General features: G+C 73.0%; 192 protein-coding genes (1 of these 192 running past the window's edge). 63 read left to right on the top strand and 129 right to left on the bottom strand.

What is annotated here, in order from left to right:
• Window positions 1-129 precede the first annotated feature (129 nt).
• The 3 genes from ACFYNX_RS17420 to ACFYNX_RS17410 all read right to left on the bottom strand — a co-directional run bounded on the left by ACFYNX_RS17420 (window position 130) and on the right by ACFYNX_RS17410 (window position 2,875).
• Window positions 130-801: a PH domain-containing protein gene (locus tag ACFYNX_RS17420; RefSeq protein ID WP_365542309.1), complete on the bottom strand. Its 672-nt coding sequence runs from the start codon at window positions 799-801 to the stop codon at window positions 130-132.
• A gap of 34 nt (window positions 802-835) precedes the next feature.
• Entirely contained in the window at window positions 836-1,462 is a 627-nt protein-coding gene (locus ACFYNX_RS17415; protein ID WP_388662256.1) for a class F sortase, read from the bottom strand.
• A 126-nt stretch (window positions 1,463-1,588) separates the two neighbouring features.
• Window positions 1,589-2,875: a hypothetical protein gene (locus tag ACFYNX_RS17410; protein WP_388662255.1), complete on the bottom strand. Its 1,287-nt coding sequence runs from the start codon at window positions 2,873-2,875 to the stop codon at window positions 1,589-1,591.
• A gap of 251 nt (window positions 2,876-3,126) precedes the next feature.
• On the opposite strand from ACFYNX_RS17410, the gene deoC reads away from it, so the two are divergent.
• Genes deoC through ACFYNX_RS17395 form a run of 3 tightly spaced genes read left to right on the top strand, consistent with a single transcriptional unit; the run spans window position 3,127 to window position 6,438 of the window.
• On the top strand, window positions 3,127-4,086 hold the full coding sequence (gene deoC, locus ACFYNX_RS17405; protein ID WP_365542315.1) for a deoxyribose-phosphate aldolase: 960 nt from the start codon (window positions 3,127-3,129) through the stop codon (window positions 4,084-4,086).
• Between the two features lie 5 nt (window positions 4,087-4,091).
• Window positions 4,092-5,528 carry an aldehyde dehydrogenase family protein gene (locus ACFYNX_RS17400; RefSeq protein ID WP_388662252.1) on the top strand — a complete coding sequence of 479 codons (1,437 nt, stop codon included), beginning with the start codon at window positions 4,092-4,094 and terminating at the stop codon, window positions 5,526-5,528.
• Window positions 5,521-6,438: an aldehyde dehydrogenase family protein gene (locus ACFYNX_RS17395; RefSeq protein ID WP_365542319.1), complete on the top strand. Its 918-nt coding sequence runs from the start codon at window positions 5,521-5,523 to the stop codon at window positions 6,436-6,438. Before ACFYNX_RS17400 ends, ACFYNX_RS17395 begins: the two co-directional genes overlap by 8 nt.
• 64 nt (window positions 6,439-6,502) lie before the next feature.
• On the opposite strand, the gene ACFYNX_RS17390 is transcribed toward ACFYNX_RS17395, so the two are convergent.
• Entirely contained in the window at window positions 6,503-6,901 is a 399-nt protein-coding gene (locus ACFYNX_RS17390) for a hypothetical protein (protein WP_125667467.1), read from the bottom strand.
• Between the two features lie 117 nt (window positions 6,902-7,018).
• Between ACFYNX_RS17390 and ACFYNX_RS17385 the strand changes: the two genes are divergently transcribed.
• On the top strand, window positions 7,019-7,651 hold the full coding sequence (locus ACFYNX_RS17385; protein ID WP_388662250.1) for a uridine kinase: 633 nt from the start codon (window positions 7,019-7,021) through the stop codon (window positions 7,649-7,651).
• A gap of 190 nt (window positions 7,652-7,841) precedes the next feature.
• On the opposite strand, the gene ACFYNX_RS17380 is transcribed toward ACFYNX_RS17385, so the two are convergent.
• Entirely contained in the window at window positions 7,842-8,567 is a 726-nt protein-coding gene (locus tag ACFYNX_RS17380; protein ID WP_388662248.1) for a SigE family RNA polymerase sigma factor, read from the bottom strand.
• 169 nt (window positions 8,568-8,736) lie between these two features.
• Between ACFYNX_RS17380 and afsQ1 the strand changes: the two genes are divergently transcribed.
• The 5 genes from afsQ1 (at window position 8,737) to ACFYNX_RS17355 (ending at window position 12,516) form a co-directional block, all read left to right on the top strand.
• On the top strand, window positions 8,737-9,414 hold the full coding sequence (gene afsQ1, locus ACFYNX_RS17375) for a two-component system response regulator AfsQ1 (RefSeq protein WP_185893284.1): 678 nt from the start codon (window positions 8,737-8,739) through the stop codon (window positions 9,412-9,414).
• Window positions 9,411-10,940, top strand: coding sequence for an ATP-binding protein (locus tag ACFYNX_RS17370; protein WP_388662246.1), 1,530 nt, complete (start codon window positions 9,411-9,413; stop codon window positions 10,938-10,940). The genes afsQ1 and ACFYNX_RS17370 overlap by 4 nt, the downstream gene beginning before the upstream one ends.
• A complete protein-coding gene (locus ACFYNX_RS17365; protein ID WP_388662244.1) occupies window positions 10,937-11,596 on the top strand; it encodes a hypothetical protein in 660 nt (219 codons plus the stop codon). The genes ACFYNX_RS17370 and ACFYNX_RS17365 overlap by 4 nt, the downstream gene beginning before the upstream one ends.
• A gap of 49 nt (window positions 11,597-11,645) precedes the next feature.
• Window positions 11,646-12,227 (top strand): VanZ family protein, encoded by a 582-nt coding sequence (locus ACFYNX_RS17360; protein ID WP_365542329.1) that lies wholly within the window; start codon window positions 11,646-11,648, stop codon window positions 12,225-12,227.
• A gap of 88 nt (window positions 12,228-12,315) precedes the next feature.
• On the top strand, window positions 12,316-12,516 hold the full coding sequence (locus ACFYNX_RS17355; protein ID WP_125658379.1) for a PspC domain-containing protein: 201 nt from the start codon (window positions 12,316-12,318) through the stop codon (window positions 12,514-12,516).
• A gap of 77 nt (window positions 12,517-12,593) precedes the next feature.
• Here ACFYNX_RS17355 and ACFYNX_RS17350 read toward each other — a convergent pair whose 3' ends face one another.
• Complete coding sequence (locus ACFYNX_RS17350) at window positions 12,594-12,956, bottom strand: hypothetical protein (protein WP_365542331.1); 363 nt, start codon at window positions 12,954-12,956, stop codon at window positions 12,594-12,596.
• Between the two features lie 187 nt (window positions 12,957-13,143).
• Window positions 13,144-14,298, bottom strand: coding sequence for an adenosine deaminase (locus ACFYNX_RS17345; protein ID WP_365542333.1), 1,155 nt, complete (start codon window positions 14,296-14,298; stop codon window positions 13,144-13,146).
• Window positions 14,299-14,486: 188 nt separating this feature from the next.
• Here ACFYNX_RS17345 and ACFYNX_RS17340 point away from each other — a divergent pair, with 188 nt between their 5' ends.
• Window positions 14,487-15,260, top strand: coding sequence for an alpha/beta hydrolase (locus ACFYNX_RS17340; protein WP_365542335.1), 774 nt, complete (start codon window positions 14,487-14,489; stop codon window positions 15,258-15,260).
• A 17-nt stretch (window positions 15,261-15,277) separates the two neighbouring features.
• Here the strand turns inward: ACFYNX_RS17340 and ACFYNX_RS17335 are convergent, their stop codons facing one another.
• Window positions 15,278-16,249 (bottom strand): LysR family transcriptional regulator, encoded by a 972-nt coding sequence (locus tag ACFYNX_RS17335; protein ID WP_388662241.1) that lies wholly within the window; start codon window positions 16,247-16,249, stop codon window positions 15,278-15,280.
• A 62-nt stretch (window positions 16,250-16,311) separates the two neighbouring features.
• Here ACFYNX_RS17335 and ACFYNX_RS17330 point away from each other — a divergent pair, with 62 nt between their 5' ends.
• From ACFYNX_RS17330 to ACFYNX_RS17320, 3 genes are all read left to right on the top strand, one after another.
• Complete coding sequence (locus tag ACFYNX_RS17330; RefSeq protein WP_388662240.1) at window positions 16,312-17,571, top strand: MFS transporter; 1,260 nt, start codon at window positions 16,312-16,314, stop codon at window positions 17,569-17,571.
• 121 nt (window positions 17,572-17,692) lie between these two features.
• The gene (locus ACFYNX_RS17325) at window positions 17,693-18,400 is read left to right on the top strand and encodes a L,D-transpeptidase (RefSeq protein WP_365542341.1); all 708 of its coding nucleotides are present in this window, start codon (window positions 17,693-17,695) and stop codon (window positions 18,398-18,400) included.
• Between the two features lie 82 nt (window positions 18,401-18,482).
• Window positions 18,483-19,454 (top strand): sigma-70 family RNA polymerase sigma factor, encoded by a 972-nt coding sequence (locus tag ACFYNX_RS17320; protein ID WP_365542343.1) that lies wholly within the window; start codon window positions 18,483-18,485, stop codon window positions 19,452-19,454.
• Here ACFYNX_RS17320 and ACFYNX_RS17315 read toward each other — a convergent pair.
• The 12 genes from ACFYNX_RS17315 to ACFYNX_RS17260 form a co-directional block, all read right to left on the bottom strand.
• Window positions 19,443-19,733: an STAS domain-containing protein gene (locus tag ACFYNX_RS17315; protein ID WP_388662237.1), complete on the bottom strand. Its 291-nt coding sequence runs from the start codon at window positions 19,731-19,733 to the stop codon at window positions 19,443-19,445. The genes ACFYNX_RS17320 and ACFYNX_RS17315 overlap by 12 nt on opposite strands.
• Window positions 19,734-20,094: 361 nt before the next feature.
• Window positions 20,095-21,372: a thymidine phosphorylase gene (locus ACFYNX_RS17310; RefSeq protein WP_388662235.1), complete on the bottom strand. Its 1,278-nt coding sequence runs from the start codon at window positions 21,370-21,372 to the stop codon at window positions 20,095-20,097.
• 82 nt (window positions 21,373-21,454) lie between these two features.
• A complete protein-coding gene (locus ACFYNX_RS17305) occupies window positions 21,455-21,859 on the bottom strand; it encodes a cytidine deaminase (RefSeq protein WP_388662233.1) in 405 nt (134 codons plus the stop codon).
• Window positions 21,856-23,118: an ABC transporter permease gene (locus ACFYNX_RS17300; protein ID WP_365542353.1), complete on the bottom strand. Its 1,263-nt coding sequence runs from the start codon at window positions 23,116-23,118 to the stop codon at window positions 21,856-21,858. Before ACFYNX_RS17300 ends, ACFYNX_RS17305 begins: the two co-directional genes overlap by 4 nt.
• Entirely contained in the window at window positions 23,115-24,233 is a 1,119-nt protein-coding gene (locus ACFYNX_RS17295) for an ABC transporter permease (RefSeq protein WP_356541486.1), read from the bottom strand. Before ACFYNX_RS17295 ends, ACFYNX_RS17300 begins: the two co-directional genes overlap by 4 nt.
• On the bottom strand, window positions 24,230-25,945 hold the full coding sequence (locus ACFYNX_RS17290; protein WP_365542356.1) for an ABC transporter ATP-binding protein: 1,716 nt from the start codon (window positions 25,943-25,945) through the stop codon (window positions 24,230-24,232). Before ACFYNX_RS17290 ends, ACFYNX_RS17295 begins: the two co-directional genes overlap by 4 nt.
• A gap of 107 nt (window positions 25,946-26,052) precedes the next feature.
• A complete protein-coding gene (locus ACFYNX_RS17285; RefSeq protein ID WP_388662230.1) occupies window positions 26,053-27,114 on the bottom strand; it encodes a BMP family protein in 1,062 nt (353 codons plus the stop codon).
• Between the two features lie 398 nt (window positions 27,115-27,512).
• Entirely contained in the window at window positions 27,513-28,736 is a 1,224-nt protein-coding gene (locus ACFYNX_RS17280; RefSeq protein WP_365542360.1) for an amidohydrolase, read from the bottom strand.
• A gap of 150 nt (window positions 28,737-28,886) precedes the next feature.
• The gene (locus ACFYNX_RS17275) at window positions 28,887-30,068 is read right to left on the bottom strand and encodes a hypothetical protein (protein ID WP_388662228.1); all 1,182 of its coding nucleotides are present in this window, start codon (window positions 30,066-30,068) and stop codon (window positions 28,887-28,889) included.
• Window positions 30,065-30,958, bottom strand: coding sequence for an N-acetylneuraminate synthase family protein (locus ACFYNX_RS17270; RefSeq protein ID WP_388662226.1), 894 nt, complete (start codon window positions 30,956-30,958; stop codon window positions 30,065-30,067). The genes ACFYNX_RS17275 and ACFYNX_RS17270 overlap by 4 nt, the downstream gene beginning before the upstream one ends.
• An 11-nt stretch (window positions 30,959-30,969) precedes the next feature.
• Window positions 30,970-32,235, bottom strand: coding sequence for a cytidylyltransferase domain-containing protein (locus ACFYNX_RS17265; protein WP_388662571.1), 1,266 nt, complete (start codon window positions 32,233-32,235; stop codon window positions 30,970-30,972).
• A gap of 104 nt (window positions 32,236-32,339) precedes the next feature.
• Window positions 32,340-33,629, bottom strand: coding sequence for a DUF6716 putative glycosyltransferase (locus ACFYNX_RS17260; RefSeq protein ID WP_388662224.1), 1,290 nt, complete (start codon window positions 33,627-33,629; stop codon window positions 32,340-32,342).
• Window positions 33,630-33,848: 219 nt separating this feature from the next.
• On the opposite strand from ACFYNX_RS17260, the gene ACFYNX_RS17255 reads away from it, so the two are divergent.
• Both ACFYNX_RS17255 and ACFYNX_RS17250 read left to right on the top strand, forming a co-directional pair.
• A complete protein-coding gene (locus ACFYNX_RS17255; RefSeq protein ID WP_365542369.1) occupies window positions 33,849-34,880 on the top strand; it encodes a glycosyltransferase family 2 protein in 1,032 nt (343 codons plus the stop codon).
• On the top strand, window positions 34,877-36,217 hold the full coding sequence (locus ACFYNX_RS17250) for a polysialyltransferase family glycosyltransferase (protein WP_365542371.1): 1,341 nt from the start codon (window positions 34,877-34,879) through the stop codon (window positions 36,215-36,217). The genes ACFYNX_RS17255 and ACFYNX_RS17250 overlap by 4 nt, the downstream gene beginning before the upstream one ends.
• A gap of 24 nt (window positions 36,218-36,241) precedes the next feature.
• Here ACFYNX_RS17250 and ACFYNX_RS17245 read toward each other — a convergent pair whose 3' ends face one another.
• Both ACFYNX_RS17245 and leuE read right to left on the bottom strand, forming a co-directional pair.
• Window positions 36,242-37,063 (bottom strand): MerR family transcriptional regulator, encoded by an 822-nt coding sequence (locus ACFYNX_RS17245; RefSeq protein WP_388662222.1) that lies wholly within the window; start codon window positions 37,061-37,063, stop codon window positions 36,242-36,244.
• A gap of 60 nt (window positions 37,064-37,123) precedes the next feature.
• Entirely contained in the window at window positions 37,124-37,780 is a 657-nt protein-coding gene (leuE, locus tag ACFYNX_RS17240) for a leucine efflux protein LeuE (protein ID WP_125658453.1), read from the bottom strand.
• 185 nt (window positions 37,781-37,965) lie between these two features.
• Here leuE and ACFYNX_RS17235 point away from each other — a divergent pair, with 185 nt between their 5' ends.
• A complete protein-coding gene (locus ACFYNX_RS17235; protein ID WP_388662220.1) occupies window positions 37,966-38,934 on the top strand; it encodes a L,D-transpeptidase family protein in 969 nt (322 codons plus the stop codon).
• Window positions 38,935-39,085: 151 nt separating this feature from the next.
• Here the strand turns inward: ACFYNX_RS17235 and ACFYNX_RS17230 are convergent, their stop codons facing one another.
• Both ACFYNX_RS17230 and ACFYNX_RS17225 read right to left on the bottom strand, forming a co-directional pair.
• A complete protein-coding gene (locus ACFYNX_RS17230; RefSeq protein WP_388662218.1) occupies window positions 39,086-40,363 on the bottom strand; it encodes a hypothetical protein in 1,278 nt (425 codons plus the stop codon).
• On the bottom strand, window positions 40,363-41,043 hold the full coding sequence (locus ACFYNX_RS17225; RefSeq protein WP_125658462.1) for an RNA polymerase sigma factor: 681 nt from the start codon (window positions 41,041-41,043) through the stop codon (window positions 40,363-40,365). The genes ACFYNX_RS17230 and ACFYNX_RS17225 overlap by 1 nt, the downstream gene beginning before the upstream one ends.
• A gap of 382 nt (window positions 41,044-41,425) precedes the next feature.
• Here ACFYNX_RS17225 and ACFYNX_RS17220 point away from each other — a divergent pair, with 382 nt between their 5' ends.
• A complete protein-coding gene (locus ACFYNX_RS17220) occupies window positions 41,426-42,175 on the top strand; it encodes a Clp protease N-terminal domain-containing protein (protein ID WP_388662216.1) in 750 nt (249 codons plus the stop codon).
• Window positions 42,176-42,183: 8 nt separating this feature from the next.
• On the opposite strand, the gene ACFYNX_RS17215 is transcribed toward ACFYNX_RS17220, so the two are convergent.
• From ACFYNX_RS17215 to ACFYNX_RS17200, 4 genes are all read right to left on the bottom strand, one after another.
• Entirely contained in the window at window positions 42,184-42,759 is a 576-nt protein-coding gene (locus ACFYNX_RS17215; protein ID WP_388662214.1) for a hypothetical protein, read from the bottom strand.
• Between the two features lie 127 nt (window positions 42,760-42,886).
• Window positions 42,887-43,297 carry a type II toxin-antitoxin system VapC family toxin gene (locus ACFYNX_RS17210; RefSeq protein ID WP_388662569.1) on the bottom strand — a complete coding sequence of 137 codons (411 nt, stop codon included), beginning with the start codon at window positions 43,295-43,297 and terminating at the stop codon, window positions 42,887-42,889.
• A 5-nt stretch (window positions 43,298-43,302) separates the two neighbouring features.
• A complete protein-coding gene (locus ACFYNX_RS17205) occupies window positions 43,303-43,533 on the bottom strand; it encodes an antitoxin (protein ID WP_365542387.1) in 231 nt (76 codons plus the stop codon).
• Window positions 43,534-43,576: 43 nt separating this feature from the next.
• Complete coding sequence (locus ACFYNX_RS17200) at window positions 43,577-45,196, bottom strand: glycoside hydrolase family 20 protein (RefSeq protein WP_388662212.1); 1,620 nt, start codon at window positions 45,194-45,196, stop codon at window positions 43,577-43,579.
• 679 nt (window positions 45,197-45,875) lie between these two features.
• Between ACFYNX_RS17200 and ACFYNX_RS17195 the strand changes: the two genes are divergently transcribed.
• The 6 genes from ACFYNX_RS17195 to ACFYNX_RS17170 all read left to right on the top strand — a co-directional run bounded on the left by ACFYNX_RS17195 (window position 45,876) and on the right by ACFYNX_RS17170 (window position 50,585).
• Complete coding sequence (locus ACFYNX_RS17195; protein ID WP_388662210.1) at window positions 45,876-46,292, top strand: 2-oxo-4-hydroxy-4-carboxy-5-ureidoimidazoline decarboxylase; 417 nt, start codon at window positions 45,876-45,878, stop codon at window positions 46,290-46,292.
• Window positions 46,293-46,518: 226 nt separating this feature from the next.
• On the top strand, window positions 46,519-46,899 hold the full coding sequence (sdhC, locus tag ACFYNX_RS17190; RefSeq protein ID WP_015035721.1) for a succinate dehydrogenase, cytochrome b556 subunit: 381 nt from the start codon (window positions 46,519-46,521) through the stop codon (window positions 46,897-46,899).
• An 8-nt stretch (window positions 46,900-46,907) separates the two neighbouring features.
• Window positions 46,908-47,381: a succinate dehydrogenase hydrophobic membrane anchor subunit gene (locus tag ACFYNX_RS17185; RefSeq protein ID WP_365542391.1), complete on the top strand. Its 474-nt coding sequence runs from the start codon at window positions 46,908-46,910 to the stop codon at window positions 47,379-47,381.
• 24 nt (window positions 47,382-47,405) lie between these two features.
• Window positions 47,406-49,160, top strand: a complete 1,755-nt coding sequence (gene sdhA, locus ACFYNX_RS17180) for a succinate dehydrogenase flavoprotein subunit (RefSeq protein WP_388662208.1) — start codon at window positions 47,406-47,408, stop codon at window positions 49,158-49,160.
• Entirely contained in the window at window positions 49,160-49,918 is a 759-nt protein-coding gene (locus ACFYNX_RS17175) for a succinate dehydrogenase iron-sulfur subunit (protein WP_062752578.1), read from the top strand. The genes sdhA and ACFYNX_RS17175 overlap by 1 nt, the downstream gene beginning before the upstream one ends.
• Window positions 49,919-50,021: 103 nt before the next feature.
• Window positions 50,022-50,585 (top strand): hypothetical protein, encoded by a 564-nt coding sequence (locus tag ACFYNX_RS17170; RefSeq protein ID WP_388662206.1) that lies wholly within the window; start codon window positions 50,022-50,024, stop codon window positions 50,583-50,585.
• 28 nt (window positions 50,586-50,613) lie between these two features.
• Here the strand turns inward: ACFYNX_RS17170 and ACFYNX_RS17165 are convergent, their stop codons facing one another.
• Window positions 50,614-51,159, bottom strand: coding sequence for a MarR family winged helix-turn-helix transcriptional regulator (locus ACFYNX_RS17165; RefSeq protein ID WP_388662204.1), 546 nt, complete (start codon window positions 51,157-51,159; stop codon window positions 50,614-50,616).
• Between the two features lie 101 nt (window positions 51,160-51,260).
• Here ACFYNX_RS17165 and ACFYNX_RS17160 point away from each other — a divergent pair, with 101 nt between their 5' ends.
• The 4 genes from ACFYNX_RS17160 to ACFYNX_RS17145 all read left to right on the top strand — a co-directional run bounded on the left by ACFYNX_RS17160 (window position 51,261) and on the right by ACFYNX_RS17145 (window position 54,243).
• Entirely contained in the window at window positions 51,261-52,481 is a 1,221-nt protein-coding gene (locus ACFYNX_RS17160; protein ID WP_388662202.1) for an MFS transporter, read from the top strand.
• A 96-nt stretch (window positions 52,482-52,577) separates the two neighbouring features.
• Window positions 52,578-53,012, top strand: a complete 435-nt coding sequence (locus ACFYNX_RS17155) for a hypothetical protein (protein WP_388662200.1) — start codon at window positions 52,578-52,580, stop codon at window positions 53,010-53,012.
• A gap of 63 nt (window positions 53,013-53,075) precedes the next feature.
• Complete coding sequence (locus tag ACFYNX_RS17150) at window positions 53,076-53,498, top strand: thiol-disulfide oxidoreductase DCC family protein (RefSeq protein ID WP_388662198.1); 423 nt, start codon at window positions 53,076-53,078, stop codon at window positions 53,496-53,498.
• Window positions 53,499-53,508: 10 nt separating this feature from the next.
• Complete coding sequence (locus ACFYNX_RS17145) at window positions 53,509-54,243, top strand: TetR family transcriptional regulator (RefSeq protein ID WP_365542403.1); 735 nt, start codon at window positions 53,509-53,511, stop codon at window positions 54,241-54,243.
• Between the two features lie 52 nt (window positions 54,244-54,295).
• On the opposite strand, the gene ACFYNX_RS17140 is transcribed toward ACFYNX_RS17145, so the two are convergent.
• Both ACFYNX_RS17140 and ACFYNX_RS17135 read right to left on the bottom strand, forming a co-directional pair.
• Complete coding sequence (locus tag ACFYNX_RS17140; RefSeq protein WP_388662196.1) at window positions 54,296-55,849, bottom strand: ABC transporter substrate-binding protein; 1,554 nt, start codon at window positions 55,847-55,849, stop codon at window positions 54,296-54,298.
• A gap of 193 nt (window positions 55,850-56,042) precedes the next feature.
• On the bottom strand, window positions 56,043-57,311 hold the full coding sequence (locus tag ACFYNX_RS17135; protein WP_388662194.1) for a metallophosphoesterase: 1,269 nt from the start codon (window positions 57,309-57,311) through the stop codon (window positions 56,043-56,045).
• 166 nt (window positions 57,312-57,477) lie between these two features.
• Here ACFYNX_RS17135 and ACFYNX_RS17130 point away from each other — a divergent pair, with 166 nt between their 5' ends.
• Window positions 57,478-57,768, top strand: a complete 291-nt coding sequence (locus ACFYNX_RS17130; RefSeq protein ID WP_365542409.1) for an SCO4848 family membrane protein — start codon at window positions 57,478-57,480, stop codon at window positions 57,766-57,768.
• A 178-nt stretch (window positions 57,769-57,946) separates the two neighbouring features.
• On the top strand, window positions 57,947-59,206 hold the full coding sequence (locus ACFYNX_RS17125; RefSeq protein ID WP_388662192.1) for a D-alanyl-D-alanine carboxypeptidase family protein: 1,260 nt from the start codon (window positions 57,947-57,949) through the stop codon (window positions 59,204-59,206).
• Here ACFYNX_RS17125 and ACFYNX_RS17120 read toward each other — a convergent pair.
• Window positions 59,142-60,182: a YihY/virulence factor BrkB family protein gene (locus tag ACFYNX_RS17120; protein ID WP_388662190.1), complete on the bottom strand. Its 1,041-nt coding sequence runs from the start codon at window positions 60,180-60,182 to the stop codon at window positions 59,142-59,144. The genes ACFYNX_RS17125 and ACFYNX_RS17120 overlap by 65 nt on opposite strands.
• A 245-nt stretch (window positions 60,183-60,427) precedes the next feature.
• Here ACFYNX_RS17120 and ACFYNX_RS17115 point away from each other — a divergent pair, with 245 nt between their 5' ends.
• Together ACFYNX_RS17115 and ACFYNX_RS17110 are read left to right on the top strand one after the other, a co-directional pair.
• Entirely contained in the window at window positions 60,428-61,804 is a 1,377-nt protein-coding gene (locus tag ACFYNX_RS17115) for an FAD-binding protein (protein WP_388662188.1), read from the top strand.
• 19 nt (window positions 61,805-61,823) lie between these two features.
• The gene (locus ACFYNX_RS17110) at window positions 61,824-62,579 is read left to right on the top strand and encodes an SDR family NAD(P)-dependent oxidoreductase (protein WP_365542415.1); all 756 of its coding nucleotides are present in this window, start codon (window positions 61,824-61,826) and stop codon (window positions 62,577-62,579) included.
• Window positions 62,580-62,598: 19 nt separating this feature from the next.
• On the opposite strand, the gene ACFYNX_RS17105 is transcribed toward ACFYNX_RS17110, so the two are convergent.
• The 3 genes from ACFYNX_RS17105 to glyA all read right to left on the bottom strand — a co-directional run bounded on the left by ACFYNX_RS17105 (window position 62,599) and on the right by glyA (window position 65,911).
• A complete protein-coding gene (locus ACFYNX_RS17105; protein ID WP_365542417.1) occupies window positions 62,599-63,195 on the bottom strand; it encodes a 2'-5' RNA ligase family protein in 597 nt (198 codons plus the stop codon).
• A 125-nt stretch (window positions 63,196-63,320) separates the two neighbouring features.
• Window positions 63,321-64,331 (bottom strand): tryptophan--tRNA ligase, encoded by a 1,011-nt coding sequence (gene trpS / locus ACFYNX_RS17100; protein WP_388662567.1) that lies wholly within the window; start codon window positions 64,329-64,331, stop codon window positions 63,321-63,323.
• A 278-nt stretch (window positions 64,332-64,609) separates the two neighbouring features.
• On the bottom strand, window positions 64,610-65,911 hold the full coding sequence (gene glyA / locus ACFYNX_RS17095) for a serine hydroxymethyltransferase (RefSeq protein WP_365542419.1): 1,302 nt from the start codon (window positions 65,909-65,911) through the stop codon (window positions 64,610-64,612).
• Between the two features lie 272 nt (window positions 65,912-66,183).
• On the opposite strand from glyA, the gene rocD reads away from it, so the two are divergent.
• The 3 genes from rocD (at window position 66,184) to ACFYNX_RS17080 (ending at window position 68,219) form a co-directional block, all read left to right on the top strand.
• A complete protein-coding gene (gene rocD, locus ACFYNX_RS17090; protein WP_365542421.1) occupies window positions 66,184-67,389 on the top strand; it encodes an ornithine--oxo-acid transaminase in 1,206 nt (401 codons plus the stop codon).
• Window positions 67,390-67,566: 177 nt separating this feature from the next.
• Window positions 67,567-67,827, top strand: a complete 261-nt coding sequence (locus ACFYNX_RS17085) for a hypothetical protein (protein ID WP_365542423.1) — start codon at window positions 67,567-67,569, stop codon at window positions 67,825-67,827.
• Complete coding sequence (locus tag ACFYNX_RS17080; RefSeq protein ID WP_388662184.1) at window positions 67,827-68,219, top strand: type II toxin-antitoxin system VapC family toxin; 393 nt, start codon at window positions 67,827-67,829, stop codon at window positions 68,217-68,219. Before ACFYNX_RS17085 ends, ACFYNX_RS17080 begins: the two co-directional genes overlap by 1 nt.
• A 39-nt stretch (window positions 68,220-68,258) precedes the next feature.
• Here the strand turns inward: ACFYNX_RS17080 and ACFYNX_RS17075 are convergent, their stop codons facing one another.
• Both ACFYNX_RS17075 and ACFYNX_RS17070 read right to left on the bottom strand, forming a co-directional pair.
• Window positions 68,259-69,443, bottom strand: a complete 1,185-nt coding sequence (locus ACFYNX_RS17075; RefSeq protein ID WP_365542427.1) for a glutathionylspermidine synthase family protein — start codon at window positions 69,441-69,443, stop codon at window positions 68,259-68,261.
• A gap of 15 nt (window positions 69,444-69,458) precedes the next feature.
• Window positions 69,459-69,701: a hypothetical protein gene (locus tag ACFYNX_RS17070; RefSeq protein ID WP_388662565.1), complete on the bottom strand. Its 243-nt coding sequence runs from the start codon at window positions 69,699-69,701 to the stop codon at window positions 69,459-69,461.
• A gap of 169 nt (window positions 69,702-69,870) precedes the next feature.
• Here ACFYNX_RS17070 and ACFYNX_RS17065 point away from each other — a divergent pair, with 169 nt between their 5' ends.
• Both ACFYNX_RS17065 and ACFYNX_RS17060 read left to right on the top strand, forming a co-directional pair.
• On the top strand, window positions 69,871-70,719 hold the full coding sequence (locus ACFYNX_RS17065) for a hypothetical protein (RefSeq protein ID WP_365542429.1): 849 nt from the start codon (window positions 69,871-69,873) through the stop codon (window positions 70,717-70,719).
• Window positions 70,720-70,789: 70 nt separating this feature from the next.
• Complete coding sequence (locus tag ACFYNX_RS17060) at window positions 70,790-71,542, top strand: 3-keto-5-aminohexanoate cleavage protein (protein WP_388662181.1); 753 nt, start codon at window positions 70,790-70,792, stop codon at window positions 71,540-71,542.
• Window positions 71,543-71,561: 19 nt separating this feature from the next.
• Here the strand turns inward: ACFYNX_RS17060 and ACFYNX_RS17055 are convergent, their stop codons facing one another.
• The gene (locus ACFYNX_RS17055) at window positions 71,562-72,965 is read right to left on the bottom strand and encodes a PLP-dependent aminotransferase family protein (RefSeq protein ID WP_388662179.1); all 1,404 of its coding nucleotides are present in this window, start codon (window positions 72,963-72,965) and stop codon (window positions 71,562-71,564) included.
• Between the two features lie 47 nt (window positions 72,966-73,012).
• Here ACFYNX_RS17055 and ACFYNX_RS17050 point away from each other — a divergent pair, with 47 nt between their 5' ends.
• Window positions 73,013-73,510 carry a carboxymuconolactone decarboxylase family protein gene (locus ACFYNX_RS17050; RefSeq protein WP_388662177.1) on the top strand — a complete coding sequence of 166 codons (498 nt, stop codon included), beginning with the start codon at window positions 73,013-73,015 and terminating at the stop codon, window positions 73,508-73,510.
• A 7-nt stretch (window positions 73,511-73,517) separates the two neighbouring features.
• Here the strand turns inward: ACFYNX_RS17050 and ACFYNX_RS17045 are convergent, their stop codons facing one another.
• The 7 genes from ACFYNX_RS17045 to ACFYNX_RS17015 form a co-directional block, all read right to left on the bottom strand.
• The gene (locus tag ACFYNX_RS17045) at window positions 73,518-74,459 is read right to left on the bottom strand and encodes a serine/arginine repetitive matrix protein 2 (RefSeq protein WP_388662175.1); all 942 of its coding nucleotides are present in this window, start codon (window positions 74,457-74,459) and stop codon (window positions 73,518-73,520) included.
• Window position 74,460: 1 nt separating this feature from the next.
• Window positions 74,461-74,841 carry a hypothetical protein gene (locus ACFYNX_RS17040; RefSeq protein ID WP_365542439.1) on the bottom strand — a complete coding sequence of 127 codons (381 nt, stop codon included), beginning with the start codon at window positions 74,839-74,841 and terminating at the stop codon, window positions 74,461-74,463.
• Window positions 74,834-76,621, bottom strand: a complete 1,788-nt coding sequence (locus ACFYNX_RS17035; RefSeq protein WP_388662173.1) for a hypothetical protein — start codon at window positions 76,619-76,621, stop codon at window positions 74,834-74,836. The genes ACFYNX_RS17040 and ACFYNX_RS17035 overlap by 8 nt, the downstream gene beginning before the upstream one ends.
• A gap of 168 nt (window positions 76,622-76,789) precedes the next feature.
• A complete protein-coding gene (locus ACFYNX_RS17030; RefSeq protein ID WP_125659861.1) occupies window positions 76,790-77,779 on the bottom strand; it encodes a malate dehydrogenase in 990 nt (329 codons plus the stop codon).
• A gap of 106 nt (window positions 77,780-77,885) precedes the next feature.
• Window positions 77,886-78,230: a hypothetical protein gene (locus ACFYNX_RS17025; RefSeq protein ID WP_388662171.1), complete on the bottom strand. Its 345-nt coding sequence runs from the start codon at window positions 78,228-78,230 to the stop codon at window positions 77,886-77,888.
• 213 nt (window positions 78,231-78,443) lie between these two features.
• Window positions 78,444-78,848 carry a DUF3017 domain-containing protein gene (locus ACFYNX_RS17020; RefSeq protein ID WP_388662169.1) on the bottom strand — a complete coding sequence of 135 codons (405 nt, stop codon included), beginning with the start codon at window positions 78,846-78,848 and terminating at the stop codon, window positions 78,444-78,446.
• Between the two features lie 22 nt (window positions 78,849-78,870).
• Window positions 78,871-79,731: a bifunctional methylenetetrahydrofolate dehydrogenase/methenyltetrahydrofolate cyclohydrolase gene (locus ACFYNX_RS17015; protein ID WP_388662167.1), complete on the bottom strand. Its 861-nt coding sequence runs from the start codon at window positions 79,729-79,731 to the stop codon at window positions 78,871-78,873.
• 250 nt (window positions 79,732-79,981) lie between these two features.
• Here ACFYNX_RS17015 and ACFYNX_RS17010 point away from each other — a divergent pair, with 250 nt between their 5' ends.
• Complete coding sequence (locus tag ACFYNX_RS17010) at window positions 79,982-80,617, top strand: hypothetical protein (protein WP_365542444.1); 636 nt, start codon at window positions 79,982-79,984, stop codon at window positions 80,615-80,617.
• A gap of 87 nt (window positions 80,618-80,704) precedes the next feature.
• Here the strand turns inward: ACFYNX_RS17010 and ACFYNX_RS17005 are convergent, their stop codons facing one another.
• The 3 genes from ACFYNX_RS17005 to purN all read right to left on the bottom strand — a co-directional run bounded on the left by ACFYNX_RS17005 (window position 80,705) and on the right by purN (window position 84,558).
• Window positions 80,705-82,246, bottom strand: coding sequence for a DUF2079 domain-containing protein (locus ACFYNX_RS17005; protein WP_365542668.1), 1,542 nt, complete (start codon window positions 82,244-82,246; stop codon window positions 80,705-80,707).
• Between the two features lie 142 nt (window positions 82,247-82,388).
• Window positions 82,389-83,954: a bifunctional phosphoribosylaminoimidazolecarboxamide formyltransferase/IMP cyclohydrolase gene (gene purH / locus ACFYNX_RS17000; RefSeq protein ID WP_388662165.1), complete on the bottom strand. Its 1,566-nt coding sequence runs from the start codon at window positions 83,952-83,954 to the stop codon at window positions 82,389-82,391.
• Entirely contained in the window at window positions 83,929-84,558 is a 630-nt protein-coding gene (gene purN / locus ACFYNX_RS16995) for a phosphoribosylglycinamide formyltransferase (protein WP_388662163.1), read from the bottom strand. The genes purH and purN overlap by 26 nt, the downstream gene beginning before the upstream one ends.
• Window positions 84,559-84,926: 368 nt before the next feature.
• Here purN and ACFYNX_RS16990 point away from each other — a divergent pair, with 368 nt between their 5' ends.
• Window positions 84,927-85,736 carry a hypothetical protein gene (locus ACFYNX_RS16990; RefSeq protein ID WP_388662161.1) on the top strand — a complete coding sequence of 270 codons (810 nt, stop codon included), beginning with the start codon at window positions 84,927-84,929 and terminating at the stop codon, window positions 85,734-85,736.
• 8 nt (window positions 85,737-85,744) lie between these two features.
• On the opposite strand, the gene ACFYNX_RS16985 is transcribed toward ACFYNX_RS16990, so the two are convergent.
• On the bottom strand, window positions 85,745-87,436 hold the full coding sequence (locus ACFYNX_RS16985) for a DUF6350 family protein (RefSeq protein WP_388662159.1): 1,692 nt from the start codon (window positions 87,434-87,436) through the stop codon (window positions 85,745-85,747).
• Window positions 87,437-87,555: 119 nt separating this feature from the next.
• Between ACFYNX_RS16985 and ACFYNX_RS16980 the strand changes: the two genes are divergently transcribed.
• Window positions 87,556-88,917, top strand: a complete 1,362-nt coding sequence (locus ACFYNX_RS16980) for a helix-turn-helix domain-containing protein (protein ID WP_388662157.1) — start codon at window positions 87,556-87,558, stop codon at window positions 88,915-88,917.
• Window positions 88,918-89,078: 161 nt separating this feature from the next.
• Here the strand turns inward: ACFYNX_RS16980 and sucD are convergent, their stop codons facing one another.
• The 6 genes from sucD to ACFYNX_RS16950 all read right to left on the bottom strand — a co-directional run bounded on the left by sucD (window position 89,079) and on the right by ACFYNX_RS16950 (window position 96,813).
• Window positions 89,079-89,963 carry a succinate--CoA ligase subunit alpha gene (gene sucD / locus ACFYNX_RS16975; RefSeq protein WP_030218244.1) on the bottom strand — a complete coding sequence of 295 codons (885 nt, stop codon included), beginning with the start codon at window positions 89,961-89,963 and terminating at the stop codon, window positions 89,079-89,081.
• 21 nt (window positions 89,964-89,984) lie between these two features.
• Window positions 89,985-91,163: an ADP-forming succinate--CoA ligase subunit beta gene (sucC, locus tag ACFYNX_RS16970; protein WP_125662210.1), complete on the bottom strand. Its 1,179-nt coding sequence runs from the start codon at window positions 91,161-91,163 to the stop codon at window positions 89,985-89,987.
• A gap of 409 nt (window positions 91,164-91,572) precedes the next feature.
• Window positions 91,573-92,775, bottom strand: coding sequence for a VWA domain-containing protein (locus ACFYNX_RS16965; RefSeq protein WP_388662154.1), 1,203 nt, complete (start codon window positions 92,773-92,775; stop codon window positions 91,573-91,575).
• A complete protein-coding gene (locus ACFYNX_RS16960) occupies window positions 92,772-95,093 on the bottom strand; it encodes a DUF5682 family protein (protein WP_388662152.1) in 2,322 nt (773 codons plus the stop codon). Before ACFYNX_RS16960 ends, ACFYNX_RS16965 begins: the two co-directional genes overlap by 4 nt.
• Window positions 95,090-96,247, bottom strand: a complete 1,158-nt coding sequence (locus ACFYNX_RS16955; protein ID WP_365542456.1) for an AAA family ATPase — start codon at window positions 96,245-96,247, stop codon at window positions 95,090-95,092. Before ACFYNX_RS16955 ends, ACFYNX_RS16960 begins: the two co-directional genes overlap by 4 nt.
• 125 nt (window positions 96,248-96,372) lie before the next feature.
• Window positions 96,373-96,813 carry a hypothetical protein gene (locus ACFYNX_RS16950; protein ID WP_388662150.1) on the bottom strand — a complete coding sequence of 147 codons (441 nt, stop codon included), beginning with the start codon at window positions 96,811-96,813 and terminating at the stop codon, window positions 96,373-96,375.
• Between the two features lie 168 nt (window positions 96,814-96,981).
• On the opposite strand from ACFYNX_RS16950, the gene ACFYNX_RS16945 reads away from it, so the two are divergent.
• Both ACFYNX_RS16945 and ACFYNX_RS16940 read left to right on the top strand, forming a co-directional pair.
• Window positions 96,982-98,034 carry an SWIM zinc finger family protein gene (locus ACFYNX_RS16945; RefSeq protein WP_388662563.1) on the top strand — a complete coding sequence of 351 codons (1,053 nt, stop codon included), beginning with the start codon at window positions 96,982-96,984 and terminating at the stop codon, window positions 98,032-98,034.
• An 81-nt stretch (window positions 98,035-98,115) separates the two neighbouring features.
• Window positions 98,116-100,020 carry a DUF5691 domain-containing protein gene (locus ACFYNX_RS16940; protein ID WP_388662148.1) on the top strand — a complete coding sequence of 635 codons (1,905 nt, stop codon included), beginning with the start codon at window positions 98,116-98,118 and terminating at the stop codon, window positions 100,018-100,020.
• Window positions 100,021-100,274: 254 nt separating this feature from the next.
• Here ACFYNX_RS16940 and ACFYNX_RS16935 read toward each other — a convergent pair whose 3' ends face one another.
• Entirely contained in the window at window positions 100,275-100,682 is a 408-nt protein-coding gene (locus ACFYNX_RS16935; RefSeq protein WP_030209190.1) for a cobalamin B12-binding domain-containing protein, read from the bottom strand.
• Window positions 100,683-100,987: 305 nt separating this feature from the next.
• Between ACFYNX_RS16935 and ACFYNX_RS16930 the strand changes: the two genes are divergently transcribed.
• A complete protein-coding gene (locus tag ACFYNX_RS16930; RefSeq protein WP_365542463.1) occupies window positions 100,988-101,788 on the top strand; it encodes an alpha/beta fold hydrolase in 801 nt (266 codons plus the stop codon).
• A gap of 343 nt (window positions 101,789-102,131) precedes the next feature.
• A complete protein-coding gene (locus tag ACFYNX_RS16925; RefSeq protein WP_388662146.1) occupies window positions 102,132-103,688 on the top strand; it encodes a M23 family metallopeptidase in 1,557 nt (518 codons plus the stop codon).
• A gap of 73 nt (window positions 103,689-103,761) precedes the next feature.
• Here ACFYNX_RS16925 and pcrA read toward each other — a convergent pair whose 3' ends face one another.
• Window positions 103,762-106,206, bottom strand: a complete 2,445-nt coding sequence (gene pcrA / locus ACFYNX_RS16920) for a DNA helicase PcrA (protein ID WP_388662144.1) — start codon at window positions 106,204-106,206, stop codon at window positions 103,762-103,764.
• Window positions 106,207-106,319: 113 nt separating this feature from the next.
• Window positions 106,320-106,673 carry a hypothetical protein gene (locus tag ACFYNX_RS16915; protein ID WP_365542468.1) on the bottom strand — a complete coding sequence of 118 codons (354 nt, stop codon included), beginning with the start codon at window positions 106,671-106,673 and terminating at the stop codon, window positions 106,320-106,322.
• Between the two features lie 398 nt (window positions 106,674-107,071).
• On the opposite strand from ACFYNX_RS16915, the gene ACFYNX_RS16910 reads away from it, so the two are divergent.
• A complete protein-coding gene (locus ACFYNX_RS16910; RefSeq protein WP_388662141.1) occupies window positions 107,072-108,178 on the top strand; it encodes an NlpC/P60 family protein in 1,107 nt (368 codons plus the stop codon).
• 95 nt (window positions 108,179-108,273) lie between these two features.
• Here ACFYNX_RS16910 and ACFYNX_RS16905 read toward each other — a convergent pair whose 3' ends face one another.
• Window positions 108,274-109,008 (bottom strand): response regulator transcription factor, encoded by a 735-nt coding sequence (locus ACFYNX_RS16905; protein WP_365542472.1) that lies wholly within the window; start codon window positions 109,006-109,008, stop codon window positions 108,274-108,276.
• Window positions 109,005-110,270 carry a PspC domain-containing protein gene (locus ACFYNX_RS16900; RefSeq protein WP_365542474.1) on the bottom strand — a complete coding sequence of 422 codons (1,266 nt, stop codon included), beginning with the start codon at window positions 110,268-110,270 and terminating at the stop codon, window positions 109,005-109,007. Before ACFYNX_RS16900 ends, ACFYNX_RS16905 begins: the two co-directional genes overlap by 4 nt.
• Before the next feature lie 156 nt (window positions 110,271-110,426).
• Between ACFYNX_RS16900 and ACFYNX_RS16895 the strand changes: the two genes are divergently transcribed.
• A complete protein-coding gene (locus tag ACFYNX_RS16895) occupies window positions 110,427-111,779 on the top strand; it encodes a PspC domain-containing protein (RefSeq protein WP_388662138.1) in 1,353 nt (450 codons plus the stop codon).
• A gap of 156 nt (window positions 111,780-111,935) precedes the next feature.
• Here ACFYNX_RS16895 and ACFYNX_RS16890 read toward each other — a convergent pair whose 3' ends face one another.
• From ACFYNX_RS16890 to guaA, 3 genes are all read right to left on the bottom strand, one after another.
• Complete coding sequence (locus tag ACFYNX_RS16890; protein ID WP_388662137.1) at window positions 111,936-112,565, bottom strand: DoxX family protein; 630 nt, start codon at window positions 112,563-112,565, stop codon at window positions 111,936-111,938.
• An 89-nt stretch (window positions 112,566-112,654) separates the two neighbouring features.
• Window positions 112,655-113,911: a hypothetical protein gene (locus ACFYNX_RS16885; RefSeq protein WP_388662135.1), complete on the bottom strand. Its 1,257-nt coding sequence runs from the start codon at window positions 113,909-113,911 to the stop codon at window positions 112,655-112,657.
• A 378-nt stretch (window positions 113,912-114,289) separates the two neighbouring features.
• Window positions 114,290-115,891, bottom strand: a complete 1,602-nt coding sequence (gene guaA / locus ACFYNX_RS16880) for a glutamine-hydrolyzing GMP synthase (RefSeq protein ID WP_388662132.1) — start codon at window positions 115,889-115,891, stop codon at window positions 114,290-114,292.
• Between the two features lie 321 nt (window positions 115,892-116,212).
• Here guaA and ACFYNX_RS16875 point away from each other — a divergent pair, with 321 nt between their 5' ends.
• The gene (locus ACFYNX_RS16875) at window positions 116,213-116,506 is read left to right on the top strand and encodes a chorismate mutase (protein ID WP_125668555.1); all 294 of its coding nucleotides are present in this window, start codon (window positions 116,213-116,215) and stop codon (window positions 116,504-116,506) included.
• A 760-nt stretch (window positions 116,507-117,266) separates the two neighbouring features.
• Here the strand turns inward: ACFYNX_RS16875 and ACFYNX_RS16870 are convergent.
• The 6 genes from ACFYNX_RS16870 to ACFYNX_RS16845 form a co-directional block, all read right to left on the bottom strand.
• The gene (locus ACFYNX_RS16870; protein ID WP_388662130.1) at window positions 117,267-119,117 is read right to left on the bottom strand and encodes a GMC oxidoreductase; all 1,851 of its coding nucleotides are present in this window, start codon (window positions 119,115-119,117) and stop codon (window positions 117,267-117,269) included.
• A gap of 82 nt (window positions 119,118-119,199) precedes the next feature.
• Window positions 119,200-120,876: a succinic semialdehyde dehydrogenase gene (locus ACFYNX_RS16865; RefSeq protein ID WP_388662128.1), complete on the bottom strand. Its 1,677-nt coding sequence runs from the start codon at window positions 120,874-120,876 to the stop codon at window positions 119,200-119,202.
• A 151-nt stretch (window positions 120,877-121,027) separates the two neighbouring features.
• Window positions 121,028-122,842 carry a serine/threonine-protein kinase gene (locus ACFYNX_RS16860; RefSeq protein ID WP_388662126.1) on the bottom strand — a complete coding sequence of 605 codons (1,815 nt, stop codon included), beginning with the start codon at window positions 122,840-122,842 and terminating at the stop codon, window positions 121,028-121,030.
• 160 nt (window positions 122,843-123,002) lie between these two features.
• Complete coding sequence (locus tag ACFYNX_RS16855) at window positions 123,003-126,239, bottom strand: serine/threonine protein kinase (protein ID WP_388662124.1); 3,237 nt, start codon at window positions 126,237-126,239, stop codon at window positions 123,003-123,005.
• A 165-nt stretch (window positions 126,240-126,404) separates the two neighbouring features.
• Window positions 126,405-128,843, bottom strand: a complete 2,439-nt coding sequence (locus ACFYNX_RS16850; RefSeq protein ID WP_388662122.1) for a serine/threonine-protein kinase — start codon at window positions 128,841-128,843, stop codon at window positions 126,405-126,407.
• Window positions 128,844-129,093: 250 nt separating this feature from the next.
• Window positions 129,094-130,800 (bottom strand): glycerol-3-phosphate dehydrogenase/oxidase, encoded by a 1,707-nt coding sequence (locus ACFYNX_RS16845; protein WP_125659951.1) that lies wholly within the window; start codon window positions 130,798-130,800, stop codon window positions 129,094-129,096.
• A gap of 349 nt (window positions 130,801-131,149) precedes the next feature.
• Here ACFYNX_RS16845 and ACFYNX_RS16840 point away from each other — a divergent pair, with 349 nt between their 5' ends.
• Together ACFYNX_RS16840 and ACFYNX_RS16835 are read left to right on the top strand one after the other, a co-directional pair.
• The gene (locus tag ACFYNX_RS16840) at window positions 131,150-132,391 is read left to right on the top strand and encodes a nucleotide sugar dehydrogenase (RefSeq protein ID WP_388662120.1); all 1,242 of its coding nucleotides are present in this window, start codon (window positions 131,150-131,152) and stop codon (window positions 132,389-132,391) included.
• Window positions 132,392-132,520: 129 nt separating this feature from the next.
• Window positions 132,521-133,012 (top strand): hypothetical protein, encoded by a 492-nt coding sequence (locus ACFYNX_RS16835; RefSeq protein WP_365542500.1) that lies wholly within the window; start codon window positions 132,521-132,523, stop codon window positions 133,010-133,012.
• Window positions 133,013-133,107: 95 nt separating this feature from the next.
• On the opposite strand, the gene ACFYNX_RS16830 is transcribed toward ACFYNX_RS16835, so the two are convergent.
• The 4 genes from ACFYNX_RS16830 to ACFYNX_RS16815 form a co-directional block, all read right to left on the bottom strand.
• A complete protein-coding gene (locus ACFYNX_RS16830; protein WP_125659941.1) occupies window positions 133,108-134,232 on the bottom strand; it encodes a GuaB3 family IMP dehydrogenase-related protein in 1,125 nt (374 codons plus the stop codon).
• A gap of 105 nt (window positions 134,233-134,337) precedes the next feature.
• Window positions 134,338-135,840 carry an IMP dehydrogenase gene (gene guaB, locus ACFYNX_RS16825; RefSeq protein WP_030209131.1) on the bottom strand — a complete coding sequence of 501 codons (1,503 nt, stop codon included), beginning with the start codon at window positions 135,838-135,840 and terminating at the stop codon, window positions 134,338-134,340.
• Between the two features lie 218 nt (window positions 135,841-136,058).
• Window positions 136,059-136,661, bottom strand: a complete 603-nt coding sequence (locus ACFYNX_RS16820; RefSeq protein ID WP_030209129.1) for a sigma-70 family RNA polymerase sigma factor — start codon at window positions 136,659-136,661, stop codon at window positions 136,059-136,061.
• A gap of 244 nt (window positions 136,662-136,905) precedes the next feature.
• Window positions 136,906-137,517: a response regulator transcription factor gene (locus tag ACFYNX_RS16815; protein ID WP_003948568.1), complete on the bottom strand. Its 612-nt coding sequence runs from the start codon at window positions 137,515-137,517 to the stop codon at window positions 136,906-136,908.
• 433 nt (window positions 137,518-137,950) lie between these two features.
• On the opposite strand from ACFYNX_RS16815, the gene ACFYNX_RS16810 reads away from it, so the two are divergent.
• On the top strand, window positions 137,951-138,286 hold the full coding sequence (locus ACFYNX_RS16810; RefSeq protein WP_125659938.1) for a WhiB family transcriptional regulator: 336 nt from the start codon (window positions 137,951-137,953) through the stop codon (window positions 138,284-138,286).
• Between the two features lie 113 nt (window positions 138,287-138,399).
• Here ACFYNX_RS16810 and ACFYNX_RS16805 read toward each other — a convergent pair whose 3' ends face one another.
• Window positions 138,400-139,293: a LysR family transcriptional regulator gene (locus tag ACFYNX_RS16805; protein WP_388662116.1), complete on the bottom strand. Its 894-nt coding sequence runs from the start codon at window positions 139,291-139,293 to the stop codon at window positions 138,400-138,402.
• Between the two features lie 81 nt (window positions 139,294-139,374).
• Here ACFYNX_RS16805 and ACFYNX_RS16800 point away from each other — a divergent pair, with 81 nt between their 5' ends.
• Complete coding sequence (locus ACFYNX_RS16800; RefSeq protein ID WP_388662114.1) at window positions 139,375-140,115, top strand: MOSC domain-containing protein; 741 nt, start codon at window positions 139,375-139,377, stop codon at window positions 140,113-140,115.
• A 40-nt stretch (window positions 140,116-140,155) separates the two neighbouring features.
• On the top strand, window positions 140,156-140,929 hold the full coding sequence (locus tag ACFYNX_RS16795; protein ID WP_388662112.1) for an SDR family NAD(P)-dependent oxidoreductase: 774 nt from the start codon (window positions 140,156-140,158) through the stop codon (window positions 140,927-140,929).
• Window positions 140,930-140,947: 18 nt separating this feature from the next.
• Here the strand turns inward: ACFYNX_RS16795 and ACFYNX_RS16790 are convergent, their stop codons facing one another.
• Complete coding sequence (locus ACFYNX_RS16790) at window positions 140,948-142,762, bottom strand: DUF2264 domain-containing protein (protein WP_388662110.1); 1,815 nt, start codon at window positions 142,760-142,762, stop codon at window positions 140,948-140,950.
• Window positions 142,763-143,003: 241 nt separating this feature from the next.
• On the opposite strand from ACFYNX_RS16790, the gene ACFYNX_RS16785 reads away from it, so the two are divergent.
• The 5 genes from ACFYNX_RS16785 (at window position 143,004) to ACFYNX_RS16765 (ending at window position 148,426) form a co-directional block, all read left to right on the top strand.
• Window positions 143,004-144,122: a substrate-binding domain-containing protein gene (locus ACFYNX_RS16785; RefSeq protein ID WP_388662108.1), complete on the top strand. Its 1,119-nt coding sequence runs from the start codon at window positions 143,004-143,006 to the stop codon at window positions 144,120-144,122.
• 124 nt (window positions 144,123-144,246) lie between these two features.
• A complete protein-coding gene (locus tag ACFYNX_RS16780; RefSeq protein ID WP_388662106.1) occupies window positions 144,247-145,563 on the top strand; it encodes an ABC transporter substrate-binding protein in 1,317 nt (438 codons plus the stop codon).
• A gap of 5 nt (window positions 145,564-145,568) precedes the next feature.
• A complete protein-coding gene (locus ACFYNX_RS16775; RefSeq protein ID WP_365542512.1) occupies window positions 145,569-146,468 on the top strand; it encodes a sugar ABC transporter permease in 900 nt (299 codons plus the stop codon).
• Window positions 146,465-147,394, top strand: coding sequence for a carbohydrate ABC transporter permease (locus ACFYNX_RS16770; protein ID WP_388662103.1), 930 nt, complete (start codon window positions 146,465-146,467; stop codon window positions 147,392-147,394). Before ACFYNX_RS16775 ends, ACFYNX_RS16770 begins: the two co-directional genes overlap by 4 nt.
• Before the next feature lie 18 nt (window positions 147,395-147,412).
• On the top strand, window positions 147,413-148,426 hold the full coding sequence (locus ACFYNX_RS16765) for a hydroxyacid dehydrogenase (protein WP_388662101.1): 1,014 nt from the start codon (window positions 147,413-147,415) through the stop codon (window positions 148,424-148,426).
• Between the two features lie 15 nt (window positions 148,427-148,441).
• On the opposite strand, the gene ACFYNX_RS16760 is transcribed toward ACFYNX_RS16765, so the two are convergent.
• Complete coding sequence (locus ACFYNX_RS16760) at window positions 148,442-151,531, bottom strand: hypothetical protein (protein WP_388662100.1); 3,090 nt, start codon at window positions 151,529-151,531, stop codon at window positions 148,442-148,444.
• A gap of 75 nt (window positions 151,532-151,606) precedes the next feature.
• Here ACFYNX_RS16760 and ACFYNX_RS16755 point away from each other — a divergent pair, with 75 nt between their 5' ends.
• Window positions 151,607-152,305, top strand: coding sequence for an ester cyclase (locus ACFYNX_RS16755; protein WP_365542519.1), 699 nt, complete (start codon window positions 151,607-151,609; stop codon window positions 152,303-152,305).
• 66 nt (window positions 152,306-152,371) lie between these two features.
• Here ACFYNX_RS16755 and groL read toward each other — a convergent pair whose 3' ends face one another.
• The 3 genes from groL to ACFYNX_RS16740 form a co-directional block, all read right to left on the bottom strand.
• Window positions 152,372-154,000 carry a chaperonin GroEL gene (gene groL, locus ACFYNX_RS16750; RefSeq protein WP_365542521.1) on the bottom strand — a complete coding sequence of 543 codons (1,629 nt, stop codon included), beginning with the start codon at window positions 153,998-154,000 and terminating at the stop codon, window positions 152,372-152,374.
• Window positions 154,001-154,107: 107 nt separating this feature from the next.
• The gene (gene groES / locus ACFYNX_RS16745) at window positions 154,108-154,416 is read right to left on the bottom strand and encodes a co-chaperone GroES (RefSeq protein ID WP_015035628.1); all 309 of its coding nucleotides are present in this window, start codon (window positions 154,414-154,416) and stop codon (window positions 154,108-154,110) included.
• Window positions 154,417-154,998: 582 nt separating this feature from the next.
• On the bottom strand, window positions 154,999-155,955 hold the full coding sequence (locus ACFYNX_RS16740; protein WP_388662097.1) for a polysaccharide deacetylase family protein: 957 nt from the start codon (window positions 155,953-155,955) through the stop codon (window positions 154,999-155,001).
• 174 nt (window positions 155,956-156,129) lie between these two features.
• Here ACFYNX_RS16740 and ACFYNX_RS16735 point away from each other — a divergent pair, with 174 nt between their 5' ends.
• Window positions 156,130-157,326, top strand: coding sequence for an SAM-dependent methyltransferase (locus tag ACFYNX_RS16735; protein WP_388662095.1), 1,197 nt, complete (start codon window positions 156,130-156,132; stop codon window positions 157,324-157,326).
• A gap of 36 nt (window positions 157,327-157,362) precedes the next feature.
• Here the strand turns inward: ACFYNX_RS16735 and ACFYNX_RS16730 are convergent, their stop codons facing one another.
• The 7 genes from ACFYNX_RS16730 to tsaB form a co-directional block, all read right to left on the bottom strand.
• The gene (locus tag ACFYNX_RS16730; RefSeq protein WP_125667782.1) at window positions 157,363-157,635 is read right to left on the bottom strand and encodes a hypothetical protein; all 273 of its coding nucleotides are present in this window, start codon (window positions 157,633-157,635) and stop codon (window positions 157,363-157,365) included.
• Window positions 157,628-157,984, bottom strand: a complete 357-nt coding sequence (locus tag ACFYNX_RS16725; RefSeq protein ID WP_125667787.1) for a hypothetical protein — start codon at window positions 157,982-157,984, stop codon at window positions 157,628-157,630. Before ACFYNX_RS16725 ends, ACFYNX_RS16730 begins: the two co-directional genes overlap by 8 nt.
• 81 nt (window positions 157,985-158,065) lie before the next feature.
• Window positions 158,066-158,923 carry a polysaccharide deacetylase family protein gene (locus ACFYNX_RS16720; protein WP_388662093.1) on the bottom strand — a complete coding sequence of 286 codons (858 nt, stop codon included), beginning with the start codon at window positions 158,921-158,923 and terminating at the stop codon, window positions 158,066-158,068.
• 78 nt (window positions 158,924-159,001) lie between these two features.
• Window positions 159,002-159,262 carry a hypothetical protein gene (locus ACFYNX_RS16715; protein ID WP_388662091.1) on the bottom strand — a complete coding sequence of 87 codons (261 nt, stop codon included), beginning with the start codon at window positions 159,260-159,262 and terminating at the stop codon, window positions 159,002-159,004.
• Window positions 159,259-160,368, bottom strand: coding sequence for a tRNA (adenosine(37)-N6)-threonylcarbamoyltransferase complex transferase subunit TsaD (gene tsaD, locus ACFYNX_RS16710; RefSeq protein ID WP_388662089.1), 1,110 nt, complete (start codon window positions 160,366-160,368; stop codon window positions 159,259-159,261). The genes ACFYNX_RS16715 and tsaD overlap by 4 nt, the downstream gene beginning before the upstream one ends.
• Window positions 160,368-160,829: a ribosomal protein S18-alanine N-acetyltransferase gene (gene rimI / locus ACFYNX_RS16705; RefSeq protein ID WP_125667786.1), complete on the bottom strand. Its 462-nt coding sequence runs from the start codon at window positions 160,827-160,829 to the stop codon at window positions 160,368-160,370. The genes tsaD and rimI overlap by 1 nt, the downstream gene beginning before the upstream one ends.
• Before the next feature lie 23 nt (window positions 160,830-160,852).
• Complete coding sequence (gene tsaB / locus ACFYNX_RS16700) at window positions 160,853-161,518, bottom strand: tRNA (adenosine(37)-N6)-threonylcarbamoyltransferase complex dimerization subunit type 1 TsaB (RefSeq protein WP_365542533.1); 666 nt, start codon at window positions 161,516-161,518, stop codon at window positions 160,853-160,855.
• 95 nt (window positions 161,519-161,613) lie between these two features.
• Between tsaB and ACFYNX_RS16695 the strand changes: the two genes are divergently transcribed.
• Window positions 161,614-162,180 (top strand): hypothetical protein, encoded by a 567-nt coding sequence (locus ACFYNX_RS16695; protein ID WP_388662087.1) that lies wholly within the window; start codon window positions 161,614-161,616, stop codon window positions 162,178-162,180.
• Between the two features lie 22 nt (window positions 162,181-162,202).
• Here ACFYNX_RS16695 and ACFYNX_RS16690 read toward each other — a convergent pair whose 3' ends face one another.
• From ACFYNX_RS16690 to ACFYNX_RS16655, 8 genes are all read right to left on the bottom strand, one after another.
• Window positions 162,203-162,346: a hypothetical protein gene (locus tag ACFYNX_RS16690; protein WP_388662085.1), complete on the bottom strand. Its 144-nt coding sequence runs from the start codon at window positions 162,344-162,346 to the stop codon at window positions 162,203-162,205.
• A gap of 187 nt (window positions 162,347-162,533) precedes the next feature.
• Window positions 162,534-163,064: a tRNA (adenosine(37)-N6)-threonylcarbamoyltransferase complex ATPase subunit type 1 TsaE gene (tsaE, locus tag ACFYNX_RS16685; protein ID WP_185893643.1), complete on the bottom strand. Its 531-nt coding sequence runs from the start codon at window positions 163,062-163,064 to the stop codon at window positions 162,534-162,536.
• Between the two features lie 9 nt (window positions 163,065-163,073).
• A complete protein-coding gene (locus ACFYNX_RS16680; RefSeq protein ID WP_388662083.1) occupies window positions 163,074-164,261 on the bottom strand; it encodes an alpha/beta fold hydrolase in 1,188 nt (395 codons plus the stop codon).
• A 12-nt stretch (window positions 164,262-164,273) separates the two neighbouring features.
• Complete coding sequence (gene alr, locus ACFYNX_RS16675; RefSeq protein WP_388662081.1) at window positions 164,274-165,422, bottom strand: alanine racemase; 1,149 nt, start codon at window positions 165,420-165,422, stop codon at window positions 164,274-164,276.
• Between the two features lie 106 nt (window positions 165,423-165,528).
• Window positions 165,529-166,977, bottom strand: a complete 1,449-nt coding sequence (locus tag ACFYNX_RS16670; protein ID WP_388662079.1) for an NAD(P)H-hydrate dehydratase — start codon at window positions 166,975-166,977, stop codon at window positions 165,529-165,531.
• Between the two features lie 246 nt (window positions 166,978-167,223).
• Window positions 167,224-167,592 (bottom strand): holo-ACP synthase, encoded by a 369-nt coding sequence (locus tag ACFYNX_RS16665; protein WP_125667155.1) that lies wholly within the window; start codon window positions 167,590-167,592, stop codon window positions 167,224-167,226.
• Between the two features lie 73 nt (window positions 167,593-167,665).
• Entirely contained in the window at window positions 167,666-169,513 is a 1,848-nt protein-coding gene (gene glmS, locus ACFYNX_RS16660; protein WP_388662077.1) for a glutamine--fructose-6-phosphate transaminase (isomerizing), read from the bottom strand.
• A gap of 80 nt (window positions 169,514-169,593) precedes the next feature.
• Complete coding sequence (locus ACFYNX_RS16655) at window positions 169,594-170,361, bottom strand: hypothetical protein (RefSeq protein WP_388662075.1); 768 nt, start codon at window positions 170,359-170,361, stop codon at window positions 169,594-169,596.
• 173 nt (window positions 170,362-170,534) lie between these two features.
• On the opposite strand from ACFYNX_RS16655, the gene coaA reads away from it, so the two are divergent.
• Both coaA and ACFYNX_RS16645 read left to right on the top strand, forming a co-directional pair.
• Complete coding sequence (gene coaA / locus ACFYNX_RS16650) at window positions 170,535-171,533, top strand: type I pantothenate kinase (RefSeq protein WP_388662073.1); 999 nt, start codon at window positions 170,535-170,537, stop codon at window positions 171,531-171,533.
• Between the two features lie 2 nt (window positions 171,534-171,535).
• The gene (locus tag ACFYNX_RS16645; RefSeq protein ID WP_125667152.1) at window positions 171,536-172,489 is read left to right on the top strand and encodes a DUF389 domain-containing protein; all 954 of its coding nucleotides are present in this window, start codon (window positions 171,536-171,538) and stop codon (window positions 172,487-172,489) included.
• Between the two features lie 107 nt (window positions 172,490-172,596).
• Here ACFYNX_RS16645 and glmM read toward each other — a convergent pair whose 3' ends face one another.
• The 4 genes from glmM to ACFYNX_RS16625 all read right to left on the bottom strand — a co-directional run bounded on the left by glmM (window position 172,597) and on the right by ACFYNX_RS16625 (window position 176,922).
• Window positions 172,597-173,955, bottom strand: coding sequence for a phosphoglucosamine mutase (glmM, locus tag ACFYNX_RS16640; RefSeq protein WP_388662071.1), 1,359 nt, complete (start codon window positions 173,953-173,955; stop codon window positions 172,597-172,599).
• Between the two features lie 114 nt (window positions 173,956-174,069).
• On the bottom strand, window positions 174,070-174,582 hold the full coding sequence (gene rpsI, locus ACFYNX_RS16635) for a 30S ribosomal protein S9 (protein WP_030687788.1): 513 nt from the start codon (window positions 174,580-174,582) through the stop codon (window positions 174,070-174,072).
• A 42-nt stretch (window positions 174,583-174,624) separates the two neighbouring features.
• Complete coding sequence (gene rplM, locus ACFYNX_RS16630; protein ID WP_125667150.1) at window positions 174,625-175,068, bottom strand: 50S ribosomal protein L13; 444 nt, start codon at window positions 175,066-175,068, stop codon at window positions 174,625-174,627.
• 231 nt (window positions 175,069-175,299) lie between these two features.
• A complete protein-coding gene (locus ACFYNX_RS16625; protein WP_365542551.1) occupies window positions 175,300-176,922 on the bottom strand; it encodes an ATP-binding cassette domain-containing protein in 1,623 nt (540 codons plus the stop codon).
• 56 nt (window positions 176,923-176,978) lie between these two features.
• Here ACFYNX_RS16625 and ACFYNX_RS16620 point away from each other — a divergent pair, with 56 nt between their 5' ends.
• Complete coding sequence (locus ACFYNX_RS16620; protein ID WP_388662068.1) at window positions 176,979-177,956, top strand: hypothetical protein; 978 nt, start codon at window positions 176,979-176,981, stop codon at window positions 177,954-177,956.
• Here the strand turns inward: ACFYNX_RS16620 and truA are convergent.
• From truA to rpsJ, 31 genes are all read right to left on the bottom strand, one after another.
• On the bottom strand, window positions 177,927-178,784 hold the full coding sequence (gene truA, locus ACFYNX_RS16615; protein WP_388662066.1) for a tRNA pseudouridine(38-40) synthase TruA: 858 nt from the start codon (window positions 178,782-178,784) through the stop codon (window positions 177,927-177,929). The genes ACFYNX_RS16620 and truA overlap by 30 nt on opposite strands.
• Window positions 178,785-178,867: 83 nt before the next feature.
• Window positions 178,868-179,356 (bottom strand): 50S ribosomal protein L17, encoded by a 489-nt coding sequence (gene rplQ / locus ACFYNX_RS16610; protein ID WP_125657909.1) that lies wholly within the window; start codon window positions 179,354-179,356, stop codon window positions 178,868-178,870.
• Window positions 179,357-179,503: 147 nt separating this feature from the next.
• On the bottom strand, window positions 179,504-180,526 hold the full coding sequence (locus tag ACFYNX_RS16605) for a DNA-directed RNA polymerase subunit alpha (protein WP_030209023.1): 1,023 nt from the start codon (window positions 180,524-180,526) through the stop codon (window positions 179,504-179,506).
• 119 nt (window positions 180,527-180,645) lie between these two features.
• On the bottom strand, window positions 180,646-181,050 hold the full coding sequence (gene rpsK / locus ACFYNX_RS16600; protein ID WP_003956432.1) for a 30S ribosomal protein S11: 405 nt from the start codon (window positions 181,048-181,050) through the stop codon (window positions 180,646-180,648).
• A gap of 66 nt (window positions 181,051-181,116) precedes the next feature.
• On the bottom strand, window positions 181,117-181,497 hold the full coding sequence (gene rpsM / locus ACFYNX_RS16595; protein ID WP_030209021.1) for a 30S ribosomal protein S13: 381 nt from the start codon (window positions 181,495-181,497) through the stop codon (window positions 181,117-181,119).
• A gap of 189 nt (window positions 181,498-181,686) precedes the next feature.
• Complete coding sequence (rpmJ, locus tag ACFYNX_RS16590; RefSeq protein ID WP_003956441.1) at window positions 181,687-181,800, bottom strand: 50S ribosomal protein L36; 114 nt, start codon at window positions 181,798-181,800, stop codon at window positions 181,687-181,689.
• 63 nt (window positions 181,801-181,863) lie between these two features.
• A complete protein-coding gene (gene infA / locus ACFYNX_RS16585) occupies window positions 181,864-182,085 on the bottom strand; it encodes a translation initiation factor IF-1 (protein WP_003956442.1) in 222 nt (73 codons plus the stop codon).
• A 209-nt stretch (window positions 182,086-182,294) separates the two neighbouring features.
• Window positions 182,295-183,146 carry a type I methionyl aminopeptidase gene (gene map / locus ACFYNX_RS16580; protein ID WP_365542560.1) on the bottom strand — a complete coding sequence of 284 codons (852 nt, stop codon included), beginning with the start codon at window positions 183,144-183,146 and terminating at the stop codon, window positions 182,295-182,297.
• A 99-nt stretch (window positions 183,147-183,245) separates the two neighbouring features.
• Window positions 183,246-183,893, bottom strand: coding sequence for an adenylate kinase (locus tag ACFYNX_RS16575; RefSeq protein ID WP_365542562.1), 648 nt, complete (start codon window positions 183,891-183,893; stop codon window positions 183,246-183,248).
• Complete coding sequence (gene secY, locus ACFYNX_RS16570; RefSeq protein ID WP_365542564.1) at window positions 183,893-185,212, bottom strand: preprotein translocase subunit SecY; 1,320 nt, start codon at window positions 185,210-185,212, stop codon at window positions 183,893-183,895. The genes ACFYNX_RS16575 and secY overlap by 1 nt, the downstream gene beginning before the upstream one ends.
• Before the next feature lie 218 nt (window positions 185,213-185,430).
• The gene (gene rplO / locus ACFYNX_RS16565) at window positions 185,431-185,886 is read right to left on the bottom strand and encodes a 50S ribosomal protein L15 (protein ID WP_030687807.1); all 456 of its coding nucleotides are present in this window, start codon (window positions 185,884-185,886) and stop codon (window positions 185,431-185,433) included.
• Between the two features lies 1 nt (window position 185,887).
• Window positions 185,888-186,070 carry a 50S ribosomal protein L30 gene (gene rpmD / locus ACFYNX_RS16560; protein ID WP_015035589.1) on the bottom strand — a complete coding sequence of 61 codons (183 nt, stop codon included), beginning with the start codon at window positions 186,068-186,070 and terminating at the stop codon, window positions 185,888-185,890.
• Window positions 186,070-186,672, bottom strand: coding sequence for a 30S ribosomal protein S5 (gene rpsE / locus ACFYNX_RS16555; RefSeq protein ID WP_015035588.1), 603 nt, complete (start codon window positions 186,670-186,672; stop codon window positions 186,070-186,072). The genes rpmD and rpsE overlap by 1 nt, the downstream gene beginning before the upstream one ends.
• Window positions 186,673-186,717: 45 nt before the next feature.
• Window positions 186,718-187,101 (bottom strand): 50S ribosomal protein L18, encoded by a 384-nt coding sequence (rplR, locus tag ACFYNX_RS16550; protein WP_030209008.1) that lies wholly within the window; start codon window positions 187,099-187,101, stop codon window positions 186,718-186,720.
• A 4-nt stretch (window positions 187,102-187,105) separates the two neighbouring features.
• The gene (gene rplF / locus ACFYNX_RS16545; protein WP_053646165.1) at window positions 187,106-187,645 is read right to left on the bottom strand and encodes a 50S ribosomal protein L6; all 540 of its coding nucleotides are present in this window, start codon (window positions 187,643-187,645) and stop codon (window positions 187,106-187,108) included.
• A gap of 21 nt (window positions 187,646-187,666) precedes the next feature.
• On the bottom strand, window positions 187,667-188,065 hold the full coding sequence (rpsH, locus tag ACFYNX_RS16540) for a 30S ribosomal protein S8 (protein WP_030209003.1): 399 nt from the start codon (window positions 188,063-188,065) through the stop codon (window positions 187,667-187,669).
• Window positions 188,066-188,285: 220 nt separating this feature from the next.
• Window positions 188,286-188,471 (bottom strand): type Z 30S ribosomal protein S14, encoded by a 186-nt coding sequence (locus tag ACFYNX_RS16535; RefSeq protein ID WP_003948630.1) that lies wholly within the window; start codon window positions 188,469-188,471, stop codon window positions 188,286-188,288.
• A gap of 5 nt (window positions 188,472-188,476) precedes the next feature.
• The gene (rplE, locus tag ACFYNX_RS16530; protein ID WP_104860432.1) at window positions 188,477-189,034 is read right to left on the bottom strand and encodes a 50S ribosomal protein L5; all 558 of its coding nucleotides are present in this window, start codon (window positions 189,032-189,034) and stop codon (window positions 188,477-188,479) included.
• On the bottom strand, window positions 189,031-189,342 hold the full coding sequence (gene rplX, locus ACFYNX_RS16525) for a 50S ribosomal protein L24 (protein WP_030208998.1): 312 nt from the start codon (window positions 189,340-189,342) through the stop codon (window positions 189,031-189,033). Before rplX ends, rplE begins: the two co-directional genes overlap by 4 nt.
• Before the next feature lie 2 nt (window positions 189,343-189,344).
• Window positions 189,345-189,713 carry a 50S ribosomal protein L14 gene (rplN, locus tag ACFYNX_RS16520; RefSeq protein ID WP_003956455.1) on the bottom strand — a complete coding sequence of 123 codons (369 nt, stop codon included), beginning with the start codon at window positions 189,711-189,713 and terminating at the stop codon, window positions 189,345-189,347.
• A gap of 99 nt (window positions 189,714-189,812) precedes the next feature.
• Window positions 189,813-190,094 (bottom strand): 30S ribosomal protein S17, encoded by a 282-nt coding sequence (gene rpsQ, locus ACFYNX_RS16515; RefSeq protein ID WP_015035582.1) that lies wholly within the window; start codon window positions 190,092-190,094, stop codon window positions 189,813-189,815.
• Complete coding sequence (gene rpmC, locus ACFYNX_RS16510; RefSeq protein ID WP_017239580.1) at window positions 190,094-190,318, bottom strand: 50S ribosomal protein L29; 225 nt, start codon at window positions 190,316-190,318, stop codon at window positions 190,094-190,096. The genes rpsQ and rpmC overlap by 1 nt, the downstream gene beginning before the upstream one ends.
• Window positions 190,318-190,737, bottom strand: coding sequence for a 50S ribosomal protein L16 (gene rplP / locus ACFYNX_RS16505; RefSeq protein ID WP_015035580.1), 420 nt, complete (start codon window positions 190,735-190,737; stop codon window positions 190,318-190,320). Before rplP ends, rpmC begins: the two co-directional genes overlap by 1 nt.
• Before the next feature lie 5 nt (window positions 190,738-190,742).
• Window positions 190,743-191,594 carry a 30S ribosomal protein S3 gene (gene rpsC, locus ACFYNX_RS16500; protein ID WP_030214015.1) on the bottom strand — a complete coding sequence of 284 codons (852 nt, stop codon included), beginning with the start codon at window positions 191,592-191,594 and terminating at the stop codon, window positions 190,743-190,745.
• Window positions 191,594-191,941 (bottom strand): 50S ribosomal protein L22, encoded by a 348-nt coding sequence (gene rplV, locus ACFYNX_RS16495; RefSeq protein WP_004571827.1) that lies wholly within the window; start codon window positions 191,939-191,941, stop codon window positions 191,594-191,596. The genes rpsC and rplV overlap by 1 nt, the downstream gene beginning before the upstream one ends.
• 42 nt (window positions 191,942-191,983) lie before the next feature.
• Window positions 191,984-192,265, bottom strand: coding sequence for a 30S ribosomal protein S19 (gene rpsS / locus ACFYNX_RS16490; protein WP_015035577.1), 282 nt, complete (start codon window positions 192,263-192,265; stop codon window positions 191,984-191,986).
• Window positions 192,266-192,277: 12 nt separating this feature from the next.
• Window positions 192,278-193,114: a 50S ribosomal protein L2 gene (gene rplB / locus ACFYNX_RS16485; RefSeq protein ID WP_030208986.1), complete on the bottom strand. Its 837-nt coding sequence runs from the start codon at window positions 193,112-193,114 to the stop codon at window positions 192,278-192,280.
• Window positions 193,115-193,153: 39 nt separating this feature from the next.
• Window positions 193,154-193,477, bottom strand: a complete 324-nt coding sequence (rplW, locus tag ACFYNX_RS16480) for a 50S ribosomal protein L23 (protein WP_053646169.1) — start codon at window positions 193,475-193,477, stop codon at window positions 193,154-193,156.
• Complete coding sequence (rplD, locus tag ACFYNX_RS16475; protein WP_125657895.1) at window positions 193,477-194,127, bottom strand: 50S ribosomal protein L4; 651 nt, start codon at window positions 194,125-194,127, stop codon at window positions 193,477-193,479. The genes rplW and rplD overlap by 1 nt, the downstream gene beginning before the upstream one ends.
• Before the next feature lie 7 nt (window positions 194,128-194,134).
• Window positions 194,135-194,779 carry a 50S ribosomal protein L3 gene (gene rplC / locus ACFYNX_RS16470; RefSeq protein WP_125657892.1) on the bottom strand — a complete coding sequence of 215 codons (645 nt, stop codon included), beginning with the start codon at window positions 194,777-194,779 and terminating at the stop codon, window positions 194,135-194,137.
• Between the two features lie 13 nt (window positions 194,780-194,792).
• Window positions 194,793-195,094: the 3' portion of a 30S ribosomal protein S10 gene (rpsJ, locus tag ACFYNX_RS16465; RefSeq protein ID WP_003948644.1), read on the bottom strand. The gene runs 7 nt beyond the window's last position; 302 of the gene's 309 nt are visible here — the last part of the coding sequence; its start codon lies off the right edge, out of view; it ends in the stop codon at window positions 194,793-194,795.

Here is a 195,094-nt window from a genome sequence, read left to right as displayed (position 1 = left end):
CGGGCTGCGCGCCGCTAACACGCGGCCCGGGGGGGGGCCGGGGGGGGTGAACCCCCGCGGGCGGGGCGGGGGGCGGTTCGGGCGTTGACCCCCCGCCCGGCCCCCCGTCACGTCCGGACGGCCGGCCGCTCAGCCCGTCGCCCCCAGGATCACCAGGAGCAGCAGCCCGGCGACGGCGGGCGCGATGATCTCGTACGCCCAGCGGACCTGCGGCTCGCCCTGCGCCTCCGGGCTCCCGCCGTGGCGCTCGGCCAGTTCGCGCAGGTCGGCGACGGTCTGGTCGGTGGGCGCGGTGCGCGCGGCGCTCTGTCGTACGTCGGCGGTGACGGAGGTGCGGCCGTGCGGGTCGTCCTGGGAGGCGCGGGCGGCCCGGCGGGCGGCCCTCTTGCGCTGGCGCAGCGAGACGGGGACGGCCCAGAGCTGGTACTTGGCGCCCTCCTGGGTGAAGACCTCGCTGGAGTAGCCGGCGCGGACGTCGGCGACGGAGGCCCAGGGCAGGGTGATCGACCGGAACGGGTTGCGGACCCGCAGCCGCCGGTCGTCGGCGTACACGGCGGGCCGGATCGTGAAGGCGACGATCAGCGGCACGGCGAGGACGAGGCCCGCGAGCGCGAGCCAGGGCGTCCTGCCCTCGCCGCGGACCATCGCGTCACCGGCGAACACGGCCGCGAGCGCGAGGAGGAACACCCCGCTCGCGATCCCGAGGGGCGACCGGAAGACCCGGTCGGCGTAGGACTGCTCAGGGGTCGACCCGGTGCTCGGCTCGTCGTGCGGCCCGGGGGTCGGCTCGGGGGTCGTCATGCCGCCGATTCTGCCTCAGCGGGCGGGCGGGGGCTCAGGCGGCCCGCACGGCCACGAGGTCGGCGTACAGGATGATGTTGTCGGGGCGGTGGCCGTCGGTCAGTTCGCCGCCGCAGGTGATCAGGCGCAGCTCGGGCCGGGTGGTGTTCCCGTACACCTTGGCGGTCGGGAAGGCGTCCTTGTCGACCTGCTCCAGCTCCCGGACGCGGAAGACGACGGCCTTGCCGTCGGCGCGGGTGACGGTGATCTCGTCACCGGCCCGGACGCGGGAGACGTCCTTGAGGACGGCCGGGCCGCGCTCGGTGTCGAAGTGCCCGATGAGGACGGCGGGGCCGGTCTCGCCGGGCGTGACGCCCTTGTCGTACCAGCCGATGCGGTCGGCGTCCGCGACGGAGGGCACCTCGACGGTGCCGTCGGCGGCGAGCCCCAGCTTCAGGACGGGCCCGGTGTCGACCCCGGCGGAGGGCAGCGCGACCCGGACGGGCAGGGAGCGCGCGAGGGGCCGGACTGGGACGGCGCTCGCCTTCGGCGCGGCGGTCTCGGTGACCCGCGCGGGCGGGGCGGCCGCCCCCTCGGACCCGGCCGAACAGCCGGTGAGCAGGGCGAGGGCGGCCAGGAGGACGACGGCGGCGGTACGGGGACGGGTGCGGGTGCGGTTCACGGCGGGCTCCGGACGGACGGGCACGGCCGGCCGCCGCGCGGGACGCGGCGACCGGCCTGGGGTGGGGTGGTGCTCCCGCTCGGGTCAAGGGGCGGGGAGTGGGCTGGTGCGGGAGGGCGTACGGGATCAGGCGCGGGCGGCGGCCCGGCGGCGCAGGGTGACGAGGCCGAGGCCCGCGACGACCGCGGCGGCGCCGGCGGCGGAGGCGTACAGGGCCGCGTCGTTCGCCTCGGCGACCTCGGCGCCGGCCGCGACGCCGCCCTTCGGCACGACGGAGGTCTGCCCGCCCTGCTGGACGACACCGGTGCCGGTGGTGGCGGAGGGGGCCGGGGCGGTCTCCGGCTTGCAGTCCTTCGGGAGCTTCGGGAAGGCGTGCGTGGCGCCCTTGACGCCCCCGCCCTCGACCTTGGTGTAGAGCGACGGGGTGGCGCTGTTCGGGTTGACGATCCGCCCGACGAAGCCGACGCTCGCCGGCAGCGAGGGGTGCGCCCGGTCGACGAGGGCGAAGACCTTGTCGTCACCGGCGTCGCTGAACTCGGCCACGGGGCCCTGCCGGGACATGAAGAGCTCGGCCTTGGTACCGGCGCCGATGCTGACGACCTTGCTGACCGTGCACGTGCCGTGGGTGATGACGGCACCGGCGTCGGGCGCGGGGGACACCGTGGCCCGGACGAACTTCGGAGGCGTCTGCCGGCCCGCACCGGAAAGGTAGACGGCAAGTCCGCCGTCCTGCTCCAGAACGACCGTGGCGCTGCCGAGGGAGAGGACCGAGCGGAAGCCGGCCGGGTAGGTGAAGCCGCGGCCCACGCCGTTCTCCACGAGCTGGACGCCGTAGCGGCCGTCCTTCTTGGCGAGTTCCAGGCGCGCGCCGTTGACCAGCTCGTAGACACCGGGGCGGGCGTGAGGGACGTAGCCGCCCGTCCACGCGGTGATCTCCCCGGTCGGAGAGAGGACGACGAAGGCACCGTTGTTGTTGCCGGCGACCGTCTGTCCGTCGGCGTCCAGCGTGCCGGTGTGCCGGCCCTGCTGGGTGAGGACGGCACGGTGGTGGCGCTCCCCGACCTTGAAGACCTTGATGAAGACCCCCTTCAGGATCTGCATCTCCCGCACGAGGGTGCCGTTGCCGGGCCCCTCCCCGCTCCCGGTCTTCGGAGCCTCGTCCTTCTTGTCCTCGGCCTTCGGGGCCTCGGTCTTCGCACCGGCCTCGTCGGTCCCGGCCGGCGCCGCGGCCGGCGTGGTGGCCGACGCCGCCGGGGCCGGAGCGGAAGGCGTGGTGGCCGGGACCGAGACGGCCGCGGGGACGGCCGCCGGACCGTCGGCGGCGAAGGCGGCGCCCGCGGCGAGGACCGGGGCGGTGATCGCGGCTCCCGCGACGAGGGCGGTGGCGATGGCGGTGCGAAGGGCGGTGCGCATAACGACTCCTGCTTTCAGGCAGATGGTGGTCGGGAGAGTCGCATGCCGCTTTTTCTCGGTCCGACTGTTTCGGGTGAGGTCTGGCCGGCTGCAAGGAAAAATCTAATGATCATGTATTCGGGAGTCGTCCCTTCCCTGTCACGGGCGCGTGACAGGAGTCACCCCGCCTTTCGCCCCTTTGTGACCTCGCGCTCTCGCGTCCCCTCCCCTGTACAGGTCGCTACGCGCGTAGATATGCTCGACTGGTGACCATGCCCACCACTGCACCCGCAGCTCTCGCATTCGCCGACGTGACCGCGTCCGACAGTGCGCTGCGCCGCTTCCTCCACGGGCTGCCCGGCGTCGACGCCGTCGGCCTGGAGGCGCGCGCCGCGTCCCTCGGCACCCGCTCGATCAAGACCACGGCCAAGGCGTACGCCATCGACCTGGCCATCTCCATGATCGACCTGACGACGCTCGAAGGCGCGGACACCCCGGGCAAGGTCCGGGCGCTCGCCGCCAAGGCCGTCCGTCCCGATCCGACCGACCGCACGACCCCGACGACCGCCGCCGTCTGCGTCTACCCCGACATGGTGGCCACCGCCAAGGCCGCCCTCGCGGGCTCGGACGTCAAGGTCGCCTCGGTCGCCACCGCCTTCCCGGCCGGCCGCGCCGCGCTCCCCGTGAAGCTCGCCGACACGGCCGACGCCATCGCCGCCGGGGCCGACGAGATCGACATGGTCATCGACCGTGGCGCCTTCCTCGCCGGCCGCTACCTGGAGGTGTACGAGCAGATCGCCGCGATCAGGGCGGAGTGCGGCGACCGCGCCCGCCTCAAGGTGATCTTCGAGACCGGCGAGCTGTCCACGTACGACAACATCCGCCGCGCCTCCTGGCTCGGCATGATGGCCGGCGCGGACTTCATCAAGACCTCGACCGGCAAGGTCGCGGTCAACGCCACCCCGGCGAACACGCTCCTGATGCTGGAGGCCGTGCGCGACTTCCGCGCCCAGACGGGCGTGCAGATCGGCGTGAAGCCGGCCGGCGGCATCCGCAACACCAAGGAAGCCGTCAAGTTCCTGGTGCTCGTCAACGAGACCGTGGGCGAGGACTGGCTGGACAACCACTGGTTCCGCTTCGGCGCCTCCAGCCTGCTCAACGACCTGCTGATGCAGCGCCAGAAGCTGGCGACCGGCCGCTACTCCGGCCCCGATTACGTGACGGTGGACTGATCAACATGGCATCTGCATTCGAGTACGCGCCGGCGCCCGAGTCCCGGTCCGTCGTCGACATCGCCCCCTCCTACGGCCTGTTCATCGACGGCGAGTTCGTCGACGCGGCCGAGGGCAAGGTCTTCAAGACCGTCTCCCCCTCCACCGAGGAGGTCCTGTCCGAGGTCGCCCGCGCGGGCGCCGAGGACGTGGACCGGGCGGTCAGGGCCGCCCGCAAGGCCTTCGAGAAGTGGTCCGCGCTGCCCGGTTCCGAGCGCGCCAAGTACCTCTTCCGGATCGCCCGGATCATCCAGGAGCGCAGCCGCGAGCTGGCCGTCCTGGAGACCCTGGACAACGGCAAGCCGATCAAGGAGACCCGCGACGCGGACCTCCCCCTGGTCGCCGCGCACTTCTTCTACTACGCGGGCTGGGCCGACAAGCTCGACCACGCCGGCTACGGCGCGAACCCGAAGCCGCTCGGCGTGGCCGGCCAGGTCATCCCGTGGAACTTCCCGCTGCTGATGCTGGCGTGGAAGATCGCCCCGGCGCTCGCGACCGGCAACACGGTCGTCCTGAAGCCGGCCGAGACGACCCCGCTGACCGCCCTGTTCTTCGCGGACGTCTGCCGCCAGGCCGGACTGCCGAAGGGCGTCGTCAACATCCTCCCCGGGTACGGGGACGCGGGCGCCGCCCTCGTCGAGCACCCGGACGTCGACAAGGTCGCCTTCACCGGCTCGACCGCCGTCGGCAAGGCCATCGCGCGCTCGGTCGCGGGCACGGACAAGAAGCTGACCCTGGAGCTGGGCGGCAAGGGCGCCAACATCGTCTTCGACGACGCCCCGATCGACCAGGCCGTCGAGGGCATCGTCAACGGCATCTTCTTCAACCAGGGCCAGGTCTGCTGCGCGGGCTCGCGCCTCCTGGTCCAGGAGTCGATCCAGGACGAGCTGCTCGACGCGCTCAAGCGCCGCCTCTCCACGCTCCGCCTCGGCGACCCGCTGGACAAGAACACCGACATCGGCGCCATCAACTCCTCCGAGCAGTTGGCCCGCATCACCACCCTGGTCGAGCAGGGCGAGGCGGAGGGCGCCGAGCGCTGGACCGCCGCCTGCGAGATCCCGTCCGCCGGCTACTGGTTCGCCCCGACGCTCTTCACGAACGTCACGCAGGCGCACGCCATCGCCCGCGACGAGATCTTCGGCCCGGTCCTGTCGGTGCTCTCCTTCCGTACGCCCGACGAGGCCGTGGCGAAGGCCAACAACAGCCAGTACGGCCTGTCGGCGGGCATCTGGACGGAGAAGGGCTCCCGCATCCTCGCGGTGGCGAACAAGCTCCGGGCCGGCGTCGTCTGGGCCAACACGTTCAACAAGTTCGACCCGACCTCGCCCTTCGGCGGCTACAAGGAGTCGGGCTTCGGCCGCGAGGGCGGCCGTCACGGTCTGGAGGCCTACCTCGATGTCTGACGGCAAGGGTTCGATCGGCGGCTCCGCCGCGGGGCGTCTGAGCGTCTTCAAGACCTACAAGCTGTACGTCGGGGGCAAGTTCCCGCGTTCCGAGAGCGGCCGGGTGTACGAGGTGACGGACTCCAAGGGCAAGTGGCTGGCGAACGCCCCCCTCTCCTCCCGCAAGGACGCCCGTGACGCGGTCGTCGCCGCCCGCAAGGCCTTCGGAGGCTGGGCGGGCGCCACCGCGTACAACCGCGGCCAGATCCTCTACCGCGTCGCCGAGATGCTGGAGGGCCGCAAGGGCCAGTTCGTGCACGAGGTCGCGGACGCCGAGGGCCTGTCCAAGAACAAGGCGGCCGCGGTCGTCGAGGCCGCGATCGACCGCTGGGTCTGGTACGCGGGCTGGACCGACAAGATCGCCCAGGTCACGGGCGGTGCCAACCCGGTCGCGGGCCCGTACTTCAACCTCTCCACCCCCGAACCGACCGGCGTCGTCACGGTCCTGGCCCCGCGGGACTCGTCCTTCCTGGGCCTGGTCTCGGTGATCGCCCCGGTGATCGCGACGGGCAACACGGCCGTGGTGGTCGCGAGCGAGGAGCACCCGCTGCCCGCGCTCTCCCTGGGCGAGGTGCTCGCCACCTCCGACCTGCCGGGCGGCGTGGTCAACATCCTCTCCGGCAGGGCCTCCGAGATGGGCCCGCACCTCGCGGCCCACCAGGACGTCAACGCCATCGACCTCACGGGCGCGGACGCCGACCTGGCCCGCGACCTGGAGATCGCGGCGGCGGACAACCTCAAGCGCGTCCTGCGCCGCCGCACCGAGGACTTCGCGGAGTCCCCGGGCACGGACCGCATGACCGCGTTCCTGGAGACGAAGACGGTCTGGCACCCGACGGGCAGCCTGGGCGCCTCCGGCTCCTCGTACTAGGGGACGTGGGGAAGGGCCCCCGGGACGACGGTCCCGGGGGCCCTTCCCCACGCCTGCGTCCGCGCTACGGGAGCAGCCCCTGGGACAGCGGTCCGACCACCGGCAGGTCCGCCACGGCCCCGCCCTTCGTGAGGTGGTCGGTGACCAGGTGCGTGCCGACCGGCTTGAAGTCGGCGACCTGGGTGCCCAGTCCGTTGTCGAGGGGGTCGACGCCGGTGTTGGCCAGCGGGTCGAGCTGGAGCTGGGTCAGCGGGCCCAGGGCGTAGCCGACCCCGTCGAGCGCACCCGTGCCGGCCGCGCCCGTGTCCGTCCTGGTCAGGCCGTCCAGCGGCAGCGGCACCGGGGCGGCGGCCTGGGCCCCGGCCCCCGCGCCGACCAGCGCGGCGCCCGCCGCCGTGACGGTGAGTCCGGCCTTGAGCAGGGCGCTGCGACGGGAGGTGCTGGGGGCTGCGTGACGCGCCATGGCGTTCCTTCCAGGGGGTGTTCGGGCGGACACCGACAGTAGTGGAGGTGTGACGCCCGATACCAACGCCCTCCCTGAGGGTCCCCTGCACGGGGGAATGCCTCACACTGGTGTTCCGTGAGTTCCCAACCGATCCCGACCCGGGTCGTCCTGCTGACGGGCCCCTCCGGCTCCGGCAAGTCGTCCCTCGCCGCCGTCACCGGCCTCCCGGTCCTGCGCCTCGACGACTTCTACAAGGAGCACGACGACCCGTCGCTCCCGCTCGTCGGCGGAAGTGCGGACATCGACTGGGACTCGCCGCAGTCCTGGGACGCGGACGCCGCCGTCTCCGCCGTCGTCGAGCTGTGCCGTACGGGGCGGACCGACGTCCCCGTGTACGACATCGCCAGCAGCTCCCGGACGGGCCGGGAGGGCCTGGACATCGGGCGGACCCCGCTCTTCGTGGCGGAGGGGATCTTCGCGGCCGAGATCGTGACCCGCTGCCGCGACCTCGGCGTCCTGGCCGACGCGATCTGTCTGCGCGGCCGGCCCTCGACGACGTTCCGCCGCCGGCTCGCCCGGGACCTCAGGGAGGGCCGCAAGTCGGTGCCGTTCCTGCTGCGCCGCGGCTGGCGCCTGATGCGGGCCGAGCGCGCGATCGTGGCCCGCCAGGCGGAGCTGGGCGCGCACCCCTGCGCCAAGCCGGAGGCCCTGGGCCGGCTGGCCGCCGCGGCGGCGGGCCGCCACCGCACCCCGGCCGCCCGCCCGTAACCCGCGAAGAGCCCCGACACGAAGGAAGCGGACCGTACGAGACCCCCGGGCCCGTACGATCCGCTTCTTTCTTTCCCCCGTACCCCCGTACGGTTCCCCCGTGCTTCCCCCGCGAGCCCCGTTTCCCCCGTGGGCTCCCGTGGGTTTCCCCCCTGCTTTCCCCCGCTTCCCCCGTGTTTCCCCCCGACCTTCAGGCCACCAGCTCGTCGAAGGACTCCTCCTCGTCACGGCCGAAGCTCAGCACCTCGTCCTCGCGCAGTCGCCGCAGCGAGCGCCAGATGCTCGACTTCACCGTGCCGACACTGATGTCCAGGATCTCCGCGATCTCCGGATCGGTCCGGCCCTCGTAGTACCGCAGCACCAGCATCGTGCGCTGGAGCTCGGGCAGGCGGGCCAGCGCCTGCCACAGGACCGCGCGCAGCTCGGTGCCCCGCATCGCGTCCGTCTCGCCGACCGTCTCCGGCAGCTCCTCGGTGGGGTACTCGTTGAGCTTGCGCCGCCGCCAGGCGCTGATGTGCAGGTTGGTCATGGTCCGGCGGAGGTACCCGCCGACCGCGGCCTTGTCGCTGATCCGGTCCCAGGCGCGGTACGTGGAGAACAGCGCGCTCTGGAGCAGGTCCTCGGCCTCGAAACGGTCACCGGTGAGGTGGTAGGCGGTGGCGTACAGGGAGGCCCGACGCTCCTGGACGTAGGCCGTGAACTCGGCCTCCGAACAGCCAGGGCGTTCCCCCGTGGCCTCCCCGTACACCGCTCCCCCGTCAGCGACGGCCACCATGTAAGGCGCCTTGCGCTGACGCCCGACGCTGCGAACGCACCCCCGTCCGTTCATTGCCGCGCCGGACTTCTCCGTGCTCCGCACGACGTCGTGGAGACGCGTGACAACTGCGCTGGAGTTGGTGCTGTGCAGTGCGTTCATCTCGCGCCCCCCGTCGGCTGGAGTGTGTTTCGGTCCGTGTGCCAAGAAGCTTGCCCACGGGACTTCATGGCGGTGTCCGCCGACTGTCACAGGCGTGTCACAGGCCCCGTCGCGGAAGCGTGGTTCCTGGCGGTCGAACTCGGACGGCCGAATGAGACAGAATGCTGCCGTGCCTTTTCTGTTGCTGATCGAGGACGACGACGCCATCCGCACGGCCCTCGAGCTGTCCCTGTCGCGGCAGGGTCACCGGGTGGCCACCGCCGCCACGGGTGAGGACGGCCTCCAGTTGCTGCGCGAGCAGCGGCCGGACCTGGTCGTGCTCGACGTCATGCTGCCCGGCATCGACGGCTTCGAGGTCTGCCGGCGGATCCGCCGGACCGATCAGTTGCCGATCATCCTGCTGACCGCGCGCAGCGACGACATCGACGTGGTCGTGGGCCTGGAGTCCGGGGCGGACGACTACGTCGTCAAGCCCGTGCAGGGCCGGGTCCTGGACGCCCGCATCCGGGCCGTGCTGCGGCGCGGGGAGCGGGAGTCGACGGACTCGGCGACGTACGGCTCGCTGGTCATCGACCGGTCCGCGATGACGGTCACCAAGAACGGCGCGGACCTCCAGCTCACCCCGACCGAGCTGCGGCTGCTCCTGGAGCTGAGCCGGCGGCCCGGACAGGCGCTGTCCCGGCAGCAGTTGCTGCGGCTGGTGTGGGAGCACGACTACCTGGGCGACTCGCGGCTCGTGGACGCCTGTGTGCAGCGGCTGCGCGCCAAGGTGGAGGACGTGCCGTCCTCGCCGACCCTGATCCGCACCGTGCGCGGCGTCGGCTACCGGCTGGACGTTCCTGCGTGAGCAGAGGGATCCTCGCGCGGCTGCGCCTGTCCAGCCTGCGCCTGCGGCTCGTCGTCGTCTTCGCCCTGGTCGCGCTCACCGCGGCCGTCGCCGCCTCCGGCATCGCGTACTGGCTCAACCGCGAGGCGGTGCTCACCCGCACCCAGGACGGGGCGCTCAACGACTTCCGGCAGGAGATGCAGAACCGGGTGGCGACGCTGCCGCTGCGGCCCGGCCAGGACGACCTGCGGCGGACCGCCGAGCAGATGGCGAGCGGCAGCGCCGGCTACCAGGTGCTGCTGCTGGGCGAGCGGGACGAGGGCAAGCCGATCGTGGGCGCCTCGGACCCGGACGACTTCACCCTGGCCGACGTGCCGCGCTCGCTGCGCGACGCCGTGGACACCCGGCGGCCGGTGACGGACGCCAACCCGTACCCGTACCACCTGTTCTGGCAGCGCACGGAGCGGGGCGGGACGCCGTACCTGGTGGGCGGGGTGCGGATCGACGGCGGCGGGCCCGCCGGTTACATGTTCAAGTCGCTGGCGGCGGAGAAGGCCGATCTGAACTCGCTGGCCTGGTCGCTCGGGATCGCCACCGCGCTCGCGGTGGCCGGTTCGGTGCTGCTCGCGCAGGTCGCGGCGACGACCGTGCTGCGTCCGGTGCACCGGCTCGGGGAGGCGGCCCGGCAGCTCGGCGAGGGGAAGCTGGACACCCGGCTGCGGGTGACCGGCGCCGACGAACTGGCGGACCTCACCCGGACGTTCAACGGCGCGGCCGAGTCGTTGCAGAAGAAGGTCGCGGACATGAGCGCGCGGGAGGAGTCCAGCCGGCGGTTCGTGGCCGACATGTCGCACGAGCTGCGCACCCCGCTGACCGCCCTGACGGCCGTCACGGAGGTCCTGGAGGACGAGCAGGACTCCCTGGACCCGATGATCGCGCCCGCGGTGGCGCTCGTGGTGAGCGAGACCCGGCGCCTGAACGACCTGGTGGAGAACCTGATGGAGGTGACGCGCTTCGACGCGGGCACCGCCCGGCTCGTCCTCGACGAGGTGGACATCGCCGACCAGATCACCGCGTGCGTCGACGCGCGCGCGTGGCTGGACGCGGTGGAGCTCGACGCCGAGCGCGGGATCGTGGCGCCGCTCGATCCGCGCCGGCTGGACGTGATCCTGGCGAACCTGATCGGGAACGCGCTCAAGCACGGCGGTTCGCCGGTGCGGGTGTCGGTGCGCACGGAGGACGGGGAGCTGGTGATCGCGGTCCGCGACCACGGCCCCGGCATCCCCGGGGAGGTGCTGCCGCACGTCTTCGACCGCTTCTACAAGGCCAGCGCGTCCCGGCCGCGGTCCGAGGGCAGCGGTCTGGGCCTGTCGATCGCCATGGAGAACGCCCTGATCCACGGCGGTTCGATCACGGCGTCCAACTCGGTGGGCGAGGACGGGGAGGTGGACGGCGCGGTGTTCGTGCTGCGGCTGCCCCTGGACGCCTCCGGGATCACCAGCGAGGTCAGGACCCGCAGTGGCCGGGGCGAGGTGGAGGAAGCGTGAGGCGCCGTGGCTTCGGGCGCGCGGCCGGTGCGGTCGCGCTCGCCGCCCTGGTCGCCGGCTGCGGGATCAGGACGACGTCGGTCCCGGTGGACGCGGGCGCGGCCCCGTCCCGGGTGCCGTGCGTCACGGCCGGGGACGGGACGGCCGGGACCTCGGCCGGGGACGTACCGGTCCGGGTGTTCCTGGTCTGCGGCTCGCAACTGGAGACGGTGGACCGCCGCTCGCCGCTGCCGGAGGGGAAGGACGACGCCGATCCGGTGCGCACGGCCCGGATGCTGCTCACGCAGTTGCTCGCCACGCCCTCGGAGGGCGAGCGGCGGGCCGGGTTCACGACCGCGGTGCGCGGTCCGCTGGCGGTGAAGGGCGGGCGCCGGGGCGACCCGGTGGGCACGCTGCGGCTGAGCCGGCAGCCGGAGGACCTGACGCCGGTCGCCCTGTCGCAGGTCGTCTGCTCCTTCGCGGAGAGCTCGGCGGGCGCGGGCGACCGCACGGTCCTGCTCGGCGGCCCCGGCCCGTACGCGCCGAAGCGCTACCGCTGTACGGCGGAGCTGCGCGAGCGCCCGGAGTCCGCGCCGCCGACGGCCCCGCCCCCGACGGCGTCGGCCTCGGCCTCGGGGCCGGTCCCGGGGTCGCCTTCCGCGGCCCCGACCGGCTGAGTCGTCGCGCGGCGGAACCGATTCCGCTCCCGGGGACGTCTTGGGGGGCGTGCAGCGTCAAGGTTCGGGCGGCAGTGCCGCCGTGGTCGTCCGCGCGACGGGGTTCGTCCTCCTCGTCGCGCATCTGCTGCTCGTCGCCTGGGTCGGTCTGCGCCCACGCGACGTGGCCTGGGTGACCGCGCCGAACACGGTGCCCCTGGACGGCCTGCGGGCCGATCTCGCGCTGGGGTCCGCCGAGGCGGCCCGGCTGATCGGCGAGGGCCTGCTGCTGCTCGCCCCGCTCGGGGTGCTGCTCCCGATGGCCGACGGGCGGCTCGACGTGCCCGGCTGGGCCTCCCTGGCCCGGACGGCCGCCGCCGGGGCCCTCGTGTCGCTCGCGGTGGAGCTGTTGCAGACCGCGGTGCCGGGGCAGGTCGTGGACGTGGACTCGGTGCTCCTGAACACGGCGGGCGTGGTCCTTGCGCACCTCCTGCTCGTGCCGGCCGGGCGGATCTGGCTGCGCCGCAGGTCGGGTGCGGGCCGTCCGGGGTCCTCCGGAGGAACCGGGCGCGGCCGGGGTTCCGTCCTGCCGCGGAACGAGGGTCCTCAGGGTGCGACCCCGACGATTCCCAGGGTCCCGATCGCCCGGTAGACCGACGCTTCGTCCCCGTTTCGACCGCAGTATGGAGTCATCGGGAGCCCGACGGAGCGGCTCCCGGACCGACCTGAAGGAGCCCACCATGGCCGCACTCATCCGCCCCCGTGACGGACGCGTGATCGGCGGGGTGTGCGCGGCGCTCGCCCGGCGCTTCGGCACCTCCGCGACGACGATGCGCGTGATCTTCCTGGTGTCCTGTCTGCTGCCGGGCCCGCAGTTCCTGGTCTACCTGGCGCTGTGGCTGCTGCTGCCGGCCGAGAAGACGGCGAGCGCCGCCTGGTAGCCGCCGCGCGCACGGCGAGGGGGCGCGCGCCCGGGGTCTTCCGGGTGCGCGCCCCCTCGGCCGTCGTACGGGCCGGGTCAGCCGAGCGGCAGGCCGTTCAGGGGCAGGCCGCCGAGGAGGCCGCCGAGCGGAGTGGCGCCGAGGCCGCTGGTGGCGGTGCCGAGCGGGAGGTTCTGGGTGGCCTGGCCGGCGGCGGTGGGAAGGGTCCTGGTGACCTGGTCCAGGCCCTGGCCGAGGGCGCCCTGTCCGGCGTCGAGCCCCTTGGCGGCGTCGTCGGGGAGCTCGCCGAGGCCGTCGCCCAGCGGGACGGTCTGGGTGACCAGGCCGAGCGCGTCGGGGGCGGCGGGCGCGGCCGGGGCGGCGGAGGCCGTGCCGGCGGCGGCAGCGGCGAAGGCGGCACCGAGGGCGACGGCACCGAGCTTCTTGGCGGACTGCTTCATCTGGGGAACTTCCTAAGGGGGAATCCGGGGGCTTCGGGAAAAGCCGTGCGGGAGAATCCGGGGAATGACAGGGGGGAACGCAGAGCGGCTCTGCAACCTAACCAGCGGGGGATCCCTCCGCAAACACCGGAAAGCGGCCGGGTGTCGTGCCGTCCCGGCCGCCTCCGCCCCTCCCCGGGGGCTCCGCTCAGTCCTCCGTACCGGAAGATCCGCTGGTCGCGGCGGTCTGCTGGAACAGCCATTCGGACCGGAGTTCGGCGTAGCCGGGCTTGATGACCTCGTTGATCATGGCCAGTCGTTCATCGAAAGGAATGAACGCCGATTTCATCGCATTGACCGTGAACCACTGCATGTCGTCGAGCGTGTAAGCGAAGGCCTCGGTCAGCAGCTCGAATTCGCGGCTCATGCTCGTGCCGCTCATGAGGCGGTTGTCGGTGTTGACCGTGGCCCGGAAGTGCAGGGTGCGGAGCAGGCCGATGGGGTGCTCCGCGATCGAGGCGGCGGCCCCGGTCTGGAGGTTGGAGGAGGGGCACATCTCCAGCGGGATCCGCTTGTCGCGGACGTAGGCGGCGAGGCGGCCGAGGCGCACCGACCCGTCGTCCGCCACCTCGATGTCGTCGATGATCCGGACGCCGTGGCCGAGGCGGTCGGCGCCGCACCACTGGAGCGCCTGCCAGATGGAGGGCAGCCCGAAGGCCTCGCCCGCGTGGATCGTGAAGTGGTTGTTCTCCCGCTTGAGGTACTCGAAGGCGTCGAGGTGGCGGGTGGGCGGGTAGCCGGCCTCGGCGCCCGCGATGTCGAAGCCGACGACCCCGGAGTCGCGGTAGGCGTTGGCGAGTTCGGCGATCTCCAGGGAGCGGGCCGCGTGCCGCATGGCGGTGAGCAGGGCGCCGACCCGGATGCGGTGGCCGCCCTCCCTGGCCCGCCGCTCGCCCTCGCGGAAGCCCGCGTTGACGGCCTCCACGACCTCTTCGAGGGTGAGGCCGCCCTCCAGGTGCTGCTCGGGGGCGTAGCGGACCTCCGCGTACACGACGCCGTCCTCGGCGAGGTCGACGGCGCACTCGGCGGCGACGCGGAAGAGGGCCTCCCGGGTCTGCATGACGGCGCAGGTGTGCGCGAAGGTCTCCAGGTACCGCTCCAGGGAACCGGAGTCGGCGGCCTCCCCGAACCAGACGCCGAGCTTGTCGGGTTCGGTCTCGGGGAGGTTCTCGTAGCCCTGCTCGCGGGCGAGTTCGATGATCGTGCCGGGGCGCAGCCCGCCGTCGAGGTGGTCGTGGAGCAGCACCTTCGGGGCGCGGCGGATCTGGTCCGCGGTGGGGACGCTGTGGGTCTGGCTCGTCATTGCCGCACTCTAGCCCCTACGCGCGTAGAGCGCCCCCCGTGGCGCTCCCCTTCCCGTACGTTCGCGGGGGCGGCCGCCGGGCTCGAACGGGGTTGCCGGGCACGTCCGTTCGAGGGACCCGGCAGCGATACGCAACAGTGACCGTGCGTACGGGCGGCGTACACCTCCGCTTCTGAGACTGTTCTGCCATGGCGCACTTCGCACTCGTGGGGCCGCCCGACGCACGGAGACCCCGGCTCGGACGGTCCGTCGCAGGTTCCGGCACGTCGGCGGTGGGCGGCGTGGTGCTGCTCCTCCCGGACGGCGAGCCGTCGTCGAGGCGCCGGGCCTCCGCGCGGGCCCACGCGGCGATGGTCCCGCTCGGGCGCGCCCTGGTGCGGGCGGGCCGCTCCGAGGGGCTCGTCGCGCACGTGGTGCGCTACCGGGCGCGCGGCTGGAACGGCGCGGACGCCGACCTCGCGGCGGACGCCTCCTGGGCGGTCGAGGAGGCGGTGCGGCGCTACGGCGACGTCCCGGTCTGCCTGGCCGGACACGGGCTCGGCGGGCGGGCCGCGCTGCGGGCGGCCGGGGCGGACGCGGTCGGCGCGGTCCTGGCACTCGCCCCCTGGCTGCCCGAGGACGACGTGGCGGCCGCACCGGAGCCGGTGCGGCAGTTGGTGGGGCGCCGGGTGCTGCTCGTGCACGGCACCAACGACGCCCGTACGGACCCGGAGCTGTCGTTCCGCTTCGCCCGGCGGGCGAAGAAGGCGAACCGGGAGACCTGCCGCTTCGAGGTGCACGCGGACGGCCACGCGCTGCGCCAGTACGCGGACGAGGTCCGGGCCCTGGCCACCGACTTCGTCCTCGGCGCCCTCTTCTCCCGGCCGGTCGCCCGCCCGCTGACCGACGCCTTCGCCGCGCCCCCGCCGCTCGGCCTGCGGATGCCGCTCGCGGCGGGGTTCGGGGGCGCGCGGCGGAAGTAGGCCCGTGCGGCAGGGGCTCACGCCGGCGGTGCGGGCTCCTTCGGGAGCAGGTGGCCGCGCCTGCCCAGGAGGAACTTCTTGAAGGCGGCCACCGGGGCCGTGTCCGGGTGGCCGTCGAGCCAGGCCACCCCGATCTCGCGGACCGCGCGCGGGGCGGTGACGGTCAGTTCGACGACGCCGGGCCGGGGCACGGCCGGCGGGGGCAGCAGGGCGACGCCGAGACCGGCGGCGACCAGGCCGCGCAGGGTCTCGGCCTCCTCGCCCTCGAAGGCCACCCGGGGCTTGAACCCGGCCTCCGCGCACAGGTCGTCGGTGATGCGGCGCAGCCCGTACCCCGGCTCCAGGGTCACGAAGGTCTCGTCGGCGGCCTCCGCGAGCCGCACCCGCTTGCGGGTCGCGAGCCGGTGGTCGTCCGGGACGACGAGCCGCAGCCGCTGCTCGTCCAGGCGCCGGGCCACCAGGTCGGGCGCGTCCGGCACCGGCGAGGTCAGGCAGAGGTCGAGGTCGCCGGCCCGCAGCCGCTCGATCATGGCCTCGCCGTAGTTCTGGACCAGGGTGAAGCGGACCCGGGGGTGGTCGACCCGGAAGGCGCGGATGAGCCCGGGGACGGTCTCGGAGCCCATGGTGTGCAGGAACCCGAAGGCGACCCGCCCTGCGGCCGGGTCGGCGTCGGCCCGTACGGTGTCGGCGGCCCGCTCCACCTCGGCGAGGGCCCGCTCGGCGGCGGTGAGGAAGCGGCGGCCGGCCGGGGTGAGGGAGACCGTGCGGCCGCGGCGGGCGAAGAGGGTCACGCCGAGGTCCTGTTCGAGCCGGACCATCGCCCGCGAGAGCGTGGACTGCGGGACGCCCATCTCGGCCGCGGCCCGGGTCACGTGCTCGTGCCGGGCGACGGCCGCGAAGTACGCGAGCCGGGGCGCGAGCAGCAGCCCCATGTCTTCTTCGTTACTACTCGGTGACAGCCGGGGCTGTGACCTGTACTCATGCGCCATGGGAACGATTACAGCAGTTCCGTGCATTGGACGCATGAAACCCGTCGGCCTACGTTCGGGGCATGCCTTCCGCCAGTACCAGGGCGGCCGCCACCCACGCGTCCGCCGACACCCGTCTCTCCCCCGGCGCCCCCGGCTACCGCCGCATGAGCCTCGCGCTCTTCGCCGCCGGGCTCGCGACCTTCACCCTCCTCTACTCCACGCAGGCCCTCCTCCCGGCGATCTCCGCCGACTTCGGCGCCACCGCCTCGGCCGCCTCGTGGACGGTCTCCGCCGCGACCGGCGCCCTCGCCCTGTGCGTCCTGCCGTTCAGCGCCCTCTCGGAGCGCTTCGGCCGGCGCGCGACGATGACCGCCTCCCTCTCGGTCGCGGTCGCCCTGGCGCTCCTGGTGCCGCTCGCCCCGAGCCTGGAGTCCCTGGTCGTGCTGCGCGCGCTCCAGGGCGCGGCGCTCGCCGGGCTCCCGGCCTCGGCGATGGCGTACCTGGCCGAGGAGGTGCGGCCCAAGGCGCTCGTCGGCGCGATCGGCCTCTTCGTGGCGGGCAACTCCATCGGCGGCATGAGCGGCCGGATCGTGTCCGGCTGGACCGCCCAGATGGGGGGCTGGCGCGCGGGCGTGGCCGCCGTGGGCCTGCTCTCCCTGGCGTGCGCGCTCGCCTTCCGGGCGCTGCTTCCCAAGGCCCGGCACTTCACGCCCGGGACGCTGGACCCGAAGGCGCTGGCCCGGACCGTGCGCGGCCACCTCGCCGACCCGCTCCTGATGCGGCTCTACGCGATCGGCGCCCTGTTCATGACGGTCTTCGGCGCGGTGTACACCGTGATCGGCTACCGCCTGGTCGAGGCCCCGTTCTCGCTGCCGCAGGGCGTGATCGGCTCGGTCTTCCTGGTGTGCCTGGTCGGTACGGTCTCCTCGGCGGCGGCCGGGAAGCTGGTCGGGCGGCTCGGCCGGCGCGGGGCGCTCTACCTGGCGGTGACCACCACGGCCGCGGGCCTGCTGGTCTCCCTCGCCGACGCGCTCCCCGCGGTCCTGGCGGGCCTCGTCCTGATCACGGCCGGCTTCTTCGCGGGCCACGCCGTCGCGTCCTCCTCGGTGAGCCGCACGGCGAAGACGGGCCGGGCGCAGGCCTCGGCGCTGTACCAGTCGGCGTACTACCTGGGCTCCAGCGCGGGCGGCACGCTCGGCGCGGTCGCCTTCCACGCGGGCGACTGGGCGGGCACGGTCCTGATCGGTCTGGTCGCGGTCCTCGGCGTCGTCTCGATCACCCTGTACGGCACGCACAGCGCGCGCGTGGAGGCGCGGCGGATCCGTCCGGCGACCGCCTGAGGCGCGGCGGGAGCCCGGCGGCGGTCCGCCCGTGACGGAAGTCCCTCTTCCCCGGGCGGGACGCAACCGCCAGACTCCCCCGTACGTCTTCGGGGACAGGACTCCAGGGGGTGCAGAGATCATGAGGGAAGTCATACGCCGGACGGGCCGCAGGGCGGTCGTCACGGCCGGTCTGACGGCGCTGGTGGTGCCGCTGACGGTGGCGCTCGGGACGGGGACGGCGGAAGCCGCGTCCTGCAACGTGACGACCGGGCCGTACCAGAAGCAGGTCGAGAAGTTCCTGGGCCGACCGGTCGACGGGCGCCAGTCGTCCGCCGACTGCAAGGCGATCCAGGCCTTCCAGAAGAAGCACGGGATCACGCCGTCCGCCGGGTACGCGGGGGCGATCACCTGGCGCACGATGAACACGATGAACCAGCAGAAGGCCGCCGGGAAGAACCCGAACAAGGACCGCAGGTGTCCGACGAACAAGGGCCGGATCGCCTGCGTGGACCTGACGCGGCAACTGAGCTGGATCCAGGACGGCGCCAAGCTGAAGTACGGCCCGGTGCCGGTGCGCACGGGCAAGGACGGCACGGAGACCCGTACCGGCCTGAAGAAGATCTACTGGCGGAACATCGACCACTGGTCGACGCTGTACCACGTCTCCATGCCGTACTCGCAGTTCTTCGACGGCGGCCAGGCCTTCCACTCGACCACCAAGTCGATGTGGAACCCGCCGGGCTCGGGCGGCTGCGTGAACATGACGCCGGCCGACGCGAAGGCGTACTGGAACCTGCTGCGCAACGGGGACGACGTCTACGTGTACGGGCGCAAGCCGGGAACCTGACCCCGGCTGTCAGTGCGCTGCGGTAGCTTCGCTCTCATCGGCACCGAACGGGTGCCGGTGAGGGTGAGCGGGGTGTGCACCGATGAGCGACGCAGCGATCGCGACGACCGAGGAACTCGACAAGTACCGCCGTGAGCTGACCGGTTACTGCTACCGGATGCTCGGCTCCTCCTTCGAGGCGGAGGACGCGGTGCAGGACACGATGGTGCGGGCCTGGAAGGCGCTCGACTCCTTCGAGGGGCGCTCCTCGCTGCGGTCCTGGCTGTACCGGATCGCGACCAACGTCTGCCTCGACGCGCTGAACGCGGGAAACCGGCGGGCGCGGCCAATGGACCTGACCTCCCCGACGCCGGTGGAGCGGGCGCAGCTCGTGAAGCAGCCCGAGATCACCTGGCTGGAGCCGGTGCCGGACGGGCGGGTGCTGCCGTCGGTGGCGGACCCGGCGGAGGCGGCCGTCTCCCGGGAGACCGTGCGGCTCGCGTTCGTGGCCGCGCTCCAGCACCTGCCGCCCAAGCAGCGGGCGGTCCTCATCCTGCGCGAGGTGCTCGCGTGGCGGGCGAGCGAGGTGGCGGAGCTGCTCGACACCTCCGTGGCCTCGGTGAACAGCGCGCTCCAGCGGGCCCGCGCGACCCTGGCCGAGCAGGCGCCGGCCGCCTCCGACCCGGCGGACCCGCTGGACGAGGAGCAGAAGGCGCTCCTGGAGCGGTACGTGGCCGCCTTCGAGGGCTACGACATGAAGGCGCTGACCGCGCTCCTCCACGAGGACGCGACGATGTCCATGCCGCCGTACGACCTGTGGCTCCGGGGGCACGACGACATCGTGGGCTGGATGCTGGGCGTCGGTGACGTCTGCCGCGGCTCGAAGCTGGTGCCGACGGTCGCCAACGGCTCGCCGGCCTTCGCGCACTACCACCCGGACCCGGCGGGCGGTTACGGCCCGTGGGCGCTGATCGTCCTGGAGCTGCGGGAGGGCAAGGTGGCGGGGATGGACTTCTTCCTGGACACCGAGCGCTGGTTCCCGCTCTTCGACCTGCCGGCGAGGCTAGAGGCCTAGGGTCCCGTCGAGCCCCGTCAGCCGGAGCAGGGCCCGCAGCTCGGGGCGCGCTCCGTGCAGCCGGAGGCGGTGGCCGTGCCGGACCGCCGCGAGCTTCAGCCGGGCCAGGGCGTCGACGGCGGCGAGCCCGCCGGGCACGAGCGCGCCGGCCTCGCAGACGACCTCGGCGGGCGGGGCGGCGGCGAGCTCCGCGCAGAGCCGCTCGACCTCCTCCCGTCCGGGCCGGGCGCTCAGGGTCACGACGAGGGGCCGGCTGGTGCCCGGCTGACTGGTGTCCACGTCCGGTGAGACCGGAGCGGGGGCGGGAACTCATCGGAGGGCCCGCTGACTGGGGCCTGTCCGGCGGATCAGGGGGCAAGCCCGCCTCGGACCTCTTCCTGCACGTCGCCGCCGTGATGGGCGTCCCGCCCGCGCGGACCCGCCTGGCGGGCTCGGGGACGGTGGTCTTCGAGGACATGCGGGCACTGCCGGGGCTGCTGTCGGGGACGGGGCTCTGGCAGGGCGGAAAGGTGCCGGTATCGACCGTCACGAAGGGAGCGGGGAGGTGGAGCTCCCGTCCGCCCCGATGCGCCGAACGGGACCGGTGGGGGTCCACCGGTCCCGTTCACCTGAAGGTGTCAGGTGTGCATATGCCCAGGGGTCAGGCGATGCGGTCCAGGACGATCGGGGAGGCCGTGAAGGGCGTGCCCGCCGGGGCGATGTCCCAGGTGTTCTCCAGGGAGCCCAGGGCGTAGTCGAACTTCTCCGGGGTGTCCGTGTGGAGGGTCAGGAGGGGCTGGCCCGCCGTGACCGTGTCACCGGGCTTGGCGTGGAGCTCGACGCCCGCGCCCGCCTGCACCGGGTCCTCCTTGCGGGCGCGGCCCGCGCCCAGGCGCCAGGCGGCGATGCCGATGTCGTAGGCGTCGAGGCGGGTCAGGACGCCGGAGGAGGGGGCCGTCACGACGTGCTGCTCGCGGGCGACCGGGAGGGTCGCGTCCGGGTCGCCGCCCTGGGCCGCGATCATCCGGCGCCAGACGTCCATCGCGGAGCCGTCGGCGAGGGCCTTCGCCGGGTCGGCGTCCTTGATGCCGGCCGCGTCGAGCATCTCCCGGGCCAGGGCGATCGTCAGCTCGACGACGTCCGCCGGGCCGCCGCCCGCGAGGACCTCGACCGACTCGCGGACCTCCAGGGCGTTGCCCGCGGTCAGGCCGAGCGGGGTCGACATGTCGGTGAGCAGCGCGACCGTCCTCACACCGCTGTCGGTGCCGAGCCGGACCATCGTGGAGGCCAGCTCGCGGGCGTCCTCGATGTTCTTCATGAAGGCGCCGGTGCCGACCTTGACGTCCAGGACCAGCGAGCCCGTGCCCTCGGCGATCTTCTTGGACATGATCGAGGAGGCGATCAGCGGGATCGCCTCGACCGTGCCGGTCACGTCGCGGAGCGCGTACAGCTTCTTGTCCGCCGGGGCCAGGCCGTCGCCCGCCGCGCAGATGACCGCGCCGGTGGTGTCGAGGACGTGCAGCATCTCCTCGTTGGAGAGCAGCGCGCGCCAGCCGGGGACGGACTCCAGCTTGTCGAGGGTGCCGCCGGTGTGGCCGAGGCCGCGGCCGGAGAGCTGCGGCACGGCCGCGCCGCAGGCGGCGACGAGCGGGGCGAGCGGGAGCGTGATCTTGTCGCCGACGCCGCCGGTGGAGTGCTTGTCGGCGGTGGGCCGGGAGAGCGAGGAGAAGTCCATGCGCTCGCCGGAGGCGATCATGGCCGCGGTCCAGCGGGCGATCTCGTCGCGGTTCATGCCGTTCAGCAGGATCGCCATGGCCAGGGCGGACATCTGCTCGTCGGCGACCGCGCCGCGGGTGTACGCGTCGATGACCCAGTCGATCTGCTCGGGGCTCAGCTCGCCCTTGTCCCGCTTCGTACGGATGACGGAGATGACGTCCATGGGGTGGTGCCTCTTTCTACGCGCATAGAGGGGGAAAGGAGGAGCGGCCCTTCCATCGTGCCGGAAGGGCCGCTCCGAAGTGCTACCGCGACAGGTGCTCCGGGCCGAAGGCCTGCGGGAGCATCTCGGCCAGGGTCAGCAGGCCGGCCGGGGTCTCCAGGACGAGCTCGGGGCCCCCGAACTCGTACAGGAGCTGCCGGCAGCGCCCGCACGGGACCAGGGGCTCGCCCCGGCCGTCCACGCAGACGAAGTGGGTCAGCCGGCCGCCACCGGTCGCCTGGAGCTGCGAGACGAGCCCGCACTCGGCGCACAGGCCGAGGCCGAAGGAGGCGTTCTCCACGTTGCAGCCGGAGACCGTCCGCCCGTCGTCCACGAGGGCCGCCGCGCCGACCGGGAAGCCCGAGTACGGGGCGTACGCGCGGGACATCGCCTCGCGCGCCGTGACCCGCAGGGCCTCCCAGTCGGACGCGGAGAGCTTCGCGGTCACTTGCCCTGGCCCTTCCGGTACGGCAACCCGTCCGCCTTCGGCATCCGCAGGCGCTGTGCCGACAGGGCGAGCACGAGCAGGGTGGTGACGTACGGGGCGGCGTCGACGAACTGGCTCGGGACCTCGTCGGTCAGCGCGTACCAGAGGAAGAACACGGCGGAGAAGGCGGCGGAGACCACCGCGACCACGTACTTCTTCTTGTAGAGCTGCCAGAGGGCGGCGAGCACCAGGAGCAGCGCGACCAGGAGCAGCAGCGCGTGGACGTTCTCGGCGCCGCCGCGCAGCTTGAGGCTGTCGGTGAAGCCGAAGAGGCCGGCGCCGAGCGCCATGCCGCCGGGCATCCAGTTGCCGAAGATCATCGCGGCGAGACCGATGTAGCCGCGGCCGCCGGTCTGGCCCTCCTGGTAGATGCCGGTGGCGACGATCGCGAGGAAGGCGCCGCCGAGGCCGGCGAGGGCGCCGGAGACGGTGACCGCGATGTACTTGTACTTGTAGACGTTGACGCCCAGGGACTCGGCGGCGACCGGGTTCTCGCCGCAGGAGCGCAGCCGCAGGCCGAAGGCCGTGCGCCACAGCACCCACCAGGTGGCCGGGATCAGCAGGATCGCGACGACGGTGAGCAGCGACAGGTTGGTGACCAGGCCGCCGAGGATGCCGGCGAGGTCGGAGATCAGGAACCAGTGCTTGGCCTGGAGGTCCTGCAACCAGTCGGAGAGCCCCGGGATGGTGATCTTGGTGATCTGTTCGATGCGGGGGGACTGCTTGGAGGAGCCGCCCGGGGCCTCGGCGAACGTGAAGTTCGACAGGTACTGGGTGAAGCCGACCGCGAGGATGTTGATCGCCACACCGGAGACGATGTGGTTCACGTTGAACGTGACGGTGATGATCGCGTGGAGCAGACCGCCGATCGCACCGCCGATGAGGCCGAAGAGGACGCCCGTCCAGGGGCCCCACTGGTAGCCGGCCCAGGCGCCGAACCAGGTGCCGAGGACCATCATGCCCTCGAGACCGATGTTGACGACGCCCGCGCGCTCGGCCCACAGACCGCCGAGGCCGGCGAGGCCGATCGGGACGGCGAGCTGGAGCGCGCCGGAGACCTGGCCCACCGAGGTGAGGTCGTTCGCCCCGGAGACGACCCGGACCAGCGAGAAGAGCACGAGGCCGGCCGCGACGATCAGCATGATCCACGGCAGGGTGAGCTTGCGGCGTCCGCCGCCCTTGGGCGCGGCGCTCGGCTTGGTGGCAGCGGCGGTGCTCATGCCGAGACCTCCTTGTCGGTCTTGAGGGCGCCGCCGGCGGCGAGTTCCTCGCCGACCTTCTGCTGCTGGCGGCGGAGGCCGTAACGGCGGACGAGCTCGTAGGAGACGACCACGGCGATCACGATGATGCCCTGCATGATCTTGGTGATCTCCTTCGGGTAGCCGAAGGTGTCGAGCGACGAGGACGCCTTGTCGAGGAAGGCGAAGAGGAGGGCGGCGAAGAAGATGCCGACCGGGTGGTTGCGGCCCAGCAGCGCGATGGTGATGGCGGTGAAGCCGACGCCGACCGGGAAGTCGAGGCTGTACGTGTGGGACTCGCCGAGCAGCGTCGGCATGCCGGAGAGGCCGGCGAGCGCGCCCGAGAGCAGCATCGAGGTGAGGATCATCTTCTTGGCGTCGACGCCGCTGGCCTGGGCGGCGGACTCGCTGGCGCCGGTGGCGCGCAGGTCGAAGCCGAACCGGGTGCGGTTGAGGACGAACCAGTAGACGACGCCGAGGGCGAGGGCCACGAAGGTGAAGCCGTAGATGACGCCGCTGCCCTCGCCCATGTCGATGCCGGGGAACCAGCCGGACTCGGCGATCTCACCGGTGGTGAGGTTGTTGGAGCCCTCGGGCTGGACGCCGAAGTTCTTCGGCAGGATCAGCCAGGCCACCAGGGAGGTCGCGATGGCGTTGAGCATGATCGTCGAGACGACCTCGGAGACGCCGCGGGTCGTCTTCAGGATGCCGGCGATGCCGGACCAGAAGGCGCCGGTCAGCATCGCGACGAGCACGATGAGCAGGATGTGCAGCGGGCCCGGGAGCTCGACGGAGGCGCCCACGAGGGCGGAGACCATCGCGGCGAGCCGGTACTGGCCGTCGACGCCGATGTTGAAGAGGTTCATCCGGAAGCCGACCGCCACGGCCAGGGCCGCGAGGTAGTAGATCCCGGTCTGGTTGACGATCAGGACCTGGATGTCGGAGTACCCGGCGTTCTCGATCATGATCCGGATCGGCTCGATCGGGTCGAGTCCGGTCGCGAGCAGCACCAGCACGGTGAGCACGAACGAGGAGACCAGCGCGAGCACCGGTCCCGCCGCGCCCAGGATCAGCCGGTCCTTGTCGAATTTCATCATCGGGCGTCACCGTTTCCGGGGTGCTCTTCGGTGCCTTCGAGTCGGCCGGTGGCGGCGCCGGTCATGGCGGAGCCCAGCTCCTCGGGCGTGATGGTGGCGGGGTCGGCGTCGGCGACCAGCTTGCCGCGGTACATGACCCGGAGGGTGTCGGAGAGGCCGATCAGCTCGTCGAGGTCGGCGGAGATCAGCAGCACCGCCAGGCCCTCGCGGCGGGCGTCCCGGATCGCGTCCCAGATCTGCGCCTGCGCGCCGACGTCCACGCCGCGGGTGGGGTGGGCGGCGATCAGGAACTTGGGCGCGTGGCTCATCTCGCGGCCGACGATCAGCTTCTGCTGGTTGCCGCCGGAGAGGGAGGCCGCGGTGACGTCGATGCCGGGGGTGCGCACGTCGTACTCGCGGACGATCCGCTCGGTGTCCTTGCGGGCGGCCTTCGGGTCGAGGACGCCGCGCCTGGAGTTGGGGGCCTCGGTGACGTGGCCGAGGATGCGGTTCTCCCAGAGGGGGGCCTCCAGGAGCAGGCCGTGGCGGTGCCGGTCCTCGGGGATGTAGCCGATGCCGCCCTCGCGGCGCTTGCGCACGGAGACCTTGGAGATGTCCCGGCCGTCGAGGGTGATGGTGCCCGCGTCGGGGGCGGCCATGCCCATGAGGGCCTCGATGAGCTCGGTCTGGCCGTTGCCCTCGACGCCCGCGATGCCGAGGATCTCGCCCTTGTGGATGGTGAGGGAGACGTCGTCGAGGAGCTTGCGGCCCCCGACGGGCTCCTCCAGGACGGTGGTGGCCCTGGCCGGGTCCGGCGGGGCCGCGCTGGTCAGCGGGACGGCGGCGACGGCACCGGCCTCGGACAGGGTCAGGTTCCGGACCTGGAGCATCGGCACGTCGGTGACGGTCGACTCGCGGGTCTCCGGCGAGGGCAGCTCGCTGCCGACCATCAGCTCGGCGAGCTGCTTGGTGGTGGCGGTCCTCGGGTCGGCGGTGCCGACCGTGGTGCCCCGGCGGATGACGGTGATGTCGTCGGCGACCTTCAGGACCTCGCCCAGCTTGTGCGAGATGAAGATGACGGTCAGGCCCTCGGACTTGAGCTCGCGCAGGTTGTCGAAGAGCGCGTCGACCTCCTGCGGGACGAGGACGGCGGTGGGCTCGTCGAGGATGAGGATCCGGGCGCCGCGGTAGAGGACCTTGAGGATCTCCACGCGCTGCCGGTCGGCGACGCCCAGGTCCTCGACGAGGGCGTCGGGGCGGACCCCGAGGCCGTACTGGTCGGAGATCTCGCGGATCTTCTTCCGGGCCTTGGCGCCGATGCCGTGGAGCTTCTCGCCGCCGAGGACGACGTTCTCCAGGACGGTGAGGTTGTCGGCGAGCATGAAGTGCTGGTGCACCATGCCGATGCCGCGCGCGATGGCGTCACCGGGGCTGGAGAAGGTGACCTGCTCGCCGTCGACGGCGATGGTGCCCTCGTCCGGCTTCTGCATGCCGTAGAGGATCTTCATGAGGGTCGACTTGCCGGCGCCGTTCTCGCCGATGAGGGCGTGCACGGTGCCCTTGCGGACCGTGATGGCGATGTCCTTGTTGGCGACGACGCCGGGGAATCGCTTGGTGATGCCGTGCAGTTCTACGGCAGGGGGGCTGGACGCGTTGATGACGCACTCTCCTTGGCCGGAAGGAGTGGGAGCGGGAGGGCGGGGCGGGGCGAAGCTATCGTGCCAGGGAGACATCTACACGCGTAGCGCTGCCGAAAGACGAAAATCCGTACGGGAACGGGGCCCGGCTCCGGTGGGGGTCCCACCGTCGCCGGGCCCTGAGGTCGCTGACCTGCGGTTCCTTACGGAGCGGTCTTGACCGTGATCTTGCCGTCGATGATGTTCTTCTTCGCCTCGTTCACGGCGGCGATGACGTTGGTCATCTTCTTGTACGCCGGGTTCGAGTCGGACAGGCCGACGCCGTCCTGGGCGAGGCCGTAGCGGATCTCACCGGTCTGCGGCTTGCCGTCCTTGACCGACTTGATCAGGTTGAAGACGGAGTCCGAGACGTCCTTGGTGACCGAGGTCAGGATGTGGTCCTTGTAGGAGGCCAGACCCGCCTGGTTGTACTGGTCGGAGTCGACGCCGATGGCCCACTTGTCCGCGGCGGCGGCGGCCTCGATCGAGCCCGAGCCGGCCAGACCGGCGGCGGCGTAGATCACGTCGGCGCCCTTGTCGAGCTGGCCCTGCGCGGCGGCCTTGCCGAGGTCGGGCTTGGAGAAGCCGTCGAAGTTCGGCGGCTGGGTCAGGTACTGGACGAGCACCTTCACCTTGGGGTTGGTGTCCTTGGCGCCCTGCTCGAAGCCCGCCTGGAACTTCTTGATCAGCGGGACCTCGACGCCGCCGATGAAGCCGACCGTGCCGGTCTTCGACGTCTTGGCGGCGGCGACGCCGGCCAGGTAGGAGCCCTGCTCCTCGTTGAAGACGAGGTTGGCGATGTTCGGGGCGGTCACCGAGGTGTCGTCGATGAGGCCGAAGGTGGTCTTCGGGTAGGCCTTGGCGACCTTGGCGATCGCCGGGGCGTAGGCGAAGCCGACGCCGATGACCGGGTTGCTCCCGGAGCGGGCGAGGGCGGTGAGGCGCTGCACCTTGTCGGCGTCGCCCTCGCCCTCCGAGGGCTCGGCCTCCTTGCCCTTGACGCCGAGTTCCTTCTCGGCCTTCTGGAGGCCCGCGTAGGCGGCGTCGTTGAAGGACTGGTCGCCGCGGCCGCCGATGTCGTACGCGATGGCGGCCGTGATGGTCTTCGAGTCCGAGCTGGAGCTGCTGGAACCGGAGTCCGTCGAGGACTTGCCACACGCGGTGGCGGAGAGGGCGAGCGCCGCGGAGGCGATGCCCACGGTCGTGATCCTGGTGATCCGGCGCAAGAGGAGGGTCCCTTCAAGACTGACCGAAAGCGCCTCTTCCGGCGCTGGTTTCGCGGCGATCGTAACGCGCGTAGATGTCAGTTAAAGACCCGTTCATGAGTCGTTATCGGATCGTCGCGAACCGGCCGCGCGAGGCGACCGAGGGCGTTCGGCCCGGTACCGCCGGTTATACCGGTGGGGGCGCCCGGTGCGACAGGGGGCGTACGGCGGACACGCCGGGCGCTGGGCCGCCGGGGGGAACGGGTGGGCCGGACGGATGAGGGCGTCCGTCCGGCCGGAAAGCGTCGGTCGGGGGTGCGGGTCGGGCGTACGGACGCATACGGGCCGGGGCTCGGCGCCCCGGGGCCCCTCAGGCCTTCCTGTACGCCGGGGCCCCGGGCCCCCCGCACGCCGGGGCCTCAGGCCTCCCGCGCGCCGCCGTCGAGCAGGGCCGCCGCCGTGAAGAGTTCCACGGCCGCCTCGATGGCGTTCTCGTCCACGTCGAAGTCGCCCGCGTGCAGGTCGCGGACGCGGGTGTCGCCGGGGACGCGGACGCCGAGGCGGGCCATGGCGCCGGGGACGTGCTCCAGGTACCAGGAGAAGTCCTCGCCGCCGAGGCTCTGCTCGGTGTCCTCGATCGCGTGCAGTCCGCGCCGGGCGGTCATGGCGCCGCGGAGCAGCTCGGCGACGGCCGCGTCGTTGACGACCGGCGGGACGCCCCGGACGTAGGTGACGCTCGACTTGGCCCGGTGCAGGGCCGCGACCTCGTCGATCGCCGCGTGCACCAGGTCGGGCGCGTCGTGCCAGGCCGGCAGGTCGAGGCAGCGGACGGTGCCGGAGAGCTCGGCGTGCTGCGGGATGACGTTGGGGGCGTGGCCGGCCTCGATGCGGCCCCAGGTGACCGAGAGGCCCGAGCGGGCGTCGACGCGGCGGGCCAGGACGGCGGGGACGTCGGTGGCGACGCGGGCGGCGGCGGTGACCAGGTCGGTGGTGAGGTGCGGCCGGGCGGTGTGGCCGCCGGGGCCGTCGAGGGTGACCTCCAGCCGGTCGCAGGCGGAGGTGATGGCTCCGGCGCGCAGGCCGATCTTCCCCGCGTCGACCCTCGGGTCGCAGTGGACGGCGATGATCCGGCCGACCCCGTTCAGGGCGCCGGCCTCGATGACGTCCACGGCGCCGCCGGGGAGGACCTCCTCGGCGGGCTGGAAGATCAGCCGCACGGCGTTCGGCAGGAGCCCCTGGCGGTCCAGCTCGGCGAGGACCAGGCCCGCGCCGAGCACGGAGGTGGTGTGGACGTCGTGTCCGCACGCGTGGGCGCGATTGGCCACGGTGGAGCGGTAGGCGACGGTCTTGACGTCCGGGATGGGCAGCGCGTCGAGGTCGGCGCGGATCGCCAGCACCGGCCGCTCCGGGTCCGGGGTGCCGATGTCACAGATGAGTCCGGTGCCGGCCGGAAGGACCTCCGGCGCGAGCCCGGCCGCCTCCAGGCGGGCCTTGAGCGCGGCGGTCGTACGGAACTCCTGCTTCCCGAGCTCGGGGTGCATGTGCAAGTCCCTGCGGAACATGATCAGTTCGTCGCGCAGGGTTGCGGGCAGCGTTCCGGGCAGAGTGGCGGAGCCTGGCTCACGGGACTTCAACTGGTTCACCTTTTGAAGGGTAGGCCTTCGGGGTGGTCAACTGCCCGTTGATCACGAAAAGTTCAACCCGTTAGGGGAAAGAACCTCGATTTTCCGGGCTTAGTGACCACTCCATGTGGGTATCCTCACCCGATTGCCCCGCACGGACGGCGGGAAACGTCATCCGAACTCCAGCCGGTCGACGGCGGGGGTCGCGCACGCGGTGAGCCGGTCGACCTCGCGGGCCGCCGTGCCCGTCACGCCGGACAGGAAGCCCTGCGCGCGGGGGGAGGCGGTCGCCCGCAGCCACTCGGGCGCGACCTCGCAGACGGCGACCTTCACGCCCGTGCCGGCGAGGGCGAGCGGCAGGGTGTGCACGACCGTGGACGGGAAGCTGACGATCGTGCGGCCGACCGGGCCGCGCCGGGCGATCAGCTCCAGGGGCAGCTCGGGCCGGACCACCTGGAGGCCCGTCTCCACCGCGATCCGGTGCAGCTTCCCGGTGCTCTCCCTGCGGTGCGCGAAGTAGCGGGTGGCGCCGTGGGTCCGGGCGAGCTCGCCGACCACGCGGGTGTAGTGGTCGGCGTCGACCACCCCCGTCTCCACCAGCGAGGTGCCGACCAGGTCCGCGCCGCCGGTGAGCCGCGGCGGGCCGAAGCGGGCGCGGGTCCAGGCGTACGAGTTCTCCGTGACCTCGACGCCCTCCGGCGCCTCCACGGGCAGCGAGGTGAAGACCTCGACGGTACGGCCCCGGGCCGGGGCGAGCCGCCGCCGGGCCAGGGTGGTCACGGGGGCGAGGACCAGCTCGCGCGGGCCCAGGCTGCCCTTGCGGTGCCAGCGGACCAGGCGCTCGCCGCGGCCGAGCTGGGCGGCGAACTCCATGGTCGCCGTGCCGTCGTCGACCACGGTCAGGTGCCGGGGGCCGAAGAGGGTCAGGAGGAGCTGGACGTACCGGGAGAACGGGTCCCCGATGATCACCCGTTCCGCGGAGCGCAGCGGCCCGGCGAGCCGCCGCAGGGTGCGGACGAGGGCGCCCCGGCCGCCGCGGGCCTCCTGCCAGTGGACGGTGACGCCCTCGTCGCGGGCCAACTGGGCCATCCGGCGGAGCTGGCCCCGCGACATGGGGTCGGTCGGCGAGAGGACGACGACCGTGAGGGGGGACGCGGGCGCCCCGGCGGCCGGCGTTCCCGGGCCCGGTGCTCCCCCGGCGGCGGCCCCGGTGACGGGGGCCGCCGCGCCGGAGCCCTCCGGGGCGGGCGCCCCGGTGGCGGGGGCTTCCGCTCCGGGGGCCCGGGTGTGTGCCCATTCCAGGACGTTGAGGAGCTGGACCGGGCTCTCGACGAACGCCAGCAGCCCGGTCATGAGGCGACGGTGCCCTGGACCCGGCGGAGCTTCTTCATCGGGCCGAGCTCCGACTCGTACACCTTCTTGACCCCGTCGCCGAGGGCCGTCTCGATGGTGCGGATGTCGCGGACCAGGCGCGTCAGGCCCTGGGGCTCGACGGAGGCGGCCTGGTCGGAGCCCCACATGGCGCGGTCGAGGGTGATGTGGCGCTCGACGAAGACGGCGCCGAGGGCGACGGCGGCCAGGGTGGTCTGGAGGCCGGTCTCGTGGCCGGAGTAGCCGATCGGGACGTTCGGGTACTCCTCCCGGAGCGTCTGGATGACGCGCAGGTTCAGCTCCTCGGCCTTGGCCGGGTAGGTGGAGGTGGCGTGGCAGAGCAGGATGTTGTCGCTGCCGAGGACCTCGACGGCGTGCCGGATCTGCTTCGGCGTCGACATGCCGGTGGAGAGGATCACCGTGCGGCCGGTGGAGCGCAGCTCGCGCAGCAGCTCGTCGTCGGTGAGGGAGGCGGAGGCGACCTTGTGGGCGGGGACGTCGAACTTCTCCAGGAAGGCGACGGCCTCGGTGTCCCACGGGGAGGCGAACCAGTCGATGCCGCGCTCCTTGCAGTGCGCGTCGATGGCCCGGTACTCCTCCTCGCCGAACTCCACGCGGTGGCGGTAGTCGATGTAGGTCATGCGGCCCCAGGGGGTGTCCCGCTCGATGTCCCACTGGTCGCGCGGGGTGCAGATCTCGGGGGTGCGCTTCTGGAACTTGACCGCGTCGCAGCCGGCCTCGGCGGCGACGTCGATCAGGGCGAGGGCGTTCTCGAGCTCGCCGTTGTGGTTGATGCCGATCTCGCCGGTGACGTAGACGGGCTGCCCGGGGCCGGCGGTCTTGGCGCCGAGGGTGCGGAGACGGGTGCTCATGGTGCGGGTCCTTAGGGTTCGGTGGTGGTGCGTGCGGGGGTCGTGCGCGCGGCGTCGGCGCGTACGGGGGTGTCGAGCTCGGGTCCGAGGAGCCAGGCGGCGATCTCGCGGACCGCTCCGGCGCCGCCCGGGGTGACGGTGACCGCGCGGGCCGCGGCCCGTACGGAGTCGTGGGCGCTGCTCACCGCGACGGGCCAGCCGACGAGGTGGAAGCAGGGCAGGTCGTTGACGTCGTTGCCGGCGTAGAGGACGCGCTGCGGGTCGATGCCCTCGGCCTCGCACCACTCCTTGAGGGCCCGGTCCTTGCGGTCGATGCCGTGCAGGACGGGGATCCGGAGCTTGCGGGCGCGGGCGGCGACGACGGCGTTCTGTTCGGTGGAGAGGATGAGGACGGGGAGTCCGGCGCGGCGCAGGGCGGCGATGCCGAGGCCGTCGCCGCGGTGCGCCGAGACGAACTCGCGCCCCTCGGCGTCGAGGTGGACCCGGTCGTCGGTCTGGGTGCCGTCGAAGTCCAGGACCACCGCGTCCACGTCGGCGAAGCCGGGGGTGACGGGGGCGTCCAGGAGCGGGGCGAGGGCCTTGGCGCGGGCCAGGTCGTGCGGGTCGTCGATCTCCAGGACCCGGGCGGGGTCGGTGACGACGAGCGCGGTGCGGCCGAAGAAGCGGTGCCGGTGGGTGCGGAAGCCGGGCGCGGCCATGGCGTAGACGGCGCCGGTCTCCAGGTACTCGGGCTCCCGGTCCTGGCGGCGGGGGCGGTGCGCCTTGTCGTGGTTGACGCCCTCGGCGCCCTCCGTCGTCCCGCGCCACAGGAAGCCGTGCGACGGGGCGGCGGTGAAGGCCGTGTCGGCGGCGCCGGCGAGGATCCGGTCGGCGGTCTCGGCGACCTCGGCGGAGGTGAGGAAGGGGCTGGTGCACTGGACGAGGAGGACCACGTCGGCGGCGCGGCCGTGGGTGGCCTCGAAGGCGTCCATGGCGTGCAGGACGGCGGCCTCGCTGGTGGCGGTGTCGCCCGCGATCGCGGCGGGGCGGTGCACCGCCTCGGCGCCGGCGGTGCGGGCCGCGGCCGCGATGGCGGGGTCGTCGGTGGAGACCACGACGTGGGTGACGGAGCGGGCGCCGAGGCAGGCGCGGACGGCCCGGCCGACCAGGGGAACCCCGGCCACCGGGGCGAGGTTCTTGGCGGGCACGCCCTTGGAGCCGCCCCGGGCGGGGATCACGGCGAGCACGACGGCCGCGGGGTCCCTGTGCACGGGGGCGGGGGGCGCGGTCGCGGGCACAGTGGTCCCGGATGCGGGCGCGGTCCCGGGCGCGGTGGTTCCGAGAGCGGGCGCGGCGGCCTCGGATGCGGGTGCGGCGGGCCCGGAAGCGGGCGTGGTGGTCATCAGAGTTCTCCCAGGCGGCGGATGACGGGGGCGACGCGCTGCACGCCGTGGCGGTACGCGCCCCGCGCGGCCTCCCGGACGATCCGGCGCAGGCCGCTCTCGCGGGGCTCCGGCGCGGTGACGTCCAGGCGGTGGCGGGCGAGGATCCCCGGCAGGTAGCCGGAGGCCGTCTCCGCGGTGTAGTAGGGGGCGATCGGAGGGAGCGCGGGCAGCGCCAGGAGCGCGGCGACCCGGTCGCGGGCCGCGTCGAAGGCCTTCTCGTACGAGCCGTCGGAGGCGACCCCCTGGCGGGCGAGCCAGGTCTCGTCGGGCGTCGGCGCGGACCCCTCGTCGAGCCGGTCGAAGCAGGTCAGCAGGCCGGAGCCGACGAAGTGGTGGTTGCCGAGCGCCTCGCGGACCCCGAGGTCGGTGAGGACCGCGGTCGGGATCCGCCGGTGCAGGGCTTCGAGGGCGGCCGTCGAGGAGACGGTGACGAGCAGGTCGGTGCGGTCGAGGACCTCGCCCATGTGCCCGTACACGAGGCGGAAGTTGTCCGGCGGGTCGAGCTCGCGGACCAGCTTCTGGAAGGGGAACTCCTCCAGGTGCGTGGTGTGTTCGCCCGGCTTGGAGCGGAGCTTGAGGAGCACCTCGCGGCCCGGGTGGAGCCGGGCGTGCCCGATCAGCCGCCGCAGCACGTGGACGCGTTCGGCGCGGGTGGCCGGCACGGAGGGCTGGGCGGCGAAGACCAGGGTGTCGCGGCCGGCGACGGGGGCGTACGGGGCGCCGCCGAGGAAGGGCAGCGCCGCCTCCACGACCGACTCGGCCCCGGCGCCCACCCCTTCGTACACGGCGCGGAAGCGCTCGGCGTCGTGGCGGGAGTTGGCGAGGACGACGTCGGCGCCGTGGCGCAGCAGCAGGCCGTCGGTCAGCTTCTCGTAGACGACCCCGACGTAACCGGTGACGATCACGGGCCGCCGCTCCGGGGCCAGGTCGGCCAGGCCCTGGAGGACGGCCCGGACGGTGCCGCCGACGAGGGCGAGGACGAGGACGTCGTACCCCTCGCCGCGCGCCTCCGCGTCCCGTACGGCGCGCAGGAACTCCACGCCCGTCACCTCGCGCGGGGCGTCCGCGGACACCCCGGTCTCGGCGAGTTGGCGGGCGGTGGGGGTGGCGCGTCCGCGCAGGACGAAGCCGGTGGGTTCGGCGCTCGTCGCCGTGATGCGGCGCGCGGTGAGGGCGCCCCATTTCCACCGGGTGTCGGAGTCCGCGAGTACGGCGACCCGTATCGCTTCTCGGGTACGTGATGGCACGTCGAGGACGCTAGAAGGGCATTCCGCTTTCCGGCCCAACTGGGCCACAACAACCGGTGAACAGAGCCTCTCCGCATTCTGAAGCGGGTCGGTGTCCGGCCGCCCGTGACCGGATTTCCCTTTCGGGAAAAGGCGGTTAATCGGCTCGCCGCTTGGTGTTCACCGGACATCCCCCCGCCGGTCGGGGGGAAGGCCGGGCCGGCGCCTAGCGTCGGCCGCGTGGTCAAGCTCTCCGTCGTCGTGCCGTTCTTCAACGTGCAGACATACGCCCCCGACACCTTCACGAGCCTGCGGGCCAACGCCCGCGAGGACTTCGAGTTCCTGCTGGTCGACGACTGCTCGTCGGACGGGACCCCGGAGCTCCTCGAACGGGCCGCGCGCGAGATCCCGGGCGCCGTCCTGCTCCGGCACGCGCGCAACGAGGGCCTCGCCACGGCCCGGAACACCGGGCTCGACGCCGCCCGCGGCGAGTACGTCGCCTTCCTCGACGGGGACGACTGGCTCGCCCCCGGCTACTACGGCCGCCTCGTCGCCGCCGCCGAGGAGCTGGGCTGCGACTTCCTGCGCACCGACCACGTCTCGGTGACCGGCCGCGAGCGGGGGGTGCGCCGGGTGCCGGTCCCCCGGCGCGGCGAGGTGCTGCGCCCGCGGGACGCGATCCTGCCGGCGCACCGGACGACCTCCGTCGACTACCCGTACGCCTGGGCCGGGATCTACCACCGGCGGCTCCTGGACCGGGGCCTGCTGCACTTCACGCCGGGGCTCCGGACGGCCGAGGACCGGCCGTGGATCTGGCGGCTGCACCGCGAGGCGGAGACGTTCGCGGCGGTCGGGGAACTCGGCGTGTTCTACCGGCGCGGAGTGGCGACCTCCCTCACGCAGATCGGCGACGTCAGGCAATTGGATTTCATCCGCGCTTTCGACCAGGTGATCGAGGAAACGGCCCGGGACCGGGACGCGGACCGACTTCTCCCGAAAGCCGTGCGCACCTATTGCGCGGTGATCTCCCACCACATCGGTTCGATCGGGAAGTTCGAGCCGGCGGTGGCGCGGCAGGTGCGGGCGATGAGCGCGGGGGCGCTGCGGCGGATGCCGCAGGACGTCCTCGACGAGGCCCTGACCGCGATGGGCGGGGACCGCGCGACGCTGCTGCGCAGGCTGCGGAGGCGGAGGCCGGCCCCGCCGCCGGCACCGGCGGGTCCCGGCTCCCCGTCCCCGAAGCCGCACCCGGAGCCGGAGGTCGCGGCATGAGTTCCCGTACGCGCCCCCGCCGCACCACCCAGGTCTTCTGCGCCTCCACCCTCTACGGGGCGGTGACGCTCGCCGCCGCGATCGACAGCGGCTGCTTCGGCTCCGCCGACCGCCGGATCCTCCTGGTCACCAACAACGCGCCGGTGCCGGAGACGACGCCCGCGCTCGACGAGGCCGAGGGGTTCGCGCGGCTGCGCGGCCGCTTCGACTCCGTCCTCTCCTGGAACGAGACGATCTCCCCGCTCCACCCGGGCGGCTGGACCCCCCGCGCGAGCGACCTCCCCCTCCTCCAGCGCCATCTGCGCAGGCTCTGGGACCTCGGCGACGACCGGGTCGAACTGGCCCTGGAGTCGATCCAGGTGACGCCCGCGCTCGCGATCGCCCAGCTCCTGCCCGAGGCGCCGATCACGGTGTACGCGGACGGGCTGATGAGCTACGGGCCGACCCGCAACAAGATCGACCCGCTGATCGGCGGCCGGGTCTCCCGGCTGCTCCACCTGGACCTGGTCCCGGGGCTCGCGCCGCTGCTGCTCGGGGAGTTCGGGGCGGTCCCGGAGGCCGTACCGGTGGAGGCGTTCACGAAGTGCGTCGAGGAGCTGGCGGGCCCGTACCCGGCGCGGGGCCCGGCGGCGGAGGAGGGCCCGGTGCTGCTCCTGGGCCAGTACCTGGCGGCCCTGAACCTGCTGACCGCCGCCGAGGAGGAGGAGCTGCACCTGCGGATGGTGCGGGGCGCGGTCGCCCTGGGCCACCGGCGGCTCGTCTTCAAGCCGCACCCGACGGCCCCGGACGCCTGGTCGCGGACCCTGGTGCGCGCGGCGGAGGAACTGGGCGCGGAGCTGACGGTCGAGGACCGGCCCGTCCTCGCGGAGGTGCTCTACCGCGAGCTGCGGCCCGCCCTCGTCGTCGGCTGCTTCTCCACGGCGCTGCTCACCGCGCGCACCTTCTACGGCCTGCCGGTCGCCCGGGTCGGCACCCGCCCCCTCCTGGAGCGGCTCACCCCCTTCCAGAACAGCAACCGGATCCCGCTCACGGTGGTGGACGCGGTCGTCCCGCCGCTCGACGACCCGGCGGGCGGCGACTCCGCGATCGGTACGGAGGAGCTGAACGACCTGGTCGCGGCGGTCGGCTTCGCGATGCAGCCGAAGATCCGGCCGGAGCTGCGGACGGCGGCGGTACGGCACCTGTCGGGGCCGCTCGCCGAGCGCACCCGGCACCACTTCACCCGCCGCCGCCTCACCGCCCTGGGGCTCCCCGGCGGCCTGCCCCTCCCCCGGCACCCGCAGGTCCGCCGGCTGGCCCGGCGGGCGCTGCGGCTGCGCAGGGCGCTGAAGAGGTAGCCGCCCGAGGGGGCCGGAAGGGGATCAGGCGCGGACGACCGGCTCCTGGAGCTCGGTCACCCAGCGCGCCGGGTCCTCCGGGCACTCCAGGTACAGCTCGCGGGCGTACCCGGCGGAGGCGTAGCCGTTGGCGTCGATCCAGGTCGCCAGGGTCTGCGCGGTCGGCAGCACGTCGTCCATCGCGCCGTGGTGGACGACGGTCGCCGCCTCCTCGACGCCGGGCAGGACGTGCACGAGGACGCCCTCCGCCGCCGTGCCCTCGGGGACGGCCGTCCCCGCGTGGACGACGACCGAGCCGTCGCCCCGGCCCGCGTCCTCGTAGTACGCGACGGCCGGGCCGCAGCCGGTGACGCCCGCGCCTTCGAGCCGGCCGCACAGCTCGTCGTACAGCGGGCCGATGACGGGGCCGATGTCCTGCGGGCCGAAGCTCGCGGCGACCGCGCTCAGTTCGGCGATCCGGACGGCGGGGATCTTCTTGACGACGACTTCCTGGGTGGACATGCGTCCCTCGCTCTCGATGGCACGGAGCCGCGCGCCGACCCGGTCGAGCCGGGTCCGCGCCTCCGCCAGGGCCGTCTCCAGCTCGGCCTGGCGCAGGCGCAGCATGCCCCGCAGCTCGTCCGCGTCGATCCGCTCGTCGAGGACGGCCCCCACCTGTTCGAGGGTGAAGCCGAGGTCCTTGAGCGCGATGACGCGGTTGAGCCGGGCCAACTGGTCCGCCGCGTAGAAGCGGTAGCCCGTGTGCGGGTCGACCCGGGCCGGGCGCAGCAGTCCGACGGCGTCGTAGTGACGCAGCATCCGGACCGACACCCGCCCGTGCCGGGCGAAGTCTCCGATGGTGAACATGACGCCCCCTACGGAACGGCCTCACACGGTGTGAGGGTCAACCGGTGCCGGCGGGCGGGGTCAGGCGGCGCTGCTGAGCGAGAGCTTCGCGGCGAAGCCGAGGAAGAGGGCGCCGGCCGCCGAGGTCGCGCCGGCGGAGAGGCGCCTGCGGCGGCGGAAGGCGGCGGAGAGGCGGGTGCCGCCGAAGATGAGGGTCGTGAGGTAGAGGAAGCTGCCGAGCTGGAGCAGGGTGCCGAGGACCAGGAAGGAGAGCGCCGGGTAGGCGTAGCCGGGGTCCACGAACTGCACGAAGAAGGAGATCAGGAAGAGGATCGCCTTCGGGTTGAAGAGGCTGATGATCAGCGCGCGCCGGTACGGGCGCTCGGCGGGGGCCGCCGCGGCGGCCGGGGGCTCCTCGGCGGCCGTCTCCGCGCGGGAGCGCCACATCGACCGGGCGGCCCGCAGCATCCCGTACGCCATCCAGGCCAGGTATCCGGCGCCCGCGTACTTCACGATCATGAAGAGGACCGGGGTGGTCTGGAGCAGGGAGGCCGCGCCGAGGGCGGCCAGGGTCATGAGGACCGTGTCGCCGGTGAAGACGCCGGCGGCGGCCTTGTATCCGGTCCGGGTGCCCTTGCGGGCGGCGACGGACAGGACGTAGAGCGAGTTCGGTCCGGGCAGGAGGATGATGAGGACGAGCCCGGCGAGGTAGGTCGGCAGATCGGTGACACCCAGCATGGGCGGAGTGTCGCACGCGCGTACGGCGTTCCGCTCGCGCGTTTCGCATCGCGGAAGATCGGCACGCGCCGTTCGGGACCGGTGCCTCCCGGCGGGTCGGGTGGGCGATTTTCGGCCGTGGTGCGCAACCGCCCGCGCGCGGGAAGCATCCCTCTACGTACAGACGAGTTTCCCGGGGGGCAACGATGAAGCGGTCTTCGACCGTCGTGCGCAGAGGCGTCGTACGCAGGGGTGTCGTACGCAGGATGGTGCTGGCGGCGGCCTCGGTGGCGCTCGCCGCGGGCTGTACGGCCCAGACGGCCGGCACGGGGAGCGCCGGGGCCGGCGGCAGCGCGGGCCCTTCGGGCAGCTCCTCGGCCCGGCCGTCGGCGTCGGCGTCCGCGACCGCGTCGCCCTCGGAGTCGGAGTCGGAGTCCGCCACCCCCGAGGCCTCTCCCACGGACGACGGCAAGGCGCCGTCCGCCTCCCCCACCTTCCCCACGCCGGAGCCCTCCGGCTCGGCCTCCGACGGGGCGACGGCGTCCCCGGCGCTCATGAAGGACGGGGACGAGAACGAGCAGGTGCGCGAGCTCCAGGCGCGGCTGCGGCAGGGGAAGTTCTTCGACCGCGCGCCCACCGGGTTCTACGGGACGATGACGGCGGGTTCGGTCAGGGCCTTCCAGAAGAAGCAGGGGCTGGACGCGACCGGTTCGGTCGACGAGGCCACCTGGCAGCGGCTGCTCGGCGCCAGCCGGAAGCCGACCGCCGACGAGCTGAAGCCGTCGACCACCAACGCCCTGGACGCCCCGGCCCCGGCGTGCATGACCGGCCGGGTGCTCTGCATCAGCAAGGAGAGCCGGACCCTCGCCTGGATGATCGACGGCAAGGTCGTCTCGTCGATGGACGTCCGCTTCGGCTCGGAGAACACCCCGACCCGCGAGGGCACGTTCAGCGTGGGCTGGAAGGCCCGCGAGTGGACGTCGACGATCTACCACACGCCCATGCCGTACGCGATGTTCTTCAGCGGCGGCCAGGCCGTGCACTACTCGGCGGACTTCGCGGCCCGCGGCTACGCCGGTGCCTCGCACGGCTGCGTCAACGTCCGGGACCGGGCCAAGCTCTCGGCCCTCTTCGACCAGGTGAAGGTCGGGGACAAGGTCGTCGTCCACTGGTAGGAGCAGAAAGAGGAGAGGGCGCGGGTGGGACCGGGGGAACGTGTCCCACCCGCGCCGGGTGCGCCGAGCCGTAGGTACGGGGGGAACCCCGGCTCATCGCGCGGCCGATGACCAGTCGGCATTACGTACTGCGCCGACGCGCCGGAAAGTGTTACACCGCGAGCGGGAGGCGCGCCGTCGCGCCCGTTCCCGGGAGCTCCGAGGGGGCCGTGGAGGCCGGTCCGGCGAGGGTCTCCGCCGAGGTCCGGGTGGTGTCGCGGCCGTCCCGGCCCCTGCCCCAGGAGCCGTCACCCCTGCCGCCGCCGCCCTTGCCGCCACCCCTGCCGTCGCCCTTCGAGCCGCCCCGGGGGCCGTCGCCCGGCCGGTCCCCGGAGCCGCCTCCGGAGCCGGGGTCCGAGCCGCCCTTCGCGCCGTCCCCGGAGGTGCCCCCGGGTGCGCCGGGTGTGCCGGAGAGGAGGCGGTCGCAGTAGCGGCGCAGGGTGTCGCCGTCGCGCAGGGTCTCCATGAGCAGGCGGCGGCGACCGTCGTCGAGCCGTCCCGACCGGTACGCCCGGCAGGCCTCGACGGCCTTCTCCCGGAGGTCGGTGCCGCCGCTGTTCCCGCCCCCGTCCTCCTTCTCCTTCCGGTCCCGGCCCTCCGTGCGGTCCGGGTGCGGGGTCCCGTCCGGACCGGCCGCGCTCCGGCCGGGCTCCTGGACGTCCCGCTTCGGCCGGTCCGCGCCGTCCCCGTCCGGCGCCGGGACGGCCGGTGCGGTGGAGCCCGCGTCGGCGGAGGGGGTCGTGCCGGGCGTGTGGTCGTCGACGGGCGGCGGGGGCCCGGGTATCCCGGGGTCCTCGCGCGTGCCGTCGGGCTCCGGCGAGACGAGCGGCCGCGCGGTGTCCCCGGCGGAGACGGAGCTGGCGGGGGCGGGTCCCACCAGCGGGAGGGCGCCGGTGCCCGCGGCGACGGCGACCCCGCCGACGGCGACGGCGGCGACCGCGGCGGCGAGGCCGTAGCGCGCGGAGCGGCCCCAGCGGCGCGGGGCGGCGGCGGGGCGCGCGAGCCGCACCCGGCCGAGGTCGGCGGGGGCGGTGCTTCCGGCCGCGCCTCCGGCCGTGTTTCCGGCGGCGCCCCCGGCCGTACTTTCGGCCACGCTCCCGGCCGTACTCCCAGCGATGCTCCCGGCCGTGCCCCCAGTAACGCTTCTGGTCGCGCCCCCCGGTGCGGAGGCGGCGGCGGCGCGGGCCGCCGTGGCCTCGCGGAAGGCGGCGAGGGCCGCGGCCTCGCCCGGCAGTGCGTCCTCCGCGGCCGGGGTGCGGATCGCGTCGAGGGCGTCCGCGAGACGGCCGGCCGACGGGTGCGCGAGGTCGCCGGCGGGGCCGACGGGATCGCCGCGGAGCAGTCGCTCCGCGGCCTCCTCGTCGAGCCACTGGTACCGCTCGTCGGCCATCACATGTCCTTCTGCGTCCGCGGACGCCATTGCGTCACACCGCCGGGCGCCACGGGTCCCGGTGTCCTGCCGCGCTGCGGGGGCACGCCGTCCAGGGGGACGACGGTCCCGCCGGCGCCGTCCGGGGCGCCCTCGACGCCGAGGAGTTCGGCGAGCCTCTTGAGGCCGCGGTGCGCGGCGGTGCGCACGGCGCCGGGGCGCTTCCCCAGGGTGTCGGCGGCGCTCTTGGCGTCCAGGCCGACGACGACGCGCAGCACGACGGCCTCGGCCTGGTCCTGCGGGAGCTGGGCGATCAGGTCCATGGTGTGGCCGGTGGCCAGGGCCTCCAGGGCCTCGCTCGCGGTGTCGGACTCGGCGGGCTTGTCGGTGAGTTCGGTCTCGTCGGCGCCGACGACGGGGCGCCGGCCGCGCATCCGTATGTGGTCGAGGGCGCGGTTGCGGGCGATCCGGGCGGCCCAGCCGCGGAAGCGGTCCGCGTCGCCGCCGAAGCGGTCGAGGTCGCGCGCGATCTGGAGCCAGGCCTCGGAGGCCACGTCCTCCGCGTCGGTGTCGCCGACCAGTGTGCGTATGTAGCCGAGCAGCCGGGGGTGCACGGCGCGATACACGGCACGGAAGGCGTCCTCGTCCCCGTGCTGTGCGGCGAGCACCGCGGCCGTCAGCTCCGCGTCGTCCCCCAGCACTCCCCAAACCCTGTTCGTCGATCGCGTCGTCTCGTCACGGCCGGTCACCGCCGCCACGCTGCCTAACGCACCAGCACGCTACGTGGTGCTCCGGCGCCGCGTCCACGCGGTGTCCGCCCCTTGTACAACTTGCAACCTTCCAGTGCCCGGAGACGGTGTGACAGAAAGCGCACTCCCGGCGCTGAAAGGAGTACGGAGCCGTGCTGCGGCTCCGTGGAGGACGACCGGGGCCTCTCCTGTGGGGGGTGGCGGCCCTGGTCGTCTCTCCTTTTCCCTCTTCCCTTCCCCTTTTCGCGGTCGTCGGACCGTCCCGGGTGCGGCGCGCCCTCGCGCATGTCAACCGACGGTTGACAGCCTCCGAGTGTCAACCTAGGGTTGCCTCATGACGAATCCAGTCGTTCCGACCGTTCCCGTCCGTCTCGACGAGCTCATCGAAGCCATCAAGAAGGTCCACCCGGACGCCCTGGAGCAGCTCTCCGGCGCGGTCATGGCGGCGGACCACCTCGGTGACGTCGCCGACCACCTCATCGGTCACTTCGTGGACCAGGCCCGGCGTTCCGGCGCCTCCTGGACCGACATCGGCCGCAGCATGGGCGTCACCCGGCAGGCCGCGCAGAAGCGGTTCGTGCCCAAGGACCCCGACGCCGAGAAGATGGACCCGAACGCCGGGTTCAGCCGCTTCACGCCCCGCGCGCGCAACGTGGTCATGGCCTCCCAGAACGAGGCCACGGCCGTCGGCAACGCCGAGATCACCCCCTCCCACCTGGTGCTCGGCCTGCTCGCCGAGCCCGAGGGGCTCGCGGCGCACTGGATCGCCTCGCGGGGCGTGCCCCTGGAGCGGGTGCGCGAGGCCGCCGCCGCGACCCTGCCGCCGGCCGTCGAGGAGCCGCCGACGCTCGTGCCGTACGACGCGGCGGCGAAGAAGGTCCTGGAGCTGACGTTCCGCGAGGCCCTGCGCCTCGGACACCACTACGTCGGCACCGAGCACGTCCTGCTCGCGCTCTTGGAGCACGAGGACGGGCAGGGCGTGCTGAGCGGGCTCGGTCTCGACAAGGCGACGGCGGAGCGGGAGATCGCCGAGACGGTCGCCTCGGTCGCGATCACGGCCCCCGAGCCGGACACGGAGGCCTGACCGCCCCCTCAGGCGGTGGTGCGGGCCCGGCGCGAGACGACCGCGCGCAGCACCCGGCCGCCCTCGACGGAGAGCTCGCGGGCCCGGCGCAGTCCGGTCGGGCCGTGGGCGACCGATTCGAGGACGGCCCGCTGGCGGCGGAGCTCCCCGGCGAGCAGCGGGCCCGCGCCCTCGGCGTCCCCGGCGCGGCAGCGCTCGACGAGGTCCTCGTCGGCGCCGGCCGCGTCGTACCGCCCGTGCAGGGCGAGGGCGGTGCCGGAGCAGGTGCCGACCCAGGCGCGCAGGGACTCCGGGGTCCAGTCCGCGGGGGCGGCGGCCAGCATGCCGCGCACGGCCCGGGCCGCCTCCCCGCCGCCCTCGGCGTCCAGCTCGGCGCGGGCCTTGGCGACGGCCTCGCCCCACGCCGCGCCGTCGGCGCGCGCGACGGCCGCCCAGGCGGGCCGCAGGGCGTCGTCCCGGTCGGCGGCGAGCAGCGGGAGGCAGCGGTCGAGACAGGCGAGGCCGGCCGCGGCCAGGCCGCGCTCGTCGGCCCCGTCGATCAGCTCCCGCAGGCTCCGGTCGTTCTCCGGCTTCCCCGACGTCATGGACGCCTCCTCGCCACCCGATGCGGACGCGGCGGTTCCCCTTACGTGGCGGGGAGTCGCCTTTTCGTCACTGTGTGGCCGGAATCATGCCAGTGGAGTCGGTCGACTGCATAGGGGTACGGCGCTGTCACAGTCCGAGGGCCTTCTCGTTGAACACCTCGACCGGGCACGCGGCCCGGGTGGCCCGCGCTCCGTCCCGGATCCGGCCGTCACTGGTCACCAGCGGAACGTCATACCCCTCGGCAAGTGCCACGTACAGGGCGTCGTAGGCGCTGAGGTTGGCATACAGCTCCCGCACCCGGGGCAGCAGCGGGAGGTGCTCCGACCTGCGCAGCGGCAGCTCCGCGAAGGCCGCACAGGCGTCGCCCAGCTCGCGGTCGGTCAGCTTCCCGCCGCGGTGCCGACCCAGGAGGGCCGAGGTCACCTCGATGTCGACGAGGTGCGGGGCGAGCAGGCGCTCCCCCTTCACCCGCTCCCGCACCGCCTCGCCGACCGGGCCCGCGTCGGCCAGCAGCATGACGAGCGCGCCGGCGTCCATGACGATCACTCGCGTCGCCTTCCCCGGTCGATCTCGTCGAGCACGTCGTCCGTCGACAGCCGAGCGGTGACCCGCTCCCGGATGCGGGCGACCACGTCGTCGAGCGAGGGCGTGGCGGCCTCCTGCTCCAGCAGAGTGCGGGCGTACGCCTGGAGGGACTGCCGGTTGCGGGCGGCCCTTATCTTCAGCTCGGTCAGCGCTTCCTCGGACAGGTCTCGCACATACAGAGTTGCCATGCGATTACTTTAGTCGCGCCGCTAGCAGATTGATAGCAGCCGCTTACCGTACCTTCTCCGCGAGCGCCCGGAACTGGTCCCAGCTCGCGGTCGGTTTCGCCGGGTTCCAGAGCTTCTGGGAGAGGGCCGCCAGGGGCAGCCGGATGCCGGCCGCGACCTGGGCCGGGGTCTGGGAGTTCGCCAGGTCGCACCAGACGGCGAACCGGGCGCCGAGGATCTGGGGGTCGTACTTCGCCGGGACGGGGCCGGTGCCGCGCACGACGAGCGGGGTCCACTGCTCGTAGATCCGGCGGCCGGTGGGGTACGCGAAGTCGTTGGGCTCGCCGAGGACGTAGTAGAGGTACTCGTCGTTGAGGTTGACCATCTTCCGGCCCTGGCTCAGGTACGAGACGGGCTGCCGGGCGCCGATCTCCTTGCCCGTCCAGTACTCGACCTCCAGGTCCTTCGCCGCGTTCACGACCCCGCCCGTGAAGAAGCCGTCGTTCCAGGCCTTGAGGGTCTTGCCGGTGGGGCGGACGACGGCCGCGCGGTCGTTGAGCCAGCCCGTGGCCAGGTCCTGGACCCGGCCGGAGGACCCGTACTTCGCCTTCGCGGCCCGCGCCAGCGCCGGGTAGGTGGCCTCGGGGTCCTTCGCCATGAGCGCCACGTACTCGTCGGCGCCGAGGTGCCAGTACGCGCCGGGGAAGAGCTGCGCGTACTCGCGCAGCAGGTCGTCGACGATCTTCGCCGACGCCGGGTTCGCGATGTCGACGGCGCCGCGCGGGGCCCGGCCGGTCCCGCTGCGGAGCTGGAGGTCGGGGTGGGCGGCGATGACGGCGCCGAGGTGTCCCGGGGAGTCGATCTCGGGGACGACGGTGACGTGCCGCTCGGCGGCGAGGGCGAGGATCCGCCGGACCTCGGCCTTGGTGAGGTGCTGGGCGGAGACCACCTCGGGGTGGCTGTCGGACTCGATCCGGAAGCCCTGGTCGTCGGAGAAGTGCAGTCCGAGCTGGTTGAGCTTGAGGTCGCCCATCTCGCGTATGCGGTCCTCGATCCAGCCGGCCGTGAAGTGCTTGCGGGCGGTGTCCACGTTCAGTCCGCGCTGCGGCTTGGCGGGCCGGTCGTTCACCGTCCCCTCGGGCATCGCGCCGGTCGCCTTCACCGACTGCTTGAGGGTCCGGGTGCCGTAGAAGACCCCGGCCTCGTCGGGCCCGCTGATCCGGACCCGGCCGCCCCGGACGGCGAGGGCGTACGACTCGGGGGCGCCGGTCCCGCCCAGGGCCAGCTCGACGTCCCCGGGCCCGGCGGCGACGGCGCCCCGGTAGGGGATGCCCAGCTCACCCGCTATCAGCTTCCCCTCGTCGGCGAGGCCCCCGCTGTTCGCGGCGATGACGACCCCGCCCGTGGGCGCGGGCTTCCAGCCGGGGCCGCGGGCGGCCTCGTGGGCGCGGACGGCGGGGACCGTGCGGGGCGCGCCGGAGAGCGGGTAGGTCCGGGTCGGCGTCGGCGTGGGGGTCGGCGAGGGCGGCGCGCCCGAGGGCGCGGAGGCCGTGGCGGAGCCGGGGGACGGGGCGGCGGACGGCCCCGGGGCGGCACCGCCGGAACAGGCCGCCACGGTGGCCAGTGCCACCGAGGTCGCCAGGAGCGCGGGGCCGCGTCGGGGCCCCCGTATGGAGTACCGCATCAATCGGAATCCTCCCCTACGGATGGGGGTCCGGCCAATCGAGCGACGGCCCGGGAGGGAGCGGACGGCGAAATCGGGACCCTCCGCATCCGGGGCGGACGGCCGAATCGGAACCCTCCGCCCCCGGGGCGGACGGCCGAATCGGGACCCCCCGCATCCGGGGCGGACGGCTGAATCGGGACCCCCCGCACCCGGGACGGACGGCGACATCGGAAGCCCCGCGTCCGGATCGGACGGCGGCATCGGAACCCTTCCCTCCCCAGCCGACGGCGACATCGGAAGCCCCGCATCCGCGACGGAGGGAACGCCGGAACCCCGAACGCCGTCAACAAGTGCGGCACCCGCCGCGCCGACGACGGCGGGGACGGACGATCGTCACCCCGTGTTCACCCACGGGCGGGCGACCGGAATCCCGGCGTCCATCAGATGTTCCGAAACTCTCCCTTCCGGGTGAAAATCGCGCATCCGTCGGACACCTCCCCCGTCCCGTCGATAACGTTGCGTCACGCTCACCCCACCCGTCCCGGAGTAACCGGAGCCCACGCTGACCAGCGACACCCACGCCACCTGCCGGACCCCGGGCTCCCCGCACACGCCTGCCGCACCCGGCCGGCAGTCCCCCCGCCCCCGGCGCCCCGGCGGCCTCGTCGGCTTCAACGCGGCGGCCCCCGCCGAGGCCGTGACCCTGCTGCTCTCCTGCTGCCACAGCCTCCGCTGGGCCGAACGGGTGGCGGCGCACCGCCCCTATCCCACGGTGGAGGCCCTGCTCGCCGCCGCCGACGAGGCCGGGTACGACCTGTCGAGGGCCGATCTGGACGGCGCCCTGGCCGCCGAGTCCTCCCTGCCGCCGCACCCCGACGCCCCGGCGGCCGCCCGGACCGCGCTGCGGGCCGCGCACGCCGCGTACGAGAGCAGCTTCGGACACGCGTTCGTGATCAGCCTCGACGGGGTGCGCCCCGACGAGCGGCTCGACCAGGTCCTGGCCGGAATCCGGTCACGTCTCGGCAACGAACCGGAGGAGGAGCGGGTGATCGCGGCCGAGGAACTGCGCCGGCTCGCCCGCGCCCGGCTGGCCTTCCGGCTGGCCTCGGGCTGACCGCATGCTCACGCCCCGACACTCCGGGGCGTGATTCCGTCCGCAATGCGGTGATTCCGCCCCGGACGATAGCCCGTCCGTGCCTGTTTGATCACACCTATGGACCCCGCGCGAGCGAACCGACAACTCGTCGCTACGATGACCGGGGCCGGTGGACCGTACCCGGCCGGGCCAGACCGACAGAGAAGCCGGCCGGCCCCGATCCCCGCTCCCGGAGGGTTTTTCCGTGCCGGCTGGAACGCTGTACCGCGGCCGGGAAGGAATGTGGTCCTGGGTGGCTCATCGAGTCACCGGCGTCCTCATCTTCTTCTTCCTGTTCGTACACGTCCTTGACACCGCTCTCGTCCGCGTCTCCCCCGAGGCCTACGACGAGGTCGTCGCGACCTACAAGACGCCGATCGTCGCTCTGCTCGAGTACGGCCTGGTCGCCGCCATCCTCTTCCACGCGCTGAACGGCCTCCGCGTCATCGCCGTGGACTTCTGGTCCAAGGGCCCCCGCTACCAGAAGCAGATGCTCTGGACCGTCGTGGGCATCTGGGTCGTGCTGATGGCGGGCTCGCTGTACCCCGTCCTCGGCCACGCCGCACGCGAACTGTTCGGGAGCTGACGCCAGACATGTCGACTGACACCACCTCCGCGATCGGCCCCGTCGAGGGCGGCGGCTACGACGTGGACAACCCCGCGCCGTACATCGAGGCCCCCCGCAAGCGCACCGGCAAGACCCCGCGCGCGACCCGCGGCAACTTCGAGATGGCCGCGTGGCTCTTCATGCGCCTCTCCGGCGTGGTCCTCGTCGTCCTGGTCCTCGGCCACCTGCTGATCCAGCTCTTCCTGGACGGCGGCGTCTCCAAGATCGGCTTCGCGTTCGTGGCCGGCCGCTGGGCGTCCCCGTTCTGGCAGGTCTGGGACCTGCTGATGCTCTGGCTCGCCATGCTGCACGGCGCCAACGGCCTCCGCACGGTCGTCAACGACTACGCGGAGCGGGCCAACACGCGCCTGTGGCTCAAGGGCCTGCTGTACACCGCCACGGTGTTCACCATCCTTCTGGGCACGCTGGTGATCTTCACCTTCGACCCGAACATCCGCTAGGCACGGGGCTGAGGTAATCCACTGATGAAGATCCACAAGTACGACACCGTCATCGTCGGAGCCGGCGGCGCCGGCATGCGCGCCGCCATCGAGGCGACGAAGCGCAGCCGCACCGCCGTGCTCACCAAGCTCTACCCCACCCGCTCCCACACGGGCGCCGCGCAGGGCGGCATGGCCGCCGCGCTGGCGAACGTGGAGGAGGACAACTGGGAGTGGCACACCTTCGACACGGTCAAGGGCGGCGACTACCTGGTCGACCAGGACGCCGCCGAGATCCTGGCGAAGGAGGCCATCGACGCCGTCCTCGACCTGGAGAAGATGGGCCTGCCGTTCAACCGCACCCCGAACGGCACCATCGACCAGCGCCGCTTCGGCGGCCACTCCCGCAACCACGGCGAGGCCCCGGTCCGCCGGTCCTGCTACGCCGCGGACCGCACCGGCCACATGATCCTCCAGACGCTGTACCAGAACTGCGTCAAGGAGGGCGTGGAGTTCTTCAACGAGTTCTACGTCCTGGACCAGCTCATCACCGAGGTCGACGGGGTCAAGCACTCCGCGGGCGTCGTCGCCTACGAGCTGGCCACCGGCGAGATCCACATCTTCCAGGCCAAGGCCGTGATCTACGCGTCCGGCGGCACCGGCAAGTTCTTCAAGGTGACCTCCAACGCGCACACCCTGACCGGTGACGGCCAGGCGGCCTGCTACCGCCGCGGCCTGCCCCTGGAGGACATGGAGTTCTTCCAGTTCCACCCGACGGGCATCTGGCGCATGGGCATCCTGCTCACGGAGGGCGCCCGCGGCGAGGGCGGCATCCTGCGCAACAAGGACGGCGAGCGCTTCATGGAGAAGTACGCGCCGGTCATGAAGGACCTCGCGTCCCGTGACGTCGTCTCCCGCTCCATCTACACGGAGATCCGCGAGGGCCGCGGCTGCGGTCCCGAGGGCGACCACGTCTACCTGGACCTGACGCACCTCCCGCCGGAGCAGCTCGACGCCAAGCTGCCGGACATCACCGAGTTCGCCCGGACGTACCTCGGCATCGAGCCGTACACGGACCCGATCCCGATCCAGCCCACCGCGCACTACGCCATGGGCGGCATCCCGACCAACGTCGAGGGCGAGGTCCTCTCGGACAACACCACCGTCGTCCCGGGCCTGTACGCGGCCGGCGAGGTCGCCTGCGTGTCGGTGCACGGCGCCAACCGCCTCGGCACCAACTCGCTGCTCGACATCAACGTCTTCGGCAAGCGGTCCGGCATCGCCGCGGCCGAGTACTCCGCCAAGGCCGACTTCGTCGAGCTGCCGGAGAACCCGGAGTCCCTCGTCGTCGCGCAGATCGAGAAGCTGCGCGACTCCACGGGCAACGAGCGGGTCGCCGACCTGCGCCGCGAGCTCCAGGAGACGATGGACGCCAACGTGATGGTGTTCCGCACGGAGCAGACCATCAAGACGGCCGTCGACAAGATCGCCGAGCTGCGCGAGCGCTACGAGAACGTGTCCATCCAGGACAAGGGCAAGCGCTTCAACACCGACCTCCTGGAGGCCATCGAGCTGGGCAACCTGCTCGAACTGGCCGAGGTCATGGCCGTCTCGGCCCTGGCGCGCAAGGAGTCCCGCGGCGGTCACTACCGCGAGGACTACCCGAACCGCGACGACGTCAACTTCATGCGTCACACGATGGCGTACCGCGAGGTCGGCAAGGACGGCTCCGAGACCGTGCGTCTCGACTACAAGCCGGTCGTCACGACCCGCTACCAGCCGATGGAGCGTAAGTACTGATGGCTACCCCCGTACTGGACAAGGTCGAGAAGGACTCCGCCGCCTCGCCGTACATCACGGTCACGATGCGGATCCGCCGCTTCAACCCCGAGATCTCGGACGCGGCGGTCTGGGAGGACTTCCAGATCGAGATCGACCCCAAGGAGCGCGTGCTCGACGCCCTCCACAAGATCAAGTGGGACGTCGACGGCACGCTGACCTTCCGCCGGTCGTGCGCGCACGGCATCTGCGGCTCGGACGCGATGCGGATCAACGGCAAGAACAGGCTCGCCTGCAAGACGCTGATCAAGGACATCAACCCCGAGAAGCCGATCACGGTCGAGGCCATCAAGGGCCTGACGGTCCTCAAGGACCTGGTCGTGGACATGGAGCCGTTCTTCCAGGCGTACCGGGACGTCATGCCGTTCCTGGTCACCAAGGGGAACGAGCCGACCCGCGAGCGCCTGCAGTCCGCCGAGGACCGCGAGCGCTTCGACGACACCACCAAGTGCATCCTGTGCGCCGCGTGCACGTCGTCCTGCCCGGTCTTCTGGAACGACGGCCAGTACTTCGGTCCGGCCGCGATCGTCAACGCGCACCGCTTCATCTTCGACTCGCGCGACGAGGCCGGCGAGCAGCGCCTGGAGATCCTGAACGACAAGGACGGCGTGTGGCGCTGCCGCACGACGTTCAACTGCACGGACGCCTGCCCGCGTGGCATCGAGGTCACCAAGGCGATCCAGGAAGTGAAGCGCGCGCTGATCACGCGCCGTTTCTGAACCACCGCGTGGCGGTTGAGCCCGCTTCTGTACGCTCGGCGTGCGGGGGCGGGCTTTCCCGTCCGCACGCGCCGGTGTGTGTCGTTGTGGAGAGCGGGGACTGATGAGCGAGCCGAACCCTTACGCGGACGGCGAGTACAAGTGGGGTCCGGGGCAGGGCCCGGGGCAGGGCGGCGCGCCCGGCACCCCGGCGTACGGCTACCCGCAGGACGTGCCCCCGGGGTACGGGTACCCGCCGGCGGCCCCGGCGTACCAGCCGACGCTCGCCGAGGGCGTGCGCGTGCCGTCCCCGCCGCAGCAGTTCCCGCCGGTGCCGGGCGGGCCCGCGCCGCTCCTCGCGCTCGGCGACATCACGGTCGTCGGGGACCGGATCATCACGCCGGCCGGGGAGATGCCCCTCAAGGGCGCGGTGTGGAACGCGATGGACATGTCGCGGACCGAGGAGAAGATCCCGACGGTCGGGATCGTGCTCGCGATCGTCTTCGCGGTGGTGTGCCTGCTCGGTCTGCTGTTCCTCCTGATGAAGGAGAAGCAGACCACGGGCTTCGTCCAGGTCACCGTGACCAGCGGGGGCCGGCACCACGTGACGATGATCCCGGCGACGGGTCCGGACACCGTCCACTGGGTGATGGGCCAGCTCAACTACGCGCGCTCGCTGAGCATCTGACGTCCTGGCCCGGGCCGGGCCGGGGTCGTCAACCGTGCCAGGGGCCGGGGGCGTCGCCCGCCTCCGCCGCCACCATCACGCGGCGCAGCATGTCGTTGAGCAGGGTGCGCTCCTCGGGGCCGAGGACGCCGAGGAGCCGGTACTCCTCGTGGCCGAGGGCGTCCATCGCGCCGAGCCAGGTCTCGCGGCCGGAGGCGGTGAGTTCGACGGCGACCCGGCGCCGGTCGGTGGTCGACCGGGTGCGGCGGACGAAGCCGCGCTTCTCCAGGGCGTCGAGCCGGCCCGAGACGGAGGCGGGGGCCAGGTCGAGGTCCTGCGCGAGTTCGGAGGGGGCGGCGGTGCCGCCGCGGCCGGCCAGCTTGTGGAGCGTGTCGAACTCGTGGCGCTCCAGGTCGAAGTCGACGAGCGACTGCTCCCTGACCCGGCGCAGGTGGACCGAGAGCTTCTTCATCCGGGTGACCGCGCCCTCGACGACGGGGTCGAGGCCGGGCAGGACGGGCTGCCAGCGGGCGACGTGCCCGTCGGTCCAGTCGCGCCGTTCCGAGGGGGCGGGGGGCCCGGGGGTGGGGTCCATGGGGCGATCGTACGTCGGGGAGGGGCGCACCCGCCTTCCCGAGTGTTTCGGTTCCGAATGATCAGTTGAAGGATCATTCGGAACCGAAATAACCTTCGATCATGCCCGCCGCTCCCGCCGCCACGGCGCCCGCACCCGTCCCCCACCCCCTGCGCACCCGCCCCTTCCGGCTCCTCTTCACCGGCCGCGCCCTCTCCCTCCTCGGTGACGCCGCCATCCCCGCCGCCCTGGCCCTGGCCGTCCTGGAGGCCACCGGCTCCACCGCGGCGCTCGCCCTGGTCCTCGGCTGCGCGATGGTCCCCAAGCTGCTCCTGCTGCCGCTGGGCGGCGTCGTCGGCGACCGCCTCGACGCCCGGACGGTCGCGCTCGCCACCGACCTCGTGCGCTGCGCCACCCAGCTCCTCGTCGGCGTCCAGCTCCTCGGCGGCTCCCCCGGCCTCGCCGTGCTCGCGGTCGCGGAGGCGTGCGGCGGGGCCGCCGGGGCCTTCGCCATGCCGACCGTCGCACCCCTGGTGAGGGGCACGGTGGCGGCCGGGGCGCTGCACCGCGCCAACGCGGCCGTGGGAGTGGCCCAGAGCGCCACCCGCCTCGCGGGCCCGGCGCTCGCGGGCACGCTGGTCCTCACGGTCGGCGCCGGCTGGGCGTTCGTCCTGGACGCGGCGACCTTCGGCGTCAGCGCCCTGCTCCTGACCGCCGTCCGGGTGGAGCGGGTGGCGATCCCCCGCCGTTCGCTCCGCGCCGACCTCGCCGAGGGCTGGCGGGAGGTCCGCTCCCGGGACTGGTACTGGACCAGCCTCGTCGGCCACGGCGCCTGGAACGGCGCCGCCGCCGTCCTGATGACCCTCGGACCCGCCGTCGCCGTGCAGCGGCTCGGCGGCGGCACCACCTGGGTGGTCCTCCTCCAGGCCGGCGCCGTCGGCTTCCTCCTCGGGGCGCTGCTCGCGGACCGCGTCAGCCCCCGGCGCCCGGTCCTGACGGCGAACCTCGGGCTCGCCACGTACGCGCTGCCGCTGGTCCTGCTCGCCGTCGCCGCGCCCGCGCCGGTGACGATCGCGGCCTACGGGCTCGCCCAGGCCGGCCTCGGCTTCCTGTCGCCCGTCTGGCAGACCGCGGTCCAGCGCGCGGTGCCCGCCCACGCGCTCGCCCGCGTCACCTCGTACGACTGGCTGCTCTCGCTCGCCGCGATGCCCCTCGGCTACGCCCTGGCCCCGCTCGCCGCCTCGGCCTGGGGCCCCGAAGTGCCCCTGCTCGCCGCCGCGGCGGTGGTGGGCGGCTGCTGCCTGGGGACGGCGCTGGTGCCGGGCGTACGGAGGTTCACCTAGGGACGTGCGGCCTCCCTCCCGCGACTTGAACACGTTCAAGATGAGGTCTACAGTCAGGACCGCCAGCTTTTGAACGCGTTCAAGGGAGGGTGGGGCATGGACCTCACTGTCGTCGCGTACATCGTCTACCTGCTGATCGGCGTGGCCCTCACCGTCTGGGTCGCCCGCACGCTCAGCCGCAACGGAAGGATCTTCCTGGCGGACGTCCTGCACGGGAACGAGAAGCTCGCGGAGGCCGTCAACCACCTCCTGGTGGTCGGCTTCTACCTCGTCAACTTCGGCTTCGTCGCCCTCTACCTGAGCCAGGACGACGCCGTCCTCGACGCCCGGGCACTCTTCGAGGCCCTCTCCGTCAAGCTCGGGGTGGTCCTGCTGGTCCTCGGCGTGATGCACCTCGGGAACGTGTACGTGCTCAACAAGATCCGCCGGCGCGGGGTCATGGAGCGCGAGCAGGTGCCGCCGGTCGGCCCGCAGGGCTGGACCACGACCCCCAAGGGCGGCCCCTGGGCCCCGCCCGCGCCCCAGGGCTGAACCGCCGTGCCGACCGCACCCGGAGGGGCCCCCGCACCGGGGGCCCCTGCCCCGCGGACGCCCGTGAGGCGCCTGACCGTGCTGTACGACGCCGACTGCCCGCTCTGCGTGCACCTGCGGCACTGGCTGCTGCGGCAGCGGCAGCTCGTCCCGCTCGACCTGGTGCCGGCCGGGTCCCAGGAGGCCCGGCGCCGGTTCCCGGCCCTCGACCACGCCGCCACCCTGCGGGAGATCACCGTGATCGGGGACCGGGGCCAGGTCTACCGGGAGACCGCCGCCTGGATCGTCTGCCTCTGGGCCCTCGCCGAGTACCGGCCCAGGGCCCACTGGCTGGCCACCCCCGCCGGGCAGCCCTTCGCCCGGATGACCGTCCTGGCCGCCGCCAAGTGGCGCGAGGCCCTCAAGGGGCCCGGGATTCCCGGAAGGGGGCCCGGCCCGGAGGGCTGCGGGGACGGGCGCTGCGAAGTGCCCGGTCCGCCCGGTTAGGCTCGGCTCCGTGAAGGACGTGAAGGAAGAGAAGAAGGCCCCCAAGAGCGAGCAGACCCGCACGCTCATCCTGGAGACCGCGCTCCGGCTGTTCAAGGAGCGCGGTTACGACAAGACGACGATGCGGGCCATCGCCCAGGAGGCCGGGGTCTCCGTCGGCAACGCGTACTACTACTTCTCGTCCAAGGAGCACCTGGTCCAGGGCTTCTACGACCGGATCGCCGAGGAGCACCAGGCGGCCGTCGAACCCATCCTGACCGGGAGCGAGAAGGACCTGACGGCCCGGATCCGGGGGGTCTACCTCGGCTGGCTGGACATCGCGGAGCCGTACCACGAGTTCGCCGCCCAGTTCTTCAAGAACGCCGCCGACCCGGACAGCCCGCTCAGCCCGTTCTCGCCCGAGTCGGAGGGGCCCCGCGAGGCCGCGATCGAGGTGCACCGGCGCGTCATCTCCGGGGCCTCGGTGAAGGTCGACCCCGAACTGGCCGAGGCCCTGCCGCAGTTGCTGTGGCTCCAGCAGATGGGCCTGGTGCTCTTCTGGGTGTACGACCGGTCGGAGGGGGCCGCCAACAGCCGGCGGCTCGTGGAGCGGCTCGCGCCGGTCACCGCCCGCGCGATCTCGCTCTCCCGCTTCCGGATCCTGCGCCCGCTGGTCAAGGAGACCCACGAGCTGCTCGCCGACTTCATGCCGACGGCGGCCGGGATGGCGGCCTCGGGCAAGCCGAAGCGGGCGGGCGCGAAGTAGTGGGGGACGCGTCGCGGGGGCCGTACGCGCACGGCCCCCGCGACGGACGCCGCTAGATCCAGCTCAGGTCCCACAGCCGCCAGATGCCCGTGCCGTCCGTCAGGTACTGGGAGCCGGCGACCGCCTCCGTGGAGAGGACGTAGTCCTTCTTCTGCCACAGCGGCACGAGCGGGACGTCGTCGGCGACCTCGTTCTGGATCGCCTTGAAGTCCTCCGTCGCCCGCGAACGGTCGCTGAACCGCTGCGTCGAGGCGATCAGGGAGTCGATCAGCTTGCTGGAGAACCCGTTGTGCAGGGTGTTCGCGGTGCCGACGAGCGGGGCGGTGAAGCTGTCGGAGTCGGGGAAGTCGGGGAGCCAGCCGACGGTGTACGCGTCGAAGTCGCCCTTCGCGTACTGCTTCTGGAAGTCCTCCCACTTGACCTCGACGGTCCTGACCGCGAAGAGGCCGGTCTCCTCCAACTGCCGCTTGATCTCGGCGGTCTCGGCGGCGTAGGTGTCGTCCTTGCGGAAGCCGAAGGTGAACGTCACGGGGGTGGTGACCCCCGCGTCCTTCAGGATCTTCTTCGCCTTCGCGCCGCTGGGCTCCGGGTAGCGGTCGTAGAACGCGGTGCTGTGGCCGACGAAGCCCTGCGGGATGAGGGAGTACAGCGGCTCGACCGTGCCCTTGTAGGCGCCGGTGGTGATCGCCGGGCGGTCGAGGACCGCCGCGACGGCCTGCCGCACGGCCTTGTCCGCCATGGGCGAGCCGGGGCGGACGTTGAAGTTGATGTTGCGGATCTCGGCGCTCTCCGCCTCGGTGACCCGGGTGCCGTCCGTGGCCTCCAGCTTGGAGACGAAGTCCGGCGGGAGCTGCCGGTGCGTCACCTGGACGTCCTTCGCCTTCCAGGCCTCGGCGAGCTCCTCGGACTTGGCGTAGTACTTCACGAGGACCGGGCGGCCGGCCTTGGCGACGGCGCCCTTGTAGCGCGGGTTGGGCTCCAGGAGGGCGGACTCGCCCGGCTTGTACTCCTTGAGGACGTACGGCCCCGAGCCGTCGACCGCCTGGTCGGGGCGCAGCTTCTTCTCCGGGTAGCGCTCGCGGTCCACGATCGAACCGGCGCCGGTGGCCAGCTTCAGCGGGAACGTGACGTCCTTGGCGCTGAGGTGGAAGGTGACGGTCCGGCCCTCGGAGTCGACGCTCTTCAGCGTCGGGAAGAGCGGCTGCGGGCCGACGTCCGTCTTGATCCCCAGCATGCGCTCGAAGGAGTACTCGACGTCCTCGGCGGTCATCCTGCGGCCGTTGGAGAAGGTGAGGTCGTCGCGGAGCGTGCACCGGTACGTGGTGAGGCCGGAGCCCGCGAACCCGCAGCTCTCGGCGGCGTCCGGCACCGGCTCGGTGAAGCCCGGCTTGAACGTCAGGAGGGACTGGTAGACGTTGCTGTAGATCGCCCAGGAGCCGGCGTCATAGGCGCCGGCCGGGTCGAGCGAGGTGATCTCGTCCGTGGTGCCGACGGCGATCGGATCGGTCCTGACGCCGTCGGAGGGCAGGAGTTGCCAGCCGCCCACCCCGGCCGCCACCAGTACTCCACAAGTGATGAGGATCCGCAGACGGACCGTCGACCGCATTGCCGTGCTTCCTTTTTTCGGTACCACCCCAGGTGCGGGGCCCCCCGGTACCGCCGCGATGGCGTCATCCCATCACACGGCTTTCACAAGTGGAAGAGAAAACTTTCACACCACAGGTATATGTCCGGGATATGAGACTTTAAGTCGATGAGCAGCACGTATCACTCTCGGTGCGCGGAGTGACGAATCCGCTTTACGCCTGTTTCGAGGCGAGTTCGACGACGGTGACGTCGGAGGGGGCGCCGACCCGGACCGGGGGCCCCCAGGCGCCCGCGCCCCGCGAGACGTAGAGCTGGGTGTCGCCGTAGCGTTCGAGCCCGGCGACGGTCGGGTTGGCCAGTTCGGCGAGGAGGTTGCCGGGCCAGAGCTGGCCGCCGTGGGTGTGGCCGGAGAGCTGGAGGTCCACGCCGTGGCGCACGGCGTCGTGGACGACGACCGGCTGGTGGGCGAGGAGGACGGCGGCGCGGGCCCGGTCGCGGTCGCCGAGGGCACGGCCGAAGTCGGGCCCCCGCCCCTCGCTCTCGCCCGCGACGTCGTCGACGCCCGCGAGGTCGAAGCCGGCCGGGATCTCCAGGCGCTCGTTGCGCAGCGGGCGCAGGCCGAGTTCGCGCACGTGGTCGACCCAGGCGTCGGCGCCCGAGAAGTACTCGTGGTTGCCGGTCACGAAGAAGGAGCCGTGGCGGGCGCGGAGCCGGGCGAGCGGCTCGGCGGCGGAGCCGAGGTCCGCGACGGTGCCGTCGACGAGGTCGCCGACGACCGCGATCAGGTCGGGCTGGGTGGAGTTGATCGTGGCCACGATGCGCTCGGTGTGGGCGCGGCCCAGGATCGGGCCCAGGTGGACGTCGGACACGACGGCGATCCGGTACCCGTGCGCGGCGCGCGGGAGCTTGGCGAGCGGCACGGTGACCCGCTCGACCCGGGGCCCGCGCAGCACGCCGTACGTGCCGTACCCGACGGTCCCGAGCGCGACGGCTGCGGCGCCGCCGCCCACGACCCGGGAGACGAAGAGCCGGCGGGAGGGGTCGGTGGGGGCGGTGGGGCCGGTCGCGGGTTCCGGGGCGGCGTCCACCGGGGCCGGGGTCGCGGGGCCGGTCGCGGCGGCCGCCGGTACCGGCTCCGGCTCCGGGGCCACCGGGGCGGGGGCGCGGCGGGCGAGCCGGGCGCGCAGGAGCGGGCGGACGGCCTCGCCCACCAGCAGGGCCAGGACCAGGTACAGGAGCACGGCGAGCCACATCTGCCCCGGCCAGGCGAGCACCTGCTGGAGCCGGAAGGGCACGCCCGCGCGGGAGGAGACCAGGGCCGCGACCGAGCACAGCGGCAGGGCCACGACGGCGGCCGTGCCCAGGCGGCGCGGCAGGCCGCCGGGCGCCGTCACGTCGCGGACGAGGCGCCGCCACACGTACCGGTGGACCCCGCCGAGCAGCGCGAGGACCACGACCAGGACCAGCAGGAGGACGACCACGGCCCGGAACCCCTTCTCCCTCTGGGCGCCCGCACGACGCGCGCCCCGCGCGACCCGTCGGTCCCGGGCGCGGCCGGGCCCAGCGTACCGAGACCCGCCTCCGGGGCCCGGCGGGGGCGGTTCGATACTGGCGGGGAACGACCCGCCCTCCTCCGAAGGACAGCTCATGAAGCTCAGCCGCCGCGCCTCCTGGTTCCTGCTCGCGTTCGGGGTCTGGTCGTGGGTGATCTGGGTGACCTTCGCGAAGAACCTCTGGAAGGACGGGAGCGGGCTCGCCTTCGACGACGCGGGGGACCCGACCGCGTACTTCTGGGTGCACCTCGCCCTCGCCGTCACCTCCTTCGTCCTGGGAACGGCCGTCGGCGTGATCGGCCTCCGGGGCGTCCGGGCGACCGGGAAGCAAGGAACCGCCGGGACCGGATCCCCGGAGGGCCGATCGACGTCTTGGAGGGCGTGAGTGCGCCCTCCGGGCCAGTGACGTACGAAAGGTGATGCCGATGCGCCGGCTCCATGCCCCGAACGCGAGCGGGAACCAGCGGACGCGACGGCGGGGTTTCACACCCCCGGGTGGACGAATGGGTTCGAACGGCCTGCTGAGGTTCGCATCCCTGTTCCGTGCCTGTACGTTCACGAACGTGTCCGCTTCGAAGAAGACCGCCCGGGCGGTCGCCGCTGCCGTGTTCGTTCCGCTCGTCCTCGCCGCGCCCGCGGCCCACGCGGACGGGAAGGACTCCCAGGACAAGCAGCCCAAGCCGCCGCTCGCCATGTCCCAGGTAGGCGGCACCCTGCTCGGCCGGCCCGGGACGCAGGTGCGGCTCAAGGCCGGGGCGCCGGTGCTGCCCAAGGAGCTGTCGGCCCGCTCCTGGATCGTCGCGGACGCGGAGAACGGCCAGGTCCTCGCCTCGCACAACGCGCACTGGCCGCTCGCCCCGGCCTCGACCCTGAAGATGCTCTTCGCGGACACCCTGCTGCCCAAGTTCCCCAAGACGCAGAACCACCTGGTCACCGTGCAGGACCTGGCGGGGATGGGAGAGGGCTCCAGCCTGGTCGGCGTCAAGGAGAAGCAGACCTACAGCGTCCACGACCTGTGGCTCGGCGTCTTCCTGCGCTCCGGCAACGACGCCGTGCACGTCCTGACGAACATGAACCACGGTCTGCAGCAGACGGTGCGGGACATGAACGACCAGGCGGCCGAGCTCCAGGCGCTCGACACCAAGGTGGTCTCCCCGGACGGCTACGACGCCCCGGGCCAGGTCTCCTCCGCGTACGACCTCACGCTCATCGCCCGCAACGGCATGACGAAGCCGGACTTCCGCGAGTACGCCGCCACGGCCCGCGCCGCCTTCCCCGGCATACGGAAGCCGGGCGAGAAGAAGCGCGAGACCTTCGAGATCCAGAACACCAACCGGCTGCTCACGGGCGACTTCGGCGTCCCGCCGTACCAGGGCATCGCCGGGGTCAAGAACGGCAACACCACGCACGCGGGCGCGACCTTCACCGGGGTCGCCGAGCGCAACGGCAGGGTCCTGCTCGTCACCGTGATGAACCCGTCCTCCGAGGAGCAGCACGCCGTCTACCGGGAGACCGCCCGGCTGTTCGACTGGGGCTTCGCGGCGCTCGGGAAGGTGGAGCCGGTGGGCGAGCTGGTGCCGCCGCGCTCGGCCCGTACGGGGACGCACGCGTCCGCCGGCGCGGCGGAGCCCGCGCCCGGCAAGAACGCCCCGGCGCAGCCCGTCCAGGCGGTCGCGGCCGGGCGGACCGGCGGGGTCGGGACCGCGCTGGCCGTGGCGGGCGGAGTGCTCGCGCTCCTCGCGGGCGCGGTGTTCCTGGTCAACCGCCGCTGGCCGCTGGCCGTGGCGGCGGCGCGTCGCCGTGACCGGGGCGGAGAAGAGTAGACCCGGAGCCGCCGGAACCGGAGGCCCCGCCGGAACCGGAGGCCCCGCCGGAGCCGGGCCCCTCGCCGGAACCGGAGCCGGAGCCGGAGCCCCCGTCCTCGCCGGTCGCGGCCGGGGCCCCGTCCTTGCCCGGCGAGGCCGCGGCCGTCCACGCGGCGCAGAACAGCAGCAGCTTCGCGGTGAGGTTGATCCAGAGGAGCAGGGCGACGGGGACGCCGAACGCCCCGTACATCGACTTCGCCGCGACCCCCTTCATGTAGCCGCCGAGCAGCAGCTTGAGGAGTTCGAAGCCGACCGCGCCCATGAGCGAGGCCACCACGAGCTCCTTGCGGGGCGGCTCGACGCCGGGCAGCAGGGACAGGACGTACAGCAGGATCAGGAAGTCGGCGACGACGCCGACGAGGACGCCTCCGGCCTGGAGCAGGACGCCGCCCGCCCCGCCCTCGGAGACGCCGAGGTGCTCGGCGCTCCAGCCGACGGCGGTGGAGCCGAGCCAGGAGGCGGCGAGCGAGGCGAGGGCGACGCCGCCGAGGCCGACCAGGACGATCGCGTCCTTGCCCTTGAGCAGGACCGGGTTGCCCTCGATGTCGTCGAGGCCCCACACCGCGCGCAGGCACTCCCGCATGGAGCCGATCCAACTGATGCCGGTGAAGAGGAGCAGGGCGCCGGCGACGATCCCGACGGTGCCGGCGTTGTCGACGAGCGCGCCGATGTTCAGTTGGTCGGAGATGCCGGGGACCTGCTCGCCGATCTTCTCCTCGATCCGGTCGAGCTGCTCGTCGCTGAGGAGCGCGGCGCCGACCGCGGCGGCGACGGTGATGAGCGGGAAGAGGGCGAGGAAGGAGAGGAAGGTGATGGCGGCGGCGAGCCGGCTCCAGTGGGCCCGGTCGAGGGTCTCGTAGGCGCGCCAGGCGTGGGTGCGCATCAGGCGGGCGACCCAGGGGCCGATGACGGGGAGCTTGGTCAGCCAGTCCATGTCGTACGTGTACCCCTCGATCCGTGCGGTGCGCGGGTGACCGGAGTACGAGAATCCCCCCGCCGGGCCGTCTCATGCGCGATCGACATGAGGTCGGTCGACAGGAAGGGCGGTCGCCGGGAGGGGCGGTCGCCGGGAGGCTCTTCCGATCCTCCTCCCGTCGGATCATCACCCCTTTCGACGAACCGCCCGGGAATATCGTGCAATACCGGCATAAGAGGCATTGACGCCTATACGGTCGGCCCATGGCTGTCGAGACCCGCGTCCCGGACGACGACTGCGAAGCCCTCACCGGCTGGGGCCGCACCGCCCCCACCCTCGCGCGCGTGCACCGGCCCCGCAGCCCCGCCGAGGCGGTCGCGGTCCTGCGCGCCCCCGGCGGCCGGGGCGCGATCGCCCGCGGCCTCGGGCGCTCCCACGGCGACGCCGCCCAGAACGCCGGCGGCACCGTCCTCGACATGACGGGCCTCGACCGGATCCGCGCCGTCGACGCGCGCGCGGGGCTCGTCGACTGCGAGGCCGGCGTCAGCCTGCACCGGCTGATGGAGGTCCTGCTGCCGCTCGGCCGGTTCGTCCCCGTCGTGCCCGCCACCCGGTACGTGACGGTCGGCGGCGCGATCGCCGCCGACGTCCACGGCGGGAACCAGCACGCCGCCGGCTCCTTCGGCCGGCACGTGGCCTCGCTCAAACTCCTCACCCCCGACGGGGAGATCAGGACCGTCCGGCCCGGCACCCCGCTCTTCGACGCCACCACGGGCGGCATGGGCCTGACCGGCGTCGTCCTCTCCGCCGTCCTGCGGCTGCCGGCCGTCGAGACCTCCCTGATGAGCGTGGACACCGAGCGCGCCCGCGACCTCGACGCGCTCCTCGCCCTGCTCGCCGGGGGCGACCACCGCCACCAGTACTCCACCGCCCGGATCGACCTGCTGGCCCGGGGCGCCGCCACCGGCCGCGCCGTCCTCACGCGCGGCAGCCCCGCCCCGTACGACGCGCTGCCCCGCCGCCACCCGGCCCGCCGCGCGCCCCTCGCCTTCCGGCCCGGGCGGCTGCCCGCCCCGCCGCCGCACGTCCCCGACGGGCTGCTCGGCGGCGCCTCCGCCGGGCTCTTCGCCGAGCTCTGGTACCGGGCCGCGCCCCGCGCGTCCACCGGCCGGCTCCGGCCGGTGTCCGGCTTCTTCCACCCGCTCGACGCCGTCCCGCGCTGGAACCGGCTGTACGGGCCCGGGGGCTCCGTCCCGTACCGGTTCGTCCTCCCGTACGGGCGGGAGGAGACGCTCCGGGGGATCGTGCGGCGGATCGCGGACCGGCGCTGGCCCGTCCTGCCCGCCGTCCTCAAGCGGTTCGGCCCCGGCGGCCCCGGGCCGCTCTCCTTCCCGCTGCCCGGCTGGTCCCTGGCCCTCGGCCTGCCCACCGGCCTGCCGGGGCTCGGCGCCTTCCTCGACGCGCTCGACGAGGAGGTCGCGGAGGCCGGCGGGCGGGTATACCTGGCCGGGGACTCGCGGGTGCGGCCGGAGGTGCTGGCCGCGATGTACCCGCGGCTCGACGAGTTCCGGGAGCTGCGGGCCGCGCTCGACCCCCGGTCCGTCCTCGTCTCCGACCTCTCCCGCCGTCTCTCCCTCTAGGACCCTCCAGGAGCCGATCGTGAAGGACGCCCTCGGTGCGCCCCAGTCCCTGCTCGTCCTCGGCGGCACCTCCGCGATCGGGCTCGCCACGGCCCGCCGGATGATCGCCCGGCGCACCCGCACGGTCCACCTGGCCGGCCGCCCCTCCCCCGCCCTCGACGCCTCCGCCGCCTCGCTGCGGGCGCTGGGGGCCGAGGTGCGGACCGTCCCCTTCGACGCGCTCGACCCCGGGTCGCACGAGGAGCGGCTCGGTCCGGTCTTCGCGGCGGGCGACGTCGACATGGTGCTGCTCGCCTTCGGGGTCCTGGGCGACCAGGCGCGCGACGAGTCCGACCCGGTCGCCGCCGCCCGGGTCGCCGGGACCAACTACACGGGGGCCGTCTCGGCCGGCCTGGTGTGCGCGGGCGCGCTCCAGGCGCAGGGGCACGGCTCGCTCGTGGTGCTCTCCTCGGTGGCGGCCGAGCGGGCCCGCCGCGCCGACTTCATCTACGGCTCCTCGAAGGCGGGGCTCGACGTCTTCGCCCAGGGGCTCGGGGACGCGCTGTACGGGACCGGGGTGCACGTGATGGTGGTGCGGCCCGGCTTCGTGCGCTCCGGGGCGACGGCGGGGCGCCCGGAGGAGCCGTTCGCGACCACCCCGGAGGCGGTCGCGGGCGCGATCGAGCTGGGGCTGCGGCGCCGCTCGGAGACGGTGTGGGTGCCGGGGGCGCTGCGGATGGTGACGGCGGCGGTGCGGCACGTGCCGAGGCCGCTGTACCGGCGGCTGCCGGTGTAGGCGGCCGGACCGGGCCGGGTCAGGCGCTCGGCGCGGCCGTCGGCGTGTCGACCGGGCTGCCGCCCTGGGCCGGGACGGCGCGGGTCGGGTGGCCGCCGCCGAACTCGTAGTCGTACAGCTTCCGCCACACCAGGTCCGCGCCCTGCTCGTACAGCGCGAAGGAGCGGCAGGTCCAGGCCGCCTCGTACCCGGCGAGCTCCTCGAACGCCCGGTCCATCCCCTCCTCGGAGATGCCGTGCGCCACGGTGACGTGCGGGTGGTACGGGAACTGGAGCTCGCGCACGAGCGGCCCGGCCTCGTCCCTGATCCGCTGCTGGAGCCGGTCGCAGGGCACGACGCCCTCCGCCAGCTTCACGTAGACCACCGGGGAGAGCGGCCGGAAGGTCCCGGTGCCCTTCAGGCGGACGGGGAAGGGGTGGTAGCCGGTGGCCACGCGCGCGAGGTGCGCCTCGATCTCCGGCAACCGCTCCCGGGGGACCTCGGTCGGCGGGACGAGGGTGACGTGGGTGGGGATGCCGTGCGCGGCCTGGTCCCCGAAGCCGGCGCGCCGCTCCTGGAGCAGGCTGCCGTAGGGCTCCGGGACCGCGATCGAAACGCCGAGCGTTACGGTCCCCACGTCGTTCTCCTCCGTCGTCCGGTGTTGTCGGTGCGTGTCGGTGCGTCGTGCGTGCGGGCGGGCGCGCGGGTGGTGCAGCCGCCAGTGTGCGGCCTGCACCACCCCCGTGACCAGGGCCCCGGGACTCAGTGCTTGGCGGGCAGGAAGCCCATCCGCTCGTACGTCTGCGCGAGGGTCTCGGCGGCGACCGCGCGCGCCTTCTCGGCGCCCTTGGCCAGGACTGAGTCCAGCGTCTCCGGGTCGTCCAGGTATTCCTGGGTGCGGGTCCGGAACGGCGTGACGAAGTCCACCATCACCTCGGCGAGGTCCGTCTTGAGCGCGCCGTACATCTTGCCCTCGTAGGACTTCTCCAGGTCGGGGACGGAGGTGCCGGTGAGGGTGGACAGGATGGTGAGGAGGTTGGAGACGCCGGCCTTGTTCTCCGGGTCGAAGCGGATCACCGTGTCGGTGTCGGTGACGGCGCTCTTGACCTTCTTCGCGGTGACCTTCGGGTCGTCCAGGAGGTTGATGAGGCCCTTCGGCGTGGAGGCCGACTTGCTCATCTTGACCGAGGGGTCCTGGAGGTCGTAGATCTTCGCCGTCTCCTTCAGGATGTACGGCGAGGGGATCGTGAAGGTGTCGCCGAAGCGCCCGTTGAACCGCTCCGCGAGGTCGCGGGTCAGCTCGATGTGCTGGCGCTGGTCCTCGCCGACCGGGACCTCGTTCGCCTGGTAGAGCAGGATGTCCGCGACCTGGAGGATCGGGTACGTGAAGAGGCCGACGGTGGCGCGGTCGGCGCCCTGCTTGGCGGACTTGTCCTTGAACTGGGTCATGCGGGAGGCCTCGCCGAAGCCGGTGAGGCAGTTCATGACCCAGCCGAGCTGGGCGTGCTCGGGGATGTGGCTCTGGACGAAGAGGGTGCAGCGCTCGGGGTCGAGACCGGCGGCGAGGAGCTGGGCGGCGGCGAGCCGGGTGTTGGCGCGCAGCTCGGCCGGGTCCTGCGGGACCGTGATCGCGTGCAGGTCCACGACCATGTAGAACGCGTCGTGGGTCTCCTGGAGGGCGACCCACTGGCGGACGGCGCCGAGGTAGTTGCCGAGGTGGAACGAGCCGGCGGTGGGCTGGATTCCGGAGAGCACTCGCGGACGATGCTGCATGGCGAAGCCATTCCCCTGAGGGTGGTGGTGGGCGACGGGCGGGCTGTCAAAGGCCATGCACATCATTCTCTCAGGTGTGGGGCCGGTCCCCGCCCGACCGATGTGTCAGGTCCCGCCGGGCCGGTGCGACGGCCGGTGCGACAGCCGGTACGGCAGGGGTACGCGCGCGGGGGCGCGGTTCCGGTCGCGGCGGCCGTGGCCCGTGGTGGATGAGACCAGGAACACAGTGCGCGCGCGCCGGACCGCGCCCCCTTTCGGCGACTGCCGGGTCGTACGGATCAGACGGGCAGGCCCGGGGCCGGGAAGGCGGCCATCAGGTCGGCGACCTCGGCGCGGACCGCGGCGAGCGCCTCCTCGTCGCCGCGGCCGGCGGCCGTGACGCCCCGGTCGATCCACTCCGCGACCAGCGGCATGTGCTCCGTGCCGAGACCGCGGGAGGTGAGGGCGGGAGTGCCGATGCGGATGCCGGAGGGGTCGAAGGGCTTGCGGGGGTCGAAGGGGACGGTGTTGTGGTTGACCACGATCCCGGCCCGGTCGAGGGCCTTGGCGGCGGTCTTGCCCGGCACCTGCCGGGAGGTGAGGTCCATCAGGATCAGGTGGTTGTCGGTGCCGCCGGAGACCAGGTCGAGGCCGCGGGCGAGGAGCGCCCCGGCGAGGGCCTTCGCGTTGGCGACGACGGCGTGGGCGTAGGTGCGGAAGGAGGGCAGGGCGGCCTCGCGCAGGGCGACGGCGATGGCGGCGGTGGTCTGGTTGTGCGGGCCGCCCTGGAGGCCGGGGAAGACGGCCCGGTCGAGGGCCCTGGCGTGCTCCTCGCGGGACAGGAGCATGGCGCCGCGCGGGCCGCGCAGGGTCTTGTGGGTGGTCGTGGAGATCACGTCCACGTGTCCGGCCGGGGACGGGTGGGCGCCGCCCGCGATCAGGCCCGCGATGTGGGCGACGTCGGCGACGAGGACGGCGCCGGCCTCGCGGGCGATCTCGCCGAAGGCGGCGAAGTCGATGGTGCGGGGCAGGGCGGTGCCGCCGCAGAAGATCACCTTCGGGCGCTCCTCGAGGGCCAGGTCGCGGACCTCGTCGAGGTCGACGAGCCCGGTGTCCCGGCGCACGCCGTACTGGACGCCCCGGAACCACGAGCCGGTGGCGGAGACGCCCCAGCCGTGGGTGAGGTGGCCGCCCATGGGCAGGGCCATGCCCATGACGGTGTCGCCGGGTTCGGCGAAGGCGAGGTAGACGGCGAGGTTGGCTGGGGAGCCGGAGTAGGGCTGGACGTTGGCGTGGTCGACGCCGAAGAGGGCCTTGGCGCGCGCGACGGCGAGGGCCTCGACCTTGTCGATGTTCTGCTGGCCCTCGTAGTAGCGGCGGCCGGGGTAGCCCTCGCTGTACTTGTTCTGGAGGACGGTGCCGGAGGCTTCGAGGACGGCGGCGGAGACGTAGTTCTCGCTGGGGATGAGGCGCAGGGTGTCGGCCTGGAGCCGCTCCTCGGCGCCGACGAGGGCGGCGAGTTCGGGGTCGGCGGCGGAGAGGGCGGGGTGGGCGCCCGCGGTGGCGGTGGTTTCGGTGGCGGTGACGTCGGTGGTGGTCACGGTGGTGTCCTCCGGGCGTGGTCGGTGTCCCGGGGCACTGCGAGGAGGTCGCGGCGCCGCGCGGGACGTCGGTCCCGGGACGCCCAGGCGGGCGGCGCCTCGTGCGGTCTGCCGCGCACGGCTCCCCCGGGGTCGCTTCCCCGTACGCCAGTCGCCGTGCGTGACGTCAGGGTAGCGGTCCTGCCGTGTCGGAGGTTTCCCCGTCCGGCATGCGAGCGACGATAGGAAAAGGGGGCACATCCACCCCGGGCCGCAGGACGAACGGAGATCCCGTGTCGAGGACAGAAGACGCGATCGCTTCCGCGGAGGCGCACAGCGCCCACAACTACCACCCCCTTCCGGTCGTCGTCGCCTCGGCGGACGGCGCCTGGATGACCGATGTCGAGGGGCGTCGGTACCTCGATCTGCTCGCCGGGTACTCGGCGCTCAACTTCGGGCACGGCAACCGGCGTCTGATCGACGCGGCGAAGGCCCAGTTGGAGCGGGTGACGCTGACCTCGCGGGCCTTCCACCACGACCGGTTCGCCGACTTCTGCACGCGGCTCGCGGAGCTGTGCGGCAAGGAGGCGGTGCTGCCGATGAACACGGGCGCGGAGGCGGTGGAGACGGCCGTCAAGACGGCCCGGAAGTGGGGGTACGAGGTGAAGGGCGTGCCGGACGGGCACGCGAAGATCGTGGTGGCGGCGAACAACTTCCACGGCCGGACGACGACGGTCGTGAGCTTCTCCACGGACCACGAGGCGCGGGACCACTTCGGGCCGTACACGCCGGGGTTCGAGATCGTGCCGTACGGGGACCTGACGGCCCTGGAGGCGGCGGTCACGGAGAACACGGTGGCGGTGCTCCTGGAGCCGATCCAGGGCGAGGCGGGGGTCCTGGTGCCGCCGGCCGGCTACCTGCCGGGGGTGCGGGAGCTGACCCGGCGGCGGAACGTGCTGTTCGTGGCGGACGAGATCCAGTCGGGCCTGGGCCGTACGGGGAGGACGTTCGCGTGCGACCACGAGGGCGTGGTGCCGGACGTGTACCTGCTGGGGAAGGCGCTGGGCGGCGGGGTGGTGCCGGTGTCGGCGGTGGTGGCCGACCGGGACGTGCTCGGGGTCTTCCGGCCGGGCGAGCACGGGTCGACCTTCGGCGGGAACCCGCTGGCCTGCGCGGTGGCCCTGGAGGTGATCGCGATGCTGCGGACGGGCGAGTACCAGGAGCGGGCGGCGGATCTGGGCGACCACCTCCACGCCGAGCTGGGGCTGCTCGTGGGCGGCGGCGCGGTGGAGGCGGTGCGGGGGCGCGGGCTGTGGGCCGGGGTGGACGTCGCCCCGTCGAAGGGCACGGGCCGGGAGATCTCGGAGCGGCTGCTCGACCGGGGGGTCCTGGTGAAGGACACCCACGGCTCGACGATCCGGATCGCCCCGCCGCTGGTGATCTCGAAGGAGGACCTGGACTGGGGGTTGGAGCAGTTGCGGGGGGTGCTGGCGGACTGACGCCCGGGGCGGGCGGGAGTGCCGGGACCCGCGGGGGCGAGGCGCCCGGTTCCGGGGCGGGGCGGCGGGGCGCGCACGGGGGCGCCGCGCCGGCCCGGCGGCCGGTCTCCGCGAGCCGCTCACGGCGCTCTCGGCGAGCCGTCCACGGCGCTTCCTACCAGCGGTAGCATGGGCGGCATGAGCGGTAGCAAGAAGTATTCGATCAGTCTGCCCGAGGAGCTCGCCGAGACCGTGCGCGCCCAGGTCGGACCGGGCGGCTTCTCCGCGTACGTCGCGGAGGCCCTGGAACAGCGCCTGGCGATGGAACGGCTGCGCGAGATCGTCGCCGACTTCGAGACCGACCACGATCCGCTGACCCGCGCCGAGGTCGAGGCCGCCCGGGCGGCCCTGCGCCACGACACGGCCCAGGACGGTCCGGCGGGCGGGGTCGCCGCCTGATGCCCGGCACCCTGCTCCTGGACAGCGAGGGCCTCTCCAAGCTGTATCTCAAGGACCGCACGGTCCTCGCCTTCGTCCAGGCCGCCACGGAGGAGGGCGTGCGCGTCGCCACCACGGTGATGACGCGCCTGGAGGCCGATCACGACCGCGTCCACCAGGCCCGGGTCCTATGGGTCCTGTCGCGCATCGACGTCCGTCCCGTCACCAGGGAGGTCTCCGACGAGGCGGCCCGCCTCCTCCGCGAACACCGGCTGCACGGTCACACGTACGCGATCGACGCCGTTCTGGCGGCCGTTGCCCGCGCCGCCCGGGCCCCCGTCACCGTGCTGACGTCCGACCCCGAGGACCTGACGCCGCTGTGCGGGCCGGCGGTCCGGATTCTCAAGGTGTGACCGCCGCAGGAACATCCACGGTCATGGGTTCGCCTACCGTCACAGGATCACGTGCGGCAGGAAGCGCGCGTACTCGTCGGTGACGGGCCCCGCCGACTCCCGGATGCCGAGGCCCGCCGCCTCGCCCTCGACGACCCACGCGCCGAGGACCACCCGGTTGCCGTCGAAGTCGGGCAGCGGGGCGAGGCCCTGGTAGCAGCAGGGCTCCCCGTCGCGCACGAAGGGCTCCGTGCCGGCCTCGTGCAGGGTGACGCCCTCGCCCTCGCGGCCGAGGAGCGGTTTGGCGGCCCAGCCGGTGGTGGCGGCGAGTTCGCGCGGCCCGTCGAGGTGGGCGGGCAGCAGGTTGGGGTGGTCCGGGTACAGCTCCCACAGGATCGCGAGCAGCGCCTTGTTGGAGAGCAGCATCTTCCAGGCGGGCTCGATCCAGCAGGTGGTGCCGGTGCCGCCGCCGTTGTCGAGGGTGTCCAGGACGTACGGGCCGAAGCGGTCGGTGGTCAGCCACTCCCACGGGTAGAGCTTGAAGCAGCTCCGGAGGAAGCGGAGCCGGTCGTCGACGAAGCGGCCCGAGAGCCGGTCCCAGCCGATCTGCTCGACGGAGAGCGCCTCGGTCTCCAGGCCGGCCTGCTGGGCGGTCTCGCGCAGGTACGCGACCGTCATCAGGTCCTCGCCGAGCTCGTCGCCCTCCGAGTGCGCGAAGTGGACGGGGCCGGGCGGCAGCAGGTGGGCCTGCCGCTTCCAGGCGTCGACGAGCCGCTCGTGGAGGGAGTTCCACTGGTCGGCGCCGGGGAACCGCTCCTCCATCCAGAACCACTGCGGGCTCGCGGCCTCCACGAGGGAGGTGGGGGTGTCGGCGTTGTACTCCAGCATCTTGGCCGGCCCGGTGCCGTCGTACCGCAGGTCGAACCGCCCGTAGATCGAGGGGAGTTCGTCGCGGCGGCGCCAGGACTCGGCGATCAGCCCGGCCAGCCGGGGGTCGGTGATCCCGAGGTCCGCGAAACGTTCCTTCTCGACGATGTGCGCGGCGGCGGCGAGGGACATGGCGTGCAGTTCCTCGACGACCTCCTCCAGGGCCTCGACCTCGGGCAGGGAGAAGGAGTAGTACGCGCTCTCGTCCCAGTACGGGCGCAGCGAGCCGTCCGGGTGGCGGGTCAGCGGATAGACGAGCCCCTGCTCCTCGACGGTCCGCTGCCAGTCGGGGCGGGGTTCGATGGTGTGACGTTCCACGGTGCCGGGCCCGCCTCAGCCGCCGCCGGAACCGGAGCAGCCGAAGCCGCCGCTGTCGACGGCGGTCCTGTCGAAGCTGCCGCCGCTCACCTTCTTGTCGCTGACGGACCCGCCGTAGTAGTACGACCCGCGGGGAGAGCCGCCACTGCTGCCGCTCTCGCACTCGTAACGGGGCAACTGCTCCCGGCTCAGCCGGTCCACGCACCGCTTGTCCGGTTCGGAACCGCACGCCGTGATCGTCGCCGCGAGCACGCCCATGCCGCCGAGCACCACCGTGCTCGACCTCAGTCTCCGCACGTCTCTCACCCTCCCCCTTCGCGGTCGCGATCCCCTCGGTCGCGCGCCTCACGGTCACACATGCCGCGACCGCCAGTCCAGTCCACTGCTTTCCGGCCGCAAGCCCTAGAGTCGTTTCGTGCTCCTCGGGATGATTTGTGCGTTTGCTTCAGCCATCTGTTACGGCACGGCGTCCGTCTTCCAGGCGGTGGCGGCCCGCGCGGCGGAGCCGGGCACGGGCGGCGGCGTCGACGTCGCGCTGCTGTGGCGGGCGGTGCGGCAGTGGCGCTATCTCGCCGGTCTCTGCCTGGACGGCCTGGGGTTCGTCCTCCAGATCGTGGCCCTGCGGACGCTGCCCATCTACGTGGTGGGCGCGGCCCTCGCCGCGAGCCTGGCGGTCACGGCGGTCGTCGCCTCGCGGGTGCTCCGGGTGCGGCTGAGCCGGGTGGAGTGGACGGCGGTGGCGGTGGTCTGCGCGGGGCTCGCGATGCTGGCCCTCGCCTCGGGCCGGGAGGGCCACCGGGCGGGCCCGGAGGCGCTGGACTGGGCGCTCCTGGCCGTCGCGTTCGGGATCCTGCTGCTCGGCGCGGCGGCCGGCCGCCTGCCGGACCGCCCGCGCGCGCTCGCCCTGGGCCTGGGCGCGGGCCTCGGCTTCGGGGTGGTGGAGGTGGCGGTCCGCCTGATCGACGGGATCGACCTGGCGGACCCCGCCCTGTACGCCCTCCTGGCGGGTGGCGGGGCGGCCTTCCTCCTCCTGACCTCGGCGCTCCAGCGGGGCTCGGTGACGACGGCGACGGCGGGCATGGTCCTCGGCGAGACGATCGGCCCGGCGGCGGTCGGCGTGGCCTGGCTCGGCGACACCACCCGCACCGGCCTCGGCTGGCTCGCGGTCACCGGCTTCGCGGTGGCGGTGGCGGGCTCCCTGACCCTGGCGCGCTTCGGCGAGGCGCCGGGGGCGGAACCGGCGCCGGAGACCGGGCATGCGCGTCGGCCCGGGTGAGGAGGGGCGGCGTGCGGGAAGGGGCCGCGGACCGTGGAGGGCGCCGGTGGCGTCTGGCAGAGTGCGAGCCATGTTGCAGGTATGCCTGAACGGAGTACGGAGCCGGAGCGAGAACCGTCGGGTCCCGGTGACCCCGGGGGAGTTGGCGGTCGAGGCGGCGCGCGCCGCGGAGGCCGGGGCGGAGGACGTCCACCTCCACCCCCGGGGGGCCGACGGCCTCGACTCGCTGGAGCCCCGGGCGGTCGCCGAGGCGGTGGGCGCGGTGCGTGCCGCCGTGCCGGAGGGAGTACGGGTCGGGGTCACCACCGGGGCCTGGGCGGTCCCGGACCCGGGGAAGCGGGCCGAGCTGATCCGGTCCTGGACGGTGCTGCCCGACCACGCCTCGGTGAACTGGCACGAGGAGGGCGCCGAGGCGGTGGCCGAGGCGCTGCTGGAGCGCGGGATCGGCATCGAGGCCGGCGTCTGGTCCGGCACCGACGGCGCCCGCCGGTTCCGCACCTGGCCGCGGGCCCACCGGGTGCTGCGGATCCTGGCCGAGGTGACCGACACCGACCCGGCCACGGCGGCGTCCACGGCCACGGCCCTGCTCCGTGAACTGGGGGACGACCTCCCGGCACCCCTCCTGCTGCACGGCGAGGACGACGGCGCCTGGCCCGTCCTGCGCACGGCGGCCGCCCTGGGCCTGCCCACCAGGATCGGCCTGGAAGACGTACTGACCCTGCCCGACGGCTCGACCGCCCAGGACAACGCGCACCTCGTGCGGGCGGCCCGGGAGATCCTCGCCGGGCACGGCGGCGACGGTCCCGGCCGTACGCGGGAGTGACGGAGCACCGGCGGGCCCCTCACGGCAGCACCCGGCACAACGCCTCCAGCGCCCCCGGCCACGCGCTGTCCGACGGGGTGGCGTAGCCGACGACGAGGCCGTCCGGGGCCGGGGCGGCGGTGGGGCGGCGGTAGTGGGAGACGCCGTGGACGGCGAGGCCGTGGTGGGCGGCGGTCCGCAGGGTGGGACGTTCGGTACCCGGGGGAAGGGTGAGGACGGCGTGCAGGCCGGCCGCGATGCCGCCGACCCGGGTCTCCGGCGCGTGTGCCGCCACCGCCGCCACGAGCTGGTCGCGGCGGCGCCGGTAGCGCAGCCGCATCGCCCGGACGTGCCGGTCGTACGCCCCCGAGCGCAGGAACTCCGCGAACGCCAGTTGGTCCGGCGCGCCCGACGCCCGCTCCACGGTCCCCCTCGCCGCCGCCACCTCGTCCGCCAGGCCCGCCGGCAGGACCATCCACGCCAGGCGCAGACCGGGGGCGAGGGACTTGCTCGCGGTGCCGAGGTACACGACCCGCTCCGGGTCGAGGCCCTGGAGGGCCCCCACCGGCTGCCGGTCGTAGCGGAACTCGCCGTCGTAGTCGTCCTCCAGGACCAGGCCGCCCGACGCCCGCGCCCAGTCGACGACGGCCGCCCGCCGGTCCGGAGGCAGGGCCCCGCCGAGCGGGAACTGGTGGGCCGCCGTCATCAGGACCGCCCCGCAGTCGGGGAGGAATTCCAACTGCCCTGTGTCCGTGCCCCGTTCGTCGAAGGGGAGGAGCGGGGTGCCCAGGCCCGCCCGGGTCAGGACGTCCGCGTGGACCCTCAGGCCGTACGACTCCACGGCCGCGTCCCGCACCCCGCGCTCCCGCAGCGCCTGGCCGAGCAGCGTCAGGCCGTGCGCGAACCCGGCGCAGACCACGATCCGTTCGGGCCGGGCGTGCACGCCCCGCGCGCGGGCGAGGTACTCGGCGAGCGCGGTGCGCAGTTCGGGGCGACCGCGCGGGTCCCCGTACCCGAAGGCCTCGTCGGGGGCGGCGGTGAGCGCCCGCCGGTACGCCTTGAGCCAGTCGGCGCGGGGGAAGGAGGCGAGGTCGGGGGTGCCCGCCCTGAGGTTGTGGACGGGGGTGGCCGTGGCCGGAGGGGCGGTGGGGGGCCGGTGGCGCGGCCGGTCCCGGGGCTCCGCGCGCTCGGCCACCCGCGTGCCCGAGCCCTGCCGGGCGGTCAGCCAGCCCTCGGCGACCAGTTCGGCGTACGCGTCGGCGACCGTGTTGCGGGCCGTGCCCAGGTCGGCGGCGAGCGAGCGGGAGGACGGCAGCCGGGTCCCCGCCGCCAGGCGCCCGCTGCGCACCGCCTCCCGCAGGGCGTCCATGAGCCCCGCGCGCAGCCGCGTCCCCCGGAGTTCCAGATGGAGGTCGGCCCCGAAAGTGGCCCAGTCGTCCGCCATGGAAATGGACCATACCCCTGCGCCAACCGGCTCCTAGTGTGGACGGCATGACCAGTACGCACACCCCCGTCGAGCGTGCCCACGAGCACGCGCCCCGGATGCCCTTCGCCGAGCGGGTCCCCGAGTTCTACCGGGCGATGATCCGCCTGGAGACGGCCGCGGCCAAGGACGTCGACCCGACCCTCTACCACCTGATCAAGATCCGGGCCTCGCAGGTCAACCACTGCGCGTTCTGCGTGGACATGCACAGCAAGGACGCCCTCGCGGAGGGCGAGAGCGTCGAGCGGATCGTGCAGCTCTCCGCCTGGGAGGAGTCCCGGCACTTCTACACCGAGCGGGAGCTCGCGGCGCTCGCCCTGACCGAGGCCGTCACCGTCCTCACCGACGGCTTCGTGCCCGACGAGGTGTACGCGCTCGCCGCCGCGCACTTCGACGAGACCGAGCTGGCCCGGGTGATCGCCGCGATCGTCACCATCAACGCCTGGAACCGGATCGGCGTCACCACCCGGATGACGCCCGGCCACTACGAGCCGGGCGCCCCCTAGCCAGGGGTCAGTACGCGCCCGGCTCGAAGAACTCCAGGGCGACCCGGAGCACCTCGCGCTGCTTCGGCCAGTCCTCCTCCGGGCCCGCGGCCAGGATCGCGTAGTGGTTGCCGTCCGCCGCCGTGAACGCCCGGTCGACCACCTTGCGGCGGCCCCCGTCGCGGTCGTACGCGTACACCAGCTCGGCGGCGTCGGCCGGGGCGTCCGGTTCGCCGGTGACCCGTTCGAGGCTGATCTCCTCGTAGCCGGGCTTGGTGGTCCTCCCGTCCTGCGAGGTGCCGCGCAGGGCGTCGTACGGCGTCAGGCCGCCCTCGGAGACCACGAAGACCTGGAGGAGGCTCCGGCCGTCCGGCGCGTTGTAGAAGACGCCCTGGTCGGACTCGGTTCGGTTCCAGTCCTCGGGGATCGCGATCGTGAAGCTCTTGAGGTCCTTCACCGTCCGGTAGCCGGGCGGGGGCACGTCACCCGTGGACGTGGGCGTGGGCGTGTCGGAGGTCGGCTCCGCCGTCTCCCCGGAGGCCGAGGCCGGGTCCGGCGCCGACACCGAGGCCGGCGGGCCCGCCGTCGGGGCCTTCCCGTCGTCACCCCCGCCCCAGAGCAGCCAGCCGCCGACGGACCCCGCCGCCAGGACGGCCGCGGCCACCCCGGCCACGACCGCCGTCCGCGCGGAGGACCGGGGCGGCGGGGGCGGGGGCGGCGCGTACTGCCAGCCGCCCGCCTCCGGTACGTACCGGGGCCCGTGCCGCGTCTCGTACGCGAGGGTGTGCTCCGGCCCGTCCTCCGATTCGTACTCCGGCGCGGTCGGCGGCGGGGGCGGCGGCAGCGGCGGGAGGAGCGGGCCGCTCCCGCCGACGGGCCCGGGCGCGGGCGCCGGGGCGCCCGTCTCCCAGCTCTGCGTCTCGTCGTTCCAGCGGGCCCCGCCGCCCCCGCCTCCCCCGTACCCGCTCATCTCACCCTCCGAGGAGCGCGCCGACGGCCTGCCCCACGGCCACGCCCGAGGCGAGGATGCCGGTCACGGCCCCGGCGTCCGCGAGGGCCCGGCGCAGCCGGGTGAGACGGCCGGTGCCCGCGCGGCCGGTGCCCTCGATCTCGTCCTCCGCGTCGGAGAGTTCGGCGTCCAGGGCGGCCGTCTGCTCGGAGGCGACGACGCCCCCCAGGTCACCGCGCAGGCGGCGGATCGCCAGGAGCAGCTCCTCCTGGAGGGGGTCGCGGGACGGCTGGTTCCCGGTCACGGTGCTGGTGACGGTGTTGTGGTCGCCGATGGTGACGTTGCCGCCGGTGTTGGAGACCTGGATGCCGTCGCGGCGCGGGGTGTCGTCGGTGTCAGCCACGGTTGCCTCCGGGCGTCGGGGTGGTGAAGGACTTGTTGGTGACGGTGTTGTGGTTGCCGAGGGTCACGTTGCCCTTGGTGTTCTCGATGAAGGTGCCGCCCTCGGCCACGTGGACGATCTTCTGCTCGAACTCGGCGGTCTCGTAACCGGCTTCGCGGAGCGCGACCGTCACGCCGTTCGCGACCCGGTCCTGGACGCTCTTCAGGTAGCGGCTGACGTCCATCTCCTGGAACAGGGAGGCCTCGTCGTCGGAGCCGAGCTCGCGGACCGAGACCTCGGGCCCCTCGGGCAGCGCGTGGGCGTGGCCCGCGGTGAGCAGCCGCCAGGCGTGGCCGAGCGAGCGCCAGAGGGTGACGAGGGCCCGCCCGGCGGAGCGCGGGGTCTGGCCGAGGGCCCAGACGGCCTTGCCGAAGTGGTGGTTGTGCCGGTAGCGGTGGGCGATCCGGTCGGCGTACCGGTAGAGCGGCTTCACGGGCCGCAGGACGTGCGGGGCGACCTCCAGCATCAGCATGCCGCCCTGCGTGTGGACGCGGACGAAGACGGTGGTGACGATCTCCTCGCCCCAGCCGCCGACCCGGATGCGCAGGAAGTGGCGGCGGGTCTCGCCGCCCTCCTCGATGGAGCCCGAGCGGTGCGTCTCGAAGCCCTCGGGGGTGTACGGGGCGGCGGTGCGGTCCGGGAGGCCGTCGACGGGCAGGAAGACGACCTCGTCGATCTCCAGGTCGCGCAGCCGGTCCCGCACGGCCGCCTGGATCTGCGGCGAGCCGTGCGGGGAGGGCACCCGCAGCGCCTCCACGAGCGGGACGACGTGCCGCATGATGGCGCTGTTGTCGAGCGGTTCGGGCGCCTTGCCGTCGAGGTCCTTGCGGGGGCGCAGCTCGATGGAGAGCGACCAGGGCTCGTACGGTTCGCCGGCGCCGCAGAACGGGTCGTCCGCCCCGTACATGATGAGCCGCGCGTGCTGCTCGATCCGGATGCGGTCGCGCAGCCGGCGGGAGCGGGCGCCCTCGGTCTGCTCGGCCGGGTCGGCGCGCTGGTCGGGGAAGCGCGCCCGGGAGAGCTCCTGGGTGAGCGCGCGGGCGAACTGGCCGCGCTGGACGGCCACCGCCCAGGCCACGAGCAGCGGCACCGCGATCGCGATCCACGCCTCCAGCCGGCCGACGCCCCACACCTCCTCGGCGGCGAGCAGCGCCAGGGCGCCGAGGAACTCGCCCGCCTCGGAGAGGTCGCCGAGGAGCTCCCAGCGGTCCTCCTCGTCGCCGAGGGCCAGGAGGAGGAGGAACACCGCGCCCTGGAAGAGCATGAACCGCCCGTACCAGCGCAGGACGAAGGCGGGGACGAGGCGGTAGACCGGGGTGGCGGCGGTGGTGGCCCGGCCGCGGATCCAGCGGGCGACCCCGAGCAGCAGGAAGGGCACGACGAGGAGGACGACCAGGCCCTTGGTCAGCGGGAACGCGACGACCCAGAGGGCCAGGATCGCGGCGGCCCAGCCGAGTTCGACGCGGCGGGCACGCAGCGCGTGGGCGAGGACGCGGCTCGCGTCGTAGCCGAGGGCGGGGGCGGCGAAGCGCTCCTCGTGGACGTAGAGCTGGTCGATGACCTCGTCGCGGAAGCCGTCGTCGAGGTACGTGCCGGCGCAGAGCAGCCGGGTCGCCTCGCTGGCCGACGGGTGGGTGCCCGGCGGTGGGGCGCCGGGCACCGGGGTGCCGGACGGCGGCGTGCCGGGTGGCGGCGTACTGGGTGGCTGTCCGGGCTGCTGGGGTACGAACGACTGCGCCAAGGCTCCCCCGATGGTGTGGAACTGTCCGTCGCTCCCGAAGAGTTGACCGGGAGCCGGTGGCACAGCATAGGCGAGGCGGGAGCCCCCCGCCGGTGGAAAAGGCGGCGCCCCCGGTCCGTACGGTCGGTCGTACGGGCCGGGGGCGCCGGAAGTGCGCGGGGAGCGGGCTCAGATGAGGCCGAGCTCGCGGACCGCGTCGCGCTCCTCGGCGAGCTCCTGGACGGAGGCGTCGATGCGGGCGCGGGAGAAGTCGTTGATCTCCAGGCCCTGGACGATCTCGTACTTCCCGTCCTTGGTGGTGACCGGGAAGGAGGAGATGAGGCCCTCGGGGACGCCGTAGGAGCCGTCCGACGGAACGCCCATGGAGGTCCAGTCGCCCTCGGCGGTGCCGTTGACCCAGGTGTGGACGTGGTCGATGGCGGCGTTGGCGGCGGAGGCGGCGGAGGACGCGCCACGGGCCTCGATGATCGCGGCGCCGCGCTTGGCGACGGTCGGGATGAAGGTGTCGGCCAGCCACGCCTCGTCGCTGACGACCTCGGCGGCGTTCTTGCCGGCGATCTCCGCGTGGAAGACGTCCGGGTACTGGGTCGCGGAGTGGTTGCCCCAGATGGTGAGGCGCTTGATGTCCTCGACGGAGGCGCCGGTCTTGGCGGCGAGCTGGGACAGCGCGCGGTTGTGGTCCAGGCGGGTCATCGCGGTGAAGCGCTCGGCCGGGACGTCCGGGGCGGCGGCCTGGGCGATCAGGGCGTTGGTGTTGGCCGGGTTGCCGACGACGAGGACCTTGATGTCGTCCGCGGCGTGGTCGTTGATGGCCTTGCCCTGCGGCTTGAAGATGCCGCCGTTGGCCGCGAGCAGGTCGCCGCGCTCCATGCCCTTGGTGCGGGGGCGGGCGCCGACGAGCAGCGCGACGTTGGCGCCCTCGAAGCCCTGGTTCGGGTCGTCGAAGATGTCGATGCCCTTGAGCAGCGGGAACGCGCAGTCGTCGAGCTCCATGGCGGTGCCCTCGGCGGCCTTGACGCCCTGCGGGATCTCGAGGAGGCGGAGCTTGACCGGCACGTCCGCGCCGAGCAGGTGGCCGGAGGCGATGCGGAAGAGCAGCGCGTAGCCGATCTGGCCGGCCGCGCCGGTCACGGTGACATTCACGGGAGTGCGGGTCATGGCGATCTCCGTAAGACAGCTTGGCGGTGGGGGTCCCTGCCCCTGGTGCGGGATACCCCTCTTGATCGATCGGTGTCTCGACGTGAAGAGATATCCAGCGGTCAGGCTATCCGACCCGGGCCCTCCTGAATCCCCACCCCTTTGTGGTCCGGCTCACTGCCACCCGTCCGCGCGGGCCGTCCCACCGGCCCGCCGCGCAACCCCCGGTGCCGTCCACGAGGACGGCGCGTGCGGACGTCCGCGGGGCGGCGGCGCGGACGCGGTCGACGGTGACGGCGAGGGGGCCGCCGCGCTCCATGGCCTCGGCGTCGCACGCGGCCCGTTCGTGCCCGGTGCGCCCGGCGGCGGTCACCGCGCCCGGGCCGCCGCGGTCGGTCAGACGCCGGATCCGCTCCGTGGACGCGCGGGCCTCCGGGCCGAGTTGCTCCGGAAGCGCCTTCCAGCCGGGCATGTACGACCCCCTCGTCCGTCACGTCGGAGGACGGCCGCTCCGGGGGCGACGCGCGCCCCGCGCGGGTGACGACGTACCGGAATGGTCACTTCCGTGCCACAGCGCGCCGACGGGCCTTGAACCGGCATTGGCGCGTCCATGACCCTTGATCACGACGGCGCCCGCCCTCCCACGGGGGAGAGGGCGGGCGCCGCGTCCGTGCGCGTACGGGCCCTACGTCACCGTCAGGTGGAGGACGTCCTCCAGGAACGGGATCCGCAGCCAGGGCCCCGGCTGCACCATGAGCGCGAGCAGCACGATCAGGCCGCCCATCACCCCGTACGTGATCATGTCGGTGAAGCGGGACCGGACCGCCAGCATGCCCACGGACGGCACCGTCCGCCGCAGCACGGCGCCGAGCAGGAGCGCGGCCCCGACCAGGATCGCCCCCACGCGGAAGGACTGCGGGAACGCGTCCGCGCCCACCACGAGCAGTCCGGTCCCGGCGACGCAGAGGACCGCGATCAGCGGCCACTGGCGCGCGGGCGCCGGAGCGGCGCCGGGCGCGGCACGCCCGCCGCCCTCGGGGCGCGCGGTGTCGGTGGTGACGGTGGGCGGCCGCCGCGGTCCGCGTCGCATCCGGAGGCTCCCGGACGTCACGTCAGAGCGCCGCGGCCGCGCGCTCGGCGGCCTCGACGACGTTGACGAGGAGCTGGGCACGGGTCATCGGGCCCACGCCGCCCGGGTTCGGGGAGATCCAGCCGGCGACCTCGGCGACGCCCGGGTGCACGTCGCCGACGATCTTCCCCTCGGCGTTGCGCGAGACGCCGACGTCGAGGACGGCCGCGCCCGGCTTGATGTCCTCGGGCTTGATCAGGTGCGGGACCCCGGCCGCCGCGACGACGATGTCGGCGTTGCGCAGGTGCGCCGCGAGGTCCCGGGTGCCGGTGTGGCACTGGGTCACGGTCGCGTTCTCGGAGCGGCGGGTGAGCAGCAGCGGCATCGAGCGCCCGATGGTGACGCCGCGCCCGACGACCACGACCTCGGCGCCGTTGATCTCCACGCCGTGGCGGCGCAGCAGGGTGATGACGCCGTTGGGCGTGCAGGGCAGCGGGGCGGGCTCGTTGAGCACCAGGCGGCCCAGGTTGGCCGGGTGGAGCCCGTCCGCGTCCTTCTCCGGGTCCATCAGCTCCAGGACGCGGTTCTCGTCGATGCCCTTGGGCAGCGGGAGCTGCACGATGTAACCGGTGCAGGCCGGGTCCTCGTTGAGCTCCCGCACGACCGCCTCGATCTCCTCCTGCGTGGCGGTGCCGGGCAGCGTGCGCTGGAGGGAGGCGAGGCCGACCTCCGCGCAGTCGCGGTGCTTTCCGGCCACGTACTTCTGGCTGGCCGGGTCGTCGCCGACGAGGACGGTGCCGAGTCCGGGCGTGACGCCCTTCTCCCTGAGGGCCGCCACACGGGCGGTCAGATCGGACTTGATCGCGGCTGCGGTGGCCTTGCCATCGAGAATCTGGGCGCTCATGGAGCCATCTTCCCGGATGCCCCCCGGCTTCTTCCAATTCGCCGGCGCCGGGGGTTCCGGAAAGCGGAACGGAAGGTTGCACTTGCACAACTCCGTGACGTATCGACTGGACAAGAACTCGCCCTTGCGACAACGATGATCCGCGTAGTACCGCGGAAAGTGCCGGGGGGAAATCCGCTCAAATGCCGTGAAGGTCCTCCGCGCGGGCCGCGTCGTCCCCGCACAGAGAAATTCACGGAGGAATCCCGCGATGAGCTTCGGCGACCCGAACAACCCCTACGGCCAGGGACAGGGCCAGGGTCAGGGGCAGCAGCCCGGCTACGGCTACCCGCAGGGCCAGCAGCCGGGGTACGGCTACCCGCAGCAGGCCCCGCAGGGCGTGCCGCAGCAGGGTTACGGCTACCCGGCGGCCCCGCCGGTCTCCCCGTACGGCGGCTATCCGGGCGCGGTCGCCACGATGCCCGGCGGCGTGAAGGCCGGCCGCGTGATGCTGTGGATCCTCGGCGTCCTCCAGGTCCTGGGCGGCATCGTCATGATGATCGCGGGCGGCTGGATCGCCGACCGGATGGCGGAGGAGTCGACCGAGTTCAACAACACCGACGGCGCCGCGACCGCGGTCACCGGCGTCTTCGTCGTCATCGGCGTCTTCGTCCTCGCCTTCGGCGTCTGGGCGATCGTCATGGCCGCCAAGTCCGCCTCCGGCGGCAACGGCATCCGCATCTCCGCGATCGTCTACGGATCGCTCACGACCCTCGGCAGCGTCGTCAACCTGCTGGGCGCGAACCTCTTCGCCCTGGTCAGCCTCGTGCTCGGCATCCTGATCATCGTCTTCTACGCGAAGTCGGACGCCGCGGCCTGGTTCAAGCGCAACAGCCCGCGGTACTGACGGCGCCGTCGCCCGCGAGAGCCCGAGGGGCCGGGCTCCGTACCCCTTCCCGGTACGGAGCCCGGCCCCTCGGGCGCGTCCGGCCCGTCACGTCCTGCGCAGGACCGCGAACCCCTCGGAGCGGTGCGTGAGCGCGTACCGCGCCCGCGGATGCAGTTGCGAAGCCAGCCGCACCGGATCCGAGACCTGCTGCGACCAGCCGCGCAGGTCGTAGACCAGGTAGTCGGGGTCGACGTCCCCGGAGGTCCCGGCCCAGTAGACCCGGTGGTCCGCCGTCAGGTGGGCGAGGAGCGAGACGTCCGTCTCCACGCTCGCCCCCTCCGGCACCGCCGCCAGCGCCTCCCGGGCCTGCGCGACCCGCGCGTCCGCCCGGTACGTCTCCGGCTTCAGGAGCTCCCGCAGCGGCAGGTTCGCGGCGAGGACGAGCGCGACCGCCGTCGCCACCGGGACGACGACCCTCCCGTACGAGACGAGCCAGGCGCGCGGCGAGGTGCGCACCGCGCGGGCGCCGTCCACCAGGGCCAGGAGGACGACCGGCATGAGGACCGCGCTGTAGTGCCAGTGCATGCCCCAGTGGTTGGGGTCCTGGGAGAGGAAGCGCCAGCCCAGGGTCGGCAGGACGAGCAGGACCAGCGGGGAGCGCAGGGCGAGGAAGCCGGTGATCGCGAGCAGGTAGAGGACCATCTCCCAGCGCTCGCCCGAGGCGAGGGCGTCGCCGACGACCTGCCCGAAGGAGGTGTCGGCCCCCTCGCCCGTCTTCTCGATCTTGGACCAGTAGTCGTACTGGCCGAGGCTGCTCGCCGCCGGGATCAGGACGAGGACCGTGAGGGCGAAGGCGGAGACGCCGAAGGCGGCCAGGGCGGCGCCGAGCCGCCTGCTCCCCTTGAGGAAGAGGACCGCGCCGACCATCGCGACGGTGAGCCCCATGTCCTCCTTGACGAGGATCAGCGGGATCGCCCAGGAGGCGGCCAGGGACCAGCGGCCGAGGATCAGGGCCCGGCAGGTCAGGGCGAGCAGCGGGACGGCGAAGGCGATCTCGTGGAAGTCGGACCTCACCGCCTCCTGGAGCCCCCAGGAGAGCCCGTACGCGATCGCGAGCCCGAGGCCGGCGGCCCGGCTGCCGAGGACCTGCTGCGCGGTGCGGCCGACGACGACGGACGAGGCGGCGAAGAGCGCGGCCTGCGCGAAGAGCAGGGCGACCGGCGAGGGCCAGATCCAGTACAGCGGTGCGAGCAGGGCGGTGACCGGGCTGAAGTGGTCCCCGAGGATCGGGAAGCCGGGCCCCTTTATGTCGACGACCGGCGCCCGGAACTCGGCGTACGCGCGGACGGACTGCCCGAAGATCCCGAGGTCCCAGGAGGGGGTCCGGAAGTACGCGTACTGCACCCAGGAGTACAGGAAGTAGAGGGCGCACAGGACGCCCGCGACGATCAGGTACGGGCGGAGGGGGGCGGGAGAGAGGCCGGTGGGGGCCTCGGCACCGGCGGCGTCCGGGGCGTCCGGGGTCCCGGGAGCGTCCGGGGCGCTCGCGGGAGCGGGGATGACGGCGCCCGGAGTCCCGGCGGCACCCTCGACGGCCTCGGCGTCCTCGACGGCCTCCTCGGGGGACTTGTTCCCCACGTCCAACATCACGCCCCCATGAGCAGCGGCCGACAGAAGAGCAACCCATTAGAACAGAGACCGTTCGATCGGCTGATCCGCCGACACGACGCGGACGGCCCGCCGACCTCCCGGGAAGGTCGGCGGGCCGTCCGCGCCACGTGGCCGCGCGTCAGTGGAAGAAGTGGCGGGTGCCCGTGAAGTACATCGTCACGCCGGCCTTGGCCGCCGCCTCGACGACCAGCTCGTCGCGGACCGAGCCGCCGGGCTGCACGACCGCCTTCACGCCGGCCGCGGTGAGGATCTCCAGGCCGTCGGGGAAGGGGAAGAAGGCGTCGGAGGCGGCGTACGAGCCGCGCGCCCGCTCCTCGCCCGCCCGCTCGACGGCCAGCTTCGCGGAGTCGACGCGGTTGACCTGGCCCATGCCGACGCCGACCGAGGCGCCGTCCTTGGCGAGCAGGATCGCGTTGGACTTGACCGCGCGGCAGGCCTTCCAGGCGAAGGACAGCTCGGCCAGCTCCTCGGCGGAGAGGGCGTCGCCGGTGGCGAGGGTCCAGTGCGCCGGGTCGTCGCCGTCGGCCTGGAGGCGGTCGGTGACCTGGAGGAGGGCGCCGCCGTCGACCGTCTTGACCTCGACCGGGTTGGCCGGGGCGCCCTCGGCGCGCAGCACCCGGATGTTCTTCTTCCTGGCCAGGACCTCGACCGCGCCGTCCTCGTAGGCGGGGGCGACGATGACCTCGGTGAAGATCTCGGCGACCTGCTCGGCCAGCTCGACCGTCACCGGGCGGTTGACGGCGATGACGCCGCCGAACGCGGACAGCGGGTCGCAGGCGTGCGCCTTGCGGTGGGCCTCGGCGACGTCGGCGCCGATCGCGATGCCGCACGGGTTGGCGTGCTTGATGATCGCGACGCAGGGCTCGTCGTGGTCGTACGCGGCCCGGCGCGCGGCGTCGGTGTCCGTGTAGTTGTTGTAGGACATCTCCTTGCCGTGGAGCTGCTCGGCCTCGGCGAGGCCGCCCGTCCCGTCGACGTAGAGGGCGGCGCCCTGGTGCGGGTTCTCGCCGTACCGCAGGACGTTCTTCCGCTCGTACGTGGCGCCCAGGAAGTCCGGGAAGCCGCTGTCGTCGGCGGCGGCGTAGTCGGCGGCGAACCAGGAGGCCACGGCCACGTCGTAGGCGGCCGTGTGCCGGAAGGCCTCGCCCGCGAGCCGCTTGCGGGCGGTCAGGTCGAAGCCGCCGGACCGGACGGCGGCGAGCACGTCGGCGTACCGCTCGGGGCTGGTGACGATGGCCACGGACGGGTGGTTCTTCGCGGCGGCGCGGACCATGGACGGGCCGCCGATGTCGATCTGCTCGACGCACTCGTCCGGGGTGGCGCCGGAGGCGACCGTCTCGCGGAACGGGTAGAGGTTCACGACGACCAGGTCGAACGGCTCCACGCCCAGCTCGGCGAGCTGCTCGCGGTGCGACTCCAGGCGCAGGTCGGCGAGGATGCCGGCGTGCACGCGCGGGTGCAGGGTCTTGACGCGCCCGTCCAGGCACTCGGGGAAGCCGGTCAGCTCCTCGACCTTGGTGACGGGAACGCCGGCCGCGGCGATCTTCCCGGCGGTGGAGCCGGTGGAGACGAGCTCGACACCGGCCTCGTGCAGGCCGCGGGCCAGCTCTTCGAGCCCCGTCTTGTCGTAGACGCTGACCAGCGCGCGGCGGATGGGCTTAACGGTGTCCGTGTTCACCGACATGAACCTTTCGTCCCTCAATGCGGTAGCCGTGCCGGGCGAGACGCCCCACGACGTCGACGAGCAGCGAGCGCTCGACTTCCTTGATGCGCTCGTGCAGAGCGGCTTCATCGTCCGTCTCCCGCACCTCGACCACGCCCTGGGCGATGATCGGGCCGGTGTCGACGCCGTCGTCGACGAAGTGGACGGTGCACCCGGTGACCTTCGCGCCGTAGGCGAGGGCGTCGCGCACCCCGTGGGCACCGGGAAAACTGGGCAGCAGGGCCGGGTGGGTGTTGACGACCCGGCCGTCGAAGCGGGCGAGGAACTCCTTGCCGACGATCTTCATGAAGCCGGCCGAGACGACGAGGTCGGGCTCGTACACGGCGGTGGCCTCCGTCAGGGCGCGGTCCCACTCCTCGCGGCTCGCGTGGTCCTTCACCCGGCACACGAAGGTCGGGAGCCCGGCGCGCTCGGCGCGCTCCAGACCCGCGATCCCGTCGCGGTCGGCGCCGACCGCGACGACCTCCGCGCCGTACCCCTCGGGGTCGGCGGCGATGCCGTCGAGGAGGGCCTGAAGGTTGGTACCGGAACCGGAGACCAGGACGACGAGGCGGGCGGCAGCCACTGGGTCACTCTTTCCGTGGTGTTTGTGCGGTCGTACGAACGAATCGTGCCGCTCGATACGGGGAACCCTACGAATGGCTCGACCGTCAGCAACGATACCGGCACACCGGACGGCCCCCGCGGGACGGGGGCGGAGCAGGGCGGTAGCGTCAGGGTCCGACGCCGGACGCGCGCCGGACCGGCCACGGACCGGGGCCGGGCCGGGGGCCGGGCGGCGCGGCGGACGAGCGGTGTACGTACGCGGACGAGACAGCACGAAGCGGTACGAGCGGTACTGGGCAGCACGAAGCAGTACCGGGCAGCACGAGACAGCAGCGGAGACCACGGGTGCGGCCGTGGTCGAGACGACAGAGGGAAGACGTTCAGCAGATGCCGGAACGCCAGTCCACGGACGACAACAACCCGTTCGCGCCGCCGCCCGAGGGGCGGCCGGATCAGCCGTGGCAGCCGCGGCGGCCGGAGGGCCCGGACGACGACGCGTCCGGGACCCCGGACGCCCCGGGGCCGTCCGACGGCCGCTGGAGCCCGCGCCAGCCGGGCCCCTCCCAGGACGGCTTCGGCCGCGGACCCGAGCGCCAGGGCGGTCAGGGCGGCGGGCAGGGCGGGCCGGGCCAGGGCGGGTCCGGGGGCGGCCCGAAGCTCCGCTGGGATCCGACGGACCCGGCCCAGCGACGGGCGCGGTACGCGATCCTCGCCGGCATGTGGGCCTTCTTCTTCGCCCTCTTCGAGATCCCGGAGCTGGCGCTGCTCCTCGGCGCCCTCGGTCTCTACTGGGGGATCAGCTCGCTGCGGACCAGGCCGAAGCAGGGCGGACAGCGGGCGGCGGACGGGACCGGCGGGACCGTTGGGACCGCCGGGGCCGGCGGGGCTGCCGGGGCCGGCGCGGTGTCGCCGACGTCACAGTCGGCGTCCCAGCCCTCGGGACGGACTCCGGGGCAGGGCCCGGGGCAGGGCGCCTCCCCGGTGGCCGCCCCGGCGCGGGCGATGCGGACGGCCGCGATCAGCGGTCTGGTCGCCTCGGCCGTGGCCCTGGCGATCGTGGCGGGCGGCTTCACCATGCAGCTCGTCTACCGCGACTTCTACGAGTGCCGTGACGACGCCCTCACCCATGCGGGTGAGCTGGCCTGCAACGACCTCCTGCCGAAGCCGCTGCGGGCGGGCTTCGGGGTCCGGGAGTAGGCGGGGGCCTATGCGCCGGGGGCTTCGGAGTCCTCCGGGTTCTCGGAGTTCTTTGAGTTCTTGGAGCTCTCGGAGCTCTCGGAGCTCTCGGAGTCCTGGGTTCCCTCCGAGCCCTCCGAGCCCTTCACGTCCGGAGTCGGGTCCGCTTTCGGATCCGGCTCCGGATTCGTTTGCGGCCGGGACTGGGGCTGGGGCTGGGGCTGGGATTTCGGTTCCGGCTTCAGCGCCGGGGAGGGCTCCCAGGCCGCCGGGAGGAAGTCGTACGGCTCGTAGCCGGTGTCGCCGAAGGGGTCGCCGTACGGATCGCCGTACGAACCGCCGCCGGGGGCCGGGGTCCCGGCCGCCGCTCCGGTCCGCCGGAGGAGGCGGCCCCAGTCGAGGTTCGGCCTCAGGCCCGGGTTCCGGCTCCAGGCCGGACGCCGGACCCACTTCGGGAAGGGCTTCCGGGCGGTGGCGGCGCCCGTCGCCGCGAGGTCCGGGGCGGGGGCCGGAGCCGGTACGCGCTCCGCCCGCGGGACGCGGCGGCCCCAGGCCCGTACCCCCAGGGCCGCCGGAACGCCCGCGCAGGCGCCCCAGAGCACCACCGCCCCGCCCGCCTGCCACCACACCGGGCCGAACGCGGACAGCTTGCCGGAGCCGATCGGGCCGCCCGCCGCGCCCGCGAGGGCGGCGACGGCCGCCCCGCACGCCCCGGCCGCGCCCAGTGCCGTCAGCGCCGTGTCCCGGGCCGTCCAGGTTCGCGCCGAGCGGCCCACCCGGTGGCCCAGGAGCACGGTCGCGACCAGCGGGACCGCCACGGCCGCCCACTGGAGCCGGCCGCCGGGCCCCTCGGCGGGTACGGCGGCCAGGAGCGGGAAGGGCGGTACGGCCGGGTCCCCGGCGAGGCCCAGCGGGGTCGCGAGGGCGCCCGTGCCGAGGGCGAAGCCGGGCCCGAGGCCGTACGAGGCGCCCCACACGGCCGCGTTCGGCAGCAGTGCCAGGACGAGCAGCAGGACCACGGCCCGTCCCGACCACTCCCCCGCCAGGCCGAGGAACACCGCCTGCGCCCGGTCCGCGTGCCAGGCCAGCGAGGCCGCGGCGGCCGCCGCGCCGCCGGCGAGCAGGGTCACGAGCCCGAGCCCCGCCGCGCGCGGGAGGACCACCCACCGCTGCCCGGGGAAGGGGCGGCCGAGCGCCGTCCAGACCCCCGCCCCCGCCGCGCCGACGACGACGGCGGGCGGCCAGAGCCCGGCCGTGGTCAGGTCGGCGGGCAGCGGGCCGCTCTCGCTGTAGAGCACGACCACCGCCGTGACCAGCAGGTATCCCCCGGCCACCGAGGCGATCGCGCCGCTCGGGGAGGGGCGCGGCCGGTCCCGGCCCGCGGTGCCCCGGTCGAGGGTGTCGCGGGCGGCGCGGTGGACGAGCCAGACGGGCAGGGCGGTCAGGAGGAGCGGGACGACTCCGAGGGGCGCGGGCGGGCCGGAGAGGGTGTCCGTACGGATCAGGTCCACGCCGTGGGCGAGCAGCCAGAGGCCGGTGGCGGCGTGGAGGACGTCGCCGGGGCCGCCGTCGGGGAACGGGGAGCTGATCCAGGCCGCGATCACCAGGACCGCGAGGCCGCCGAGGCCGAGGCCGGCGGCGACCCCGCCCCGGACGCAGGCGGCGGCGAGCGCGGCGGAACGGCCGCCCTGGACCAGGGAGTGCTCGGTCACGTGGGTCACGGGGCCATGCTCCCAACGACACGCGCTTTCGCCGCGTAACAGGCAAACATCCGTTGTGTCGCTCAATATACGTTTATGTACTTTTCCGCCCAGAGAAGCTCTGCGGGAGGTCGACGCCCATGAGCCGGAGCACCGCGGATTCCAGCCCCTCCGTCACCCTGCCGACCCCCAAGGAGCGGCGCAGGTTGCGCGAGGCCCTCGCCCTGAGCGAGGAGCAGGTCGCCGAGGCCATGGGCGTCACGAAAGCCACGGTCAAGGCGTGGGAGACCGGGCGCTCGGCGCCCCGGGGCCGCAAGCGCGAGGCGTACGCGCGCCTGCTCGGCGCGGACGGCCCCTCCGGCCCGGCCGGCCCGGAGGCGGTCACCGGTTCGGAGGCGGTCACCGACCCGGAGACGGTCACCGGTTCGGGAGCGGTCTCCGGGACCGCCGGTCTCACTCCTTCGGCCCCCTCCTCCCCGGTTTCCTCCCGGCCCCCCGCCGGCGACCGGTCCGGGAGCGCCGCCGGGAGCGCCTCGGGGAGCACTTCCGGGAGCACCTCGGGGAGCGAGGCCGAGCGGGACGCCGAGTCGACGCGGGTCCTTCCCCCCGTACCGGCCGGTGACGGGGTCTCCATGCCGTCCGAACGCCTGAAACCGGAGGCGCCGGAGCCGGCGGAGCCGGTCGGGGGCCCGGCCGTGCCGGGCCTCACCCCCGAGGAGGCGTTCGACGCGCTGTACGCGCACGCTGCCCCCGGCCTCGTCCACCAGGCCTATCTGCTCACCGGGCGCCGGGCGCTCTCCCGGGAGGCCGTCGAGCGCGCCTTCCAGCGGGCGTGGCACCGCTGGCCCGAGGTCGCGGTCGACGCGGACCCGGTGGGCTGGGTGCGGGCGACGGCGTACGAGTACGCCCTCTCCCCCTGGCACCGGCTGCGCCGCGCCCACAAGCACCCCGACGCCCCGGCGGCCGAGGCGGGCCGGGGGGAGCGGGAGCTGGTCTCGGCGCTGCTCGAACTGCCGCCGCCGTACCGCCGCACCGTGCTGCTCTACGACGGTCTCGGCCTCGACCTGCCGGACACGGCGGCCGAGACGGAGGCGAGCACCCCCGCCGCCGCCCACCGGCTGCTGCACGCGCGCACGGTCCTCGCGCGGCGGGATCCCGGCCTCGCCGACCCGGAGGAGCTGCGCCGGCGGCTGAACGTGCCGGTCACGGAGGCGGCGGCGCTCCCGGCGGCCCGCGCGGTCCGGACCGGCAGCGAGCACCGGGCCCGCGCCTGGACGCGGGCGGTGGTGGGCGTGACGGCGGCCCTCGTCGTGATGACCGGCTTCACGGCGGTGACGGCGCCGACCCGGTACATCCCGGTGAACGCCCCCGGCGAGACCGTCAACGGGGTGCCGGTGCGCGGCGGCCCCGAGAAGCTCAGGCCCGAGGACGTGGAACTCCGCGACCGCCTGCGCTCCGAGCCCAACCCGGGCCCCGAGCGCCTGGTCCCGGTGGCCGGCTGACCGCCCCGCACGGCGATCCGTCCGTCCCGTACGCGAGTGGTCCGCAGGCGAGTGACCTGCCCTCCGTCTCGTACGCGCGTGGGCCCGTACGCGCGTGGGCCCCGCCCCCGCCCGGTTTCCCGGGAGGGGCGGGGCCCACTCGCTGTGCGGTGGCGGCTGTGTCAGCCCGCGAGGATCGCGCGCGCCAGCTTGGCCGTCTCGGTCGGGGTCTTGCCGACCTTGACGCCCGCGGCCTCCAGGGCCTCCTTCTTCGCCTGGGCGGTGCCGGAGGAGCCGGAGACGATGGCGCCGGCGTGGCCCATGGTCTTGCCCTCGGGCGCGGTGAAGCCCGCGACGTAGCCGACGACCGGCTTGGTGACGTTGGCCTTGATGAAGTCGGCCGCACGCTCCTCGGCGTCGCCGCCGATCTCGCCGATCATGACGATCAGGTCGGTCTCCGGGTCGGCCTCGAAGGCCGCCAGGGCGTCGATGTGCGTGGTGCCGATGACCGGGTCGCCACCGATGCCGACGGCGGACGAGAAGCCGATGTCACGGAGCTCGTACATCATCTGGTACGTCAGCGTGCCGGACTTCGAGACCAGGCCGATGCGGCCCGGCTTCGTGATGTCGCCCGGGATGATGCCGGCGTTGGACTGGCCCGGGGTGATGAGACCGGGGCAGTTCGGGCCGATGAGGCGGGTCTTGTTGCCCTTCTCCACGGCGTACGCGTAGAACGCGGCGGAGTCGTGGACGGCGATGCCCTCGGTGATGACGACCGCGAGGGGGATCTCGGCGTCGATGGCCTCGACGACGGCGGCCTTCGCGAAGGCCGGCGGCACGAAGAGGACCGAGACGTCGGCGCCGGTCTCCTTGATGGCCTCGGCGACGGTGCCGAAGACCGGGACCTCGGTGCCGTCGAAGTCGACCTTGGTGCCGGCCTTGCGCGGGTTCACGCCGCCGACGATGTTGGTGCCGTCACCCAGCATGAGCTTGGTGTGCTTCATGCCCGTGGCACCGGTCATGCCCTGGACGATGACCTTGCTGTCCTTGTTGAGGAAGATAGCCATGGCTCTGGTGTCCCTCGTCCCTTACTTCGCAGCCGCGAGCTCGGCGGCCTTGTCGGCCGCTCCGTCCATGGTGTCCACGCGCTGCACCAGCGGGTGGTTGGCGTCCGACAGGATCTTGCGACCCAGCTCGGCGTTGTTGCCGTCGAGGCGCACGACCAGCGGCTTGGTGACCTCTTCGCCCTTGGAGGCGAGGAGCTCCAGGGCCTGGACGATGCCGTTGGCGACCTCGTCGCAGGCGGTGATGCCGCCGAAGACGTTGACGAACACGGACTTGACGTCCGGGTCGCCCAGGATGATCTCCAGGCCGTTCGCCATGACCTCGGCGGAGGCGCCGCCGCCGATGTCGAGGAAGTTGGCCGGCTTCACGCCGCCGTGGTCCTCACCGGCGTACGCGACGACGTCCAGGGTCGACATGACCAGGCCGGCGCCGTTGCCGATGATGCCGACCTCGCCGTCGAGCTTGACGTAGTTGAGGCCCTTGGCCTTGGCCGCGGCCTCGAGCGGGTTGGCCGCCGCCTTGTCCTCCAGGGCCTCGTGCTCGGGCTGGCGGAAGTCGGCGTTCTCGTCGAGGGAGACCTTGCCGTCGAGGGCCAGGATGCGGCCGTCCTTGGTCTTCACCAGCGGGTTGACCTCGACGAGGAGGGCGTCCTCGGCGACGAAGGTGTCCCACAGGGTGACCAGGACCTCGGCGACGCCCTCGGCGACGTCGGCCGGGAACTTCGCCTGGGCGACGATCTCGCGGGCCTTCTCCAGGGTGACGCCGTCGTTGGCGTTGACGGGGACCTTCGCGAGGGCCTCGGGGGTCTTCTCCGCGACCTCCTCGATGTCCATGCCGCCCTGCACCGAGGCCATGGCCAGGAAGGTGCGGTTGGTGCGGTCGAGGAGGTACGAGACGTAGTACTCGGCCTCGATCTCCGGGGACAGCTCGGCGATCATCACCTTGTGGACCGTGTGGCCCTTGATGTCCATCCCGAGGATGTCCGTCGCGCGGGCGACGGCCTCGTCCGGGGTGGCGGCCAGCTTCACGCCGCCGGCCTTGCCGCGGCCGCCGACCTTCACCTGCGCCTTGACGACCGACTTGCCGCCAAGACGCTCGGTGGCCTCGCGCGCCGCCTCAGGCGTGTCGATGACTTCACCGGCCAGCACCGGTACACCGTGCTTGGCGAAGAGGTCCCTCGCCTGGTACTCGAACAGGTCCACGCGCGTCCGTCCCTTTTCTGATGATCGCGGTTCGTTGTCTGCGTGGGCGTGCCGCGGAGGGCAACGTGACTGCTCTGTCACAAGGGAGGCGTACACGGTGTCCGTGGACGCGGCATGTCCGTCTCGCAGGTTATCGCCGTGTGCCGTGCGGCCCTAAATCGCAGATCACAGGAGAGCGGTGATACGGGTCACAGGCCGTGCGGGCGGCGGGGCGGTCCGCAGGGGTCGCGGGGCGGCCGTCCGCGGCGGTCGTGGCAGGCGGGGCCCGGGATCCCGGCTGCTCACGGCGCGCGGGGCGGCGGGGTGAGGGGCGTCCGGGGGCCGCTGTGACATGGAACTCAGTCGCGCTCCGGCCACCCGTGCGGGTGGTCCGCGACGACGGATTCCGCACCCGGGAGCGCCCTCGTGATCAGGCGGGTATCGGCAGGGGGCGCTTCTCCAGGGCGGCCGCCATGACCTCCGGGAACAGGTCGGGGGTGCAGGCGAAGGCCGGGACGCCGAGCGCGGCGAGCGCCGCCGCGTGGTCGCGGTCGTAGGCGGGGGTGCCCTCGTCGGAGAGCGCGAGCAGGGCCACGAACCCCACGCCGGAGTCCCGCATCGCCGCGACCCGCTTCAGCGTCTCGCCGCGGACGCCGCCCTCGTACAGGTCGCTGATCAGGACGACGACGGTGTCGGCGGGGCGGGTGATGCCGGCCTGGCAGTGGGCGAGGGCGCGGTTGATGTCGGTGCCGCCGCCGAGCCGGGTGCCGAAGAGGACGTCGACCGGGTCGTCGAGCCGGTCGGTGAGGTCGACGACGGCGGTGTCGAAGACGACGAGCCGGGTCGCGATCGTCCGCAGGGAGGCGAGCACCGCGCCGAAGACGGCGGCGTGGACGACGGAGGCGGCCATGGAGCCGGACTGGTCGACACAGAGCACGACCTCCTTGCGCACCCCCCGGGCGGCGCGCCCGTGCCCGACCAGCCGCTCGGGGACGACCGTGCGGTGCTCGGGCAGGTAGTTCTTGAGGTTGGCGCGGATCGTGCGGTCCCAGTCGATGTCCCGGTGGCGGGGGCGGGCGGTCCGGGTGGAGCGGTCGAGGGCGCCGGTGAGGGTGGCGCGGGTGCGGGCGGCGAGGCGCTCCTCCAGGTCGTCGACGACCTTGCGCACGACGGCGCGGGCGGTCTCCCTGGTGGTCTCGGGCATGGCCTCGCGCAGGGAGAGGAGGGTGCCGACGAGGTGCACGTCGGGCTCGACGGCCGCCAGCATCTCGGGCTCCAGGAGGAGGGCGGCGAGGCCGAGCCGGTCGATCGCGTCGCGCTGCATGACCTGGACGACGGAGGCGGGGAAGTACGTGCGGATGTCGCCGAGCCAGCGGGCGACGGAGGGCGCGGAGGCGCCGAGCCCGGCCGTACGGCCCCGTCCGGCGCGGTCTCGGTCTCGGTCGTGGCCGTCCGGGTTCCGGCCGTAGAGGGCGGTGAGGGCTCCGTCCACGGCGGCGTCGGTGCCGGTGAGCGCCCGTCCGGTGCCGTCGGCGTCGCCCCCGCCGAGGACGAGCCGCCAGCGGCGCAGCCGCTCGTCGGCGGGGTCGGAGGTCGTGGGGGTGCCGGAGGTCGTAGGAGTCGTACGGATCATGCGGGGACCTCCGTGCCGAGGACGAGGTGGAGGAGGGGGAGGACGGCGTCCGCGCGCTCCCGGTCGGGGACGGGGGCGAACCCGGGCGCGCCGGGCGCGGAGGCGCTCGGGCCGCCGGCCCCGGGCCCCCGGGCGGCCAGCTCCCCGAGGGTGCGGCGCACGCCCGGCTCGTACGCCGAGAAGGTGCGGCGCAGCAGGGGCAGGACGTCGGTGAACGCTTCGGCGGGTACGGAGGTGAGCCAGGCGTCCACGAGGCCGCGGAGGCGCCCGTCGTGGACGAGGAGCAGTCCGCCGTCGGCGGCGGCACCGGCGAAGCCGTCGATCCAGGCGGCGGCGTCGGACGGCGGGGTGCCGGGCGAGAGGGCGCGGCTCATGAGGAGGGCTGCCCCGTCGTCGGGGATCCGTTCCTCGTCGAGGAGGAGCCGGGCGGCGCGGCCCCGGAGGAGACCGGGCACCCGGTCGTGCGCGGCGATCCGGTGCAGGACGCCGGCCCAGCGCTCGCGGATCCCGGTGGCGCCGGGGAGCAGGCCGAGGGCCCGGTGGACCTCGTCGATCCGCTCGCACAGGGGCACGGCGGCGTCGGCGCCGAGTCCGGCGCAGGCGGGCGGCAGGCCGACGCAGATCCGCTCGGCGATCCCGGCGGCGACCTCCCCGAGGGCGGCGGCGCCGGTGCCCCGCACGTCGCCGTAGCGCAGGGAACGCGCGAGGGCCGGGAGGGCGCGCGCGAGGTGGACGACGTCGGCGTCGAGCGCCGCCCGGTCCGCGAGCGCCCGCATGACGACGGGAAGCGCACCGGTGAGCCCGGCGAGGAGACAGTCCTCGACGAGGACGGTGACGTCGGCGAGGACGGTGGCGTCCCGGGCGCGGGCCGTGGCCCTGGCCGTGGCGGCGGCCTCGACGGTGGTGCCCCAGACGCCCGCCTCGGCGACCCGGACGTGCAGTTCGGGCTCCCAGCGCAGTCGCCAGGCCTCGCGGAAGGTGCCGGTGCCGGTGCGGCCGGCGACCGGTTCGCCCCAGGGGACGCCGAGGAGCCGCAGTCGGTGCAGCAGGCGGCTGCGGTCGCCGTCCGTCTCCTTGCGCAGGTCGAGGGCGAGTTCCCGCTCCTCCGCCTCGGGCTTGAGGCGGAGGGAGCGCTGACGGCGGCTCAGGTCGCGCTGGAGGGGGACGGCGGGGGCGCGGTCCGGCACCTGCCCGAGGACGTTCCCGACGACGAGGCGGTCCCGGACGAGGGCGAGCGGCACGTCGGAGCCGTCGCAGAGGACGGCGCGGACGGCGTCGGTGGTCTCGTCGAGGCCGGGCCGCGGGCGGCCGCGCAGCGCGGCGAGGGACTCGGCGAGCCGGACGGCCTCGATGACGTGGGCGGAGGAGACGGGGTGGTCCTCGGCCCTGAGGAGACCGGCGACCTCGGTCATCCAGCGCTCGACGGGCCGGTCGGGGGCGGTGAAGAGGTGCCGGTACCAGCCGGGGGCGTCGATGCCGGCGCCGTAGCCGGAGCGGCGGGAGAGCCTGCGGTGGGTCCAGGGGACCCAGGTCGCCTCGGTCCGCACCTTGGGCAGGCCCTTGAGGAGGGCCCGGTCGGCGGCGACGGTGGTGCGCAGGGCGAGGGCGGGGACGTGCCAGGCGCCGCAGACGACGGCGACGGAGTCCCCGAACTCCTTGCGGGCCTCCCGCAGCCGGAGCCTCATGTACGCCTCGCGGACGGGATCGCGGGGGTGGCCGCCGTGTCCGTACGCCTCGCGCAGGGCGCTCATGGCCTCGGCGAGGGCCCGGAACGGGGCGGCGGGGTCGCCGCCGCCGCGCAGCTCGACGACGTCCTCCCACCACCGCTCGGCGTCCTCGTACCCGGCGGCCCCGGCCAGTTCCGCGACGGGGTCGATCCGCGCCCCGTCCCCGGCGGCCTCCTCGCCGTCGTCCCAGGTGGGGTCGGCGGCCAGGGTGTGCGCGGCGGGCAGGTCGACGAACCGGACGGCGGCGCCCCGGTCCAGGGCCCAGCGGATCGCGACCCATTCGGGGGAGAACTCGGCCATCGGCCAGAACGCGGCCCGCCCGGGGTCGTCCACGGCGTGGGCGAGCAGGGCGACGGGCGGCCGCATGCCCGGGTCCCCCGCGAGCTCCACCAGCGCATCGGCCTCGGCGGGCCCCTCGATCAGCACCGCGGCGGGCCGCTCCGCGTCGAGGGCGGCCCGCACGCCCCGCGCGGACCCGGGCCCGTGGTGCCGCACCCCGAGCAGCAAGGGACCACCGGGCCCCGTGCGCGGGGCGCGGGCTCCCCCGGGGACCGCGGCGGAGGGCGGGGTCGTGGTGGCGGGCGGCGTCACGCGCTCACCTCGCGGCAGGCGCGGTAGAAGTCCTTCCAGCCGTCCCGCTCCCGGACGACCGTCTCCAGGTACTCCTGCCAGACGACCCGGTCGGCGGCCGGGTCGCGGACGACGGCGCCGAGGACGCCGGCGGCGACGTCGGCTGGGCGCAGGACGCCGTCGCCGAAGTGGGCGGCGAGGGCGAGGCCGCCCGTGACGACGGAGATGGCCTCGGCGGTGGAGAGCGTCCCCGAGGGGGACTTGACCTTCGTGCGCCCGTCGGCGGTGACCCCGTCCCGCAGTTCGCGGAAGACGGTGACGACCCGGCGGATCTCGGCCGCCCCGTCCGGCGGGACCGGCAGCTCCAGGGAGCGCCCGAGCTGCTCGACGCGCCGGGCGACGATGTCGACCTCGTCCTCGGGGGTGGCGGGCAGCGGCAGCACGACCGTGTTGAAGCGGCGGCGCAGCGCGCCGGAGAGCTCGTTGACGCCCCGGTCGCGGTCGTTGGCCGTGGCGACGAGGTTGAAGCCGGGGACGGCCTGCACCTCCTCCCCCAGTTCGGGCACGGGCAGGGTCTTCTCGGACAGGATCGTGATGAGGGTGTCCTGCACGTCGGCGGGGATGCGGGTGAGTTCCTCGACGCGGACCGTCGCGCCCCGGGACATGGCCCGCATGACGGGGCTCGGCACGAGCGCCTCCCGGTCGGGGCCGTGGGCGAGGAGCCGGGCGTAGTTCCAGCCGTACCGGACCGCCTCCTCGGGGGTGCCGGCGGTGCCCTGGACGAGGAGGGTGGAGTCGCCGCTGACGGCGGCGGCGAGGTGCTCGGAGACCCAGGTCTTGGCGGTGCCGGGGACGCCGAGGAGGAGCAGCGCCCGGTCGGTGGCGAGGGTGGCGACGGCGACTTCCACGATGCGGCGCGGACCGACGTACTTGGGCGTGATCACGGTCCCGTCGGGGAGCGTGCCGCCGAGGAGGTAGGTGGCGACGGCCCGCGGCGAGAGGCGCCAGCGGGCGGGCCGCGGCCGGTCGTCGGCCGCGGCGAGCGCCGCGAGTTCGGCGGCGAAGGCGTGCTCGGCGTGCGGCCGCAGGACCTCGGTGGAGGTCTGCGGCCGGCCCGGCGCGGTGTCCGTCTCGGCACCGTCACCGGGCTTCGCGATGGTTTCGGGCACGGGCATGGATCCCCCTCCAGATCGTTCGACCTGCTGTGTGATCCACCGTGCACCATGCCACTGACAATCCGATGTCACGGCTGGTCAGGGGCGGTTGGAGGGCCTGACGCGCCCTCCGGTCCCGGCGGGGGTCAGCCGACGACCGGGGAGACGGCGACGCAGCCGCCCGCCATCGCCTGCTCGGCCTTGGCCTCCTTGATGACCTTGCCGTTGTAAGTGATCTTGCAGGTGAGGTCGGAGGGGTCGAGCGAGACGGGCATGACGGCCGGCGGCATGATGCCCTTCAGCGTCACCGTCTTCTTCCACGGGGTGGCGGGCTTCTTCTCCGACTCGATCTTCGGCTCCATCGCGGTGCCGCCGCCGGCGTGGAAGTCGATGGACTCGACCGCGCCGCCGCTGACCTCGTACGTGACCTCGTAGGTCTCGTTCACGGACTTGTCGACCTGGTCGACGGCCTTCTCCGCGGCCTCCGAACAGGCGCCGAGGCCGAGGGCGAGGCCGGTGACGGCCAGGGCCGAGACGGCGGTGCGGACGGTACGGGTGGTGCGAGCGGTACGGGTGGTGCGCTTCATGAGAGTCCCCCTGGGCGTGTCCGGACGCGGAGGGCCGGGCGCGGCTCCCGCACGGAGAATCGTAAAGGAAGAGTAAAGCGACCTTCCCGTTCCCTTCCCCCTCCTCCGTGGACTCCCAGGCCGGGGGCGTTGTCAGTGGCGCCCTCTACCGTCGTGGACATGGATGGCATGGGGGTGCGTTCGACGATCGGTCAGGTGCCGGCACCGGCTCCTGACGAGGCCTCGCGCGGGGCGGGGGGCGGGCCCGGCCCGGCCGGGGAGGGCCCGGCGGATCCGGTCGCGGTCCGTCGCAGGGCCGAGCGCAGGGCGGCCCGGATCACCTCGGGCGCGCGGGAGTTGGAGCAGCGGCTCACCGATCTGCTGCGGGGCGGCCTGGCGGCGGCCGGACGGTCCGGACACGGCCTGTGGGAGGAGACGGCGGCCCGCATGGTCGACGCCCAGGCCCCGGGACTCGCCGGCCGGGTGCGGGAGTTGGGGGCGATACCCGGCTCGGGACCGGGCTGGCCCGTGCGGCTCCTGGAGGAGTGCGCGCTGACCCACCTCCTCGACCGGGCGTGGCTGGCCGCCGACCGGCTGCCCGCGCCCTTCGCGACGACCGTGCGGACCCGGGTCGGCCTCCCCTCCCCGGTCGCCGGAGCGCCGGTGCGCGACCACTGGCTCGTCCTCGCGCAGTACGACACGGGAGACACCCGGCTGACCACCCGGCGCGCCTGGCTGTACGGGACGACCGGCGGGCGCACGGCGCTCGTCCTCTCGTACGGGGCGGCGGGCCGGGAGCCCGGCCTGTCCCTTCCCGTGGGCGCGGTGCTCGACGGCGAGTTGACGCCGCACGCCGGCTCCGGGCAGGTGCGGGCCGAGCCCGGCGAGCGCTTCGTCCCGGTCGCCGGCCCCGCGGCCCCGCCGCCGGGCGGCCCGGTCGGCGAGGCCCTCGACACGTACGGGCGCGCGCTGCGCGAGGACCCGTGGCTGGACGCGTGGCCCGTGACGCTGGGCGGGGTCGTACCGGCACGGGCGGAGTACGGCTGGCAGCTCGCCGACGCGGACGGCCGCGAGGCGCTGCCCCTGACGTCCGGGGCCCGGTCCCACCCGGGCCTCTGGCGGCTCGTCGCCCTGTCCGGCGGCGCTCCGGTGACCGTCTTCGGCGAGTGCGGGCACCGGGGGTTCACCCCGCTCGCCGCCTGGTCGCCGGAGGCCCCGGCCGAGACGGTCCCCCTCCTGTGACCCCGTGACGCCCGTACGCCCCCGACCGACTGCCGATCATCCGTCACCGACCGCCCGTCACCGACCGCCCGGAGGAGCCCGATGGACACCACCACGCCCCCTTCCGTCAGGGGCGGGACGAGAGTCGCGGCCGAGGCCGTGACCGACCGTGCCACGGACGGCGACGAGAACCGCACGACCGCCGTCCCCGTCCCCGACCGTCCCTGGGAGGAGCTGGTCACCTCGGCGCTGCTCGGGACGGACCGACGACCGCCCGCCGGACTCACGCGTACGGGGACGGGCGGTGGTGCGGGGATCGGGGGCACGGGGATCGGTGGCGCGGGGGACGACAGCGCGGCGGGCGGCAACACGGCGGACGACAACGCGACAAGCGACAACGCAGCGGACGGCGACGCAACGAGCGGCGATACGGCGGGCAGCAGCGCGACGAACGGCGACGCGACGAGCGACAGCGCGGCAGGCGGCGGCACGGCGGGTGCGGCCGCGGCGCTCGCGCTGCTCGACGCGGCCGCGCTGCACACCGTACGGCGCAGGGCGGGGCTGCGCCCCGGGCCCGCCGCGCCCCTGCCGGAGCCCGCGCCGGAGGACCCGCGCGCGCCGCTGCCCGAAGCGGCCCGGCGGCGCCTCGGCGAACTGCTCGCCGGCCGGACCGCGTCCTCGCCCGCCGGGCGGCGCGGCGCCGCGCCCGACCTCACCGAACTGCTCCCGCAATGGCTGGCGCTCGCCGACGAGCACGGGTACAAGGCGCCGCCCGCCGCCCTGCCCGCGCTCCTCGACGCGGCCAGGGCCCGCACGGACCTGCGGGCCCCGGCCCTCCGGTTCGCGGGGCCGCGCGGGCTGTGGCTGGCCCGGCTCAACCCCGAGTGGAGGTTCGCCCTCCGCGGTACGGGGACGGCCGGTGCCCTCCCGTCCCCCGGGGACGCGGAGGCGGTGCGGACCCTGTGGGACGAGGGCCTGTTCGCCGAGCGGGTCGCCCTGCTCACCGCCGTACGGGACGAGGACCCGGCCGCCGGTCTCGCGCTCCTCGCCTCCACCTGGGCCGCCGAGCGGGCGGAGGACCGGCTGATGTTCCTCGACTCGCTGCGGGCCGGACTCTCCGACGCCGACGAGGAGTTCCTGGAGGCGGCGCTCGGCGACCGCAGCCGGAACGTCCGCGCCACCGCCGCCGAACTGCTCTCCGCCCTGCCGTCCTCCGCCCTCGCGGGACGGATGGCGGACCGGGCCCTGACCTGTGTCGGCCCGGACCGGACGGCCGACGTGCCGACGATCGCCGTCGAGGCCCCGCACGAGTGCGACGCGGCGATGCGGCGGGACGGCGTCGTGGCGGTCCCGCCGGCGGGCCGGGGCGAGCGTTCCTGGTGGCTGGGCAGGATCGTCGAGTCCGCGCCGCTCTCCTGCTGGCCGGCCAGGTTCGGGGGGCGCGGCCCGGAGGAGATCGTGGCCCTTCCGGTCGCCGACGAGTGGCGCGACGAGCTGCACGCGGCCTGGTGCCGGGCGGCCGTGCGGCAGCGGGACGCGGCCTGGTCGCGCGCGCTGCTCGGTTCGCCCGCGACCCCGCCCGCGACGGGCCCCGGCACCTCGTCGCTGGCCGAGCGGGCCCAGCTCCTGTCGATGTTGTGCCCGGAGGAACGGGCGCTCTGGGTCGCCCGGTTCGTCGCGGCCCACGGCCTGTCGGAGGCGTTCCAGCTCCTCGGCGTCTGCGCCGTGCCGTGGGCGGAGCCGCTCGGCGGGGCGGTGGTCGACGCCCTGGACATCGCGCGCGAGGCGGGGAGTTACCCGTGGAGCTTCAGCGGGGTGATGGGCCTCGCGGAGCGCTGCCTCGCTCCGGAGGCGGCCCGGCACCTCGAACCCCTGGCGGCCCGTCCGGACGAGGCGGAGGACGCCGTCCCCGGCGCGGGCGGCTACTGGTCGGAGGCCTTCCGGCGTCTGGTCGCCACGCTCCGCCTGCGCGCGTCGATACGCGCCGAACTCGCACCGCCCGCCTGAGGGCCGTACGGACGACGAAGGGCCCTCCCGAAGGAGGGCCCGGACAGCGAGGGCTCTGGACGAGGGCCCCGGACGGTGAAGGCGCTTGGGCGGTGAAGAACCCCTGGACGGTGAGGGCCCGCGGGCGGTGAGGAGGCGAAACCCTTCGCGGCCCGTGTGCTTCACGACCTGTCTCGCCTCGCGGCCCGTGTGCTTCGCGCCCCGCCTTGCTTCCCGTCTCGCTTCCCGTCCCGTCTCGCTTCGCGTCCCGCGTCCTACGCGGCCACGCGGACGTTCGCGTTCACCCAGTCGACGATGGACGCCGTCGTCGCGCCCGGCGTGAAGATCTCCGCCACGCCCTTCTCCTTCAGCGGCGCGATGTCCGCCTCCGGGATGATGCCGCCGCCGAAGACCTTGATGTCCTCCGCGTCGCGGTCCTTGAGGAGCTCCAGGACCTTCACGAAGAGCGTGTTGTGGGCGCCCGAGAGGATCGAGAGGCCGATCGCGTCGGCGTCCTCCTGGATCGCGGTGTCGACGATCTGCTCGGGCGTCTGGTGGAGCCCGGTGTAGATGACCTCCATGCCGGCGTCCCGGAGCGCTCGCGCGATCACCTTGGCCCCGCGATCGTGGCCGTCGAGACCCGGCTTGGCCACCACCACGCGGATCGGACCGGTCACACCCATCACTGCCTCCACATGCGACCCCCGCGCCTCTTTGCCGGGGAGGTGAACGAACGTTATCCCCAGCATCCCGCAAGCGGCTGTTTCGCGGCAGCCACCGAGGGGGAAATCACACGTGGGACATGTTCGCTCCGCACCGTCCCCGCTTCCGGGCCCTCCTCCTGGGCCCACCAGCCGCAGGCGGGACCGGTCGCGAAGGGAGCCGCGACGAGGTGCGCCGCGTCTTCCGTGCCGCCGTCCGTGCGGCGCGGAAGACGCGGCGCACCGGCCACACCGTCCGGCCCCGCTTGCCGTTCGGGAGGCCGGCCATGGAGTTCGCCAAGGTCACCACCCTGATGAAGGCCACCGCGCTCGAGCTGGCGATCCTCACCGGCCACCTCGTCCTCTACCCCACCGGGATCGTGGCCGAGCGCCTCGCCCCCGCCCCGCCCGACGCCTCCCCCGAGGGGCTCGCCCGGGGCAGACGCCCCGTGCTGCTCCTGCACGGTTTCGTGGACAACCGCTCGGTCTTCGTCCTGCTGCGCCGCTCCCTCGCCCGGCACGGCCGTGACGGGATCGAAACGCTCAACTACTCACCGCTCACGTGCGACCTGCGGGCCGCCGCCGAGCTCCTCGGCCGCCGGGTGGAGGAGATCCGCGCCCGTACGGGGCACGCCGAGGTCGACATCGTCGGGCACAGTCTGGGCGGGCTGATCGCCCGTTATTACGTGCAGTGCCTCGGGGGTGACGCACGGGTGCGGACCCTGGTCATGCTCGGCACCCCGCACGCGGGCACGACCATGGCCCGGCTCGCCGCCGCCCATCCGCTGGTGCGGCAGATGCGGCCCGGATCCGAGGTGCTGCGGGAGCTGGCCGGACCCGCGCGCGGCTGCCGGACCCGGTTCGTGAGCTTCTGGAGCGACCTCGATCAGGTGATGGTGCCGGTGGAGACCGCCCGCCTCGACCACCCCGACCTGCTCGTGCACAACGTGCGGGTCAGCGGCATCGGCCACCTCGCGCTGCCCGTGCACCCGACGGTGGCCACCGGGGTCCGCGAGGCGCTCGACGCCGACGGACCCGGAGCCGCGACCGGACGGGGAGAGGAACCGGACGCGTCCTCCGTGGCCTGACCGGGGCCGCCACTCCCGCCCGCGCCGGCGGCGCCCCGCGGGCGGCTCGTAGACGTTTCGTGGACGCCTCGTGGTCACCCGTTCACACGACATCACCGACAAAGTCACCCCGTCGCCCGACCGCGCGACACCCCCGTTCGAACGTTTCTCGAACACAAGGCCAAGGCTGTCTCCGCGAGCTGGCGAAACACGACCGATTGCCCGTTTCCTACGTCTGCAAACCCCGCCGAAGATTGTCCGCCGCGCATACCGCCGGGTACAGTCGCGCCACTGCTTACCTCCGGGACACCCCTCGTCGGGCCCGCCCCGGACTGGTCCTGCTGCCGAGGCGAGAGAGACGTTGGTGAACGACCAGCACCCCCACGCCGGGTACGTCGGAGACGACACCCACACCACTGGCAGCTTCGCCGCAGACCCGTTGTTCGGCTCGTACCCGAGCGGTCAGGCCGACCACGGCGGCCAGTGGGACCCCGGCCAGTACGGCACCACCGACGCCCTCGGCACCACCGGGCAGTACGCCAGCACCGGGCAGTACGACACGACCGGCCAGTGGGACACCACCGGTCAGTGGAACGTCGGAACCCCCGCCTACGGGACCACCGGTTCCTACGAGGGGTACGAGGCCCACCAGGCCGGCGCGGCGCCGTACGACACGACCGGGCAGTACGACACGACCGGACAGTGGGACGCCTCCGCCTGGACCGAGGCCCAGCACGCCGGCCCGTACGAGACCGCCCACGCCGGCGCGTACGCCGCCCAGGGCACGTACGGCTACGAGTCCTACGACGCCACCGGCCAGTGGGCCGCCCCCGTCTTCGCGACCGAGACCGGCGCCTACGACGCGACCGCGTGGAACCGGGCGGCCCCGGAGCCCGAGCCGGTCGTCCCCCACCAGTACACCCCGCAGGACGAGCAACTCGCCGAGCACGCGCCCGAGTTCTCCTTCGCGGACGGCGAGGCCCGCGGGCCCCACGGGTCCGACGAGGCTCACGAAACCTACGAGGCGTACGAGGCCAACGGGGCCGATGAGGTCTACGAGACCGACGAGGCCTACGAGTCCGACGAGGAACCCCGCGACGAGCCCGCCGTCGAGCTCCGTACCGACTCTCCCGCCGGCCGCCCCGCACGCCGTTCCTCCGGCGGCGGTCGCGGCCGTCGCCGTACCCCCGCCAAGCGGTCCGCGCTGCTGACCGTCGCCGTCCCCTCCGCCTGCGTCATGGGGGTCGCCGGCATCGCCGCCGCGTCCGTCGGCGGGCTCCCCGGCACCGGCGCCGGGGGCGAGACGAAGGACAACACGACCGCGCTCGCCGCCGCCCCGGACGCGGTCGAGCCGGTCGCCGCCAACAACGCCTTCAACACCCAGCTCGACGCGCTCGACGCCGACGCCCGCGACTTCGGCAGCCGCGCCAGCCGCACCCAGGAGCGCATCGACCTCAAGGTCCGCCAGGCGGCCGAGAAGAAGAAGCGCGAGGAGGAGGCGATCCGCAAGGAGGCGATGCGCCCCAAGTTCGCGCTGCCGGTGAAGCTCCACCGCCTCAGCGCGCGCTTCGGCCAGTCGGGCGTCAACTGGATGTCCGTGCACACCGGCATCGACTTCCCCGTGTTCAGCGGCACGCCCGTGATGGCCGCGACGGACGGCACCGTCCGCACCCAGCTCAACAGCGCGTACGGCAACATGGTGATCGTGACCGCCCCGGACGGCACCGAGACCTGGTACTGCCACCTCAGCAGCGCCAAGATCCGCTCCGGCTCCGTGAAGGCCGGCGAGGTCATCGCGTACTCGGGCGACTCCGGCAACTCCACCGGCCCGCACCTGCACTTCGAGGTCCGGCCGGGCGGCGGTTACGCGATCGACCCGCTGGCGTGGCTGCGCAGCCACGGGCTCGACCCGACGAGCTGATCCACTCGCCCGTACGCGGAAGAGGGCCCCGACCGCTCCTGTCGGGGCCCTCTTCCGTTGCCGCGTACGTCCTCTACAGCTTCTCGACCGGCGCGTACCGCAGCAGCAGCCGCTTCGGCTTGTCGTCGCCGAAGTCGATCGTCGCCTGGGCGTCGGCGCCCGTGCCGGTCACGGCCGTGACCGTGCCGAGGCCGAACTGGTCGTGCGTGACCCGGTCGCCCACCTGGAGCGAGATCACCGGCTTCTCGCCGGCCCGCCGCGTGGCGAAGCCCGAGGGGCCGGAGCGCGCGCGGGAGGAGGAGAGCGAGGAGGTGAGGCCCGAGGTCGGCCCGGCGGGCTTCGCCATCGGCCCGGTCCGCTTCCACTCCAGGTGCGTGGGCGGGATCTCCTCCAGGAAGCGCGAGGCCGGGTTGTACGAGGGCTGGCCCCAGGCGCTGCGCATCGCCGAGCGGGTGAGGTAGAGCCGCTCACGCGCGCGCGTGATGCCCACGTACGCGAGGCGCCGCTCCTCCTCCAGCTCCTTCGTCTGGCCGAGGGCGCGCATGTGCGGGAAGACGCCGTCCTCCATGCCGGTGAGGAACACCACCGGGAATTCGAGGCCCTTGGCGGTGTGCAGCGTCATGAGGGTGATGACGCCCCGGCCCTCCTCGTCCTCGTCGGGGATCTGGTCGGAGTCGGCGACGAGCGCGACCTGCTCCAGGAACTCGGCGAGGGTCGCGGGCTCCTCGCCCCGCTCCTGCTCGAACTCCAGGGCAACGGCGGCGAGTTCCTGGAGGTTCTCGATCCGGGTCTCGTCCTGCGGGTCGGTCGAGGCCTGGAGCTCGGCCAGGTAGCCGGTCCGCTCCAGGACGGCCTCCAGGACGACGGCGGGGCCGGCGCCGGACTCGACGACGGTGCGCAGCTCGTCCATGAGCGCGTTGAAGCGCTTGACGGCGTTCGCGGAGCGGGCGGCCATGCCGTACGCCTCGTCGACCCGCTTGAGGGCCTGCGGGAAGGTGATCCTCTCGCGGAGCGAGAGCGCGTCGATCATCGCCTCGGCGCGCTCGCCGATGCCCCGCTTGGGGACGTTGAGGATGCGGCGCAACGGGACGTTGTCCTCGGGGTTGGCGAGGACGCGGAGGTACGCGAGGACGTCCCGGACCTCCTTGCGCTCGTAGAAGCGCACGCCGCCGACGACCTTGTAGGGCAGGCCGACGCGGATGAAGATCTCCTCGAAGACGCGGGACTGGGCGTTGGTCCGGTAGAAGACGGCGACGTCCCCGGCCTTGGCCTCGCCCGCGTCCGTGAGCCGGTCGATCTCGTCGGCGACGAACTGGGCCTCGTCGTGCTCGGTGTCCGCGACGTAGCCGGTGATCCGCGCGCCCTCGCCCGCGTTGGTCCACAGGTTCTTGGGGCGGCGGGACTCGTTGCGCTCGATGACGGCGTTGGCGGCCGACAGGATCGTCTGCGTGGAGCGGTAGTTCTGCTCCAGGAGGATCGTGGTCGCGTCCGGGTAGTCCTCCTCGAACTGGAGGATGTTGCGGATGGTGGCGCCGCGGAAGGCGTAGATCGACTGGTCGGCGTCGCCCACCACGCACAGCTCGGCCGGGCCGAGGTCGTCGTAGCCGGTGCCGACCAGCTCGCGCACCAGGGTGTACTGGGCGTGGTTGGTGTCCTGGTACTCGTCGACGAGGACGTGGCGGAAGCGGCGGCGGTAGTGCTCGGCGACGTCGGGGAACGCCTGGAGCAGGTGGACCGTCGTCATGATGATGTCGTCGAAGTCCAGGGCGTTGGCCTCGCGCAGCCGCGCCTGGTACATCCGGTACGCCTCGGCGAGCGTCTTCTCGAAGCCGTCCTGGGCTTGGTCGGCGAAGGTCTCCTCGTCGATCAGCTCGTTCTTGAGGTTCGAGATCTTGGCGCTGAAGGACTTCGGCGGGAACTTCTTCGGGTCGAGGTCCAGGTCGCGGCAGACCAGGGCCATCAGGCGCTTGGAGTCGGCGGCGTCGTAGATCGAGAAGGAGGAGGTGAAGCCGAGCCTCTTCGACTCGCGGCGCAGGATCCGCACGCACGCGCTGTGGAAGGTCATGACCCACATGGCGTTGGCGCGCGGGCCGACGAGCTGCTCGACGCGCTCCTTCATCTCGCCGGCGGCCTTGTTGGTGAAGGTGATCGCCAGTATCTGGCCGGGGTGGACGTGCCGCGTGCCCAGGAGGTGGGCGATGCGGTGGGTGAGCACCCGGGTCTTGCCGGAGCCGGCGCCGGCGACGATGAGCAGCGGGGTGCCGGTGTGCACGACGGCGGCGCGCTGCTGCTCGTTCAGCCCCTCCAGGAGGGCGGCGGGGTCCACGACGGGGCGCGGGGCGCCGTCGCGGTAGTACGCGTCCCGGGGCGGGGGCGCGTCGAAGTGCTCCCCGAAGAGGTCGTGCGGGACCTCCTCCGGGGCCGGGGAGCCCTGCTCGTCGTCCTCGGGGTGGGGCGGGGGCTCCTCCGAGGAGTTCTGGAGACCGGCCAGGAAGCTGTCGTCAAAGAGGCTGCTCATCGCCTCACGAGTCTAGGACGCCCCGCCGGCATCCGGGTCCGTCTTCGGGAGCCGGCCCTCGCCGCCGGGCTGCGGAACGGGTCACACCCGGGGCCGCGGACCGCGGGTGCGGCTCAGGTCCAGAGGGTCGCGATGAAGACGTTCGCCGTGGTCAGGCCGCCGACGGCGGCGAAGAGGCCCTTGTCGACCTTCTCGTCGTCCCGCTTGACGTAGACCAGGCCGAGGATCACGACGAGGATCGCGAGCTTGATGCCGATCTTGAGGTTGTTCACGGTCTGGTCGTCGGCCTGGTTCAGGCCGACGAGCGCGACGCCCGTGATCAGCATGGTCAGCGCTCCGTGCAGCATCGCGGGGCTGAAGCGGGCCGTACCGGCGCCCATCGCCTTCATCTGGGTGAGGAAGCCGCCGAGGAGGGAGGCGATGCCGATGACGTGCAGGGCGACGAAGACATTGATGAGGACGTCCATGGGGCGGAGCCTAACCGGGCGCCCGGGCCCCCTTTCCGGTCGGGTCCCGCCCGCTCCGGAGCCCCGGGCCGCCGCCGGAACCCCGGGCGGCCGGAACTCCGGGCGGCCGGAACTCCGGGCGGCCGCCGGGGCGCGTCCGGAACGACCCTCACTCCGTCATCCGGCGAAAGAGTTCGGTCCCCCACCTGTCAACTGACGCCAATAACGGTCAACCCGTCATCCGGGCGTGACCCCGGGCCTAGCGTCCTCCACCAGGTGACCGGCTCCCCACCCCGCCGGCAGGTCGGCGGTCGTCGGTCACCCCCGCCGAGAAAACCGGCGGCGGTCCGTCCCCCTGTGCGGGCCGCCGCCGGCCCGGCGGACCCCGTCCCCCAGGGAAGAGGATGTGACCCGCCTTCGTGGCAGCGCACCGGAAGTCCACGCCGTCCCTCCTCGGCGGTCAGGCGGTCCGCACCGCCGCCACCCTCGCCCTCGCCTCCGCGGCGACGACGACGCTCTTCGAAGGGGCCGGACACGCGGACCCCCGGCCCACCGCGGCCCAGGTCAGGGCGCAGGCCGACCGCCTCTACGAGGAGGCCGGGGCCGCGACCGAGCGGTACAACGGGGCGAAGGAGAAGGCGGACGGAGCACGCGCCGCCTTCGACCGGTTGCGCGACGAGGCCGCCCGCAGGACCCAGCGCCTCAACGACGCGCGGGACGCCCTCGGGGCCGCGGCCGCCGCCCAGTACCGCTCCGGAGGGCTCGACCCGACGGTGCGGCTCGTCCTCACCTCCGACCCGGACCAGTACCTGGCGCGGGCCGCGTTCGCCGAGAAGGCCGGCGACCGGCAGGCGACCGCGATCCGGGCCGTACGGCGCGAACTCGGCGCGATCGGGCGGTTGCGCGGGGAGGCGGCGGAACGGCTGACCGCACTGCGCGGGCACGAGGCCGAACTGCGGCGGCGGAAGACGGCCGTCCTCGGCAAACTGGAGGCGGCCAGGACCCTGCTCACCCGGCTGACCGCGGAGGAACGGGCCCGGTACGAGGCCGCCACCGCCGCCCGGAACGGCTCGGCCGCCTCGGCGCGGCCGGACGGAGCGAACGCTCCCGCCCCCTCCGCCCCCGTACGGGCCGACCGCTCCTCGGGCAGCGCCCGCGGACCGGTGGGCACCCCGGACTCCCGGGCCGCCCAGGCCGTCTCCTTCGCCCGCGCCCAGCTCGGCAAGCCGTACGTGTGGGGGGCGACGGGTCCCTCCGGGTACGACTGCTCGGGCCTCACCCAGGCGGCCTGGCGCGCGGCCGGCATCTCCCTGCCCCGCACGACGTACACCCAGATCAACGCCGGCAAGCGGGTCCCCCGCTCCCAGCTCGCCCCCGGCGACCTGGTCTTCTTCTACTCCGGGATCAGCCACGTCGGGCTCTACATCGGCGGCGGGCAGATGATCCACGCGCCCCGGCCCGGCGCCCCGATCCGGATCGCCCCGATCGACGAGATGCCCTTCGCCGGAGCGACCCGCGTGGGCTGACGCCCGGACCCGGCCCGCCACGCGCCCGTCCACCGCCCCGGCAGGGCACGGTTCCGGGCCCGCCGCGCCTCAGGTCCGGGGTGCGGGTCGCGGGCTCAGACCAGGCGGCGGGCGGTGGCCCAGCGGGTCAGCTCGTGGCGGTTGGAGAGCTGGAGCTTCCGCAGCACCGCCGAGACGTGCGACTCGACCGTCTTCACCGAGATGTAGAGCTGCTTGGCGATCTCCTTGTACGCGTAGCCCCGGGCGATCAGCCGCAGCACCTCCCGCTCCCGCTGGGTGAGCCGGTCCAGGTCCTCGTCCACCGGCGGCGCGTCCGTCGAGGCGAAGGCGTCCAGGACGAAGCCGGCGAGCCGGGGGGAGAAGACCGCGTCGCCCTCCTGGACCCGGAAGATCGAGTCGACCAGGTCGGTGCCGGTGATCGTCTTGGTGACGTAGCCCCGGGCGCCGCCCCGGATCACCCCGATGACGTCCTCGGCCGCGTCCGACACCGAGAGCGCCAGGAAGCGGACCGGGTCCTCGGGCGCGCCGAGCAGGCTCGCGCAGCGCCGCAGCACCTCGACCCCGCCGCCGCCCGGCAGGTGCACGTCGAGCAGGACGACCTCGGGGCGGGTCGCGGTGATGACCGTGACCGCCTGGTCGACGTCGGCCGCCTCGCCGACCACCTCGACGCCGGTGACCTCGGTCCGGCCGATCTCGGCCTGCACTCCGGTGCGGAACATGCGGTGGTCGTCGACGAGCACCACCCGCACCCGGCGCCCGGCGCCCTGCGTCGCCGCCCCCGTGTCCGCGTCCGCCCCGCTCCCGGTCACTGCCCCGGTCCCGTCGCTCATCCGTCCGCCCTCTCCATCTCGAGCTCCACTTCGGTGCCGCCGCCCTGCGGTGACCGCAGCCGGGCCGTACCGCCGTTGCGCTGCATCCGGCCGATGATCGATTCTCGTACGCCCATCCGGTCCTCGGGCACGTCGTCCAGGTCGAAGCCCGGCCCCCGGTCGCGCACCGAGACGAAGACCGTGCGGCCGTCCACCTCCGCGAACACCTGCACCGCCCCTCCTTCGCCACCGTACTTGGCGGCGTTGACCATCGCCTCGCGCGCGGCCTGTATCTGCGCGACCAGTCCCTCGTCGAGGGGGCAGTCGCCGACGACGACCACCTCCAGCGGGACGCCGTGCTTGTCCTCGACCTCGGCCGCGGCCCGCTTCACCGCCTCCGCGAGGGTCTCGGGCTCCTCCTCGTCCCTGCCGGTGCCCTCCGGCTTGTAGAGCCAGTTCCGCAGCTCCCGCTCCTGGGCGCGGGCGAGCCGGCGCACCTCGCCCGGGTCGTCGGCGTTGCGCTGGATCAGGGTGAGGGTGTGGAGCACCGAGTCGTGGACGTGGGCCGCGACCTCGGCGCGCTCCTGGGCGCGGATGCGCATGGTCCGCTCCTCGGTGAGGTCCTGTGACATGCGGACCAGCCAGGGGCCGGCGAGCAGGGCTATGCCGGTGAGGACGGCGACGGCGGCGGTGAGGGCCGTGCCGAGCTGGGCGACGGAGCCGCGGACCACCACGAAGACCGCGAGACCGGTGCCGACCAGGGCGACGCCGACGAAGCCGCGGGCGAGCTGGAACGCGCGCCGGTGCCGCCCGGGGTCGGTCCAGCTCGCCCGGCGGGCGTTGTCCGTCTGGCGCCAGAAGACGGCGACGCCGACGCCGGTGAGGAGGACGGGCCAGATGTACCGCCCCGTCTGGCCGTCGAAGCTGGCGTTCCCGGCGACGACCGCGAGGCTCACGGCGAGCGCGACCAGGGCGAAGACCTGGCCCCGGTCGGGCTTGCGCAGCCTGCGGCGCCCGTCCGGGGTGGTCTCGAAGACGGGGCGCGGCGCGGTCCGTCCGCCGACGCCGAGCGGGACGACGATCCAGAAGACCGCGTAGAGCACGGCGCCGAGGCCGTCCGCCATGGCGAGGACCGCGAACGCCGTGCGCACCCAGACGACCGGCAGCCCGAGGTGTCCCGCGAGACCGCGTGCGACACCGCCGAGCCACCGCCCGTCGGCGCTCCGGTAGAGCCTGCGCAGGGGCGGTTCGTCGGTCTCGGTGACACGAGCGGATACGGACATGCACCGATCGTCACACGTTCGGCCCGCCCGGGACATCAGGGTCGGCCCTGAGATCTTCCCTGGTACGGACTCGGGGAGGAGGGCCCTCCGAATATCAGGGTCGGGCCAGGGTCGTCCCCGGTGCCGCGGGGCGTCACGGGCCGTCACCATGGAGACATGACGAGTTCGACGCCTTCGCAGCACGCGCAGCACGAGGCCCCGCCGGCGGCGGAGGCCGCTTCCGCCGCGCCCCTGCGGCGCTCGCGCGGGAGCAAGGTCGTGGGCGGGGTCTGCGGCGGTCTCGGCCGGTACTTCGACCTCGATCCGGTGGTCTTCCGCGTCGTGATCGGCGTGCTGGCGGTGACCGGCGGCTTCGGGTTGATCTTCTACGGCTTCGCGTGGCTGCTGACCCCGCTCGCGGGCGAGGAGGACCACGAGGGGCGCAGGCTGCTGACCGGCCGCGTCTCCGGCTCCTCCCTCGCGGCCCTGCTGATGGCGCTGGTCGGCTGCGGGGTCTTCCTGTCGATGCTGCGCAGCGGATCGATGCTGGGGTCCTCGCTGCTGGTGGCGTTCGTGGCGTGCGGGGCGGCGGTCTGGTCCCGGCGGAGGCGGACCGGCGCGGTCGAGGCCGAGGGCAGGACGGACACGGCGGCGGCGCTCGCGGTCGCCGAGGCCCCGCCCGAGACGAAGGCCCCGCCGCTGATCGAGTACACCTCGTGGTGGAAGGACCCGATCGTCAAGGACGGCTCGACGGGCCGGGTGGCCGTCGGCTACCTGTGGGGCCCGCACGGCGTCCTTGACGAGGACGGCAAGGTGAACGGCGAGGTGCCGAGACCCGGCAGCCAGTGGGGCCCCGCGGCCCCGGCGCCCGGGCGTCCGACGCCCTCCGTGCGGAAGAGTCCGCTCTCCATCGGGGGTCTCGTCCAACTGCTCGCCATGGTGGCGGCCGGCCTCGGCACGGCCCTGACCTGGGAGACGGAGCCGCTCGGCACCAGCCTGCAGATCGGTCTGGCCGCCGCCCTCGGGGTGTTGGGCCTGGGGCTCGTCGTCAGCAGCTTCCTCGGGCGGACCGGGTTCGGCACGGTCTTCCTGACCGTGGTCACGGCGGGCCTGCTCGCCCTGGCGACGGCGCTGCCCGACCGGATCACCACGGACTGGGTCCGCGAGACCTGGGCGCCGGCGTCGGTCGCCGCCGTACAGCCGCGCTACGAGCTGGGCAGCGGGGTCGGCACGCTCGACCTGTCGGGGCTCCCGCTCCCCGCGGGCGCGACGGTCACCACCGGCGCCGAGGTGGGCGCCGGGCAGCTCAAGGTGGTCGTCCCGAAGGACGCGGTCGTGAAGCTGCGCGCCAAGGTGTCGCTGGGCGACCTGCGACTGCCGGGGCAGCCCCCGAACGACATCGACATCGCGCCGGACCGCGAGGAGACCCACACGCTCGCGCCGCCGGCCGGGACCGCCCCGGCGGGCACCCTGGACCTCTCCCTGGAGGTCGCACTCGGACAGGTGGAGGTCATCCGTGCTGCTTCATGAGTTCCGTCCCGGCCGGCTCCTCGTCGGCCTCACCGCTCTCGCCCTGACCGCCCTGTACGCGGGCGACGCCGCCGGGGCCTGGACGACCCCCTGGTACGCGGTGGTACCGGTGCTCTGCGGCGGTCTGGGCACCGCCGCCCTCGCGACCTGGGTCGCCTATCGAATACGGCGCCGTTCGGCGAGGAGCCGGTCCAGTGAGAGCACCGAGGCCCCGGCGAGCAGCAGCGGCAGCCAGGCCATCAGGTAGACGAGGTCGTTGCCGAGGTAGTAGGGCGACGCCTGCCAGCTCACGGTCAGCCAGAGGCTCAGCGAGATCAGTGCGCCTCCGAGCGCCGCCACCCGGGCGAAGAGGCCGAAGAGGGTCCCGAGTCCGACGGCGAGCTCTCCGAAGGCGAGGGCGTATCCGAAGCCGGTGGGGCTCTTGAGGGCGAGGTCGACGAGGGCGGGGAGTGCGGAGCCGTCCCGGACGCCGCGCATCGTCTCGCCGATGGAACCGCTGCCGGTGTCGGCGAAGAAGGAGGGGTCGGTGAGCTTGTCGAGCCCGGCGTAGACGAACGTGATCCCGAGGAAGATCCGCAGGGGAAGGAGGGCGTAACGGGAGGCGAGGACCTTCCAGGCACCGGTTCCGTCACCACCGACGTCACCACCGCCGCCGGTCCTGTCTCCACCGCCGGTGCTGTCTCTACCGCCGCCGGTCCTGCCAACGCCGCTGCCGGTCCTGCCGCCGCCGGTCCCGCCGTGGGGTCCGTCGTCCTCCTGGCCCGTCCGGCCCGTCTGTTCCGTCATCGCCGGTCACCTCTCACGCCCCGTACGGCTGCTCGCGGAACGATTCTCCTCCGTCCTGCGGCCCGGGGGCGCGAGGAGGGGCCGGGAGGTCAGTCCACGACGTCGATCGTGACCCGGTTGGTCTCCACGCCCGCCGCCGTCACGACCGAGACCTCCACCCGGCCCGGTTCCACGTCCGCCGGGAGGGGGACGGTCAGGGCGGTGTCGGTGGGGTTGACGAAGCCGCCCTGGATCGGGACCAGGGGGACGTGGGCGTGGACGGGTCCGATGCGGACGACGAGGCGGGTCAGGGGGTCGGGGGCGCCCGCGCCCGGCGGGACGAAGCCACGGCCGCGGATCTCGATGTCGTCGCCCGTGCGGATCGGGGCGTCGAGGTCGCCCGCCTCCCGGGACCGGACCACGGAGTGGATCGTGGGGCGGACGCCCTCGGCGCACTTCGCGGCGAGGTGCCAGGCCGCCGAGACGCCGAGGAGGAGCACGAGGGACCAGGGGATCCCGGGGAGCCGGGCGGGGTCGTGGGCGAGTCCGACGGCCGCGAGGGCGAGGACGGCGCCGGAGACGAGGAGGTACTGGACGTCGGCGAGGCAGGCCCGGCCGCTGTCGTCGCAGAGCAGGTCGGCGGCGCGCGGGCGGTCGGCGCGCACCTTCTGGAGGCGGCCCGCCGCGATCCCGGCGGTGACGACGAGGCGGGCGGTGACGCTGACGGCCGCCACCAGGGCCAGGGCGGTGAGCAGGCCGGCGGCCCGTGACAGACCGAAGGTCGTGGTCGTGGTCGTGGCCGGTGGCCGGAGGGCCGGGAACCGGACGGCCAGGAAGAGGAGGGAGAAGGAGAGGAACAGGAGCCAGGCGGCGGCGACGGCGCGGGTGGTGGAGAGCCGGTTGTCCTCGCCGATCAGGGGCGCGAGGAGGCCGCCGCGCGCCCGGTGGACGTGGGCGGCGGCGCTGAGGAGGGCGGCGAGGACCAGGGCGGTGCAGAGGCCGGCCGTGCGGGCGCCGGTCCAGCCGGAGCCGACGGCGGTGAGGGCCTGGCCGAGGAGGAGGACGAGGACGGCGCCCCAGACGGCGCGGAGGCCACCGCGCCGGACCAGGTCGAGCCGGGCGAGTCCGGCCTCCCGGCCGTGCGCGGTGACCGCGCGGGCGGACTGGGCGAGTTCGTCGGAGACCCACTGGCGGGCGGCGACCGGGGAGTGGGCGACGGCGGCGGGGACGCCGTGTCCGGCGGCGAGCTCGTCGCGGCGGGCGAGGAAGGCGGCGACCGCGCGCCGGTGGCCGGTCTGCCCGCAAGGGGCGCAGTCGGCGCAGGCCGTCGTGTGCTCGCCGTACCGTCTCGCCTCTTGAACCGCCACGGTGCTCTCTTTCCGGGCTCGCTCCACGACCCGTTCCGGTGCGGCCGGCGTGTTCCGGTGCGTCGCGAGGTGCCGTGGAGGGCCAACGTTCCGTTGGTTCCACGGAATTGTGCCGTACCGAGGGCTCCCGCCACCGCCGCGTGCGCCCCACTCAGGAGTGATTGCCGTGTCGTCGGATTGACGTACAGAAGGGTGAAGTGATGGTGTGACGACATCGGACGATCCGGGTTCGGGCCCGGTGCTGGGGCCGGGCCCGGGGCCGGTGGGACCATCGCCCGCCCCGCGACATACGGCGGAACTACCGCCCGACCTCCCCGGTACGACGAAACCGCCGCCCCAGGTGTCCGGGGCGGCGGTTTCACGGGCGGGCGGGAGGGGTCACTCCCACTCGATGGTGCCCGGCGGCTTGCTGGTGACGTCGAGGACGACGCGGTTCACGTCGGCGACCTCGTTGGTGATGCGGGTCGAGATCTTGGCGAGCACCTCGTAGGGCAGGCGCGACCAGTCGGCCGTCATGGCGTCCTCGGAGGAGACGGGACGCAGCACGATCGGGTGGCCGTAGGTGCGGCCGTCGCCCTGGACGCCCACGGAGCGCACGTCGGCGAGCAGCACGACCGGGCACTGCCAGATGTCGCGGTCGAGACCGGCGGCCGTCAGCTCCTCGCGGGCGATGGCGTCGGCCTCGCGCAGCAGGTCCAGGCGCTCCTTGGTGACCTCGCCGACGATGCGGATGCCGAGGCCGGGGCCGGGGAAGGGCTGGCGCTGGACGATCTCGTCGGGCAGACCGAGCTCCTGGCCGACCATGCGGACCTCGTCCTTGAAGAGCTGGCGCAGCGGCTCGACGAGCTCGAACTCCAGGTCCTCGGGGAGGCCGCCCACGTTGTGGTGGGACTTGATGTTGGCGGTGCCGGTGCCGCCGCCGGACTCGACGATGTCCGGGTAGAGCGTGCCCTGGACGAGGAAGGCGACCTCCTCGCCGTCGGCGGCGCCCTCGGCGACGATCTCGGCCTGGGCCTGCTCGAAGACGCGGATGAACTCGCGGCCGATGATCTTCCGCTTGGTCTCCGGGTCGGAGACGCCGGCGAGGGCGGTGAGGAACCGCTCCTGCGCGTCGACGACCTTGAGCTGGACGCCGGTGGCGGCCACGAAGTCCTTCTCGACCTGCTCGGTCTCGTCCTTGCGCATCAGGCCGTGGTCGACGTACACGCAGGTGAGCTGCGAGCCGATGGCCTTCTGCACGAGGGCGGCGGCCACGGCGGAGTCGACGCCGCCGGAGAGGCCGCAGATCGCGCGCTTGGTGCCGACCTGGGCGCGGATGGCCGCGACCTGCTCCTCGATCACGTTGCCGGTGGTCCAGCTCGGCTCGATGCCGGCGCCCCGGTAGAGGAAGTGCTCCAGGATCTGCTGGCCGTGCGTGGAGTGCAGCACCTCGGGGTGGTACTGGACGCCGTACAGCTTCTTCTCGTCGTTCTCGAAGGCGGCGACCGGCACGACGTCCGTGGAGGCGGTGACGGTGAAGCCCTCGGGGGCGGCGGAGCAGGCGTCGCCGTGCGACATCCACACCGACTGCTCGACGGGGGTGCCCTCGAAGAGGGTGGAGCCGGCCTTGGAGACGTGCAGCGGGGTGCGGCCGTACTCGCGGGCGCCGGTGTTGTCGACGGTGCCGCCGAGGGTGGTCGCCATGAGCTGGAAGCCGTAGCACATGCCGAAGACGGGGACGCCCGCCTCGAAGAGCGCGCGGTCGAGGCGGGGGGCGTTCTCCGCGTACACGGAGGAGGGACCGCCGGAGAGGATGATCGCCTTCGGGTCCTTGGCCAGCATCTCGGCCACCGGCATGGTGGACGGGACGATCTCGCTGTAGACCCGGGCCTCACGGACGCGGCGGGCGATGAGCTGGGCGTACTGGGCGCCGAAGTCGACAACGAGGACTACGTCCGGGTTGGTGACGTCGGGCGCGGCAGCGGGGGTCGCTGATGACACTACGGCGGCCTTCCGGCGGTAGGAGGGGGTCCCTCGAAAGGGGTGCTATTTGTCGATTCTACCGGCGCGCCGGTCCGACTATTCGTCTCACCATCCGAACCCGGGTTGGCCCCGGCTCCGGGGCGGGGTCCATACTGTGGCCATGCGCAAGCACCCGACCTTCGTCTTTACCTATGGCAACCGGCCCACCGGCTGCCATGGTCGTGCTGCTTGAGCAACTGACAAGCGACTTCCCAGGCGCCCCGGGCCGACAAGGCCCGGGGCGTTCTGTCATTCCCGGGCCGGATCGTTCCGGGGGCCCGACACCCCAGGAGCCCCACCATGACGACGACCACCGCCACCCCCGAGAAGACCGGCGCCCGCACCGACGAGGCGGCGGCGCTGATCGGCGACGCCCGTGAGCGCATCGACGCGCTCGACGACCGGATCATCGGTCTCATCCAGGAACGGATGGCCGTCTCGGCCGTCATCCAGGAGGCCCGGATCTCCTCCGGGGGCCGCCGGGTGAACCTGAACCGCGAGATGGAGGTCCTCGGCCACTACAGGGACGCCCTCGGCAAGCCGGGCACGGCGCTCGCGATGACGATGCTGGAGCTGTGCCGGGGACGCATCTGAGTCGCCGTACCGGGGACGCGTCCAAGGTCCCGTACCGGGCGTGCGTCCGAGACGCCGTACCGGGGACGCCCCCGAGTGGGTGCCCGCACCCGAGTTCGGACCCGCTCTCACCCGTACGGCGCGTGACCGGTTCCGCGCCGGCTTCGTTGGTCCGGTTGTCCGTGCCAGCCAGGGGCGGGCCCGAAGGAAAAACCACGCGTGGCTTCGCTGGGGCGTGTGGCGTGCCTCTCCGGCACGTCGTGGGACCTCGCACCAGCGCGTGTGACCGGGCAGCAGGGGACAGCGGTCCGGTCACCCAGAAAGGGCGGTCGGTCCCGGGGACGCCCGGGGCCGACCGCAACCGGCTCCCTCGGCCGCATCCCGCGGCCCCAGCACCGTTGCGAAGACCCCGTCCCCTCGTCCCCCCACTCCGTTTCCCCTCCCCCACGGCGGCGCACCCCCCGGCGCCGCTCCGCTCGGTACCGCCGCTGCCCTGACACCGGTGCCGAGCCCCGAGGGCCCCGTGCCGCGACCCGAATCGCGGCACGGGGCCCTCGCACGTACCCCCACCCTCTTGCGATGTGACGCGCGTCACACGGCGATCTCGTGCAACCGCTACAACCAATCGCCGGGGTGGCGGGTCAACCATGCAGCAACACCAGAAGCCGGAAGGGCGCTGCATTCGGAGGGGGATGCAGCGCCCTTTCTGTTTCCGCCGTTCCGGCCTTGCTCACTCCTGCGCCGACTGCTTCGACCGCTTCGACCACTCCGACCGCTCCGACTACTCCGACTGCTTCGACGGGACCTCGAGCGGAACGTCCGGCAGTGCCTTCGACGGGACCTTCGGCATCCCCAGGAACGGCAGCCGGAGCGCGCCGAAGGCCTCGGCCGGGACCGCGGGGGACTTCGGCTCGATCGCCGCGAGCCGTGCGTACCCCTCCCCCTGCGCCGGGCGCGGGTCCTCCTCGCCCTTGTTCGGCCAGAAGGACATGGCCCGCTCCGCCTGGGCGGTGATCGTCAGGGACGGGTTCACGCCGAGGTTGGCGGAGACGGCCGCCCCGTCGACGACGGAGATCCCCGGGTGGCCGTAGAGCCGGTGGTACGGGTCGATGACGCCGGACGCGGCGTCCGCGCCGATCGGGCAGCCGCCCAGGAAGTGCGCGGTGAGCGGGGTGCCCATCAGCTCGCCGACGTTGGAGCCGGCGAAGCCGTTGATCTCCTCGGCGAGGAGGGTGGCGGCCCGGGTGGCCGCCGGAATCTGGACCGGGTTCGGCGCCCCGTGCCCCTGGCGGGCCGTGAGCAGGCCCTTTCCGAGGCCGCCGGACTTGCGGTAGGTGGTCAGGGAGTTGTCGAGGGACTGCATGACCAGGCCGATGATGGTCCGCTCCGACCACTTCCGGTTGGAGAGCGAGCGGGCGGCGAGCGCGGGGTGCCGGAGCAGGTTGAGGACCCAGTTGCGCACCCGGTGGGCGCCGTAGGGCACCTGGAGGACGGTGAGGCTGCCCATCGAGTTGGAGCCCCTGCCGTACCGGACCGGCTCGATGTGGGTGTTCTCGTCGGGGTGGACGGAGGAGGTGATGGCGACGCCCCGGGTGAAGTCGGCCCTCCCCCCGCCGTGCTTCCTGCGGTAGCGGCGGTCGGTGGTCTGCGCGCCGACCAGGCCCTCGGAGTTGGTGCGGGTCAGCTCGCCGAGCCGGTCCGAGATCCGGGGCAGCAGGCCGGTGTCCCTCATCCGGTGGAGCAGGGTCTGCGTGCCGTACGTGCCGGCCGCGATCACGACCCGGCGGGCGGTGAACGTCCGGCCCTTCCCCTTCTTCCGGTCGTCGGTGGGCAGGGTCTTCACCGCGAAGCCGCCGCGCGAGTCCTCGGTGACGGTGACGACCGTCGTCATGGGGTGGACGGTCGCGCCCGCCTTCTCGGCGAGGTACAGGTAGTTCTCGTTCAGGGTGTTCTTGGCGCCGTGGCGGCAGCCGGTCATGCACTCGCCGCACTCGGCGCAGGCGCGCCGGGAGGGGCCCGCGCCGCCGAAGTACGGGTCGGCGACCTCGCCGCCGGGCTTCGCCCTGGTCTTCCCGTCGGCGTCCTCGCCGTCACCGAAGAAGACGCCGACCGGTGCCATGTGGAAGGTGTCGCCGATGCCCATCGCCTCGGCGGCCGACTTCAGGTGCACGTCGGAGGGGGTCATCGTCGGGTTGAGCCGGACGCCGAGCATCCGCTTGGCCTGGTCGTAGTACGGCCGGAGCTCGTCCTCCCAGTCCGTGATGTCCTTCCACTGCGGGTCGTCGAAGAACGCCTTGAGCGGTACGTAGAGGGTGTTGGCGTAGTTGAGGGAGCCGCCGCCCACGCCGGCGCCCGCGAGCACCATGACGTTGCCGAGCAGGTGGATGCGCTGGAGGCCGTAGAGCCCGAGGGCGGGGGCCCACAGGAAGTTCTTCAGGTCCCAGGAGTTCTTCGGCAGGGTCTCGCGGGTGAAGCGGCGCCCGGCCTCCAGGACGCCGACCCGGTAGCCCTTCTCGGTGAGGCGGAGGGCCGTGACCGAACCGCCGAAGCCCGAGCCGACGACGAGGACGTCGTAGTCGTACGCGCCGTCCTCCGCCTGCTCCTGATGGTGGGTAGGGGGTACCGCGGTCATGGCTCTCCTCGTACGGAGTACGGAAAAAGGGGTGGAAAGGGGAACGGTGCGGGCCCCCGCCACCGGCGGGGGCCCGGAACCCTCAGCGCAGGCGCAGGGCCTTCATCGCCTTCAGGGACAGGCTCATGAACGCCGCGTACTTCTCGTCGTCCATCCCGAAGGAGGGCGCGAGCGGGATCAGCCGCTGCTGGGCGACGGTCTGGGCCTCGGTGTACTTGAGGATGCCCTCGGAGCCGTGGCGGCGGCCGAGCCCGGAGTCCTTCATGCCGCCCATCGGGGCCTGCACGCTGCCGTACGCGGGGGCGTACCCCTCGTTGATGTTGACGGTGCCGGTGCGCAGTCGGGCCGCGACGGCGTGGCCGCGGCGCGAGTCCTTCGTCCAGACGGAGGAGTTGAGGCCGTACGGGGTGGCGTTGGCGAGCTCGACGACCTCGTCCTCGTCCGTGAAGCGGTAGATCGAGACGACCGGGCCGAAGGTCTCCTCGTGGCAGACGGCCATCGGGGCCTCGACGCCGTCGAGGATGGTCGGCTCGTAGAAGAGGGGGCCGACGTCGGGGCGGGCGACGCCGCCCGCGACCAGCCTGGCGCCCTTGGCGACGGCCTCCTCGACGTGCTGCTTGACGGTCTCCAACTGCCGCTCGCCGACGAGGGAGCCCATGTCGGCCCCGTACGCGAGGGAGGTGCCGAGCCGCATCGCCTTCGTCCGGGCGGCGAACCGGGCGACGAAGTCGTCGGCGACGGACTCGTGCACGTACAGGCGCTCGATGGAGATGCAGAGCTGTCCGGCGGAGGAGAAGCAGGCGCGGATGGCGCCGGCGGCGGCCTTCTCGACGTCGGCGTCCGCCAGGACGAGCATGGCGTTCTTGCCGCCGAGTTCGAGGGAGACGCCGACCAGGCGGGCGGCGGCGCCCTGCGCGACCTCGCGGCCGGTGCGGGTGGAGCCGGTGAAGGAGACGTAGTCGGCGTGCCGGACGACCTCGGGGCCGACGACCGGACCCTCGCCGAGGACGACCTGGAAGACCTCGGCGGGAAGACCGGCCTCGACGAGCAGGTCGCGGGCCCACAGGGCGGTGAGCGCGGTCTCGGTGTCGGGCTTCATGACGACGGCGTTGCCCGAGACGAAGGCGGGCAGGGCGTCGCCGACGGAGAGTTCGAGCGGGTAGTTCCAGGGGGCGATCTGGCCGACGACCCCGCGCGGCTGGCGCAGCTCGGTGACCTTGGTGAGGGTCGGCACGACGCCGGTGTGGTGGCGGGGGCGCAGGTAGGAGGGGGCCTTGCGGCCGTAGTGGCGGGCGGCGACGGCGACCGCCAGGACCTCCTCGTGGGCGTGCAGGCGCGCCTTGCCCGTCTCCAACTGGATGAGGTCGAGGACCTCGGCCTGCCGCTCCAGGATCAGGTCGTGGAAGCGCAGGAGCACGGCGGCGCGGGCGCGGACCGGCGTGGCGGCCCAGGCCGGCTGGGCGGCGCGGGCGCGGGCGAAGGCCTCGGTGACGTCCTCGGGGGTGGACTCGGGCAGGTCCGCCAGCTTCTCCCCGGTGAAGGGGGTGTGGTTGGCGGTCCGGCCGGAGCCGACCACGCCGCGGACGAGCCGGGCGACCAGGTCGGGTGTCACGACGTCGGCGGCGGTCCGGACGCCGGCGGGCGCGGGCGCGACCGGGTTGGTCGCCCCGGCGGGGGCGGTGGCCCCGGTCCGCGCCGCGGGGGCGGTGGCGGGGGCGTCGGGAGCCGAAGGGGCGGCGGGGGCCTGCGAGTCCGTCATGAGGGCGAGCGTAAGGCGCCTTCCGCCCTTTGGGTACCCGTCGGTAACGCGTTTTCACCGGGGCCGCACATCGCGCCAGCGATCACTGGCACATAAGCCCTGATCAGCGGCTTACGGATACCGAGGGCCGGTCACGGAGATTTTCCGGCCTTCACCCGCCCGTCTGCTCCGCTCCCTGCTCCCCCGTTTCCCGCCAGTGCCGGAGGACGATGTCGAACTGCTTCCGGGTCGTCTCCCAGCTCGACTCCGGCGAGGACATGTAGACGGCGTACTCGGTGCCGTCGTCGCCGTAGTACATCTGGTCGATCGCGTGCCGGGGCCCCGGGAAGTTCTTCTTCTCGGTCCAGGTGAACTCCCACAGGCAGGAGAGGGTCTGGTCCCGGTAGACCTTCTGGGAGAGCTGGATCCGCTTGTAGTGCATCCGCTTCCCCAGGGCGCCCTCCAGGTCGAGCGCGTGCACGTACGGGCTCTCGAAGTCGGGGCTGCGGTCGACGCTGATCCGGATGCGGTGGTTGCCGCCGTCCGGGGTGTAGTCGATCTGGCCGTCCGTGATCTGCCGCTTCCAGCCGTCCGGGACGAGGAGGCTGAAGCCCTCCGGGTCGTCGACGCGGTGCCACCCCTCGGGGATCCCGTTGTTCCCCTCGGCCTTGGCCGAGGGGGTCGTGGTCGGGGCCGTGGCGGTGGTCGTCCGCCCGGTGCCCTCGACGTCGCGGCCGCCGCCCGCGTACTGCATGGCGGCGAAGACGGCGCCGCCCGCGACGAGCCCGGCGAGCAGGGCCGCCAGGACGACGGCGCGCCGGCGGCCCCGGCCGGTGGGCGGCGGAGGGACGGAGTGCGGCGCCGGAGCGGGGACCGTGCGGGACGGCGAGGGGACCGGGGGCTGCCCGAGGGTCCGGGGCGGCCGGGGCCACTGGGCGGTGGAACCGCGCGGGGCGGCCTCCGTGGTCCCCGCGGACCCCGCCGCTCCTGCGGTTCCCGGCTCCGACCGGTGCGGCCGATCCGCCGTACGCGCCTCGTCGGACGTACGCGCCCCGTCCACCGGCGCGTTCCCGCCGCCCGCGTCCTCCGCCCGGTCCACGTCCTCCCTGACCACCCGCTGCGTCGGCACGTACGCCTGCGCCGACGCCGGCGCGCGCCCCTCCATCGCTTCGAGCAGCATCCGCCCGGCCTCGTCCGCGCGCGGCCGCCGCTCCGGGTCCTTGCGCAGCAGGGCCACGATGACGGGGGCCAGCGCCCCGGCCTTCTCCGGGTGCGGCGGCTCCTCGGTCACCACGGCCTGCATGGTGCTGATCGGGGAGCTGCGGCGGAACGGCGAGGTGCCCTCCACCGCCGTGTAGAGCGTGGCCCCGAGCGACCAGAGGTCGGAGGCGGGACCGGGGTCGGCGCCCTTCACCCGCTCGGGCGCCAGGTAGTCGATGGACCCGACGATCTCGCCGGTCCGGGTGATCGTCGAGTCCCCCTCGATCGCCGCGATCCCGAAGTCGGTGATGAGGACGCGCCCGTCGCGCGCGAGCAGGATGTTGCCCGGCTTGACGTCCCGGTGCAGCACCCCGGCCGCGTGCGCGGCGCGCAGCGCGCCGAGGACGTGCAGCCCGATCCTCGCCGCCTCGCGCGGCTCGACGGTGCCCGACTCCTTGGCGGCGTCGGCGAGCGAGGGCCCGTCGACGTACTGCATGACGATCCACGGGCGGGCGTCGTGCTCCAGGACGTCGTGGACGGTCACCACGCCCGGGTGCGTGATCCGCGCGGCCGCCCGCGCCTCCTTCTGCGTACGGGCGTGCAGCACGAGCCGGTCGGCCTCGGCCACGAACCGGCCCGCCGTCAACTCCTTGACCGCCACCACGCGGTGCAGCACCTCGTCGTGCGCGCGCCAGACCTTGCCCATGCCGCCGCGTCCGATGGACTCGCCCAGCCGGTAGCGCCCGGCGAGCAGCAGCCCCGCCCCTGTGCCCTGTGAATGTTCCACTTGCCCCCGCCCGTTCCCTCTGACGCCAGGTTACGGAGGGGGGCACGGACCGCGAAACCTCGGGGCGGTCATAGGAACAGCACTGTGACCGGGGGCCGCCGGCCCGAAACGGGCGCGGCGGCCCGGGCGGCACCGCCCCGGCGTCCCGGACGGAACCGCTTCAACGGCCCGGACGGAACGCCTTCGTGGCCTGCTCGTAGATCTCGGAGACCTTGTCCCGCTCGGTGTACGGGCCGATGACCTGCACGACGTGGTAGCGGCCGCCGTCGATCAGGGCGAGGTTGCGGACGAACACCTCGCGCCCCGTGCCGTCCAGCCACCAGTAACTTCCCGTGGCGGTCGCGGTGTTGCCGATGTCGACCCGGAGCGTCCGCTCCGCGCCCGCCCAACTGGACGCCCGCCAGGGCTCCAGCTCGCGCTCCCGGGTGTTCTGGTACGCCAGCGGGTCGGCGCCGTTGTCCTTCACGCCGTCCCGGCCGGGGACCACGATCATCGTGAAGTCGCCACCCGTGTACCGCACTTGTCCGGCGTCGTTGATCGGGCTGCGCCGCCAGCCGTTCGGCACCCCGATCCGGAACCCCTCCGGGTCCTGGCGCAGGGCGTACCCGGAGGCGAGCGCGGGGGCCGACGGATCCGCCGGGGGCCGGGTCGTGGCCGGCGGGGTGGTCGGGGAGGGGGCGCCCGTCGTCGGGGCCGGGGTGTCGCCGCCGTCGTCCGGCGCGGTGGTGACGGGGGCCGGCCCGGTCGTGGGCGCGCCCTGACCGGCGGGCTCCTCCCCCTCGCGGGGCATGAAGAGGACGGCGTACGCGACGGCCCCCGCGAGCAGGAGGAAGACCAGGAGCAGGAGCGTACGGCCCAGGGAGCGCGGGGAGCCCGAGGATCCGGAGGAGGTGCGCGGGGGGCGCGGGGACCGGGGCGCGCGCGGGGCGCGCTGCGGGAGTTCCTCGTGGTACCCGCCGTCGGACTCCTCGCGGAAATCGTCCGGTACGCGCGCGTACTCGCGGACGCGGGCGGGCTCGGGCTCGTGCCGGACCGCGGCGCGCGGGTCCTTGCCCCGCTTGTGACGGCGGCGGCCCGCGCCCTCTCCCCTGCGCCGCCGGCGCACCAGTTCGCCGCGGCGGCGCACGATCGGCAGCCGCGCCCCGTCGGACGGCAGCGGTACGACGCCGACACCGGCCTCCGGTTCGGGCGCCGAGCGGACGAGGGAGCGCAGCCAGCCGCGCAGCTCCTCGAAGTCGGGGCGCTCGGTCGGGTCCTGACGGAGCAGCGACTCCACGACCGGGCGCAGCGGCCCGCTCTCCTCGGCGAAGGCGGGCGGCTCGGCGCAGACCAACTGGACCAGTTCGGCCGCGCTGTCCTCCGGATAGGGGGCGTGGCCCTGCACGGCGCGGTAGAGGAGCGCGCCGAGCGCCCACAGGTCGGTGGCGGGGCCGATGGGCGCGGCGAGGCGCCAGTTCTCGTGGACGGGGCCGGCCTGCTCGGGCGCCCAGCGCTCGGTGACGGCGCCGACGACCGCGATCCGGGTCTGCCGGGCCCGCTCCGCCGCCAGGCGCGTGGCCGGACCCCGGTACGACTCGGCCGGGCCCGTCGCCGGCTCCTCCCGCCGGGGCTCCGGGACGCCGGCGGGCACCGGGAGGCGCCCGGTGCCCGGATCCGCCGCCCGGTACCCGGCGGGCAGTGCCGGGCGCCCCGAGCCGGGCAGCACCGGCCCGCGCCCGGGGCCCGAGCCGCCGCCGGCCGGTATCGGCCCGGAGCCGTCCCGCGAGGCGTGCGGGCCGTCGCTCCAACTGCCGGTCAGCATCGCGCGCGGCGGGTCGTTCCGGAGGCCGCCGCCGTACGGCTCGTCGCCCTCGTCCTCGTCGTCCTCGTCGTCCGCCACCCGCGCCCACCACTGCGGCTCGGGCGCTCCCTCCGCCTGCGCGGTCGGCGGGGGCGGCGGCCCCGGCGTCTCCGGGGGCGCGGGCCGCTGCACGGGCAGCGCCCCCGTCTCGCCGAGCCGGGCGGCGGCCCGCGCACCGGCCCGGTAGGCGGCGATGGCCCCGGCCCGCGCGGCCCGCACGTCGGCGGTGGGCGGCGTGGCCGGGGGCTGCGCCGCGGCGGGTGCCGCCGACTTCCCGTAGGGGTCGGAGCCGTAGGCGTCGGGGGCGGGACGGGGCCCCGGAGCGGAACCACCGGCCTCGGGGCCTTCGCCGGCCCTGCCGTCCGCGCCGTCGTCCGTGCCGCTGTCCGCGTGGTCCGTCCCGTCACCGGTCTGCCGGGCCCCGCCGGGGGCCTCCAGCGCGTACGGCTCGGACCGGTGCTCCTCGGGACGGTGCGTCCCGGAGCCGTATGCCGCTCCGGAGCCGTACTCCTCGGAGCCGTACCCCTCGGAGCCGTACTCCTCGACGGGCGTGAGTCCTTCGGGCGCGTACCGCTCGGGCGCGTACGCCTCCGGCTGGTACGTGCCCGGCGCGTAGGTGTCCTGCTCGTACGCCTCCGGCCGGTACGTGTCCGGCTCGTACGGCTCGTACGGCTCAAGGGCGTACGCGCCGGCCCCGTGCGTCTCGGGTTCGTCCGCGTCCGGCTCGTACGGCCCGGCCTCGTACACCCCGGGCTCGTACGTCTCGGCCTCGTACACCCCCGGCTCGTACGTCTCCGCCTCGTACGTCTCCGGTCCGTGGGAGTCGGAGGCGTACGGGTCCGACCCGTAGGGGTCGGGGGCGTACGGGTCCGGGTCGGTCTCCTCGTCCGTCTCCACCCCCGCCGGAGGCGGAGGCGCGTACGCGAACTCGTCGGGCAGGTCCTGTTCCGGTACCGGCGCGTAGCCGCAGAGGGCCTCCTCGGCGGCGCCGACCGCGAGGCCCGAGAGGACCACCCGGCCGTCGTCGCAGACGAGGACGGTGCGGGAGGTGATGTTCCGGTGCACCCAGCCGTGGGCGTGGAGCGCGCGCAGGGCGGTGAGGACGTCGGCGCCGATCTCGGCCGCCCGGTACGGGTTGAGCGGCCGCTCGGCGAGGAGGGCGGCCAGCGGCCGGGCCGCCGCCACGCGTTCGCTGACTATCCACAGCGAACCGGCCTCCGCGAAGACGTCGAAGACCTGGTCCAGTAAGGGGTGGTCGGGGATCTGCGCGGCGGCCTGGGCCGCCTCGATCGCCCGGCGCACGACGGGCTCGGCGGGCCGGCGGGTGGCCCGCCCCCCGCCGCCCCGGAAGCCGCCGGGGCCACCGGGTCCCGCTCCGTCGAGCACCTCGGCGTCGACGAACTCCGGCAGCGGGACCTGACGGACCAGCACTTCCTGCCCGCTGTACGTGTCGAAGGCCCGCGTCTCCGTCAGGTCGTGCCCGTCCCCGGCCCCGTCCTCCGGCGGCAGCGGCAGGCGGTAGCGGTCCGCGAGCACCCTTCCCGCGTAGTCGTCCACGACGCCTCCCCACGCGCACGCTGTCCCCCGTGGCCTCCCGGGTACCCCGGATCGTGCGGGATCACGCGAGTCCGTCGGTTCCGGTCGGTCCGGTACGGGGCCGTGCGGTCAGCGGCTCTGTTCGATTGCGTACGACCCCCGGATCCCCACGATACGGGGGACCGGTCACTCCTTGGGGCTGAACGTGGCGAACGCCGTCTCCCGCAGGGTCCGGCACTCCTCGCCGTTCCACTCGTCCGCCGCGCAGCTCACCATGATGGAGTAGCCCCGGGTGGAGTCCGCCTTGAAGCCGCGGTTGAGCACGTGGACGCGCACGCCCTTCTGCGTGCGCTCGAACTCCCAGTCGGCGGCGGACGGGTAGCCCTTGTACGAGACGGGCCGTATGCCGAGGTGCTTGTAGTCCTTGCTGGTGGCGGCCACGCCGATCTTGGCCAGCTCCCAGGCGCTCGCCGCGTTGTCCTTCGGGCTGTTGTTGTAGTCGACCTGGACGCGCGGGAAGCCGCCGTTCTCGCTGAAGATCCCGCCGAGGGAGTACCCCGGGATGGTGCTCAGCCGGAACGTCGAGGGCATGGCCATGGAGAAGTGGAAGCGGTCGCTGGTGACGAGGGCGTACCCGGCGGGCAGTCCGCCGCCGGTGCCACCGGTGCCGCCGTCGGGCTTGCCGGACGGCGTGGCGCCCTTCCCGCCGTCCGTCGTTCCCGTCGAACCGGTCGCACCCGTCGCGCCGTCGGTGCCGCCCGATCCGTCGGCGCCGTCGCCGCCGGGCTGCGCGCCGCCCTGCTGACCGGGGTCGGCCGGGTTCTGCCCCTTGCCGCCGTCGGACCCGCCCGCACCGTCGGAGCCGTCACCGCCCGCGGAGGCGCCGGCCGAGGCCGTGGTGCCCTCCTTGCCCTGGTTGCCCTCGTCTCCCCCGCCGCCGAGGGAGACCGCCAGGATCGTCCCGAGCAGGGCGACGACCACGACGGCGGCGATGACGACCAGGGTGCGGCGCGACACGACGTCGGTCAGCGACGCGCGGGCCGGGGCCTGCCTGCCGCCGCCCTGGATCGGCGCGGGCCGCGTGCTCGGCGCGGTCCTCGACCGCGGCTCGGCCTTCGCGGAGGCCGCCGCGTTGCGCACGGACTTCAGGGCGCCCCGCATCCGGTCGGCGGCCGCGTCGGGCGCCCCGCCCCGGTCGGCCGGCGGAACCGCCGGCGCCGGCCCGGGGACGGGCGGCAGCGGTACGACCCGGGTGACCTCGGGGGAGACCGGGGGCACCGGGTCCGGGGCGTCGAGCACGGCCCGCAGTAGGACCCGGGCGCCGGCGTCGTCGAGGCGCTGCGCCGGGTCCTTGGCGAGGAGGCCGTAGATGACCTTCTCCAGCTCGGGGCCCGCGTTCTTCGGCGGGTCGACGGGCTCGGTCATCACCGCCGTGAGGGTGGCGATGGCGGAGCCCTTGTCGTACGGCGGGCTGCCCTCGACCGCCGCGTAGATGAGGCCGCCGAGCGACCACATGTCGGCGGCCGGGCCGGGCTTGTGGCCGCGGGCGCGCTCCGGCGAGATGTACGAGGGGGCGCCGACGAGCATGCCGGTGGAGGTGATCGAGGGGTCGCCCTCCACCTGGGCGATGCCGAAGTCGGTGAGGACGGCGCGGCCGTCCTCGGCGATCAGCACGTTGGAGGGCTTCACGTCGCGGTGCAGGATGCCCTCGCGGTGCGCCGAGCGCAGCACGTCGAGAATGGCGAGGCCGACCTCGGCGGCGCGCCGGGGCGTGAGCGTGCCGTCCTCGCGCACGGCATCCGCGAGGGACTTGCCCTCGATGAGCTCCATGACGATCCACGGGCGGTCGTCCTCGTCGACCACGTCGTAGACGGTGACGGCGCCGTTGTTGCGGATCCGGGCGATGGCCTTCGCCTCGCGCAGGGTCCGGGTGATGAGGCGCCGCTTCTCGTCCTCGTCGATGCTGCTGGGGAAGCGGAGTTCCTTCACGGCGACGGTACGGCCGAGGGTCTCGTCGACGGCGCGCCACACCGTGCCCATGCCGCCGCGTCCGAGGACCGCGCCGAGGCGGTAGCGGCCCGCGAGCAGCCGTCCTTCGCCGGCGGGGGCCTTGCGGAGCTTGTCGCCGCCGCGCGCCGCGCCGGTCGCGGCCGTCCCGCGGCCGCTGCCGCCGTCGCCGTCCCCGGCGCCGAACCCGGCCCGCCCGGTCGACGGCTCGGTCCCCCGCAGCCGCCCGGCCGCGCCGGCACCGGCCGCCGCGTCACCCGCTCCGGAACCCGTCGCGGCGTCAGACCGCGGATCCCCGACGCCCTTCACGCCCGAGTCGCCCGAGTCACCCGAAGCGGACTTCCCGCCCGCATCGCCCGCATCACCCGGACCGCCCACACCGCCCGAAACGGACCCCTCCTCCGAAACGGCCCCGTCCCCGGAAGCGGCCTCGGCGGCCCCGCCGCCCGGTTCCCGTTCCGCGCCGTTCTCCGGGGTCTGCGCACCCCGTTCGACCCGCGCGTCCCGCTCCGGCTCGCGCGCGGCCGGGACCGTTCCTCGGTCGCTGTCGGTCGCGGCCCCCGCGGCGTCCCGCCCGGGGTCCTTCGCCGTGTCCCGCGACTGCTCCGCCTCCGACATGCGTCCCCTCTGCGATCCCTGGTCTTCGCCGCGTCTGCCGCTTCCCGCGTGATGCGTTAACCCGCCCTGGAAGAGAGCCCATTGTCCCTCACCTCGGGACCGGTGGCGCCCCCGGGTCCGCACTCCGGGATGACGACGCCGCCGCGCGCCTCCCAGGTTCCCACCGGTATGCGGACGACCCGGGCGCCCCGCCGGACCGGACGTTCCGTCAGTTGTCCACGGGCACAAGCACAGAGGCGTCCCGGGGCGGTCAGAGGGGCACGATGTCCGGCGCCCCCAGCCGGGCGGCGTCCGCCGTCAGGTCGTCGGGCTGGCGCTGCGACTCGCGCTCGGCCTCCACCCGCTTCTCGTAGTGCTCGACCTCCTTGTCGATCTGGTGGGCGTCCCAGCCGAGGACCGGGGCCATCAACTCCGCGCACTCGCGGGCGCTGCGCGTGCCCCGGTCGAAGGTCTCGATGGAGATCCGGGTCCGCCGGGTGAGGACGTCGTCGAGGTGGCGGGCGCCCTCGTGGGAGGCGGCGTAGACGATCTCGGCGCGCAGGTAGTCGTCGGCCGCCGGGAGCGGTTCGCCGAGCCGGGGGTCCTCGGCGATCAGGTCGAGGACCTGCTGCGTCAGGGAGCCGTACCGGTTGAGGAGGTGCTCGACCCGCACGACGTGCAGTCCGTGCCGGGCGGCGATGCCCGCCCGCGCGTTCCACAGGGCCCGGTAGCCCTCGGCGCCGAGGAGCGGGGTGTCCTCGGTGACGCAGGGGGCGACGCGCTGGTCGAGGCCGTGGACCGCCTCGTCGACGGCGTCCTTCGCCATCACGCGGTACGTCGTGTACTTGCCGCCGGCCACCACGACCAGGCCGGGGACGGGGTGGGCGACGGTGTGCTCGCGCGAGAGCTTGCTGGTGGCGTCCGACTCGCCGGCGAGCAGGGGGCGCAGACCGGCGTAGACGCCCTCGACGTCGTCGCGGGTGAGCGGGGTGGCGAGCACCGTGTTCACGTGCTCCAGGAGGTAGTCGATGTCGGCGCTGGAGGCGGCCGGGTGGGCCTTGTCGAGGTCCCAGTCGGTGTCGGTGGTGCCGACGATCCAGTGGCGCCCCCAGGGGATCACGAAGAGGACGGACTTCTCGGTGCGCAGGATCAGGCCGGTGGTGGAGTGGATGCGGTCCTTGGGCACGACGAGGTGGATGCCCTTGGAGGCGCGGACGTGGAACTGGCCGCGCTCCCCGATGAGGGCCTGGGTGTCGTCGGTCCACACCCCGGTGGCGTTGACGACCTGCCGGGCCCGGATCTCGTACTCGGCGCCGGCCTCGACGTCCTGGACGCGCGCGCCGACGACCCGCTCGCCCTCGCGCAGGAAGCCGACGACCCGGGCGCGGCTGGCGGCCCTGGCGCCGTAGGAGGCGGCCGTGCGCACGAGGGTGGTGACGAAGCGGGCGTCGTCCATCTGGGCGTCGTAGTACTGGAGGGCGCCGACGAGGGCGTCCTTCCTGAGGCAGGGGGCGACGCGCAGGGCGCCCTGCCGGGAGAGGTGCCGGTGGACGGGCAGGCCCCGGCCGTGCCCGGAGGAGAGGGACATCGCGTCGTACAGCGCGACGCCGGATCCGGCGTAGAACCGCTCCCAGCCCTTGTGCTGGAGGGGGTACAGGAAGGGGACCGGCTTCACCAGGTGGGGGGCGAGCCGCTCCAGGAGGAGGCCGCGCTCTTTGAGCGCCTCCCGCACCAGGGCGAAGTCCAGCATCTCCAGGTAGCGCAGGCCGCCGTGGATGAGCTTGCTGGACCGGCTGGAGGTGCCCGAGGCCCAGTCGCGGGCCTCGACGATGCCGGTGGAGAGCCCTCTCGTGACGGCGTCGAGGGCCGTCCCGGCGCCGACCACTCCGGCACCGACGACCAGCACGTCCAGCTCGCGCTCGGCCATGGCGACGAGCGCCTCGGTGCGCTCGGCCGGTCCCAGTGTCGCTGTCCTCACGTCTGCCGCCTCCCGTCGTTCCCCCGTCCTTCCCGCGCGCGGGCCTTCCCGCACACGGCTTCCCGCGCCCGGCTCCCGCACACAGGCCTTCCCGCGAGTCCGCGCACGGCCTTTCCCGCGAGCGAGCCGGGACCGTGCGGTCCGGCTCACAGCTCGATTCTGTCCCGCCCCGGCGACTTCAGCCACCGCCTCGCCACCAGCCTGTGGATAACACTCCGCGACCTGCGGCCACCCAATGCGACATAACGGTCATATTTACGCCTAGTCTGACATTGCGTGCGACCCGTTCCGCCCACCGGGCTTGCGCGTCGCGTCCCCTCCGGCTACTGGGAAGGACGGCCCACCCCCCATGCCCGCTGATCTCGCCGTCATCGGCCTCGGCCACCACGGACTCCCGCTCGCCCAGGCCGCCACCGCCGCGGGCGTCGACACCATCGGCTACGACACCGACCCGCGGCCCGCCGCCGAACTCGCCGCCGGCCGCTCCCCGGTCGACGGCCCGCTCACCGTCCCGGAGGTCCGCCGGATGCTCGCGGGGGGCTTCCGCCCCACCCACGACCCCGCCGAACTCGGCCGGGTCCGCACCGCCGTCCTCTGCGCCCCGACCCACCTCGGCCCCGACGGGACCCTCGACCTCACCGCCGTCACCGACGCCGCCCGCGCGCTCGCCGCCCGGCTGCGCCCCCACACCACCGTCCTCCTGGAGTCCCCCGTCCCGCCGGGCACCACCGAGGGCCTGCTCCGCGACGTCCTCGAAACGGGCTCGGGACTGCGCGCGGGCCGCGACTTCCACCTCGCGTACTCGCCCGGCCGGCTCGACCCCGGCAGCCGCACCCGCGGCTACGCCGGCACCCCCAAGGTCATCGGCGGCCTCACCCCCGCCTGCACCGAGTCCGCCGCCGCCTTCTACGGACGCCTCACCGACAAGGTGGTACGCGCGCGTGGACCCCGCGAGGCGGAGACGGTCAAGCTCCTGGAGACCAACTTCCGGCACGTCAACATCGCCCTCGTCAACGAGATGGCGGTCCTCTGCCACGAGCTCGGCGTCGACCTGTGGGACGTCATCCGCTGCGCCGAGACCAAGCCCTTCGGCTTCCAGGCCTTCCGCCCCGGCCCCGGCGTCGGCGGCCACGGCGTCCCCGTCGACACCGTCGGCGCCCACCGCCCGCTCCGTCTCGTCGAACTCGCGGGCCAGGTCAACGAGCGCATGCCGGGGTACGTCGTGCAGCGCGCCGCCGCCCTCCTCAACGAGCACGGCAAGTCGGCGCGGGGAGCCAGGATCCTGCTGCTCGGCATCACGTACAAGCCCGACCTGCCCGACCGTCAGGGCTCGCCCGCCGACGAGATCGCCCGCCGCCTGATGGACCTGGGCGCCGCCGTCAGCTACCACGACCCGCACGTCCCCGACTGGCGCGTCCGCGAACTCCCCGTCCCCCGCGCCGACTCCCTCTACGAGGCCGCCGCCCACGCCGACCTGACGGTCCTGCTCCAGCACCACCGCACCTACGACCTCCAGGGCCTGTCGGTGAAGGCCCAGCTCCTCCTGGACACCCGCGGCGCCACCCCGGCGGGCGCGGCCCACCGCCTCTGAGCCGACGACCGCCCGGCCGCCCGGCCGATCGGCCGCGGTAACTCCGGTGCCGGTGTCACAGCGGGCTGCTAGTCTCCGGGCCTCTCGAACGCGCGCTCGCGCGTTCCGTTCCCCGGGGGGATCCACCGCATGAGCCAGCCCGTTCCGCCGTCCGGCAACCCGTTCGCCGAGGGCGCCGCGCCGCAGCCCTACCCGGCGGCGCCGCCGCCCGCGCCCGTCCGCGACAACGTGGGCCTCGGCCTGCTGGCCGCGTTCGTCGCGGCCCTCGTCGCCGCCGCGGCCTACGGCGGCATCGCCGGCGCCGTGGAGCGGGAGATCGGCTGGGCCGCCGTCGGCGTCGGCTTCGTCGTCGGCTTCGCGGCCGGCAAGGTCGGCGGGACCAATCCGGCGCTGCCGGTGGCCGGCGCCGTGCTCTCGCTCGGCGCGGTCTACCTCGGCGAGCTGATCCTGCTCGCGATCATCGGCGGCAAGGAGCTGAACGTCCCCGCCACCGAGCTCTTCCTCGACCACTTCGACGTGATCACGGCGGCCTGGAAGGAGGGCCTGGACCCGCTCACCTTCCTGTTCTTCGGCCTCGCCGCCTTCGCCGCGTTCTCGGGCGCCAAGAAGGCCGCCCAGTAGCACCGCGGGGATACGGAGGAGGGGCCCCGCACCACCCGGTGCGGGGCCCCTCCTCCGTACGCACGGAGATGCGCGCGGGGAGATACGTGCGGAGGTCAGCGCTTGTGCTGCGCGTCCGCCACCGTGACCTCGACGCGCTGGAACTCCTTGAGCTCGCTGTAGCCCGTGGTGGCCATCGCGCGGCGCAGGGCGCCGAAGAAGTTCATCGAGCCGTCCGGGGTGTGCGACGGGCCCGCGAGGATCTCCTCGGTGGTGCCGACGATGCCCAGGTCGACCAGCTTGCCGCGCGGCACGTCCTCGTGGACGGCCTCCATGCCCCAGTGGTGGCCCTTGCCGGGCGCGTCCGTGGCGCGGGCCAGCGGGGAGCCGATCATCACGGCGTCGGCGCCGCAGGCGATCGCCTTAGGCAGGTCGCCGGACCAGCCCACGCCGCCGTCGGCGATGACGTGCACGTACCGGCCGCCGGACTCGTCCATGTAGTCGCGGCGTGCCGCCGCCACGTCCGCGACGGCGGTCGCCATCGGGACCTGGATGCCCAGGACGTTGCGGGTGGTGTGCGCGGCGCCGCCGCCGAAGCCGACCAGGACGCCCGCGGCGCCGGTGCGCATCAGGTGCAGGGCCGCGGTGTACGTGGCGCAGCCGCCGACGATGACCGGGACGTCCAGCTCGTAGATGAACTGCTTCAGGTTCAGCGGCTCGGCCGCGCCCGAGACGTGCTCGGCGGAGACCGTCGTGCCGCGGATGACGAAGAGGTCCACCCCGGCGTCGACGACGGCCTTGGAGAACTGGGCGGTGCGCTGCGGGGAGAGCGCGGCGGCGGTGACGACGCCGGAGTCGCGCACCTCCTTGATGCGCTTGCCGATCAGCTCCTCCTGGATGGGGGCGGAGTAGATCTCCTGGAGGCGGCGGGTCGCGGCGGCCTCGTCCAGCTCCGCGATCTCGTCGAGCAGTGGCTGCGGGTCCTCGTACCGGGTCCACAGGCCTTCGAGGTTCAGGACGCCCAGGCCGCCCATCTCGCCGATCCGGATGGCGGTCTGCGGCGAGACGACCGAGTCCATCGGAGCGGCCAGGAACGGCAGCTCGAACCGGTAGGCGTCGATCTGCCAGGCGATCGAGACCTCCTTCGGGTCCCGGGTGCGCCGGCTGGGCACGACGGCGATGTCGTCGAACGCGTACGCCCTGCGGCCGCGCTTGCCGCGCCCGATCTCGATCTCAGTCACGATGTGTGGCCTTTCCCTCTACGTCTGCGCCTACCAGTATCCCCGACACGCGCGCGTGGGGCGGCTCCGGCCACATGCCGGAACCGCCCCACGCGTCGCGCTCCGTTACTTCCTGCTGTAGTTCGGCGCCTCGACCGTCATCTGGATGTCGTGCGGGTGGCTCTCCTTGAGGCCCGCCGCGGTGATCCGCACGAAGCGGCCCTTGGACTCCATCTCCGCGACGGTGGCCGCGCCCACGTAGCCCATGGTCTGGCGGAGGCCGCCGACGAGCTGGTGCAGGACGTTGGAGAGCGGGCCCCGGTAGGGCACCTGGCCCTCGACGCCCTCGGGGACGAGCTTGTCGTCGGAGGAGACCTCGGCCTGGAAGTAGCGGTCCTTGGAGTAGGACCGGCCCTGGCCGCGGGACTGCATGGCGCCGAGCGAGCCCATGCCGCGGTACGACTTGAACTGCTTGCCGTTGATGAAGAGCAGCTCGCCGGGCGACTCCTCGCAGCCCGCGAGGAGGCTGCCGAGCATCACGGTGTCGGCGCCGGCGGCCAGCGCCTTGCCGATGTCGCCGGAGTACTGGAGGCCGCCGTCGCCGATCAGCGGGACGCCGGCGGCGCGGGCCGCGAGGGAGGCCTCGTAGATGGCGGTGACCTGCGGGACGCCGATGCCGGCGACCACGCGGGTGGTGCAGATGGAGCCGGGGCCCACGCCGACCTTGATGCCGTCGACGCCGGCGTCGATCAGCGCCTGCGCGCCGTCGCGGGTGGCGACGTTGCCGCCGATCACGTCGACGTCGACGCTGGACTTGATCTTCGCCATCCAGCTCAGGGCGTTGCTGTTGTGGCCGTGCGAGGTGTCGACGACCAGGAAGTCGACGCCGGCGGCGGCGAGCGCCTGGGCGCGCTCCAGGGCCTCGGGGCTGGCGCCCACGGCGGCGCCGACGAGCAGGCGGCCCTCGGCGTCCTTGGCGGCGTTCGGGTACTTCTCCGCCTTGACGAAGTCCTTGACGGTGATGAGGCCCTTGAGGACGCCCTGGTCGTCGACGAGCGGCAGCTTCTCGATCTTGTGGCGGCGCAGCAGCTCCATGGCGTCGACGCCGGAGATGCCGACCTTGCCGGTGACCAGCGGCATCGGCGTCATGACCTCGCGGACCTGGCGGTCGCGGTCGGTCTCGAAGGCCATGTCGCGGTTGGTGACGATGCCGAGCAGCTTGCCGTCGGGGGTGGTGACGGGGACGCCGCTGATGCGGAACTTGGCGCAGAGCGCGTCCGCCTCGGCGAGGGTCGCCTCCGGGTGCACGGTGATCGGGTCGGTGACCATGCCGGACTCGGAGCGCTTGACCAGGTCGACCTGGTTGACCTGGTCCTCGACGGACAGGTTGCGGTGGAGCACGCCGACGCCGCCCAGGCGGGCCATCGCGATGGCCATGCGGGACTCGGTCACCTTGTCCATCGCCGCCGAGAGCAGCGGGATGTTGACGCGGACGTTGCGCGAGATGCGGGACGAGGTGTCGACCGCGTTCGGGAGGACCTCGGAGGCTCCCGGCAGCAGCAGCACGTCGTCGTAGGTCAGCCCGAGTGTCGCGAATTTGTCGGGCACTCCGTCGACGTTGGCAGTCATGACACCTTCCCAAATGGCCTTGATCGGTGCGGGATGTCCATGCTAACGGGCCCGAGCGGTGTCTCATTCCACGAGCAAGATCAGCGGGCGGCTTTGGACGTTCCCACGTGGACGAAAGGGACGACGGGAGCCGTCGGGACTTACCGCCCCGGCCGGGGCGGGCGGGGTCGGTCGAGGAACGCCGCTCGACGGGGACGGCGACCGCCGAACGCCTCGGGTTACTGCTCCGCCAGCGCGCGCAGCCGGCTGAGGGCGCGGTGCTGGGCGACCCGGACGGCGCCGGGGGACATGCCGAGCATCTGCCCGGTCTCCTCGGCGGTGAGCCCGACGGCGACCCGCAGGACGAGCAGCTCGCGCTGGTTCTCCGGGAGGTTGGCGAGCAGCTTCTTGGCCCACTCGGCGTCGTCGCTGAGCAGGGCCCGCTCCTCGGGGCCGAGGGAGTCGTCGGGCCGCTCGGGCATCTCGTCGGAGGGCACGGCCGTGGACCCGGGGTGCCGCATGGCGGCCCGCTGGAGGTCGGCGACCTTGTGCCCGGCGATGGCGAAGACGAAGGCCTCGAAGGGCCTGCCCGTGTCCTTGTAGCGCGGCAGCGCCATCAGGACGGCGACGCAGACCTCCTGCGCGAGGTCCTCGACGAAGTGGCGCGCGTCACCGGGCAGCCGGTTGAGGCGGGTGCGGCAGTACCGCAGGGCGAGCGGGTGGACGCGCGCGAGGAGGTCGTGCGTGGCCTGCGCGTCGCCGTCGACCGCGCGGTGGACGAGCGCACCGATCTCCCCCTGCCCGGCAGGCATGGGGGACCCCGCGGTCTCGTCGTCGCGCATCGCTCCATGGTGCCCCGGCGCTTCCGCGTCCGTGGCACCGCGTCCGTAGTTGTGCACCGAAGCGTTATGAGCAGGTGCGCCGGCACTCATCTCCCGCGCCCTCCCCTCCCGCTCGATCGACTCGTCCCCGAGGAACTCCACATCTCAAGGATGCGTCATCCGGCGGGGAAGTGACACAAGCCCACCCCGTCCGGCCCGCGAAGGACGCGGACGGGGACGGGGATGCGGCGGGTGGCCTGCGACGTCAGCGGACCAGGCCCCAGCGGAAGCCGAGCGCGACGGCGTGGGCGCGGTCCGAGGCGCCCAGCTTCTTGAAGAGGCGCCGGGCGTGGGTCTTGACCGTGTCCTCGGAGAGGAAGAGCTCGCGCCCGATCTCGGCGTTGGACCGGCCGTGGCTCATGCCTTCGAGGACCTGGATCTCGCGCGCGGTGAGGGTGGGCGCGGCGCCCATCTCGGCCGAGCGGAGGCGGCGCGGGGCGAGCCGCCAGGTCGGGTCGGCGAGCGCCTGGGTGACCGTGGCCCGCAGCTCGGCGCGCGAGGCGTCCTTGTGCAGATAGCCGCGTGCACCCGCGGCGACCGCGAGCGCGACGCCGTCGAGGTCCTCGGCGACCGTGAGCATGATGATCCGGGCGCCGGGGTCCGCCGAGAGCAGTCGGCGGACGGTTTCCACGCCGCCCAGGCCGGGCATGCGCACGTCCATCAGAATCAGGTCCGAGCGGTCCGCGCCCCAACGGCGGAGGACTTCCTCGCCGTTGGCCGCGGTGGTCACGCGCTCGACGCCGGGCACGGTCGCGACCGCACGGCGGAGCGCCTCTCGGGCAAGCGGGGAGTCGTCGCAGACGAGGACGGATGTCACGCCTGACCTCCGCGGCTCTCGTAGCTGTTGCGCGTCACCTTGAGCCTCCAGGGCTGTACGTATCGTCACCTGTGCGGTTGACGCTCTCGGACACCTGCCCGATCGCTTGTTCCTCCAACCGCTCCGCACTCTCAACGACGGTCACTCGAAAGAGTTACGGGTCGGACGGCAGGCTTCGGCACTCTACGTGAGGGGCCGTGCGCGGAGGAGAGCGACGCGGCCGTTCCGCCCCGAGATCAAAAGGTATGCCCCATTTAGCGGGATTTCTTCCCTTTTCGCGGTGTCTGTGGCTAGATTCGCAATGAGTCATATTTACATCTACTTAGACAGTAGGTGTAACGACCCGAGCTGTCGGGGACCGGAAGGAGCCCCGGCCGTCAGCCATCCACCCGCCCACCTATCCGTTCGACACGGTTTCAAGGGGACAAGCGCAATGGCAGATTTCTCCCGCCTTCCCGGACCCAACGCCGATCTGTGGGACTGGCAACTGCTCGCGGCCTGCCGCGGAGTCGACAGCTCCCTGTTCTTCCACCCCGAGGGAGAACGCGGCGCGGCACGGAGTGCGCGTGAGAACTCGGCGAAAGAGGTCTGCATGCGGTGCCCGGTGCGCGCGGAGTGCGCGGCACACGCACTCGCCGTGCGGGAGCCCTACGGCGTCTGGGGCGGCCTCACCGAGGACGAACGCGAAGAGCTCATGGGACGCGCCCGCAACCGTCTGATCACGACGGCCCCCACCACGGCACCGACGACCGCGCCGGCGTCCATGTGAAGGAACGTTTCTTCGAGTAGTCGGGGAACGGGCGAGAACCGAGAGACGAAGACCGAGAACCGAGAACGGCAACGCCCACCGCGCCCACGCGCGTGAGGGCACCGCACAGGTGCCTACGCGCGCGTGGCGGCGCGTGTCAGCTCGTCCAGCGTGGCGGCGACCGCCGGGACCTGTGCGAGGTCCGGCAGGGTCAGGGCCACGATCTCCCGCTCCACGGCGGGCTCCACGGCCACGGTCCGCGCCCCCCTGGGCCGTACGGACTCGATGGCGAGGGCCGGCAGGACGGCCACGCCCAGGCCCGCCCCCACCAGGCCCACCACGGCCGGGTAGTCGTCGGTGGCGAAGTCGATGCGGGGCGTGAAGCCCGCCTCCTCGCAGACGTCCACGAGCTGGCGGCGGCAGCGCGGGCAGCCCGCGATCCAGGACTCCTCCGCCAGCTCCCCGATGCCGACCGGGCCGGATCCGGCGAGCCGGTGCCCCTCGGGGACCAGGCCCACGAGCCGGTCGGCGAGCAGCGGCCGGACGACGAGGTCGTCCCACTCGGCCCGCCCCGCCCCGTACCGGAAGGCGAGGGCGATGTCGCAGTCCCCCTCGCGGAGCATCTCGATCGAGCGGGGCGGCTCGGCCTCGACGAGGGAGACCCGGGTGCCGGGGTGCGCGGCCCGCAGGGCAGCCAGGGCGGTGGGGACGAGGGTGGAGCTGCCGCTCGGGAAGGAGACCAGGCGGACCCGGCCCGCGCGCAGCCCGGCGATGGCGGCGACCTCCTCCTCGGCGGCGGTGAGCCCGGCGAGGATGCCGGAGGCGTGGCGCACCAGGACCTCGCCCGCCTGGGTGAGGCGCATCTCGCGGCCCGTGCGGATCAGCAGCGGCGTGCCGACGGAGGCTTCGAGCGCCTTCATCTGCTGGCTGACGGCGGGCTGGGTGCAGCCGAGCTCGCGCGCGGCGGCCGAGAAGGAGCCGGTGGCGGCGACGGCGCGCAGGACGCGGAGGTGGCGTGCCTCGATCATGTGCTCCAGCATAAGCGAGTCTTGGGAGAGGGTTCGAATATCGCTCGACGGCTTTGAGAGGGGCGCCCGTAAAGTGCCCGCATGACCTTGCTGAGTGTGAATGTGGGCCGTGCCAGGGCCGTGGACTACACCGACGCCCCCGTCGGACGTACGGCCATCGACAAGCGCCCCGTCGAGGGGGCCGTGCGGATCGAGGCGCCGGGGCCGCTCGGCGTCGGGAGGAGCGGACTCGCCGGGGACGACGTCTGCGACCTGCGCTTCCACGGCGGCGCCGACCGGGCCGCGTACGCCTTCGCCCGTGAGGACATGGACCTGTGGGAGCGGGATCTCGGCCGCGAGCTCGCCAACGGCTCCTTCGGCGAGAACCTCACCACCCGGGGCCTCGACGTCAACAACGCCCTGATCGGGGAGCGCTGGCGGATCGGCGACGAGGTGGTCCTGGAGGTGACCGGCGGCCGCATCCCGTGCCGTACGTTCGCGGGCTTCCTCGGCGAGAAGGGCTGGGTCAAGCGGTTCACGCGGTCGGAGGCGGGGCCGGGCGCGCTGCTGCGGGTGATCGTGCCGGGCGAGGTGCGGGCGGGCGACCCGATCGCCGTCGTACACCGGCCCGACCACGAGGTCACCGTCGCGCTGCTCCACCGGGCCGCGACCGTCGAGCGGTCCCTGCTGCCCGGCACGCTGGCCGCCGCCGCGTGGATGGAGTCGGGCCTGCTCGACCTCGCCCGCCAGTACACGGAGAAGTACGCGGAGGGACACCTGGAGGACGCGGAGGACGCGGAGGAGCACGCGGACGGGCACGTCGAGGAGTGCGCCGGGGCATAGGGCCGGTCCCCGGCTCCGGACGGGGCGTTAACGTGCCCGTATGACGACTGCACTGATTACGGGGGCCACCGCGGGCATCGGGGCCGCCTTCGCCCGGAGACTGGCGGCCGACGGCCACGACGTCGTGCTCGTGGCCCGGGACGTGACGCGGCTCCGCGAGCAGGCGACCGAGCTGCACGACCGGCACGGGGTGGAGGCCGAGGTGCTCGCGGCGGACCTCTCCGGGGAGGAGGGGATCGCCGCCGTCGAGGCGCGGCTCTCGGACCCGAGGCGGCCGGTGGACCTGCTGGTGAACAACGCCGGCTTCGGCAACAGGGGCCGGTTCCTGGAAGTCTCCATGGCCGACGAGCTGAAGATGCTCACGGTGCACTGCGAGGCCGTGCTGCGGCTGACCTCGGCCGCCGCCGCCTCGATGAGGGGGCGGCGCCGGGGCGGGGTGGTGAACGTCGCCTCGGTGGCCGCCTTCCTGCCCCGGGGCACGTACGGCGCCTCGAAGGCGTGGGTCGTGCAGTTCACCCAGGGCGCGGCGCGGGACCTGGCGGGCAGCGGGGTGCGCCTGATGGCGCTCTGCCCCGGGTTCGTGCGGACCGAGTTCCACGAGCGGGCCGGGATGGGGACGGACAACATCCCGGGCTGGATGTGGCTCGACGCGGACAAGCTGGTGGCGGCGGCGCTGTCCGACCTGGACCGGGGGAAGACCCTGTCGATCCCCGACCCCCGTTACAAGGCCCTGATGGGCGTGGTGAAGCTGGCGCCGCGCGGTCTGCTCGGCGGGGTCTCCTCCAGGGCGGGGCGCAAGTACGGCCCGGAGTGAGCCGTCCGGGCGGCCCGTTCACAGCAGGGCGTCGAGGTCCAGGTGCGCGGTGGTGCCGTCCCGCCAGGTCACGTGGAGGGCGTGGCCGTCGACCCGTACGCGCGCGAGGTCGGTGACGGGGGCCGGGTCGGGTGCGGCGGTGAGCGAGACGAGGGCGGCAAAGAGGGCGGCCGGGCCGCGCGTGGTGCCGTACAGGGCGAGGACGCGGCCGTCCGGCCCCTGAAGGGTCTCCCCCGCGGGAAGCGCGGTGGCCGGGTCCCGCGGCGGATGGCCGTGGACCGGGTGGAGCCGGGCGAGCGGCCCGTCGGGCGTGGTGGCCCAGCCGGTCTGCCGTACGGGTGTCCCCTCCGGAGCGCCGAGGACGAGGTGGGCGCGGAGTTCGGCGTCGCCGTGGGCGAGGGTCGCGGAGAGGATCCGGACGCCGGGGCGCGGGACGTGCAGGGAGGCGGCCCAGCCGGGGCCGGTGCCGGCGGGCACCGCGGGCCCCCGGGTGGTGGCCCGGCCCGCGGCGTCGAGCAGCGCGAAGTGGTTGTCGGCCGGGGCGGTCCCGGTGGTGGGTCCCGTACGGGTGGAGTAGGCCTGGCGGGCGTAGCCGGGGTCGTCCGCGCCGCCCGCGCGGCTGTGCACGTGGTTGCTGCCGTGGTTGTGGAGGCGTACGAGCCCGTCGGCGGCGGTGGTCTGAACGAGCAGCCCGGCGGGGGCGACGGCGCGGACGGTGTCGGCGCGTTCGGCGGGCAGGGGTTCCTCGGGGTCGGTCCAGGCCGGATGGTCGGCGGGCAGGAGGAGGCCGAGGAAGCCCTTGGACGCCCAGTAGGGGGAGCCCGGACCCGAGTACTCCTGGACGAGCGGCGGGTACGGGCCGTGCCAGCCGAGGGTGAGGAGCCCGCGCCCGTCGGCGGCGCCCCGGTCGAGGAAGTACCGCAGGCTTCCGGAGGCGAGGCGGCGGGTGGCGCCGGGGGCGAGCGGGGTGTGGCCGGTGAGGACGCCGAGCCAGGGGGCGGCGGCCGCGGCGAAGCGGTAGATCAGGGAGCGCCCGTACGGGACGGGGGCGCCGTTCGTGTCGAAGAGGTGGACGTGGTCGTCGAGGTGGGCGCGCAGCCGGGGGCCGTACCGGTCGAGGAGGGCGCGGTCGCCGGACAGGTGCGCGTGGAGCACGGGGTAGAAGTGCAGGGCCCAGGCGTTGTAGTGGTCGAAGGCGCGGTTGTCGCCGTCGCTGTACCAGCCGTCGCCGAGGTACCAGTCCTCGACGCGGGCGAGGGAGCGGTCGATCGTGGCGGCGGCGCGGTCGGTCTCGATCCCGGCGTCGCGGAGGAAGCCGGCGACGGTGAGGCCGAAGAGCCACCAGTTGTTGTCGACGGGGGACGGGCCGAGCGCGGGCAGCAGCCACTGCGCGACCCGCTCGCGGACGCGGTCGTCGAGCCGGTCCCAGAGCCAGGGGCGGGTGAGGCGCAGGCCGAGGGCGACCGAGGCCGACTCGACGACCGCCTGGCGGGTGCCGGCCATGAGGGGCCAGGACTCGGCGTCGTCCCGGCCCGGCTCCTCCGTCCCGGCGGCGAGGCCCGCGGCGTACCGGTCGAGGTGGCCGTGGGGGTCCGCGCCGCGGTCGCCCGCGACGCGGAGGGCGGCGAGGAGGAAGGTGCGGGCCCAGCCCTCCAGGCCGTCGGAGCGGGGCCCCGACCAACTGGGGCGGGGCCCGGGGAGGCCGATCAGGCCGTGCCGGGGCGAGGCGAAGGGCCGCACGCCGAGCAGGAGCCGGTCGGCCGCGGCCTCCCAGTGGGCCCGGGTCCAGCCGGTGTAGGGGCTGAGCGCGCGGTCTTCGGGGGGCGTGGGCATGAAGTACTCCCTGGGGCGGTTCCGGCGGCGCCCGGAGGGCCCGTGGCGGCTCCACGTCCGATGACGCGCGATGACGCCCGATGACGTCCGGTGACGTCCGGTGACGTCCGTGTCGCCGGACATCCTGGACAGGCTCCGATCGAACGTCAAGGGTTCGGGATCGAATGATCGAAACTCCCTCCGTTCGATCATTCTGAACTAGACTCGGGGAACCACCACCACCGCGAGGGGGAACCGCGCCGTGCGCGAGAGTGCTGCCGAACGACACGACCGACTGCTGGCCCTGGTGCGCGAGCGCGGCACCGCCCGCGTCTCCGAGCTGGCCGAACGGCTCGGCGTCTCCCCCGTCACCGCCCGCCGGGACGTCGAGGTCCTGGCCGGCCGGGGCCTGCTCGACCGGGTGCACGGCCAGGTGTCCTGGCCGGAGCGGCAGGGCGCGCCGGGGGCCGGGCGGCCCGGCGAGGGCCTGGTCCTCGGCCTGCTCGTGCCCTCCGCCACGTACTACTTCGCCGAGGTCATCCGGGGTGCGCACGAGGCGGCGGCCCGCGCCGGGGCCCGGCTCGTGCTGCGCGTCTCGGACTACCGCCCGGAGGAGGATCGGGCCCGCACCGAGGGACTGCTCGCGGCGGGCGCCGAGGGCGTCCTGGTCGCGCCCGGCTGGCGGGGCCCCGAGGACCGGCTCGCGTACGGGGACTGGCTGGCCGAACTGCCCGTGCCGGCCGTGCTCCTGGAGCGGCGCGCCGAGCCCGGCAGCCCGCTCGACGGCCTGGACCGGGTCGCCTCCGACCACGCCCACGGCGTCCTGCTCGCCCTGCGCCACCTGCTCTCCCTGGGCCACGCGACGCCGCTGCTCGTCGCCCGCCGGGACTCCCCGACCGCGCTCGCGGTGCGCGCCGGGTACGCCGAGGCGCTCGGCACGCTGGGCCTGGCGGAGCCGCGGCCGGTCGTCGACTCCGTACCGGCGGAGGCGGACCCGGAGGGGTTCGAGCGGGCGGTGCGGGCGCTGCACGACGCCGTCGGCTCCGGCCTGGCGAGCGCGGCCCTGGTCCACAACGACGTGGACGCCATCGAGATCGCGCGCCGCCTGGCCGAGCTGGGGGTCGGGGTGCCGCGGGACCTGGCCCTGATCGCGTACGACGACGAGGTCGCCGCGCTCGCCGACACCCCGCTGACGGCGGTCGCCCCGCCCAAGCGGCAGGTGGGGCGGCACGCCACGGAGCTGCTCGTGGAGCGGCTCACCGAAGGAACCGGGAACGGCTCCGGCGGGGCGGAGACGGAGGCGCAGGCGCGGCGCCATCTGAGCCTGCTGCCGTGGCTGCGGGTGCGGTCCTCGTGCGGAGCCCCGGCCTCCCGCCCGTAAGGGTCCGTGCTGATCGATCTGTTCTTTTTTCGATCAATCAATCTTTCGCTCTTGACTTCGGTCATGAACGGTCACAGGATCACGGCCACAACCTCCCAGCCGCCCCGCCCCCAGGAGCCGTGCCGTGACCCCCTTCCGGAGCAGAACGACCCGCGTCATAGCCGGCACCGCCACCGCCCTCGCCGTCCTCACGGCCTGCGGCGGCGGCGGTGACGACACCGCGAACAAGCCGAACGGCCCGGTGACCATCACCTTCTGGGGCTGGGCCAAGGGCACCAAGGACGTCGTGGACGCCTTCAACGCCTCCCACACCGACGTCAAGGTGACGTTCGAGGAGATCCCCTCCGGCACCGCCGGCGGCTACGCCAAGATCTCCAACGCCGTGAAGGCGGGCAACGCCCCCGACCTCGTCTCCATCGAGTACTCCTCGCTCCCCGAGTTCGTGAGCTCCGGCGCCCTCCAGGACATCGGCGGCGAGTTCACCGAGGCCGACCGCGCCGAGCTGCTCCCGCAGAGCGTCGAGCTCACCACCCTCGGCGGCAGGACCTGGGCCGTCCCCTTCGACGCCTCCCCGCAGGCCTTCTTCTACCGCAAGGACCTCTTCGAGAAGTACAAGGTGCAGGTGCCCGCCACCTGGGACGACTTCAAGAAGGCCGCCGAGCAGGTGAAGAAGGCCGACGCCAAGGCCCGCATCGCCACCTTCTTCCCGGACGACCCGACCACCTTCGAGGCCATGGCCTGGCAGGCCGGCGCCCAGTGGTTCAAGGCCGAGGACGACACCTGGAAGGTGAACACCACCGACCCGGCCACCACCAAGGTCACCGCCTACTGGCAGGGGCTCCTCGACGCCGGGCTCGTCCACAAGAACGCCTCGTTCTCCCCCGAGTGGGTCGGCTCCCTCAAGAACGGCACCACCCTCGGCTACCTCGGCGCCTCCTGGGGCGCGGGCGTCCTCAAGGGCACCCTGCCCGAGCAGAGCGGCAAGTGGGCCGTCGCCCCGGTCCCGAGCTGGGACGGCAAGCCCGCCAGCGGCATGCTCGGCGGCACCTCCTTCGCCGTGACCAAGGACAGCGAGAAGAAGGCCGCGGCCGTCGCCTTCGCCGAGTGGATGTCCACCACCGAGGAGGGCGTGAAGGCCCGCATCGCCTCCGGCACCTCCTCCGCCTTCCCCGCCGCCGCGGCCCTGCGCCCGGTCGCCAAGAAGGCCTTCGACGCCGGCTACTACGGCGGCCAGGACATCTACGCCCTCTTCGAGACCGCCGGCGCCTCCATCGACCCGAACTGGGCCTGGGGCCCCACCACCGGCACCACCAACACCACCATCAAGGACCGGTTCGGCGCGGTCGCCGCGGGCGGTCCGACGCTCGCCGACGCCGTGCAGGCCGGCCACGACGCCACCGTCGCCGAACTCACCAAGCGCGGCCTGAAGGTCGAGGGCTGATCCGCGTGAAGGCCCGCACCCGCGCCGCCACGATCCTGCTGACCCCCTTCTTCCTGCTGTTCACCGCGGTGATGGTGGTGCCGATCGGCTACGCGGTCTGGCTCAGCCTCTTCACCGAGAAGCAGTCCGGACTGGGCTTCGGCGGCACCGAGACCGTCTTCACCGGCCTCGACAACTACACGGCGGCGCTGGGTGACCGGGCCTTCCGCGAGGGCTTCGGCGTCCTGCTCGGCTACTGCCTGCTCTACATCCCGCTGCTGCTCGCCGGGGCCCTCGGCCTCGCCCTGCTGCTCGACTCGGCGCTCGCCCGCGCCCGCCGCCTCTTCCAGCTCGCGCTCTTCCTGCCGCACGCCGTCCCCGGCATCATCGCCGCCCTGATCTGGGTCTACCTCTACACGCCCCAGCTCAGCCCGGTCGTGAAGGCCATGGAGGCGGGAGGGGTCGGCTTCGACTTCTTCTCCCCCGGGGGCGCCCTGCCCTCCGTCGTGAACATCGCCCTGTGGGAGTGGCTCGGCTACAACATGGTGATCTTCTACGCGGCCCTCCAGGCCATCGACCGCTCCGTCCTCGAAGCGGCCACCGTCGACGGGGCGGGGGCCTGGCGGATCGCCTTCTCCATCAAGGTCCCGCTCGTCAGGGCCTCGCTCGCGATGGTCGGGCTCTTCACGGTCATCGGCTCGCTCCAGCTCTTCACCGAGCCGCTCATCCTCAGCAAGGGCACCGGCTCCGCCGTCACCTCCACCTGGACGCCGAACATGTACGCCTACACCGCGGCCTTCGACCGCAACGACTACGGGCTCGCCGCGGCGGCCTCCGTGCTCCTCGCCCTGACGGCCGCGCTGCTCTCCTTCGCGGTGACGCGCCTGACCGGCCGCCGGGCGGCGCGGAAGGAGCGCACCGCATGAGCGCCACCCGCACGAGTGCCGTCCGTACGAGTCCCGCCCGTACGAACGCCACCCGTACGAGCGCCACCCGCACGGGGAGATCCCGCCCCACCAGCAGATGGCTCTCACGAACGGCCGTCAACGGCGTCCTCGTCCTCGCCACCGTCTACATGCTCTTCCCGCTGGTCTGGCTGCTGACCGCCGCCACCAAGGACGCCGGCGGCCTGCTCGCCGGGAACGCGCTCTCCTTCGAGGGCTTCGACCTCGGCGGCAACCTCTCCCGGCTCGCCGCCCACAACGACGGCATCTACTTCCACTGGTACCTGAACAGCCTCCTCTACGCCGGGCTCGGCGCGCTCGCCTGCTCGCTCGTCAGCGTCGCCGCCGGATACGCCTTCCACGTCTACGACTTCCGGGGCAAGGAGAAGCTCTTCGGCCTCGTCCTGCTCGGCGTGCTCGTCCCCACCACCGCGCTCGCCCTGCCGATGTACCTCCTGGCCAGCGAGATCGGCCTCGTCAACACCTACTGGGCCGTCCTGGTCCCCGTCCTCGTCAACCCCTTCGGCGTCTACCTCTCCCGGGTCTTCTGCGCCGGCTACGTCCCCGACGAGGCCCTGGAGGCCGCCCGCATCGACGGGGCGGGCGAGCTGCGCGTCTTCTGGTCGATCGGCCTGCGCATGGTCATGCCCGGCTTCGTGACCGTCTTCCTCTTCCAGTTCACCGCCGTCTGGAACAACTTCTTCCTCCCCCTGGTGATGCTGTCCGACCAGAAGCTGTACCCGCTGAGCCTCGGCCTGTACGCGTGGAACAGCAACGCCCACGCCGAACCCGACTACTACCCCCTCGTCGTCACCGGCTCCCTGCTCGCCGTCGTCCCCCTCGTCATCGCCTTCGTCTCCCTCCAGCGCCACTGGAAGGCCGGTCTGACGGCCGGCAGCGTCAAGTGAGGAAGGCCGTCACCCACGATGCACCCCACCACTGACAACCGCCCCTCCCTCCTCCTCGCGATGGGCCCGGGGATCGCCGACCGCCTGCTCACCGAGGCCCACCGCACCCGCCTCGCGGCCCTGACCCGCACCGATCCGCACCTGGTCGCCCACGACCTGACGGCCCCGGACGCCCGGACGGCCGCCGCCCTGGCCGAGGCCGAGGTGCTCCTCACCTGCTGGGGCGCGACCCCGCTCACCGCCGAGGTCCTGGACCGGGCGCCCCGGCTGCGGGCCGTCGTCCACGCGGCCGGCTCGGTCAAGCACCACGTCACGGACGCCTGCTGGGAGCGGGGCCTGCGGGTCACGTCGGCCGCCGCCGCCAACGCGCTGCCGGTCGCCGAGTACACGCTCGCCGCGATCCTCTTCGCCGGGAAGGGCGTCCTGCGCTCGGCCCGGCGGTACGCCGGACTCCGCACCGGCCACGCCTGGCTGGAGGAGTCCACGGCCTGGGGCAACCACCGCCGCACGATCGGCATCGTCGGCGCCTCCCGCATCGGCCGGAGGGTCATCGACCTCCTGACCCCCTTCGACTTCGAGGTCCTGTTGTACGACCCGTACACCGAGGTCCCGGGCGTGGAGGCGGTGTCCCTGGACGAACTCTGCGCCCGCAGCACGGTCGTCTCGGTCCACGCGCCCCAACTCCCCTCCACCCACCACATGATCGGCGCGGCGCAACTGGCGGCGATGCCGGACGGAACGACCCTGATCAACACGTCCCGGGGCTCCCTGGTGGACGAGTCCGCCCTCCTCCCCCACCTCCAGAGGGGCCGCCTCCACGCGATCCTCGACGTCACGGACCCGGAACTCCCCCCGCCGGACTCCCCCCTGTGGACCCTCCCGAACGTCCTCCTCACCCCGCACGTGGCGGGCTCGCTCGGCAACGAACTGCACCGGATGGCGGACCAGGCGGTGGGGGAGGTGGAGCGGTACGTGCGGGGGGAGGCGTTCGTGGAGGAGGTGCGGGCGGCGGACCTGACGCGGTCGGCCTAGCCGCCGGGCGTCCGCTCAGACCTCCAGCGCTCGGCGCAGACGGTCGGCCTCGGCCAGGACCAGGGGCAGGGTGTCGGGCTCGTACCGCAGGACGGCAGGCAGCGCCTCGTGCCAGGGCCCGGTGTAGAGGGCGAGGGCGGTGAGCTCGCGGGCCCAGACGGGGTCGGAGTGGGTGAAGGCGAAGCGGACGAAGTACCGGGCGCGGGCGAGACCGACCCCCGCGAGCCCGTCGACGAAGTCCTTGGCGCGGACCCTTCCACCGGCTCGGTGCAACATCCCGGCGAAGGCGTTCCGCCAGGTGTCGTATCCGGCGGCGACGCCACGGGAGCACGCGAGGTCGACGGCGCTGTCGGGCAGGCCGGCGGCAATGATCGCCTCCGCCACGCGGGCCACGGAGGGGTCCTCCCACCGGTGTTCCGCGTGCACGGCCGCCCCACCGGGCGACGCGGCCGTTTCCGCCGGCCCACGCGCGGGCTCGGACGTGCCCGTCCACGGTTGTGTCCGCTCGCGGGCGAGCACTTCGCGCATCCCCCGCCGGACATCGTCGTGGTCGACCACCGGCCGGTAGAGGACGCCAGCCGGCAACAGAAGTGAAAGCGGTTCCGGCTCCATGTACGCCCTCAGGCCTCTGGTGAGGGCGCTCGCCCGTTCGTGGTGTCCCGACAGGGCCAGGTCCTCGGCGAGGGAGGTCAGGACGGCGGCGGTCTCCTCGGGCCGGGGCACACGGCTCGCCGCCTCGACGCGCCCGAGGAGCGCGGCGGCCCGTTCGTGGTGCCCGGCACCGGTCAGGGCCCGTACGAGGTGGAGCCGCATGTCGAGACCGAGCGGATCGAGCGGATCGGTCTCGCCCGACACCAGCGCCTCGGCGTCCTCGACGCGCCCCGCGCGGACCAGGGCACCGACCACGGGGCGGACCGCGGGCGGGCGGCTGTGCGGGCCGGTCAGCCCGGCCAGTACGCGCTCGGCCCGCTCGACGGCGCCGTCCCGTGCCAGGGCTTCGACCAGTGCGATGAGAGCCTGGTCCCTGAAGCCGTAGCCGCTGCGGTCGGCCAGCTCCTCGACCCGGTCGAACTCGCCCTTCGCCAGCAGCCCACGGCACAGGGCGAGTTGCATGCCGTGGTCGCCCGAAGCCCTGTCGCGCTCGACGGCCAGGGCCTCGGCCTGTTCGACGGCTCCGACCGCGACAAGGGCCTCGATCAGCTCGGCGACGAGTCCGTCGCCGAAGCGCACCCCTTCGCGCTCGACCCCGTCCATTCCTTCGCCGATCAGCGCGTCCGCCTCGCCCCCGTGTGACGCGGCGGCGACCCTCACCAGGCAGAGCGCCCGTCCCACCCCGGTCTCGGACCGGGCCAGGGTGAGCGCCTCGCTCTTCCGTCCGACCCCGGCGAGGGCCGCGCAGACGACCGCGCGCCCCTTCGCCCTCGTCTCCTGGTCCCGCTCGGCACTCAGTACGTTCAGCGCACGCGGGACATCGCCCGCACGGCACCAGAACGCCACGAGGTCGAGCAGGGGAAGAGGCCCCGAGCCTCCCGCGAACTCTTCCGCGCGGTCCGCCGCTCCCACCGCGAGCCAAGCCTTCCCGAGAGCCAGCGGCGCGTGGAACGGCTCGCCATCGGACCGCGCCGCCGTGCGGGCCGCTCCGCCGGCCTCGTCGAGCAGGGTGAAGGCCCGCCCCCCGCCGCCACGCTCGTACAGGAACAGGGCGACGTCGCACAGCGCCCGGGCCCTGTTACCCGGTTCGAGCCCTCGTGCCAGCGCCAGCGCCCGGTCCACCTCCCCCAGCTCGGCCCAGGCCACGGGCAGCCCGGCCGGCACCTGCCCGTTGCGGTCCCGCAGCGCGGCCCGGCGCAGGGCGAGCTTCAGCAGCGTCACGATCAGGCCGGGGCGGTCGCCCCTCTCCAGCAGTTCCTCGCCCGCCGCCGTGATCTCCTCGAGCGCCGCCCCGTCGCCGCCCGTCGCCGCGAGCAACCGGTCGTGCCGTACGGCATCGAGGGCGCACTCGGCCATCGCGTCCAGGTCACCGGCCGCCCGCAGCATCGGGAACCAGCCGTGCAGCAGGTAGCCGGGAGTGCCGTCCGGCCACCCCCGGGCGCGCCATTCCCCCGCCCAGTCGCACAGCTCCGCCCGCCACCGACCCAGCTCCCGCGCGCCCAGCATCTCCCTTGCCTGGACCACCAGTTCCTCGTGCGCCAGCAGATACGCCTCGCCCCGCAGCGCGAACGTCCGTCCCGGTCCCGTCCGCAGGACGTCCCTCACCCGGTACGGGACCTCGCCCGTCAGTTCCGCCAGGTCGTCCGCCGTCAGGCCGCCGCCCGCCGCCGTGAGCAGGCCCAGGAGCTCGTACGGGAGGCCGCCGCCCGTCAGGAAGTGCTTCAGCTCCCGTTCCGCCTCCGCGCGGATCGCGCGGGCCTTCGGGGAGGAGGACAGGAGGCGGACGATCGACGGGTCCCCGAGCGGGTGGTCCTCGGGGACGTCCGCCGGGAGGGGCGGATTGAGGCGGCCGGAGACGACGACCGGCAGGTCGAGCGTGCCGTACGGGAGGAGGGCCGCGATCGAGTGGGCGTCCGGGCCCGTCGTCACCCCCCGGTCCTCGTCCAGGCCGTCCACGAGGAGGACCAGGCGCTCGCCGCGCGCCGCGCAGGCCCCGGCGGCGGAGGCGTACAGGCGCAGGAGGTGGGCCTCGCGGGTGGCGGCGGTGAGCAGGGCCGGGAGGCCCTCGCCCGCCAGCTCCGCGAGCTGCTCCAGGACCACGTCCACGTACGCGACCACGTCGTTCTGCGCGCCGAGCCGGGCCGTGACGAAGAAGGGGACGATCCGCACGCCCGGGGGCGGGTCGAGCGCGAGCCACGCCATCAGCGCCGTCTTGCCCGCCCACGCGTCCGCCCGCCACCACCGGTACCCGGTCCCCGTGCGGCAGAACTCCGCCAGTTCCGCCAACTCCTCCTCGCGGCCGACGAGTTCCGGCGGGGCGATCCGGCGGACCTGTTCCCGGTACGCCGAGCGGACCGCCGTCCCCGTCCCCGCCCCCGTGCCGAATCCGACCGTGTTGCCGTCGCCGATGACGACGACGCCCGCCTCGTTGTCGACGCCGATCCCCCGCTCCATGGGCTCCATCGTGCCAGGGCGCCCCGCACTCCCCGAACCTAGAATGGAAACGTCCCTGCCGCCCCGGGAGGCGTCATGACCTTCGTGCAGATCATCGACTGCAGGACGAGCCGCTTCGACGAGATGAACCGGCTCATGGACCAGTGGGCCGAGCAGACCGAGGGGAAGCGGACGGCCACCCACAGCGTCCTCGGGAAGGACCGGTCCGACGGGTCCCACTTCGTGGAGATCGTCGAGTTCCCCTCGTACGACGTGGCGATGCGGAACTCCCACCTCCCCGAGACCGACCGGCTCTTCCACGAGATGGTGGCGCTCTGTGACGGGATGCCGACCTTCACGGACCTGGACGTCGTGCGGGACGAGCAGATGTGCAAGGCCGCCGCGCGCCGGTTCCTGGAGCTGATCGGCACGCCGGGGGAGCTTCCGCCGCTGGACGAGGTGATCGCCGAGGGGTGCCACAGCCACGACCCCTCCGACGTGCAGGACTCGATCGGCATGGACGCGGTCCGCCGCGGGATCGGGATGTGGCGCCGGGGGTTCGACTTCGCCTTCACCGTCGAGGACCAGATCGCCGAGGGCGACCGCGTCTGCACCCGCTGGACCTGCGACGCCACCCACACCGGCGACTTCATGGGCCTCCAGCCCACCGGCATCGACGTCCGGATCACCGGCACGCTGATCCAGCGCTTCCGGGAGGACGGCAAGGTCGTCGAGGACTGGTGGCAGTACGACATGCTCGGGCTGATGGAGCGGCTCGGCGCGGTGGAGGAGTGACGGGAGACGCCGAGGCCCGGTGCCCCCGCGACGGGGGCACCGGGCCTCGGCGTTCGGCTACGGACCTCAGTGGGAGTGGCCGTGACCGTGGCCGTGGCCGTGGTCCGCCGGCTCCTCTTCCTTCTTCTCCACCACGAGGGTCTCGGTGGTGAGGAGGAGGGAGGCGATCGAGGCGGCGTTCTCCAGGGCGGAGCGCGTCACCTTCACCGGGTCGATGACGCCGGCCTTGACCAGGTCGCCGTACTCGCCGGTCGCGGCGTTGAAGCCCTGGCCCTTGTCGAGCTCCGCCACCTTGGAGGTGATGACGTAGCCCTCCAGGCCGGCGTTCTCGGCGATCCAGCGCAGCGGCTCGACGGCGGCGCGGCGGACGACCGCGACACCCGTGGCCTCGTCGCCGGTCTTGCCGAGGTTGTCCTCCAGGACCTTGACGGCGTGGACGAGCGCGGAGCCGCCACCGGAGACGATGCCCTCCTCGACCGCGGCGCGGGTCGCGGAGATGGCGTCCTCCAGACGGTGCTTCTTCTCCTTCAGCTCCACCTCGGTGGCGGCGCCGACCTTGATCACGCACACGCCGCCGGCCAGCTTCGCGAGGCGCTCCTGGAGCTTCTCGCGGTCCCAGTCGGAGTCGGTGGACTCGATCTCGGCCTTGATCTGGTTGACGCGGCCCTGCACCTCGGACGAGTCGCCGCCACCGTCGACGATGGTGGTGTCGTCCTTGGTGATGGTGACGCGGCGGGCGGTGCCGAGCACGTCCAGGCCGGCCTGGTCGAGCTTGAGGCCGACCTCCTCGGCGATGACGGTGGCACCGGTGAGGGTGGCGATGTCGCCGAGCATGGCCTTGCGGCGGTCGCCGAAGCCGGGGGCCTTGACGGCCACCGCGTTGAAGGTGCCGCGGATCTTGTTCACGACCAGGGTCGACAGGGCCTCGCCCTCGACGTCCTCGGCGATGATCAGGAGCGGCTTGCCGGCGCCGGCCTGGATGACCTTCTCCAGGATGGGCAGCAGGTCCTGGATCGAGGAGATCTTGCCCTGGTTGATCAGGATGTACGGGTCGTCGAGGACGGCCTCCATGCGCTCCTGGTCGGTCACCATGTACGGGGACAGGTAGCCCTTGTCGAAGGCCATGCCCTCGGTGAAGTCGAGCTCCAGGCCGAAGGTGTTGGACTCCTCGACGGTGATGACGCCGTCCTTGCCGACCTTGTCCATCGCCTCGGCGATGAGCTCGCCGACCTGCTGGTCCTGCGCGGAGAGCGCGGCGACGGCGGCGATGTCCGACTTGTCGTCGATCGGGCGCGCGGTGGCGAGGAGCTCCTCGGAGACGGCCTTGACGGCGGCGTCGATGCCCTTCTTCAGGGCGGCCGGGGAGGCGCCGGCGGCGACGTTGCGCAGACCCTCGCGGACCAGGGCCTGGGCGAGCACGGTGGCGGTGGTGGTGCCGTCACCCGCGATGTCGTTGGTCTTGGTCGCCACCTCCTTCACGAGCTGGGCGCCGAGGTTCTCGTACGGGTCCTCGATCTCGACCTCGCGGGCGATCGTGACACCGTCGTTGGTGATGGTGGGGGCGCCGAACTTCTTGTCGATGACGACGTTGCGGCCCTTGGGGCCGATCGTCACCTTCACCGTGTCGGCAAGCTTGTTGACGCCGCGCTCAAGGGCGCGACGGGCGTCCTCGTCGAACTTCAGGATCTTCGCCATGGGAGCGGTTCAGCCCTCTCGGAATCTGCTGGTGGAACGAACGGCGCCCCGGGGCGCCCGGGAAGGGGCCTCGGGGCGCAGCTCAAAGCCTTCTGGCCTGGGGTGACTTACTTCTCGACGATCGCGAGCACGTCGCGGGCCGAGAGGACGAGGTACTCCTCGCCGTTGTACTTCACCTCGGTGCCGCCGTACTTGCTGTAGAGCACGACATCGCCGGTCTTGACGTCGAGCGGCAGGCGCTCGCCGTTCTCGAAGCGACCCGGGCCGACGGCCAGGACGACGCCCTCCTGGGGCTTCTCCTTGGCGGTGTCCGGGATGACCAGGCCAGAGGCGGTGGTCTGCTCGGCGTCGAGCGGCTGGACCACGATGCGGTCCTCGAGCGGCTTGATGGCAACCTTGGAGCTGGTGGTCGTCACGATCCGACCTCCCCCTTCGGAGATCACGGGGTTGACTGTCTGAGGTGGCGAACCAGGTGGATCCGTCGTCGCGGGTGCCGGACCTGCCCGTCGCTGTGTTGGCACTCTCCGGTGGGGAGTGCCAGAGCCGAGACTATGGCCGCGATTAGCACTCGGTCAAGCGGAGTGCCAATTCATCGCTCCGTGGCGTGACCGGGGGCGCGGTCGTGCGGGGTTCCGGGGCCTTCCGGCAGCGCCTCCCCTCCCGGTCCGCGGTCCGCACGCCCGCCCGTTCGAACGGCTTTCCCTCCACCGTGACTCGTCCGACCCGCTCCCGCTCCTCCGTGGCCCGTCCGGCCCGCTCCCACTCCCCCGCGGCCCGTCCAACCCGCCTCCGCTCCCCCGTGGCCCGTCCGGCCCGCTCCCGCTCCCCCGGCGGCGCCGACGCCCGGGGCCCCACTCCCTCCGCCGCCCTCCGGCCGAGCCGTTCGATCGAGTCCACCGGGCCGGCCGGGGAAGCGCAGGCGGTGAGGGCCGGGAGGGCGAGCAGCGCCCCGGTCACGGCCAGGGCGGCGACGGCCCGGCGCCCGCGCCTCCCGGGTCTCACACGTAGTCCTCGAGCTTCGCGACCGCGTACCCCTTGGCCGTGATCACGTTCATCACGCGGCGGACCATGTCGGCCATGCTGCCCTTCCAGTCCTCCTCGCCCCGGAAGTGGGTGAGGACGATGTCGCCGGGGTGCAGGTCCCGGTCCCACTCGCGCCACTCCATGTGGTCGGGGAAGGCCTCGGCGGCCCACAGCGGGACGGCCTTGACGCCGCAGGACTTGGCCACGCGCAGGGTGTCGTCGTTGTAGTTGCCGTACGGCGGGCGGAAGAGTTCGGGCCGCTTGCCGTACTTCTTCTCGATGACGTCCTGCATGCCGCAGATCTCGCGCTTCTGCTGGTCGTACGAGAGTCCGGGCAGGTAGCGGTGGTGGAGGGTGTGGTTGTGGAGGGCGACCCCGCCCTTCCGCGACTTCTGCATCCGGGCGAAGTAGGCGTAGTCGTCGCTGACGACGTAGTCGCTGAGGAAGGCGCTGTAGGGGACGTCCAGCTCGTTCATCATCCGCAGCAGCTCGGGGTCCTTCTCCGAGCCGTCGTCGATCGTCAGGAAGACGATCTTCTCCTTGGTGGGCACGGTGGTGAAGACGGGCGGCATGCCCTCGCTCTTCGTCTCGAAGCCCTTGCGGGTGGTGATCCTCGGCTTGACGGCGGGCGGGGCGGGCGCTTCGAGCGGGGGCTTGGCGAGGCCCCACCTCTTGGCGGCGAGCGCGCGGGCGGCCTTCCGGAGGCGGAGCCTCTCGGCCTTCTGCGCCTGCGACTCGGGCGCGGCGGCGGCACCCCGCTTCGGGGCGGCCTGCTTCGGGCCCTGCTGCGGGGCCTGCTGGCCGGAGACGGGGGAGGGCGGTGCGGAGCGGTCCGGGCCGGCGCCGGAGCAGGCCGTGGCGGCGGAGGCGAGGGCGGCGACGACGAGCGCCGCTCCGAGCGTCCGGTGGGAGCGGCGCGCGCCTTTTCTCATCTTCTGTTCCTTTTGTCGTACGAGCTGCATGGCGCCGCATCCTGTCAGCGCGGCGGCTCCTTCCGGCCGCGACACCGCCGTACCCGGCCCACCGTCCCCCGGCCGGCCCACAGCTCCCCGGAGCCCGGAACCGACCGGCCCCCACAGCTCTCCGGAGCCGGAACAGGGCCCAGAATGGGACGGGTGACCGACCTCGCCTCCTTCGCCGCCCTGCTCGCCCCCGAGGGACAGACGCTCCTCGCCGCCCTGCGCGACTACGACCCCGCCCGGGAGCTGGCGGTCGCGTCCCGACTGCGCCGCGACCACCCCGCCGAGCTGGTCACGGCGGCGCTCGGCCAGGCGCGGCTGCGGCAGCGGGCGGTGGCGAAGTTCGGCGCGGAGGACGCGTACCGGATGTACTTCACGCCCCACGGCGTCGAGCAGTCGACCCGGGCCTCGGTCGGCGCGTACCGGGCCGGCCGGATGAAGGCGCTGGGCGTCCGGAGCGTGGCGGACCTGTGCTCGGGGATCGGCGGCGACGCGATCGCCCTGGCCCGCGCCGGGATCTCCGTCCTCGCCGTCGACCGCGACCCGCTCACCGCCGAGGCGGTCCGCGCCAACGCCGGGGCGCTCGGCCTGTCGGACCTGATCGAGGTCCGGTGCGCGGACGTGACGGAGATCGACACGAGCCTGTACGACGCGGTCTTCGTCGACCCCGCCCGGCGCGGCGGCCGGGGCAGGATCTTCGACCCCGAGGCGTACTCCCCGCCGCTCTCCTGGGCGGTCGAGGCGGCCCGGAAGGCCCCGCACGCGGCCCTGAAGGTGGCGCCGGGCATCCCGCACGAGGCCGTCCCGGCGGAGGCCGGGGCGGAGTGGATCTCGGACGGCGGGGACGTGAAGGAGGCCGTGCTGTGGTTCGGTACGGAGCCGGGCGCGCGCCGGGCCACGCTGCTGCCCTCCGGGGCGACCCTCGCCGGGCGCGGGCTGCCCGACCCGGCGGTCCGGCCGGTGGGCCGCTACCTGTACGAGCCGGACGGCGCGGTCATCCGCGCGCACCTGGTGGCCGAGGTGGCCGAGGAGCTGGACGGCGGTCTGGTCGACGAGACGATCGCGTACGTGACGTCGGACGCCCTGGTCCCGACCCCGTACGCCGCCGCGTACGAGATCACCGACGAACTCCCCTTCAACCTGAAGAAGTTGAAGGCGCTGCTGCGGGAGCGGGAGGTCGGCACCCTGACCGTGAAGAAGCGGGGCTCGGCGGTCGAGCCGGAGGAGATCCGCCGCAAGGTGAGGCCGAAGGGCCCGAACGCGGCGACGGTGCTGCTCACTCGGGTCGCGGGCGCCCCGACGATGCTGATCGGGCGACCCGTCCGGCCGGGTGGGGGCGGGTGAGCCCGCCTCCCCACGAGGGCTCCGCCCCGGCGCGGCTCAGAGGCTGTCGAACGGAGGGATGATCCGTACGACCACGATCAGCCGGGCCCTCGGCGCCGCGAGGAAGTAGAACCACCCGCCGGCCGCGTCCATGCGCCGCAGCCCTCCCGGCTTCGGCCCTTCGCCGAGATCGCCGACGTCCACGCCCATCCCGGCGAGGTCCACCAACTGGGACGTCAGGCGTTCGACCTCCGCGACCACCGGTGCGGGAACGCCTCCGGCGACGTGTGCGGCGTCGGGGTCGTACTCCCAGCGCCAGCGCTCACTCACCGCCGGTCCTCGACAGCGCGTCCCGGGCGTCGTCGAGCAGGCGGCCCAGCCGGGCCGCGGCATCCCTCACCTGGTCCGCGTCGCCGGTCCCGACGACGGCTTCGAGCTCCCGGAACCGTGCCGCCAACCGGGGCTGGCGCTGGATGTGGACGTACACGGCCCAGTGCGCGGTGAAGCGGCGCAGCGGCGCGAGGTCCGATCCGAGGCGGGCCTGGTCCGCCGCCTGGTCCAGCTCGCGGGTGAAGGCGGGCAGGGCCGCCGGAGCGATCTGCGCCACCGCCTGCCGCAGGGCCGTGACGGTCGACGGAGGCTGCGGGATCAGCGGCTGGTCGGGGACGGCGGCGGTCATGTGTTCTCCCGTGCCTGGAGGGTGAACCGTACGGCAAGCCTAGCGAGCGGAAACCCGAAGCCGTCACCTGATCCGGTGACGTCAGACGTAGTCCTCCAACCGCGCCACCGTGAAGCCCTGTTCCTGGATGCGGCGGAGCATCGTGGCCGTCATCTCGGTCATCGTGCGGCCCTTGAGTTCGGACGGGCCGCGGAAGTGGGCCAGGACGATGTCGCCGGGGTGGAGCTTCCGGTCGCCGCGCTGGTACTGCATGTTCTTGATCTGCATGGACTCGCGCCACAGCACGATCGCGTCCACCCCGCAGGTCCCGGCCGCCGCGCGCGTGGCCTCGTTCCAGTTGCCGTAGGGCGGGCGGAAGAGGCGCGGGGCCGTGCCGTACCGCCGCTTCAGCTTCTCCTGCTGGCCGCAGATCTCCCGGCGCTGGGCCTCCGGGGAGAGGGTGCGCAGGTCGGGGTGGGTGAGGGTGTGGTTGGCGACGCCGTGGCCCTGGGCGACGAGCGGCGAGAAGTAGCCGTAGTCGGCGCGGATGGCGGCGTCGGTGAGGAACATCGTGAAGGGGACCCTGAGCTCCTTCATCATCGTGACGAACTCGGGGTCCTTCTCCGCCCCGTCGTCGATCGTGACGAAGACGATCTTCTCCCGGGTGGGGATCTCGCTGATGACCGGCACCGGCTCCCCCGGCCCGCGGACCACCGGCTTCACCGTCGGCGGCGCGGGCGGGGCCGCGAAGGGCTTCAGGCCCCACTTCCGGTACGCGGCGGCCGACGCCGGGGCGCCCGGCGCCCCGCTCCCGGCGGCGGACCCGGAGGGGGACGGGGCCGGCGCGGACGACGTCGGCGGGGCGGGCGCGGGGGCGGCGGCGGGGCGCTCCGCCGTGCAGCCGGTCACCAGGAGGGCCGCGGCGGTCAGCGCCGCCCGGAGCGCGATCGTCTTCTTCACGCGCCGGGAGATGCCCGTACGGCCCGAAAGGTTGCCCGAAGGGCGTACGTGTGACCGACGAGACTCCCGGTCGTGCGGCTACTCGACCGCCTCGAACCGCCAGCGGTGGACCGGCCGGGTGATCAGCTCCGCGTCCGGCTCCGGCAGCTCCGGCAGCTCCGCGTCGAAGGTCTTCGCCTCCCACCAGGTGAGGACGAGGACCCGGTCCTGGGGCGCGCGGAAGACCTCCCGGCGCTCCGGCTCGTACGCGAGGACCCGGGCCCGCTCCCGGGCCCACTCCAGGAGCTCGGGGCCCCGCCCCTGCGCGGCCCGCGCCTCCCACATGAGGGTGAGCCTCACGAGTACAGGTTCTCCTTGCTGACCTCGTGCACGTGGTCGTGGTCGTGCGTGTGCGCGTGGGCGCCCGGCACGTGCGGGTCCGTCACCGGCAGCGAGGAGTCCGCCGACAGCTCCAGGTCGGAGGCGGCCCGGCCCCGGGAGACCATCTCGGAGCCGAGGGCCGCGACCATCGCGCCGTTGTCCGTGCACAGGCCGGGCCGGGGCACCCGCAGCCGGATCCCGGCCCGCTCGCAGCGCTCCTGGGCGAGGGCCCGCAGGCGCGAGTTCGCGGCCACGCCGCCGCCGATCATCAGGTGGTCGACGCCCTCGTCCTTGCAGGCCCGGACGGCCTTGCGGGTGAGCACGTCCACGACCGCCTCCTGGAAGGACGCGGCCACGTCCCGCACCGGCACCTCCTCGCCGGCCGCCTTCTTCGCCTCGATCCAGCGGGCCACGGCGGTCTTGAGGCCGGAGAAGGAGAAGTCGTACGCCGGGTCCTTGGCGCCGCTCAGGCCGCGCGGGAAGGCGATGGCCTTCGGGTCGCCCTCCCTGGCGAGCCGGTCGATGACCGGGCCGCCGGGGAAGCCGAGGTCGAGCACGCGGGCGATCTTGTCGAAGGCCTCGCCGGCCGCGTCGTCGATGGTGGCGCCCATCGGGCGCACGTCGGAGGTGATGTCGGTGGAGAGCAGCAGCGAGGAGTGCCCGCCGGAGACGAGCAGGGCCATCGTCGGCTCGGGCAGCCTGCCGTGCTCCAGTTGGTCGACGCAGATGTGCGAGGCCAGGTGGTTGACGCCGTAGAGCGGTTTGCCGAGGGCGTAGGCGTACGCCTTGGCCGCCGAGACGCCGACGAGCAGCGCGCCCGCCAGGCCGGGACCGGCGGTGACGGCGATGCCGTCGAGGTCCTTCGCGGAGATCCCGGCGGTCTTCAGGGCGCGCTCGATCGTCGGGACCATCGCCTCCAGGTGCGCGCGGGAGGCGATCTCGGGCACGACGCCGCCGAAGCGGGCGTGGGTGTCGACGCTGGAGGCGATCGCGTCCGCGAGGAGGGTGGTCCCGTGGACGATGCCGACGCCGGTCTCGTCGCAGGAGGTCTCGATGCCGAGCACCAGGGGTTCGTCAGCAGCCATCAGATATCGGTTCCGGTTCCTTGGACGGTCAGTCGCATCACGAGCGCGTCGACGTTTCCGGGCTGGTAGTAGCCGCGCCGGAAACCGATGGGCTCGAAGCCGAAGCGCTCGTAGAGCTTCTGGGCCCGGGTGTTGTCCACGCGCACTTCGAGCAGGACCTCGTCGCACTCGAAGGCGGTGGCGTGCTGGAGCAGGTCGGTGAGGAGGCGGGCGCCGAGCCCGGTCCCCCACTGGTCGCGGGCGACGGCGATGGTCTGCACGTCGCCGAGGCCGCCGGCGGCGGCGAGCCCGGCGTAGCCGACGAGCCGGCCGCCGGGGTCCTCGGCGACGACGTACCGGCGGGTGGCGCCCGGCCCCCGGGAGTGCGCGAGCTCGGACCAGAACATCCCGGCCGACCAGGCGTCCTCGGGGAACAGCTCGTCCTCGAGGGCGAGCACCGGTGCGATGTCCCACCAGCGCATCTCGCGCAGTTCCACGCCGCCGGTCACTTGGGCGTGACCACCTTGTAGTTCTTGGGCACCTGGGCGTCGGGGCGGCGCAGGTACATCGGCAGCGGGTCGAGGAAGCCCCCGGCCCCGCCACCCCCGGCCGTCAGCTTCTCCGCCGCGAGGGCGGCGAGCGCGGCGGCCGACTGGTGCTCGGGATCACGGGCGTCGGGGAAGGCCTCGGGGTAGAGGCGGGCGCCCGCGCCGACGACCGGGAGCCCGGCGAGGGCTTCGGCGACGTCGGCGGGCCGGTCGACGGCCGCGTCGGTCACGCGGGTGCGGGAGTCGGCGTACCGCGCCCAGTACACCTCCTTGCGGCGCGCGTCCGTGGCGACGGCGAAGGGCTCGTCGATCCCGGAGGCGTACGCGAGGCCGTCGAGGGTGCACAGGCCGTGCACGGGCACGCCGAGCGCGGACGAGAAGGCCGCGGCCGTGACGAGGCCGACGCGCAGACCGGTGTACGGACCGGGGCCGACGCCGACGACCACGCCGGTGACCGCGTCGAGCTTCAGCCCGGCCTCGGCGAGGACCCGGTCGACGGCGGGCAGCAGCAGCTCCCCGTGGCGGCGGGCGTCGACCTGGCTCGACGAGGCGACGACGGCCTCGCCGTCGTGGAGGGCGACGGTGACGGCGGGGGTGGCGGTATCCATGGCGAGCAACAGCACGCGAACAGCCTACGGCTCCCGGGCACGCTGCCCCGACCCCCGGGGCGGCGGCTGCTACCGTCACCCTCGATACGTTCGTACGAGAGGTGGGCACGGTGGCACGGAGCAGCTCGGGATTCGTGGCCGGGCTCACGGCGGCGGCGGTCGCCGCGGTCTGTTTCCTCGCCTACCAGGCCTCGGCGAACGTTCCCGCCGACCTCTCGGCCAAGCCGGGGGCCACGGCCACGGCGACCCCCTCGACCTCCCCGAGCGGCGGCCCGGAGCAGCCGGTCCGCGACCCCCTCGCCGTCCCGGCGGACTCGGGCACCGGGGAGCGGGTCGTGTACGGCCTGGCCGACCGCCGGGTGTGGCTGGTGAACGGCGCCGGCAAGGCCACCCGCACGTTCGCGGTGATGCCGAGCACGGTGTCCCCGCCGCCCGGCGCGTACGCGGTGACCTCGCGGTCGGGCACGGTGCGCGGCTCGGACGGGATGCAGATCGAGCACGTGGTGCGGTTCGCGACGGCCCAGGACGTGGCGATCGGCTTCAGCGCGGCGGTGGACGGCTCGATGCCGGAGCCGGACCCGACGAGGAAGACCGGCGGCGTCCGCATGAAGCGGGCCGACGGGAACGCGCTGTGGTCGTTCGCGGTGATCGGCACGAAGGTCGTCGTCGTCTCCTGAGCCCGCGCGGCCCGGACAGGCCCTAGGCGGCCTCGTCCTCCACCCGCCCGTACCGGTCGTACGTGACGTCCCGCTCCCGCGCGTCGTCCTCGGCGTTCTCGGTCTGCGGCCCCGGCGGGGTGGAGAGCGTGCGGGCGGCCACGCAGGACGCCAGCAGCTCACTCATCGTGACGTGCTCCCGACCGGGTTCCGCGCGCTCCGGCGTCGCCATGCCTGCCTCCCGTAGGTTAGGTACACCTAACCAGCTCGTGCGTCCATGGGACCACGGCTCGTACGACCCACGCAACACTTTGCCGACACGTTGTCGGAACATACGTGGGGGCGGCGGGGCGGGAGGGGCGGGCGGGAGGGATTCAGAGCGCGCCCAGGTCCTCCCCCGCCCAGCGCTCCCCGACGCCGCGCAGCAGGACCGTGCGCCGGTCGTCGTCGGTGTCGCCGGTGACGCGGTGGATCAGGACGTGCAGCCGGTCGTCGGTCAGCTCCTCGACCTTGCCGTCGCCCCACTCGACGACCACGACGGACTCGGGCAGCGAGACGTCCAGGTCCAGGTCCTCCATCTCGTCGAGCCCGCCCCCGAGGCGGTACGCGTCGACGTGCACCAGGGCCGGGCCGCCCACCAGGGACGGGTGGACGCGGGCGATGACGAAGGTCGGGGAGGTGACGGCGCCGCGCACCCCGAGCCCCTCGCCGAGGCCGCGGGTGAGGGTGGTCTTCCCGGCGCCGAGCTCGCCGGTGAGCATGACGAGGTCGCCGGGGCGCAGGACCTTCGCGAGCCGGAGGCCCAGTTCCTGCATCCGCTCCGGGGAGCCGACGGAGAGGGTCGCCTCGGAGACGGGCGTGGCGTCGCCGGGCACGGGGGGTACGGACGGGTGCGCTGCTTCCATGCCGCCAATCTAGCTTTTGCCGGGGTCCGTCCTCGCCGCCGTCGGCTCCGGCACGGCCCCGGCCCGTACGAGCAGGTCGGCGAGGCGGTCGGTGACGGCCTCCGGGTGCTCCAGCATCACCAGGTGGCCCCCGTCCGGGACGATCACCAGCTCGGCCTCGGGGAGCAGGGTGGCGATGGCCTCGGTGTGGGAGGTGGGGGTGACGAGGTCGTGGTCCCCGGCGAGCGCGAGCACCGGCAGGTCGCGGAGGGCGGGCAGCGAGGCGGACTTGTCGTGCTCGGCGAAGGCCGGATAGAAGGCGGCGACCACGTCGATGGGGGTGGACTCGATCATCCGCTCGGCGAAGCGGGCGACGGCCGGGTCCACGTCCTTCGAGGCGAACGAGTACTTCTTGACGAGCCCGGCGAAGAGGTCGGCCGTCGCCCGGCGCCCGCGCTCGACCAGCTCCGCCTGCGCGCCGAGCGTCCGCAGGACCCCCGGCAGGATCCGCCGGACGGCGTTGACGCCGATGACGGGCAGGCCGTACGTGACCTCGTTCAGCTTTCCGGCGGAGGTGCCGACGAAGGCGACGCCGGCGACACGGTCGCGCATCAGCTCGGGGTACAGCTCGGCGAACGCCATCACCGTCATGCCGCCCATGGAGTGCCCGACCAGGACGAGGGGGCCCTCGGGGGCGGCGACGTCGACGACGGCCCGGAGGTCGCGGCCGAGCTGTTCGATGGAGACGGGGACGGCGTCGGGACCGGCCTGGGAGACGCCCCGGCCCGAACGCCCGTGGCTGCGCTGGTCCCAGTACACGGTCCGCACGAGACCGCGCAGGGCGGCGCGCTGGAAGTGCCAGGAGTCCTGGTTGAGGCAGTAGCCGTGGCTGAAGACGACGGTGACGGGGGCGGGGCGGCGGCTCCCGAAGAGCCGCCGGAGCCGGGCGCCCGAGGGATCCGGCTCGGCTTCGCCGACCTCGTCCACCTCGTAGTGGAGGACGGTCCCGTCGTCGGCGAGGGCGCGGCCGGGGGTGCCGCGCAGGCCGCCGTAGGGGCCGGTGGCGTCCAGGGCGAGCCGGGCCTTCTGGCGTACGGAACGGCCCACCGTGAGCCGCTCGACGGCGACTCCGGCGGCGGCCCCGGCCGCCAGGACGCCCAGCGCGGCGCCCGCGAACCCGGCGCGGCGCCAGGCGCCGCCGCTACTGGTCTCCCCCACGGGCGCTCCTCCTCATTCGCCCGGGTAGACGCGCGGGACGCGCGCGCCGATCCGGGTGACGATCTCGTACGCGATGGTGTCGGCGGCCACGGCCCAGTCCTCGGCGGTCGGTTCGCCCCGGTCGCCGGGGCCGAAGAGCACGGCCTCGGTGCCGGGTTCGGGCGTCTCCCCGCCGAGGTCGAGGACGAACTGGTCCATGGCGACGCGGCCGGCGATCGTGCGGACGGTGTCCCCGACGAGGACGGGGCCGCGGCCGGAGGCGTGCCGGGGGACTCCGTCGGCGTATCCGACGGGCACGAGCCCGAGGGTGGTCTCGCCGCCGGTGACGTAGTGGTGCCCGTAGCTGACGCCGTGTCCGGCGGGGACCTGCTTGACGAGCGCGACGCTCGCCTTGAGCGACATGACGGGCCGCAGGCCGAGTTCGGCGGCGGTGCCGAGTTCGGGGCTGGGCGAGATGCCGTAGACGGCGATGCCGGGCCGGACGAGGTCGAAGTGGGCCTCGGGGAGGGTGAGGGTGGCCGGCGAGTTGGCGATGTGCCGGACCTCGGGCTCGACCCCGGCCTTCTCGGCGTAGTCGAGCATCGAGCGGAAGACGTCGAGCTGGGCCGCGACGGAGGGGTGGTGGGGCTCGTCGGCGCAGGCGAAGTGCGACCAGAGGCCGGTGACCCGGAGGAGCCCCTCGGCCTCGGCCTTCAGCGCCTCCCCGACCAACTCGGGCCAGTCGGCGGGCTGGCAGCCGTTGCGGCCGAGCCCGGTGTCGGCCTTGAGCTGGACGCGCGCGCGCTTCCCGGTGGCGCGGGCGGCCGCGACGACCTCCCGCAGGGCCCACATGCCGCTCACCGACATGTCGAGCCCGGCCTCGATGCCCTCGTCCCAGGGGTCGCCGGGGGTCCAGAGCCAGCACATGAGGGGAACGTCGGTGATTCCGGCGGCCCGCAGCGCGAGCGCCTCGTGCGGGGTGGCCGTGCCGAGCCAGTCCGCCCCCGCCTCCAGGGCGGCCCGGGCACAGCGCAGGGCGCCGTGTCCGTACGCGTCGGCCTTGACCACGGCCATGATCCGGACGTGGGGGGCGACGCGGGCGCGCAGCGTGCGGACGTTCGCACGCAGCGCGCCGAGGTCGATCTCGGCGCGGGCTCTGCGGGGCGGCGGTGTCTCAGTCATCGCGCCCAGTCTCTCAGGTGCGGCCCCCGGCGCCGCTTTCCCGGGCTGTAGCGCCGATCACCCTTACGGGCGACCGCCCCGAGGGCCCTCCCCGTCCCGGGCCGTCCTACGACGGGTCCCGCACGTCCCTCCAGGCCCCTTGCAGGGCTCCCGCCACCTCCGTCGCCGTCACCGGGGCCGTCCCCGAGGAGGCGCGGCGGGCGGCGAGGCCGTGGAGGTAGGCGGCGCAGGAGGCCGCGTCGACGGGCGGGAGGCCCGCCGCGAGCAGCGAGCCCGCCAGGCCGGAGAGGACGTCGCCGCTCCCGGCGGTGGCGAGCCAGGAGGTCCCGGTCGGGTTCACCCGTACGGGGCCGGTGCCGCCGTGCACGAGCGTCGTGGAGCCCTTCAGGAGGACCGTCGCCCCGAAGCGGGCCGACAGTTCGCGGACGGCCGCGAGCCGGCCCGCCTCGACCTCCTCCCGCGGGGCGGAGAGCAGCGCCGCCGCCTCGCCCGCGTGCGGGGTGAGGACGGTGGGCGCGCTCCGGCCCCGTACGGCCGCCGGGTCCAACCCCCGCAGCCCGTCCGCGTCGACGAGGACGGGCACGTCGGAGGCGAGGACGTCCGCGACCGCCTCCCGCGCCCCGGGTTCCTCGCCGAGGCCCGGCCCGACGACCCAGGCCTGGACCCGTCCGGCCTTCTGCGGCGGCCCGGTGTGCACGAGGGTCTCGGGGTGCGCGGCGAGCACCGCGTCCCCGCCGGCCCCGACGTACCGCACGGCTCCCGCCCCGCCCCGCAGCGCCCCGGTCACGGCGAGGACGGCTGCGCCGGGGTAGCGGGCGGAGCCGGCGACGACGCCGACGACCCCGCGCCGGTACTTGTCGCTCTCGGCGCCCGGCACCGGCAGCAGCCTCGCCACGTCCTCGTGCTGGAGCGCCTCCAGGTCCGGCACCCCCGGCAGGACCGCGCCGAGCCCGATCTCCACGAGCCGCAGCACGCCCGCGTACGCGTGCGCCGGGTCGACGAGCAGTCCCGGCTTGTACGTGCCGAAGGTGACCGTCACGTCGGCCCGCAGCGCCTCCCCGGCGACCTCTCCGGTGTCGGCGTCGACGCCGCTGGGCAGGTCGACGGCGACGACGACGGCGTCGGAGCCGCGCGCGGCCCGGGCGACGGGCACGGCGTCGGGCCGCAGGCCGCCGCGCCCGCCGATGCCGGTGATCCCGTCGAGGACGAGGTCGGCCCCGGCGAGGGGTTCGAAGGGGTCGTCCGCGATGCGTCCGCCCGCCGCCCGGAACGCCGCGAGGCCGCCCTCGTGGGCGCGCGTGCCGAGCAGCACGGCGGTCACGCCCGCGCCGCGCCGGGCGAGCCGGGCCCCGGCGTACAGGGCGTCGCCGCCGTTGTCGCCGGTCCCGACGAGGAGGACGACCCGGGCCCCGTACACCCGTCCCTTCCCGAGCAACGAGCAGCAGGCGGCGGCGAGTCCGGCGGCGGCCCTGCCCATGAGGGCGCCCTCCGGGAGGCGGGCCATGAGGGCGGCCTCGGCGGCCCGGACGGTCTCCACGCGGTAAGCGGTACGCATGTCCAGCAGTCTGCCGCAGGCGGCGGAGGGCCGCCCGGAGGAGGCCCGTCCGGAGAGGGGCCGGCCGGAGACGGGTTGACATCGTCCGCCGTTCAACTTAGCTTAGGCTTACCTAAGTAAGTCGGAGGACGTCACACCACTCCGCACGCGCGCGGTACACGCATCCCGTCGCCGGCCCTGGCAGCCGCGCGCCACACGTCCCGGGGCCCGGCCGTTTCCGAACGGCCGGGCCCCGGGGCGTACCGCTCACCCCTCCGCGACCACCACCGCCGACGCCACCCCCGCGTCGTGGCTCAGCGACACGTGCCAGTGCCTCACGCCCAGCTCCGCCGCCCGGGCCTCCACCGTCCCCCGCACCCGCAGGCGCGGCCGCCCGGTCTCCTCGACGTACACCTCCGCGTCCGTCCACAGCAGTCCGGCCGGCGCGCCGAGCGCCTTCGCGACGGCCTCCTTCGCCGCGAACCGCACGGCGAGCGAGGCGACCCCGCGCCGCTCGCCGCTCGGGAGCAGCAGCTCGTCCTCGACGAAGAGCCGGTCGAGCAGCCCCGGCGTCCGCTCGATCGACGCGGCGAACCGGTCGATCTCCGCCACGTCGATCCCCACCCCGATGATCATGTCCCGCTCACTCCCCTGTCCCGCTCACTTCACGACCCCGTCACTTCACGGCCCCGCCACTCCACGACCCCCGTCACTCCACGGTCACGGACTTGGCCAGGTTGCGCGGCTGGTCGACCTCGTTGCCCCGCGCGGTGGCGAGCTCGCAGGCGAAGACCTGGAGCGGCACCGTGGAGACCAGCGGCTGGAGCAGCGTAGGCGTGGCGGGGATCCGGACGAGGTGGTCGGCGTACGGGACGACCGTCTCGTCCCCCTCCTCCGCGATCACGATCGTGCGGGCGCCGCGCGCCCTGATCTCCTGGATGTTGGAGACGATCTTGTCGTGGAGGACCGAGCGCCCCTCGGGCGAGGGCACCACGACCACGACCGGCAGGTCCTCCTCGATCAGGGCGATCGGCCCGTGCTTCAGCTCGCCCGCCGCGAAGCCCTCGGCGTGCATGTACGCCAGCTCCTTGAGCTTCAGGGCGCCCTCCAGGGCCACCGGGTGGCCGACGTGCCGGCCGAGGAAGAGGACGGTGTCCTTGTGGGCGAGGGAGCGGGCGAGCTCGCGCACCGGCTCCATCGTCTCCAGGACGCGCTCGACCTCCTCGCCGATGCGGGCGAGCTCGCGCACCACGGCGAGGACCTCGTCGCCCCACTGGGTGCCGCGCACCCGGCCGAGGTGGAGCGCGAGCAGGTAGCAGGCGACGAGCTGGGTCAGGAAGGCCTTGGTGGAGGCGACGGCGACCTCGGGGCCCGCGTGCGTGTAGAGCACGGCGTCGGACTCGCGCGGGATGGTGGAGCCGTTGGTGTTGCAGACGGCGAGGACCTTCGCGCCCTGCTCGCGCGCGTGCCGCAGCGCCATCAGCGTGTCCATGGTCTCGCCGGACTGGGAGATCGCGATCACCAGGGTGCGCGGGCCGAGGATCGGGTCCCGGTAGCGGAACTCGCTGGCCAGCTCGACCTCGCAGGGGACGCGGGCCCAGTGCTCGATGGCGTACTTGGCGATGAGACCGGCGTGGAAGGCGGTGCCGCACGCGACGACGACGACCTTGTCGGCCTCGCGGAGCACGGTGTCCGGGATGCGCACCTCGTCGAGGGTGAGCCGTCCGGAGGCGTCGATCCGGCCGAGGAGGGTGTCGGCGACGGCCTTGGGCTGCTCGGCGATCTCCTTGAGCATGAAGTGGTCGTAGCCGCCCTTCTCGGCGGCGGAGGCGTCCCAGTCGACGTGGTAGGCCCGCACGTCGGCGGGCACCCCGTCGAAGCCGGTGACGGTGACGCCGTCCCGGGTCAGCTCGACGACCTGGTCCTGGCCCAGCTCGATCGCGGAGCGGGTGTGGGCGATGAAGGCGGAGACGTCGGAGGCGAGGAAGTGCTCGCCCTCGCCGACGCCGACGACGAGCGGGGAGTTGCGGCGGGCGCCGACGACGACGTCCGGCTGGTCGGCGTGCACGGCGACCAGGGTGAACGCCCCGTCGAGCCGCCGGCACACCAGGCGCATGGACTCGGCCAGGTCCCCGGTGGAGGAGAACTCCTCGGCGAGCAGGTGCGCGACGACCTCGGTGTCCGTCTCGGAGGCCAGGGCGTGGCCGCGCTCCGCCAGCTCCCCGCGCAGGGCGGCGAAGTTCTCGATGATGCCGTTGTGGACGACGGCGACCCGCCCGGCGTTGTCCAGGTGCGGGTGCGCGTTGGCGTCGGTCGGGCCGCCGTGGGTGGCCCAGCGGGTGTGCCCGATCCCCACGGAGCCGCCGGGCAGCGGCCGTTCGGCCAGCTCCTTGTCCAGGTTGACGAGCTTGCCCGCCCGCTTGGCCGCGGCGAGTCCCCCGTCGGAGAGCACCGCGACACCGGCCGAGTCGTAGCCCCGGTATTCGAGCCGCTTGAGGCCCGCGACCACCACATCAAGCGCCGACTGACCGCCGACGTATCCCACGATTCCGCACATGTCGGAAGACTACGGCGGAATCCGCCCCACCGGACGGAGCCGACACGGCGTCCGTCCGGTGGGGGCGGGGCCCGCCGGGATCAGCCCAGCTTCTTGGCCTGCGCGTCGATGACGGCCTTCGGGAACTCCTTGACCCCGCCGGGGACGAAGCTGACGGTCGAGAAGGACGCGAGCGTGTTGCCCTGGCGGAAGACGACGAGCTTGCTGACGAACGCCTCGCCCTCCAGGTCGCTGGTGAGGGTGAAGGCGGCCGCCTCCTCACCGGCGGTGAAGCTCTCCGTGACGACCTTCCGGACCTTGGTCTTCTCCGCCTTGTGGGTCACCGTGAAGCCACCGGCGCACTCGGCACCGGCCTTCTTCACCGAGGCGAGGGCCTCCTGGGCGCCCTGCCCCTCGTACGCGCCGAGGGTCACCGCGCTCATCTGGGAGCCGAGCGCCCCGAGCAGCGCGTCCTCCGGCGCGGCCGTGGCGTCCTTCTTCGGCACCTCGATCACCTGGCGCTCGGCCGTCGCGGCGGGCGAGCCGGGCGAGATGAAGGACATCGCGTGGGCGATCGGGGCGCAGGACGCCTTGTCGGTGGTGACCTCGGCGGCCGGCACGACGTCCCCGGCACCGGCCTTCTGGACCTGGTGGCCCTTGAGGTCGGCCTTCTCGACGATCGCCTTCTCCAGCTCGGCGTCGGAGAGCGTCCTGGCGGCCGGAGCGGCGGAGGCGCTGGTGGCGGAGGCGCTCGGCGCCGCGGAGCCCTTGCCGGAGTCACCGGCCTCGCCGCTGCTGCAGGCGGTGCCGAGCAGGGCGAGCGAGACGGCGGTGGTGGCGAAGGCGACGGTGCGGATGGACGTACGCATGCGTGGTGACTCTCTGCTTCTCTTCGTGCCGCCGGACGGCGGCTCCCCCCGCGTGAGACTTCAGATGCACGCGGCAGGGACATGATCGCCCAGGGCCGCGAGCGGGACCAACCCCTTTGCCGCGTGACCGACCCCACCACCCACGGCCGGCCCCGACCCCCGACAATGGCGGTGTGATCACTTCGCCGCCACGAAGCACGGGCGGGGTCGGCTCCACGGGCCGCCGCCCCTCCGAGCCGACCCCGTACGTCGACCTCACCCGGGCCGAGTGGAGCGCCCTGCGCGACAAGACGCCGCTGCCCCTCACCGCCGAGGAGGTCGAGCGGCTCCGCGGCTTCGGGGACGTCATCGACCTCGACGAGGTGCGGGACGTCTACCTGCCGCTGTCCCGTCTGCTCAACCTGTACGTGCAGGCCACCAGCGGTCTGCGCGGCGCCCTGAACACCTTCCTCGGCGAGAGCGCCGAGCAGCGCGGCACCCCCTTCGTCATAGGGGTCGCCGGCTCGGTCGCCGTCGGCAAGTCCACCGTCTCCCGCCTCCTCCAGGCACTCCTGGCCCGCTGGCCGGAGCACCCGCGCGTGGAGCTGGTGACCACGGACGCCTTCCTCTACCCGATGGAGGAGCTGAGGGCGCGCGGCCTGATGTCCCGCAAGGGCTTCCCCGAGTCGTACGACCGCCGGGCCCTGACCCGGTTCGTCGCGGACGTCAAGGCGGGCAAGGACGAGGTCACGGCCCCGGTCTACTCCCACCTGATCTACGACCGGGTGCCCGGCGAGCGGCTCGTGGTGCGCCGCCCGGACATCCTGATCGTGGAGGGCCTGAACGTCCTCCAGCCGGCCCTGCCCGGCAAGGACGGCCGGACCCGCGTCGGCCTCGCCGACTACTTCGACTTCTCGGTGTACGTGGACGCGCGCCCGGAGGACATCGAGCGCTGGTACCTGAACCGCTTCCGCAAGCTGCGCGACACCGCGTTCCAGGACCCCTCCTCGTACTTCCGCCGCTACACCCAGGTCTCCGAGGAGGAGGCCTTCGACTACGCCCGCACCATGTGGCGGACCATCAACAAGGTGAACCTGCTGGAGAACGTGGCGCCCACGCGCGGCCGGGCGACCCTCGTCGTCCGCAAGGGACCCGACCACAAGGTGCAGAAGCTGAGCCTCCGTAAGCTCTGAGGATGCTGCATCTGCGGATGATCGTGCCGCCCGACCGCACCCGGGCCGCCGTCGACCTGATCGAGTCGACCGTCGGGACCGCCCATCTGGTGGTCCTGCCCGGCGCGGCCCGCGACCCGGCCGGGGACCTGGTGCTGTGCGACGTGGCCCGCGAGGCGGGCGACGAGCTCCTCGGCGAGCTGCGCGGCATCGGCGTCGACCGGGACGGTTCGATCGCCGTCCAGGACATCGCCCTGTCGCTGTCCGAGCGGGCCGACGCGGCCGAGCGGGAGGCCCCGGGCGAGGCCGCCGACGCGGTGCTCTGGGAACAGCTCACGGAGGCGACGCACGAGGAGTCGACGCTCTCGGTCACGTACTGCGCGTTCATGGTCCTGGCCACGGCGATCGCGGCCTGCGGCGTCGTCCTGGACAACGCGATCCTCATCGTCGGCGCCATGGCCGTCGGCCCGGAGTTCGGCCCGCTCGCCGGGATCTGTACGGCGGTGGTGCGGCGCGCCCCGAGGCTGGCCGCGCGCTCGCTGATCGCGCTGCTCGTCGGCTTCGCGGCGGCGATCGCGATGACGACGCTGTTCAGCCTGGCGATGGACGCGCTCGACCTGTTCAGCCGGGCCCAGTTGGACGCGGAGCGGCCCAACACCCGCTTCATCTGGCAGCCCGACCCGTTCTCCTTCGTCGTGGCGCTGCTCGCGGGCGCGGCGGGCACCCTCTCCCTGACCTCCGCGAAGTCGGGGGCCCTGGTGGGCGTGGCGATCTCGGTGACGACGGTCCCGGCGGGCGCGAACGCGGCGGTGGCGCTCGCCTACGGCGACCTGGGCCAGATGTGGGGATCGGTCGAGCAGTTGGCGCTCAACCTCTTCGGCATCGTCCTCGCCGGGACGGCGACGCTGTACGCGCAGCGGGCCCTGTGGGACACCCAGCGCGGCCGCTGGCGCCGCCGGGCGGGAAAGAACCGCTGAGGAGTCCTTGCGGGAGGTCCCGTACGGGAGACGGGGTACGCGGAGGGCCCCGCCGCGCCGGTGTCCGGTGCGGCGGGGCCCTCCCGCACGACGGTGCCTCGGGAAGGCTAGCCGAGCGCGGACTTCACGACGTCCGCGAGGCGCTGCGCGACCGACCGGGCCTGCTCGATGTCGGCGGCCTCGACCATGACGCGGACCAGCGGCTCGGTGCCCGAGGAGCGGAGCAGCACCCGGCCGGTGGTGCCGAGCTCGCGCTCGGCCTCGGCGACGGCGGTGGCCAGCTCGGCGGAGGTGGTGACGCGCGACTTGTCGACGTCCTTCACGTTGATCAGGACCTGCGGCAGCCGCTCCATCACCCCGGCGAGGTCCGCGAGGGACTTGCCGGTGGCGGCGACCCGGGCGGCCAGCATGAGGCCGGTGAGGGTGCCGTCGCCGGTGGTGGCGTGGTCGAGCACGATGACGTGGCCCGACTGCTCGCCGCCGAGCGCGTAGCCGTGCTCCTTCATGGACTCCAGGACGTAGCGGTCGCCGACCGCCGTCTGGACGAGGTTCAGGCCCTCGCGCTCCATGGCGAGCTTGAAGCCCAGGTTGGACATGACGGTCGCGACGACCGTGTCGCCACGCAGGGTGCCGGCCTCGCGCATGGCGAGGGCGAGCACGGCGAGGATCTGGTCGCCGTCGACCTCGTCGCCCGCCGCGTCCACGGCCAGGCAGCGGTCGGCGTCGCCGTCGTGCGCGATGCCCAGGTCGGCGCCGTGCTCGACCACGGCGGCCCGCAGCAGGCCGAGGTGGGTGGAGCCGCAGCCGTCGTTGATGTTGAGTCCGTCGGGCCGGGCGCCGATGGTGACCACCTCGGCGCCGGCCCGGGCGAAGGCCTCGGGCGAGACGCGGGAGGCGGCGCCGTGGGCCTCGTCGAGGACGACCTTCAGGCCGTCGAGCCGGTTGGGGAGGACCGCGACGAGGTGGGCGACGTACGTGTCGAAGCCCTCGTCGTAGTCGCGGACGCGGCCGACGCCGGCCCCGGTCGGGCGGTCCCAGGGGGCGCCGGTGCGGTGCTCCTCGTACACGGCTTCGATCCTGTCCTCCAGTTCGTCGGCCAGCTTGTGGCCGCCGCGCGCGAAGAACTTGACGCCGTTGTCGGGCATGGCGTTGTGGCTCGCGGAGAGCATCACGCCGAGGTCGGCGCCGAGGACGCCGGTGAGGTGGGCCACGGCCGGGGTCGGCAGGACGCCGACGCGCAGCACGTCGACGCCGGCGCTGGCGAGGCCGGCCACGACGGCGGCCTCCAGGAACTCTCCGGACGCGCGCGGGTCACGCCCGACCACCGCGGTCGGCCGGTGCCCCTCGAAGGTGCCCGCCTCGGCGAGCACGTGCGCCGCCGCGACGGACAGACCGAGCGCCAGCTCCGCCGTCAGGTCCGCGTTGGCGACGCCGCGTACGCCGTCCGTGCCGAAGAGTCGTCCCACAGCTTTCCTCCGAAAATGCGTGCCCAGGGTTATGGAAGAGCGTATGAAAAAACGTACGCCCCGACGGCACGGGCAGTGCCGCCGGGGCGTACGAGATGCAGACCGAGCAGGCGATTAACGCTTGCTGTACTGCGGAGCCTTGCGGGCCTTCTTGAGACCGGCCTTCTTGCGCTCGACCGCACGGTCGTCGCGGGAGAGGAAGCCGGCCTTCTTCAGCGCCGGGCGGTTGTTCTCGACGTCCGCCTCGTTCAGCGCACGGGCCACGCCGAGGCGCAGGGCGCCGGCCTGACCGGAGACGCCGCCACCCGCGATGCGGGCGATGACGTCGTAGCGGTTGTCGAGCTCGAGCACCTTGAAGGGCTCGTTGACTTCCTGCTGGTGCACCTTGTTGGGGAAGTAGTCCTCAAGGGTGCGACCGTTGATCTTCCACTTGCCGGTGCCCGGAACGATCCGGACGCGGGCGATGGCGTTCTTGCGACGGCCCAGGCCGGCGGCCGGCTGCGGGTCGCCGAAGCGGGACGCGAGGGACTCGGAGGTGTAGTCACCCTCGACGTTCTCGGTCTCGGTGGTGTACTCCTCGACGCCCTCGAACTCGTCGACGGGGGTCTCGGGGGTGGTCTCGGCCACGATGCTCCTCAGATTTCTTTCGTTCTTAGGGGGTGGCCGGAACTACTGCGCGACCTGGGTGATCTCGAACGGGACCGGCTGCTGAGCAGCGTGCGGGTGGTTCTCGCCCGCGTAGACCTTCAGCTTCGAGAGCATCTGACGGCCCAGGGAGTTCTTGGGGATCATGCCCTTGATGGCCTTCTCGACGGCCTTCTCGGGGTTCTTGGCCAGCAGCTCGTCGTAGCGGACGGAGCGCAGACCGCCCGGGAAGCCGGAGTGGCGGTACGCCAGCTTCTGGGTCTTCTTGTTGCCGGACAGGTGGACCTTGTCGGCGTTGATGATGATGACGAAGTCGCCCATGTCCATGTGGGGGGCGTACACCGGCTTGTGCTTGCCTCGCAGGAGGTTCGCGGCCGTGGTCGCCAGACGACCCAGGACGATGTCCTGCGCGTCGATGATGTGCCACTGGCGAGTGACATCGCCGGGCTTGGGGCTGTACGTACGCACTTCGTAGCCTTCGCTTCTTCAGTGGATGGAGTCCAGACACACCTGAAGCGATCATGCAGCTGGGGCCTGCACTGCCGGGTCGTCGCCCGTATGCGAGCCACTGGTAACTGCTCCAGGGAACCTGCGCAGGGGCCCTCGCGCGAGAACGACGAAGCCCATACGCATAACAAACGGCAACAGTACCCGCGCCACCCCGGACGGGTCAAAACGCCTCCCGCCCGGGGGCGGGCCCTACCGCGCCCGCTCCACCCGCCGCTCGTCCCACACCGGCTCCGGCGTCTCCCGCACGACCCCGTCCGAGCCGAAGACCAGGTAGCGGTCGAAGCTCTTCGCGAACCAGCGGTCGTGCGTGACGGCCAGCACGGTCCCGTCGTACGACTCCAGACCGTCCTGGAGGGCCTCGGCCGACTCCAGGTCCAGGTTGTCCGTCGGCTCGTCGAGCAGCAGCGCGGTCGTGCCCGCCAGCTCCAGGAGCAGGATCTGGAACCGGGCCTGCTGGCCGCCCGAGAGCTTGTCGAAGGCCTGGTCGCCCTGGCGCTCCAGCTCGTACCGGCGCAGCACGGACATCGCCGCGCCCCGGTCCTTGGCGTGCTCGGTCCACAGGACGTCGACGAGCGGGCGCCCGGCGAGCTCCGGGTGGGCGTGGGTCTGCGCGAAGTGGCCGGGCACGACCCGGGCGCCCAGCTTCCACGTCCCCGTGTGCGCGACCGACCCGTCCCCGGCGAGCAGCCGCAGGAAGTGCGACTTGCCGGAGCCGTTCGAGCCCAGGACCGCGACCCGCTCCCCGTAGAAGACCTCCAGCGAGAACGGCTTCATCAGACCGGTCAGTTCGAGGTTCTCGCAGGTCACGGCCCTGACCCCGGTCCGCCCTCCGCGCAGCCGCATCCGGATGTCCTGCTCGCGCGGCGGCTCCGGCGGCGGCCCGGCCTCCTCGAACTTCCGCAGCCGGGTCTGCGCCGCCGCGTACCGCGAGGCCATCTCGTGGCTGACCGAGGCCGCCTGCCGCAGGTTCACCACGAGCTTCTTCAACTGGGCGTGCTTCTCCTCCCAGCGCCGCTTCAGCTCCTCGAAGCGGGCGAACCGCTCGCGCCGCGCCTCGTGGAAGGTGGCGAAGCCGCCGCCGTGCACCCACACGTCCGAACCGGCCGGGCCGGGCTCGACGGCGACGATCTTCTGCGCGGCCCGGGAGAGCAGCTCCCGGTCGTGGGAGATGAAGAGCACGGTCTTGCGGGTCTCCCGCAGCCGCTCCTCCAGCCACCGCTTGCCGGGCACGTCGAGGTAGTTGTCCGGCTCGTCGAGGAGCAGCACCTCGTCGGGGCCGCGCAGCAGCGCTTCGAGCACCAGCCGCTTCTGCTCGCCGCCGGAGAGCGTCCGGGCCTCGCGGAACTGCGCCTTCTCGTACGGGACGCCGAGCGCGGCCGTGGTGCAGATGTCCCAGAGGGTCTCGGCCTCGTACCCCTGCACCTCGGCCCAGTCGGAGAGCGCCTGCGCGTACGCCATCTGCGCGGCCTCGTCGTCGACGGTCATGATCAGGTGCTCGGCCGCGTCGACCGCCTTCGCGGCCTCCCGGATCCGGGGCTGCGCGACCGAGACGAGCAGGTCGCGGACGGTCGACCCGTCCCGTACGGAGCCGACGAACTGCGGCATCACGCCGAGGCCGCCGCTGACGGTGACGGAGCCGCCGTGCGGCTTGAGCTCCCCGGAGACCATCCGGAGGAGCGTGGTCTTGCCGGCGCCGTTGGCCCCGACGAGGGCGACGACGGCCCCCTCCCCCACCCGGAAGGAGGCGTCCGCGAGCAGGACCCTCCCGTCGGGGAGGTAGTACTCAAGATGTGCGGCCTCGACGTGTCCCATGAGGTGCATTGTCGCCGCCCGCACCGGCCCCGCCCAACCGGTTTAGGATGCGCGGCATGAGCTTTGGGGGACCGCAGTGGCCGCAGGAGCCGCAGCAGCAGGGGCAGCAGGGGTACGGCGGGCAGCCCGGGTACGGACGGCGGGAGTACGGGCAGCAGGGGTACGGGCAGGGGCCGGGACACGGCCCGCAGCCCGGCGGTGACCCCTTCCCCGGCGCCCGGGACGGCGGCAGCGGCGGCCCCACCCCCGACTGGAGCGCCCTGGCCGACGCCTCGGCCTCCCGCGACCGCCGCAGGCGCCGGCTGATGATCGGCGGCGGGGTCCTGGCCACCCTGGTCGTCGGCGCGATCGTCGCCACCGCCGTGGTGGCCACCGGCGAGAAGGACGACACCGCGAAGAACGGCGGGGCCCCCACCGCGTCGGCCTCCCCCACCGAGGCCCCCGCCCCCGAGCCGACCTTCTCCTCGGTGGCGCCGCCGCCCCCGCCGAACCCGAAGGACTACATCTCGGACCCGAGGAAGGACAAGGCCCCGCTGACCGCCGAGGGCCTCTTCCCGGGCAGGAAGCTGACCATGAACGGCCGCCCGTACGAGAAGGGCGCGACCTCCGCCACGACGAACTGCGCGGCCGTCACCCAGGGCGGCCTCGGCACCGTCCTGAAGGACAACGGCTGCCAGAAGGTTCTCCGGGCCACCTACGTCAGGGACGGCGTGGCGATCACCGTCGGCGTCGCCGTCTTCCCCTCCGAGGCCTCGGCCCTCAAGGCGAAGGACCAGGCCACCGGCGGCATCGCGCCCCTGGTCGGCGCGGGCGTGGGCGACTTCTGCCACGCCACGGTCTGCCTGCGCCGGTCGAACTCGGCCGGCCGGTACGCGTACTTCACCCAGGCCGGCTTCGCCAACGGCAAGAAGGTCACCAAGGCCGACCAGGCCGTCTTCCGGGCCAGCGACGACCTGGGCACCTTCGCCTTCAACCAGATCTACGCCCGCGGCAGGTCCCAGGCCTCAGCAGCAGCCGGCGCTCCCGGGCAGTGACCGCTTGTTGCGCGCCTCCCGGTTGCGGGCGGCGAGCAGCTCGTCGGCCGGGTAGCCGACCTCTTCGAGGGTGAGGCCGTGCGGCCGCACGACGTGCACGGCCGAGTCCCGGACGCCGGCCGCGAGCACCTTGCCCGGCCAGTCCACCGGCCGGTGCCCGTCGCCGACGAAGAGCAGCGCGCCGACGAGCGAGCGGACCATGTTGTGGCAGAAGGCGTCCGCCTTCACGGTCGCTTCGAGGACGCCGTCGGGCCGCCGCTCCCAGCGCAGCTCCTGGAGGGTGCGGATGGTGGTGGCGCCCTCGCGCCACTTGCAGTACGCGGCGAAGTCGTGCTCGCCGACGAGCGCGGCGGCGGCCTCGTTCATGGCGTCCGCCTCGAGGGCCCAGTCGTACCGGAGCACGTGTCCGCGCAGCAGCGGGTCGACCCCGCCGGGGTTGTCGGTGACGCGATAGGCGTAGCGGCGCCAGATCGCCGAGAAACGGGCGTTGAAGCCGCTGGGGGCCTCGGTCAGGGACCAGATCCGCACGTCGTGCGCGAGGCGCCCGGCGAGCCGCCGCAGCAGCTTGTCGCGGTGCTCCTCCCACAGCTCCACGGGCAGGTCGACGTGGGCGACCTGCCCGCGCGCGTGCACCCCGGCGTCGGTCCGGCCGGCGACGGTCAGCTCGTACGTCTCCTCGGACCGGGTCACGATCCGCAGGGCGTCCTCGACGTCCCCCTGGACGGTCCGCTGCCCGCGGGCCTGCTTGGCCCAGCCGGAGAAGTCCCTGCCGTCGTACGAAAGGTCCAGCCGGACCCGTACGAAACCGTCCTGCACGTCGTCGCTCACGCGGAAGATCCTCTCAGACACACGGGAACGGGCCCGCACCCACGAGGGGTACGGGCCCGCACACGGAACAGCGGGAAGAACGCTTACGCGTCCTTCGCCTCCTCGGCCGGAGCCTCGTCGGCCTTGGTCTCCTCGGCCTTGGGGGCCTCGTCGGCCTCCTTGACGGCGCGCTTGGTGGCGGCCTCGGCCTCGGCGACGGTCGCCTTCTTGGCGATCTCGCCCTCGACCAGCTCGATCACGGCCATCGGGGCGTTGTCGCCACGACGGTTGCCGATCTTGGTGATGCGGGTGTAGCCACCCGGGCGCTCCGAGTAACGCGGGGCGATCTCGGTGAAGAGGGTGTGGACGATGCCCTTGTCGGTGATCGTCTGCAGCACCAGGCGACGGTTGTGGATGTCGCCCTTCTTCGCCTTGGTGATCAGGCGCTCGGCGACCGGACGCAGGCGACGGGCCTTGGCCTCGGTCGTGGTGATGCGGCCGTGCTCGAACAGCGACTTCGCCAGGTTGGCGAGGAGCAGCTTCTCGTGCGCGGCGGAACCGCCGAGGCGGGCACCCTTCGCGGGACGCGGCATGGTGTTTCTCCTTGTGATCTGCACCGGCCGTATGAGGTACCGATGTCAGTGTCCGAGCGGGCGGTCACCCGTCGGAGACCCCGCGCCCCCAGGGGCGCGGGGAACTGCGCGACCAGCCGAAGCCGGTCCGCAGCAGAATCGCGACCGTCAGTACTGCTCGGTCTCGACGAACCCGGCGTCCGCGTCGTCGTCCGCGCCGAAGGCGTCCGCGGCAGCGGTCGGGTCGAACCCGGGGGGCGAGTCCTTCAGAGCGAGGCCCATACCGGCCAGCTTCGCCTTGACCTCGTCGATCGACTTCGCACCGAAGTTGCGGATGTCGAGCAGGTCGGCCTCGGAACGCGCCACGAGCTCACCCACGGAGTGGATGCCCTCGCGCTTGAGGCAGTTGTACGAGCGGACCGTGAGCTCCAGCTCCTCGATCGGCAGCGCCAGATCGGCGGCCAGGGCGGCGTCCGTCGGGGACGGGCCCATGTCGATGCCCTCGGCGTCGATGTTGAGCTCGCGCGCCAGACCGAACAGCTCGACCAGGGTCTTGCCGGCGGACGCCATGGCGTCGCGCGGGCGCATGGCCTGCTTGGTCTCGACGTCGACGATCAGCTTGTCGAAGTCGGTGCGCTGCTCGACACGGGTCGCCTCGACCTTGTACGTGACCTTGAGCACCGGCGAGTAGATGGAGTCGACCGGGATGCGGCCGATCTCCTGGCCCGCCTGCTTGTTCTGCACGGCGGAGACGTAGCCGCGACCGCGCTCGACGGTCAGCTCCATCTCCAGCTTGCCCTTGGCGTTCAGGGTCGCCAGGACGAGGTCGGGGTTGTGCACCTCGACACCGGCCGGGGGCGCGATGTCGGCGGCGGTGACCAGACCCGGGCCCTGCTTGCGCAGGTACATCACGACCGGCTCGTCGTGCTCCGAGGAGACGACGAGCTGCTTGATGTTCAGGATGAGGTCGGTGACGTCCTCCTTGACGCCCGGCACGGTGGTGAACTCGTGCAGGACGCCGTCGATGCGGATGCTCGTGACGGCGGCACCCGGGATCGAGGAGAGGAGGGTACGGCGGAGGGAGTTGCCGAGGGTGTAGCCGAAGCCCGGCTCCAGCGGCTCGATCACGAACCGGGAGCGGAACTCGTCGACGACCTCTTCGGTCAGCGACGGACGCTGAGCGATAAGCATGTTGTGTCCTTCAGTCGTGGACGCCCACTATTTGACGTCCGACTTGTCCTGCAAGGGTACGGGCGGCACGGCCCCGAAGAGCCGTACCGCCCGAAGTCCTGAATCAAGCAGGCCGTGCGTCAGACGCGGCGGCGCTTGGGGGGACGGCAGCCGTTGTGCGGCGTGGGGGTGACGTCCTGGATCGAGCCGACCTCGAGGCCGGTGGCCTGGAGGGAGCGGATCGCGGTCTCACGGCCGGAGCCGGGACCCTTGACGAAGACGTCGACCTTGCGCATGCCGTGCTCCTGCGCGCGGCGGGCGGCCGACTCGGCGGCCATCTGCGCGGCGAAGGGGGTGGACTTGCGCGAGCCCTTGAAGCCGACGTGGCCGGCGGAGGCCCAGGAGATCACGTTGCCCGAGGGGTCCGTGATCGAGACGATCGTGTTGTTGAACGTGCTCTTGATGTGCGCGTGGCCGTGAGCGACGTTCTTCTTTTCCTTGCGGCGCACCTTCTTGGCAGCGCCCTGACGACCCTTGGGGGGCATCTATAACTCCTACGGGAGGTGGTCGGTCCTACAGCGAAGACCGCTTGGTCAAGCGTCCGCTGAGGACTACTTCTTGCCCGGCTTCTTCTTGCCGGCGATGGCGCGACGCGGGCCCTTGCGGGTACGGGCGTTCGTGCTGGTGCGCTGACCGCGGACGGGCAGGCCACGACGGTGGCGGAGGCCCTGGTAGCAGCCGATCTCGACCTTGCGGCGGATGTCGGCGGCGATCTCACGGCGGAGGTCACCCTCGGTACGGAGGTTGGCGTCCACGTACTCGCGGATCTTGACGAGGTCTTCCTCGGCGAGGTCGCGGACACGGGTGGACGGGTTCACGCCGGTCGCGGCGAGAATCTCCTCGGACCGGGTGCGCCCGATACCGAAGACGTAGGTGAGTGCGACCACCACACGCTTTTCGCGCGGGATGTCAACACCGGAAACGCGTGCCATTCAATGGCTCCTGTGTTCTCGGGGGTCTGCTGCAGAACCGTTCCCGGCTGCCGTATGAGGTACAGGTCGGGTCCCCGGCCCCCGCCGGAGGTGCCGTCAACCGCGGGACACGGTCGGACGGGCTCTGCGTATGTACGTGTTGCTATGCGTCGCGCGAAGAACTGCGAGATGCAGGTCGGTCGGCGTGCGTCAGCCCTGGCGCTGCTTGTGGCGCAGGTTGTCGCAGATGACCATGACCCGGCCGTGACGGCGGATCACCTTGCACTTGTCGCAGATCTTCTTGACGCTCGGCTTGACCTTCATGGGATGTGAGGTTCTCCGGGTCAGTGCCACCACCCGCGCGCGGAGGCGGGGTGCGGGCAAGATCTACTTGTAGCGGTAGACGATCCGGCCACGCGTCAGGTCGTACGGAGAGAGCTCCACGACGACCCGGTCGTCCGGGAGGATCCGGATGTAGTGCATCCGCATCTTGCCGGAGATGTGCGCGAGGACCTTGTGACCGTTCTGGAGTTCCACCTTGAACATGGCGTTCGGGAGGGACTCGATCACGGTGCCCTCGATCTCGATGGCACCTTGCTTCTTGGCCACGCTTCGCCTTTCGAATCGGCTACCTTGATCGACTTTCGCCGCCGTGTGCGGACACACGGATACACGAGAGCCGACGCATCAGTCTACGTCAGGCGCAAGCAAAAGACGAATCGGGAAGTCTGCCCACCCGAAATGATCCTTACGCAAGCCACCACACCGTAGAAAATGCGTACCTACGCCAACGGATCCGGCGCCGCCGTGATTCCCCGCTACGCCAGCGGGTCCGGCGCCGCCGTGATGCCCAGCTCCGCCAGCTTCGCCCTGCCCCCGTCGACCGCCGTCAGGACCAGCGGCCCCTCCTCCGTCACCGCCACGCTGTGCTCCCAGTGGGAGGACCAGGTGCCGTCCGTCGTGATGACGGTCCAGTCGTCCTCCAGGACCTCCGTGCGGGGGGTGCCGAGGGAGACCATGGGCTCGATGGCCAGGCAGAAGCCGGGGACCAGCTTGGGGCCCTTGCCGCGCTTGCGGGAGACGTAGTTCAGCAGGTGCGGGTCCATGTGCATCTCGGTGCCGATGCCGTGGCCGCCGTAGTCCTCGATGATCCCGTACCGGCCCAGGCTGTGGTCGCCGACCGCCGGGCGCGGCTGCCGCTTGATGTAGGTCTCGATCGCCTTCGAGACGTCGACCAGGCGGTTGCCGGTCTTCATGGCCGCGATGCCGGCCCACATCGACTCCTCGGTCACCCGGGAGAGCTCGATCAGCTCCGGGGCGTGGCCGGTGCCCACGAAGGCCGTGTAGGCCGCGTCGCCGTGCCAGCCGTCCACGATCGCGCCGCAGTCGACCGAGATGACGTCGCCGTCCTTGAGGACGGTCTTGTCGTCGGGGATGCCGTGGACGACGACCTCGTTCACCGAGGTGCAGATCGTCGCGGGGAACCCGCCGTACCCGAGGAAGTTCGACTTCGCCCCGTGGTCGGCGATGACCTTCCGCGCGACCTCGTCCAGGTCCCGGGTGGTGGCGCCCGGCACGGCCGCCTCGCGGGTCGCCGCGTGGATGGCGGCGACGACCAGCCCCGCCTCGCGCATCTTCGCGATCTGCTCGGGGGTCTTGATCTGCACCATCGTGGCCGGGGCCTTTCCGTGGGGGTAAAAGGGGGACGGAACAACGATACGGCCGCGGCGCCCCCGAGGGGCACCGCGGCCGTGTCGAACGAACCGGGGTTACTTCTTGAGCGCGTCCATCGCCTTGGCGGTGACCTCGTCCACCTTGCCGAGGGCCGAGATCGTCACGACCAGGTTCTGCGCCCGGTAGTAGTCGATGATCGGCTCGGTCTGCGTGTGGTAGACCTCCAGGCGCCGGCGGACGGTCTCCTCGGAGTCGTCGTCGCGCTGGTAGAGCTCGCCGCCGCAGACGTCGCAGACGCCCTCGGTCTCCGGCGCGTTGTACGTCACGTGGAAGACGTGCGCACTGTCCTTGCGGCAGATGCGGCGGCCCGCGATCCGCTTCACGACCTCGTCCTCGGGGACCTCCAGGTCCAGGACCGCGTCGAGCTCCATGCCCTCGGCCTTCAGGACGGCGTCCAGCGCCTCGGCCTGAGCGACGTTCCGGGGGAACCCGTCGAGCAGGAAGCCGTTGACGGCGTCCGGCTGCTCCATGCGGTCCTTGGCCATCCCGATGGTCACCTCGTCGGGCACCAGGTCACCGGCGTCCATGAACGCCTTGGCCTTGAGGCCCAGCTCCGTGCCCTGGGAGATGTTGGCGCGGAACAGATCACCCGTGGAGATGTGCGGGATGTCCAGGTTCTTGGCAAGGAACGCGGCCTGCGTGCCCTTGCCCGCACCGGGCGGTCCGACGAGGACGATTCGCATCAGCGGAGGAACCCTTCGTAATTGCGCTGCTGGAGCTGGCTCTCGATCTGCTTCACGGTCTCCAGCCCCACACCCACGATGATCAGGATGCTCGTCCCGCCGAAGGGGAAGTTGGCATTGGCGCCGCCGAAGCCTGCCAACGCCATCGTCGGCACGAGAGCGATCAGACCCAAGTACAGCGAGCCCGGCCAAGTGATCCTGTTGAGCACGTAGCTCAGGTACTCGGCAGTAGGTCGACCGGCCCGGATACCCGGGATGAAGCCACCATACTTCTTCATGTTGTCGGCGACTTCCTCGGGGTTGAACGAGATCGCCACGTAGAAGAAGGCGAAGAACACGATCAGGAGGAAGTACGCGGCGATGTAGTACGGGTGGTCACCCTTGACGAAGTGGGCTTCGATCCAGGTCTTCCAGCCGGCGGTGGAGTTCGAGAACTGCGCCACGAGCGCCGGGATGTAGAGCAGCGACGACGCGAAGATGACGGGAATCACACCCGCCTGGTTCACCTTGAGCGGGATGTACGTGGACGTACCGCCGTAGGAGCGCCGGCCGATCATGCGCTTCGCGTACTGGACCGGGATGCGCCGCTGGGCCTGCTCGACGAAGACCACCAGGGCCACCATCACGAAGCCGACGAGGATGACGACGCCGAACTCGATCCAGCCCTGGGCGAGCTTGCCGCTCTCCTTGATGGCCCACAGGGCGCCCGGGAAGCCGGCGGCGATCGAGATGAACATCAGGATCGACATGCCGTTGCCGATGCCGCGGTCGGTGATCAGCTCGCCGAGCCACATGACGACGGCCGTACCGGCGGTCATCGTGAGGACCATGGTGGCGATGGTGAAGATCGACTGGTCGGGCACGACCTGGTCGGCGACGATGCAGCCGCTGAAGAGCGCGCCGCTCTTGGCGGTGGCGACGAGGCCGGTGCCCTGGAGGATGGCGAGGGCGATCGTCAGGTACCGGGTGTACTGCGTGATCTTGGCGGTGCCGGACTGTCCCTCCTTCTTGAGGGCCTCCAGACGCGGGATCACGACGGTCAGCAACTGCAGGATGATGCTCGCCGTGATGTACGGCATGATGCCGAGCGCGAAGATGGTGATCTGCAGCAGCGCCCCGCCACTGAACATGTTGACCAGGCCGAACAGGCTGTTGTTGCCCTCGCTGGCCTGCTTGACACACTGCTGGACGGCCTCGTAGCTGACACCGGGGACCGGGACGTGCGCCCCGAGCCGGTACAGCACGATGATGCCGAGCGTGAAGAGCAGCTTCTTGCGCAGGTCGGGCGTCTTGAACGCCCGGGCGAACGCGGTGAGCACGGTGCCTCCTGCGACCCCCGCGCTATGCGTCAAGGGTGACGGTCTTGAGGTTCGACGAATAGATGATTCAGCCACCGGCTCCGTGCGGGCATACCGCATGGAGCCTGGACAGTGCACGCCACCTTACCGGCGACCATGCCCCCCTAGGAACGACCAACCGGGGATGCCCCTTTTGAGAGGCATCCCCGGTCGGATGTTCAGGCCATCGAGCGGTCGTCTCAGACGAGCTCGGTGACGGTGCCGCCGGCGGCGGCGATCTTCTCCTTGGCGGAGCCGGAGACGGCGTCGACCGTCACCTGCAGCGCCACGGAGACCTCGCCCTGGCCCAGGACCTTGACGAGCTGGTTCTTGCGAACGGCACCCTTGGCGACCAGATCGGCCACCGTGACCTCGCCACCCTGCGGGTAGAGCGCGGTCAGCTTGTCCAGGTTCACGACCTGGTACTCGGTGCGGAAGGGGTTCTTGAAGCCCTTCAGCTTCGGGAGGCGCATGTGGAGGGGCATCTGCCCGCCCTCGAAGCGCTCCGGAACCTGGTAGCGGGCCTTCGTGCCCTTCGTACCACGACCGGCCGTCTTACCCTTCGACGCCTCACCGCGACCCACACGGGTCTTCGCGGTCTTGGCGCCGGGGGCGGGACGGAGGTTGTGGGCCTTCAGCGGGTTGTTCTCCGCCATGTCAGTCAACCTCCTCGACCGTCACGAGGTGGCGGACGGTGTGCACCATGCCGCGGAACTCGGGGCGGTCCTCCTTGACAACCACGTCGTTGACCTTCTTGAGGCCGAGCGAGCGCAGGGTGTCGCGGTGGTTCTGCTTGCTGCCGATGTACGACTTCGTCTGCGTGACCTTGAGGCGAGCCATTACGCACCCGCCCCGGCACGCGCACGGAGCAGAGCCGCGGGGGCGACGTCCTCGAGGGGCAGACCGCGGCGGGCCGCGATCTCCTCGGGACGCTGCAGGCCCTTGAGGGCCTCCACGGTCGCGTGCACGATGTTGATCGCGTTGTCGGAGCCGAGCGACTTCGACAGGATGTCGTGAACGCCGGCGCACTCGAGGACGGCGCGCACCGGGCCACCGGCGATCACACCGGTACCGGGGGAAGCCGGCTTGAGCAGGACGACGCCCGCGGCCTTCTCGCCCTGGATCGGGTGAGGGATGGTGCCCTGGATGCGGGGAACCTTGAAGAAGTTCTTCTTGGCTTCCTCGACGCCCTTGGCGATGGCCGCGGGAACTTCCTTGGCCTTGCCGTAACCGACACCTACGGTGCCGTCACCGTCGCCCACCACGACCAGCGCGGTGAAGCTGAAGCGACGACCACCCTTGACAACCTTGGCGACGCGGTTGATCGCGACGACGCGCTCAACGTACGCGGTCTTCTCGGCGGCAGCGCCACCGTCGCGGCCCTTCCGGTCCCGCCGCTCGCCGCCACCGGCACCGCTTCCGCGGCGCTGGGGTCCAGCCATTGGATTACCTCTCTCTGTTACGTCCGTTAGTCCCGGAACCGGGGCTTAGAACTTCAGCCCGGCTTCGCGGGCGGCGTCAGCCAGAGCGGCAATGCGCCCGGCGTACCTGTTGCCACCACGGTCGAACACGACAGCCTCGACGCCGGCGGCCTTGGCGCGCTCGGCGACCAGGGAACCGACCTGCTTGGCCTTCGCGGACTTGTCGCCCTCGCCACCGCGGATCGACGCGTCCAGGGTCGACGCCGACGCAAGGGTGTGACCCTTGAGGTCGTCGATGACCTGAGCGGTGATGCCGCGGTTGGAACGCGTCACGACGAGGCGCGGACGCTCCGCCGTACCCGACACGTTCTTGCGGATGCGGATGTGGCGGCGCTTCTTGGCGGCGCCCTTGTAGGCGTCGCCCTTGGCGATCTTCACACCGTATGCCATGGCTTTACTTACCAGCCTTTCCGACCTTGCGGCGGATGACCTCGCCCGCGTACTTGACGCCCTTGGCCTTGTACGGGTCGGGCTTGCGCAGCTTGCGGATGTTGGCGGCGACCTCGCCGACCTTCTGCTTGTCGATGCCCTCGACCGAGAACTTGGTCGGCGACTCGACCTTGAACGAGATGCCCTCGGGCGCCTCGACCAGGATCGGGTGGCTGTAACCGAGCTGGAACTCCAGGTTGGAGCCCTTCGCGGCGACGCGGTAACCGACACCGCTGATCTCGAGCGCCTTGACGTAACCCTGGGTCACACCGGTGATCATGTTGGCCACCAGCGTGCGGGACAGGCCGTGGAGGGCCTTGTTCTGACGCTCGTCGTTCGGGCGGGTGACGTTGAGAACGCCGTCCTCACCCTTCACGATCTCGATCGGCGCGGCGACGGTGTGGTTCAGGGTGCCCTTGGAACCCTTCACCGTGACCGTGCGGCCCTCGATGGTGACGTCCACGCCGGCGGGAACCTGGATAGGCAGCTTGCCAATACGCGACATTAGCTATTCCTCCGTTCCCGACTACCAGACGTAGGCGAGGACTTCCCCACCTACGCCCTTCTTGCCTGCCTGCTGGCCGGTCAGGAGACCGTGGGACGTGGAGATGATCGCCACGCCCAGGCCGCCGAGGACCTTCGGCAGGTTGGTGGACTTCGCGTAGACCCGGAGGCCGGGCTTCGAGATCCGCTTGATGCCCGCGATGGAGCGCTCACGGTTCGGACCGAACTTGAGCTCGAGGACGAGGTTCTTGCCGACCTCGGCGTCCTCGACCTTCCAGCCCGTGATGAAGCCCTCCTGCTGGAGGATCTCCGCGATGTGAGACTTGATCTTGCTGTGCGGCATCGTCACGGTGTCGTGGTATGCCGAGTTCGCGTTACGCAGACGAGTCAGCATGTCCGCGATCGGATCAGTCATGGTCATGAATTGGCCTTCGGCCTCTCTCGCCGGGGTTTCCAGTGCGCCATCCCTCTCCCCACACAGGGGCGGGACGGGTGCGGCGCGGGGACCTACGGCGTAGTAAGTCGTACGGGCGGCGGACGCCCAACCCCACCAGCCTACGGCATGACGGGGGTGGGCCTCCGCCGGCCCAATGCTTACCGAGAGTCTCCGGAACTCCTGACGCCCAAAGGGCGAGAGGGAGTTACCAGGAGCTCTTGGTCACGCCCGGCAGCTCGCCACGGTGAGCCATCTCACGGAGGCACACGCGGCACAGGCCGAACTTGCGGTACACGGAGTGGGGACGACCACAGCGCTGGCAGCGCGTGTAGCCGCGCACGCCGAACTTGGGCTTGCGGGCAGCCTTCGCGATGAGAGCCTTCTTCGCCATCTCGCTTACGCCTCCTTGAACGGGAAGCCGAGGTGACGCAGAAGGGCACGGCCCTCGTCGTCGTTGGTCGCCGTGGTCACCACGGTGATGTCCATACCCCGGACACGGTCGATCTTGTCCTGGTCGATCTCGTGGAACATGACCTGCTCCGTGAGACCGAAGGTGTAGTTGCCACGGCCGTCGAACTGCTTGGGGGACAGGCCGCGGAAGTCGCGGATGCGCGGGAGCGCGAGCGACAGGGTGCGGTCCAGGAACTCCCACATGCGGTCGCCACGGAGCGTGACGTGGGCGCCGATCGGCTGGCCCTCGCGGAGCTTGAACTGCGCGATGGACTTGCGGGCCTTCGTGACGGCCGGCTTCTGACCGGTGATCGTCGTGAGGTCGCGGATCGCGCCGTCGATCAGCTTCGAGTCACGGGCGGCGTCGCCGACACCCATGTTGACCACGATCTTCACGAGACCGGGGATCTGCATGACGTTCTCGTAGGAGAACTCCTCACGCAGCTTGCCCGCGATCTCCTCGCGGTACTTCGTCTTGAGACGCGGAGTGGTGGTAGCCATCAGATGTCCTCACCCGTCCGCTTGGCAACGCGGATCTTGTTGCCCTCGTCGTCGAAGCGGTAACCGACACGCGTGACGACCTTCTTGCCGTCCTTCTCCACGACGAGCTGAACGTTGCTCACGTGGATCGGGGCCTCGGTCGTCACGATGCCGCCGGCCTGCGAGGGGCCGGCCTTGGTGTGCTTCTTGACCCGGTTGACACCCTCGACGAGGACGCGGTTCTCGCGGGGGAAGGCCGTGACGACCTTGCCCTGCTTGCCCTTGTCCTTACCGGTGATGACCTGGACCAGGTCGCCCTTCTTGATCTTCATGCTTACAGCACCTCCGGCGCGAGCGAGATGATCTTCATGAACTTCTTCTCGCGCAGCTCACGGCCGACCGGGCCGAAGATACGGGTGCCACGAGGGTCGCCGTCGTTCTTGAGAATGACGGCGGCGTTCTCGTCGAAGCGGATGTACGAGCCGTCCTGGCGGCGGCGCTCCTTGACGGTGCGAACGATGACCGCCTTGACGACGTCACCCTTCTTCACGTTGCCACCGGGGATCGCGTCCTTGACGGTGGCGACGATGACGTCACCGATGCCCGCGTAGCGGCGACCCGAGCCACCGAGAACACGGATGCAAAGGATCTCCTTGGCACCAGTGTTGTCGGCGACACGCAGTCGCGACTCCTGCTGGATCACGTCTATCTCCTGATTGTCTGCCGGTTCCCGGCCGGGGCTTCACGAGGAAGCCCCGGCCGAGCCTGGCGGAACTGAACCTAAGGGAAACCCCCTAGGTGATTACTTGGCCTTCTCGAGGATCTCGATGACGCGCCAGTGCTTCGTGGCGGACAGCTTCCGGGTCTCCATCAGGAGGACGCGGTCGCCGATGCCGGCAGCGTTCTGCTCGTCGTGAGCCTTGAGCTTGTTCGTACGGCGGATGACCTTGCCGTACAGCGCGTGCTTGACGCGGTCCTCGACAGCGACGACGACGGTCTTGTCCATCTTGTCGCTGACGACCAGGCCCTCGCGGACCTTGCGAGCGTTGCGCTCGGTCTTCTCAGTCACGTTGCTCTCGCTCATCAGGCGTTCTCCACCGTCTCGATGCCCAGCTCACGCTCACGCATCAGGGTGTAGATCCGGGCGATGTCCTTACGGACGGACTTGAGCCGACCGTGGTTCTCGAGCTGACCCGTCGCCGCCTGGAAGCGGAGGTTGAACAGCTCTTCCTTGGCCTCGCGGAGCTTGTTGAGAAGCTCCTCGTTGCCCAGCTCGCGCAGCTCGGACGCCTTGGTACCGGCCGACATCACAGCTCACCTGCTTCGCGCTTCACGATCTTGCACTTCATCGGCAGCTTGTGGGCCGCACGGGTCAGGGCCTCGCGCGCGATCTTCTCGTTCGGGTAGGACAGTTCGAACATCACCCGACCCGGCTTGACGTTCGCGATCCACCACTCCGGAGAACCCTTACCGGAACCCATGCGGGTCTCGGCGGGCTTCTTCGTCAGCGGGCGGTCCGGGTAGATGTTGATCCAGACCTTGCCGCCACGCTTGATGTGGCGGGTCATCGCGATACGGGCCGCCTCGATCTGGCGGTTGGTCACGTACGCCGGCGTGAGGGCCTGGATGCCGTACTCGCCGAACGCGACCTGCGTACCACCCTTGCTCATGCCCGAGCGCTTGGGGTGGTGCTGCTTGCGGTGCTTGACCCTACGGGGGATCAGCATGTCGGTCAGGCCTCCGTTCCGGTGCTCTCAGCCGGAGCGGCAGCGGCGGCGGGAGCGTCGGCCTTGGGGGCCTCCGCAGCCGGCGCGGACTGCTGCTGCGGCTTGCGGCCGCGGCCGCCACGCTCGCCACCGCGGCCACCACGGCCGGCGGGACGGTCGCCAGCGCCACCCGCACCACGGGCCGGGCGGTTACCCGCACGGGCCGCGGCGTTCTCGGCGCGGACCTCGGCGATGTTCTTGACGTCGCCCTTGTAGATCCAGACCTTCACGCCGATGCGGCCGAAGGTCGTCTTGGCCTCGAAGAAGCCGTAGTCGACGTTCGCGCGGAGCGTGTGCAGGGGCACGCGGCCCTCGCGGTAGAACTCCGAGCGGGACATCTCGGCGCCGCCGAGACGACCGCCGCACTGGATCTTGATGCCCTTGGCGCCGGCCTTCATCGTGCCCTGCATGCTCTTGCGCATGGCACGACGGAAGGAGACGCGGGAGGAGAGCTGCTCGGCGACGGCCTGAGCGACAAGCTGGGCGTCCATCTCGGGGTTCTTGACCTCGAGGATGTTGAGCTGGACCTGCTTGCCCGTGAGCTTCTCGAGGTCGCCGCGGATGCGGTCGGCCTCGGCGCCACGACGGCCGATGACGATGCCGGGACGCGCGGTGTGGATGTCCACACGCACACGGTCACGGGTGCGCTCGATCTCCACCTTCGAGATGCCGGCGCGCTCCATGCCGGACGTCATCATCCGGCGGATGGCGACGTCTTCCTTGACGTAGTCCTTGTACAGCTTGTCGGCGTACCAGCGGGACTTGAAGTCCGTGGTGATGCCGAGCCGGAACCCATGCGGGTTAACCTTCTGGCCCATTACCGGGTTCCTTCCTTGCTGCTGACGACCACGGTGATGTGGCTGGTCCGCTTACGGATCCGGTAGGCACGGCCCTGAGCACGCGGACGGAACCGCTTCAGGGTCGGGCCCTCATCCACGTACGCCTCGCTGATGACCAGCGAAGAGGCGTCAGTGTGGTCGTAGTTGTGCGCGGCGTTGGCGATGGCGCTGTCCAGCACCTTGCCAACCGGCACGCTCGCGGCCTGCGGGGCGAAACGCAGGACCGCCTGAGCCTCCGTGGCGTCCATGCCACGGATAAGGTCCACCACGCGGCGGGCCTTCATGGGCGTGACGCGGATGTACCGCGCCTGGGCCCTGGCTTCCATGGTTGTCCTTCCAGTGTCTGTCATGGTCATTCCACCCCGCTACTAGCGGCGCTTCGACTTCCGGTCGTCCTTCACGTGACCCCGGAAGGTGCGCGTCGGCGAGAACTCGCCGAGCTTGTGGCCGACCATCGACTCGGTGACAAACACCGGAATGTGGGTCTTGCCGTTGTGCACCGCGATCGTGTGGCCGAGCATGGCCGGGATGATCATCGAGCGACGGGACCAGGTCTTGATGACGTTCTTGGTACCGGCTTCGTTCTGGGCGTCCACCTTCTTGACGAGGTGGCCGTCGACGAAGGGTCCCTTCTTGAGACTGCGCGGCATCTAAACCCGCTCCTAGCGCTTCTTGTTCGTCTTGCGGCGGCGGACGATGTACTTGTTCGAAGCCTTCTTCGGCGAACGAGTACGACCCTCCTTCTGACCCCACGGGGAGACCGGGTGGCGACCACCGGAGGTCTTGCCCTCACCACCACCGTGCGGGTGGTCGACCGGGTTCATCGCCACACCGCGGACGGTCGGGCGAACACCCAGCCAGCGCTTACGGCCGGCCTTGCCCCAGTTGATGTTCGACTGCTCGGCGTTGCCGACCTCGCCGATGGTGGCGCGGCAGCGGGCGTCGACCAGACGGATCTCGCCGGAGGGCATGCGGAGGTGGGCCATCGTGCCCTCCTTCGCGAGGAGCTGCACGGAGGCACCGGCCGAGCGCGCGAACTTGGCGCCGCCACCGGGACGGAGCTCGATCGCGTGGATCGTGGTACCGACCGGGATGTTGCGGAGCGCCAGGTTGTTGCCGGGCTTGATGTCGGCGCCGGGGCCGTTCTCGACGCGGTCACCCTGCGTCAGACCCTTGGGGGCGATGATGTAGCGCTTCTCGCCGTCCACGTAGTGGAGCAGCGCGATGCGCGCGGTGCGGTTGGGGTCGTACTCGATGTGAGCGACCTTGGCCGGCACGCCGTCCTTGTCGTGACGACGGAAGTCGATCACGCGGTAGGCGCGCTTGTGGCCACCGCCCTGGTGACGGACGGTCACACGACCGGTGTTGTTACGGCCGCCCTTGCTGTGCAGGGGGCGGACCAGCGACTTCTCCGGCGTGGACCGCGTGATCTCGACGAAGTCGGCTACGGAGGAGCCACGACGGCCCGGCGTAGTCGGCTTGTACTTGCGGATACCCATTTCTCAGTCCTCGTCCGATATCGGACGACTCGACCGCCGTCAGGCGGTCGGGCCGCCGAAGATGTCGATTCGGTTGCCCTCAGCAAGGGTCACGATGGCGCGCTTGGTGTCCTTGCGCTTGCCGAAACCGGCCTTGGTCCGCTTGCGCTTCCCCTGGCGGTTGATCGTGTTGACCCCGGTGACCTTGACCGAGAAGACCGCCTCGACGGCCTGCTTGATCTGGGTCTTGTTGGAGCCGGGCGCGACGATGAACGTGTACTTGTTCTCGTCGAGCAGGGCGTAGCTCTTCTCCGAGACGACCGGCTTGACGAGGATGTCACGCGGGTCCGAGAAGGTCTTGCTGGTGACGACGGCCTCGCTCATCAGGCGTCGCTCCCTTCGGTCTCAGCGGTCTGGGGGCCAGACACGAAGGACTCGAGGGCGGCCTTGGTGAAGACCACGTCGTCGGAGACGATCACGTCGTACGTGTTGAGCTGGCCCGGCTCCAGGATGTGCACCTGGGGCAGGTTACGAGCGGACAGCCACGCGGCCTCGTCGGAGCGCTCGGCGACCAGGAGCAGGTTCTTGCGCTCCGAGATCTTGCCGAACAGCGTCTTGGCGGCCTTGGTGGAGACCTCGCCCTCGACCACGCCGGTGACGACGTGGATGCGGGAGTGGTTCGCCCGGTCCGAGAGGGCACCGCGGAGGGCGGCGGCCTTCATCTTCTTCGGGGTCCGCTGGGAGTAGTCACGCGGCTGCGGGCCGTGGACGACGCCACCACCGGCGAACTGCGGGGCGCGGGTCGAACCCTGACGGGCGCGGCCGGTGCCCTTCTGGCGGTAAGGCTTCTTGCCACCACCGCGGACTTCGCCACGGGTCTTGGTCTTGTGCGTGCCCTGACGGGCCGCGGCCAACTGCGCGACGACGACCTGGTGGATCAGCGGAACGCTGACCTTCGCGCCGAAGATCTCCTCGGGGAGCTCGACGGTCCCGGCCTTGTCGCCTGCCGGCGAAAGGATGTCAATGGTGCTCATCGGTTCCTCAAACCCCCTTGGCCGCGGTGCGGACCAGGACGAGGCCACCGTTGGGGCCGGGGACGGCGCCCTTGATGAGCAGCAGACCCTTCTCGGCGTCAACGGCGTGGACGGTCAGGTTCTGGGTGGTCACACGCTCGTTGCCCATGCGACCGGCCATGCGCATGCCCTTGAAGACACGGCCCGGAGTGGCGCAGCCACCGATGGAACCGGGCTTGCGGTGCACGCGGTGGGCACCGTGCGAGGCCTTGCCACCACGGAAGTTGTGGCGCTTCATCGCACCGGCGAAGCCCTTGCCCTTGCTCTTGCCGGTGACGTCGACCTTCACGCCGGCCTCGAAGACCTCGGCGGTGATCTCCTGGCCGAGCGTGTACTCGGAGGCGTCAGCGGTGCGGAGCTCCACCAGGTGGCGGCGCGGGGTGACGTCGGCCTTGGCGAAGTGGCCCTTGAGGGGCTTGTTCACCTTGCGCGGGTCGATCTCGCCGAAGGCGATCTGGACCGACTCGTAGCCGTCGCTGTCGTTCGTGCGGACCTGGGTGACGACATTCGGGCCGGCCTTGACGACGGTCACCGGGACGACCCGGTTGTTCTCGTCCCAGACCTGCGTCATGCCGAGCTTCTCGCCCAGGATGCCCTTGATGTTCTTAGCCATCTCGCGCGTCACCTCAGAGCTTGATCTCGATGTCGACGCCCGCCGGCAGGTCGAGACGCATGAGCGAGTCGACCGTCTTCGGCGTGGGGTCGAGGATGTCGATGAGGCGCTTGTGCGTGCGCATCTCGAAGTGCTCGCGCGAGTCCTTGTACTTGTGCGGCGACTTGATGACGCAGTACACGTTCTTCTCAGTGGGCAGCGGCACCGGGCCCGCGACCGACGCACCAGTGCGGGTCACCGTCTCGACGATCTTCTTCGCCGAGGAGTCGATGACCTCGTGGTCGTAGGCCTTGAGCCGGATGCGGATCTTCTGTC

Origin of the sequence: Streptomyces sp. NPDC007872 (genome assembly GCF_042868165.1) — a bacterium.
Lineage (GTDB): Bacteria > Actinomycetota > Actinomycetes > Streptomycetales > Streptomycetaceae > Streptomyces.
The sequence above is the reverse complement of the archived record's forward strand: the minus strand, read 5'-3'. Positions and strand labels throughout refer to the sequence as shown.

Bases quoted from the DNA above. Each gene is read 5' to 3' on its own strand.
- ACFYNX_RS17420 (WP_365542309.1), bottom strand. From the start codon at position 801: ATGACGACCCCCGAGCCGACCCCCGGGCCGCACGACGAGCCGAGCACC.
- ACFYNX_RS17410 (WP_388662255.1), bottom strand. From the start codon at position 2,875: ATGCGCACCGCCCTTCGCACCGCCATCGCCACCGCCCTCGTCGCGGGA.
- deoC (WP_365542315.1), top strand. From the start codon at position 3,127: ATGCCCACCACTGCACCCGCAGCTCTCGCATTCGCCGACGTGACCGCG.
- ACFYNX_RS17400 (WP_388662252.1), top strand. From the start codon at position 4,092: ATGGCATCTGCATTCGAGTACGCGCCGGCGCCCGAGTCCCGGTCCGTC.
- ACFYNX_RS17395 (WP_365542319.1), top strand. From the start codon at position 5,521: ATGTCTGACGGCAAGGGTTCGATCGGCGGCTCCGCCGCGGGGCGTCTG.
- ACFYNX_RS17390 (WP_125667467.1), bottom strand. From the start codon at position 6,901: ATGGCGCGTCACGCAGCCCCCAGCACCTCCCGTCGCAGCGCCCTGCTC.
- ACFYNX_RS17380 (WP_388662248.1), bottom strand. From the start codon at position 8,567: ATGAACGCACTGCACAGCACCAACTCCAGCGCAGTTGTCACGCGTCTC.
- ACFYNX_RS17355 (WP_125658379.1), top strand. From the start codon at position 12,316: ATGGCCGCACTCATCCGCCCCCGTGACGGACGCGTGATCGGCGGGGTG.
- ACFYNX_RS17350 (WP_365542331.1), bottom strand. From the start codon at position 12,956: ATGAAGCAGTCCGCCAAGAAGCTCGGTGCCGTCGCCCTCGGTGCCGCC.
- ACFYNX_RS17345 (WP_365542333.1), bottom strand. From the start codon at position 14,298: ATGACGAGCCAGACCCACAGCGTCCCCACCGCGGACCAGATCCGCCGC.
- ACFYNX_RS17340 (WP_365542335.1), top strand. From the start codon at position 14,487: ATGGCGCACTTCGCACTCGTGGGGCCGCCCGACGCACGGAGACCCCGG.
- ACFYNX_RS17335 (WP_388662241.1), bottom strand. From the start codon at position 16,249: ATGGCGCATGAGTACAGGTCACAGCCCCGGCTGTCACCGAGTAGTAAC.
- ACFYNX_RS17330 (WP_388662240.1), top strand. From the start codon at position 16,312: ATGCCTTCCGCCAGTACCAGGGCGGCCGCCACCCACGCGTCCGCCGAC.
- ACFYNX_RS17325 (WP_365542341.1), top strand. From the start codon at position 17,693: ATGAGGGAAGTCATACGCCGGACGGGCCGCAGGGCGGTCGTCACGGCC.
- ACFYNX_RS17320 (WP_365542343.1), top strand. From the start codon at position 18,483: ATGAGCGACGCAGCGATCGCGACGACCGAGGAACTCGACAAGTACCGC.
- ACFYNX_RS17310 (WP_388662235.1), bottom strand. From the start codon at position 21,372: ATGGACGTCATCTCCGTCATCCGTACGAAGCGGGACAAGGGCGAGCTG.
- ACFYNX_RS17300 (WP_365542353.1), bottom strand. From the start codon at position 23,118: ATGAGCACCGCCGCTGCCACCAAGCCGAGCGCCGCGCCCAAGGGCGGC.
- ACFYNX_RS17295 (WP_356541486.1), bottom strand. From the start codon at position 24,233: ATGATGAAATTCGACAAGGACCGGCTGATCCTGGGCGCGGCGGGACCG.
- ACFYNX_RS17290 (WP_365542356.1), bottom strand. From the start codon at position 25,945: ATGTCTCCCTGGCACGATAGCTTCGCCCCGCCCCGCCCTCCCGCTCCC.
- ACFYNX_RS17275 (WP_388662228.1), bottom strand. From the start codon at position 30,068: ATGACCGGGCTGCTGGCGTTCGTCGAGAGCCCGGTCCAGCTCCTCAAC.
- ACFYNX_RS17270 (WP_388662226.1), bottom strand. From the start codon at position 30,958: ATGAGCACCCGTCTCCGCACCCTCGGCGCCAAGACCGCCGGCCCCGGG.
- ACFYNX_RS17250 (WP_365542371.1), top strand. From the start codon at position 34,877: ATGAGTTCCCGTACGCGCCCCCGCCGCACCACCCAGGTCTTCTGCGCC.
- ACFYNX_RS17245 (WP_388662222.1), bottom strand. From the start codon at position 37,063: ATGTTCACCATCGGAGACTTCGCCCGGCACGGGCGGGTGTCGGTCCGG.
- leuE (WP_125658453.1), bottom strand. From the start codon at position 37,780: ATGCTGGGTGTCACCGATCTGCCGACCTACCTCGCCGGGCTCGTCCTC.
- ACFYNX_RS17235 (WP_388662220.1), top strand. From the start codon at position 37,966: ATGAAGCGGTCTTCGACCGTCGTGCGCAGAGGCGTCGTACGCAGGGGT.
- ACFYNX_RS17230 (WP_388662218.1), bottom strand. From the start codon at position 40,363: ATGGCCGACGAGCGGTACCAGTGGCTCGACGAGGAGGCCGCGGAGCGA.
- ACFYNX_RS17220 (WP_388662216.1), top strand. From the start codon at position 41,426: ATGACGAATCCAGTCGTTCCGACCGTTCCCGTCCGTCTCGACGAGCTC.
- ACFYNX_RS17215 (WP_388662214.1), bottom strand. From the start codon at position 42,759: ATGACGTCGGGGAAGCCGGAGAACGACCGGAGCCTGCGGGAGCTGATC.
- ACFYNX_RS17210 (WP_388662569.1), bottom strand. From the start codon at position 43,297: ATGGACGCCGGCGCGCTCGTCATGCTGCTGGCCGACGCGGGCCCGGTC.
- ACFYNX_RS17205 (WP_365542387.1), bottom strand. From the start codon at position 43,533: ATGGCAACTCTGTATGTGCGAGACCTGTCCGAGGAAGCGCTGACCGAG.
- ACFYNX_RS17200 (WP_388662212.1), bottom strand. From the start codon at position 45,196: ATGCGGTACTCCATACGGGGGCCCCGACGCGGCCCCGCGCTCCTGGCG.
- ACFYNX_RS17185 (WP_365542391.1), top strand. From the start codon at position 46,908: ATGTCGACTGACACCACCTCCGCGATCGGCCCCGTCGAGGGCGGCGGC.
- sdhA (WP_388662208.1), top strand. From the start codon at position 47,406: ATGAAGATCCACAAGTACGACACCGTCATCGTCGGAGCCGGCGGCGCC.
- ACFYNX_RS17175 (WP_062752578.1), top strand. From the start codon at position 49,160: ATGGCTACCCCCGTACTGGACAAGGTCGAGAAGGACTCCGCCGCCTCG.
- ACFYNX_RS17170 (WP_388662206.1), top strand. From the start codon at position 50,022: ATGAGCGAGCCGAACCCTTACGCGGACGGCGAGTACAAGTGGGGTCCG.
- ACFYNX_RS17165 (WP_388662204.1), bottom strand. From the start codon at position 51,159: ATGGACCCCACCCCCGGGCCCCCCGCCCCCTCGGAACGGCGCGACTGG.
- ACFYNX_RS17160 (WP_388662202.1), top strand. From the start codon at position 51,261: ATGCCCGCCGCTCCCGCCGCCACGGCGCCCGCACCCGTCCCCCACCCC.
- ACFYNX_RS17155 (WP_388662200.1), top strand. From the start codon at position 52,578: ATGGACCTCACTGTCGTCGCGTACATCGTCTACCTGCTGATCGGCGTG.
- ACFYNX_RS17140 (WP_388662196.1), bottom strand. From the start codon at position 55,849: ATGCGGTCGACGGTCCGTCTGCGGATCCTCATCACTTGTGGAGTACTG.
- ACFYNX_RS17130 (WP_365542409.1), top strand. From the start codon at position 57,478: ATGAAGCTCAGCCGCCGCGCCTCCTGGTTCCTGCTCGCGTTCGGGGTC.
- ACFYNX_RS17120 (WP_388662190.1), bottom strand. From the start codon at position 60,182: ATGGACTGGCTGACCAAGCTCCCCGTCATCGGCCCCTGGGTCGCCCGC.
- ACFYNX_RS17115 (WP_388662188.1), top strand. From the start codon at position 60,428: ATGGCTGTCGAGACCCGCGTCCCGGACGACGACTGCGAAGCCCTCACC.
- trpS (WP_388662567.1), bottom strand. From the start codon at position 64,331: ATGCAGCATCGTCCGCGAGTGCTCTCCGGAATCCAGCCCACCGCCGGC.
- ACFYNX_RS17085 (WP_365542423.1), top strand. From the start codon at position 67,567: ATGAGCGGTAGCAAGAAGTATTCGATCAGTCTGCCCGAGGAGCTCGCC.
- ACFYNX_RS17080 (WP_388662184.1), top strand. From the start codon at position 67,827: ATGCCCGGCACCCTGCTCCTGGACAGCGAGGGCCTCTCCAAGCTGTAT.
- ACFYNX_RS17070 (WP_388662565.1), bottom strand. From the start codon at position 69,701: ATGGGCGTGCTCGCGGCGACGATCACGGCGTGCGGTTCCGAACCGGAC.
- ACFYNX_RS17065 (WP_365542429.1), top strand. From the start codon at position 69,871: ATGATTTGTGCGTTTGCTTCAGCCATCTGTTACGGCACGGCGTCCGTC.
- ACFYNX_RS17060 (WP_388662181.1), top strand. From the start codon at position 70,790: ATGTTGCAGGTATGCCTGAACGGAGTACGGAGCCGGAGCGAGAACCGT.
- ACFYNX_RS17055 (WP_388662179.1), bottom strand. From the start codon at position 72,965: ATGGCGGACGACTGGGCCACTTTCGGGGCCGACCTCCATCTGGAACTC.
- ACFYNX_RS17050 (WP_388662177.1), top strand. From the start codon at position 73,013: ATGACCAGTACGCACACCCCCGTCGAGCGTGCCCACGAGCACGCGCCC.
- ACFYNX_RS17045 (WP_388662175.1), bottom strand. From the start codon at position 74,459: ATGAGCGGGTACGGGGGAGGCGGGGGCGGCGGGGCCCGCTGGAACGAC.
- ACFYNX_RS17030 (WP_125659861.1), bottom strand. From the start codon at position 77,779: ATGACCCGCACTCCCGTGAATGTCACCGTGACCGGCGCGGCCGGCCAG.
- ACFYNX_RS17025 (WP_388662171.1), bottom strand. From the start codon at position 78,230: ATGCCCGGCTGGAAGGCGCTTCCGGAGCAACTCGGCCCGGAGGCCCGC.
- ACFYNX_RS17020 (WP_388662169.1), bottom strand. From the start codon at position 78,848: ATGCGACGCGGACCGCGGCGGCCGCCCACCGTCACCACCGACACCGCG.
- ACFYNX_RS17015 (WP_388662167.1), bottom strand. From the start codon at position 79,731: ATGAGCGCCCAGATTCTCGATGGCAAGGCCACCGCAGCCGCGATCAAG.
- ACFYNX_RS17010 (WP_365542444.1), top strand. From the start codon at position 79,982: ATGAGCTTCGGCGACCCGAACAACCCCTACGGCCAGGGACAGGGCCAG.
- ACFYNX_RS17005 (WP_365542668.1), bottom strand. From the start codon at position 82,246: ATGTTGGACGTGGGGAACAAGTCCCCCGAGGAGGCCGTCGAGGACGCC.
- purH (WP_388662165.1), bottom strand. From the start codon at position 83,954: ATGTCGGTGAACACGGACACCGTTAAGCCCATCCGCCGCGCGCTGGTC.
- ACFYNX_RS16990 (WP_388662161.1), top strand. From the start codon at position 84,927: ATGCCGGAACGCCAGTCCACGGACGACAACAACCCGTTCGCGCCGCCG.
- ACFYNX_RS16980 (WP_388662157.1), top strand. From the start codon at position 87,556: ATGAGCCGGAGCACCGCGGATTCCAGCCCCTCCGTCACCCTGCCGACC.
- sucD (WP_030218244.1), bottom strand. From the start codon at position 89,963: ATGGCTATCTTCCTCAACAAGGACAGCAAGGTCATCGTCCAGGGCATG.
- ACFYNX_RS16965 (WP_388662154.1), bottom strand. From the start codon at position 92,775: ATGATCCGTACGACTCCTACGACCTCCGGCACCCCCACGACCTCCGAC.
- ACFYNX_RS16955 (WP_365542456.1), bottom strand. From the start codon at position 96,247: ATGCCCGTGCCCGAAACCATCGCGAAGCCCGGTGACGGTGCCGAGACG.
- ACFYNX_RS16950 (WP_388662150.1), bottom strand. From the start codon at position 96,813: ATGAAGCGCACCACCCGTACCGCTCGCACCACCCGTACCGTCCGCACC.
- ACFYNX_RS16945 (WP_388662563.1), top strand. From the start codon at position 96,982: ATGGGGGTGCGTTCGACGATCGGTCAGGTGCCGGCACCGGCTCCTGAC.
- ACFYNX_RS16940 (WP_388662148.1), top strand. From the start codon at position 98,116: ATGGACACCACCACGCCCCCTTCCGTCAGGGGCGGGACGAGAGTCGCG.
- ACFYNX_RS16935 (WP_030209190.1), bottom strand. From the start codon at position 100,682: ATGGGTGTGACCGGTCCGATCCGCGTGGTGGTGGCCAAGCCGGGTCTC.
- ACFYNX_RS16930 (WP_365542463.1), top strand. From the start codon at position 100,988: ATGGAGTTCGCCAAGGTCACCACCCTGATGAAGGCCACCGCGCTCGAG.
- pcrA (WP_388662144.1), bottom strand. From the start codon at position 106,206: ATGAGCAGCCTCTTTGACGACAGCTTCCTGGCCGGTCTCCAGAACTCC.
- ACFYNX_RS16915 (WP_365542468.1), bottom strand. From the start codon at position 106,673: ATGGACGTCCTCATCAATGTCTTCGTCGCCCTGCACGTCATCGGCATC.
- ACFYNX_RS16905 (WP_365542472.1), bottom strand. From the start codon at position 109,008: ATGAGCGACGGGACCGGGGCAGTGACCGGGAGCGGGGCGGACGCGGAC.
- ACFYNX_RS16900 (WP_365542474.1), bottom strand. From the start codon at position 110,270: ATGTCCGTATCCGCTCGTGTCACCGAGACCGACGAACCGCCCCTGCGC.
- ACFYNX_RS16895 (WP_388662138.1), top strand. From the start codon at position 110,427: ATGACGAGTTCGACGCCTTCGCAGCACGCGCAGCACGAGGCCCCGCCG.
- ACFYNX_RS16890 (WP_388662137.1), bottom strand. From the start codon at position 112,565: ATGACGGAACAGACGGGCCGGACGGGCCAGGAGGACGACGGACCCCAC.
- ACFYNX_RS16875 (WP_125668555.1), top strand. From the start codon at position 116,213: ATGACGACGACCACCGCCACCCCCGAGAAGACCGGCGCCCGCACCGAC.
- ACFYNX_RS16870 (WP_388662130.1), bottom strand. From the start codon at position 119,117: ATGACCGCGGTACCCCCTACCCACCATCAGGAGCAGGCGGAGGACGGC.
- ACFYNX_RS16865 (WP_388662128.1), bottom strand. From the start codon at position 120,876: ATGACGGACTCGCAGGCCCCCGCCGCCCCTTCGGCTCCCGACGCCCCC.
- ACFYNX_RS16850 (WP_388662122.1), bottom strand. From the start codon at position 128,843: ATGTCGGAGGCGGAGCAGTCGCGGGACACGGCGAAGGACCCCGGGCGG.
- ACFYNX_RS16840 (WP_388662120.1), top strand. From the start codon at position 131,150: ATGCCCGCTGATCTCGCCGTCATCGGCCTCGGCCACCACGGACTCCCG.
- ACFYNX_RS16835 (WP_365542500.1), top strand. From the start codon at position 132,521: ATGAGCCAGCCCGTTCCGCCGTCCGGCAACCCGTTCGCCGAGGGCGCC.
- guaB (WP_030209131.1), bottom strand. From the start codon at position 135,840: ATGACTGCCAACGTCGACGGAGTGCCCGACAAATTCGCGACACTCGGG.
- ACFYNX_RS16820 (WP_030209129.1), bottom strand. From the start codon at position 136,661: ATGCGCGACGACGAGACCGCGGGGTCCCCCATGCCTGCCGGGCAGGGG.
- ACFYNX_RS16810 (WP_125659938.1), top strand. From the start codon at position 137,951: ATGGCAGATTTCTCCCGCCTTCCCGGACCCAACGCCGATCTGTGGGAC.
- ACFYNX_RS16805 (WP_388662116.1), bottom strand. From the start codon at position 139,293: ATGATCGAGGCACGCCACCTCCGCGTCCTGCGCGCCGTCGCCGCCACC.
- ACFYNX_RS16800 (WP_388662114.1), top strand. From the start codon at position 139,375: ATGACCTTGCTGAGTGTGAATGTGGGCCGTGCCAGGGCCGTGGACTAC.
- ACFYNX_RS16795 (WP_388662112.1), top strand. From the start codon at position 140,156: ATGACGACTGCACTGATTACGGGGGCCACCGCGGGCATCGGGGCCGCC.
- ACFYNX_RS16790 (WP_388662110.1), bottom strand. From the start codon at position 142,762: ATGCCCACGCCCCCCGAAGACCGCGCGCTCAGCCCCTACACCGGCTGG.
- ACFYNX_RS16770 (WP_388662103.1), top strand. From the start codon at position 146,465: ATGAGCGCCACCCGCACGAGTGCCGTCCGTACGAGTCCCGCCCGTACG.
- ACFYNX_RS16765 (WP_388662101.1), top strand. From the start codon at position 147,413: ATGCACCCCACCACTGACAACCGCCCCTCCCTCCTCCTCGCGATGGGC.
- ACFYNX_RS16760 (WP_388662100.1), bottom strand. From the start codon at position 151,531: ATGGAGCGGGGGATCGGCGTCGACAACGAGGCGGGCGTCGTCGTCATC.
- ACFYNX_RS16755 (WP_365542519.1), top strand. From the start codon at position 151,607: ATGACCTTCGTGCAGATCATCGACTGCAGGACGAGCCGCTTCGACGAG.
- groL (WP_365542521.1), bottom strand. From the start codon at position 154,000: ATGGCGAAGATCCTGAAGTTCGACGAGGACGCCCGTCGCGCCCTTGAG.
- ACFYNX_RS16740 (WP_388662097.1), bottom strand. From the start codon at position 155,955: ATGAGAAAAGGCGCGCGCCGCTCCCACCGGACGCTCGGAGCGGCGCTC.
- ACFYNX_RS16735 (WP_388662095.1), top strand. From the start codon at position 156,130: ATGGGACGGGTGACCGACCTCGCCTCCTTCGCCGCCCTGCTCGCCCCC.
- ACFYNX_RS16725 (WP_125667787.1), bottom strand. From the start codon at position 157,984: ATGACCGCCGCCGTCCCCGACCAGCCGCTGATCCCGCAGCCTCCGTCG.
- tsaD (WP_388662089.1), bottom strand. From the start codon at position 160,368: ATGGCTGCTGACGAACCCCTGGTGCTCGGCATCGAGACCTCCTGCGAC.
- rimI (WP_125667786.1), bottom strand. From the start codon at position 160,829: ATGCGCTGGTGGGACATCGCACCGGTGCTCGCCCTCGAGGACGAGCTG.
- ACFYNX_RS16690 (WP_388662085.1), bottom strand. From the start codon at position 162,346: ATGAGTGAGCTGCTGGCGTCCTGCGTGGCCGCCCGCACGCTCTCCACC.
- tsaE (WP_185893643.1), bottom strand. From the start codon at position 163,064: ATGGAAGCAGCGCACCCGTCCGTACCCCCCGTGCCCGGCGACGCCACG.
- alr (WP_388662081.1), bottom strand. From the start codon at position 165,422: ATGACTGAGACACCGCCGCCCCGCAGAGCCCGCGCCGAGATCGACCTC.
- ACFYNX_RS16670 (WP_388662079.1), bottom strand. From the start codon at position 166,977: ATGCGTACCGCTTACCGCGTGGAGACCGTCCGGGCCGCCGAGGCCGCC.
- ACFYNX_RS16665 (WP_125667155.1), bottom strand. From the start codon at position 167,592: ATGATCATCGGGGTGGGGATCGACGTGGCGGAGATCGACCGGTTCGCC.
- glmS (WP_388662077.1), bottom strand. From the start codon at position 169,513: ATGTGCGGAATCGTGGGATACGTCGGCGGTCAGTCGGCGCTTGATGTG.
- ACFYNX_RS16655 (WP_388662075.1), bottom strand. From the start codon at position 170,361: ATGCGTACGTCCATCCGCACCGTCGCCTTCGCCACCACCGCCGTCTCG.
- ACFYNX_RS16645 (WP_125667152.1), top strand. From the start codon at position 171,536: ATGCTGCATCTGCGGATGATCGTGCCGCCCGACCGCACCCGGGCCGCC.
- ACFYNX_RS16625 (WP_365542551.1), bottom strand. From the start codon at position 176,922: ATGGGACACGTCGAGGCCGCACATCTTGAGTACTACCTCCCCGACGGG.
- ACFYNX_RS16620 (WP_388662068.1), top strand. From the start codon at position 176,979: ATGAGCTTTGGGGGACCGCAGTGGCCGCAGGAGCCGCAGCAGCAGGGG.
- rplQ (WP_125657909.1), bottom strand. From the start codon at position 179,356: ATGCCGCGTCCCGCGAAGGGTGCCCGCCTCGGCGGTTCCGCCGCGCAC.
- ACFYNX_RS16605 (WP_030209023.1), bottom strand. From the start codon at position 180,526: ATGCTTATCGCTCAGCGTCCGTCGCTGACCGAAGAGGTCGTCGACGAG.
- rpsK (WP_003956432.1), bottom strand. From the start codon at position 181,050: ATGCCCCCCAAGGGTCGTCAGGGCGCTGCCAAGAAGGTGCGCCGCAAG.
- rpsM (WP_030209021.1), bottom strand. From the start codon at position 181,497: ATGGCACGCGTTTCCGGTGTTGACATCCCGCGCGAAAAGCGTGTGGTG.
- rpmJ (WP_003956441.1), bottom strand. From the start codon at position 181,800: ATGAAGGTCAAGCCGAGCGTCAAGAAGATCTGCGACAAGTGCAAGGTG.
- map (WP_365542560.1), bottom strand. From the start codon at position 183,146: ATGGTGCAGATCAAGACCCCCGAGCAGATCGCGAAGATGCGCGAGGCG.
- ACFYNX_RS16575 (WP_365542562.1), bottom strand. From the start codon at position 183,893: ATGCGAATCGTCCTCGTCGGACCGCCCGGTGCGGGCAAGGGCACGCAG.
- rplO (WP_030687807.1), bottom strand. From the start codon at position 185,886: ATGGCGGAGAACAACCCGCTGAAGGCCCACAACCTCCGTCCCGCCCCC.
- rpmD (WP_015035589.1), bottom strand. From the start codon at position 186,070: ATGGCTCGCCTCAAGGTCACGCAGACGAAGTCGTACATCGGCAGCAAG.
- rpsE (WP_015035588.1), bottom strand. From the start codon at position 186,672: ATGGCTGGACCCCAGCGCCGCGGAAGCGGTGCCGGTGGCGGCGAGCGG.
- rplR (WP_030209008.1), bottom strand. From the start codon at position 187,101: ATGGCATACGGTGTGAAGATCGCCAAGGGCGACGCCTACAAGGGCGCC.
- rplF (WP_053646165.1), bottom strand. From the start codon at position 187,645: ATGTCGCGTATTGGCAAGCTGCCTATCCAGGTTCCCGCCGGCGTGGAC.
- rpsH (WP_030209003.1), bottom strand. From the start codon at position 188,065: ATGACCATGACTGATCCGATCGCGGACATGCTGACTCGTCTGCGTAAC.
- ACFYNX_RS16535 (WP_003948630.1), bottom strand. From the start codon at position 188,471: ATGGCGAAGAAGGCTCTCATCGCGAAGGCTGCCCGCAAGCCCAAGTTC.
- rplX (WP_030208998.1), bottom strand. From the start codon at position 189,342: ATGAAGATCAAGAAGGGCGACCTGGTCCAGGTCATCACCGGTAAGGAC.
- rpsQ (WP_015035582.1), bottom strand. From the start codon at position 190,094: ATGAGCGAGAGCAACGTGACTGAGAAGACCGAGCGCAACGCTCGCAAG.
- rpmC (WP_017239580.1), bottom strand. From the start codon at position 190,318: ATGTCGGCCGGTACCAAGGCGTCCGAGCTGCGCGAGCTGGGCAACGAG.
- rplP (WP_015035580.1), bottom strand. From the start codon at position 190,737: ATGCTGATCCCCCGTAGGGTCAAGCACCGCAAGCAGCACCACCCCAAG.
- rpsC (WP_030214015.1), bottom strand. From the start codon at position 191,594: ATGGGCCAGAAGGTTAACCCGCATGGGTTCCGGCTCGGCATCACCACG.
- rplV (WP_004571827.1), bottom strand. From the start codon at position 191,941: ATGGAAGCCAGGGCCCAGGCGCGGTACATCCGCGTCACGCCCATGAAG.
- rpsS (WP_015035577.1), bottom strand. From the start codon at position 192,265: ATGCCGCGCAGTCTCAAGAAGGGACCCTTCGTCGACGGCCACCTCGTC.
- rplB (WP_030208986.1), bottom strand. From the start codon at position 193,114: ATGGGTATCCGCAAGTACAAGCCGACTACGCCGGGCCGTCGTGGCTCC.
- rplW (WP_053646169.1), bottom strand. From the start codon at position 193,477: ATGAGCGAGGCCGTCGTCACCAGCAAGACCTTCTCGGACCCGCGTGAC.
- rplD (WP_125657895.1), bottom strand. From the start codon at position 194,127: ATGAGCACCATTGACATCCTTTCGCCGGCAGGCGACAAGGCCGGGACC.
- rplC (WP_125657892.1), bottom strand. From the start codon at position 194,779: ATGGCTAAGAACATCAAGGGCATCCTGGGCGAGAAGCTCGGCATGACG.